A 230,686-nucleotide genomic window follows, 5' to 3' on the forward strand; every position below is an offset into this window, starting at 1 on the left:
ACCCCGAGGGCGCCGAAGACGCCTCGGCGGTAGCCGACGGCTGGCACGCCGATCCCACGTGGTCCGATGATTGGAACACGCGCGATGAGCTGAGCGTCGTTACGGCTACCGGTGCCGAGGCGGGTGCTTATGCGGAGGATCCGACCCAGGGTCTTTCCGGCGACGACACCTATGGTGCGGTGGTGCCCGCGGGCGTCGCCGATGGCGGAGCCGCGGACGACGAGAACAACGAGGCCGACGAGCCTGCGGCCGTTGCCGAGGATGACGCGTCCGACGAGGGCGACGAAAACGACGAGGACGTTTCGCCGGCCGAGCCCGCCGCGCCGACCCACAACACCGTCTCGGCGGAGGACGGCACCTACGTCTTCGACAACCTGAAGAGCCAGGGCTGGCTTACCTTCGACGAGGACGGCAACGTCGTGGCCGACGGCACCGAGGGCGCCACCAAGAAGCGCGTGGTGTTCGGCTACCGCGTCCGCGTGACCGACGCCGACTGGTGGAACCGTTACTGGGGCACCGCAAAGTACCTGCAGGGCGATCACTACACGCCAACGGCCGAGGACTACCGAGCCGATTCCGACCTCATCCACCGCGACGGCTACCTCATGGCCGCCGGTGCCGAGGGCGACGAGACGGGCACCTTCGACGAGTACACGGTGCTGCTGAATGTGGTTGCTGGCGACAGTCCGTCGTGGAACCTGCGCCGTGCCCTGAACCCGAACAACCAGAACCAGAACACCCAGGATCGCTACGGCGCCAACAGCCGCTACGACAACCTGAACGAAACGAAGATCGAGACGATCTACACCACCAACGGCGTGGCCGAGGTGAACGCCGACGCTGCCGCCATGGGCGTCGTTGAAGGCGCCGAAGGCGATGCGGCTCTCGTGGACTATCATCCGGTGCTCACTTACGACTTGGCTCGCGGCGCCGATCGCGCCGGCAATGACGCCGGTCTGCGCGAGCCTGCTCAGCAGCAGATCGCCGGTCGCGTGTTCCACGACGTGGACTACGATGGCCTCTACGATAGGGGCGTGGCCGACGATCCGGCGACGGCGGACGTCGACGAGACGGTCGAGCCCGAGCCCGGTTACGCCGGCAAGAAGGTCATCCTGAAGCAGTGGTACTTCAAGGATGGCGCGTGGATCCAGAACACGAACTTCGGCAACGACGGCTACACCGTGGCCGGCGAATCGGTCGCGTACGAGACCGACGAGGCCACTGGCGACACCACGGGCGCTGTGGATGTTGACGCCACGCGCGCCAACGATGCTGCCTACGCCGACGGCCTGACCACGATCATCCCGAACGCTACCTACGACGCCGAGGCGGGTGGCCTCTTCCTGCTCACCGATGCCGACGACGACACCGATCCGACCGCCATCAAGGTGGCGGGCGAGTACCTGTTCGACCGTCTGCCGGCCCGCTACGTGGAAGCTCGCCGCGCTGGCACGGAGGCCGTGCCGGGCGTGGAGGCCGACCCCGAGGCCGGTATCGAGGGCGTGCCGGGCATTCCGGCCACGCCGAGCACCTTGGGAGCGCCCGCCGAAGAGTACCTGGCCGGCTACACCCTCGAGGTGCTGGGCGGTGCGGTTGATATCGACAACCGCGAGGCCATTCCCGGTCTGCCGGCCACCTTGCTCCAGCAGGGCACCCTGGCCACTGACGGCGACAACTCCAAGGCCATAAGCGCGCTTGCCGCTTCTGGGTCCGATGCGCAGAACTTCGCCGATTACACCGACGGCAACTATCCGGTGCGCTGGAACGAACTCACGGTGCAGAACTACGGTGCTGGCGACGCGACGACGAAGGCCACGCTCGACGGCAAGATCATTCTGGCCGCCGTGGCTGAGAAGCAGGAAGTAGCCGGTACGCGCAACGCCGCTGCCGGTACCCGCGTGGCCGCTGGCAGCGATGCCGCCACGGGCACGCAGCCCCAGTACTATGTGAACGAGACCCGCGGCACGGAGGATACCGCTGCGGCTGGTTCGAAGTTCACGGCCGCCCTCGACGTCGACGGCGCTCAGAACGTCGTGTTCGACTGGTCGCGCGGCCGGTCGGAGACGCGCATGAACGCGGGCTTCGGCGAGTACGGCTTCACGACCATTTCCGGCAAGATCTGGCAAGATCAGAACTTCGACGGCATCCTGAACCCGGGCGAGACCATCGTGCCTTCCGGCACGCTGCACATCACCCAGTGGTTCTGGGTGACCGATACCGAGCTCATCGCCGCCTTCAAGAACGATGACGAGCACTTCGAGGTGCGCGACACCGAGAACATCCTGCGCCGCCAGGCCCCGGGTGACGCGCCGCTTCAGACCGAGGCGGGCGCCTGGGTGTCCGTGAAAAAGGCTGGCGAGAAGGACGCGGCATCCACCTTCGTCCGTTCCGCTGCCACGACCGATCCGACCACGGGCGTCTACCGCTTCGATCAGCTGCCCAGCTTCGTCTACGTGCAGAAGGTGACCAAGGAAGCCGCCGAGGGCGAGGAGCCCGTCGTGAGCTACCGCATCCTGCAGCCCAACGACACCGATATCACCGGTGCCAATGAGGCGAACGCCGTCGTGCTCGATGAACTGTTCATGACCGGCTATCGCCTCACGCTGGATGAGGTGAATCCCGTCTACGGCCTCACCTCCACCCATGTGGGCGTGAACGTGGGCGACAAGACCCGCGACAGCGACCTGGCCACCATCACCGTGGGCGGCGTCGGCGAGCGCGGCGACAACGACGCGCTGCGCCCCGGCGCTCCGGACGACCGCACCATCCAGGTGGTGGAGGAGTTCTTCGACAGCTCGTTCGAGGCCGAATCGACCAACGACGCTTACGAGAACAACGCCCAGAACGCCTACGACAACGACGATCGGGCTCAGAAGGTCGAGGATGCCACGGTGTCCGGCGGCAGCCTGTGGCGCACCGACGGCTACGTGATCGTGGCCGCTCGCGGCACCGCCCACAACACCGCGACCTCTGGCGAGGGCGATGCGGCTGTGAGCACCGACTACTACAGCTATCAGTACGAGGACATCTACAACGGCGTCCGCTACGACGTGCCGCGCCCGCTGTTCGCCCAGTCCGGCGGCCAGGTGGGCCTCGTGAAGATCCCGCGCACGAGCCTCACGGGCCGGGTGTGGGACGACACCGGTATCAAGGTGAAGGTGGCCGACGCCTCCGGCAAGCAGCCGGGCGAGGCGGGCTACGTCGATACCTACGCTTACAACTACGCCACCGGCTACAACGGCGTTCAGGACAAGGGCGAGGCCGGCCTGGCGGACCAGACCGTCTACCTCACCCAGTGGTACTGGGTGCCCGCCGCTGCCTGGGTCGATTTCGCGAAGACCTACCCGGCTGCGGCTGCCACGGTGGACGCGAACGTCAAGAAGGTCGAGACCGAGATCGACGGCGTGGTATCCGAGGTTTGGAACACCGATGCCGTGGTGGCGCCCGCCGAGGGCTACTGGGTGCGCAACACTGCCTTCGGCGCCGACACCTATACCTCCAACAAGTACAGCCGCGGCGCCGACGAGGCGGTGGCGCCCATCATCTACGACGGCAATGCCACCGCCGTCACGCCGCTTGCGGCCGTCGACGGTGTGGACGGCGCCCTGGCCGTCACGACCAACGCCGAGGGCCAGTGGCTCGTGGAGAACTTGCCCACGGTCTACGTGACCGACGACGATAAGTACTTCCTGGCGGCCTACCGCGCCGAGCTGGCCGATCTGTACCGCGAAGTGGCCGGCAACACCGTGGACGGCACCACCAACCAGTGGATGCTCACTCGCTACCACCACAACGAGAGTGCCGAGGAGGGCGCGGCCCAGCTCACCGCCGAGATCGCCGAGATCAACGGCTCCGAGTCGGTGGTGAACGACTCCGACGTGGCCAGCGAGCTTCTGCGCGGCGTGGCCGGCGGCATGGTCATCGCCGGTCGCGTGGAAGGCGCATCCGGCGCGGCCAAGGTCGATGCGGCGGCCACCACGGGCGTCGCCTCCGATGGCGCGGCGCTCGACGACGCGGACACGGTGCGCACGACTCGCGCCAACGATGGCCAGATCATCCTGGCCCAGGTGGCGGCCGATCGCGGCAACGTGACGGGCGACACCTATACCTATACCGACCGCAACGCGTTCGTGACCCTGCCCGACGGCGCGGGCATGGGTACTGGCGAGCAGACCTACGACTGGATTCTCGATCCCGAAACCGACGAGGAGGGCAACGTGGTGCCCGTCGAGGCCGGTGACGTGGGCGAGGTGCGCGCGCCGCTCCAGACGATTTCCGGTGTGGTTTGGGCCGACGAGGACAATAACGGTGTCCGCGACGAGAACTCGACCGCCTCGGCGCTGAAGGACATCTCCATCGCGCTCGAGCGCTATGCACTTGTGGCCACGCGCGACAACGACGGCGTCTGGGCCACCTCCGGCACCTGGAAGCGCGACCTCACCTGGGCCGACCAGAACGCCTGGGATGACTACGACGCCAACCCGACGGCCGGGCTCACCGGCACGGGCGACGGCACCTCTCGTGTGACGACCACGGAGGCCGGCGGCTCCTTCGCCTTCGGCAACCTGCCGAGCCACCGCTTCGTGGCCGGCACCGCCGACGACCCGACGACTACCGAGGTCGATGAGGCGACGGCGGATACGCTGGTGCTCTACGGCTATCGCGCTCGCGTCATCGATCGCTCGTTCCGGGATCGCAGCCTGGGCGTGACGCGCTACCAGCAGGGCATGAACGCTACGGTGGATTCCGACCTCATCTACGAGGACGGCTACCTGATGGCGCCCGGCGAGTACGCGGTGCTGCTGAACGTGGTCACCGAGGAGTCGCCGGCAGGCAACCACTTGGTGGCCCCGGCCTCGCGCAACGCCGGCCAGAACAGCGTCGACCGCTACGCCGAGGACGCTGCGAAGGCGACGACGTCCACGGACGAGTCCGTCCTGTGGACAGCCGCCCAGGCGCCTGTGGCGGTGACCGACCGCTTCGGCCGCGCCATCGCCGGCCCGCTGTACGACAAGGCGGCCAACTACGAGGGCGATGCTGCCGATGCCCATCGCGGCTACAAGATCAGCACGGCCACCAAGCTTGGCGATACGGCGGCGCTGCTCACCTACGATCTGGGTCTGGGCGCCAACCGCTCCGGCAACGACGCCGGCATGCGCGAGCCGGCCGTAAGCGAGCTCTCGGGCCTGGTGTTCAACGACGCCAACTACAACGGCTTGTACGACGAGGCCGTGGCGGACGATCCGGAGACGACGGACGTCAACGAGACGGCCGCCGCCGAGCCGGTGTTCACGGGCAAGCGCGTCATCCTGAAGCAGTGGTACTATGTGCCGGCCACGCCGGCGGTGGGCACCGAGGGCGGCGAGGGCTATGTGGCCGCCACCGAGGGTCATTGGGTCCAGAACACCGACTTCGGCAACGACTACTGCACGCTGGCCGCCAAAGGTGCCACCGTGGCCGTCTCCCACAGCAGCCGCCAGTTCCGCATGGAGAACACCACCTACGACGCCACGGCGGGCGGCGTGTGGGTGCGCACCTCCGACGGCACCCAGAAGGTGACCGACCCGGATGACGCTACCAAGACCTTGACGGTTGAGGCGGGCCGCTACCTGTTCAACAACCTGCCGAGCCGCTACGTGAAGCTGAGCGAGAACGCGGGCGAGGCCGCCACGGAATACTTGGCCGGCTACACCATCGAGATCGAGGGCAACGCGAAGGATGCCACGTCCATGCACGGCCTGCCGGCCACGCGCAAGCAGGTGGCGACCCTGAACGTGCAGGACGGCTTTGCCAAGGAGGCCTTCTCCTATGACGTGGCCACCGATCCGGCGAACTCCAACGTCTTCAGCGCCAAGCAGAACGCCGATGGCACCTACGGCGCGGGCAACTACCCGGTGCGCTGGAACGAGGATACCTGCCAGGTGGCCATCGACGCCGCCGGTGCCACGGTACCCGCGGGCGACGCCACCTACACCAAGGCCACGCTGGACGGCAAGATCATCCTGGCCGCTAAGGCCGACGTGAACGAGCCTGCTTCCGCGGGCGATGCCCAGACGGCCTTCGGCGCCACCAACGGCGCCTACCTGCGCGAGGAGACCCGCGGAACCGGCGATGCCGCCGTAACGGTGCGCTTCGATTTGTCCGAGGGTCTTACCGACCGCCGTCTGAACGCCGGCTTCGGCCCGTTCGGCTACACCACCGTCTCCGGCACCCTGTGGGAGGACGCCAACTTCGACGGCATCAAGAACGCCGGCGAGCAGGGCCTCGCGGGCAAGTCGCTGACGATCACCCAGTGGTACCTCGATGACGAGGGCACCTGGCAGCGCGTGACCGACTTCAACGGTTCGGGCAGCGCCACCACGGTGACCGACGACGGCACCGGTGGCCTGGCAGCTGGCGAGTACTCCTTCGCCCACCTGCCGAGCTTCGTGTACGTGGAGGGTGACAAGGTGTACCAGCCCGGCACCCGTCCGGCCAACAGCACCGACGAGAACGATCTGGCGGTCACGGGCGACAAACTGTATATGACGAGCTATCGCCTCGCGCTGTCCGAGGTGGCGCCGAGCTTCAGCCTCACGAAGGCCCATGTGGGCATCAATGTGGAAACCGACGAGTTCACCGTCGATGACAACGGGGTGGTCACCAACCGCGATACCGAAAGCACGTCGGCCACCCGTCCCGGCACCGGCGCGACCGAGACCCAGGGTCGCGAGGATAGCGACTCCGATGCCATCCGCACGGGCGAGGGCGGGAACACCATCGAGCTTCGCGAGGAGTTCTTCGACGGTGTTCAGAGCGCGTGGCGCACCGACGGCTACGTGCTGGTGAGCGATCACGCCGATACGGCCGACGGCCATCAGTACAAGCGCAACTACGGCGCCGAGGCCACCGGCACCGTCGCCTACGACGTGCCCGACCCGATGGGCGCCCAGCGCGGCGGCGACGCGGGCCTCGTGTCCGTGCCGCGGGCGGCCATCACCGGCAAGCTGTGGAACGACAGCTTCAAGGGCTCCGATTCCGCCGATAGCTACAACGGCATCCAGGACGAGGGCGAGCCCGGTCTGGCCAACGAGGTCGTCTTCGTTACCCAGTGGTACTACGACGCGACCCGCACCAATCCGGACGATGGCGGCAGCCACTGGTTCCAGAACACGCAGTTCGGTCTGGATCGCTACACCTCCAACCGCGACGGCGCCTACATCTTCAGCGGCACTACCTACGGCCAGGGCACGACGGTGGGCGATGCGGACGCGCCGCTTCTGCCCATCGTCTACAACGGCAACGACATGACGCCGCTTAAGTACGTGTACGCCAGCGCCGGCAAGCGCGTCGACGCCAAGGGCAACCTATATGAGCTCGGCACCAACGCCGACGGCACGGTCATCGCCGAGGGCAACCTGGTGGAAGGCGTCCTCGCCACCACCACCGGCGATGTGCGCAAGATAACGGTGAACAACGAGGACGGCTCCACCTCCGAGCAGGAGCTTGACGACCAGCTCGGCCTGTACCACTTCGCCAACCTGCCCACGGCCTACGTGAGCGAGAACGACGAGTACTACCTGGCTGCCTACCGCATCGAGGTGGCCGATGTCGAGCACACCGTCAACAACGACGGTACCGACAACCAGTGGCTGCTCACACGCTACCATACCGAGAAAGATGCGACGGGCGCTGCCCTCAACCGCACGCTTGATTCCGATGCGCTCGATGTGACGGATGCGGGCGTGGCCGGCGGCATCAAGCTGACGGGTAGCTACGAGGAGAACGGCCAGAAGACGCGCACCAACGATGGTCAGGTCATTCTGGCGGGCACTCGTCCGACGAGCGCCCTGGCGAGCGTCGGCATCACGTCGGCGACTAAGCCGGTCGTGGTGCTCGAGGGCGCCGACAGCTTCGATACCGAAAGCCAGGTGGCCTACGACTGGACGCGTGTCGCCGATGTGCGCGCCGACGGTTCGGTTGTGGCCGACCCCGCGGGCACGGTCGCCGTGCGTGGCGGAGATATGGGCGAGGTGCAGGCTCCGGTCCAGACGATCACCGGGCGTTTGTGGTTCGATGACGACAACGATGGTCTCCTGACCGAGGATGCCGCTGGACGCGACGGCGAGCCCGGCGCGGGCGACGACACCATGGCCGCCGGCATGCAGGTCACCCTCGAGCGCTACTACGCCATCGTGGGCACCGACGAGAACGGCGACTACACGTGGAAGCGCGACGATAAGGCCACCGATGGTCTTGCGGGCAAGTCCGCATGGGCCACCACCGATCAGTGGGCCGCCTACGACAAGGATCCCGTGTCTGTCATCGACGGTGAGGCCACCGATATGAGCGATGCCAACACCGATGCGGTCAAGCGCGTGGTAGTCACCGACGAGAACGGCACCTTCACTTTCCCGAATCTGAAGACGCAGGAATGGGTGAACCTCACTCACACGGTGGGTGAGGGCGACGATGCCCATGAGGTGACCGAAGAGGTTCAGGTCATCTACGCCTACAAGGTGCGCGTCACCGACCAGCGCTGGTGGGATCGCTACTTTGGCACCGCCAAGCTCACGGTGGCCGGCCTCGATGGCTACGCCAACGATTCCGATCTCGTTTACGAGAACGGCTACCTCATGGGCGCCGACGAGTACGACGTGCTGCTGCAACGGGCCGACGAGAAGTCGCCGGTTTCCAACCGTCGCTGGGCCGCCAACTCCAAAAACCCGAACAACGGCGAGGATGAGGCCGCGACGGCTTCCGACGTGACGAGCGCCACGCGCCGCTACGACATGGCCTGGGGCACGAGCCGTCTGCACAACGACGGCGGCCTGCGCATGCCGCTTACCCAGTCCATCGCCGGCCTTCTGTGGCGCGACGCCGACGACGCGTTCAACGCCACGGCGACAACCGACTACAACGGCCTGCGCGATGAGGGCGAGCCCGGCCTTGCCGGCAAGCGCGTCATCCTTAAGCAGTGGTACTGGGCGCCTGTCGACAACAACGGCAACTACGACGCCACCGGCACCACCTATCAGTGGATCCAGAACACGAACTTCGGCAACGACGGCTATACCGTGGCCGCCGAGTCGGTCGCGTACGAGACCGACGAGGCCACCGGTGACACCACGGGCGTTGTGGATGTTGACGCCACGCGCGCCAACGACGCCGTCTACGCCGACGGCCTGACCACGATCATCCCGAACGCTACCTACGACGCGCACGAGGGCGGCGTCTGGGTGCTCACCGACGACGGCGTTGTCATCACCGAGAACGAGGACGGCACGACCACGGAGAGCGTCGATGCCGAGAAGGTCGGCCGTTACCTGTTCGATGCGCTGCCCACCCGTTACGTCGCCGATCGTGTTAAGGACGCCGATGGCAACTGGGCCATCGCTCACGAGTACCTGGCCGGCTACACGGTGGAAGTGCTCGGCAATGTGAAGAACGCTGACTCGGTCACCGCCGATCAGGCCTCTCAGGCCGTGACCGGCCTACCGGCCACGCTCAAGCAGAAGCGCCCGACGGCCGATACCCGCAACGACGATGTGCTGAATTCCGAGGCCCTTTCGGTGACCGCTTCGGCCACCACCAAGGCCGATGGCGCAACGGCCAACGGCAACTACGCGCTGGTGTGGGACGAGGCCACCGAGCAGGCGTCCTATGGCGTTGCCGCCGAGGGTGCCGCGGTGCCGTTCACCAAGCACACCCTGGACGGACGCATCGTGCTCGCCGGCGTGGCCGAGACCGGCGATGCCCCCAGCCCGGCCCAGTACACCGTGGCGGCCACGACGTCGGCCAACGCGGCGACGCCGAATGCGAACGTGACCTTCGATTGGAACCTCGGCCGCAACGAGGAGAACCTCGACGGTGGCTTCGGCGCCTTCGAGTTGGGCCACGTGACCGGCTTCGTCTTCCAAGATAAGAACGTGGACGGCTTCTACAACCGCGACGAGCGCGACGGCCAGAATCCGGACGTGCCTGTGGCCGGCATCCGCATGCAGATTCACCAGTGGTTCTTCGTTCCCGATGTGAAGGATGGTGAAGGCTACAAGGAGAACCCGCTCGTTGGAGAGCTCATCGCCGCCGGTTATGCGACGGCGGACAATCCGTCGACCCCGGCTGTGGACGAGCGCGAGATCGACCGCGCGACCGCCGGTACCGACGCCGATGGCAAGCACACGGCCGAGACCGGCGTGTGGGTGAAGAGCCGCTCGTTCAAGTACACCGATGCCGCCGCCACGGAGACAACGCCCGAGACGACGGGCGCCGTGACCGACGAGACCGGCGTTTATACCTTCGAAGAGCTGGCGCCCTACGTGAGCGTGGATACCATCGTCCGCGATGGCGCCGGCGTGGCCGACGACGCTGAGGTCGACGGCGCGGATGGCGCCGACGGTGGTGCTGCGGCCGTGCCGACGCCGGTGCTCACCGACGTGCAGCCCTACGTACCCGGCCTTACCCACGCCGCCACCAGTGCCACCGAGGCGGCCCAGGTATCCAGCGACCGCATCTTCATGACGGGCTACCGCGTCACCATGGACGAGGTGGAGCCGGACTTCGCCGTCACGTCGCCGAGCCGCGCCATGGAGGCGAAGACCGAGGCGGCCACGGACGCCAATCCGGACACCATCGCCACCGACTCCGACGCGGTGCGCGGTGCCGGCAATATCGTGAACCTGCTGGAAGAGGTGCCCGGCGAGCACGGTGCTGTGGCAGCCGAGAAGGCCTTCGACGGCACCGACGTGCGCCGCGACGGCTATGCCATCGTCTCTGCCGAGCTCGGCGACGAGAAGCGCGCCCAGGCGACGGGCGGTCAGTACCAGACCGGTGACGTGACCGGCCGCGACAACGGCTCTGTCGTCTTCTACAACGGCAAGTTCTACGACGTGCCCCGGGTGACCGACGCCACGGTGACCCGCATGGTGGATGTGACCAACCCCGAGACCAACCAGACCGAGACCCGCACGATCACCGTGAACGGTGCCGTGCGCGGCGGCGACGCGGGCCTGGTGGAAATCTTGAAGAGCTCCATCGCCGGTCGCGTGTGGGATGACTCGGCCAACTACGACGGCCTTCAGGCGACGACGACCAACGACGCCGGCCAGACGGTGCTCGACGAGGCCCACGAGCCCGGCATCCCCGGCCAGGAGATGCGCATCACCCAGTGGCTCTACGTGAAGAAGAGCGGTTGGGAGAAGTTCGTCACCTACCACAGCGATCTGGTGTCCGCCATGCTCACGGACGCCGAGCGCGCCACCTATCCCGATGCGACCGCCATGCTCGCCCACCTCGACGAGCTGTGGGCGCTGCTCGCCAACGTGGCCGCCACGGGCGAGGGCGAGGCGGCTTCGTTCGCCGATGGCCTGTGGGTGCGCAACCTGCTGTTCGGCGAGGAGCGCTACACGGCCGACACGCCGCTCGACGCCGACGGCAACCCCAAGAAGGACGCCGAGGGCAACGTGGTTCGCCGTCCCTACATGACCGGTTCCCGCTACAACGGCAATGGCGTCGTGGCCGTGGATACCGCCGCGGGCAAGCGCGGCGACGACAACGTGCTGCGGGATGCCGGCACCTACGTGTTCGACAAGCTGCCTACGGTGGCCATCGTGCAGAACGGCGACCACGACGAGTTCTACCTCGCGGCCTACCGCGTCGAGATTCCAGCCATGAACGTGACTGAGGCCGTTGACAAGAAGACCAAGGACAACGCGAACGGCGTCGAGGATTCTGCCGATGATGTCTGGCTGCTCACGCGCCACCGTGCCACCGTGTCGGCCAATGCCGAGAACCTCGACTCCGACGTGGCGAGCCTGGAAGGGCCCTTAGGCCCGGCCGGCGGCCATATCGTGGCCCAGCAGGATCTCACGACTCATAGCACGCGCCAGCTCAGCGGCCAGATCATCCCGTCGCTGCGGGTTGACGAGATCACGAACAAGAACACCCAGGAGGAAGTGGACGATTCCGAGAACATGTCCTCGGAGAAGGCCATCTACGACTGGATGAGCGGCTACACCGATGCCGAGGGCAACGCCATCGGCTTCCGCGGCGGAGATGTGGGCCAGGTGCGGCCGCCCTATGAGTCCATCAGCGGCCAGGTGTGGGTCGACGACAACAACAACGGCATCCAGGATGCGGCGGAGACCGGCGCGAACCTGTCCGCCTCCGCCCAGGGCCTGAAGGTGTCCCTGGAGCGCTACTACCTCGATGTGGACGACCCGGATGCGGCATGGACGTGGGACGATCAGTGGGCCGACGCCTATCCGGACGACTACACCGACGACGTGCAGGCGACCTCTTCGAAGATGAAGCCCGGTGTCGGCCGCTGGAGCGATGAGGCGGGCCCGTGGGTGTGCAGCGATGCCGCCTACGCCAACACGACGACCAACGCCGAGGGCATCTACGAGTTCAAGAACTTGAAGAGCTCCGACTACCGCACCGTCACGGTGGGCGAGGGCGATGCTGCCACAGAGAAGACCATCCACGTCATCTATGGCTACCGCGTGCGCCTGACCGACGAGAGGTTCCGCAGCCGCAACCTCTTGGCCGCCAACTACCAGGTGGCCGACAGGGCGGCGACCTATGCCAACGACTCCGACCTGGTGTACCTCACCGGCGAGCTGATGGCCGTCGACGACCACGGCAAGCCGGCCGAGTTCGCCGTGCTGCTGAACGTGGCGGACGAGCCGGCCAGCGAGACTGACGGCGGCTATGTGGCCAGCGATCTGAACACCGTGGACAACGCCGAAGCGGGCACGAAGGTCTCTGTGGCTTCCCAGCCCTCGAACCTCGTTACCGCGAAGAACTCCAACAACACCAACCAAGACGAGAACGACCGCTACAACCGCGTGCCCACCCGCGTGGTGCCCACCTTCGACTTCACCTATGTCGACAGCGCCGGTGCCGCTCAGACCCAGGCCGGCAAGCTCGCCCGCTACGGCAAGAACAAGCCGGCCGAGGACGGCGAGGTGGAGGTCGACCAGTGGCCGACGACGCTTACCTACGACTTGGCCAAGGGCGCGAGCCGCGCGAACAACGACGCGGGTCTCATGGAAATCCCGCGCTCGAAGATCTCCGGCTACCTGTTCCACGATGCGAACTACAACGGCGTCTTCGACGCCAACGACGCCTCCTTCACGGTGGACGGCACCACCTATACCGAACGTGGCATCAACGGCAAGACCGTCACGCTGAAGACCTGGTACTTCGTGCCCGGTGCGCACAGCATCGAAGGCGAGACTACCCGCACCGTCGATGGCGGCGTTTGGGTGCTGGCCGACAACACGCCGGTCGCCGATGCCGGCGACGAGGCGGGCGAGGAAGAGACGGCCGAGGTTGCGGAGCTGCTCCAGGCGCTCGTGGCCTCGGTGTTCTCCGTGGCGCCCACGGCTCCGGCGACGCAGCCGGTGGTGGTGACCACCACTTCCGCCCACAACGCCGCCACCAACCGCGACGGCTACTACGAATTCGCGAACCTGCCCATCTACATCGCCGTGGAAGGCACCGAGTACCTGGCCGGCTACACCGTCGAGGTTGCCGGCGGCACGGCCGACGATGCCCTGAACTTCCCGGTCACCATGGCCGAGAAGAATCCGGCCGCCGCCGATGACAACTCGGTGGCCCGCACCATCGGCCACGAGCTGGCGAGTACGGAAGTGGCCTACATCGAGGGCAAGACCGACGCCTCCGGCGTGGTGACCGGCAAGGATGCGGCGGCGGGCAAGATTGCCGCGGCCAGCGAAGTGAATGCCTATGCCACGACCAACTACCCGCTGCTTTGGCACAACCTCACCGGCCAGGCTGTCATGGACGGCACCTTCAACGCCGCTTCCGGTGCCGCTGACGAGGCTGCTGCCTCCCTGGTGGCCGGCGGTACCGTGCGCAACACGTCCAACTCCACGCTGGACGGCATGATCGTGCTGGCGGGCAACACCACGGCCTACACCCAAGACGACAACTATAAGGTAGTGCAGACGCGCGCTACCGGCGAGGGCGCCACGACGACGGTGGCCTTCGACATGGCCACGGCGCGCGACGAGACCGAGCTGTCGGGTGGCTTCGGCTACTTCGGCACCACCGAGATCTCCGGCACCGTGTTCAACGACGACAACTTCGACGGCCAGCTGGACGACACCGATGCTCCCGAGGCGAACCAGGAAGTGCGCCTGACCCAGTGGTTCTACCTGGATGGCAAGACGGACGCCAGCGAAAAGGGCGCTGTCGTGACGAAGGACGGCAAGCAGTACTTCGTCTCGGCCGAGGTGACGAACAACAAGGGCGAGCAGCTGCGCGCCTCCTATGAGTACGAGAACACCGGCATTCACGACATGGAGCTGGTGGAGAAAGACGGCAAGGTCGTCGGCGCCTGGATCCGCAACAAGAGCTTCGGCGAGCCCGTTTACGAGGACGTGACGGTCGAGGTGCCCGGCGTTGACGGCGCCGAGCCCACGACGACCATCGAGCACCGCTTCGTGGGTTATGTCGGCTACCAGACGATGACGACGGGCGCCGATGGCACCTACCGCTTCGGCGACCTGCTGTCCTTCGTGCAGTTCGACGGCGGCGGCGCGCCGACGCTCTCCGGCGACGGCAACGCCACCGACGACGTGCTTGCCTTGGCGGGCTACCGGGTGACGCTGCCCGAGGTGGCCGACGGCAAGGTGCTCGCGGTGTACCACGCGACGACGGGCGACCCCGCCGCGTCGGTGGGCACGACGGTCGACTCCGACGCCAAACGCGACGTGCTGCGCTCGGTGACCGACGCGTTCGGTTACGACCAGCTCGTTGTGACGGCCTATCCGCAGTTTGTCGCCGACGGCGAGCAGGCCGACGGCTCCTTCGCCGAGGACACCGGCTTCATCGTCACGGCCTTGAAGGACAACGACAGCTTCTATCAGAACGCGGGCAACGTCGGCGGCGTTTCCTACGACGTGGCCGGCCGCACCCCGGCGCGCGCCCATGTGAACACGGGTCTTTACCGTGCGCCCACCTCCGAGATCGAAGGTATCGTTTGGGACGACACCGAGCGCGATAGCGCGGGACGTGTCGATAACAAGGCCTCCGACGGCGTGCGCGATGCCGACGAGCCCGGCCTTGCCGGCGAGACGGTGCTGGCCACCCAGTGGTACTACGTGCCGGCCGATGCCCCCGCCTTCGACCAGATCGATACCGGCGATGAGGCCGGCGTGGTGGAATGGGTGCTCGACAACGGTACCAAGACGGTTGCCGCCACGGGCGCCAGCGCTCCCGCGAACGCGGTGGGCGCCTGGGTGCAGAACGCCGGCTTCGGCAGCGATTGGGCCACAACCGTGACGGCCCCGGCTGCGGCGCCCCTCGGCGGTCTTTCCCTCGCGGCGCCCCTGGCGGCGGCCGGGTCCGCGACGCGCGTGCCCGTCGTCACGGGTGGCGAGAATCGCGCCGACGGCCGCAACAAGGCCGCTGTCGTGGCCGTGAAGACCAACGGCACCGGCCGCTACCTCTTCGACAACCTGCCGACCATGGTGGTGCGGAGCAACCGCGTCACGGGTATCGACGAGTACTTCCTCGCCGCCTACCGCGTCGAGCTGGCGGCGACCCGCAACTACCTGAAGACCGGCTACGTGAAGGGCGTCCAGGATCCCTGGCACCTCACGGGCAAATATCAGGGCGAGAGCACGGCCCGCGATTCCGATGCTGATGCGGCGAGCACGCCTGCGGGCGTGGCCGGCAATGCCGACGAGCTGGATATCGCCGATAGCGACATCCGGGCGTTCTACCACAGCTACCCGATTCAGCCGCGTTGGGTGAAGACTGCTGAAGGTGACGCTCCGGCGGTCTCCGGTGTGCGCGCCAACAACGGTCAGGTCATCTTGGCGAATGCGGTTGCCGTCGACGCCGCCCCGGCCATTGCCGAGGTTTCGGTTGCTCTGCCGGCCGGCCATGCCATGGACACGGCAGACGCGACGAGCTACCAGCTGACGAGCCCCGCTGCGCGCCAGCAGGGCGGCGATGTGGGCGAGATCGAGCCGGCGTATCGCGCCATCGGCGGTTACGTGTGGAAGGACAACGCCTACAAGGACGGCTGGTACAGCCGCACCCCGGGCACCTACCCCAACCCCGACGCGCCCGAGGAGTCGCTGACGCTGGAGGCCGTCGAGGAAGGCCGTGTGCCCGCGACGATGTACCTGCGCCAGTGGTACTACGATCCCGACCATGAGAACACTGACGACACGCGGGCTGGCGACAAGCATTGGTTCCCGGTGACCACTTACGGCACCGACCGCGACAACGCCGACTTCTACTACGCCACCACGTCGACGCGCAGCGCAACGGTATCGGGCAAGGACAACGACGGCTACTACCAGTTCAACGACTTGCCGGTGCGCGTGTTCGTGAAGGGCAAGGAATACCTGGCCGGCTACACCGTGGCCATTCGCGGCAACCTCTCCTTCACGCCGGGCAAGGTGGAAATGGAGACGACCCCCGATACGTCGGTGACCGATATCAGCCGCGCCACGGAGACCAACCCCTCCGAGCACGATCTGTGGAACTCCAAGGGCCAGTCCAACGTGAATGCCGGCGGTCCGCGCGAGTACCGATTCGGTTTGGACACGTTCCCGCTCGTGCGCAAGGACGCCTTCAGCTCCAACGGCGACATCCATACGCTGGATGCCATGCTGGTGCTCGCCGGCTCTACGACGGTCGACGCCACCGGCAGCTACACGAGCGCCACCCAGTATCGCCAGGGTGCCGAGGGCAAGAACCTTGAGACCGATACCGATACGACGAAGGTTTCCTTCGACCTGACGTTCGGCAAGAACGAGACCCGCATCAACGGCGGCTACATCATGCCGCCCGCGGCGCCTATCGAGGGCGACATCTGGAACGATGCGAACTACAACGGCCTGCGCGATGAGGGCGAGAAGGGCATTGCCGGCGTGCAGATTCGCATCACCAAGTGGTATCTCGATCCGGCCGACCATTCGGGCGGCACTGATGGCACCTGGAAGCGCGCCTACCTCATCAATGAAAAAGGCGAGCAGGTCCTTGAGCCGGTTACCACGTGCGTGACCTCCGATGGCAAGCCGGTCTACGACTCCGATGGCGTGACGGTGGTGCAGGATCTGCCGCTGGGCCACTACAAGAGCGAGGATGTGCCTACGCGCTTCAGCAAGCCCGATGAGGAAAGCGATACCACGTACCTGTGCGGCTACACGGTCGAAGTTGCGTCGGTGCCGGCAGGCTACACGCTTACTCGTCCTCACCTCGCCGAGAGCTCCGAGAGCTACGGCGTCGAATCTGACCTGTTCCGTAATGCCAATGGCACCGGCATCAGCAACGCGCAGTTCGCGCTCGTGAACCGCACGGTAGATGTGTCCGACGACGGCGCCCGTCCCACGCGCGCCGACGGCATGGTGATCATCGCTCGCGAGAAGCACTCCACATCCACGAACACCAAGACGCTGCAGACCTACAAGGGCACCACCTACGACACCGACATGAACGAGACGTCGGTGGCGGGTGGCGACGGCGGTCTGGTGGACGTGCCCACCACTTCCATTACCGGCATCGTGTGGGACGACTCCTACCAGGAGCAGTCCGACCCGGTGAAGGATATCGCCGAGCGCGAGCGCTCCTACGACGGCATCTTCCAGGAGAAGTTCGAGGCGGGCCTGCCCGGCCGCACCGTGGGCCTTACCCAGTGGGCCTACGACCAGGAGGACAAGACCTGGACGCGCGTGACCGACTTCGATGGCGACACCGATTACGGCCGCGTCACGACGACGGCCGACGACGGCACCGCGACGACCAGCCTGGTGGACAACCGCACCTACAACGGCGACGGCGTACGCACGACGAAGACCAGCTCTATCGGCTACAGCGAGAAGGACAAGAAGATCGTCGACACGTTGAACGCCGGCACCTATGTCTTCGACAAGCTGCCTTCGGCGGTGACGAACGTGGGCGCGGTGTCCTTCGACGATATTGAGATCGCCGCCTCCCCGAGCCTGAGCTTCACGGGCGACAGCTACTCGCTGGCGAGCTACCAGGTGGAGATCGACGGCCTTGGCTCCGGCGGATCGGACGCCTCCGGCTCCGACAACTGGATGCTCACCCGCTACCATGTGGGCGACGGCTACGCGGTCGACTCCGACGCCGAGTCCATCGACCGCAACGGCGTGGCCGCCTTCGGCGTGAGCCGCATGGGTCGCCCGGTGACCGACCGCGCCTCCGTCATGACGACCGCCGTGGGCGAGGACGGCGAGAACGTCTTCGTTTCCGGCACGCGCGTCGCCGGCGGCGCCGTGGATGCCTCCGGCAATGCTGCCGCCGTCGCCGGCGGCCGCATCGTCGTGGCCAGCGAGGGCATCGTCCAGGGCGAGGGCGCGACGAGGCTCGCGAGCGCTGACGACTACGTGAACGTGGCTGCCGGCCAGCTGATCGAAGGCGCGGCGGGTACCGTGAACTACGACTGGCTGACCGTGGATCGCGAGGAAGTCACTATCGAGGACTCCTGGGAAGGTAACATTCACACGGTTAAGACAGCTCTGTGCACCTCCCCGGTCGCCGGCGGCAATGTGGGCCTCGTGCATCCGATGCGCCAGCGCATCACCGGCCTGGTGTGGAACGACGAGAACAACAACGGCCTGCAGGATATGAAGGAGGACGGCTCCGGCTACGAGGCCGCCCAGAACGGCTACGAGGTGACCCTCGAGCGCTGGTACTCGAAGAACGGTACCGGCAGCTGGGTCAAGGACACCTCCGCATGGGGCGATATGGTCATCGGCTCCGATGGCGACAAGGTGGCCGACAAGCGCGCCAGCTACCGCACCACGACGACCGGCGATGTGCTCATGAAGCGCTACGCTGCCGAGCCGTTGATGCCGAAGGCCTTGGGCGAGTACAACAGCGACGAGAGCGGCAAAGACGGCGACAAGGACGGCAATGCTACCGGGCCGCATCTGTGGCGCCACGGCACCTACGCCTTCGACAACCTGGAGACCGCCGGCGTGATCGACGGCCAGTGGGTGGTCTACGGCTACAAGGTGCGCCTGTCCGATTCCCGCGTGACCCGCGGCAGCGTGCTGAAGGCCAAGTGCCGCGTGGCCACCAAGGAAGACGGCTCTTCGGTCTCCTACACCGAGGACTCCGACCTGTTCAGCGACAACGCGCTGGTGGACAATGGTACCGCTGCCAACGAGCTGATCGTGCTGCTGGACCAGGTGGATACCGACGGCAAGACGACCGACGGACGCGTGAGCGTCGACTCCAACAAGATCGCGGCGCCGATGTCCCACAACGGGGCCGTGAACGCCAAGCTCACCGAAAGCGATGCCGATCGCGAGGCGGCCACTGCGGGCGCCGATGGCAAGCTGGCGGTGTACGACCTCATGAGCGGCTACGATCGCGACCACAACGACGGCGGCATCGTGCCGGTGCCCACTTACAGCATCTCCGGCTTCCTCTTCGAGGACGCCGACTACGACGGCCTGTACAACTACCTCCCCGAGACGCGCACCGACACCGCCACGGGCGATAGCGTCGAGTACCGGGAAACTGGCTACAACGGCAAGTCCGTCTACCTGCAGAAGTGGTTCTACGTGCCCAATACCGGCACGGGCTGGGATAGCGCCAGCGTTATTCCGGCGGGAGCCACGGTCAGCTGGGTGAGGGCCGACGGCACCTCCCAGACGACCAAGCCCAGCGGGGATGCTCTGAATAATGCCCTGGGCGCCTGGGTCATGCTCGACGAGAAGGCACCGGCGACGCCGAAGCTCAGCTTCTACGATATGAAGGACAATGCCTACAGCGTTGGCACGCCCGCCGTTATCGATGGCCGCGTGGAAACTAAGACCAACACCTACCAGGCCATCACCGGCACCGAGCGCAAGACGGCCCTCGCCAAGACCAACGAGCAGGGCCAGGCCGTGGTGGACGAGAACGGCAAGCTCGCTTACGAGGTCGTCTCTTCGAACCCGGACGGCTACTTCCGCTTCAACAACTTGCCCACGGCAGGCTTCATCGCCAACGGTGACGGTAACCGCACGTGGTACCTGATGGGCTACACCTTGGAAGTGAATGGCGCCAATGAGGAGAGCGGCATGTTCTCGCTGCTGGTCACGAGCTACGAGTGGCAGACCACCCCGGCCGACGCCATCAATTCCGATGTCCATCCGGCGCTGACTGCCGACGACCTGTTCGCCGATGACCAGCACTCGGTGCGCGATGCCCAGTGGCTCGGCTACGCAAGTGGCAATTACCCGATCGCTTTGGACGAGGACACGGTGCAGACCGGTGAGGCCAAGCACCATGCCGACTGGAGCGAGACGGTTGCGGGCGCTGATGGCTCCGATACCGTGCTGCACAAGGGCTCTGAGGCTAATCCCGAGGAAGCCCTCAAGACCGACGGCTTGAACATCTACGGCAACGATGCCCAAATTGCCCAGCGGGTCAAGGGCGGCGTGGCTCGCCTCAACGGCGTTTCCAAGAACGCCCTGGACGGCAAGATCGTTCTGGCCGGCGTGGCCGACAGCTCTACCAACGCCTCCCAGAAGGTGGCCGGTAAACGCACCCTCACCGCCACCACGTCCGAGGGCGTTGTTTCCAACACCGTCGACTACGCCTTCGACTTCGGCCGCGGCCAGAGCCAAGAGGCCATGAACGCCGGCTATGCGCCGCCGGACCACGCCAACCTCTATGGCGCGGTCTGGTTCGACGACAGCTACACCGGCATCTACGACGAGGAGAAGGGCCTCGCGGGCTTCAAGGTGGCCCTGTCCCAGTACTACTTCGTGCCCAACTACAATGCCCAGGGCTACCAGCAGTTCGAGGACGAGGACGGCAACCTCTTCTACTACGAGCCCAGCGCCAGCTTGAAGGAGGATGTGCTGAAGCTGGAGAGCTCCGCCAAGGGCAACGTCATCGTGGGCAACGGATCCGACGGCACCGAGACGGTGTACCTCGTCCGCGCCGGTCGCGCCTACAGGTACCAGGATCTGGTGGAGGCCGGCAGCCGCAAGCTGTTCGCCTCCGGCACCTGGGTGCTCAACCGCGACTTCGCCGGCAACGGCAACGAGTTCCGTCCCGCTCCCTTGACGTTTGACGCCAACGACGGCGCGCTGGTCGATGACGCGGGTGCGCCGGTGAAGGCGACGGGTGAAACCAAGGGCATCGATGGCAACAACACGGCCAAGGTGACGCTGCCCGATTGCGGCTTCACCGCCGCGGGCTACCACTTCACCGGCTGGAACACCGCCGCCGACGGCACCGGCACGGGCTACGGTGCGGGCGACGAGTTCACCCTCGTCGAGCCCGGCAGCACGCTGTACGCCCAGTGGGAGAAGGATGCTGTTGTAGAGCCCGAGCCCGAGCCCGAGGCCGAGGCCACGCAGGTCTTCTACGAGACAGACTTCACAACGCAGGTGTTCTTCGCCGCATCTGCCGCGATGCCGCGCGCTGCAAGCGCCGAGGGCGCCTCGGCCGACGCTTCCGAGGACGTGGCGGCGGCCACGGCGGCAAGGACCGAGGATTGGGAGCTCGTAACGCTTACCGAGGGCACATCGGGCGAGTACCGCTTCTACGACCTGCCCGCCTACGTGGTGGTGGACGACAAGGTGAGCGATGTGATCGACCCGGCCGCTATCAAGGACAAGGTGTACCAGCCGCAGTCCGAGTGGAACCGCCTCGACCGCTACCAGAAGGGCGCCATCGCGGTGAAGGGCCCCGACGGCAGCGTGAGCTACTACGAGCCGCCCGAGGGCTTCGCCCGTTACGACACCGCCACGCCGTATCTGGTGGGCTACTCGGTGCGCGTCATCAACGACGATCCCGAGACCGCTCGGTACATGGTGTCCAAGTACCATGTGGACGCCCCGGGCGAGCGCACCTCCGACATCACGGAGTTCAACGCCAGCCTGAACGGCGACTACAACGTGGACGGCAACAAGGAGGAGGCCTTCGCCGTCGTGGCGCAGGAGTCCAAGAAGGATGCCGATTCCATCGACTTTGGCACTGACCGCTACGAGATCGTCTACCGCGGTGTGCGCTACGACTTGGCCAACCGCCTCTACGAGAAGCTGGCGGGCGACGCCGGCGTCGTGCTGCAGAACCCGGTGCTCATCGCCGGCAAGGTGTGGGAGGATGCCAACGAGGACGGCCTGCGCGCCGAGTCCGAATCTGGTGTGCCCGGTGCGGTGGTGAAGCTGGAGCGCTACTGGTACGACACGTCCGGCCTGGGCTCGCTGGAGATCGCTCCTGGCGAGAAGGCGCCTGATGTGACGCCTGAGACCACGGGTCTCACCTCCGAGCAGATCGCCGAGATCTACCGTTTGGGCGGTGTGGCGTATCCGGCGCCCGAGGGCACCGAGATCGAGGTGCCGCAGGAGTTCACGGATGACCAGATTAGCGCCATGGTGACGTGGATCAAGGATATTCAAGCGAAGGTGGAAGCCATTAACGCCAAGGTTGCCGCCGGCAACACGCTCACCGACGCAGAGAAAACCTATAAGGCCTCGGCTCTGAACCGCCTGCTCGCCTTCGAGAGCATCTACCGCGATTTGGCTGACGGCTACTGGAAACCGGTTGTCGACGGGGAGGGCAATCCGAAGTACGAGAAGGTTCCCGCCAACGAGAAGATTGTCGAGTCGTTGAAGGCCGCCATCTTTGCGGCCAGCGTCGATGCCGCCGATATGGTGGACGAGAGCGAGAAGGGCGTCTGGCGCCGCGACTGGAGCTTCACCCAAGCTCAGGCCTTCGTGATGTTGGAGGGCAATGCCGTTTCCGCCGAGAGCCTGGGCAAGAACGAGAGGCTTTCCGACGAGGCCGCCATCGACATGGTGGCCGACAGCGGCGACATTCGCGATCGGGTGTACCGCGACCAGAACGGTGCCGCCTACATTCCGGGCGCCGCCTTCGACGAGACGGTGTCCTCCGGCGACTGGGCCTTCCTGGCTGCCGGCACGGGCACGCACAAGGTGGGCGGTGCCGAGTTCAAGGTGCTCTACGGCTACCGAGTCCGCATCGTCAGCTATCCGGACACGGACAACTACACGCCCACCGTGTCGCATGTGGGCGTCGATATGGTGCCCAATGAAGGTGGCTCCGCGAACAGCTACAGCGAGAGCGAGCCGGGCATCGACAAGACCAACTCCGACTACGACGAGGCCACGGGCGCCCTGCGGCCCAACTACGAGGACAAGAAGCTGGCCTCGAACCTCACCGACGAGGTGGAGGTGGACGGTAGCCTGAGCAATCCTGAAATGGGCGACCTCATCGTGGTCACGCGTCTGGCCGCCGCTGGCGAGCACTCGTTCACGGGAGGACCTTCGGCCCGTTACGCCGACGTCAACGGCGAGGGCGCGGTGGAAGTGGCCCTCGACGCCAACGGCGGCACGGGCACCATGGATGCGATCACGGGCCTTTTGGGCGAAACCGTGGTCGTGCCTGCGTGCACCTTCACGCGCGAAGACTACACCTTCGCAGGGTGGAACACCTCCGCCGACGGCTCCGGCACGTCCTTCTCCGCTGGCGATGTGATCACCCTGACCAGCGATATGGATACGCTCTTCGCGCAGTGGACGGAGCCCGCACCCGAACCCGCACCCGAGCCCACACCTGAGCCCGGCTCCGATGACGATGTCGAGGAGAAGACGAGCCTCTCCTCGCTGCAGGCGCTCTCGCGCGCCCTTGCCGTTATGGCAGCGGTCGCCGACGACGCAGGCGGCGAATCTGGCGAATCTGGCGAGACCAATCCCGCCGACCCCGTCGATCCGTCGACGCCCGAGGTGGACGACTACGTCAAGACGCCCATGGAAGAGCGGCTGCTTGCGCTGTGGCCCAACGAGATCGTTCCCGGCAAGGCGGCTGTCCAGGCGGCGCTCCTCGACGCTGCCGATTGGATCTCCCGCGCGAGCGTCGCCGATTTGCGCGATATGGACGACGACCACCGGACGGTCATCTTCGGCGATCCGGTGGACAAGTTCAACAACGATACGGGAGCGGAAGGACCCGACGGCAAGCAGGATCTCAAGTTCGACGAGGCCACGGGCGAGATGGTGCCGGTCCATGCGGGCAACGGGTTCGAGGTACTGTACCAAGCCTATGTGGCGCGCATGGAAGTGCTGAACCGCGAGGTCTCGAACTGCTGGTCGGATGTGAACTGGGCGGACTCGCTCAACCACGACTTCGGCCTTGTCCCCGAGAAGAAGGACGAGGACGGCGATTCCAGCCTCGACGAGAACAAGGTGCACATCGCGGGCATCGTCTGGCAGGACGACGACTACGACGGCGTTCAGGACGCTTCCGAGGGCGTGCGCTTCCCGGACGTGCCGGTGACGCTCTCCCGCTACTGGTACGGCACCGACGCCACGGGTACCGGCTGGCACCTCGACGCCGAGTTCTCCGCGAGCGCGGTCTCCGATGAGAACGGCCGCTGGATCTTCGACGGCTTGGAGATCGCCGGGACGGCGCCGGACGGCCGGGGCCGGGTGCTCTACGGCTACAAGGTGACGGTGGAGGATCTGCCCCACGGTTACGGCGTCACGCGCCTGAACCGTGGCAGCGCCACCACCGACTCCGACCTGAACGAGGACACCAAGCTCATCGTGCCGGACGAAGCGCAGGAGGGCATGATCGTGCTCGCCGATCCCGCGACCGACGGCGCGGCGGCCTTTGTGGCCGGCCCTGCCGGCACGACGTGGCTCGCCTCCGAGGGCACGAGCCGCGACTTCAACGACACGGGCCTGGTGCCCTACGCCCCGGCCGAGATCGCCGGCGTCGCCTTCAGCGACCCGGAGGCCGACGGCCTGAAGGGCGCCACGGCCGAGGCGGTGCCGGGGCTTACGGTCTACCTCGAGCGCCGGGTGCTCGACACCCGCGCCGTGGGCTTCAACGGCGCCTCCTACGTGCCGACGTCCCTTGCGGCCGTCCAGGGCGGCAAGGTGCGCTCCGAGGGCGAGTGGGCCGTGGTCTCCCAGATGGAGACCGACGTCAACGGCGCCTACCGCTTCACGGGCCTGCCCATGGTGGACGCCGACGACAGGCCGTACCTGTACCGGGTGCGCGCCACGATGCCCGACGGCTGCGAGTGGGTCTCCATCAACGCGGGCGCCGACGACAACGACGACTCCGACTGGGGCGAGGCCGCGGGCTCTGTGCCCGGGCCGGGACGCGTCGGCATCACGCCGGCCATGTCCGTGCTCGGCGCCTTCGACGCCGTGCGCACTACCCCCAACGCCTACGGCCAGATCTTCAACGTGCTGAAGGCCTACAACTGGACTCCGGAAACGGGCCGCTCGGTCGATCTGGGCATGCACGGCGACGGTTGGCGCACGCTCGTGTTCACGACGCCGTGGGGCACCCGCCTGTTCTTCGTGAAGCTCCCGCAGACCGGCGACGAGCTCATGCCCTGGGCGCTCGGCCTGGCCGCCACGGCCGCCCTCGGCCTGGCGCTGGCCGTCGTGGCCCGCCGCCGCGAGGAGGACGAGGAGGAGGAAGAAGACCTTTCCGAGTAGGCAGACGGCCCCGCGGGGCCGTCTGCCGAAGACCGCCAGACGCCGCCGCCCGAAGCGCGCGGCGGCGTCCGGCGCACATACACGCCATCTCCGATGAAGCAGACGGCCCCGCGGAATCCTGATTACCCGCGGGGCCACCTGCTGTTTGGGGGGCAAAAAACGCCGTGCCGCTGCAGGCCGCCGCCTTCGTTGGGTCTCCCCGACCCCCGATTTGGTCGTATCCCCTATAATTGTCCTCGCAACTTTGCAACATACCCCATAGAAAAGCCCAGGAGGCATGGCTCATGGCTGACATTCATTTTGGAACCGACGGCTGGCGCGCCATCATCGGCGAAGATTTCACGCCCGACAATCTGAACCGCGTCGTCGCGGCGGCGGCCCGCATCTTCAAGGAGGAGGCCGTGGCCGCTGGCCGCGATCCGCAAGCCCCGGGTACGCTCATCGTCGGCCACGACTGCCGTAAGGATGCCCACGCCTATGCCGAGCTGGCGGCGCAGGTGGCCGCGGGCGAGGGCTTCAACGTGCTGCTCACGCAAGACTACTGTCCCACCCCCACGCTGTGCTGGTCGGTGGCGCATAACGACGACGCCGTGGGCGGCATCATGCTCACGAGCTCCCACAACCCCGCCGAGTATTTGGGCGTGAAACTGCGCATGGCCGACGGCGGCGCGAGCCCCGCCGCGTTCACCGATCGCGTGGAAGCGGTGCTGCCGAGCGAGCCGACGGACATTCTCGGCCCCTTCCAAACGGCCGACCTCATGACCGACTATTTGGCTGCCCTGCGCGAGCTTGTGGACACCGAGGCCATCCGCGAAGCGGGCCTACGCGTGGTGTGCGACCCGCTCTACGGCGCCGGCCGCCACTACTTGGCCGACCTTCTGCGCGATTTGGGCGTGGATGTCGTGGAAATTCACAACGAGGAAGACCCCACGTTTGGCGGCCTGCACCCCGAGCCCATTCAGCCGTGGGTCGATGAGGGTCTCGCGAAAGTGGGCGAGCTGGGCTACGATGCCCTGTTCATCAACGACGGCGACGCCGACCGCATTGCCGCCGGCGATTCCCGCGGCAACTACGTGAACGCCCACCGCATCATCACGCTGCTCGTGAAGCACATGGTCGATCGCGGCGAGACGGGGCGTGTGGTTTCCACGGTGACGGCTTCGGCCATGCTCGACCGCATGTGCCGCAAGCTGGGGCTGGAGCTTGTCAGCACGCCGGTCGGCTTCAAGTGGATCTACGGCGAAATGGAGAAAGGCGGCGTCATGATCGGCGGCGAGGAGTCCGGCGGCATCGGGCTTCCCGATCATGTGAAGGAGCGCGACGGCCTGCTCATGGCGCTCTTGCTCACCGAATGCATGGCGCAGTCGGGCAAGGATTTGGGCACGATTATCGATGAGATGCTCGCCGACCTCGGACGTATGGAATTCGCTCGCCGCGGCCTTTCCATCACCGATGAGCAGATGGCCCGCTTCCGTGCCGAAACCGTGCCCACCTACACGGCCGACGAGATCGCCGGCAAGCCCGTTGTGGGCGCCGATCGTCGCGATGGCGTGAAGCTGCTTTTGGAAGGCGACGCCTGGGTGATGATGCGCCCCTCCGGCACCGAGCCGCTCGTGCGTATCTACGCCGAAGCCGCCACGACCAACGAGGTGAACGAGCTTTTGGACGCCGCCGAGGAAGTGGTTAGGAGCCTGTAGGCTGTTTCAGCAACCAAAATCTCAGAAGTCTTTCGTTTGACGGGACAATTGACTGTTTGCTGCATTCCAATTTCGTGTACAAGTTGTACATGAAAATTCGAAGTTTCGTGTACACTGTGTACGCGAAATTGTAAAATCCAGGGATCAGTTCAGCAGCGGAGGTCTCTTATGGACTATGAAGCGCAAGCTGGAGTTGCCTATCACCCAGTGGGCAGCCCGTGATCACCACCGGCCTTTGCTCATTCAGGGGGCGCGGCGAGTGGGCAAGACCGCGCTCGCCGAGCATATGGGAGAGCAGCTGTTCGCTGGTGGGTTCGTGAAACTCGATTTTCAAACCGACCTCATGCGAATCAGCAGCATTTTCGATTGGCCCACTGATGATGTCGAAGGCCTTGTTCGACGTATCGCTGAGTGCAAAGGGCAGGAGATTCGGCCCGAGACGACGCTTCTCATCTTGGACGAAATCCAGCTCTGCGAGCAGGCGCTCAACGCTCTGCGCTTCTTCGAGGGGACGCCGTGGCGCGTGCTGGCAACGGGAAGCCTGCTGGGAGTAACGACGAAGAAGCGCTCCCTGCCCTTCCCGTCGGGAGTCGAACAGCTTGAATTGCACCCTCTCGATTTCGAAGAGTTCCTCTGGGCCATGGGGGAGGAGGTCATGGCCTCTGATATTCGCTCTCATGTTGCGAACACGACGCCTTATATTCGGCACGACCGGGCCCTTGAGTGGTACCACAAATACCTCGTCCTCGGCGGTATGCCGCGCGTTTTAGATGTGTACCGCAGCGAGGGAACCTTTGCTGCTTCCCTAGAGGTGCAAAGAGAGATAAACGCAACCTACATCGCCGATATGACCGATCCGGACAACGGCATAAGCGGCATCTCGGCAAAGCGCATCTGGGACAGTTTGCCGAAGCAGCTCCTGCGCGCCTCGACGAAGAAATTCAAGTATGCCGAAGTGGTTCGTGGTGGGCGCCGCGAGCGTCTGCTTGAGCCCCTTGAATGGCTCTCTGCGGCTGGCATTGTCACCATTAACGATTTGACCTGCGATGATCGCGCTCCGCTGGCCCCCTACAATGATGAGGAGGGCAGCTACTTCAAAGTGTACGTCGCCGATACGGGTCTCATGTTCTACAAGTTCGGCATCGATCCTGCGGTGTTTCTCGACGAAGAGATGAGGCTGAACTTGTCATCTGATTTCCGAGGCGCTCTTGCGGAAAATTTCGTCATGCAGTCCTTGGCGGCGAATGACGTGCACACGTACTACTGGATGCCCACCGACAAAGTCGGGAACGGCGAGGTCGATTTCGTGTTCCAGAATCGCCTGACCCGCGTTATTCTCGTTGAGGTGAAATCGGCGCGCAACGTGAAAGCGAAGAGCCTCCAGAAGTTCATGCGCGAGGGGAACTCCCCCTACGCGGTGCGCCTTTCTGAGTCGAATTTCGGCCGGATGGCTATGGAAGGCTCCGGCGGTACCCTGCTCAGCCTGCCCCTCTATGCGGCTTTCTGCCTTGGGCCCAGCATGGAAGTAGATGAGGGCTAATAGCGGTCTCTCTACCGCAGCTTCTTCAGGAGCGCCCAGGCGCGCTGCTTGTCGGCGGGGGTGTTCATCATGCCCTCGAAGTCTTGGAAGATGACGGCGGTGCGGCCCAGCAGGCGATTGTCGGCGTCCAGAGTCACGGGCGTGCGGTAGGCGGCCGAAAGCATCTCGGCAGCGAAGGCGTCGCAGGCCACAAGGGCCACCGGGTCGAGGCCTTCCACGATAGTTCGCACGTCTTCCGCGCCCAGCTTGCCCTCGTCGGTTTCCACGACCACCCGTGCTAGCGGGGCGGCGCCGAAATCCAGGCTCGCCGCCGACTTCTCCAGGGCCTCCAAGGCTGCGTCGCCCAAGGGGGTCTCGCTCAGCACGAGCAGCGTGGAGGTTGGCGCGCCGGTCAGGTGGCTGCCGTACAGCATGAGTACCGATTCGCCCGTTACCTCAAAAATGTTACTCTTCACGGAAGAAATCACACTCCCTCTTGCGCTGCGCCCGCGCTCGCGATAAAACATTCCTGTATATAGTAGCAAATTCCAAGGAGGCGCCCATGTGCACCAATGGAGTCAACACCGGCCAGCTGGAAATGATGATCGACCAGATCGACGACCACATTAAGCTCGAGCGCCGCCATGCGCACGATCTGGGGCATCTGGCCTCCGACGCCGGGTTCGCCACGGTGGGGGAGAAGCTGCATGATGTGATGCACCTGCTCGACGAGGTGCGCGCCGCCCTGGACGAGGCCAAAGAGGCCATGGAAGACGACGCGAAGGATGCCGCCGGCTTCACCGTCGCCCGCGTCTAGGCGGCGCGACCGATGAGCAACGACCTCGTTCGCTTCTCCGTGGCCATGCCCGAGGGGCTGCTCATGGAGTTCGACCAGCTGGTGGCTCGCCGCGGCCTGGCGAAGAACCGCAGCGAAGTGGTGCGTGATTTGGTGCGCGACGCCCTCGTGGAAGAAGAGTGCGCAACGCCTGGGGGCCTTGTCATGGGCACGCTCACCATTATTTACGACCACCACTCCAACGATCTGCAGGAGAAGCTGCACACCATTCAGCACGACTACTTCGACACGATTATCTCCACGATGCACGTACATGTGGACGAGCATATGTGCCTGGAAGTCATCGTCATGCGCGGTGAAACGGGCCTCGTGCAAAGCGTGGCGAACCTCATTTTGGGCACCAAGGGTGTGAAGAACGGCAAGCTGGTGCTCACCACCACGGGAAGGTTTATGTAATGGCAGACGAGAAGGTAATGCTGGGGCATGGTTCCGGCGGTTCCATGATGAAGCGCATCATCGACGAGGTGTTCTTCGAGGCCTACGGCACCGATGAGCTTCTGCGCGGCGATGACGCGGCGGTGCTGCCGGCCCTCGCGCCCGGCGAGCGACTGGCTTATTCCACGGACAGCTTCGTGGTGACACCGCATTTCTTCCCCGGCGGCGACATCGGCCGTTTGGCCGTGTGCGGCACCGTGAACGATGTGGCCACCTCCGGCGCCCGTCCTCTCTACCTTTCGTGCGCCTTCATTTTGGAAGAGGGCTTTCCCATGGATGACCTGCGCCGCATCTGCGCTTTCATGGCCGAGGCGGCGCGCGAGGCCGGCGTGCGGTTCGTCACCGGCGACACCAAGGTGGTGAACCGGGGCCATGGCGACGGCATCTACATCAACACGAGTGGCGTGGGCGCCCTCGCCGAGGGCGTGAATCTGGGCGGTGCGCAAATCCGCCCCGGCGATGCGGTGCTGGTGAGCGGCACCTTGGGCGACCACGGCATCACCATCATGAGTTGCCGCGAGGGGCTGAACTTCTCGGCGAATATCGAAAGCGACGCGGCGCCGTTGAACCACCTCATCGCCGATGTGCTGGCCGCGGCGCCGAACACCCGTTGCTTCCGCGATCCCACGCGCGGCGGCATTGCTTCGACGCTGAACGAGCTGGCCGAGCAGTCTGGCACCGACATCACGGTGGACGAGGACGCCATTCCCGTGAAGGACGCCGTGCTGGGCGCTTGCGAGATGCTCGGCTACGATGTAATGCAGGTGGCCAACGAGGGCAAGATGGTCTGCGTGGTGGCCGCTGACGAGGCCGAGGCGGCGCTGGCCGCCATGCGGAAGAGCCCCTATGGCGCCGATGCCGCCATTATCGGGCGCGTGACCGAGGCCGACCCGGCCCGCGGCCCCAAGGTGTTCCTGCGCACCGCTTTCGGTAGCACCCGCATCTTGGACATGCTCGTCGGCGAACAGCTCCCCCGCATCTGCTAGTTCGTTACGCACTCCTTAGCCGCCCCCTGAAAAGTTTTCTATTTCTACTTGCGCTTCGGCTCTTTCATGGTATCTTGCGCAGTGAAGTAACGGGGGGCGGAAAGCCCCTGCTTCATAGACGAGGATTATCACCCGAGAACGAAGGAGCTTCCCATGTCTCATCCCGTAATTGAAGCTGACGAGTGCATCGGCTGCGGCATCTGCGTTGACGCGTGCCCCCAGGAAGTGCTCGAGGTCGTCAATGGCGTTGCCGACGCCGTGAACGAGGAAGCCTGCATCGCTTGTGGCGACTGCGTCGAGGAGTGCCCCATGGGCGCTATCCCGGAGATCGTCGAGGACTAGCTCTCAATTTTCGGTAAGTGCGATTGAGCGCGGAGTCTTCCAGAGTCTCTTTTATCGAAGTCCATTGAAAGCCCGTTGCTGCTGCAGCGGGCTTTCTTGCGAATTGAGTAAATGAACACGCAAAATGAGGTAGCCTGTCGTACCTTAAAGGGGTAAAATTGGCAAAATGAAAATGAGTTACCCCGCGAGAAGCAACATTCAGGAGTCACGTCGTATGCGAAAGAGCAACTGGATCATAGCCGCTGTGCTTCTGCTGGCTTCCGTTGCCTTCCTCTGGATTTGGCATGCGCTGCAGTTCGATCTCGTGGACAACCCCCTCGATATTGTGGTGACGGTTGTCTGGTGGGTCGTTATTGCCGCTGCCTGCGTTGCCATTCACTGGGCCGAAAAGAAGCGTCAGGAACGGATCCGCACAATCTTCGTTGCGCCGGGGCTGCTCTACAACAGCGAGATGGGAGTGGTGCGTCTGAGCCCCGATGATGAGGTGGTCGACGCGTTGCAGGCGATTCTCTCGAACCTTACCTATGGGTTCGAATTAGCCGAGCTGCCTGCCAACTCACGAGTGCGCTTCCAGCGCATCGTGCATTCCTCGAAGTTCGCCGATGCGGGCACAACGTGGGAAGGCGATGTGGTAGAGGTTGCGCGCCCCGATCGCCCCAAGGCGTTCCGTAACAGGGATGAGCTCATGGCGCTCGTTGGCGGTGCGCTTTAGCTCTCTTCTTGAAATCTAAGGCAATTATGGCGGCAGAGGCCGCCTTTTTCTTGCCTGTCATTGCCAACTCAAAACAAGAGAGCGACAGAATGTCAACAAATAGACTATCGTTACCATATCAATACCCAAGCAAATCGCGTCAACTTACAGCACTCTTAATTAATGCTACGTAGAATTCTCATCGATATTGAACGCCTCTATGCGAAAGAGGGCGGTTCCGAGATTCTGCTCGGAACAGACGAGAAGAGGAAGGCGGCAGCAAAAGGCTGCCAGGTTAAGGAGAAGTTGGTGGAAATGAACACGATACAGCGACTCACCGACGCGCGGAATTGCATTGAAGGCAAGGTCGTAGCCGTCGTCCTTTCCGTGCTCATGGCGCTTTCGTTTCTAAATGTCTCGGTGTTCGCCGACGTGGCCTTGGCCGATGACGCCTTCGATGGCGAAGTGGGCGAGAAGACGGTGGCGTCCTCGGTTGAAGCTGACGATCCTGAAACGCCTGCTGCCAGTAATGAAGATACAACAGGCGGCATCGAAAACGATAGGTCTGCCGTCACGCTGCCGTCGGTCGACGTTCCGCAGTTTGATGCGGGGACAACGCTGACGGCTGAGGCCGATGGCGTATCGGTCAATCTTGAGGCGAGCGGCACGCTTCCTGAAGGCGCGCGGCTTTTCGTTGAGGCTGCTGAGACCGACCAAGCGAAAGCCGCTGCGAGCAAGGGCCTTGCCGACGATGAGGAGCTCTTCCGCATCTATCAAATCTCCCTTGTCGATGAGACGAATACCGAGCTGAACCTCTCGGACATGAGCTACCGCGTCACGATGAACTGGGAGAGCATGATCGCAAGCTCGATGCGCGCCTATCGCATCAACAGCGCCGACGATGCCTCGCTTGTTGCGGTGGAGAAGCCTCTCACGTTTGAGGGCGAGATCAATCCGAACGTGTTAACCTTCACTACCGATATCCTGAACGCTCCGTTCGCCTTTGCCCTTCCTAAGAGCGCAGAGAACGAGGGCGAGGACGAGGTGACTCCGTCCGATGCTGCCGGTTCCGCCTCGGCTTCTTCTGAAGATAACGGGGCTGGCGACGACGCGTCCGAGAAGAGCGGGGATGCCGACAACAACGGCAGCAACGAGAACGACCCAGCGAACACTGTAGATATCACCGACGAGGAGGCCTCCGGGCAAGCCGGGGAGTCCGCGTCGACTTCCCCGGACGAGACGCCTGAAGACGAGGCTGCCGTCTCGCGCGAGATCACCCTTTACGCGGGGGAGACGCGCAACTTGAGCTGCTTTGTCACGGCAGGTGGTTCGTGGTCCTCCGAAAACACGACCGTAGCTACCGTTTCTGTAGACGGTAGCGTAAGGGCCCTTGTTGCCGGTTCGACGATCGTGCGCTGTGACGACGTTACGTTTGCGGTAACGGTAAAGGAGGCACCTGCATCGGATGATGCCGAAGGTCCGCAGTTGGCTTACTTCTACTTCCTTCCTCCGTCCGAGGACGTTTCCGGTAATGGCGGCGCCATTTCTGTGGCCGAGAATATGTCCAACGCCCAGTTTCTCGGCTCGGGCTTGGTGCAGATGCCCTCCGGCTACCAAAGCGGCACCACGCTCGTCAATGGCTCGGTGATTCCCGAAAGCACGGATGCCGACGGCAATCCCATCGCAAATAAAGTGGTGAATTTGGACGACCTCGTCATCTCGAAGCCCTCGGAAGAGGAGGTCAGTCTCGGGTTGCGCGCCTACTACAACGGCAGCATTGGCGAGGGTCGTCCGAAGGTCAAGTTCGAGGACATCACGGGCTACTCCTATGATGTCGTGCGCATTGACGGTAAAGTAGCCTGCACCGATTACAATGGCAGCCAGCTTGCGGCATCCGCAATGCGCGTCTATGTGCAGATGCGCATTCAAACGGCTGATCAGTTCACGGTCACGTACAAAGTGGCGGCGCCTACGGGCTTGCTGACCCATTCGGTGCTGCACGGCAATGGCGATTCGGCCATCGATCTTCTCAGCTACGATTCCGAAAAGGGGTCCAGCTCCGTTACGGTGGACGGCGTCTCCTATCCGGGTGTTCAGCGTTCGAGCGAGAACGGCGTCGACTACTACTTCGACGGCTGGTATCTCGACGGGCGCTATAGCCAGCGCGCCGGTGCCGTATACAGCGAGAAGGCTTCGGCGACGTTCTACGCGCGCTACTTGTCCCAGACCGCCCGGACAGCCACGTTTGCTTCTCGAGGAGGCACGTTCGCCGATGGCTCGAACGAGAAGACGATGAAGGCCGATGAGGGCGGCACCTATTGGCTCCCTGAGGCTCCCGAGCGCTTTGGCTACACGTTCGATAAATGGGTGAACAGCGCGACGGACAGTCGGTTTGCCGCTGGCACGGGTCTGGTGATGGGTGATACGAACGTTCTCTACACGGCGTCGTGGACGCCCGCTTCCGCATCGATCGTACTTGACGCTTGCGACGGTGTTTTTGATGGCGACGAAAAGCAAATCACCATCGAAGGCGTGACCGCCGGTGACGTAAATTCGACGCAGGCCGCCACTCCGGTGCGTGCCGGCTATAAATTCGTAAGTTGGAACACGAAAGCCGATGGCTCGGGTACGAGCTATGAGGCGTTGCCCGCGATATTTGTTGGCGGCACCATGACGCTTTACGCCCAGTACGAGGAAGATCCGAGCCAGTACTATACGGTAACCTATCGTTCAACTATTGGCGGCCGAGTAAGCTTGAATGGCGGTGTGGCGCCCGCGAGCTTAGAGGTATCTGAGGATCGCCTCTATTGCGAGAACAATGAGGGGATCAAAGGTGCTACGGCCACGCCAGTCTTCAGCTCATACTATACATTCAAAGGATGGCGCAAAGTAGATGCCAATGCCGTCGGAGACGGAACGTGGATTGGGAGGAATGATGACTCGACCATACTGACCGCAGAGGCTGTGAAAGACAATCTCAACAAAGATGCGAACGGCCACTATGTCGACACGGTGTTCGAGGCTCATTTCGAGTACACGGGAGGCAATAATACCAGCCCCATCAAGTTTTCCCTTAAGTACTACTACATGAACGACGACGGCACGTATCCGGCCGACGATGCTCCGACGCTCACGAGGCAATGCGAAGTGCAGGGTTTTCCCGACGCGCGTATCGATGTGCGCAACAGCGAATACTATGCCATCGACCTCGCGGACTCGAACTACCAAAGTCAAGTAAGCTCCGCTTTCGATTTGACGAATTACGACAAGGATGATTACGCCATCGATCAGCAGGCGGAAGGCAGCCTTCTGGGATTCAGGTACGATCCGGAAGCATCCAAGCCCGAGCTGAAGGTGTACATGCAGAAGTATCTGAAGGTGCGCTATGAGGCCGGAATAGGCGGATACTTCGACGGCACTGACCAGCGTGAGGTAGTTGAGCACCGTTGCCTAAAGGGTGACCCGATGCCGCAATCGCCGGCGGTTGCGGAACACGATGGCTATAAGTTCACGGGGTGGATGTGCAACGGCGTTGATGCGAGCGCTCAGCTAAATCAGCCCGTTGAGAAGGCCGCGACCTTTGTGGCGAACTACAAGGCCCTCTCGGCCGCGATCGTATTCGATGCGCAGGGCGGCTCGACGGTAGCGTCTCTGGAGGGTGTTACCAACCAGGAAATAACAGCCTCCCTGCCCACCCCGACGCGAGAGGGCTACACGTTTGACGGCTGGTATAACGGCGACGAGAAGGTGGAGTGCCTCCCGGAGGTGTTCCCGGCGGGGACGACGACGTACCGCGCCAAGTGGACGGCCGACGACGCCTCTATCGTGTTTGACAAGAATGCCTCTGACGCGACGGGCTCCCAAACAGGCGTGCAGGGAGAGACCGACGGCGCCGTTCCCACCGTCGCCTTCCCCGAGGGATCGAACTTCCAGCGCGAGGGCTATCTCTTTGCTGGGTGGAACACGCAAGCTGATGGCAAAGGCGAGAAAGTAACGGCGTTTCCTGACACGTTTGCGCCTGGCAAGACAACGTACTATGCCATGTGGAAGCTGGATACCAGCGCTCTTGCGGCGGACGATTTCTCTGCGTCATACACCTATAATGGACGGCCCCGCGGCATTGCTCGCCCTAACAATCTGCGTCTTCTCCAGGGTGAGGAAATTGAGGTTCAAACGCTTGAGGGCAAAGCGATGGCCGACCCCTACGGATTTGCGGAAGACGTCACGGACAGCATGACCGACCTCGTTGTCGTGATCAAAGACGCCCAGGGCACAGAGCTCAAGCGTATTGAAGGCGTTTCGGTAAAGGTGACCCCCGCTACGCTTACGGTTGTTACAAGCTCGGCGACGCGCCCCCTTGTGGGAGGTGCGGCCACAAGCAGCGCCATGACGGTGACGGGTTTGGTCAACGGCGAGACGATTGGCTACCGCACGACTGGTCAAGCAACCGAGGTCGGGCAAGAGGTGACGAACACCTATGAGCTCGTTTGGGCGGCGCCGGACAACAGCTACACGGCGCAGCAGGGCAACTACACGGTTGTGGAAGAGCTGGGCACCATCCGCGCTGTCATGGCCGCCTGCCCCGTGACGGTTGAGGGCTATGTCGGCGAATACGATGGCCTTGAGCACGCCATCGCCTACGAGCTGGGGGATGCGAATGCGTCCATCACGTTCGACGGGCCTACTGCCTACACGGATGCAGGCGACTACCAAATTGCCTACACGGTAACGTGCCCCGACCACGGTACCCAGACGGGATCGGTCGAGGTGCGAATCCTGCCTCGGTCGATAACCATTCTCGTTGAAGATGCCTACAAGGTCTTCTCCACGCAGGATCCTCAGTTCACGGGATCGATCGTTGAGGGCAGCTTGGTGCGCGATACCGACCTCGGTGCGATTTCCTTCGTGCGCACCAACGACGCCGAAGCGGTGGGAATCTATCCCGATGTTCTGACGGCTACGTATCTGCGCAACCGCAATTACCAGGTCAGCATCGTAAAGGGTACGTTCGCCATTGGGGCTGGCGCCGCGTCGGTTGTGCCCGATGACAATCCCGTGATTCCCGACCTGCTCAATCCGGCTGCTCCGCATTCCAGCCTTGGTGCGGGAACGCCCGAGGGCGAGGCGGCGGTCCAACTGGCCTCTGCCGTGGTGAACGCGGTTGCTGGCCCGCAGCAAGCCGAAGCGGTGGCCGAGCAGGCAGCTTCGATCATACTGGAAGAAGAAGCCTCCGGCACCGTCCCCGTTGCCTTCGATGATGAGGAGCCTGTCGTGACACGCATTGGCGGCGAAGAGGTCATCGAAGACGACGCTACGGCATTGGGCGCTTTCGACGAACCTCGTTGCTGGGCGCACTGGGTGATGCTTCTCGGCATGCTGCTCACGGTGGGCTACGCCGCGGTGGTTGTGGCGCGTCGCCTCGGCTACGCCCGTGAAATCGACGATTTCGACAGCTCTCTTACGAGCACTGTTCCAGTAGAAGAACCTCGCGCAGTCCGGGCTGCCCATAAGGCCTAAGGGCGCCAGCGACCGCAGGGGTCGACGAGTCGCGCGGATCAGGACGCGCGACTGGCGGCCAACTCCATGGACTGCCCGCACGGATCAGGACGTGCGGGCAGTCCTGTTTTCAGGCTCGAAGGTGCGTGATGCATTGCTTGGTGATGTCGTTATTTGACCTGCCAGAACCCCGATTTGTCCGACCCCACGCGATCGATAAGACCAAGTTCGCGCAACCTTCGGAAGCTGCGGCGGACGGTGCTCTCGCTGATGTTGAGATTTTTGGCGATACGTGAGGCGGTAAGGCGCCCGTCGATGTCGATCATGGCGAGCACTTTTTCATCGTTGAGCGTCAGTCCTATGTTTTGCTGGCCCGCGCGATCTCGTGCCGTTGACTGAATGGCGGGGAGATCGGTTCGTGCGAGAGGTGCGGAGGAAAGGGGGTCGTCGTGGGAGATGGTCGCGGCAAGCAAGCTATCGGGATCCATGGGGAAGCAGACCATGGTCTCGTCATCGCGCAATTCGAAGATAGGCTCGGGCGTTCCCTCTTCCATGCAGCGCATGCGCATGGCCGAGATGCCGTTTCCCCAGCCGTCGATGATGCCAAGCGATCTGAGCGCCGCTGCCAGAGCGGGGTTGTTCGGACGCGAGGTATGGCGCGAAAGCAGAGCGGCGACCGTCCATGTCCTGGGGGGGACGTCCTACGTTGTCGATGCACAGCCTATCGGTGAAAACGCTCACTTGAACAGGGGTGCCGCTGTCGTAGTTCTTATGCGTTAACGCATTGAGAACGGCCTCGTGAACCGCATCTTTCGGAGGACGCCCCTGGCCGCCGGAAATGCCCAGCCGGAACGATTTCTTGGGACGGGGCGTATCTTCGGGGAGGTATTTGTCATACAAAAGCTCGACGGTTGAGTGCACTTGCTCAATGAGGGAACCGAAGATCTCATCCTCGTAGATGGGCGTGCCGCATTGGCTTCCGAAAAACCCGATGCGCACGGTAGCGCCGGGGATGTACTGGTGCGGCCGATTATGCAAAAGCAGGATGCCGGCATTGGTGGGGGTGCCGACGCCGGTCATGAGGCCTGCGTGACGCAGCGTCTGCTCGATGGCCGAGGCCTCGTCGAGGTCGACGGTGAGATCGGTGTCGCGGGCCGCTCCGGTGAAACGCGTGACGAGACCGATGTTCAAGTCGTCCAGACTGGCCTGCACCACAGGGCGCTGCTCCCACTTGACGTCGACCTCCATGTCGCGCTGCATGAGCCGATCGAGCGCCTCGTCGTCGAGAACGTGGTTCTTGCCGTCCTTGTAGAAAAAGAAGATGCCGCGGAAGCTGATGGGGTCGCTGACCGGCGGAATGACCACCTCCAGGCAGAAGCGACCGCTGTCGAGCACCAATTCCACCGCGCAGGTGAGGTTGAGCGATTGCGCGATAAGCCCGGGAATGGTTTTCATGAGGCGGCTCGTGCGTCGCTTCACGGCGCCGCGGCTGTCTACGTCGGCGTCCAGGATGAGGCGACCTCCACCGGCGTTGGCGATGCCGCAGACCAGCTCGAGGCATTCCGTGTCACGCCAAGTGGCCCGGCGCGCGATAGGAAGTGAAGATTCGGATGGGAGCATAGTGGCCTCTCTTACCCTGGCAGTACCGTCGCATTACATTATATATAAAGAGCAGCTCTCTGTTCGACGGGGAAAAGAAGGGAATGCCCGGCTCATTTTGCGATGAGCGATCGCCTCATAGACATAAATCGTTCATATATCGCTTCACGAGAGGCGCTTAGGAAAGTGAAGAGGCACGCGCTCAATTTCTTTGAATTCCCCCTGATAACAGCATTGTTTTAGTTTGGCAACAGAAGCTCCGTGTCGTGTCTGCACCATATTTTGGCGCGTATTGTGCTGGGAAGTGAGCTTGTCTCACTGAATGTTGTTGAGAAAACTTGACAGCACCAGACTAAGGTTTTATAGTGCATCTCAACATCATTCATCTATACGTGAAACTGTGAAAGCGAGGCAGTACACAATGGCTAAGATTCTTGGCATCGACTTGGGCACGACGAACTCCGCCATGGCCGTCATGGAGGGCTCCGAGCCCGAAATTCTGGTGAACGCCGAGGGCGATCGCACCACCCCGTCTGTGGAGGGCTTCCGCAAGGACGGCGAGCGCGTCGTCGGCAAGGCCGCGAAGAACCAGGCGGTCACCAATCCTGAGAACACCGTCTCTTCCGTGAAGCGCTTCATCGGCCGCTCCTACGACGAGACTCCCGAAGAGCAGAAGACCGTCAGCTACAAGGTCCAGAAGGGCAAGGACGGCCGCGCGGTCATCGACATCGACGGCAAGGACTACACCCCCGAGGAGATTTCCGCCATGGTGCTTCAGAAGCTGAAGACCGATGCGGAGAAGCAGGTGGGCCAGCCCATCACCCAGGCCGTCATCACCGTGCCGGCTTACTTCAACGACGCTCAGCGTCAGGCCACCAAGGACGCTGGCAAGATCGCTGGCCTCGAGGTGCTGCGCATCATCAACGAGCCGACGGCTGCGGCTTTGGCTTACGGCCTCGACAAGGTCGACCATGACGAGAAGATCCTCGTCTTCGACCTGGGCGGCGGCACCTTCGACGTGTCCGTGCTCGAGCTTGGCGATGGCGTGTTCGAGGTAGCCTCCACCGCTGGCGACAACCACCTGGGCGGCGACGACTGGGATCAGCGCATCATCGACTGGATGGCCGACAAGTTCCAGGCCGAGAACGGCATCGATTTGCGTAAGGACCCCATGGCCCTGCAGCGTCTGAAGGAAGCGGCCGAGAAGGCGAAGATGGAGCTGTCCTCCACCACGCAGACCAACATCAACCTGCCCTTCATCACCGCCGACGCCTCCGGCCCGAAGCATCTTGACTACACGCTGACCCGCGCCGAGTTCGAGCGCATCACCAAGGATCTGCTCGACCGCTGCAAGAAGCCGGTGGAGCAGGCGCTGAAGGACGCCGGCCTGAAGATGGGCGAAGTTGACGAGGTCATTCTCGTCGGCGGCTCCACCCGTATGCCGGCCGTGCAGGAGCTCGTGAAGCAGCTGACCGGCAAGGCCCCGAACATGTCCGTGAACCCGGACGAGGTCGTGGCCATGGGCGCCGCTGTTCAGGGCGGCGTGCTCGCCGGCGACGTGCAGGGCATCCTGCTGCTCGACGTCACCCCGCTGTCCCTCGGCGTTGAGACCATGGGCGGCGTGATGACCAAGATGATCGAGCGCAACACCACCATTCCGACCCGCAAGACCGAGATCTACTCCACGGCGGCCGACAACCAGACCTCCGTCGAGGTGCACGTCCTGCAGGGCGAGCGCGAGATGGCCGCGGGCAACAAGACGCTGGGCCGTTTCCAGCTGACCGGCATTCCGGCTGCCCGTCGTGGCGTGCCGCAGATCGAGGTTACCTTCGACATCGACGCCAACGGCATCGTGAACGTGTCCGCTAAGGACCTCGGCACCGGCAAGCAGCAGCAGATCACCATTTCTGGCTCCACGGCCCTGTCCGACGATGAAGTGGACCGCATGGTGAAGGACGCCGAGCAGCACGCCGAAGAGGACGCCGCTCGCAAGGAAGAGGCCGAGGTGCGCAACAACGCCGACGCTCTGGTGAACGCCACCCAGCAGACGCTGGACGAGCTGGGCGACAAGGTGCCGGCCGACGCCAAGACCCAGGCCGAGGAGGCCATCGCCGAAACCAAGAGCGCGCTTGAGGGCACCGACATCGACGCCATCAAGGCGGCCACCGAGAAGATCCAGCAGGCCGGCTACAAGCTCGCCGAGGTCGTGTACTCCACCGAGGGTGCAGCCGCCGGCGCCCAGGCCGCCGCTGCCGAGACGGCTCCGGCCGATGACACCATCGAGGCCGACTACGAGGTCGTCGATGACGAGAACGAAGGGAAGTAAGAACGATGACTGAGCCCGAGAAGGACCAGGTCACCTCTTCTACTCCTCAGGACGTGGCCGCCGATGTGGCGGCCACCGCCTCCGCCGACGACGCCCGCGCGGCCGAGGTGGTTGCCGACGCCGAGGTGATCGAGGCCAACGAGGCCGGCGAGCTGGATGCCGAGCTCGAGCAGGCCGCCGCTGAAGCGGTGGCGAGTGCGATCGAGGAATCCGAGGAGCTGGCCGCCGCCAAGGCCGAGGCCGCCGATTGGCAGGACAAGTACGTGCGCTTGCATGCCGAGTGGGATACCTACCGTCGGCGCATGACCGAGCAGCGCGAGGCCGAGAAGGTGCGTGCCACGGAGAAGCTCATGGAGAGCCTCATTCCGGTGCTCGACGACTTCGCTCGCACGGTGGACTACGCCGAGACCAACGGCGAGACCGGCTTGCTGGGCGGCGTGAAGGCCGTGCAGACCAAGCTGTCCGATACGCTGGCCAAGGGAGGCCTGGTCGTGATCAGCCCCGCCGGTGAGGCATTCGACGCCCTTGAGTGCCAGGCCGTGGGTACGGTGGACGATCCGAGCGTTCCCGATGAAACGGTCGCGCAGGTTTATCAACCCGGATACAAAATGGGTACCAAGGTAATCAGGCCTGCTATGGTGACGATCACCACGGGCGGCCCCAAGAGGGAAAAGCCCGAAGAAGAGTAAGATAAACGAGGGCGGCCGCAGCTTGGCCGCCCTCGTGCTTGAAAGAGCAATTCTAAGTAACTAACTAAGGTAATGGAGGTGGAACGAATGGCGTCTACGCCCGATTATTACAAAACGCTAGGCGTTCCGCGCACCGCCACGGCCGATGAGATAAAGAAGGCGTTTCGCAAGCTCGCTCGCAAGCATCATCCCGATGCCGGCGGCGACGAGGCCAAGTTCAAAGAGCTGAACGAGGCCTACGAAGTCTTAAGCGACGAGAAGAAGCGCGCGCTTTACGACCAGTACGGCACGGCGAACGAGAACCAGATCCCCCAGGGATGGGGCGGTGGCCAAGGCTTCAACGTCGAGGATATCTTCGGTGGCGGTGGGGCCGGCGGCTTCGGCGGCAGTTGGGCCGACATTCTGGAGAGCATTCGCCACGGTGAAGGTGCGTTTGGGGGCAACTGGGACTTCGGCGGCGGTTTTGGCGGCCAGCCTCAGCCCCGTCGCGGTCAGGATATGAATGTGACGCTGAACGTGACGTTCGACGAAGCGTTCAACGGCACGGAGAAGCGCATTACCGTGCGCATTCCCGGCAAGAGCGAGTCCGACACCCACACGGTGAAGGTGCCCGCCGGTGCTGTCGATGGCGGCCGCGTGCGCCTGAAGGGCCAGGGAGCTCCTGGCGAAAACGGTGGTGCGGCGGGCGACTTGCTCATCACCACTAAGATTGACGCGCATCCCTACTTCGGTCGCGATAAGGCCGATGTGACGGTTGATTTGCCGATCAATGTGGCGGAGGCGGCGCTCGGCGCTTCCATCGTGGTGCCCACGCCCGACGGCAAAAAGATCAAGGTGAAGGTGCCCGCTGGCACGCAAGACGGCAAGGTGCTCACCATTAAAGGCAAAGGAGCGCCCGATCTGAAGAACAAGGGGCAGTTCGGCAACTTGAAGATTCAGATTCACGTCGAAGTGCCCACGGACATGAACGACGAGCAGAAAAAGGCCATGGAGGACTTCCTCGCCGCGACGGGAGAGGAGAAGCGCCCATGGGCCTAGACGACAAGAACCGGCCGCTGTACATGATTAGCATTGCCGCGGAACTGGCGGGCGTGCATCCACAGACCCTGCGCTCCTACGAGCAGAAGGGTCTGGTCACGCCGCGACGCACTAGTGGTAACACGCGCATGTACTCCCAGGCCGATATCGATCGGCTCAACCTGATCAATGAGCTGACGAGCGAGGGCATCAACCTTGCCGGCGTCACGCGCATTCTTGATCTGCAGAGCCGGCTGGATGAGCGCGAGGAAGAAGTGGAAGACCTGCACGCGCGGGTACGCCGCCTTGCCGATCGCGTTCGCGAACTTGAGAACCGCACCCCCGTCGGCGCCATCGTCCGCGTAACGCCGACGCGACGGCTCCCCTGACCTGTCCGGCGCGAGCTGCGGGGCATACCTCCCGTGCTCAAACAGCATTGAAGTGCAGGTTCCTTCGAGGGCTTCGGACTTTCCCCCATGCACTTCAATGAACTGCGCGCGGGAGGCACGCCCCGCATCTCGCGCCTCCTCAGCCAAGGTTGAGTGAAGCGGGATGCGGGGTGCCGCTCACCAAGCGAGTTCCGCAGATGGTATCGAAGGCGGTAAGTGAAAGGGAGCGAGTAGCCTCAGCGCCTTCGATACCAGCGAGGACTGTCTGAGCGACTGAGCGGTACCCCGCAGCCCGCCCCCGGGAGTTTCAACAATAAAAAGGAGAACGTACATGAGACTAGATAAATTGGCGGTGACGGCGCAAGAGGCTTTCCAGAACGCGATGGGCGTTGCTGGTGAGGCCGATGCCGCCGTTATCGAGCCCATTCACTTGCTGAAGGCGCTGCTCGATTCCGACGAGAACAACCTCGCCGCTATCGTGAAGCGCATCGGCGCCGACCCGGTCTGGCTGTCCCAGAACGTGGCCGACGAGATTGCCAAGATGCCCAAGCAGACCGGCGCCACTCCCATGGCCATCCCTGGCCAGGACCTTATCAAGGTCATCGACAACTCGGTGAAGATCGCCGAGAAGCTCGGTGACAGCTACGCGACGAGCGAGCACCTGCTCATTGCCCTGTCCGAGGACAAGGGCGCCGCGGGCCGCATCCTCACGACGGCGGGCGTCACCCGCAAGAACATCGAGGCGGCCTACGAGAGCCTGCGCGGCGACACCCGCGTGACCTCGCAGACCGACAAGACCCAGTTCGAAGCGCTGGAGCAGTACGGCCAGAACCTCACCCAGCAGGCCCGCGAGGGCAAGCTCGATCCGGTTATCGGCCGTAACGAGGAGATCCGCCGCACCATTCAGGTGCTGTCGCGCCGTACGAAGAACAACCCGGTGCTCATCGGCGAGCCTGGCACTGGCAAGACGGCCATCGTCGAGGGCCTGGCCCAGCGCATCGTGGCTGGCGATGTTCCCTCGTCGCTGAAGGATCGCGAGATCGTCTCGCTCGATCTGGGCGCCATGATGGCCGGCGCGAAGTACCGCGGCGAGTTCGAGGACCGTTTGAAGAACGTGCTGCGTGAGGTGAAGGAAGCCGACGGCAACATCATCCTGTTCATCGACGAGCTGCACACTATCGTGGGTGCCGGCGCTGGCGGCGATTCGTCGCTGGACGCGGGCAACATGCTGAAGCCGGCCTTGGCTCGCGGCGAGCTGCGCGCCATCGGTGCTACCACCCTGGACGAGTATCGCAAATACATCGAGAAGGATGCCGCCCTGGAGCGCCGCTTCCAAACGGTGCTGGTGAGCGAGCCCACGGTGGAGGACACCATCGCCATCCTGCGCGGCTTGAAGGAGAAGTACGAGATCCATCACGGCGTGCGCATCACCGACGGCGCCATCGTGAGCGCGGCGGAGCTGTCCGACCGCTACATCACCGATCGCTTCCTGCCCGACAAGGCCATCGACCTCATGGACGAAGCGGCCAGCCGCCTGCGCATCGAGATCGACTCCATGCCGGAAGAGGTGGACGCCGCCGAGCGCAAGCTCATCCAGATGCAGATCGAGGAGCAGGCCCTCATGAAGGAGACCGACATGGCCTCCCAGGAGCGCCTGGAGAAGCTGCGCCACGACATCGCGGCCGCCCGCGAGGCGCTGGACGCCCAGAAGGCCGAGTGGCAGAACGAGAAGGACGCCATCGTTGGCGTGCAGAACCTCAAGGCCGAGCTCGAAAGCGCTCAGCTCGATGAGGAGCGCGCCACCCGCGAGGGCAACCTGCAGCTCGCCTCCGAGATTCGCTACTCGCGCATTCCTCAGCTGCAGCAGCAGCTGCACGTGGCCGAGGAAGCCGTGAAGATGAAGCAGCAGGACGGCGCCATCCTGAAGGAAGAGGTTTCCGAAGAGGAGATCGCCTCCGTTGTGGCCGCCTGGACGGGCATCCCCGTGGCCAAGATGATGCAGGGCGAGATGGAAAAGCTCGTCGACCTGGAGGAAGTGTTGAAGGGCCGCGTCATCGGCCAGGACGAGGCTGTGGGTGTGGTGGCCGGTGCCATCCGCCGCAACCGTGCGGGACTTTCCGACCCGAACCGTCCCATTGGCTCTTTCCTGTTCCTCGGCCCCACCGGCGTGGGCAAGACCGAGCTGGCCAAGACGCTGGCCGAGTACCTGTTCGATTCCGAGAAGGCCATGGTGCGCATCGACATGTCCGAGTACATGGAGAAGTTCTCCGTGCAGCGTCTGATCGGAGCGCCTCCGGGATACGTGGGCTACGACGAGGGCGGCCAGCTGACCGAGGCCGTGCGCCGCAACCCCTACTGCGTGGTGCTGCTTGACGAGATGGAGAAGGCCCATCCCGACGTGTTCAACATCCTGCTGCAGGTGCTCGATGACGGACGCCTCACCGACGGCCAGGGTCGCGTGGTGAACTTCAAGAACTGCATCATCATCATGACCTCCAACGTGGGAAGCCAGATCATCCGCGAGCATGCGGCCGAGGGTCGTGCCTACGACGAGGCTCAGGCCACCGGTGGCGAGACCATGGGCGAGATGGCCGAGAAGATGATGTCCATGACGCCCGAGCAGGCCGCCAAGCGCATGCAGGAGTTCACGAACAAGATCCAGGACGCCCTTTCCACGACGTTCCGCCCCGAGTTCCTGAATCGTATCGACGACGTGATCACCTTCAACGAGCTGTCCATCTCGGCTATCGAGCCTATCGTGGATCTGCAGCTCGAGCAGGTGCGCGACCGCCTGCAGGCTCGTCACATCACCTTGGACGTGACGCCGGCGGCCATGGAGCACTTGGCCATCGACGGCTACGATCCGGTGTACGGCGCCCGTCCGCTGAAGCGTCTCATCCAGCGCGAGGTGGTCGACCGCATCGCCGAGAAGGTCATCTCCGGCGAGCTGCGCGACCGCAGCCACGTGCTGATCGACCTGGACGCCGAGGGTGATTACACCTGCCGAGTGGAAGGCCCCATGGACTTGGACGGCCTGAACCTGGACGACCCCAGCTTCCTCACGGCCGGCTCCGATCCGAAGGAGACCTTGCAGGATCTGGACACCCTGAGCAACGGCGACCTCGGTGAGGATCCCATCGCTTAATCCGCATACCCCTTTCACAGCAAGCGCCCGGGCAGCCAAGACCCGGGCGCTTTTGCGCGATTGCCGTCGCCTATTGTGCCCCCTATGCCGTTTTCGACTGCTTCTCAGCCTTCCGCGGCTTGCTGGTGACGCAAACCGGTGGCGCCAACACCTATCCCAACTTATATAGGCACTCCCTGAGCGGGGGCTTGGTGTTCGAGATCGCACTCACCCTTCCTGGTGACAAAAACGCCTTCTCTGGCGCACATTTTTCGACTTATACAGGCATTTTGATTCTCGCTAAGATTCCGCATAGTGCAGTTTGCTCGATTGAAGCTCCGGTGACCTGGGGTAATACGCCAACCTTCATTCATGGTTAAGCCTCCGGGTGTTTTGGTGATTTAAGAATGCCTGTATAAGTCAAAAAACGTGCGTAGAAGGCCCTTGTCGTGTCACCGCATCTCCGAGAGAGAAGTTAGGACGAAGTTGAGCAAGGTTCGAGATGTGTGACATTTACGATCTTGCAAGCAGGCAATGGCATTCAATGTGCGCTATGTTATAAACATCGCCTATGAATATCTATCTCTCACATATCAGCGCATGGTTGTTCTGGATTTGGTGGTCCAAGATGAATGCCATCCCTTTGGGGCTGTTTCATTCGGGAAAGTGCTTCGCACGCGATCGAATGCCGTCGTTTTCGTTGCCGACGGTTTCAATAATCAAGAATGCCGCCGGTTCGAAGCGCGAAGTTCGGCAAATACTCAATGCCAATGGCCAGAGCGTGCGACAGCTGTTGGTGCGCGCTGGTATTGGCACTGGAGCTGATGGCTGTCTGTACGTTTGCGTTCCGTACGTGAAGGGCAGGCGCTGTTCGGAGAAAAATATCCACTTCCACCAAGTGAGTTGCGCGCTGCCTCGGCGATCGTTTGTGAAAGTGGCAGAAGGCTTGTATGTTGCTTCGCCCGAGCTCACGTTTGTGCAGATGGCGAGCGTCCTAGAAGAAGGGGCACTGTGCGCCTGCGGTATGGAATTGACGGGTGGGTATCCTCTGGATGCCGAGTTTCGCCCCGATGGAGAAGTCGTCTACGTGCGGGCGCCCGTCACGTCGCAAACGCTCCTCGCGGCTTACGCTGATCGCTACCAGGGCCGAGGCGGTACCAATAAGGCCCGGCGGGTGACGCGGCATCTTTGCGACAAATCCGCGTCGGTGAAGGAAACTGAGCTGGCGCTCCTCGCTCTTCTCCCGCGCCACTATGGAGGTCTCGGCGCGAAGGAGGCGCTTCTGAATGAAGTTGTGACGCTCAGTCCCGAGGCGGCAACGATTGCGCGCCAGAAGAAAGTCGTCTGCGACCTTAAGTTCAAAGATTCGAATGTTGTCGTGGAATACGATGGTGCAACCCATGGTGACGCCGAAGCGCGAACAACCGATTCTCGTCGCCGGGATGCCTTGCGAGCAGAAGGCTACGACGTGGCTACGCTCACCAACGCGCAGCTGCAGAGCCCGACGGAATTCCAGGCGATCATCGTGCCGGCCTCGCGGAAGGCGGGAAAGAGAACGCGCTACCTCTCCGAGTGCGACATGCCGCGCCATCGGGCCCTCCGCTCGCAAATCGCCCGCTATCATGCGCGAGGATTTTAGAAGATCGTTTATGCCCTTTCTACCTTCACGGCGGTGCCGGTGACGGTGGCACCGAAGAGGTCTTGGCTCAGAGCTTGGTTCAGCTGGCTCAGCTGCTCGATGGCTACCGCCGTGCCAGTGACCGAGGCGCCGAAAAGTCCTTTCGGCAGCATGTACACGTCGTAGCGTATGGCCAAAATGCCGTTGGCCCCGGCTTCGTGGGCGCGGAACAAAAGCTCGTTCCAGGCGATCCTCTTGGCCCGTTCCATCTTGCTGCCGAGCAGGAGGGAACGCTGGTCGGTGAGGTCGGAGACGATGGCGTCAGCCTCGGCGGGAAGGCCCGCGCCCACGACGGCGTCGGTGGACAGCGTGCCCCGGTACTCCGTCACGCGCCAGCCCTCGAAGGAGCTACCAGCCGTGGTCATCATGAGGGAGGGATCCTTTTCCAGCGCGTCGAGAAACGCCTGTTTGGCCTGCTCGCGCTTCTCGTCGGCCTCAAGGGCTTGCTTGCGCTTTTGAGGAGAAGCGTCCGCGAGATCAGATCCGAAGTCCTCATCCAGCTCGTCGCGCTTTTCCAGCGCCTCTTCTAGGCTCATGACAGAAGTCGCCTCCCATAGACATCGCCAGCACATAAGAAACAATGCCGAAAGTATAGGCCGCCTGCTCCCGTGCAAGGAGAGCGCCCGGCAACGGTTGCGAAGCCTTAACCTGCGCGATTTTTCGGCAGCTTATGGGACGTTTGAATGAGGCGACCTATACCAGCCCGGCACGAAAGTTCTACGCCGCTTTCGCCAGTTTCTCGGCCTTGCGGGCGCGGCGAGCTGCGGCGCGCTTTTGCATGGCGTCCACGCAGGTGGCCACGGCGGCATCGCCGGTGACGTTCACGGTGGTGCGCATCATGTCGAGGATGCGGTCAACGCCGGCCACCAGGGCCACGCCCTCCACGGGCAGGCCCACCGACTGCAGCACCATGGCCAGCATGATCATGCCGGACCCGGGCACGCCGGCGGTGCCGATGGAGGCGAGCACGGCGGTCATCACGATGGTCAGCTGCTGGCCGATCGAAAGGTCGATGCCGAACACCTGGGCGATGAAGATGGCGCAGACGCCCTGGTAGATGGCGGTGCCGTCCATGTTGATGGTGGCGCCGAGCGGCAGCACGAACGAGGTGACCTCCTTCGATACGCCCATTTTCTCGGCGCATTCCATGTTGATGGGCAGCGTGCCCACCGACGAGGCCGATGCGAACGCGAAGCCCATTACCGGCATTTCGCCCTTCAGAAACTTAAGCGGGTTCATGCGGGCGAAGATTTTGATGATGCCCGAGTACACCAGGAGAATCTGCACGATCATGGCCACGTAAGCCACCACGATGAGCCACAGAAGGGGCCGCAGCACATCGATGCCGTTGCTGGCGATAACGGGGCAGATGAGTCCGAACACGCCGAAGGGCGCCACCAGGATGATGCCGCGCATGATGGCGATGCACACGTCCGACATGGCGTTGCAAATGTCAATGACCGGCTTGGCTTTCTTCCCAGCGGCGATCATGCCGAAGCCGAACACCACGGCGATGACGATGACCTGCAGCATGGTGGCGTCAGCCATGGGCTGGAAGAAGTTGCTCGGGAACATGTTCACGATGGTGTCGATGAGAGACGGCGGCTCGGTGGCCTCGTAGGAAAGCTCGCCTGTGGGCATCGTGTAGCCGGCGCCGACGTTCATGAGGTTGGCGAACACGAGCCCCAGCGTGACGGCGCAGGCGGTGGTGGCCAGGTAGAACAGCACGGTTTTGCCGCCGATGGCGCCGACCTTCTTCACGTCATCCAGTGACACGACGCCGGCGATGATGGAGAACAGCACCAGCGGCACGACGATCATCTTGATGAGGTTCAGGAAGATGGTGCCGAAGGGCTTGATGTAGGTGTCGGCGATCTCCGGCGCGCCTTGCAGCGCGAGACCCGCCAGCACGCCCAGGATGAGCGCGATAAAGATCCAGGTGGTGAGCGACAGACGCTTGAACCAGGGTTTGGGCTTGCCGTCGTTGCTGCGACCGCTGTCGTCGATCGTTGGTGCGGCTCCGTCGATGTCAGCAGGCGCCGAAATGATGGAATCGTCAGCCATGGCGGTGCGTCCTTTCCTTCTTGTGCGTAAACCGTCCCCATTATAAGCGTATTTGCAGGGAAAAGAGGGCGCGCGGTCAAGTGATCTAACGGCCCTGCAACAAATGGGGGAACGGCCTGCGCTGATTTCGCCGAAGGGCCATAATGGCAACGGAGAGTAGCCGGGAACGTGTCGGCGCGAGATGTGTGGAATACGTTTTTACTCGAAGAAGGTAGAAGCGCCATGCTATGGTGTGCCGCGCTTCAGGGGACAATATATATGAAAGGAACGTCTATGGATCGCAAGGAAATTGTCGCTGCTGCCGAGGCTTATTGGGATGAACATCGCGATGCGATTGTGGCCGATATCGCCAAGCTCGTGGAAATCCCCTCGACGGAGGATCTGGCCGCTGCCGCGCCGGGCGCGCCGTACGGGCCTGGGCCGGCCGCTGCGCTGGATGCGGCGCTGGAAATCGCCGAGGGTATGGGCATGACCGTCACGAACTGCGAGGGGCATATCGGGTTTGCGGATCTTGCCGGCAAAACCGAGAAGCAGCTGGGCATCATCGGCCACGTGGACGTTGTGCCCGCCGGTCCTGGCTGGTCGTTTGAGCCTTTCAAGGTGACCGAGAAGGACGGTTACCTTATGGGCCGTGGCTGCCTGGACGACAAGGGCCCCTCGGTGGTGGCTCTGCATGCCGTGAAGTGCTTGAGTGACCTTGATGTGGAGCGCCCCTATTCCATGCGCTTCATCTTCGGTGCCAATGAGGAAACGGGCATGGCCGACGTGACGTGGTATCTCGAGAAGTACGAGAGCCCGGCCTTCTTGTTCACGCCCGACGCCGACTTCCCGGTGTGCTATGGTGAGAAGGGCGGCTATGACGGCTGCATCACGAGCGCACCTATCGCCGATCCGGTAATCTTGGATATCTCCGGCGGCGTGGTGACCAACGCCGTGCCTGGTGAAGCCTGGGCCGTCGTGCGCGCGGATGCCTCTGCGCTGCCCAGCGCCGAGCGCATCACGGTAGCCGACGCCGGTGACGGTACGGCGCGCATCGATGCTGCGGGCGTGAACGCCCACGCCGCCTGGCCCGAGCGCGGCATCTCCGCCATCATGCTGCTGGCGAACTACCTGCTGGAAAACGGCTTGTGCAACCAGCAGGAGCGCGAGTTCCTCGAGCTGGTGCAGAGCCTCGTGTCCGATACGACCGGTGCTGGCGTGGGCATCGCCACGGCTGACGAGTACTTCGGGCCGCTGACGGTGGTAGGTGGCACCATCCGCAAGGAAGGCGATCGTCTCGTGCAGACCATGGACAGCCGCTGGCCCACGTCCATCACAGCCGAGGAGATCACCGCCGCGCTCACGAAGCTGACCGACAACATTGGCGCCACTTTCGAGAACACCCTGCTCATGGTGCCCTTCCTCGTGAAGCCCGATGATCCGGAGATTCAGGTGCTGCAGGATGCCTTCCAGTTCGTGACCGGCGACACCGAGCACAAGCCCTTCACCATCGGCGGCGGCACCTACGCTCGCGAGTTCAAGAAGGGCGCCTCCTTCGGTGTGAACATGCCTTGGATCGAGAACCCCGACTGGGTCGGCGGCGAACACGGCCCCGACGAGGGTGTCTCCGAAGAGCTGCTGAAGACCTCCTTCAAGATCTACGTCCTAGCTCTGGCCGAGCTGCAGGGACTAGAGATTCAGTAATTGAGTACAGCTTACAGCGTATGTCTGCAATGGTCCCGCATCTGCGGGGCCATTTTACGATTGAGCGACGGGAGCGATGAGGGTATCGGCAATTTCAATGTCCTCATCTGGAATTAACCCGTGATTTCCTCATGATCGGGCATGACGGGGCGTCAGCTGTGCTATAGAATAGTATGAATGCAATCAGAGATTTCTTTTGGAGGACGACGTGCTTAACGCAATTATCGTTGACGACGAGGCGCCTGCCCGTTCTGAACTGCGCTTTCTTCTCGATGAGGTCGGCGGAGTTGAAGTGACAGCCGAAGCTGCCAACGTGCGCGAGGCTATCGAGAAGCTGAAAGAGTATCCCTGCGACGTTATGTTCATGGATGTGAACATGCCCGAGGCCACTGGCCTTCAATTGGCCGAGGCTCTGCAGCATCTGAAGTTCCCTCCGGCGGTGGTGTTCGTGACCGCCTATTCCGAGCACGCGCTGGACGCCTTCAAGGTGAGCGCTATCGATTATCTGGTTAAGCCGGTGGAGACCGAGCGCTTGGCTCAGGCCATCGCCCGCGTACGCGAGCAGGTGGCTCTGCACTTGCAGGCTCACAAGTCCGAGCGCATCCCGGTGGAAAAGGGCGGCAAGAAGATTCTCATCGGCATCGATAAGATCCGTTTCGTCATGGCTCGCGACGACTACGCTTACCTGCAGACCGATACCGACCGTTACTTCTCCACGGTGAGCCTGGCCCAGCTGGAGAAGCGCCTCGACGGCCACGGGTTCTTCCGCGTACACCGCGGCTATTTGGTGAACCTGTCCATGGTGGAGGAGATCGAGTCCGTTTCCGGTGGTACGCTGCTGCTGACTTTGAACGGCGTGGAGGAGAAGATTCCCGTTTCGCGCCGCCGCGTCAGCTCCCTGAAGAAGGCGCTGAACCTGTAGGACGCCTCGTTCTGAATGATGCGCTGACGAGCCCCGCCCAGGGGCTCGTTTCGTTCACAGAACCGCCATAGGGTTGTGGGGATGTGGGCGCGTTTTGGTGGCGTTTGCTAGAATATTTCCACTAGATTAACGAGGAGGAGCCCCAGTGCAGCGCGTACGGGGCTCGTTTGCAATTCTGCTGGCTGGCGGAAATTGCCCAGAGAGAAGAGGAGCGCCATGCTCTCCGTTGACGTTGAGAAGCTGTATCCGGCGGCAAAGACCCTGGTGAAAGCTCGTGCAGCAAGCCGCATTCACGCCAAGGACGCCACGCTGTACGATTTCTCCCCCGAGGCGCAAGCTTGCGCGAGCGACTACATGGGGTGGGCCGATCTGGCCACGAGTCCGCTGTGCGACATGGACGCCATCCAGTCTTTTGCCGACGAAGTGGTGGAAGCGGGTCTCGATACGATTCTGCTTATCGGTCAGGGCGGCTCCACTCAGGCGCCCATGACCATCACGAAGTACAACAAGCACGATTCCAACCGCGTGAAGTTCCGCACGTTGGACTCCGACTCGCCCGTGCGCGTGCGCGAGATGCTCACCATCTGCGATCCCCATCGCACGCTGGTCATCATCTCCTCGAAAAGCGGCGGCACCATTGAGCCGCGCATGCTGCTAGAGGCGGTGCGGGCCTCCTTCGAGAAGGAGTTGGGCGATCATGTGGTGAAGCACCTGGTGGCCATCACCGACCCGGGTAGCGATTTAGATCGGCAGGCACGCGAGGAAGGCTGGCGTGCGGTGTTTTCCGGCGAGCCCACGGTGGGCGGCCGGTTCTCTGCGCTCTCGGTGTTCGGGTTGGTGCCGGCAGCGCTCACAGGTATCGACATGGAAGCGTTCATGGCCCACGCTCGCGCGGCCGAGGAGGCCTGTTCGGAGGACGCCATCGATAACCCGGCCATCAACCTGGCGGCATTCCTCTACGACAACTACCTGAAGGGTCGCAACAAGTTCTCGTTCCTCACTCCCAAGCGCGGGCGCGTACTGGGTCTGTGGATCGAGCAGTTGGTGGCCGAATCGCTGGGGAAGAACGGCAAGGGCATCCTGCCGAACATCGAGATCGACTCGCTGCTGCTTACGGAGGATCCGGGCGACAGATCCATCATCATGTACCAGACCCAAACCGACCTGTGGGACGAGCGCCGCAATTTCGAGATGAGCCTCGCCTACATCGACAACGCTATTCCGCGGCTGAACTACCGCATCGACACTGTGGAAGAGCTGGCTGAGCATTTCGTCATGTGGGAATACGCCATCGCCATGTGCGGCTATCTTATGCAGGTGTGCCCCTTCGACCAGCCCGACGTTGCCTCCGCCAAAGCTGAGGTGCTCGATATTCTGAAGAACGGCCAGCCTGAGCCCGATTTCACTGAGGTGTTCACCGACGAGGTAGACATGGGCCGTGTGGAAGTCTCCTTCGCCCCCATGTTCGAGGGCTGTGAGGACTTGCACGAGACGCTGTATGCGCTGCTGTCCTCCATTCAGCCGGGCGACTTCTTTGCGCTGAACGCGTTTCTTCCGTTTACGGGAGAGGGGCGGCGCGAGGCCATCGAGCAGATTCGCCATGGCGTGGCCGAATCCTTCGGCTGCGTGTCGTGCTTGGAGGTAGGGCCGCGCTACCTGCATTCCACGGGCCAGCTGCAAAAAGGTGGTCCGAACATGGGCGTCTTCCTCATTTTGTCGGCTGACGAATTGAAGGACATTCCGCTGCCGGAGGAAGCTGCGGCACCCAGCCTTGGCGAGCTGGCGAAGGCCCAGGCTGCTGGCGATTTGGCGGCGCTCGCCAAGCGCGGGCGCCGCTGCGTGCATCTGCATTTGCCGGACAACTCCGGCGTAACGCTGCGTCAGCTGGCCCAGGTAGTCGATGATGTGATTGCCGACATCCTGACCGATCGGGCGTTGGCCGAGGCCGCTGCCATGGCTGAGGACGAGGAGCTGGCCGAAGCCACCGTAGTTGTGGAAGCTGCCGAAGCCAGTGAGACTGCCGTGGAAGCCGAGTTTGTCGATGCGCCCCAGGATGCCGAGGTGGCGGCTGCGGAGGTTGCCGTCCCCGAAGGCGAGACGGACGAGGCGTAAGCGGCAAAGCAAAGCGCAAGGCAAGGGAGCTTACTCATGATCGATGCGGTCGATATTCATGTGAAGGGTATTGTGCAGGGGGTAGGTTTTCGACCCTTTGTGTACCGGATGGCGAAGAAGTACCTCATCAACGGCTGGGTGCTGAACGCCACCGATGGCGTGCATATTCACGCCGAGGGCGAGAGCGCGCTGGTGGACGAGTTCATCATGGAGCTATCTGACAACGCGCCGGCGGCATCGAAGGTGGAGGAAATCGACATCAAGGAAGTGCCTCTGGAGGATTTCGACAGCTTCGAGATTCGCTTCTCCGACGATGAGGACGTGGCAGAGACCACACTTGTGTCGCCCGAGCTTGCCACCTGCGATGACTGCGTGGCCGAGCTGTTCAACCCGAACGATCGTCGCTACCGTTACCCGTTTATCAACTGCACGAACTGCGGACCGCGCTTCACCATCATCGATCACTTGCCCTACGACCGTGCTGCCACCTCCATGGCGGCGTTCCCCATGTGCGAGAAGTGCGCTGCCGAGTATGCCGATCCGCTCGACCGCCGCTTCCACGCCCAGCCCGATGCCTGCTTCGAGTGCGGGCCTTCGGTAACGTGGAGCGTTGGGGCTGACGGGCCGATTTCGCTAGGGAAAACCCGCGAGGAGTCCGACGCCATTTTTGCGGCGGCGGTGGAAATGCTCATGGCGGGGAAAATCCTGGCTGTGAAGGGGCTCGGGGGCTTCCATCTGGTATGTGACGCCAACAATGCCGATGCGGTGGCCGAGCTGCGCCGGCGCAAGCGGCGCGATGGGAAGGCCCTGGCGGTGATGGCCCAGGGAATGGGCGATGTGCGGGCGCTTTGCGAGGCGAGCGAAGAGGAAGAGGCGGTTCTGGCGGGGTCGACGCGACCCATTGTGCTGCTGCGTAAACGCCCTGGCGCGGCTATTGGCGCAGGCTTGGCTGATGGATTGTCCGAATTGGGGGTCATGCTGCCTTACACGCCGGTGCAACATTTGCTCATGCACGATTTCGCTGAAGCATGGTTTGCGGCGAATCCGGCGGTGGACGAAGCGGGCGACGAACCGGGACGCCTGGTGCCGCTGCTTGTGATGACCTCGGGCAACGTACACGACGAGCCCATCTGTATCGCCGATGAAGAGGCGCGCGCAAAGCTGGCCGGCATCGCCGATGCCTTTTTGGGCAACAATCGCCCCATCCTCACGCGCTTCGACGACTCCGTCGTGCGGCTGATCCAGGTGGATGAGGTCGACGAAAAGCCCGTGTACGCCATTCAGTTCCTGCGGCGGGCACGCGGCTATGCTCCCGTACCCGTGTCGGTGGCGGCCGAGGGCGTTGCGCCTGCCGAGGGCATCATCTTCGCCGCCGGCCCCGAGCAGAAGAATACCTTCACGCTGCTGCGCGGCACCGATGGCTTCGTGTCCCAGCACATCGGCGACGTGGAAAACGCCGAGACCTACGATGCATGGCTGGCCACGAAGGATCGCTTTGAGAGCCTCTTCGAAATGACCCCCACAGCGGTGGCCTGCGACTTGCATCCCGAGTATCTCACGAGCAAATGGGCCCATCATCAGGGATTTCCCGTGACCGAGGTACAGCATCACCATGCCCACATTGTGTCGGTCATGGCCGAGCATGGGCTGACTGATGCCGTCTGCGGCATCGCCTTCGACGGCACGGGCTACGGTGAGGATGGGGCCATCTGGGGCGGCGAGGTGCTGCTGGCGAACCGCCAGGCCTTCGAGCGTTTCGCGAACTTCGCCTACGTGCCCATGCCCGGAGGGGCTGCGGCCATCAAGCATCCGCTGCGCATGGCCTACGGCGTGCTGTGGGCCTACGACCTGTTGGAGCATCCTGCTGCTGCGGCGGCTTTGGCGCCTCTGGGCGATGAGGCCGAGGTGTGCGACACCATGATCGAGCGCGGGCTGAACACGCCCATGACGTCCTCGGTCGGGCGCCTGTTCGATGCGGCCAGCGCGCTGCTCGGCATCTGCACGGAGCCGAGCTACGAGGGCGAGGGAGCCATCCTTCTGGAGGCGGCCATGGAAACCGCCGGGGCCGACGTGGCCGGCGCTGCGGCTGTCGAAGAGGCCGCGGGCGTGGCAGGCGAGGACGAGCTGGCGGCGAAGGAGCGCTACGCCGTCATCGTCGAGAAGAACACCGCCACCGAGACGAGTACCGCGCAGGACACCTCGGTGCTGCTCCTGGATGCCGAGCCCACCTTCCACGCGTTGCTGGACGACCTGGCGGCGGGAGTGCCGGCGTCCGTCATCAGCCGCCGCTTCCACGATGCCATGGTTGGCGCCATCGTCATGAGCGCCGAGTTGGTGCGAGCCATGTACGACATTTCCACGGTGGCGCTGTCGGGCGGCGTGTTCATGAACCGCTACCTCGTGGAGCACGCGCTGGCTGACTTGGCCGCTGCTGGTTTCACCGTCGCCATCAACCGCGATCTGCCCCCCAACGACGGTTGCATCAGCCTAGGCCAAGCCGTGGTGGCTTCCGCTCGTTCGGGCGAGTAGGGCGCCTCTCGAAACCTCGCCGACTTCCTTGGGCGAACCTGCGACAATGGGGCATTGAGAGACGAATCGAAGGAGCAGCGTATGTGCTTGGCAATTCCGGCGAAGGTGGCGGCCCTGGAAGAGGGGAACTTGGCCACCGTTGACATTTTGGGCGTGACCCGTGAGATTTCCGTCGATCTGACGCCCCAGGCGCAGGTGGGCGACTACGTGCTCGTGCACGCCGGCTTCGCCATCGAAGTGGTGGACGAGCAGTTCGCGCTCGAGACCATCGAGCTGGTGAAACAGTTCCCCGAACTGGCCGATTTGAACGAGGCTCCCACGCCGGCCTAAGGAGCGAAAGCGGTGCATTTTGCCCGTTGAATCCGCCCGTGTATTACACTAGACTGACCGCACGGACGAGCGGACTGCTTCTTTCGTCGAAGGGAGCAGCTATGTACGTAAGCTGGATGGAACTCCTCACGTTTTGTTTGGTGATCGTAGCGGTGATTGATTTGACCGCGCGCTTGCGGCAGTAGCCGTGCGGGTGGCAATGAAAAAGCCGCCCCTCGCATAGGATGAACGGCTCTTCATCACATTAACCTGGATAATGTGAAGCAGTCGTGCCCGGTTGCAGCGGGCATTCCGCTTGTCCGTATTCTACACCCTTGAAGGAGTGGTTGCAAGAATGGACGCCATGCAGCAAGAACTGAAGGCCTTCAAAGATCCGACGTTGGCGCGGGGGCTCATCGAGTCCATTCAGGCGCTGGCGCCTAAGTCCGCCACGCTTATGGAAGTGTGCGGCACCCACACGGTGGCCATCGCGCGCAACGGCATTCGCGGCCTCATGCCCGAGGGCACCCGCCTCGCCTCCGGCCCGGGGTGCCCCGTGTGCGTGACGAGCAACCACGACATCGACAAGGTGATCGCGCTGGCCCGGGTGCCGGAAGTGACCATCGCAACCTTCGGCGACATGACCCGCGTGCCCGGCTCCACGTCCAGCCTGCTGGCCGAGCAGGCGGCGGGACGCGCGGTGGAAATCGTTTACTCGCCGCTGGATGCCCTGCGCCTGGCGCAGGAGAACCCCGATCGGCAAATCGTCTTCGTCGGCGTGGGCTTCGAAACCACCACGCCGCTGGTGGCTATGGCCATCAAGCGGGCGCGCGCCATGGGGCTCACAAACTTCACCGTATACGGCGCCCACAAGAACATGCCCGGGGCGCTGGAAGTCATCATCAACGACCCGGCGCTGAAGCTGGACGCGCTCATTCTGCCGGGGCACGTGTCCACTATCATCGGCGCGGAGCCCTATCGCTTCCTGGCCGAGAAGTACGGCATCCCCGGTGTCATCACCGGGTTCGAGCCGGTGGACGTGCTGCAGGGCATCGCCATGATCATGCGCCAGCTGCACGAGAGTCGCGCCGAGATCGAGATCGCCTACGCCCGCGGCGTCATGCCCGAGGGCAATCCGGTGGCACTCGCCGCCATCGACGAGGTGTTCGAAACCTGCTCCGCCACCTGGCGTGGCTTGGGTGAGATTCCCGGCAGTGGCTACCGCATCCGCGAGGAGTTCGCCGACTTCGACGCCATGCGCCGCTTCCAACCGGATGTGGAAGAGGTGCGCGAGCATAAGGGCTGCCGCTGCGGCGACGTGCTCCGCGGCATCATGGCCCCGAGCGAGTGCCCGCTGTTCCGGAAGGTCTGCACGCCGGAGAACCCGGTCGGGCCCTGCATGGTTTCCAGCGAGGGCAGCTGCGCGGCATACTATCGGTACTACTAGGCCAGGCCCGCTATGGCTGCGGCCTCTACTCACTATATGTACGTGTTGGAATGCGCCGATGGGTCGTTGTACACCGGCTATGCCGTGGACGTGCGCGCGCGGCTAGCGGTGCACAACGCCGGCAAGGGCGCGAAGTACACCCGCGCTCGCCTGCCCGTGAGCCTGCTCGCCTATGCCGAGTTCGCCACCAAGCACGATGCCATGCACGCGGAATACGTCTTCAAGCAGCTTTCCCGCAACGAAAAGGACGCCCTGCTCGCCGCCGCCTCGCACGCAACCTTCGAGGAGGCCCTGAAAAACGTGCTTACCTGACATGCCCGATGGGGCGACCTAAAAGAAGCAGCAAGTCACATCGCTTTCACGAATCTGGCGGCGAATGCCAGTTCGACCCCGAAATGGTAAGAGGGGGGAAGCCATTTCGGCAACGAAGTGGCACTTTCTGGCCATTTCGGCCTTCAACTGGCAGTGCGGTGCGCCACTTCGGGGTCGAACTGGCATCTGTCCCTTGAATTTCGAAGATGCCTAAGCTGACGGATGGCTTTGATCGGTTGGGCCGGAGGTTTGCTTGGGGCCCAGGTTCAGTTCCTCCAGGTAGCTGCTGGGCTCGATGTTGCAGGTGCGGACGCCGGAGCGGAGGCGGATGCGGGGGATGTGCAGGCGCAGGCGCTCGGCGGTTTCCAAATCGCAGCTTTCGAAACTGGTGAAAAGGAGACGCCGGGCGGTGCGTTGTTCGGCCAAGGTGATGGCGGCTCGGTCGGAGGCTTCCTGGCGGGCGCGGGCGCCGCCGACGATGACGCCGGGGTCGCACATATCGCGCGAGGGGATGAAGCCGTTCACGAAGCCGCCGAAGATGATGACGTCGAAGGTGCGGCCGAAGAGGTCTTCGGGGGCGCCGACGGCGACGGCCGGAGTGGCCGGGCTGGCGCTTCTTCCGCACGGCTCAGCGCCCTTTCGTGTAGAGGACGGCCTTGCCACCGCGCTTTCTTCGCATGCTTCGCTGTGGCGAGAAGAGGAGAGGGACGTGCCGCTTGCGGTGTCTGCGGATGCAGAAGAGCTCTCTGCCGCCGAGTCTGGTGCGATGTCGGTTTCGGGTTGATCCTCCTCGCTCTGCTCTCTGAGCAGTTCCTGCGCCTCGCGGTAGGGGTCGAGCAGGCTTTGGGCGAAAGGGCTCGTTGCGGGGAGCCCCGGCAGGGCGTCGGCATCCAATGCGGCGAGGGCTTCCGCGAGGTTGAGGCCCCGGGGTTGCGCGACGCGCCGCAGCTCGGAGACGGCGGCGCTGCGGTCGAGGGTTGACCTGTGTCAAGATTTCGGACACGGAAAGTCGAGGATCTCACGCCGCCAGGGGCAGCTCCCCGGGCCGCGGCGCGGTCCTCTCGAAGAACTCCTCCATCACCTGCGCCGGTATCCGGTAGCCTATGGTGGAGTGGGGCCGCCGGCGGTTGTAGTAGCCCTCGATGAACCCCACCACCGCCCGGCGCGCCTCTGCGCGGGTGGGGAAGCTCCTCCTGTGGTACATCTCGTTCTTCAGCGTGGCGAAGAACGACTCGGCCACCGCGTTGTCGTGGCACGATCCCGTGCGCCCCACCGACAGCCTCACGCCGTGGGCGGCCGCCCACTCGGCGACCAGGCGGCTGGTGTACTGGGCGCCGCGGTCGCTGTGGAATATGGCGCCCTCCGCCACGTAGCCCCGCGAGCGGGCCGCCTCGAGCGCGGAGGCCACGATGTCGGCCGTCATGCGCTCGGAGAGCGCCCAGCCCACGACCATGCGGGTGTTCAGGTCGATCACCGTGGACAGGAACAGCCAGCCCTCGCCGGTGCGCAGGTAGGTGATGTCGCCCACGAGCTTGTAGGTGGGCACGGGGCTCTCGAAGTCGCGGCCGACGAGGTCGGGGCGGCCGTCGGCCCCCGACCCGGGCACGGTCGTGCGCTTGCTCGCGTTGGGCGTGCAGCCGCTGATGCCCAGCTCGCGCATGAGCGCCAGGACGCGGTAGAGCGTGACGTGGGCCATCTCGGGCGGCATCATGGCGCGGACCATGCGGTGGCCGAAGCGGCCGTCCGACTCGCGCCACACCCGCTCCACCTCGGCCCTCTCCGCGGCCCACTCGTCCTCGGGCGCGCCGCGGGAGAGCCGGCTGTAGAAGCCCGAGCGGCTCACGCCCAGCAGCCTCGCCATCATCTTCACCGGGAATTCGGCCCTCTCCTCCAGCATCAGCCGGTAGCGCGCGGCTACAGGCGGTCGCTGGCGAAGAAGGCCGCGGCTTTTTTCAGGAAGGCGTTCTCCATCTCGAGCTCGCGGATGCGCCTCTGCGCGTCCCTCAGCTCGCGCCCGGCGGCCTCCGGCGCCGGCTCGCCGCCCAGCTCGCGGCGGCGGTCGGCCACCCACTTGCCCACGGTGCGGTCGCTGAGCCCCAGCTCCTCGCAGCAGCCCTTGATGGAGCGGCCCTCCGCGACGGCGGCGATTATGTAGTCGGCGGTCTCCCTCTTGAACTCGGGGGTGTACTTGTTCTGGTTGGCAACCATGGCGATCATCGTCCTTTCGGTCTCACGGGGCGCAGTCTACAGGGCGCTGCGCACTCTGTCATCCGTGTCCGAAAAAACGATACAGGTCAAAGGATTGGAAGGTGTGGGGTGCGGTCTGCGTGGCCTGCGTGCTCGTGAGCGCGCTCGCCCTGCGCGTCGTGTTCTACATGACCGGCATCTCCATCTACCCGTTCTTCTAGGCGGCCCGGAAAAGATGCACCAAACTGGAAGGCCTCCCATGGCGGGAGGCCTTCTTTGCGTTGGGGGAGAGGCGTCTTGCTAGCTCAGTTTTCCGCCGAGGATCTTAGCGGCGCCGGCCTTGTCGAAGTTGCCGCCGGTGCGTTTCGTGAGCTCGCCCATGACGCGGCCCATATCCTTCTTGGTGGACGCGCCCGTGTCGGCGAGCACCTCATCGATGAGCGCCGCCAGCTCGTCGCCTTCCACTTGGCGGGGCAGGTACTCTTCCAGAATGGCTACCTGCTCGGTGAGGGTGTCGGTGCGCTCTTGATTGTTGCCGGCCTTGATGGATCCGTCCAGCGTCTCCTTCGTCTGCTTGATGGTGCGCTTGAGCATGGCGTCCACGTCGGCCTCCGTCACCTCGCGGCGCTCGTTCACCTCGATGGCCTTAAGCTCGGTGTGCACCTGGCGCAGAATGTCGCGTCGGTGGTTGTCGCGCGCCTTCATGGCCGTCTTGATCTCGTCCTGCAGCTGCTGGTATTCCATGAGCGTCCTTTCTCGGAAAATGATCGCCTCCATTATAGCGCGCCCTGCCGCTTCGATGGCCTTCTCTGCCCCTCTCAACTGGGGGCGTCATTCCGGTCGAGGAGGGCTGACCAAGGTCAGCCCCTACGGGGCAAAGCGATAGGGGATACGGTGGAAGGGGGCCGCGGGAGGAGTTTATCCCTGCTGCAGGCTGCCCTTCACGATGCCGCGGGCGGCCAGGTAGGTCACTAGCATGTAGCCGCCGTAGATGACCAGCGTAAGGCCGGCGGCCATCATGATGGGGCCGGCCGAGGACACGCCGATGGCGTCCAGCAGGGAATCGGACAGCACGCCGATGGCGCAGACGGAATGACATACCGCCAGACCCAGCGGCACGAGGAAGTACACGAGCACCTGGGCCAGAAGCGACCGGTAGATCATGCCGCGGTCGCAGCCGAGCTTCCACAGGATGCGGTAGCGCGGCGTTGAATCGGACGCCTGGGAGAGCTGCTGGATGGCCAAAATGGCCGCCGTGGAAATGAGGAAGACGAAGCCGATGTAGAGCGCCAGATACGTGATCATGAGACGCAGCCCGGCGGACTGGGAGAGCATCTCGTTCGCCGTGAGGATGCGCGTGACCGGCCACAAGAGGCTCGCGTAGGGGTCGTCGGCGCCTTGGGTGCCCTTCTCGAAACCGCCCATGTCGCGGGGTTGCAGGGCCGCCACGATGTCGCCTAAGGCCGCGTCATTCTCGCCGGCGGTCTTACCGTTGTCGGCGTACATCACGTTCAGGTACTGGGTGTCGGGAATGCAGCCGGCGGCTTTCAGGGCTTCTACGGCTTCATCGGGAGCGATGATGACCAGGGCTGTGGCCGCCATGGCGTTGTCTTCCAGCTGCGTGTCGTACAGGGGACCTGCCAGGGCGTACTCCTCGCCGGCGATGGTCACCGTGGGGGCCGCGTCCAGCACGGCGCGGGCCAAAGGCGTGACCATGTCCATGTTGTTCGCCAAGGCGCAGGTGCCCGCTGCCAGTTCCACGGGATCCTGGCCTTGCAGCGCACGGGTGCCGTTGAAGTCGGAGAGCGACACCACGGTGAGATGCGTTGTGCGTACGGAGCCCAAGTCGTCCAGACGCAGGGCCGACGGATCAACGCCGGTGGCCTCGGCAGCGGCAACGAGGGGGTCGTAGGTCATATCCGGGGCTGAATAGGTGCTCACCTGAGCGAAGGCGCCTACGGTCTCGTCCCACAGCTCTGGCGCGGCCTCTTGCAGGGCGGCAGCCATGTCCCAGTTGAAGGACTCCGCCTGGGCCAGGCGCTCGGGGGCTTCGGCCTCCATCTCGGCGCGGCGATCAAGTGGGTCGCCCGACGAGGAAGCCTTCGACCCATCGGGCCCGTACCACACGGCCGCCTCCAAGGTGGCGGAATAGGGGTTCGAGCGTTCCGCGCCGCCAACGAACACCTCCACGAGCCCCATGCCCGAGGAGAACACCGTGATGGAGAAGAACAGCAGCACGCACACGGCCCACAGCGACAGAAACGCCGTGTTCACCTTGCTGGCGATCTGGCGCACGGTGAACAGGTTCAGCTTCCGCAGGTACACGCCGCGCAGCCGCGTGAGCACGGCAATGGCGAAGCCGGCGAGCGACCAGAAGAACAGCAGCGATCCCACGAGCATGGCGATGGTGGCGCGGATGAACTCGGGCTGGTCCAGCATCACCAGACCGTTTTCGATGAGCTGCTCGTAGGCGTAGACGAGGATAGCCACCGCTGCGACGAACCCCACGAGGCAGACCCACGGGTTGCGCACGCCGGCGCGCTCGTTCTTCTCGCCGGCGCGGATGAGGTCGATGAGCTTGCAGCGGCTCACGGTGATGGTGTTGAAAGCGGCCACCACCACGTAAATGGCGGCGAAGCAGGCGAGCGTGACGAGGAAGGCGTCGGGGGAGAACACGAACTGGTAGTTGGTCATCGTCGTGCCGAACAGCGCGGCGGTGAAAAACGACAGTCCCTGGGAAAGCAGCACGCCGCAGATGAGGCCCACGGCCAGGGAAAGCACCCCCACGAGCACGGTCTCGTACAGCACGATGCGCGACACGTGCCCCGGCGTCATGCCCAGCACCAGGTAGGTGCCGAACTCCCGCTTGCGTCGGCGGATGAGGAACTGGTTCGCGTACAGGATGAGGAAGCCCAGCACGCAGGCCACGACTATCGAGAACATGCCCAGTATGTAGGTGGTGGATGCGAACACGCTTCGCGAGGCCGAGGTTTCCATGTCGAAGAGAATCTGCTGGCTGCCGATGGAGTTGAACGCGTAGAACACCGCCACGCCGAACAAGAGCGTGATGAAGTAGACGGCGTAATCGCGCACCGACCGGCGGATATTGCGCAGGGCGAGCTTAAGATACATGGCCGGCCTCCCCGCCGAGGAACGACACGACCTCCATGATGCGCGAGAAGAACGCGTCGCGGCTCTCGTCGCCCCGGCGCAGCTCGTTGAACACGGCGCCGTCCTTGATGAACAGCACGCGGTTCGTGTAGCTGGCGGCGAAGGCGTCGTGGGTGACCATCATAATGGTGGCACCCATCTGCTCGTTCATCATTTCCATGATCTCCAGCATCACCGTGGCGGCGCGGGAATCGAGGGCGCCGGTGGGCTCGTCGGCTAAGATGAGCTTCGGGTCGGTGACCATGGCGCGGGCTGCGGCCACGCGCTGCTTCTGGCCGCCGGACATCTGGTAGGGATACTTCTGCAGCACGCCATCCACACCGAGGCGCGCGGCCATGGCGTTCACCTTGCCGGGAATGGCGCGGGCCGGCTCGCCCTTGATGGTGAGGGCCAGCGAGATGTTCTCGAAGCCGGTGAGCGTGTCCAGCAGATTCGAGTCTTGGAAGATGAAGCCCAAGTCGTCGCGACGGAACTTCGCCAGCTGGCGCTTCGACATGCCGGTGATATCGCGGCCGCCTACGATGATGTGCCCGCTCGTGACCGTATCGATGGTAGAGACGCAGTTCAGAAGCGTTGTTTTGCCGGAGCCCGAGGGACCCATGATGCCGACGAACTCGCCGGCGGCCACGTCGAAGCTGACACCGGCCAGCGCGTGGGTGACCGAGTCGCGGCTGCCGAAGACTTTTTCGATGGAGCGCACCGAGAGGATGGGGGAGCCTGCGTTGACGGGGTGGCCGGCTTGGGGGGCGCGGAAGGGGTCGGCCGCACGGTGGGCGCCATGGGCGGTGTGGGCTCCTCTTCCGCTGGCGGCGCTGGCTGCGGAGGCGGCGCCGGCCACGTAGTTCTCGCGGGAGAAAGCGGCGGCGATGCCGTCGAGGGTCGTCGTGCCGTCGCCATCGAGGGGCACAGGCGTGCCAGGATTGGTCGGACGCGGGCCGAAGGCCGAGGGGGTGGGTTCGGTGTACACTTCGGCCATTAGTAGCTCCTCTCGGTTTTGGGCAGCTGGTGGGAGATGAAGGCTCCCACGGCCCCGATGATAGCAAGCGTCAGGATGATTTTCCCTGCAGTGTTCACGACAGTCCTTTCTCTCGGATATGCGGCTCGCGTTCCATCCCTCCGGAGGCGGCTCGATGGATCGTCCCATCCCTCCGGAGACGGCTACGCGGCATTCCGATTCGCTCAGACAGTCCTCGCTGGTATCGAAGGCGTTGGGATTGCCTGCTCCCTTTCATGTTCTGCCTTCGATACCATCTGCGGAACTTGCTCGGTCGGAACGCCCCGTATCTGTCTCCTGCACTTGACGGATCGCGAGCTTGAATTCATCCTAAAAAGGAGGCGCGCATGGTTCCATCGATCGGGCTTACGGTTGACTTACGAATGTGTTAGGTTGTGCGGGTTTCTACCTGTTTCTACCTGTTTCTACCTGTTTCTACCTGCGCCGTGTCTCCTATGCGCCGAAGAGTTCCTTGTGGGTGCGGTCGTGGGGGAAGGTGAGGATGACGCGGGTGCCCGTGCCCTCTTCGCTGGCGAGGCCTACGTGCAGTCCCATGGAAGCGCACAAGCTCGCTACCAAGTAAAGGCCCATGCCCGTGGCCGAACCGTGGGCGCGGCCGACCTGGCCGGTGAAGCCGCGCTCGAACACGCGGGGCACGTCGGCGGCGGGGATGCCGCAGCCGTTGTCGCGCACCTCAAGCACCGTGCGGCCTCGGGGGGTGCCGGGCTCCTCCTCGCGGACGGTGAAGGCGAGGGTGGTGGCGCCGTACTTCGCCGCGTTGGTGACCACCTGTCCCAAGATGAACACGAGCCAGGGCTCGTCGGCCAGCACCGTCAGGGCGTCGGGAATGTCAAAGGCGGGGGTGCAGCCTTTCTCGATGAGGAAGCGGCTGTGGCGCTTGCAGGCTTCCCGCGCCGCATCGGTCAAATTCACTTCGCGGATGGCGTAGTCGCGCTCGACCGAGGTGGATCGCGCGTAGTAGAGGGCCTGGTCCACCTGGGCCTCGATGCGTTCCAGCTCGCGGGCCACTTTGGCCGACTCGGGCCCGGGGTTGTTGGCGAGCATGAGCTTGATGGCGGCGATGGGGGTCTTTATCTCGTGAATCCACAGCTCCACATAGCGGCGATAGGCGGCCGCGTCGTCGCGTAGGGCCGCTGTCTCCTCGGCGGAAAGCTGGGAGAGGCGACGGGCCACATCGTAAGCGATCTCACCTTCCAGAAAAGGCGGCTCGGCGATGAGGGAGGGAAGCACGCAGGCTTGGCGCAGCTGCTCGGTAAGGTGGTGCAATTCGTGATAGAAGGCGGCTTTGCGGCGGTAGTCCAGAAAGCCGGCGCCCAGCGCGATGAGCGTAAGAATGTCGGCGACGAGCAGAACCCCCGACGAGTTCACGCCGAGCGCAGGCAGAATGAGCACGGTGCTGGCGAGGGCGAGCAAAAAGGCCGCGAGGCCGATGACGTTGTCGCGCACATAGGAAGCGGGCGTGAAGGCAGCGATGGGCGCATTGGCGGTGTGCGCGTTGACGCGTTCTCCTGCAGCGCTCGCGTCGCGGCCCCCTTCCGCAGCATGCGACGCGCAAGAGATCTCGCAGTCCTCGCGTGCCACTGTGTTGTGCCCGCTCATACCGTGTACCCCACACCGCGGCGGGTAGCGAGGAAGTCCTCCGGAACGCCTAGGGAACCGAGGGTTTTGCGCAAGCGGTTCACATTCACGGTTAGCGTGTTGTCGTCGATGAAGGCGTCGGATTCCCACAGGGCACACATGATCTCGCTGCGAGGCACCACCACGCCGGGGTTGCGCATGAGTGTCTGCAGGATGCGCAGCTCGTTGCGCGTGAGTTCGGCGGTGCGTCCTTGGAATTCCACGGTGCCGGCGCCCATGTTCAACGTCACGCCTTTGTGGAGGATCGTCATACCGGCAGCAGGGCTCGCGCTGCGCCGCAGCAACGCCTGCAGATGCGCGAGCAGCACGGCGGGCCGATAGGGCTTGGTCACGTAATCGTCGGCCCCTAGGTTCATGGCCATCACTTCATCGAACTCGCTCTCCGAAGAGGTGAGCATGAGGATGGGCACCGAGCTTTTGGCCCGGATGTCGCGGCAGATGGAATGCCCGTCGGCGCCGGGCAGCTTCAGATCGAGCACGATGCAGTCGGGCTCGGCAGCGAGGGCGCGTGCCGCGGTGTCGCCCCAGGTGCCCTCGTAGGCCGCCACGGCGTAGCCGGAAAGCTCCAGCACGTGGGCCAGCTCCGCGCGCAGGGCGGTATCGTCTTCGATGAGATAAATGCGCTGGGCCATGGCTGCCTCTCTTTCGGCGGTGTTCGCAGGTGCCGTTCGCGCAGGGCGTGGCGCTCGGGCATAAGGCCCAGGCGCGAGGTTCGGACGTGGGGCTCGCGCGCAAGGCTCGGGCGCGGTAGCGTGGGCGCGAGGTTCGTGCGCTCAAGCGCGACGGCAAGCATCGCAGCCCATTGTAAGCCTGCGCGCCGTTCCCGCCCCCAGCAACTTCCAACCTTACGCAACCGTAAGTTGGTTACCAGCTTCCTCGGAAGGCGTGCTCGACTGCTCGATAGTAAGCGAATGGGCAGAATTTGCCTGAGATCTTGAGTTATAAGCGTCTGCAGAAGAAAAATGTGGATGAAATTAACGAGTAATGTATAAATAAGGGGGTGAAAATGTGTGCTCAGGCGCTTATAACTGGCGATCTCGTGCAATTCAGGGCTGGTTCGCCGACGACGCTTCTTCGCAGCATTGCGACTTTGTTGCGGTCGGCGCAGGGAACGGATCGGGACATTCCCGCGTCATTTCTGCGGTCGTGCTCTGGCAGAATGCCGTCATCGACCGAATCGAGACGGGAGGTTCGCCATGGGAGAGCGGAAGCTCAAGTTCCAGGATCGCTGGATGTTCAACCGCGTGCTATGCGAGGAGGAGGTGTGCCGCAAGGTGCTGCGCGCCGCGCTGGGGATAGAGGCGGGGGAGATCGCCTACCTGAACGCCGAGCAGTGCTTCGAGCCGCTCGCCGCCGGACGAGGCGTGCGCCTGGACGTGTTCGCCCGGGGCGACGGGCGGGTCTACGACATCGAGATGCAGGTCGCCAGGGAGCGAGACCTGGGGCGCCGCATGCGCTACTACCAGGCCGCCATGGACGTGGGGGAGCTGGGGTCGGGCGAGGACTTCGGCGCGCTGCCCGAGAGCTACGTGCTGTTCTTCTGCCGCCACGACGCCTACGGCAAGGGCGAGCCCGCGTACGTGATCGAGCGCAGGTGTGGGGTCCATCCCGACCTTGCTGTGGGCGACGCCTCCCCGTGGGTAGTGCTGAACGCCTCGGCGTGGGAGGCCTCCGCCGACCCCGGGCTGCGGGATGTGCTACGATACCTCCGGACCGGGGAGGCCGAAGGGCCCTTGTCGTCGGAGATCGACGCCCTGGTCGGCGTGTTCAACGAGGACAGGGAGTGGGTGGACCGCGTGCTTACCTACGAGCAGGAGACCGAGATGCGCTGCCGAAAGGCGCGGGAGGAAGGCCGGGAGGAAGGCCGGGAGGAAGGCGAGGCCCGTCTCGCCGTGCTCGTGGGCGCTCTGCTGGCCGACGGCCGTTCCGAAGACGTGGCCGCTGCGGTGGAGGACAAGGTGCGTCGCGAGGAGCTCTACGCCGAGCTCGGAATATGAGGCCAACGCGCCTATACCGTGCGCATTACGCCTGAAGGCGATGCGCTGGCCGAGAAGCGCTGCGCCGCGCAGTCCGAGGTGGCCGATCGCATCCTGTCGACCCTGACGCCCGAGGAGGTCGAGTCGTTGAACGTTCTCACGGAGAAGATCATCCACCAGTGCAAGGACATGGGCGTCCGCGGTGAGCGCAAGCATGGTCGCCACCATCGTCATGGCAAGAGCCGTAGCTGCCGCAAGTAGCGTTCGGCACGGCCCCGATGTCTTTTCAGATAATGGCCTCCCAGGGGGCCATTATTTTTCTCAAAGATTATTCTTGACATAGAATAAAGCATTGTTATAATAGATTTCGACAGAGCGGGAGATGCGAAGTCTCCTCCTCTCTCCTCCTCTCTCCTCCTCTCTCCTCCTCTCTCCTCTTCTCTCGTCCGCATGCGCCTCTCCCCCTTCGGGCGCCAAGGACACTCATTTGCGAGCCCGGGATCCCCCCTCCCCGGGCTCGCAGCATGTCAGGGGCCGGCTGCTTCGGAGGGAAGCCGGCCTCTCGGCTCTCTGCCGCTCTCCATCGAGGCGCACCGGCGCGTTGGCGCATGCGCTTTTCTTCCTTAAGAATCCCTGAGGTTTCGTTGCGAAGGCGAAAAGTGGGGTAGTATGGTCGAGAAAACGTGGCGGCCTTTGCGGGGTCGCCTGCACGTGGCGACTTCCAGAGGCACCAGAACGGGGAGTCGCCTGGATAGGGAAGGATTCGGCTATGCGAGAAATGCCCGCCAATCAGTTGAACCCGCGCATTAAGAGCGTTTGGCGCATCAACGATGCCATTTGGATCGTTGTCTCATTCCTGTGCTGCTTTCTGCCCTTCGCTATCATAGCGTTGGTGGCGCCAGAAGAAGCGTGGGCCGGGGTGGTGGCTCTTATTGTCGCTATCTTGTTCGTGGCGCTGCTTGTGCTGTGCGTGGTGGTGCTGCCGCCCATTCGCTATGCTCGTTGGCGCTACGAGCTTACGCCGGATTACCTGGATATTGCTCGCGGCATCTTCTGGCGCAAGCGCTTCGTCATTCCGTTCATCCGCGTGCAGAACACCGACACGCGCCAAGGGCCCATCCTGCGCGCCTTCGGGCTGTCCAGCGTCACCGTGGCAACTGCCGCCGGCGAGCACGAGATTCCCGGCCTCGGCATCGAAGAGGCCGACGTGCTGCGCGATCGTGCCGCCGAGCTGGCGCGTCTGGCCCGAGAGGACGTATAAATGAGCGCGCCGAACGTGCCCCCGCAGGTGCCCGCGCCCGCGCCGAACGTGCCCCCGCAGGTGCTCGCACCCGCGCCGATACCCCCTGCGGCGGCTGCCCCATCGACTGAGCTGCCGCGCCACCATGTGCACCACAGCTATATCTGGCTCGAAAGCGTGCGCACGATCTTCATCATTGCCGTATGTGTTGTGGTGGCGAACTTCTCCACCATCATTGGGCTCGTTGCCGAAGAGGGCATGGGCGCCGAGGCCGGGTTCATCATGGCGGTGGCCGGCATCGGCACGCTGGTGGTCATCCTCCTTACGTTTGGCATCGTCGCCGGGCTGCGCGTCGTTGGCTACAAGCACCTGTACTTCACCGTCGGCCCCGACGAGTTCACGCTGTGCTCCGGCATCTTCAACAAGAAGCAGGTGCACGTGCCCTACCAGCGGGTCCAGTCCGTGGACCAGCGGGCGACGCTCCTTCAGCGATTGTTCGGCGTGTGCACGGTTTCCATCGATACGGCCGGCGGCGCGGCGAACAAGGCCGTCGTGGTGCCCTACGTCACCAAGGCCCAGGCCGAGTGGCTGCGCGCCGAACTCTACAACCGCAAGAACGCTCTGGCCGCTCAGGCTGCCGTTGCGTCGGGCATGGCGGGCGCCCCGGTTCCGCAGTCGGTGGAGGCCGGCGTTGCGGCTATGGCCCAGGGGGCGGCGGCCTTTGCCGGCAACGTGCCGAGCCCGGCCGTCGCGGGCAACGTGCTCGATGTGGGCGCCGAGGCATGGAACCAAGTGGGCGGTGTGTTCGCCGGCCCTGCTCAAGATACCGGCCGCGTTACCTACGAGTACGGTCTCACTAACAAGGAGCTGTTCTTCGCGGGTCTTTCCAACACCACATCGGTGGGGCTCATCTTCGCCGGTCTGGTTGTCGGCGTGCTGCAAATCGTCAGTTTCATCTTCGACGTGATGGGGGATGCAGCCGATGGTGCTGTGGAAAGCGCCGTGGCCTTCGCCGGCTCCCAGGCTTCGGCCTACCTGATCGGGGTCGTTTCGGTGGGGATCATCGTGCTGGTGCTCGTGCTGTGGGTGTTCTCGGCGTTGGGTTCCTGCATCGGCTACGGTGGCTTCAAGGCGCGCCGTCGCAACAATCGTATCGAGGTGGAATACGGCTTGCTGCAGCACACCTTCCAAGGCATCGACATCGACCGCGTGCAGTCCGTGGTTGTGAAGCAGAGCTTCATCCGCCGTCTGCTCGGCTACTGCGAGCTGTCTCTCGGCAAGATTGACGCCGCCACGGGCGAGGATAGCGGCAATAAGCAGAATACTCTGGCCAATCAGGGGATCATCATCCACCCCTTCGTGAAGATGAACCGTGTGCCGGAAATCCTCGCCGGGCTCGTGCCGGAGTTCTCCGACCTTCCCCAGGAGGCGAAGCCTGTCGCGAAGGTGGCGCTGCGCCGAGCCGTGCTGCGCCAGAGCATCTGGTTCGGCGGCGGCTTCTGGCTGGCCGTGGTAGTCACCGTGTGCCTAATGGTTTTCGGTTGGGTGAATGGAGAAGTTGCGACTGGCGGCATCGAGCTCGATTCCGAGGATCTGTTCCTTCTGAGCATTGGGTGGAACGTGATCGTGGTGGGTGGCTATGCGCTGGCGGCCGTCCTCTTCATCGTCGATGTAGTGAACGCTGTGCTGTGGGCCCGCGAGTCCAGCTTCGCCTACAACCATCGCTTCATGCAGGTGAGCAACGGCGGCCTTTCTCGAGAAACAGTGAGCTTCCCGCGCCAGAAAATCCAGTTCGGCTGCACGAAGAGCAACCCGTTGCAGCGCCGTGCGGGCACCGACACGCTGCTCGCCACGACGGCGGCCGGTTCCGGCGGCACCACGACGACGCTCATCGACGCCTCCCACGCCGACGCCATGGCGTGGCTCGACTGGCTGAAGCCCGGCGGCAACCAGTAATCCCGGAAAATATGGTAAAGTACCGCCCATGAGTAAAACAGACGACACTGCAAATTCGAAGCCGGCCTTCCTCGATTTCCTGCGCCCCAAACGCGAAAGCGTTACGGAGGACGAGATCAAGGACATGGTGGCCGAGAATATCGAGCTTCTCGAAGACGAGAAGCGCATGATCAACGACATCCTCGATTTGGCCGACATGACGGTGCGCGAAATCATGAAGCCGCGCGTCGACATGATCATGGCCGAGGACACCGAACCGGCCCGCGCGGCGCTCGACCGCATGCGCGGCACGGGCTATTCCCGCCTGCCGGTCTATCACGAGGAAGTGGACGAGGTCATAGGCCTCGTGTCCTACAAAGACCTCATCGGCCCTCTGCTGGACGGCCGCATCGAAGACCCGGTGGCTGAGTTCATGTACGAGCCGCTTTACGTGCCCGAGACGAAAAACGTGCTGAAGCTTTTGTCGGAGCTGCAAGAGGCCCGCATGCAGATGGCTATCGTCGTGGACGAGTACGGCGGCACCGACGGCCTCATCACCATGGAGGACATCATCGAGGAGATCGTTGGCGAGATTGCCGACGAGACCGACAACGATCGCGACCTCATTGTGCTTGTCGAGCCGAACCAGTGGCGCGTCGACGGTCGCTTTCCCGTGGAGGATGCGGTGGAGCTCGGCTGGCCCGTGGAAGAATCCGACGACTACGAGACGCTTGCGGGTTGGATCATCCACGAGCTGGACTCCGTGCCCCGGGTGGGCGACGAGCTGCTGGTCGACGGCTACGCCTTCAAGGTGGTGAAGATGCGCCGCTCGCGCATTTCCATCGTGCAGGTGAAGAAGTTGCCATCGGTAAGTTGTGAAGAGTCGGTAACGACTGCCTGACAGCGCTCAGGGTCGCACCCGCGAGACCTGCGGGAACCCAGAAAGTGCGTTTTGTCAAGCGAACAAAGCGTGGATGTCGGCTACCGCCTCGGCACGGTTTCAGCCAACTAGGGTAAAATATCCGCGACATAAAACAGCATAGCATTCTTTACTGCAGCAATCCCACACCCTAATCCAGCACGCTGCGCCGCTTGAGCGGTTTAGTTTCGTGCTGTCGAGAAAGGGAATGAGTGGTCACAAGGCGCAAACAGAGTCATCGCAAAACCGTCGTGCTGGCGATGGTTGCGCTCTGCGTGCTGCCGATGCTGGCCGTGGGCTTCCTTGATGCTGGTTGGGCGTCCGCCGGTTCTCACGACATGGGGGCGACCACCTTCGGTCTCGCTCGTCAGTCCGCCGAGAACCCCAGCGCTTCCGATGTTTCCCCCGACACCGTGCAAGACAAGTCCGACGCGGACGTTCTCGCTGTGGAAGACGTCGCCGAGGAAGCAGCGCTGAAGACCGCCTCGTCCCGCGATGTGAGCGCCGGCGTGCAGGAAATCGCCGACGAGGAAGAGGCCGCGCGTCTGGCCGCCGAGGAAGCCGCTCGCGTCGCCGAGCAGGAGGCCATCGATCGGGCCGACGCCACGCGCTCCCGCTACTACGCTACCTTCGGTAGCCTGCCGGCCGGCGATGTAGATTTTTCCATCGGTCGCGAGGCGTTCATCGAAGAATGGTCCGCGCGCATCAACGATTACCTGTTCGGCAGCCCTCTGTCTGGCTACGGCGAGACCTTCGCCGAGGCGGCCTGGGAAGCGGGCATCGACCCGCGCTGGTCTCCGGCCATTTCCAACACCGAGTCCACCAAGGGCCGCGTTTGCTTCAAGTCCCACAACGCTTGGGGCTGGGATCAGACCAACTGGCCCGATTGGGACACGGCCATCCGCTCCCACGTGGCTGGTCTGGCTCGGGGCTATGGTTTCACCATCAGCTACTCCTACGCCATGCGCTACTGCCCCCCGAACTACGACAACTGGTATCGGGATACGCTGAATCAGATGCAATTAATCTAAATTAGTGAGAAAATGCCGCAAGGCATTTTCTTTTGTAGGAGGACGAGCAACCTATGAGCAACGTGATTGTGGTCGGGTGCGGGCGCGTGGGGTCGCAGCTGGCCAATATGCTCTCGGACAATGGCAACAACGTCTGCTGCATCGACAAGAACGCCGATGCCTTCGCGAACCTCGGCCGTAACTTCAACGGCAGCACCGTGCAGGGCGTGGGCTTCGACGAGGACGTGCTCATCCGCGCCGGCGTGGAAGAGTGCGATGTGCTGGCCGCCGTCACCCAGCTGGACAACACGAACCTCATGTGCGCGGAGGTGGCCAACCATCTGTTCGGCGTGCCCCACGTCATCTCGCGCCTGTACAATCCCGACCACGAGCGCGCCTATATGCAGCTGGGCATCGACTACGTCTGCGGCACGTCGCTGGTGGCCGAGGATGTGTTCTCGAAGATTGTGTCAGGCCACGGCTCCCACATTGACACGTTCGGTGAATTCGAAGTGCTCCGGTTCACGCTGGACCTCTCCAGCCGCGACAACGCCAAAACGATCCGCGTCTCGGAACTTGAGCGCGATCACGAGGTGCGCATTATCGCCTTCGAACGCGCCGATGGCTCCGCGTCCTCCATCCCGACTCCCGATTCGCTGCTGTACGCGGGCGACTCCATTCTCGCTTGCGTGCGCCACGACGTTATCGCGCCGTTCTCGCGTTATATTCTGGATTAGGTGGTACCCATGTACATCGTTATCGCCGGCGGAGGCAAAATCGGTTCCTACTTGGCTGGCATCATGTTGAAGAGCGGCAACGAGGTGGCGGTCATCGAGCAAAGGCTCGCCACGGCCGACCGCCTCTCCGTGCAGCTGACTGGGCCATACCTCGTCATTCACGGCGACGGCTGCGACTCGCGCTACCAAGAGGACGCGGGCATCCGCCAGGCCGATGTGTTCGTGGCCACCACGGGCCAGGACGATTCGAATCTCGTATCCTGCGAAATCGCCCAGCGCGTGTTCCGCGTGCCCCGCTGCATCGCTCGCGTGAACAATCCGAAAAACGAGCGCATCTTCCGCGAAGTGGGCATCGAATGCGTGTCCTCTACGACGCTCATCGCGAACCTCATCGAGGAGGAGGCGCTCTTGGGATCGGTGTCCGTCGTGTCGTCGCTGACTCATGGCAACGTGGCTCTGGCCGAGGTGATGGTGCCGCGCATGCGCCACTTCTCCAATGAGGACGGCGTGCTCATCGACGAGGTGCCGCTGCCGGACAACGCGATCATTGCCGCCATTGCCAGCGGGGGCGATGTGGAAGTGGCCAACGACGAGACGGTGCTGCATCCGGGGGACAAGGCCATCGTAGTGGCGGACGAGGACGTGCTGGACGACGTGCGGCTGGCGTTTCGGGGGCTCTAGTGGTTGTGGAAAGGGCCGGTTGCATGTCGCTCGGGGCGGAATCAGGGGGTACCTTGATTCGCGGCTGCGAGTCCGCTGGGGAGGAGCTACGGGGTATTCCAATTCGCTCAGACAGTCCTCGCTCGGCGGAACAGCCCACTGGGCTGTTCCGTTCGCTGCGGAACTCGCTCGGTTGGAACACCCCGTATCTCCTCTGCGCCGTCATTCTGTTGATGATTTGCCTTCTGCCCTTCTGCATGCCCGGGAAAGCTCTGGCGGCGGATTATCGGTGTTCGGAGGTGGACTTGCTGGCATCGGTGGAGACCGACGGGTCGGTGCACATGACCGATCAGCGCATCTTCGACCTCACGGAAGGGGAGAGCGCGCCGGAGCGGTTGAAGTGGCTCTACGATGGGTTCATCGAAGGGGCTGAGGTTACTATCGAACGGGTGCGCATGGCGCCGGTGGATGGCGATGGTGCGCTTGCCGGGGAGTGGACGGAGCTTCCCGAGACGACGTTCCTTTTGCCCTGGCGCGGCGGTGGAGGGCCCGAGCACGATGCGTGGGCCTACGACAAGTTTCAACATACGCTCTACGCCTTTGTGGACGCCATGCCCGAGCGCGTCATGTTCGAGGTGGTCTACCGCGTGGAAGACGCCATCGAGGCCTTCGACGACGCGGCCGACTTCCAATGGCTTTATGTTCCCCAGGACTACGATGTGGCCCTGGCCGATGTGCGAGCAGAAGTGGTGCTGCCTGTGGCGGCCGACGATTCCGTGAAGGTCATGGAAAACGTTTATGCGTGGGGTCACGGCCCTGCCGATGGCGAGGTGGACATCCGCTCCGACGGTACGGTGATCTTCACGGATCCTGCGGTCGAGCCCACGATGTACGCCAAAGCGCGGGTGATGTTCCCCGTCGAGTGGCTGACGAACCTGAGCGAGGAGGCGCGCCTGGCGAATCAGGGCACCCTGCAGTACTACTGGACGAGCCGTTACGAGGAAACGTGGGTCGATACGGATACGTCTCAGGAGGTCATTCGTCTTGGGCTGGCTTTGGGACTGCTGGGCTTGTCTGCGGCGTTGCTGCTGGCGGCGCTCATCGTTTGGTGGCGCTGGGGCCGAGAGCGGCCGCCGGCGTTTCGCGACGATTATTGGATGAACCCGCCTGCCGACGCCATGGCGCCAGCCGTGCTCGGTCGTCTATGGCGCTGGAACCACGAGAGCCCCGACGACATAGTAGCCACGGTGCTCGATATGGTGCGTCGCGGTGTTCTTGAAGTGCGAGACGATGAGCTGGTCATACCTGCCGCGGGAGAGGAGCCGGCGAAGAGGGTCGAGAGTGGGTCGCCCGCCGCCCTTGCTGCGCCTCGGGCCGCTGATGTTGGTGCGGATGATGCGCCCGACGCGGCTGACGCGGTCAACGCAGAGCAGGCCGCCCTCGATGCGGCCACGCTGCGGCTGCTGCGCATGGTCGCCACGGGCGGTCGGACACTCAGCCGCGCCAAGCTTTCCGCTTTGGCCCACGAACATCCGCGCGATCTTTTGGAGGCCAGCGCGGCCTGGCAGCGTTGCCTCACCGCTTTGGTTGAGCCCTACGGCTTCTTCGATACAGCCTCCCGTCGCGCTCAGCATGTCGTTTTGGGGGCAGCGATTTTCCTGGCGGTTATCGCGGTAGCGGCCATCATTTGGGTCAGCTGGCGTGCTGGCGTGCTCGCTCTGGCCACGGCGGCGGCCATGGGGGTGCTCGGCAACTACACCATGCGGCGCTCCCCCGAGGGCAACGACATCGCCGCCCATGCCAAGGCCTTGCGCAACTGGATGCGCGATGGCGGCTGGTCGCTCGAGGGCGACAAGCTCGCTCCCGACGAGCGCGCGGCGCTCATTCCGTATGCCTATCTGTTCGGTGCGCTGAAATCCCTCGGATTCGGTGCTTCCGCAGACGCAGAGGGCGCCGATGCCGGGGATGCCGCCATGGCGGTTCGGGGGAAGGCCCCGATGGCTGCCGGCGTCGCTGCTGCCGTCGCCGCCCCTGCCGCTGCCCCTGCCGATGAAGCGGCGTTCCTCGCCGCCCTGGCTCCAGTGTTTTCCCAATCCTTAGACGAAGCGTTACGTGCCGCCCATAAGCGTGCTGAAGTATCATAGGGGCGAAGCTGCCCATCCATTTCGGCGACCATAGCCCGGCCGTCGACACCTTCTACGAGAAAGGTCCTCATATGAAAGAGAAGTCCTTCGAACCCGGTCGCGACAACATCGTGCTCATCGGCATGCCCGGTGCGGGCAAGTCGACCTTGGGCATCGTGCTGGCGAAGATTCTCTGCATGGATTTCGTCGACGCCGATCTGCTCATTCAGCAGTCCTGCGACAAATCGCTCCAGCGTCTCATCGACACTCTGGGTCCCGATGCCTTCCTCGAGATTGAAAACCAGGTGCTTTCCGAAATGTCCTTCGAGCATTCCGTCATCGCCACCGGCGGCTCGGCCATCTACAGCGAGCCGGCCATGAACCACCTGTCCGAGATCGGCCGCGTGGTGTATCTGAAGATCAGCTTCGACGAGCTGAAGTGCCGTCTGGCCGACTTCTCCGAGCGCGGCGTGGTTATGCGCGACGGCATCGGCATGAGCCTGCGCGACCTCTACGACGAGCGCCTGCCGCTCTACGAGAAGTACGCCGACATCACTGTGGATGTGAACGATCTGTCCATCACCGCCGCCGCCCGCAAGGTCGCCGCCGCCCTGAAGTAGCGGCTCGGTTTCGCATCGACGGGAAACTGGCGGAAAACAGCGCCACTTTTTCGCGGGGCGTTCAAAATACCCTGATAATATCGCCTAACTTTAGCCCGCTGTAGGGTAGAATACGGGCATGTCTTGCGTCGGCGAGGGTCGGCGCGTATATCCGAGGCCGTTTTCCTGCGACGAATCCCTGGTTCGGGCGTGCTTATCGCGCTCTGTTGGATTCGACCGCAGAAAGGCGAGCCCGTTTGGAAGGCGATCCAGGTTGCAGGGCCTGGCGCGCTTTCGGAAAGGAAGCATCTATGGCCGATTTGAACGAGATGCTCGTCGCTTGGACTGGTGAGATCGACTCCTTTATGTACACCTACATTTTGGTGATCTTGCTGGTATTCGTGGGCGTCTACTACACCATCCGCACCAAGGCGGTGCAAATTCGCTACATCAAGGACATGTTCACTCAGCTGACGGAGAAAAAGCATGTCCAGGGCGAGAAATCCATCTCGTCCTTCCAGGCCCTCATGGTGTCCACCGCCTCGCGCGTGGGCACGGGCAACATCGCCGGCATCGCCACGGCCGTGGCCACGGGCGGTCCGGGCGCCATCTTCTGGATGTGGCTCATGGCGCTTATCGGCGCGGCTTCGGCCTTCATCGAGTCCACGCTCGCGCAGATCTACAAGATTCGCGGCAAGGAAGGCGAGTTCCGCGGCGGTCCGGCCTACTACATTCAGCAGGGCCTGGGGCAGCGCTGGCTCGGCATCATCTTCGCCTGGGCGCTCATCCTGTGCTTCGCCTTCGGCTTCAACGGCCTGCAGGCCTTCAACATGACTTCGGCGCTCGAGTACTACATCCCCGACTACGCCACCAACGGCACGGCGGTCGGCGTGGGCATCGTGCTCATCGTGTTCACCGCTTTCGTCATTTTCGGCGGCGCGAAGCGCATCTCCATCATCACCTCCATCATCGTGCCCATCATGGCCATCGCCTACATTCTCATTGCGCTGTGGACCACGATCGCCAACATCGGCGAGCTGCCGGCCGTGTTCGGCACCATCTTCCAGTCGGCCTTCAACTTCCAGTCCATCGCGGGCGGCTTTGCCGGCTCGGTGGTTATGCTCGGCATCAAGCGCGGTCTGTTCTCCAATGAGGCCGGCATGGGCTCGGCCCCGAACGCCGCCGCCACCGCCAGCGTGTCGCATCCGGTGAAGCAGGGCCTCGTGCAGAGCCTGTCCGTGTACATCGATACGCTGCTCATTTGCACCTGCTCGGCTATGATGGTCATGGTGTTCTGGGTGCAGGATCCCGAGGCCGCCATGGCGCTCAACGGCATGCCGCTCGTGCAGATGGCCGTGAACAACGCCATCGGCGAGGTGGGCATCCACTTCATCACCTTCGCGATCTTCGCCTTCGCGTTCTCCAGCCTCATCGGCAACTACTTCTATGCCGAGACGAACTTCCGCTACATCTTCAAGAATACCAAGTGGGGCATGCTCATCTTCCGCGTGCTGTGTCTGGCCGCCATCTTCTACGGCTGCGTGAACAGCTTCGATCTGGCGTGGAATTTGGCCGACATCTTCATGGGCTTCATGGCCATCATCAACCTTGTGGCCATTCTGCTGCTCGGCAAGTGGGCCTTGGCCGCGCTGGATGACTACACTCGCCAGCGCAAGGAGGGCAAGGATCCGGTGTTCATCGCTGCCAGCGTGCCCGGCATGCCCGCCTGCGAGTGCTGGACCACCGCGGATCTGCCGAACTTCGGCGACAATCCGGTGGAGGAGTACATCGAGGAAGCCGCATCGCTCGACTCGGAGGGCTTGAGGTAAGAACCTGGGTATCCCCCCCGCAGGGCGGCGCATCGCCTTGGGTCAGAAAGGGTTTCCGAAAGAGCGGCGGCTCGCAAGGGTCGCCGCTTTTTTCGTAGTGCTATACTTTCCCGGAACAAAACGGCGGCCCGGGCGGCCGCATTAGGGGAGGGCGTAACAGCTATGATCGATATTCCAAGTCCGGCTGTGGCCGTCGTGGGGCGGCACAACTCCGGCAAAACGACGCTCATCGAGCGGCTTATCGCCGAGCTGGTGGGCCGCGGGCTCGACGTGGGCTCCATCAAGCACCATTCCCATCGCGGGTTCGACATCGATATTCCCGGTAAGGACTCCTACCGCCACAGGGCCGCCGGCGCCTCCGAGACGGTTATTGCGGCCCCAGGGCAGGTGGCGCGCATCAAGACCGTGGAAGACGAGGTGGAGTGCAGCGAGCTGGTGCGCTCGATGCCGAACCACGACATTATCGTGGTGGAGGGCTACCGCAAAAGCGGGTTGCCAACCATCGAGATCATGCGCTCGGGTAACGAGGCCGACTGCCGTGCGGCTCGCCTGTTCGTGAAGGCGGCCCGGGAGGGTCTGCCTTTGACGACGGACTTCACGCAGCTGGGGCGCGCGGTCGACCGCGCGGGCGACGGGGCTGGGCGCGACGGGGCCTGCGACGGCGCGGGCGAGATGCCGGGTGCGGGCGAAGTACCGGGCGCGTCCGACTACTCGGCTGCCGCCGATGCTGCGGCCAAGATGCCTTCTACCAACACGGTGGCTGTGGTGACCGATATCCCCCATGCCGAGGAGGCTGCGGCGCTCTATGGCATTCCCGCCATCGGCCTTGAAGATGTGGCCGCTTTGGCCGATTTCCTTTCCGAGCACTACGTGCGGCCGCGCGTCACGGTGGTCATCCAGGCCGGTGGCGAGTCGCGGCGCATGGGCCAGTCGAAGGCGACGGTGCCCTTTGCGGGACGTCCCCTCATCTGCCGTCTTGTCGAGCGTCTGTCGCCCGTGGCCGATGAGCTTATCATCACCACCAACGAAGCCGATAAGCTGGGCTTTCTCCATGATATGTACCCCGATCTGACCATTAGGCTCGTGGGCGACGCCTATGCGGAACGAGGCGCTTTGCCCGGGCTCTATACCGCGCTTGCTGCTGCCGAGAACCCGTACGTGGCCGTTGTGGCCTGCGACATGGTGTTCGCGAGTGCGCGTTTGGTGGTGGCCGAGGCGCTTGCCATGCACGAGAGCGGAGCCGACGTGGTGGCGCCGTCCAACAAGCACGGCTTCGAGCCGATGCACGCCATGTACCGCAAGGAAGGGTGCCTCGGCGCTGTTCACGCCCGCACCGAGCGCGGGGAGAAGCGCGTGCAGAGCTTCTTCGACGACCCGGCGGTTACGGTGCTGCCCTTCAACCAGGATCGTGTCCTGGAAGTTGAGCCCCGCGGCGGCTGCTTCATCAATGCCAACACGCCCGATGAGCTTGCTCGCATCGAGCAGTCCTATCTCGGCGAATAGCAGAAAGGGATTCGCGCCATGCCGAACTTGAACGATATCATGGAGATGATGGACGCCTTGGAGACGAAGGCGATCATTACGATTCCCACGTTCTGCGTCGCTGTGCGCAACCGTCATTCCTCGTGCCGCAAGTGCGCCGATGTGTGTCTGGCCGACGCCTTCACGATTGAGAAGAACGAGCTGAACATCGACGCTGGGGCGTGCGTGGCCTGCGGGGCCTGCGTGGCGGTGTGTCCTACCTCGGCGTTGGTTCCCATGGATCCGATGCCCGACGACTTGGCCGGCGCTGTGGCCGAGACGACCAACGCGGCTGATGGCCTGACGGTCATCGCCTGCGCCCGCAAGGCGGCTCGCAACGTGGGCGACCCCGATAAGTACGCAGTGGTGCCCTGCCTCGCCCGCATGGAGGAAGAGCTGCTCGTGGAACTGGTGGCCCGCGGCGTTCCGGAGATCTGTCTGGTGGACGGCGACTGCCGTACCTGCAAGTATCGAGGCGCGGTGGCCGCCATCGACGACACGGTTGAGTCGACGCGCGCGCTCATCGAGGCCATGGGATCGGACGCGCAGATCACGCGCACATCGGAGTTTCCGGCTTCGGTTCAAGTAGAGGATATGCGCAAGGCGGTCGGTGCCGCCCGGCGTGAGTTCTTCACCTCCTCGGGCCATTATGCCAAGGACGTGGCGAAGTCGGCCGCCGAGAAGGTGGTGAACGAGAAGCTGGCGCAACTGCATCTGCAGAAACAGGAGCAGACGCTGCGGGAGAAGCTCGGCGTGAAGAACGGCGCGGGCAAGATGCCCACCATCGAAGCCGAGCGCAACATCGCTATTCTGGATGCCATGAGTCGCATCGGCGATCCCGATGAGCCAGCCGTCGACGAGATGTTCACGCGCATTTTCGGCGATATCGCCATTGATGCCGAGAAATGCTCCGGTTGCGGCATGTGCGTCATGTTTTGTCCCACTGATGCCCTGCGCAAGGCGGTCGATCGCCATCCGGACGAGGGCAAGGCGTACCTGGAGTTCCAGGTCTCCGACTGCGTTCAGTGCAACCTGTGCGCCGATGCCTGCTTGAAGAAGTGCATCGAGATCGTACCCGTCGTCTCCATGGAAGAGCTGTTCGATTTCGAGCCGCGCCTTGTGGAGATTTCCGCCGCTAAGAAGGGCAACAAGCTCTTCAATCGGAACAAGTAGCAAAGATTTTCTTGTTTCTGGTCACAAAATCGAGTTCTGGGTTTTTCTGAGAGCAAACTGTCCTCACGTCCCTGTGTACGCCCTAGAAAAATAGATATAATTAATCGTTGTATGCACACCTTTCATGAGAGTGCTCGGGAAAATCCGCTCGACGAAACCCAGAACTCGATTTTGTGACCAATTTTCTGATTAAGATTGTCTGTGCTATACTAGCGAGCGCTCTAGTGCTTTAGCACAGTAAAGAAGTAAAGTGGGGAAGGCGAGAGACTTTCCTGGCGTACCTTTTAGGGAGGACGGAATGAAGAAATTGACGAAGATCGCCGCTGCAGCTGCGGCTCTGTGCCTGGGGGCCGCGCTTCTGGCCGGCTGCTCGGGTTCCAACGACGCGGCCGATAACGCGGCCGACAATGGCGCTGCCGTTAACCCCGATGCCACGACGCTCATCGTGGGCCTGGACAACGCTTACCCGCCCTATGGCTTCATCGGCGACGATGGCAACCTGACCGGCTTCGACATTGATCTGGCCACCGAGGTGGCCGCGCGCAATGGCTGGAACCTCGAGCTTGAAGCCATCGACTGGGATGCTAAGGACGCGCTGCTGAACCAGGGTACCATCAACTGCATCTGGAACGGCTTCACCATGGAGGGCCGCGAGGCCGACTATGCGTTCTCGAAGCCCTACATGCACAACGAGCAGGTCGTTGTGGTGAAGAAGGACTCGGGCATCAGCTCGCTGGATGATCTTGCTGGCAAGAACGTCATGACGCAGGTCGACTCCGCCGCCCTGGACGTGCTGGAGGGCGACCAGAAGGATCTGGCCGACACCTTCGCTGGCGGCAAGGCGCAGACCATCGGCGACTACAACAACGCCTTCATGCAGCTGGAGTCCGGTGCGGTGGATGCCGTGGCTTGCGACCTGTCCATCGCGGACTACCAGATGGCCGCCAAGCCCGATATGTTCGTGAAGCTCGAGCCCTTGTCCACCGAGAACTACGCCGTGGGCTTTGCCAAGGAAGGCGACGCGGCCATGGTCGACGCGGTGAACAAGACGCTGAAGGAGATGTACGACGACGGCACCATCGCCAAGCTGTGCGAGAAGTGGGGCGAGTACGGTATCTCGATCGACAACTGGGTACTGGTTGATTAATTTACAACCTCGCTGATTTCCTTGGGCGAACCAGCGAAGGGAAGAGTTTTAATTAATCGGGAGGGCGAGGCTTTTTGGAGGCCTTGCCCTTCTTGTGGGTTTAAGAGCGACGATGAGAGGACGTGGAGATGGAATTCTCGGTCATGATGGGGATTCTCATGGAAGGTTTCGCCCTGACGGCGGAGATCTTCCTCATCACGCTGGTGGGCTCGCTGCCTTTGGGCGTGGTGGTCGCTCTGGCGCGTATGAGTAAGTTCAAGCCGCTGGCGTGGCTGGCGCAACTCTACATCTCCATTCTGCGCGGCACGCCGCTTATGTTGCAGCTCATGGCCATCATGTTCGGGCCTTACTATCTGTTCGGCCTGAACATGGGCAGCGATTGGAAGTTCTGGGCCTGCGCTATCGGCTTCATCCTGAATTACGCCGCCTACTTCGCCGAAATCTACCGTTCGGGCATCCAGTCTATTCCGCGCGGCCAGTACGAGGCGGCCGAGGTGTTGGGCTACACCAAAGTCCAGACCTTCATGAAGATTGTGCTTCCCCAGGTCATCAAGCGTATTTTGCCGGCCATGGGCAACGAGGTCATCACGTTGGTGAAAGACACGTCGCTCGCCTTCGTGCTTGGCATCATGGAGATGTTCTCCGCTGCGAAGGCCTTGGCCGCCAGCGAGGTGTCCATGGTTCCCTATGCTATTGCGGCCCTTATCTACTGGGTGTTCTGCCTGCTCATCGAATTCATTTTGAACCGTGTCGAGAAGCGTCTCGATTATTACCACGACTAGGAGGCGTTTCATGGAAAGCAAAGCGGTCGTAAGCCTCACCAACGGCAAGAAGGCGTTCGGGGACAACGAGGTTCTGAAGGATATTTCGCTGACGGTGAATGCCGGCGATGTGCTGGCTATCATCGGGCCCTCGGGCGGCGGCAAGTCGACGCTTCTGCGCTGCATGACGCTGTTGGAGACGCTCGACTCGGGCGATTTGTCCTACGGCGATCTCACGGTGTGCACCAACGACGCCGCAGGACGCGCTGTTTACGGGGGCAAGGACGTCGTCGCTGCCGCAAAGACCCGTTTCGGGCTCGTGTTCCAGAATTTCAACCTGTTCCCGCACTATACCGTGCTGCAGAACGTCACCGATGCGCTCATCTGCGTGCAGAAGATGCCGAAGGACGAGGCGCTCGCTCGCGGTCGCGAGCTTTTGGCCCGTATGGGCCTGGCGGACAAGGAAGCGATGGTGCCGTGCGACCTATCCGGCGGTCAGCAGCAGCGCGTGGCCATCGCCCGCGCCATGGCCATGAATCCGGACGTGCTGTTCTTCGACGAGCCCACGAGCGCGTTGGATCCGGAGTTGACCCGCGAGGTGCTGAAGGTCATCCGCGATCTGGCGGCCGAGCACATGACCATGGTCATCGTCACCCACGAGATGGGTTTCGCTCGCGACGTGGCCGACCACCTCATCTTTATGGACGGCGGCGTCATCGTGGAGCAGGGCCCGGCCAGCGAGGTCATCAACAATCCCCAGCACGATCGCACCCGCGCATTTCTGGCGAATTACGATCGGGACTAGGCGCTCGCTTGCGTTCTCGCATCGCCTCGAGGACGCCTTGAAGACGCCTCGAAAGCGACTCGGCGGCGGTCGGCGCGGGGTGCGGTGGCCCGTGCGCGGTCGGCGTGCGTCGTTGCGTCTCCGCGGCGGTTGGCGCGCGTACACCGATTGGTGTATCTCTGTGACGCAAGCGTGACGATGGGTTGCCATAACGGTTGAGAAGTTCTAGAGCGTGCTAAGGTTTGGCGCACATAAGGACAACCTTACGCGAAGGAGCCTTCCATGACCGACACCAATAGCACCCCCACGCCTCCAGGCGACTCCGCCTCGGGCGGCCACACCCCCGCATCGCAGCAGCCGGTACCGCTGCAGCCGACTCAGCCTGCGCCCTACAGCGCCCAGGGCACTCAGCCCTACGGCGGTCAGCAGGCCTATACCGGCCACGCAGGCCAGGCAACGGGCTATGGCACCCAGCAGCCCTATGGTTACGGGGCTCAGCAGGCGCCCGGTTCTGCACAGCATTCTGCCGGACAGGTCTACGGCCAGCAAACCTACGAGGCTGAACCCGTGTCCATGCATGCCCAGCACGCGGCTCCCAAGGGCAACGGCGGCAAGACGTTTCTCATCGCCTTCGCCGGCGCGCTCGTGGCCTGTGTGCTCGCCTTCGGCGTCTGGGGTATTGCGGGCGCGATGATCCCGGGCGGCTCAAGCTCGGGCACTTCGTCGGTCGTCACCGACCCCTCCACGGGCGAGACGACGGTCATCGCGCCGAGTGAGGATCCGACGTTGGCCGAGGCGGTGTCCGCGAAGTGCCTGCCCTCGGTGGCTGCCATCACCGTGTATGCCGACGCTTCCCAGAATGACGCGATGAGCCAGTACTTTGGCTACCAGTACGGTGGCCAGAGCGAAGGTTCCGGTGAGCTGGTGGCCTACTCCCAGGGTTCCGGCGTCGTGCTGACCGAGGACGGCTACATCATCACCAACAACCATGTGGTGGAAGGCGGCAGCGCTTACGAGGTCATGGTAGCCGGCGAAACCTACGAGGCTGATCTCGTGGGCACCGACCCCTCTTCCGACGTGGCCGTGCTGAAGGCCAAGGACGCCAGCGGTCTTACGGTTATGGAGCTTGGCGACTCCGACAACCTGACCATCGGCGAGTGGGTTATGACGCTGGGTAGCCCCTTCGGGCTCGAGCAGTCCGTCGCCACGGGCATCGTGTCCGCCACGAGCCGCTCCCAGATTATGAGTGCCCAGGAATCGATGCAGTCCGGCGGTACCGGCGAGGTCACCATCTACCCGAACATGATTCAGACCGATGCGGCCATCAACCCCGGCAATTCCGGCGGCGCGCTGGTGGATGACGAGGGCAAGCTCATCGGCATCAACACGCTGATCACCTCGTACTCCGGCAACTACTCTGGCGTCGGGTTCGCCATTCCCGTGAATTACGCCATCAACTTGGCCCAGCAGATCATCGCCGGTGAGACGCCGACCCATGCTCAGCTCGGCGTGAGCCTCTCCACGGTGAGCGCGGCGACGGCGTCCCGCTACGGCCTGCCCGTCGACACCGGCGCCTACGTGGCCGCCGTCACTCCCGATTCCGGTGCGGCTGCGGCGGGCATCGTGCCTGGCGACATCGTCACGGCCTTCGATGGGCAGGCGGTTGAGTCGGCTTCCGACCTCATGCTGGACGTGCGTACCAAGAATCCCGGCGACACCGTCACCCTCACGGTGAACAGCGGTGGCCAGGAGAAAGAGGTGCAGGTGACCCTGGGCGACGACTCCGCCAGCCAAAAGGCCAAGCAGGAGCAGCAGAGCCAGGAGCAGTCGATGAACGGCTACAGCCTGGAAGACCTCTTCGGCCGCCAGCGCTAAACGGCGTGACGCGCGGGCGTGTGACGCTCACTGCGCCCACGTCACAGCTCGATCAACCTTGGCCCCTTCTCGGAGGGGCCATTTTAATGGCTAATAATCCTGGCGCACCATGGGAAATATAGCGCCATCTGCTAAGATGCGTCGCAAATCATGTCATATTCGGCATTCGGGGCCTTGCGTCTGCCGCATACTAACTGCACTATCCCATGATGCGCAGAGGAGCGTGCAGTGAGGTTCGGCCCTAACGTAGTGGAGCACGCTCCCTTTTCCATCCCCATGATCGGCAGCACCGCGACTGGCTATGTTATCGGCCTGACTCCCGAAGGCGCCGCCGTGTGCCACCGCATGTTCACCGAGGACGTGCCCGAAGCAGAGGTCGCCGCGGTGCATGCGGATTTGGCCGCCCATCTGCGTCGTGGCGGCTTTGTCGTGGAAGGGGAGAGCGCCGATGGCGTGGCATTGAGGGAAGGTGCGGAGGGGGCTGACGAAGGGGCCTTGGGGAAAGGCGTGGAAGGTGCCGAACGCACGGAAGATGCCGCACGCCCGGAGGGTGCCGAGCGCGAGGAAAACGTGGAGGGTGCCGGAGATGCGGAAAGCGCCGCAGCCGAGGGCGCCAACATGGCCGCGTCCGCCGCGCCCGCGCCGCTGCAGTCGGCGTACCTGCACGTCACCCACCATTGCAACTTGAACTGCATCGGCTGCTACTCGGCGGTGGATGCCCGCAACACCCGGCGCGACCTGACGCTGGACGAGCTGCGGGGAATCATCGACGCCTTGGCCGACGCCGGCTGCCAGCATATGGTCATCTCCGGCGGCGAGCCCTTCCTGCGCGACGATTTGTCCGCCATTGTCGCCTACGTGCGCGAGCGCGGCATCGACTCGGTGGACGTGCTCACCAACGGCACGGCCGTCACGCCGGAAAAGCTGGCTGCCATCGCGCCCTACGTGGGTCGCGTTTCGGTGTCCTTCGACGGCCCCAATGCTGAAGCGGCACCCGTCATCCGTCGCGAGCCCTTGTTCGAGCGCCTTGTGGCAGCGGTCGAGATGATCCGCGAGGCGGGCATTGCGCCCCACATCATTCCGACGGCCCATGCGGGCAACATCGATGCTTTGGGCGAGTACGTGGTTTTGGCCGACTCGCTTGGGGCCACCATGAATTTCAGTCTGCTGTCCGCACCGTTGGAAAACGATGAGCTGGCGGCGGTCATCCCCGACGATGCGGCGCTTGCGCGTTTGGCGCAGGCGACGCTGGCCCTGTCGCGCGACGGAGTGCCCGTGTTGTCCGACACGCCGGTGAGCACGCGCCTGACGACGACCTGCGGCTGCGGGGCGGGATGTGCCATGGTGAGCGTGTCGGCCGATGGCGAGGTGTTCCCGTGCCATATGATGCACGACGAGGCGTTTAGTTTGGGGTCGCTTTTGGAAGACCCCGGCTGCTTGGCCGCGCGCCATGCCCCTGCGCCCCGCGTGGGAGAGCTGGCCGCCTGCGCCGATTGCGAGATCCGCTATCTGTGCGGCGGCGGTTGCCGCGCTCGCGCCTATTTCGCCACGGGCGACGTCGAGGCCCGCGATCCCTATTGTGCCCTCATGCGGACGTTCTACCGTCTGCTTTTTGAGGCAATGTTAGGTCGCGATTAAAGAGAGGAGGTGGAATTATGCTGTTCTATAGCGATGCAGAGCCGCTGAATACGTGCTTAATCATTGGGCCTAGTGGCACTACGTGTCTGAGGATTGGGCTGTAGAAGAATGCTGGATTGTCGTGTGTTTCGGCAATCCAGCGAGTAATGGAGTCAAATGAAACTAGATGCTATTGAGTTTGAGAACGGCAAGAAGGAATTAGCATTAGCGCTCTCTAATGCAAAGAAAGCTTGTCGCTTGATCAGAAACGTGGTCACCGGCCTTTTGGCATTGGCAATCATTTCTTGTGCTGTTCTTACAATCGGAATGCTGCTAGAGGTGGACAAGGGTGGGGCATGCTTTTTCATTCCTGCTATGTATGTACTTGTTTATGGTGGCCTCGTTGTGCTCATGCTTTACAAGTTAATGCAAGTTTTCGCTGAGATCGTCCAAGCTGGCGATCCTTTTTCGGAAAAGCAAGGTGAGCGCTTTAGGGTAATTGCGTTTGCCGCATTAATGATTGTCCTGCTTGAGCTTGTTTTTGCAGCAGGGTTTTCATATATGGTCGTTCCCGAATGGGGTTATGGGGTAATTGTCCATGATGGATTTGATGGGCCAACCATCAATCTCAACGTCGGTATGCTGGTCTTTTCTGCTATTATGTACTCACTTTCGGCAATATTTCGATATGCTGCGTTGCTTCAGCAACTCAGCGACGAAACCGTGTAAGGGAGCTGTTATGCCTATTATTCCTCGTCTTGACCGAGTGATGGCGGATCGCAAGATGTCCGTCAACGAGCTTTCTCAGCGCATCGACATCTCGCCGGTGAACATTTCGCGTATGCGCCGCGGCCACATCAAGGCCGTGCGTTTCTCCACGATGGAGCGCATTTGCGAAGTGCTGCAGTGCCAGCCGGGCGACCTGTTTGAATACGTGTCCCCCGAACCGGGCACCGAAGAGGCCGCTGAGCTCGGCGCGATCGTGAACCGCGAAATTGAGGAGCCGTCCCGCAAGCCCATTGGTGCCGTCTCCCGCACCCCCGTGAACGTGGCCAACTAGTCTCTGCCGTAACTCACACCTCCCAGGGCGCCCGCCGGGCGTCCTTTTTCATGCCCGCGAAACACCCCAAAAAAGTGCTCCCCGAGAGCTGCACCCCCGAGAAGCGCATCTCCGGGAAACACACTCGTACCCCGACGCCCCTTTTTTTGCAGCATCGAGGAGGTTCCGTAGAGGCAGGAAGATCGACCTCGCCAGATGAAGGACGTCTTTCTGGCAAGTTTTCCGAGCTTTTCGACGTGGCCTGTTTGCAGTGGGCCAACTGATGACATTCAAGCTGTCCAGATCTAACGAGATGTGATAAGTGGACTAGAGATTTCGCCCCAGATGCCTTTGCGCCCGGTCTCTTCGCGTCGAAACTCTCGAAAAACTTGCCAGATTTGGACGGCTTGTTCTGCGCGATTCGGCGCATTGCTTGTGCCGGGTGCGTCCTTGACCGCCCCTGGCACCGGAGATACGATATTCCCTGAACCTTGAAATCCCGCAGAAATCGCCGCGAGCCTCTCCTACTCCCCGTGGGGCGAGGAGGAGCTGGCCATGGAGCCGCTGCCCGGCTACGGCGATCGGTTCGAGCGCCCCACTACGGATACAACGTCGAGCTGTCGTCCCCGGAGGGCGGCCTGCAGTACCTGCGCGACCGCTGGATGTTTAACAGAGTGCTATGCGAGGAGGAGGTGTGCCGCAAGATCCTGCGCGCCGCGCTGGGGATAGAGGTGGGGGAGATAGCCTATCTGAACGCCGAGCAGGCGAAGGAGCCGGCAGCGGCGAGCCGCGGCGTCCGCATGGACGCGTTCGCCCGGGAGGGAAGCCGCGTGTTCGACATCGAGATGCAGGTCTCCCCCGAAGATGCTGCCTATCGCGATAAAATGCTCGCGGAGTTCGGGCTGGAAAGGGCCGAATAAACATCAGAGGAAGCGCACTGGAAGATGGATGTCCTCCGCTGGGGAAGGGTGCTGTCTGTCTGATATCAAAATATTACATTAAAAATTATTGATAACGTGCTAGTATGTTAAGTACATCATGAGGTCGCTACGCCGCTGTGAAGAAGCTACGGCTGCGCGGGCACCTGAAGGAGCACGCAAAAGCGGTCTTCTGAGCGGATGGGAGCATGCTATGCCTATTGTGTCGAAATTGAAGGTGGTCATGGCCGACCGCGACGTCAGTGTCAACGAGCTGTCGGAGAAGGTGGGGCGTTCGGCGGTGAACCTCTCCCACTTGCGCTGCAATCACTCAAAAGGTATTCGGATCTCGCTGCTGGAGGATTTGTGCCGTGAGCTGCACTGCCAACCGGGCGATTTACTCGTGTACGAACCGCCCGCTCGCGAGGAGTAGGACTGACCGAGTCGGCAGACGTCGACGAGACGCCTTCCATCGCTGTTATTTTAAAAAGACACGGGAAAGATTCTTAAGAGCTTGTGAGAGCCTTTCGCTCGCTCGCTCGATTGGCGGGGTGAGCGGAAGTTCTGCGCCTTAGAAGTCGATGAGGGAGCCCAGGGGGACGTCGAGGGCGTCGGCGATTTCGATATATTTGGCGATGCCCGTGTTGTGCTTGCCGGCCTCGATGCGGGCGATGACGGCTTGGTCGGTGTGCACCATGAGGGCGAGCCTTTGCTGGGAAAGGTTTTGGGCAATGCGATGCGCCCTGATCTGCTGACCAAGCGAGTGAATGCGGGCTTGCACCTTTTCCTGTTCGTCGTTCATGGGGCCAAGGGTACGTTGATGACGAATCAGTCATAGGTCATATATGACATAACTTGGCAATTTCTGAAGAATGGGCGCACGGGAAGGGTAGCTGCCTGGCGTCTGCGCGATATGCGTTTCTGCTCGCAGTGGTCTGCACGGAGGTTTGCGGTTCAGCAGGAGAGGGTTCGGGTAAGCCCCTATGCTCGCGCCCCAGCCCTGAGCTAATTCTTTGATCTTGGAAGGCTGACGCTGCGTTGGCGAGGGACTTCGGGTAATATGTATCCGTTTACAAGATCCTGCCGACGAAGGGATGTACTCGATGGCGAACGAATACAAGTACGATCGCGTGCTGCTCAAGCTATCTGGCGAGGCGCTCGCCGGCGATCAGGGGTACGGCATTGACCCGCGAGTGGTCGATGACCTTGCCGAGGAAATCGCCGAGATCGTTCACGATGGCGTGCAGCTGGCTGTGGTTGTTGGCGGGGGCAACATCTTCCGCGGCCTGGCCGGATCGGCCGAGGGCATGGATCGCTCTCAGGCCGATTACATCGGCATGCTGGCCACGGTGATGAACGCGCTCGCTCTGCAGGACGCCTTCGAGCGCCACGGCATCTTCTCCCGTGTGCAGAGTGCCATCAATATGCAGGAAGTGTCCGAGCCCTACATTCGCCGTCGTGCGATCCGTCATTTGGAGAAGGGGCGCGTCGTCATTTTGGCGGCTGGCACGGGCAATCCCTATTTCACGACCGATACGACGGCGGCCCTGCGCGCCTGCGAGCTGGACGTCGATTGCGTCATGAAGGCCACGAAGGTCGACGGCGTCTACGATGCCGATCCGATGAAGAACCCCGACGCGCGCCGGTTCGACCATATCAGCTATATGGAGGTGCTGAGCCAGGGGCTGCATGTCATGGATGCCACGGCCACCTCGCTTTGCATGGACAACGACGTGCCCATGATCGTCTTCGACCTCACCAAGCCGGGCAACATCAAGGCCGCTCTGCAGGGCGAGCCGGTGGGCACGGTGGTCGAGTAGGCGCCTGGAGCGCAGGCCGCGTCGGAGCCGCTTGTCGGCACGATAGCGAGGACGAGCGTATGCCGCGGGTTGAGAAACTCGCGGCGGATTCTAGAAGGATTTCAGGGGGAGGAGCCCCTGAGTGATTAGGGAGGAAACCCTCATGGCAGATATCGACGAGATTCTGATGAGCACGGAAGAGCGCATGGAAAAGGCCATCACGGCGCTGAAGGAGAACTTCATGGGCGTGCGCACGGGCCGCGCCAACGCCATGGTGCTCGACCGCATCAAGGTGGACTACTACGGCGTGCCCACGCCGGTGAACCAGATGGCTGGCGTGAAGACGCCCGAGGCCCATCTGCTGGTCATCGAGCCTTGGGACAAGGGCATGCTGCGTGCCATCGAGCACGCCATCCTCGAGAGCGATTTGGGCGTGACCCCGAACAACGACGGCTCGGTCATTCGCCTGCCGTTCCCGAGCTTGACCGAGGAGCGCCGCCGCGATCTGGTGAAGCAGTGCAAGACCTACGCCGAGGAAGCGCGCGTGGCCGTGCGCAACGCCCGCCGCGATGCGAACACCGCGATCGAGAAGGCCGTGAAGAACGACAACCTTCCCGAGGACGAATCGAAGCGGGCCGAGGCCGAGATCCAGAAGATGACCGATCGGTTCGTTGCCGAGGTCGATGAGGTTCTGAAGAAGAAGGAAGCCGAGGTCATGGAGATCTAGGGGGTTCACTGGCTTCACGAACGACCGGTGGGTAGGGATGAACAAGGATTTAGATTACATATTTCCGGATCCGCCCGAGGGGGTTGATCCTCGGGCGCTTGATCCGGAGAGGATCCCCGAGTCGGTGGCCATCATCATGGACGGCAACGGGCGATGGGCGAAAAAGCGTGCGTTGAACCGCCTGAAGGGCCATAAGGCCGGCATCGAGGCGGTGCGAGAGGCCATTCGCTGCGCGTCGGATCTTGGGGTGCGCTATCTGACCATCTACTCGTTTTCCACGGAGAACTGGAAGCGGCCCGAAGATGAGGTCGTGGGGCTGATGGATCTGTTCGCCAAGACCATGCTCGCCGAAGTGGACGGCCTTCATGAAGAGGGCGTGCGCGTGCGAACGATCGGCGATCTCTCGGCGCTTCCCGCAGAGACGCGCGAGGCTTTCGATGAGGCCTGGGAGAAGACGCGCGACAATGACGGTATGACGCTGGTGGTGGCCGTGAACTACGGTGGCCGTCAGGAAATACTGCGCGCTTGCCGGGGCTGCATGCGCGAGGCGGTGCTTTTGGGCGAAGAGACCGGGGAAGTGATAGAGCCCACCGAGGAGATGTTCGAGCGGGGGCTGTACACGTTCGGGATGCCCGACCCCGACCTGGTCATTCGCACTTCGGGCGAGATGCGCATCTCGAACTTCCTGCTGTGGCAGATTGCCTATTCCGAATTCGTGGTCACCGATGTGCTGTGGCCCGACTTCAACCGCTACACCTTCCTGGAGTGCCTGCTCGAGTATCAGGGGCGGAACCGCCGTTTCGGGGGCGTAGCCTAAATGCGCGGGGGGATTTCCGACGAAGAGAAGAGGGATCGAGCCCGAGCGGCGCGCGAGCGATTGCGCCGAGGCGACCATGGTCGCCGTGTGCGTTCGGAAGAGCGCGGAAGCGTGTCAGCTGCGCGTGGGGCGGCGGCTTCTGACGGGATGAGTGCGTCCCTTGACGAGGTGAGTGCGCCCTCGGAGGAGCGCACTCATTTGCTCGACCGACTGCAGCCCGATGAGGAACGCGACTTGCCCCCCGTCGTTTGCGATGCGGAGTCGGCCCCCGAAGGTCCTCCCTGGCACTACGACCTCTCCGACGAGGAGCGCGCCGCTCGCGAGGAGAAGCGCGAGACGCGCCAGGAGAAGCGTGATCGCCTGAAGCAGAAGGCGCTGGACAAGACGCCGGACAAGCTGCGCAATCCCTCCGATCTTCAAGTGCGTTTCCGTACCGGGGTAATTTACACGGCGGTGACGGTCATCTGCGTGCTGGCCGGCAACATCCCCATGGTGCTCATGCTGATGGTTGTCGCTGGCATCTGCGCCGGCGAGTTCTTCTACATGCTGCGCTCCGATGCGAAGCTGCCCAACGAGATGCTCGGCATCATCGCGGCCGTGCTCTATCCCCTAAGTGTGTACATTGCTGGTCTGGTGGGCGCGATGCTGGTGAGCTTGGCTCTTCTGCTGGCCCTCTTGGTGTGGTACGTGTTCTGGCTGCGGGCCCGCATCCCCGATGTGGGGGTGAGCTTCTTCGGCGCTGCCTACACGGGCCTTCTGCTGTGCGGACTGGTGATTATCCGTGTGTCGCTGCCGGCGCCGTGGGGCGGCGTCTGCGTGCTTCTGCTGTTCTTGTCGGTGTGGGCCAACGACGCCTTCGCCTATTTGGTGGGAAGCAAAATCGGGAGGCACAAGCTGGCACCGCGCACGAGTCCGAAGAAGAGCTGGGAAGGGTTCATCGCAGGTCTGGTGGGGTCGGTGATATTTTGGTGCCTCATGACGCTGGTGCCCGGCATCACCATGGCCATTCCTCAGGCTATTGTCTTCGGCATCATTTCCGGCTGCATGGGAGTGCTGGGCGATTTGGCGGAGAGCCGCATCAAGCGGAATTCCGGGTTCAAGGACTCCGGCACCATCATGCCCGGCCACGGCGGCCTGCTCGATCGGAGCGACTCGCTGTTCCTCACCTCCATCACGGCAGCTATCCTTCTGATAGCCGGCGGTTGCATTCCCTATGCTCTTTTCTAGGCGGTCTGCTACGGCCCGCTCCTCGCACGTCTTCTCGTATTGAAAGGGGTTCTTATGGCCAAACGGCGCATTGTGGTACTCGGTTCCACCGGGTCCATCGGCACCCAAACCCTCGATGTCGTGCGACAGCACGGCGATAAGCTGGAGATCGTCGGCCTCGCGGTGAACAACTCCCTGGATGCGCTGCTCGCCCAAGCTCGGGAGTTCGATGTGCGCCATCTGGCCGTGGGGAATGCCGCTTTGGCGAACGACCCCCGTTGCGATGAGGCGCGGGCCCTCGTGCGGTCGCTGGCCGTCCCCAAGGACCAGGAGGACGCGGAGGCGAGCTTCGGTGTTGGTTCCGAAGCCGTCGTGGCCCTCACCCAACTGCCCGAGGTGGATGTCGTCGTGAACGCCCTGGTAGGAGCAGCTGGCTTGGAGGCGAGCTATGCGACGCTGAAGGCAGGCAAGGTGCTCGCTTTGGCCAATAAGGAGTCGCTTGTGGTGGGTGGCGACCTCATTATGCCGCTGGCAGCAGCGGTGGATGCGGATCGTCGGGCCTCCGGCGTAGCTCCGGCGACAGGGCCGGCAGGCGCGCTCATGCCCATCGATTCGGAGCATGGAGCCATCTACCAATGTCTGCTCGGAGAGAACCCGCGCGAGGTCTCGAAGCTGTGGGTGACGGCTTCGGGCGGCCCGTTCCGAGGCAAGACGATCGCCGACCTGGAGGCGGTCACGCCAGCTCAGGCACTGGCCCATCCCACCTGGAACATGGGGGCGAAGATCTCCATCGATTCCTCGACGCTGATGAACAAGGGGCTCGAAGTCATCGAGGCGCACCACTTGTTCGCGATGCCCTACGATCAGATCGAGGTGGTAGTGCAGCCCCAGAGTGCCATCCATTCGATGGTGGAGTTTACCGATGGGTCGGTTCTGGCTCATTTGGGCACGACCGATATGCGCATTCCCATTCAATTTGCTCTCTCCTATCCCGAGCGGTGGGAGGCTCCCGTGAGACCGCTCGATTTTCGGACGTTGGGCTCGCTGGAATTTGCGGCGCCCGATGTGGATACGTTCCGCTGTCTTTCTCTGGCTCGTCATGCAGGTGAGGTGGGGGGCACGCTGCCCGCCGTCATGAATGCCGCCAACGAAGTGGCGGTGGCGGCATTTCTCGCCGAGCAGATCGGCTACCTCGATATCGCCCGCTGCGTCGAAGCGACCATGGACGCCCACGAAGGGGCAGGCGTCCAAGTCGTGGAGAGCCTCGAGCAGCTGAAGGCCGTCGACGCATGGGCCCGCGCCTTCGCAAGCGAGTGGGCCCGGGGGCGGCGGAGTTAGCGGCGCCGCCCCGGAAGCGTTCTCAGCGGCGCTTGCGGTAGGCGACGAAGGCAGCGCCGGCGCCGGCTACGGCGAGCAGGGCGACCAAGCAAATCACCGTGAGGCTCTCGTCTCCCGTTTGAGCGAGGCGCGAGGTTTGGGCGACGCGCGTCGGCTCGGGCTCGTCGGCTTCGGGCTCAGTGGGCTCCTCCGGCTCGTCGCCGCCGGTCGGCGGCAGCGGCAGGTCGGGATAGGCGTAGGAGACGGTCTGCCCCTCGTCCTCGATGTCGGCGTGGAGGGCCACCTCGATGTCGTCGTGCAGCAGCGATTCGAAGACCACGAGGCTCACGCCATCCAAGTTGGTGCCGGGAACGGTGATCTCGACATCCACCGTGCCCGAGGATTCCTCGGGGATGAACCGGTGGCTTACCATGACCACTTTATCCTCCACGAGCCACGGGGCGTTTTCCTCTTTGTCCATGAGCACGGCGGATAGCTCGTACTCCTCGCCGGGGGTTAGGCCCTGGTAGCTGACGGTGTCGATGATGGTGACCTCTTCTGCCGGCACGCCTTCGTGGGTGCCGGTGGCGGCGTCGACGGCCGTTGTGCCGATGGCGATAGGGCTCACGGCGATGGTCTGCTTGCGGTCGGCGAGATCGCGGTGCGAGGCTACTTCGACGCCATCTTGCAGAAGCGTCTCGAAGACGACGAGGTTGGTGTCCTCGGTGATCGCCGAGGCGTCGAAGGCGAAGGTCACGTTTGCGTACCCGTTGTAATCCTCGGGAGTGAACTCAAGCTCGGCGGCGACTTCTTCCTCATTCACGAGGAACGGCTCTCCGGTGGCTTTGTCCATGAGGGTTCCCCGAAGCAGATAGGGCTCTCCGGGCTCTAGGCCAGAATAAGTGACTCGATCGATGACGACGGCCTTGGTATCGGCGCTGATCTGCGTGTCGTACAGATCGTCGGACAGACCGTCGTAGGCACTCGTGCGGATCGTGGGCTTGCCGGTGCCCGTGTTGTTGAGGGTGCCCAAGTCGATGACGAGCCCCTCATCGCTCTCGTCAACCACGATTTCATCGCGGATCATCTCGAAGATTGCGTTGGCCGGGCATCGAAGCTCTTCCAGCTCGTACGTGTCAAAGGGCAGTGCGCCCAGTCCGTTGTCTGCAGCGACGGACGCCCCTTCGGCATTGAGACCGAACCAGATCCCCGCTGTGGCATCAAGGGCCTCGGTGTCCAACGTAAGCGGCATCTGGAAGCTGCCGTCAGGAGCGGTGAACTGCGCGTCGTTGGCGTTCGTGTTCGCGTCGTGGGGATGGCCCGGGGTAGATTCCGTGGAAGCGAGCCCGTTCTTGTCCGTGACGAGGATGTGCCATTCGCCGGTCGTCTTCGAGGTGAGCTTGAAGGGGATGCCGGCCAGCTTCGCGGCGCCGTCGGCGCGCTTCATAAAGCGCAGATCGGTGCGGGCAACGCGGTCGGTGACGAGATCGCCATTCTGCTCCGCATCGAAGGTCTCGATAATCTCGCCATCGGTGTCGGCATCGGTGACATGGCGCACATGCACGGTCTCGTCGAGGAGGTAGCCGCGCGGCGCTTTCACTTCCTGGATGGCATAGGTGCCGATGGGAAGCGCGATGCGGCCGTTGGAGAGCTTGTAGAACGCATCGCCTGCCACCTTGTAGGGAAGCTCCTCGGTCGTTCCGTCGGCCAAGGTGTGCGTGAAACTGCTCTCTGCCTGGTCGAGTAGGAAGGCGCCCTCGTCGTTGGTGCGCACGACCCAGCTTGCTTGCGGCTCGAGGGTCTTAAGGGCGTCCAGGGAAGCGTTCTTGGCCGCATAATAATCGATGCGGAAGTGGGCATCGCCGAGGGTGGCGGCACCCTGCGCATGGCTCTGACCGCTTTGAGCATCCTTCTTCTGGATAAGAAGAGAGAGGGGATTCAGCTTTGCCTTGTCGCTGACGGCAGTGGTATTCACGCGGGTGACGGAACGATCGGCGACGGTCACGGCATAGGTTCGGCTATCCAGAGCATAGCCCTCCAGAGGGCGCTTGGTCTCGCGCACCCAATAGGAGCCGATGGGCATCTCGTCGATGCGCCCGTAGCCATCGGCATCGCCGTTCAGACTCGTACGGATTTCGCGGACGAGCTTTGTGCAGGCCGAGTCCGCGTACACGCCATAGACGGCGCCCGCCAAGGTGTAGCCGGGGTGCCCCAGCGTGACCTCGGGATAGCCCGACTGCTTGAGCAAGTCGATGGAGCCGCGCATGGGTTCATCGGCAAAGGAGACTTGGCACACGACGCTCTCGTCGCTGGTTGCCTCCACGGTCGCCTTCTGGACGGCGCTGTTCAGGCGGAATCCGGGTGGGGCGAACAGTTCGCAGAAGTAATAGTCGCCGCCCTCGATGTCCTCGACGACCGCGCTTCTGCCGTCCGCCCCGGTGACGAGGGTAAACGAAGCATTGGCCTGGGCCCAGGTGCGGGCCGCCTGCCAGCTTCCCCAGGCGCCCTTGGCGGCCTGATCGGCCGCTGCTTCGGCGCTCGCACGGGTGGAGAAGGCGCCGAATACCGCGTTGGCGAGCGAGTAATTCCCGTTGGCGTTGGAGATGGTGGGATTGGCGGAGGTCTTCACGACCTGGGCGCGCCCGGTGTTGATGGGCTCCACGAGCAGGTAGCCGACAACGTCCTGAAACTCCTTGTTGGTGGCGGCAGATCGGGCATCGATTTTGTAGTAGAACTTGTACCACCCGTTGTACGCGGATTGCGAGCCGGTGTAGGTGCCCTTGTAGGTGATGTAGTTGTCGCCATTGGGGTTGCTTGCCACGGCGCCGTAGCCGTTGGAAACGCCGGCAGTGCCGCAGGTGGCTTGGGCCATGGCGCGGTTGGTGGGTGCGCTTCCCCCGCTGTAGTTGGTGTCCTTGTAGTCGTTGCCCGTGGTGAGGAAGCGAGCGCGGTAGTCGCTGCCGGTGCGCGAGGTGGCGAAGGGCGCGTCGGCGCCGTTGCGGGCGGCGATCGTCTCGTAAAGGAACGCGTCCACGACGGCGTCGAAGCTGCTCGATGCAGTGTTCAGCACGTAGTCGTTGAAGTTCGTTCCCTGGGAAACTCCGTTCACCCAGTGCTGAGAGGTGCCGAAGAAAGCACCGAACCCATAGGAGCCTACCAGATCGCTGGGGAACCCATAGGCCTCCTGTTTGCGGGGCATGTCGACATCGAAGGTTTCGAGGCGCATATAGGGGTTGAGCGCGTAGTGCTTCTCGGCCTGGCCGGGGAAGGCGGCCGCGAAGGGGGCGATGCCGCCGGCCTCGGCGAGGATGTCGGGAATGTCCGAGGCGATGGTCGTTGTCTCTTCGCCGACGGTGAGCTCCTGCGGACTTGTGTCGAGGTCGGCGAGCACAAAGCGCTCATAGGCGGGATGTGCGGGCGACAGCTCGAAGACGATGCCGAGGGTTTCCAGAGTGTCCGCATAGGACTCGGGGATGCTCACGGTGCCCGCTGCGGCATCAAGAGAGCACTCATCGGTAATGTCGCGCTGGCGGTCGCCGAAGGTGGCGTAGTGCTCATACACGGCGAAGCTGAGCGCCTCGTCGAGACCGAGCGTTCCGCCCTCGTCAACCGTGGCGACAATGCGCCCTTCTTGCAGGTTGTGCGGCGCGGTGAGGCTGGCGAAGTCGATGGTCTCGCCCGCAGAGTCTTTAAAGTGGAACATGACGGGCACCCCCTCGGTTTCCGTGGCGACTGCCGAGGTCGCGGGGGCACACATCGCGGGGATGAGGCCCACGAGCAGTAGGAAGGCAAGAACCATGTTGAAAAGGGCGCGGCCTCCTTGGAGGGATGGGCGCGCGGGGACGGGATCGAGTGAATCCACGGTGACTCCTCTCTGCGCGGCCACGTGTCCGCGCTGCTCGATTGACGAAAGAGAGTCAGGCGTGGGGCGCAATCGTGACGTCCGTGTCTCGAAGGAATGCGGGCTGGAAGGTTTGGCGTACGGCGCCCGATGCCTGACGCCGATAACCTTACGAGAGCCGAACCGTAGAAATGACGCGGGAATGCCCCAGTTCATTCCCTCCCCCGACCGTGCGGGAGTCGTATTTTTATGCGACGGAAAAGCGGTCGGCGCGAGGAGCCAAAAGGGACTTCGACGGGTCTTCAGTGGGAAAAGGGTGGGACTTCGAGGTGCTCGATTCTCAAGCGGCGGCAGCAAAGGCGCGTGCTTCGCGCTCGCCGAGACGGCAGTCAAGGCGGCGGGCGCAGCCGACGGATTCGGCGTACGTCCCTCCTAAACCATGGAGGGATCGTAGCCAGCTTGTAGTTATTTTCCGAGAGGGCCCTCCAAGGGAAAGACAAAGGGTGCCCGCTTTCTATAATGACCAGCGACACCCGTTCCTGCCCTGCGAGGCAGGAAATCTCTCATATATAAGGAGACATCTGTGGACATCCTCATCATGATCGTCTGCGCCGTTATCAGCATCGGCTTCCTCGTGTTCATCCACGAGGGCGGCCACTACCTGGCCGCTCGGGCCTTCGGCGTGCGCGTTACCGAGTTCATGCTGGGCCTGCCCGGCCCTTCCATTGGCTTCACGAAGGGCGAGACCCGCTATGGCGTCACGGCCGTGCCCCTCGGCGGCTACGCGAAGGTGTGCGGCATGGAGGCCGGCCCTTTGCAGCCGCACCTGCAGGAGGTGCTCGCGTCGCTTTACCGCCGCGGCACCGCCAACATGGAGGACGTGGCCCGCGACTGCGGCATCAGCGACGATGAAGCATACAACGCCCTGGAAGAGCTGGTGGAATGGGGCAGCGTCATCGGTCCCGTCAAGGCCGATCAGTACAACACCTACCGCGCCCCGCGCGTCACGCCCGGCAAGCGCGCTCTGAAGAAGGCGGCCGCGGCGGGGCTGCCGGCGCCCGCCTCCTACGAGCTGGGCCAAGCTCGCGAAGTGGCCGATCCCCATGCGCTTTACGAGTCCGAGTACCGCCAGCAGTACCGCTCGCTGCCCTTCTGGAAGCGCTCGGTCATCCTTTTGGCGGGCATTTTCATGAACCTGCTGTTCGCTATGCTCGTGTTCATTATCGTGTTCTCGATCATCGGCTTTCAGGTGCAGCATCCTGAAACGGGCGAGATCACGACCATTCACGCATCGGTGCTGCAGGCGCTGCAGGCCGGCTTCATGTACATCGGCATGGTGATTCAGGCGGTAGCGGGCCTGTTCAACCCGGCCACGGCGGCTCAGACGGTGTCCGATTCCACCTCCATCGTCGGCATCGCCGTCATGTCGAAGGACTACTTCCAGGCGGGCCTCGTGGAGGCGTTGGAGTTCATGGCCATGATCTCGGTCTCGCTGGGCATCATGAACCTGCTGCCCATCCCGCCGCTGGATGGCGGCCGCTTCGTGGTGGAAATCTTCCAGAAGGGCACCCGCAAGACAGTGTCTCAGAAGGCCATGAACTATATGTCGCTTGCTGGTATGGCCCTGTTCCTCGGCTTCTTCGTCATCATGCTGAACCAGGACATCCAGAGGTTCGTCTTTGGCAACTGGGGCTAGGGGTTTAAACCTGTCGGACCCTCGCTGACTTCCTTGGGCGGATTCCGGACTTATAATTGGTGAAAGATAACGGTTGGAAAGGAAGTGGTCCGTGACCAAGGAACTGAAGCCCCATGACCGCACGCGGCGCGTGATGGTGGGGGACGTGCCGGTGGGCGGAGGCGCGCCGGTGGCGGTGCAGTCGATGTTGAATGCCCCGGCCGACGATGTGGCCGCCAACCTCGCGCAGATTGAGGCGCTGGCCGAGGCCGGCTGCGAGATCGTGCGCATGGCCATTCCGCGTCGGGACTGCCTGGACGCCTTCGAAGCCGTGTGCGCCGCGTCACCCTTGCCCGTGGTGGCCGACATCCATTTCGACGCCCGCATCGCCATCGAGGCGGCGGCCCGCGGCGCGGCCAAGCTGCGCATCAACCCCGGCAACATCGGCGGCCTGGAGGCCACCCGTGAGGTGATCGCTGCGGCGTCGGCGGCGGGCATCCCCATCCGCATCGGCGTGAACGCCGGCTCGCTCGACGACGCGCTGGCGGCCCGCGACGACCTGACGCTGCCCGAGAAACTGGCTGCCTCCGCTACCGAATACGTGCGCTTCTTCGAAGACGAGTGCGACTTCCACGACCTTGTGGTGTCAGCCAAGGCCCACGACGTGCAGACCACCATCGACACCTATCGCCTGTTGGCCGCCGAGCTGCCCGAGGTGCCGCTGCACATCGGCGTCACCGAGGCGGGAACCGCCTTCCAAGGCATCATCAAAAGCGCATGCGGCCTGGGCGTCCTTTTGGAAGAGGGCATCGGCGACACCATGCGCATCTCGCTCACGGACGACCCCGTGGTGGAAGTGCGGGCCTGCTGGACGTTGCTCGGCGCCCTGGACTTGCGCCGTCGCACCCCCGAGCTCATCAGCTGTCCCACCTGCGGGCGCTGCCAGGTGAACCTCATTGGGCTCGCGCAAGAAGTGGAAGAGCGCCTCGCTGCAGTGGACAAGCCGGTGAAAGTGGCGGTCATGGGGTGCGTGGTGAACGGCCCGGGCGAAGCCGCCGATGCCGATATCGGGGTGGCTTGCGGAGCGGGCGCGGGGGTTGTTTTCTCCCATGGTAAAATCGTCCGCAAAGTGCAAGAGTCGGAAATTGTTTCTGCCCTTATGGAGGAGTTGGAGAACCTATGACCCAGATTCTGCGTATGAGCAACCTGTACGCCCCCACCTTGAAGGAAGACCCGTCGGACGCCGACATCGATAGCGCGCGCCTGCTTCTGCGCGCGGGCATGCTGCGCAAGGCCGCCTCGGGCCTGTACACGTTCCTTCCTTTGGGCTTCCGCGTGCTGAAGAAGATCGAGAACATCGTGCGCGAGGAAATGGATGCTTCGGGTGCCCAGGAGATTCTCATGCCGGTGCTGCAGCCGGCGGAGCTGTGGGAGGAAAGCGGCCGCTTGAACGACTACGGCCCCGAGCTCATGCGCCTTACCGATCGCCACGACCGCGAGATGTGCCTCGGTCCCACCCACGAGGAGATCATCGTGGCGCTCGTGCGCAACGAGTTGCGCTCCTACAAGGAACTGCCTCAGAACCTCTACCAAATTCAGACGAAGTACCGCGACGAGATTCGCCCGCGCTTCGGTCTTTTGCGCTCTCGCGAGTTCGTCATGAAGGATGCCTACAGCTTCAACGCCACCCAGGAGTCGCTGCAGGAAACCTACGACGCCATGGGGAAGGCCTACGGCGCTATCTGCGACCGTTGCGGCTTGGATTACCGCGAGGTGGAGGCCGACGGCGGCCAGATCGGCGGCAAGGTGACCACCGAGTTCATGGCGCTGGCGGAATCGGGCGAGGCCGACCTGGTGTACTGCTCGTGCGGCTATGCGGCCGATGCCGAGGCCGGCGCGTGCCTGGCTCGCCCCACGCTGTACGAAGTGGACGCCATGGAGAAGATCGCCACGCCCGACGTGCACACTATCGCCGAGCTGGCGGAATTTTTGAGCATCCCCGAGTCGTCCACGGTGAAGGCGCTCTCGGGCAAGGACGCCGAGGGCAACCTCGTGTGCCTGTTCATTCCCGGCGATCACGAGCTGAACGAGCTGAAGATCGAGGGCCTCGTGCCCGGTTTCACGCTATTGACCGACGAGGAGATGATCTCCTTCGGTCTGTGCAAGGGCTCCATGGGGCCGGTGGGGCTGCCGGAGGGCGCCCGCATCATCGCCGCTACCAGCTTGCAGGCCATCCCGCAGTGGGTCGTGGGCGCCAACGAGGACGGCTACCACTACGTGGGCGCGCGTCTGGGCGAGGATTTCCAGGTGGACGAGTGGGCCGATCTGGCCACGGTGAAGCCCGGCGACTGCTGCCCTACGTGCGGACTTCCGTTGGAAGGCGCTCGCGGCATCGAGGTGGCCCAGATCTTCCAGCTCGGCGACAAGTACTCCCGTGCCATGGGCGCCACGTTCATGGACGAAGACGGCGAGGAGAAGCCCTTCATCATGGGCTGCTACGGCGTGGGCATCTCGCGCACGCTGGCCGCCATCGTCGAGCAGCACAACGACGAGCACGGCATCATGTGGCCGCTGTCGGTGGCGCCGGCCCATATTTGCGTGGTGCCGCTCACGGTGGGTGATGCCGAGGTGCAGCCCATGGCCGAGAAAATCGCGAAGGATCTGGCCGAGCTCGGCTTCGAGGTGGTCATCGACGACCGTGACGAGCGCGCCGGCGTGAAGTTCAACGACGCCGACCTCATCGGCTGGCCCGTGCAGATTGTCGTGGGCAAGCGCGGCCTGAAAGAGGGCAAGGTGGAGATGAAGCTGCGTCGCACGGGCGAGAAGAAGGAAGTAGCGCTGGACGCTCTGGCCGAGATGATGGGCTTTGCCCGCCGCGCCATGCGCGACAACGTCCTGCACGGCGCCGGCACCGGCGCCTTCGCCGCCATTTTCGGGTAGGGCAATAGACTCCTCAATCGACGAAGACCCCGGATCGCCTCTCGCGTTTCGGGGTCTTTCTCGCATTCGCGCCGAATGGACGCGAGCCGCGCTCAATGCACTAAATGCTTCTACGATCGCTATTTATCTAGAGAAAATCCCTGTTCAGAACCCTTGTCAAAGACTTTTGGCAGGGGTTTTCATTGGCTGCGGGGTTGTGCCAAAGGGTTTTGGTGGTACGCTGCGGCGTGTCATGTCACTCTGATCGCGAAAGGACGTGTTGTGGAACTCAAGGAGCATCTCAAGGAGCACCGGAACCGACTGGGGCTGTCCCAGGAGGACGTGGCGGAGCGCATTTTCGTATCGCGGCAGACCATTTCCAACTGGGAGACCGACCGCACCTATCCCGATGTGCAGAGCCTTCTGCTCTTAAGCGAGATCTTCGGCACGTCCATCGATGAGCTCGTGAAAGGAGACGTGGCAACGATGGAAAAGGCGATTGAGAACGACTGGAAGACAATGAGCCGCCTGACGGTGGCAGCTTGGGCGCTTGTGGGCGTCGGGCTGGTGTGCGTGGCGGTGGGGTTCGCGGTGCCTACGGCCCCCTCCTCGCTCATGCCGAAGTGCACCGAGAGCGAGGTGCTGGGAATTGTGCTGTTTCTTGCGCTGTGGGTTTTAGGATGTATTCTGCTCGGCATGGTGGAGTCGATGAAGAAGAAGTACGACCTGGTCACCTATCGCGACATTGTGGCGTACTCCCGCGGCGAGGAGCCGGTGCGCGACAACGAGGCCTTCGGACGCAAGCACCCGGTAGCTTCAGCCGGCCTGAAAATGGGGGTAAGCGCCGTGTCGGGGTTCGTGGTGGCCTACGTGGTCTTGAAGCTGATCCTGGGATAGCACCCGCGAACGAGCGAATGCGAGCGCACGGGCGCGCAGGCGCGCGCAGGGCGCACGGCTGCGAGCAATCATTCGCGGCAGATTCCCTAACCAAATCAATCAACCTTTGACGGGGCGGTAACGGTGCCGCCCCGTTGGCATACGTGGGGCGGGGGCGCTCGTATAGTAGAGGGTGCGAAATCACCGTCGAGATAAGGGAGGCCCCGAAATGACGACGATTGCCGATGGATTGAAGGACGTGTTCCTGGCTGGTGTGGGCGCCATGGCGCTCGGCGCCGAGAAGACCCAGGAGCTGGTGGAGCAGCTTATCGCCAAGGGGGAGATCACCGTGGAGCAGGGCAAGGCCATCAACTCCGAGGTGCTGAAACAGGCTCAGGCCACCGCCGAGCGCGTGGGCCAGCAGGCCCAGACCGCGGTCGGCGAGGCGGCCCGTGAGGCTCAGGCGGCCGCGAGCCACCTGAACGATCAGGCCAAGACGGCCGCAGAGTTGGCTCACGAGCAGACCGAGGCTGCCGTGTCCATGGCGCGCTCCCAGGCCGAGATGGCTGCCGATGCGGCCAAGAAGGCGGCCGAGAACGCCAAGCAAGGTTCCGCCGATTTCGCCACAGCGCTGAAGCACGACGTGCTGGAGGCTCAGATGGCCATGATGACCCCCGAGCAGCGCGCCGAGTTCGCCAAGAAGGCCGCCGAAATCGCCGCCCGCGACGCGAAGACGGAGTAGAGGATTGCGCGGATGAATTTTACTCAAGTGGATTTTAGTAAAGTTTACTTGAGTAACTGACGAGCGAAGAATTCAAAAGTATTCACGGGCTGGGCTGCCGCTTGGGCGGTGGCCCAGCGTTGATTTGGCGTGATTGGGCGTGCGGCTTCAGAAGGGCCGCAGGGCCGTGGTAAACTTCTCGATTACCATTGAACTACCACGACGAAAGCGATTCCATGGCTGATTTCATTGAAGGCAAGCGGCCGGTTATTGAGGCGCTGCGCACCCACGTGCCGCTGAAGTACATCCTCATGGCCGACAACCTGAGCCAGGGCGACAGCCTGGTGCGCGACATCCAGCGCAAGGCGAAGAACCTGGACGTACCTATTAAGAAGGTGTCGAAGAAGAAGCTCGACGAGGTTTCCGAGCGCGGTAGCCACCAGGGCGTCATGGCTGAGGCGGCTCCGTTCAACTATGTGAACATGACGACGATTCTGGACGCGGCGAAGCAGTCGGCTGAGGAGCACGACGGCCGCGCGCTCATTGTGGTGCTCGACCACATCACCGATGCCGGCAACTTGGGGGCCATCGCCCGTTCGGCCGAGTGCGTGGGCGCTTCCGGCATTGTCATTCCCAACAAGCGCGCCGCCCGCGTGACCGCCGCCACCTACAAAAGCTCGGCCGGGGCTATTTCTCACATTCCCGTCACCCAGGTGGCGAACCTCGTGAGCACCATCGAGCGTCTGAAGGACGAGGGCTTCTGGGTGGCCGCCGCCACCGAGCACGCCTCCGATCTCATTTGGCAGTCGAACCTCAAGGGCAAGATCGCGCTCGTGATGGGCAACGAGGGTGAAGGCGTGTCGCGCCTTGTGCTGGAGAACTGCGATTTCGGCGTGAAGCTGCCCCAGGTGGGAGAGATTTCCTCACTGAATGTGGCCCAGGCCTCCACCGCCTGCATGTACGAGTGGCTGCGCCAGAACTGGGAATAGGCCGCAGATCGCATCATGGCCAAGCAACGCAAGAGACTCCTCATCGTTGACGGGTACAACGTGCTGCGGTCGGGCAGCCGGTACCGGTGGCAGCCGCGGGCCGACGAGGACTACACCGACGACTTCTTCAACGCCGCCCGCGACCGGCTCATCAACGACGTGGTGAACTACGCCGGGCGCGACATGGGCGCCATCATCGTCTTCGACGCCGCCGATAACGAGCTTTCGGAAGGCTCGCGCACGAAGATCGGCGGCGTGCAGGTGATCTTCTCCCCGGCGGGGCAGTCGGCCGACAAGGTGATCGAGAAGCTGGCCTACGACGCGGGCAAGCGCGGGGTGGAGACCATGGTGGTCACGAGCGACGCGGCCATTCAAGACACGGTGTTCGGCGGCGGCGTCGATCGCATGAGCGCCGACGGCTTCTCCCACGAGATGGGCGAGTACTACGAAGATGCGCGTTTGGATGACACCCCGAAGGTGGCGCGCAAGAACACCGTCGCCGAGCGCATCCCCGCTGACACCCTGGCGCGCCTGAAGGCACTGCGGGACGGCCGCTAGCGAGCGCGAATGCTGCCGTGCGTGTGGTGACCGCTGGGGTATTTTCCCAGTTCAGCGCTTCCGCAACCAATAATTGCGGAAAATGACAACGCGAATTGGTTCCGTGGCAAAGAGGTTTTCGGTAGGCTCCAAGGCGTTTTTGAGAGGCAATCGCAGAAGAAAGGCAGCACACCATGAATGTCGAAATCGCCGAGCGCTTGGCCGCGCGCCGAAAGCTTGCAGGGCTGTCGCAGGAGGCCCTCGCGGAGAAGTTGGGCGTGTCGCGCCAGGCTGTTTCCAAATGGGAGCGCTCAGAGTCGTCGCCTGACACCGACAACCTCATTGCCCTGGCGAAGCTCTACGGGGTGTCGCTGGACGAGCTTTTGTACGTGGACGAGTCCATCGAGGACGACGTGGCCTTCGAAGCCGCCGACCGCGCGGAAGTGCGTGGCGCGAGCAGGGTTGTCGTCGCGGAAGCTTCGGAAGAGACGGCTTCGCCAGAGGGCGGTGGCGTTGGCGATGCATGTGATGCCGAGACAGCCGAGGGCGTTGACTTCGAAAAGGAGGGCCGCGGCAAGGTGCACTTCGGACCCGGTGGCATTCACGTGGACGACGGCAAGGACCATGTGCACGTGTCCTGGGCCGAGGGCGTGCACGTGGTCGACCGCCACGGCGAAGAGGTGCACGTCGGTTGGGACGGCGTGCGCGTCAACACGACGGATCCGGAGGTGGCAGAGCATATCTTCACGCGCGACAATCCTTTCGGGGTGTCGCCCGATGACTTCAATGCCGAGCGAGCTAAAAAGTGGCTGAAGTTTCCCTTTTGGGCGTTGGTGATTGTGGCGTATCTTGCCTTCGGTATGCTCAGCGGTATCTGGGGGCCGACGCTGTTTCTGCTGTTCCTCATTCCGGTGTATTACGTTGTGGGCGCGGCAGTCGCATCTCGCCGCATCGCTCCCATGCTGTGCGCGCTGTATCCTATTGGTGCGATCGCCTGGTTCCTTTGGATGACCTTCGTCGATGTTCATTGGCATGGCCCCGCTTGGGTCATCTTCCTCACGATTCCGCTCGTGGAGGTCATCATCGTCCAGCTCTCCAAATGGTGGAACGCCCGCAAGGGCAACGCTTGCAAGGAAGAGGTCGCCTAACTATTCGCGACAAATCAAGTGAGGTTTTGCTCTGCACCCTAGACTATCTCTCCAGAGATATTCATGTTATACTTCTGGAAGTATCTCTGGAGAGATAGGTAAACCATGGAACTTATGACCCTATTTCATGGATCGCCTCAAATAGTGGCGCATCCTTTCTACGGTGGTGGTAGGCCATATAACGACTACGGCCGCGGGTTTTATTGCACCGAGCATATCGAATTGGCGCGCGAGTGGGCCTGCTCCGAAGAAGGCTACGACGGCTACGCTAACGAGTATCGCTTCGATGGCCGCGGCCTTAAGGTTCTTGAACTTTCCTCTCCGGAATACTCGACGCTTCATTGGCTGGCGCTGTTGCTGGAGCATCGCAAGATCGATCTGCGCACCCCGGTGGCTCAAGCGGGTAGCGAGTTTCTTCGTGCCCACTACCTGCTGGATGCGGAGTCGTTCGACGTTATCGTGGGGCACCGTGCTGATGACAGTTACTTCACCTTCGCCCGCGCCTTTTTGCGAAACGATATTTCTTTGGAGCAGTTGACGCGGGCTTTGCATCTCGGTGATTTGGGCCAGCAGATCGTACTCAAGAGCCCGGAGGCATTCAAGGCCATCGAGTTCGTCGAAGCCACAGTGGCGCCCAGCGCCGTTTACTACCCTAAGCGGAAGGAGCGCGACGAGAAGGCGCGGGCGCTCTATCGCGAGGAGGCTGCCCGGCAGGGCATCGACGGTATTTTCTTGCGCGACCTTTTGCGAGAAGAGGTGACCGATCTTGCAGGCCTATAGCGAAGATTATCTGTTCGATGCCATGGAAGCGCTGGGCGAGGCATTCGATTGCGCGGCCAACCGTGTCAACTTGGGGCTCGACCAGTTCTTTGAAATGTTCGTAGCGACAGGGGTTGCCGATGCGTTCGGCGCCGGGGCCCCGCGCTATGTGAGCGGTTCGTCGGGCATCGAACTGGTGCTTGACGTGTGCTATCGGGCCGGGCTGGATATCGGCGTGCCTCTGGCCGATATGGCGTCCGACGGGGAAGGGCCCGACTATTGGTGCGGTTGGGTTCTGGCCTACTGGCAGTGGGAGACGGGCCGCCCGTTCCGAACCATAGGTCGCGTAACGACTATGGAGGAAATCCGCACGCTGTATTGGCCGCTCCACGAAGCAGCAGAGCAGAAGTTCGTTGAAGTGATCGAGGAGCGCGTGGCCCGGCGGGGTGCTCCTTTGAAATCGTGGCGCGAGCAAAGGGGTCTTTCCCAGGTGGCGCTGGCGGAGAAGTCGGGCGTGTCGCTGAGGGCGATTCAGCAGTATGAGCAGCGCTGCAAGAACATCAATCACGGCCAGGGCGCATCGCTCTATCGGCTCGCTCAGACGCTGGGTTGCCGCATCGAGGATCTGCTCGAGTATCCGCTGTGACCGATGAGGTTGGTGACTTGCGCTGCGAAGGAGGTGCGAGTGGTCGTGGGCTGGCGGCTTGGAAGAAGCGCAAATTACCTGTTCGTGGGTGGGGCAACCAGTGGTTGTCGGAGATTTTTCGCTCGGTTCTGGTAAATTGACCACATAAGGTGCTGGTGCAACCAGGGTTGAAACCATAGGGTGAAAGGCGAGATGTGACGAACAAGACGCGAAAGGGAACCGTGATGAACGTCGAAATCGCCCAACGCCTTGCCGAATTGCGCCGTGAGCGCGGGTTCTCCCAAGAGGGGCTGGCCGAGCAGCTGGGGCTGTCGCGCCAGGCCGTTTCCAAGTGGGAGCGGGCCGAGTCGGCACCCGATATGGGAAACCTTATTGCCTTGGCCGACTTGTACGAGGTGACCCTGGATGAGCTTCTGCGCGTGAGCCCCGAGGTGGCCGACGATGTGCGCTTTGAGTCCCAGGAGCGCGCCGAATCGGTGGAAACCGAGGCCGCTGCTGCGGCGGAGGCGGCCCTGGCGGCTGCGGCGCGGGCCGAAGCGGCGGCTGCGACGGCAGCTGAGGCGCCCGACGTGCCGAAAGTGGTCGTGGAAGTGAGCGCGCCCGCTGCGACGTCGGGAGGCTTCCCGCCGCCTGCTCCGTCCCCTGGACAGGCCGGTGCTTCCGGCCAAGGGGCGCCGCACGGGTTCTCGCCTTCCACATACGGAGCGCCGGGCCATCGGCCACCGAGTGCGGGCTATGGCCCTGGCGCGTCTTCGCACGGTTCGCCGGCATCGCCGCAGAGCCCGGGTGCCTACCCTCCTGGCTCCTGCCCACCGGGTTCCATTCCGCCGGCATCCTCGGTGCCCATTGCGCCGCCACCGACGCCCCAACCGAAAGATCCGCTGCAGTCGTTTCCCTACCCGCTTCTGTGCGCGGTCATCTTCCTACTTGCTGGTTTCTGCTTCGGCTGGTGGCATCCCGGCTGGGTGATCTTCCTCACCATTCCCTTCTACTATTGGGTGGTGAACACCTTGGAGGCTGATCCGGCTTATCAGACATGGTTGGCCGAACGCCAGGACGTCGCGGCGAAAAGTGATTCCTCCTCAGAAGGAGGCGCCCAATGAAACTGGAACGGAGCACCTATGTGAAGATCGCGCTCATCGTGCTGCTTTGCCTGGGGGTGTGTGGGTTCTTCGGCGGCTGTCGCGGCATCGTTCCCTGGGGCGGCTCGCTGCTTGCGCCCGGTGGCTTGATGGGTTGTGTGGGCTGGAACGCCATGGGCGAGATCGCCGGATATGCTGGAGATGCGGTCGGCGAGATGGCCGGATATGCGGGTGATGCCGCGAGCGAGGTGGAGGATGCGACGCTGCACAGCGGTGTGCGCGGCGGTGTTGCGTCGACTTCCGAGGGCAGCCATTTCGAAATCGACGCCAGCGAGGTAAACGTTATCGAGTTGAACTGGCTCGCCGGGTCGGGTTCCGTGCGCGTGGTGGCCGACGGCGAGACCGACGGCAAAATTGTCGTGAACGAGACCATGCACGGCGGCCCGCAACCCGTTATGGCCTGCAGCACGAATGGCGGTGTGCTTTCCATCAACTATATGGAGGGCAACGGCGGCCTATCGGGATGCTCGCTCGGCACATGGGGCAGCAAGGACGTGGAGGTGCTTATCCCCGAATCGGCGGCGTCTCTTGAGCGCTTCGTTCTTGAGGCGGCCTCGGGTGAGTACGGCATCGACGGGGCCGACGCCATGCTGTGCGAGAAAATGGAACTCGATGTCGCCTCGGGTTCCGTCTCAGTGAGCCAGATGTCGGTGACCGACCTTGAGCTGAGCCTCGCAAGTGGCAATGTCGCTTACGAAGGCTCTATCGCCAAGACGCTGCACATCGATCAGGCTTCAGGGGAGTTCTACTTCGGCCCGTGCTTGTCGGCCCCGGAGACCATCTCTGGATCGCTCGCCTCCGGACACATCGTTTTGGAGCTTCCGGCCGATACCGCGCTGACGGCGCAGGTGGATAAAACCTCTGGGAACTTCACGAACGACTTCGCCGATTCCGCTGGAGATCCGTCGCACTCCTGCGATCTCACCTTCGACATCATAAGTGGCAATCTGGAAGTGCTCAGCGCTGAGTAAAGAGCATTCAATCGCAGAGCTTTCAATAGAAAAGGGGCGGCCTGGTGGTCGCCCCTGCTGCGAGGGAATCGTGAGTCCCTTCTGTCGGCATGCTTGACGCGTAAGGCGCCACGGCGGCTTAGCGCTGGCCGAACAGGTCGTCCAAGTTCAGGCCGTTGCCGTAGCCATCGCCGTAGCCGTACCCGTTACCGCCGTCCTGGCCGTAGCCGTCACCGTAGCCCCAGCCGTAACCGTTGCCGTAACCATCGCCGTAGCCCCGGCCAAAGTCCTGACCCTGCTCGGGCATCTGCTGCTCCCGCTGGGCCTTCTGCTCCGCGGCGGCCTTCTGGCTGGCGGCATCGTCGCCCAGAGTCACGGAAATCTCCTGCTCCTGGCCGTTGCGGTTCACCGTCAGCTTCACGGTGTCGCCGGGGTTCTTCCCACGCACGGCCAGCATGAGGTCGGAGGCACCTTCCACAGACTCGCCGTCCAGGGCCGTGATGATGTCGCCCTCCTGGAGGCCGGCCGCCTCGGCGCCGGAGCCCTGGGAGACGGCGGCCACGTAGGCGCCGGACTCGGCCGCGAGGCCGTAGCTGGCAGCCGCCTGGTCGTTCACCGTGGACAGGCTCACGCCGAGCTGGGCGTGGGTGGGGGTCTCGCCGGCGATGATCTGCTGGGCGAGGTTCACCGCGTAGTTCACCGGAATGGCGAACCCGACGCCGGAGTAGTTGCCGGAATACGAGGTGATCAGCGTGTTGATGCCGATGAGCTTGCCCTCGTCGTCCACAAGCGCGCCGCCGGAGTTGCCCGGGTTGATGGCCGCGTCGGTCTGGATCATGTTCGGATAGATAGTGGTCTCGCCGCTGCCGCCGGACTGCATCGACTCGCTCGCGTCCATGATCTGCGAGCGGCTCGTGGCGGACACGATGCCCGTGGCCACCGACTGCTCGAGCCCGAAGGGGGCGCCCAAGGTCATGACCCACTCGCCGACGGTCAGGTTGTCCGAATCGCCGATCTCCATGGGGGTGAGGCCGCTGGCATCCTTGGCCTTCAACACCGCCACGTCGGAGGAGGGATCAGTACCCACCAGCTCGGCGTCGTAGGTGTTGCCGGAGATGGTCACCTTATAGGCGCTGCCGCCGTCGACCACGTGGTTGTTGGTGATGAGGTAGCCGTCCTCGGTCATCACGACGCCCGAGCCGGTACCCAAGCCCTGGAGCTGGCCGCCCGCATCGGCGTAGGTCTCCACGTATACCACGGACGGCAGGCACTTGGCGGCCACAGCCTCAGCCAGGGTCGCGTCATCGTTGGTGTTGATGACAGTCTGGGTAGCGGAAGGGGTGCCCGTGGCCTCGGCGGTGGCGGGATCGATGATGGCGCCCTGCACGCCGAAGGCGAGCATGCAGGCGAGCGCGGCGCCGGCGAATCCGGTGAGGAAGGAGCGGCGGCCGAACTTCGGCTTGGCGGTGGCGGTGTTCTCGACGCTGGCGGCCACGGAGCCGTCGATGTCGAACTCGTAGGTCTGGTTCGCGGCGGAGTCGACGGCGTTGTCGCGGAACGAATGCTTGCCGAAGGGGTTCGGAGTGGTGTTCAAGTTGGTCATTGGTGATCTCCTTCTGAAAGGGGGTCGGTCATGTGCTGGAGTGCACACTATCACGCCCCAGCACGTCCCAATGACCTCGGCAACCCCCAATCACGACCGGCCCACGCAGATACACCAACGGGAGTAGTCCCTGCGGATTATGGGGAAGCCTCGAATGCACAAAACAGGGTACTTCTCGTAGGATTTTGTGCCGGGAGGGCTTGAACCGTTTAGCGTGAACAGGGAAAACTTTTCGCATTTGCCGCCAATAGCTACGAGAAATGGCTCATTTTGCACATTTCGGATCGATGGTGCTTTTAGACGCTCTTCTTCCAGTGTGATGCGCCCGATGCGGGCGGCCGGGTCATGACCGCGCTCGTAGAGCCGCAGGTTCTGGTTGCGCGTGGTGTCGCGCCAAGGCTTTAGACGGCTTGGTGGTGCGCGTCGACTGGTGCACCAAGCGGCGCGCACCACCGCCGGCTTCTAATACTTCTCAACGAGATCGATGAGTTCCTGCTTGGAATGCAGGCAGGTCTTCTCCAAAATGCGGCGGGTGTGGGTGCGGATGGTGGATTCCGAGACGAAGAGCGCTTCGGCGATGACCTTTGCGGAGCGGCCGCGGGCGAGGTAGGGGAGCACCTCGGCCTCGCGACGGGTGAGGCCGTAGTCGTCGGCGAGGAGCGCGAAGACGACCTCTTCGCTGTTAATGGCTTCGGCCCCATCGATCTCGCCGGTCGCAGAAGTGCTGATGGACTCCGCAACGGGAGAGGTGCTGGCAGGGTCGGCAGCTGCTTTGTCGGTTGCCTTGACGGCTGTTGGGGCAGCTAAGACCGACGATGGATCTGAGACGCTCGAATGAGGATTCGCGTTGCCGTCGCCGGTCGCCTCGCCAATCGCCATTCTCCCTTCTGCCTCCTCGCCCGGAACCGAGCGTTTGGCGTTGTGCCAGAGAAACCATAGCAGGATGACGAGCAGGTACACCGCTCCGATGCACACGCCCACTACAGCGCAGCCAGCCACTTCGGGGAGGAGCATGATCAGATACCCGATGCCGATGCCCACGAGCCGTGCGAGAATGGACAGCGCCCTCACCAGGCCCCCTATAACGAAGCCCGATACGGCGTAATCGTAGGCAGCTGTGGCTACCAGGTACCAGATGACCACGTCGAAGACCCCATGTACGGCGCTCATGATTGCGTTCAGCACTACGGGGTGAACATTCCAGAAAAACGGCAGCGCCGCGAACAGCACGATGGCGATGGGGATAAGCAGTTGGTAGACTAGCGACAGGTTTACTCGCCGCTGCAAGGCAACCGTGAAGGCCAAAAGAAGCACTGCAACGACGAAATTCAGCACGAGGGGCAGTTCATGGGCCGTGCTCGCGGAGTTCACGCTGAGCACGGCGGTCTCCCACATAAAGCCGAACAGGCAGGAGAAAACGAGGGCGGCGATGATGAGCGGCACGAGGGTGGTGAGAGCCGCCAGGTAGCGCTGAGACTCGGTTCGGTGGGGCGCGAGGAGAACCGACGGCTGGCTGCTCTCGGTACGGCAGCGCTTCAGGCAGAGAACCGAGGCTATTGGCAGGGGAGCCATGAGCGCAAGGGGCGGAAAGGGAGTGAGGGCCACGAGGGAGTCGACGGCGAGAAAGATGATGGTGGTGAGCAAGAACGACGCCGGGGCATACAGGGCCGTGCGCGAGGGATGCACGCGTCCGAGCACGTCCGCCCAGCTCCCCCATAGGTAGCCGAAGCCGACGCCGCATAGCGTCGAGCCGATCACGAGTGATGCGGAAAGCGCTGGGCCGGCAAACCATATGCCGGCGCCGCCGATAGCCGCGATGCCGACAAGGATGCATCCGCAGAAGGGCCACGGCGAGAGTTTCGCCAGATTTTCCGGCGCCCGCTCTACAAGGGCCGACACGCCTAAGAGCACGGTCATGTTTGCCAAAAACGATACGACGACGATCAACGTATTGTACTGGGGCGTGTCCGCCGCGCCGGTGAGCAGGATGGAGCTGCGGAAGGTGAGCATGCTGCAGGCCCAGAAAAACGCGAGGCCGAGATAGCACAGGTGCAGAAAGCGGTGAAGCGGCTCGATAGCGGCCGATGGTGCATCGCGGACTGCTGTCACGGCCCTGCTCCTCCTTCTCCATTGCCAGTGTGAACTGGGCGTTTCCCTGTCGCGTCCTCTGTTATGACTGACTTGCGTCTCGGTAAATCATCAGAAACTGATGATATGGCGCATAGCCGACGATTCTAGCATGGAGCGCCAACGGAAGGAGGTGCGAAATGCAAGAGACAAGAGGCGGGGCTGCGCGTGCGACCGCGCAAACATCGGAGAGAGAGGTCGTGCGCGATGCCGCACGGGTGAACGTCTGCGCCAAGGCAGCCTACCTGAGCACCATTGGGGCTCTGTTCTCGCGATGGGGCGATGACTATGAAGCGGCGTACGAGGCGGCCCGTGCGACAGCGGCCGATTTAGCGATAGCGCCCGCGACGCCGGCGGGCGCCGTGCGCTGCCGACTCGAGAACGAGGTGCTCACCTTGGGCGCTCCCGCGGCGGCGGTGCCCGTCGAATCGCTTTATAAGCCTTGGGCCGATGGACGGGAGCGCCGCAGAGGGGTCTCGGCTGAGTTTGGTGCGGCCCGGCATCTGCTCCTCGGTGACAGCGCCCAGCACATGCGGGCTCTTTATCGCGCTCTCGAACTTGAGGTGCCGATGGAGTTTTGCGCCATGCCCGACCATGTGACGCTCATGACCGAGGTGGTGGCCCTGTGCGTCGATGCGGGAAACCATGAGGCTGCTCTTGCGCTGTTGTCCGAGCATTTCGACTGGCTGGACGCTTACGAGCAAACCCTGCTCGCCCATGCGGCCGCGCTCTCGTCGGCGCCCCCCTCGGCTCGTACCGACGAGCTGGCTCGCGCTCTGGCCCATGGGCGCGAGCTGGCGGTAGCTCTCGCGGCGGCCGTCCGAGACCTATCCGTGTCCCTTCGGTAAAAACCGAGGACTTCCCCAGACAAGGAGAAAGCAGATATGCAAGAGAAGGAGGCTTTAATGCACTGCAATCCCACCAGGCGAACCTTCCTGAAGGGTACCGCCGCCACCGCTGCGCTGGCTGCTGTGGGCACTTGCTCGGTGGCCGCGTGGCGGGCCGAGCAGGCCGAGGCCGCCGCCACGGGCGCGGCCAAGATTCAGGGCGCATCGCTGTGCAACGGCTGCTCCAGCAAGTGCGGCCTGATCGCCACCGCTCTCGACGGGCGGTTGTGGACCGTCGAGGGCATGAAGGAGCACCCCTATTCCAAGGGAACGCTCTGCGGTCGCGGTCACGGCGCGGCTCAGTGGGCCTATTCCGACGGCCGGCTGACTCAGCCTATGAAGCGCGCCGCCGACGGCAGCTTCGTCCCTATCAGCTGGGATGACGCTCTGTCCGAAATTGGCGCGAAGGTGCAGGAGATCATCGCCGAGGCCGGCCCCGAGGCGCTGGCCATCATCCAAGATCCGCGCCCCTCGGGCAAGTACTACAGCAAGCGCTTCATGAACGCGCTCGGCTCACCCAACGTGTACACCCATGCCGCTGCCTGCAATCTGTCGAAAGAGAGCGGTATTCAGGAAGCCACGGGAGCCCAGAACTTCTCGGTGGACTTCCCCAACACCAAAATGGTGGTGTTCATCGGCCGCAGCTATGGCGATGGCATCCGTCCCTCCTCGGTGAAGAGCTTGGCCGGAGCGGCCGAGGGCGGGGCGCGGGTGGTCATCGTGGATCCGCGCCTGAACAACACCGGCGTCTTTGCTACCGACTGGGTGCCTATCAGGCCCGGCGCTGATATCGCGTTCCTGCTCGGCATCGCGAACGTGCTGGTGACGCGCGACCTGTACGATCACGCGTTCGTTGAGCAGTCCGCCGTGGGCTTCCCGGAGTTCGCTGCTCAAGTGACCGAGTACACGCCGGAATGGGCCGAGGGCATCTGCGATGTGCCGGCCGATACCATCGTGGAAATCGCCGAGTCGCTGGCCGCCGCCGCACCGGCCTGCGCTATCGAGCCTTCCTGGCGGGCAGCGTTCGGCTGCGCCTATCAAAACTCCTTCGAGACGGCTCGCGCGGTGTGCGCCGTGAATGCGCTTCTTGGCTGCTGGGGGCAGAAGGGTGGAGCGCTCATCACCTCTTCGCCCAAGGCGGGCGACGTGGATCCGGTGAAGTTCCCCGAGGTGCCCAAGCCGGCCGCCAAGCGTTTGGGCGACGCCGAGTACCCGCTGGCGCTCTCGGGCACCGGCACCAACCTGGCTGTGCTGAACGGCTGCGCCGATGGCGCCATCCAGGGCGTGTTCTTCTACAACTCCAACGCTGTGCAGGGGTACGCCCAGCCGGCGAAGTGGCGCGAGGCGCTTTCCCAGGCGAAGCTCGTGGTGACTATCGACGTGCAAATGAGCGAGACTGCTTTGGCGTCGGACTACGTGCTGCCCGAGTGCACGGTGCTGGAGCGCCTGGAGCTGCCCGAGTTCATCGGCGGCAAGAAGCACTATGTGGCACTGCGCATCCCCGTCATCGAGCGCATCCATCCCGAGACGCGCCCCTGCGACGAGATCTTCGCCGGGCTGGCCGAGGCGTGCGGCGTGGGCGAGTACTTCGACTTCACCGTGGAGGAGCTGGCCGAGGCGCAGCTGGCCAGCGTGGGCACCTCGATCGAGGAGGTGCGCGAGGCCGGTATCGTGGAATTGGCTGACCCCGGCTTCGCGTTCGGCACGCCGACGTTCAAGACTCCGACGGAAAAGTTCCAGTTCGCCTCGGCGAAGGTGGCGGAAGCGGGCTTGAACCCGGTTATCGGTTACGTGCCGCGTCTGGTGGAGCCGGCCGAGGGCGAGTTCTCCCTCATCGGCGGCAAGCAGGGTATCCACTCCCACACCATGACGCTGAACCTGGAGGCGCTGAATGCCATCTCCCGGGAATATCAGCTCGAGCGGCTCTGGATGGCTGCCTCCGATGCCGCGGATCTGGGCATTGTCGACGGCGATACGGTGGAGCTTTCCTCCAGCGAGTGCTCAGGCCAGGTAGCTGTGAAGGTGACCGAGCGCTTGAAGCCCGGTGTGCTGTTTCTGCCCACCCATTACGGCGGCACATCGCCCTATCTCACTCGGGCCCAGGGTTTTGGCCTCAACATGATGGATTTCGTTCCGCTGCATTTGGAACCCGGCGTAGGCTCCACCATGAGCCAGGAGGTAGCGGTGAAGGTTAGGAAGGTGGAAGGCTGATGGCCCGTTACGGAATGCTCATCAACACGAAGAAGTGCGTTGGCTGCTACGCCTGCCGCGTGGCCTGTCAGATGGTGAACGGGCTCGAGTCCGATGAGGCGTTCATCAAATTCGACGAGATGGAGCAGGGGGTCTACCCCAACGTGTATGCGGAAGTGGTGCCAGTGCAGTGCATGCACTGCGAGGACGCTCCCTGCGAGGCGGTGTGTCCCACCCATGCCACCTATACGACCGACTCGGGCGTGGTGCTGGTAGACGAGGAACGATGCATCGGCTGCAAGTACTGCATGGCCGCCTGCCCCTACGGCGCCCGCATCCAGATTAAGAAGACCGGCGTTATCGAGAAATGCCGCTTCTGCTGGTACGAGGGCGAGCCGGGCAACCCGCCGCGTTGCGTGGGCACCTGCATCTCCGGCGCTCGCCTGTTTGGCGACCTGGACGATCCGCAGAGCGAGATCTGCCAGGAAATCGCTCGCACCAATGCCCAGCCGCTGGCGGGCGACCTGACCACCGCGAAAATCTACTACGTGAGGTGATGATCAATGGTTTGGGGATCTATGATCGCTTGGTACCTGTTTTTGGCGGGCGCATCGGCCGGCGCCTTCCTCACTTCAGCCTTTGTGGAGGCGAAGTATCCCGACAGCGTGAAGATGCGCGTCGCGGGCCGCATTATCTCGCCCATCTTTCTGGGCATCGGTCTGCTCATGCTCATGTTGGACGCCGAGGCCGGGCTGCACAACCCGCTGCGGTTCTTCTATCTTATTATGAACCCGGGCTCGGTGATGACGCTGGGCGTGTACTTCATCTGCGTGTTCATGCCGGTGTCCATTGCCGCGGCGCTGCTTGAGGTGCTGCGTCGCCCGGTGCCGAAGTGGCTCACCTGGACAGGTATCGTATCCGCGTTCTGCGTGGCGGCCTACACCGGCTTTCTGCTGGGGGTCGTGAGCGCCTACCCGCTGTGGAACAACGCCATTTTGCCGGTGCTGTTCGTGGTGTCGGCTCTGTCGGCGGGTCTGGCGGCTACGAGCTTGGTGGGCCTTATCACCGATCGTGAGCGCTTCGAGCAGATGTGGCTCATCAAGAAGAGCCACGTGATTCTGTCGGCTATCGAGATGGTGGTGCTTGCAACCATGCTCATCATCGTGAGCTCGGGCAGTCCCGAGGGCGCCGCATCGGTTGCCTCGCTCGTGTCGGGCCAGTATGCGCCAATGTTCTGGGGCGGTCTGGTGCTGCTTGGCCTGGTGGCGCCGTTTGCCATCGAGGGCTACCCGGTGTTTGTCACGCGAAAGGTGGAGACCTCCACCACCTCTATGGTAGTGAGCGTCATCGGCGAGGGCGGTGTCCTTGTGGGTGGTTTCATGCTGCGTCTGCTGGTCATTCTGGCGGCTCTACCGGTGCTGTACCTGTAGCGAGATGGCGGCGCTGCCGGTGCTGTGCTCGTAGCGCGATGGCGGCGCTCGCCGGGTGATCGGGCGCCCCGGGGCTTTCTCCCATAGGCGACGCGTCGCCTGCGGCAAGGCCGTGGTCCTTCCGGGATCGCGGCCTTGCTCTTGCTGTGGCTTGGATCCTTTGCCGGGGCAAGGCGCTGCGGTCGCGCTGGGGGCTACTCCTCTTCCAGCGTGATGCGGTCGATGCGGGCGGCCAGGTCGTGACCGCGCTCGTAGAACTGGAGACTCTGGTTGTGGGCGAAGTAGCGGTCGCAGCCGTGGTCGTTGATGAAGGCCATGCCGGCGCGGCTCACGGACAAGTCGGTCACCAGCATGAGCATCTCCTGCCCCTCGCCGAAGGCCTCTTCCACGAACTTGAACACGTTATCGAGGGCGGCCGTCGCCTCGTCGATGGCCGCGTCCAGCTCGTCGAGCCGCTCGTTGAAGCGCTCGCGCAGCAGGTTGAATGTGGCGCCCTCGGGTGTATCGGCTCCCGTGCGCAGCACCTCGTCAAGAAGGCCGATGGTCCGCTCGAAGGAGCGGTAGCGCTCGTCGGAAAGCAGGCTCGCAGCCCGTTCGGTGTCGCGGGTGCGCGCCAGCTCGGTGGCCGTGGCGCGAATGAGCGCGGACGCGTCGGCGTCTTCGGCCACGCCTTCGGCGGCCAGGCGCTCCTTCAAATCGGCCAGCGCGCCATGGGTGAACGCGGCTGCTTTCTCTTCCATAACCGCCTCGCGCAAGCAGCTCACCGTGGCGTCCACGATAAGCCCCATGACGGCCACGCGCTCGTCGAAGGGCGCCGCCACGGCCCGCTCGGCCAGGCCGGCATCGGCGCTGCCGTCCAAGATACGATCGATCTGGTAGTCGCTGCGGTACTTCGTGAACAGGTCGTAATACATGGCGAACCGCTTTGCGATCTCGCCGTTCTGCACGTACTGCTCCACGAGCAGCTCATCAACGGTGAGCCCCTGGGCCTCGTAGAGCTTGATCATCGCTGACAGATCGTCCCAGCCGCGGGCCGTCACGAACGACGCGCCGTCGGGGGAGGCTTCCACGGCGTAGAAGTGGGAGCGCTCGATGTCCAGGTAGGTGATGACCGCCGGATGCACTTCGGCCGACACGGCGAACTCGCGCCACACGTCGTAGTCGGGCTCAACCTCGATGCGCTTCAGGCGATCCCACGTGGCGATGTCGAAGTCGTGGGCCGTGCGGTTGTACTCGGGCGGGTTGCCGGCCGTCACGACGATCCAGCCGTCGGGCACGGCATGGCGGCCGAAGATCTTGTATTGCAGAAACTGCAGCATGGCCGGCGTGAGCGTCTCCGATACGCAGTTGATCTCGTCGAGGAACAGAATGCCCTCGCGGCGCCCCGTGGCCTCCATCGCCTCATAGACCGAGGCGATGATCTCGCTCATGGTGTATTCGGACACCTGGTATTCCACGCCGTCATAGGTTTTCGTCGCGATGAACGGCAGGCCCAGCGCGCTTTGGCGGGTATGGTGGGTCATGGAGTAGGACACGAACCCCACTTCCAGTTCTTGAGCGATTTGCTCCATGATGGCCGTCTTGCCGATGCCCGGCGCGCCCAGCAGGAACACCGGACGTTGGCGCTCGGGCGGCAGAAGATAGTTGCCGAACTCGTCTTTAGTGAAATAGGCGACCATGGCGTTTTTGATCTGCTGTTTTGCTTCGCGGATGTTCATAGGGGCTCCTTTGCGGGTGCGCGGGTCGGGGAACGGAAGGGTGCGGCTCGGAAAATAGCGGGGGAGAGGGCCGTCAGAGGGGCTCATCCTCTAGCACGAAGGTTTCATCCAGGATCACTTTCATGGCCCAGGGCGGCACGGGGGCCGAGGCTGCGGCATCGTCGGAATCGAGGAACACAAAGGCGGTTTCGTAGGCGGGGCGGCACGCGGGGTAGGTGCCCTGACCGTCGGTGAAGTAGATGAGGCCGCCCAAATCGTTCAGCTCGCCGGACGCGAGCGCCTCGTCCACGTAGGCGAACACGGGACGGAAATCGGTGCCCCCCAGGCCCTTGATCGTGGGATTATCCAGATAGTCTTCCAAATCGCGTAGGCAGGTGATGCGAGCCACGTCGGTGATGGCGGCGTCGCACTGCACAATGAGGACGTTCATGCGGGAGAAGAAGCTCGTCTCGTCAGCCAGGATAGAATAGGTGCGCTCGATGAACTTGCGCACCAGGCCGTCTTTCGTGGAGGCCGAGGTGTCGATGGCGATGACGAAGTCGCGGATGCGCTTCTCCTCGGCAAATTCCACTGGTTCCACGAGGGGCAGGTTGCCGTACAGCTCGAGCCCGTAGGTGTAGAACACGTAATCGAACTCGTCGTCGTTCACGCGGATCTGCTCGCCCATGCGGGCGAACTTGCGCAGGAAGGCCCGATAATCGTGCTTTTCACGGGTCACTTTGCGCAGGTTCATGGCGAGGTTCGATCCCTCGATGCCCCACAGCTTCGCGTAGGCGTCCAGCTGGATGCCCATCTCCAACGCCGCGTTTTCCCACTGCTCGCGGGAGCGGTCGAGCTGCACGGTGTCGGCGAAGCGCTCGCCAATGGCGCGGGCGGCGTTCTCGGGCGCGTCCTTTTGGGTGATGTCGGCGGCGTCCATCGCTCGGTGCGCCTTGTGGGAATAGGGAACGTCGGCGGCCTCATCGGGGATGTCCATGTCGGTGCCTGAGGTGTCGGCCTTGGCGGCGGGAGCGCTCGTGCGGCCCTCGCCTTCGGTTGCCTCGCCCGTTTTGCCCGATGCGTCTTCTCCTTCGGCAATGATGACGGCATGCCAGGGGCGATGGTCGTCCACGTGGAAGCGAGCGCCGAGGCGGGCGAGCTCGTCGTCGGTTGCGCCGGCGGCGCGTCGATCGCGCAGGGCAGCGTAGACGCGCTCGGCAGTCATGAGGCCGGCCTCTTCGGCCATGCGCTCCAGCTCGGGACGCGAGGCTGCCGCTTGGGCCGTGCGCGTGGCGGGAAGATCGAGCTGGTCGATCACCGATTCCACCACCATGTCGCAGGCGATGTCCCATAGAAGGGGATCGATGCCAGCTCCGGGGTAAAGGTGCAGAAACACGTTGTGAAGCACCGTGTGCAGGTAGGCGCGAGAAGCTTCGGCCGGGTCGTTGGCGTAGGTGCGCGCCCAGGTGACGGGGTCGAACCGCAAATGCGCGCCATCGGTGGCGAGCGTAGCGCCGGGGATGGGCAGGGGCGCGAGTCGGGCAAAGGCTGCGCTCATGAAGCGCAGGTTTACCAAAAGCCCGTTGCGCACCAGGTCGAGAGCATCGAGGGCCAGCGCCTCCACCTCGTTTTTGCGCACGGCCCCTCCTTTCGCGGTTCGAGTGACAAACATTTCCTCATTTTTGGTCACAAAATCGACTTTTGAACTCTGATCGAGGGAAAGAGAAGATTGATTCTAATGCAATTCGATAAAACCAACGCCGCAAAGCGACCAGCTACCCCTTCCACGAGCGCCAATTCGTCGCAGAACAGTTCAAAAGTCGATTTTGTGACCAGAAAACAAGATTCTTTTGTCATTGTGCCTCTATGGGTCGTAGTGTAGCATGGGCTTTACGCAGGGTAAACGGCCTTCAGGTGTCAAAATTGGGAAGGTGCACAAAATTATGAACGGCAATACGGTGGTCTTTCGCGACGCAACTTCTTCTCTTGACGATCTCATTGCGCGGGTGCAAGAAAATCCGGTGCATTTGATGCTGGCCGACGTGACGATTGAGGAGCCGGGGCACCCCATCGAGGGGGAGAACTGGCGGCCCCAGCTGGCTCCCTACAAGCCCTGGGTGCACGATGCGGCCCTCGATGAAACCGAGGAGCTTGATGGCACCGACGGCGACCTGCTCATCGTGGGCGCGCTCGGCATGGGTATCTCCGATGAAGAGCGCATGGGCATTATCGGCAGTGCTGTGCGCGGGGAAGAGGGGGAGGGGCCAACCGCAAGCGCAGTCGGACAGGCCATCGGAGAGTCGGCTGCTGACACTGGCGCAGCAGCGGCGGCAGCGCCGGCGCGCAAGCTGTCGCCCCACGAGCTGTGGACCTTGGGGCAAACGCCGCGCTGGCATCCGAAAGAGGAAGCGAAGGATCTGTCTTGCGAAAATGCGGACGAAACTCAAGAGCGTGAAACATCGCAAAACCGTGAAACACTTCTAACAGCTCGTGAAACATCGCTATCCGACCGTGAAACATCGCAAAGTGAAGAGACGTACTTTGCTACCAACGTTCCCATAACGGTGCGACGCGACGGCGAGGGCTACGCCGTCTCCGCTGTTCACTTGGGGAAGCTTGCCGAGCACGACCTTCGGGCCGACAGCCTGATTGTCGTGGTGCCATCGTTTATCGACGATGTGCCCGTGGTGCGCATCGCCTCAGAGGCTTTCTCTCGACGCTTTACGAGTGGCGCCCAGGTTCGCTTGCTAGTGGTGCCTGACACGGTGGAAGTGGTGGGCTCCCAGGCGTTCAATGCCGTAAGTGCCGAAGTGGTGTACCTGGGCGCGGGCGTGCGCACGTACGACCCGTCCCCGCTGGACATGGCTCTGCCCAACCCTCGGCTCGAGGCGCGTCGCTACCTGGTGAGCCCTGCCAACAAATGCTATGCCATAAAGGAGGATTGTCTGCTCGAGCGTGCGGGAGGGGGGCGCAGCGAGAGGTCGGGCGCCGGCGACGCACGCCCCTCCTCGAGCGAGGCGACGGCCTCCTTCCGCCTCATCTTCGCCTCGGCACCTTATGCCGGGCATTTTGTGGTCCCTGATGGCGTGCGCGTCATGAGCGCCGCCGCCTTCGCGAAAGGATGCCCGCCGCCGCGCGTCATCGATGTGCCCGACTCGCTGGAGCGCGTGGACGGCTCGGTGAACCCCGAGACGCTTTGGCGGGCCAGTGACCCGGCGGCGCTTGCGCGCATTGTCGCGCGCTGCGGAGGTCGTGTCACTGATTTTCAAGCTGTGGAAAAGAACCAGTGCTGGTACGGGTTTGCAGAAGGAAACGACGCCGCAGAAAAGAAGGGCTTCGCGCGGGAGGATGCTGTTGCGAAGGGGCCCAGCGTCGCTGCGGAAGGCGGTTCGCGTGAGGCTCGTCTGGTGGCGGGTCCTCCGGCCCCTGATTCCCCCTCGCGCCAGTTCTCGTCGGCGGCCCATGCCCGCATGAGAGGCGCGACGGCGGTGTCGGCCCGCGAGGCTGCGGCGAACGCGGCAAGTGCCATGGTGGCGCCGGTTTCTGCCACCGATCGCCTGGCTTTGCCGCGCGAGGTGGAAGGCGCACCGCTGACGCTCATCGCCGAGCGCGCGCTCATCACGGCGCCAGCGACGTTGGTCATCCCCGATATGGTGCGTGAGGTGCGCGACGGCAACGCCTGCAAGGGCACGCGCAAGCTCATGCTGCCCGAAGGCTTACGCACCATCGGCGCTCACTGCTTCTGCTCGCGCACGCTGGTCGGCCCCGTGCTCATTCCTGCGAGCGTCACCAGCATCGGCGAGGGCAGCTTCGAATACGCCATCGTGCGCCTGGCTGCGGCCGATGCGGTGGTGCATATCACTTCCGATCAGCTCATAAGCTGTTTTTTGGAAGACGCCGAGGATGGTATCCCCTTCGACTTCGCCCGCTACGATGACCAATTGCTGGTGGGGCGCGGCTTGCCTGATCATCTGGGAGCCCTGCTCCACCGCGTGGCGGCGCCTTTCCGCTTGGCGCCCGAGATGCGCGATCGCATTGTGGATGCCCTGCGCGAGCGTGCGGCGGAGGCCGTGCAGTATGTGGCGCGTGAGGGGGACATCGCCATGGTGCGCGCTCTGGCCGATGCCGGGTTCTTGAACGACGTCGAGCTGTTCGATCGCCAGATCGAGCGCTTGCGCGCCAGCAACCGCACCGACTGTGTGCTGTTCCTCATGAACTGGCAACACGACCGCGCCGAGGCCACGCGCGCCACCGCCCCCAATCGCGCCCGCGACCGCTTCGCGCTATAGTTGTTGTGCGGGAGGCGAATCCATGGATCGCAAACTGTTGCAATACTTGGTGGAATACCTGGTTAAAGAGAGCGAGGCGCATGGGTGCGCTCTGCCGCCCGCGGCGGCTGATGTGGCCCATGACGACTTGGCAAGCGTCTCGGCCGATGAGCTGTGGCTCGCCTTTCGGTCACTCGTAAACGTGCGGCCTCCGTGGCCCGCGCCCGCGGAGTTCCTCGCGGCCCAGAACGAGCTGCTGCAGGGGCTCATTGCTGAGGCGGGTGTGGCGACCTTGGCCGATGCGACCCCGTCGCCGACCGATCCGCGCCTGCGCTTGTGGCGCGGCGATATCACCACCCTGACCGTGGAGGCCATCGTGAACGCCGCCAACTCCGGCATGACCGGCTGCTGGGCGCCCTTGCACTACTGCATCGACAACGCCATCCACACCTTCGCCGGCGTGCAATTGCGTGAGGCTTGTGCGAACCTCATGGCAGCTCAGGGGCACCCGGAGCCCACGGCCCAGGCCAAGGTGACTGACGCCTACAACCTGCCCGCGCGCCGCGTCATTCACACCGTCGGGCCCATCGCCGACGGGCGCCCCACCGATACGCACCGCCGCCAGCTGGCCGAGTGCTACCGGGCCTGTCTGGATGCGGCGGCCGCGGCGGGGCTTTCCAGCATCGCATTCTGCTGCATCTCCACCGGCGTGTTCGGCTTCCCGCAAAAAGAAGCGTCCTCCATCGCCGTCGCCACGGTGCGCCGCTGGCTCGACGAGCATCCCGATGCGTCCATGACGGTGGTGTTCAACGTCTTCTCCGAAACCGACGAGCACCTGTACCGCCCGTTGCTCGGACTGTAGGTGGCATCGTAACGCTATACTATCTTCACTCGAATCCGATGAAGAAGGGAGCGGCGATGTTGGAAGTGCGCGTGGCGCGGCCCAATGAGTTCGATGCGGTGCTTGCGTTCTACACGACGATGATCGACGAGATGCAGGGCACCGATTTCGACGTGCAATGGCAGCATGGCGTGCATCCCTCGCCGACGTTCTTGCGCGAGTCGCTGGAGGCGGGCCAGGTGATCGTGGGGTTGCTGCCCGCAGAAGGGGTTGAAGTGGTCTCCGAAGGCAGCGAGTCCGAGCCCATCATTGCCTCGGCCATGGTGGTGAACCACGAGGGCGCCCCCGGCTACGACGCCGTTCCCTGGACCGTGAACGCGCCGCCCGAGCAGGTAGGTGTCCTGCATGTGGTAGCCACGCTGCCGGCCTTCCACGGCCGGGGCTTCGGTCGCCAGCTCGTGAAGGGTGCCGCCGATATCGCCCGTGCCCAGGGTCTGGTGGTTCTGCGCCTCGACACCTTCCCCCACAACGTGCGCGGCCGCGGCCTCTACGAGTCCTGCGGTTTCAGCGATCGGGGCGAGTGGCCCGTCCACTACCCGGCGCTCGGCGACATCCAGGTCGCCATGTACGAGCTCGCACTGTAGCGTTCGCGAAAGGGATATCCGGCGGCTGTGTTCGTGCGAGCTGCCGTTTCAGTCGCGACCGAAACGACCGCAAAACGACCGAAAAGCGACTGAAACGACCGCAAAACGACCGCAACGACCAAAACGAAGGCTGGCTCGCGATCCAAATTCGTGTCGTATAATGGCGGGCAAGTGATTTCTGCGGGAAGGCGGTGCGGCATGGGCGAGGCGGCCACGTTCGAGAACGGCATATACCGGCAGGGCCCGGCGCGCTTGTCGGATCTTTGCGGTGAGAAGGGGCTGGCCATCGGGAACAGCAACTTCGAGGCGGTCGTGCGAACCTCGGTGTTCGTCGACAAGTCGATGCTCATCGCCGACATCTTGAAATCGCGGGCGGCGGTCACGCTGTTCTGCCGTCCCCGGCGGTTCGGCAAGTCGCTGAACCTCTCCATGCTGCAGCGTTTCTTCGAGGTGCCTGTGGGAGCGGACGCGGGTGCCGACTTCGCGCCGCTGTTTCGGGGCCTCGCCATCTGGGAGGCCGAGGATGGCCGCTTCCGGGAGCATCAGGGTGCCTATCCGGTGGTGCGTTTCGCGCTGAATGACGCCAAGCGACCGACCTGGGAGGAGACCCAGCGCGCTCTCGCGTTCAACATCGTGGCGGAGTATTTACGTCACGGGTACCTTAAGGAAAGCCCTGCTCTTTCAGAGGAAGAGCGCGCCCAATTTGCCGAGATCGCCGGAACGCCGCTGACAGCGAGCGATTTTTCAGCCTTCGGGCAAACGCTCAAGCTGCTCACGACGCTTCTGCACAAGCACTACGGGCGGCCGGTCGTCTTGCTCATCGACGAGTACGACGCGCCAGTGATGACCGCGTATTCCGGTGGGTTCTATAACGAGGCCGTCAGCTGGTTGAAGGGCTGGCTCACCGGCGCTTTGAAGGACAACCCTTCGCTCGCCTTCGCCGCCATGACCGGCGTGCAGCGCATCTCCAAGGAGTCCATTTTCTCCGACCTGAACAACCTGAAGGTGGACACGCCGCTGAACGTCGCCTCCGACGAGCGATTCGGCTTCACCCAGGCCGAGGTGGAGGCGCTGGCCGACTATCTCGGGATGCCGGAGGGTGTGGCCGCGGCGCGGGAGTGGTACGACGGCTACCGCTTCGGTAACGTCGACGTCTACAACCCCTGGAGCGCCCTGAACTACTTCGATGCGGGCTGTGTCGCCGATGTCTACTGGGGCAACACTTCTTCCAACGGCGTGCTCGGCGATATGGTGCGCGGTGCGGATGATGCCGTCATGGGGCGCCTCTGCCGGCTGATGGAGCCCGACGGGACGATTGAGGCTCCCCTCGACACCCGCGTCGTGTTTCCCGATGTGGGGGTGCGCTCGGGCGCCCTGTGGTCGATGCTCTACCTGTCCGGTTACGTCACCACCAACGACACCGAGCAACCTGATGATCCGGAAATGCTTCGCTGTCTTCGAATCCCCAACAAGGAGACCTCTTCACTCTATCGTACCGAGATCATTGGTCGCTTCGCGTCTTCGTCGGCGCCCTGCGATGGGGCCTTGCCTTCTCTGGCAAATCGGTGGACGCGGTCTCGGTGCGGGTGAAGTAGCACGTCTATTGAGTAATTTTGCTCAATACGCTGAGTAAAATTGCTCAACACAAAACCCCAACGCGCAACAGGCGTGTGACAGTTCGGCGCAGGCGGGGCTGTTGCGCGGCGCTTGCGGCGGCCGTCTTTCTAAAATAGGAGGAAACCCCTGATTGGAAAGAGGCGATCTATGGCGGTGATGACGGCGAATGCGGCTTCGAATGCAGCGATGGCCTCGTCCGTTGCGGCCGCGCCGTCTGCAAAGGTGCCCTCCTCGTCGCCGGAAGCGCCTGCAAAATCCACAGGTGCTTCCACGCCTCCTGTCGATCACGCCCTGCACGGCCGGGCATTGGCGCTCGTGTTCTTCGGACTTCTGCTCGCCATGTTCATCAGCTCGCTTTCCGAGACCATCGCCTCCACGGCGCTGCCCACCATCGTGGGTGACTTGAACGGTGTGGAGATCATGCAGTGGGTCTCCACCGCCTACATCCTGTCGTCGACGTTGGTCATGCCCATCTACGGCAAGCTGGGCGATCTTATCGGCCGCAAGCGTCTCCTCATGGCGGCGCTCACGCTGTACGCCGCGGGCAAAGTGGTGTGCGGCCTGGCCGTGAACATGGAGATGCTCATCAGTGGCCGCCTCATCTCCGGCCTCGGGGGCGGCGGCCTCATCATCTTATCCCAGGCGACGCTCTCCGACGTGGTGCCGCCGCGCAAGCTCGGCACCTACATGGGCGTCATCGGCGCCGTGTTCGCCGTATCGAATGTGCTGGGGCCGCTGCTCGGCGGCTGGTTCGTCCAGGTGACGGGCTGGCGCTGGATCTTCTGGTTCACCGTGCCTGTGGCCCTACTTGCCGTGGTGGTACTCGGACTCACGTTGCCCCGCGACGCCCGCGCCCTCGGAAAGCACCCCATCGATTGGCCCGGCATGATGGCCATGACCGTGGCTGTGACCTCGCTCGTGCTCGCCATGGCTTGGGGTGGCACGCTCATTCCCTGGGGAAGCCTGCCGTTTATGGGCCTTGTCGCCCTAGCTGTGGCCGCCGCTGTGGTCTTCGTGCTGCTGGAGCGCCGCGCTGCCGAGCCTATTATTCCCATGGGGCTTTTCCGCAACCGAAACTTCGTGCTGTGCTCGGTGACGGGGCTTTTCCTGAACATCAACTTCATGGGGGCGCTCAACTACTTGCCCACCTACTTCCAAATTGTGGACGACCTCTCGCCCGAAGTGGCCGGTCTCGTGTGCACGGCCACCAGCGTGGGCATCCTCATCACCTCTACGGCCACCGGCTGGGTGGCGTCGAAGACCGGGCGCTACAAGGGGATGCTCGTGGCCATGTGCGTCGTGAGCACAGTGGGTCTGTTTCTGCTGTCGCGCATGCAGGTGCACGAGGCGTTGTGGGTGCCAGTGCTGTACCTGTTCGTGCTCGGCTTCGGCATGGGGCTCGGCATGCAGTTGCTCGTGCTCGTGGTGCAAAACGAGTTTCCCCACGCCATGGTGGGCACCGCCACGGCGGCGAACAACTTCTTCCGGCAGATCGGCGCCTCGGTGGGCACGGCGCTCGTGGGCGCGCTGTTCACCATGCGCCTTACGGCCGACGTGGCCGGCAAGCTCACCCATGTGGACAACCTGTCGCTCGCCACGCTAACGCCGCAGATTGTGGACAAGCTGCCCGCGTCAGCCCAGTCGGTTATCGCCGCCGGCTACTCCGACGCGCTGTTGCCGCTGTTCCTCTGGTTCGTGCCGCTCATGCTCGCGTGCCTCGTGATGATGCTCCTTCTGAAGCGCCACCCCCTCGCCACCACCATCAACCACGGCGGCGCGGGGAAGTAGGGGAACCTCTCGGCGACCCCATTTTGTTTGTAACCGCAAATCGACGGTTGTTATGTCAAGATCGTCGATTTGCGGTTACAAAGTGGGCAAAATCGCCTGTTTGGAACTAAATGGTGTCACGAAGCGACGCTTCTTACGGAAAAACCGCCAATTTGAGGCTAGAAAAGCGGGTGCGGGTGAGGGGGCTTACCCGCAGGCCTCGGGATCGAGGCGGTAGCCGATGCCCCAGACGGTTTCTATGATGCGGGGCTCGGTGGGATCGTCCTCGATCTTGGCCCGCAGCTTCTTGATGAACACGGTGATGGAACTGGTCTCGCCGACGAACTCCGGCCCCCACGCCGCCTCCACGAGCTGTTCGCGGGAGAGCACGGTGCCGGGACTTGCGGCCAAGGTCGCCAGGATTTTGAACTCCTTTGGGGTCAGCGGCACGTGCTCGCCGCCCAAGGTGGCGCGGTGCTGGGCCATGTCCAGGGAAAGGCGCCCCACGGTGATGGTGCCCGTGGACGGCATAGCAGCGGTTGGGCGCATGGCGGCGCGGCGCAGGTGGGCTTCGATGTGCATCATCAGCTCGCGCGGGTCGAAGGGCTTCACCATGTAGTCGTCGCCCCCGGCCGCGAATCCGACGCCCTTGTCCACGATGTCCCCTTTGGCCGATAGGAAGATGACCGGTACGGTGACGCCCCGGGCGCGCAGTTCGCGGCAAGCGGTGAAGCCGTCCATCTTCGGCATCATGACGTCCATGATGATGAGATCGGGAGCCTCGCGAGCGACGGCGTCCAGCGCATCGGCGCCGTTGTCGGCGTAAGCGAATTGCCAATCGGCGCCTTCCACCATGTCGCGTACCACCCGGGCAATGCGCGGCTCATCGTCCACGAGCAGAATCTTCGCCATCGTCGTCCTCCTTCGCGGTTGTCAGCGGCTCGGCCTTCGGCGCTGCGGGCCACCCTGCGGCTTTACGCTTCCTCGTCCTCTTCCTCAATGACGGGCACATAGGGAATGCGCACGGTGAACGTGCTGCCCTCCTTCACCCGGCTTTCCACGGTCACGGTACCGCCATGCAGCTCGGTGAGGTCGCGCACTACGGCAAGCCCCAGCCCCGTGCCCCGGTAGCGGCGATTGGCCGATTGCCCGGCCTGCTTGTACAGCTCGAAGATCTGGCCCAACTCCTCGGGCGCGATGCCCATGCCGTCGTCGGCGACGCGCATGACGATCCAGCCGGCGGGGGCATCCGCGCCATCGGGGGCATTGGTGTCCGCCTTTTCGCTCTCACTGCGGGAGTCGGTTTCCCCGTCCTCGAACCCAATCGTCAGGCGTACGAACCCGCCACGGTGAGTGTACTTGATGGCGTTGTTCACCAGGTTCTCCAGAATGCGCCGCAGCTTCTCCCAGTCGGCCATGCTCAAGGGCACATTCGGCGCTACCGTGCAGGTGAGCCGCACGTCCTTGTCGGCGGCGATGGGGGCCAGCGCCTTGCGCACGAACTGGGCCAAATCGACGAAGTCCACCGGCTCGGGCAAAAGCTCGTCCTTCTTGGCGGCGTGCTTGGAAATGACGAGGATGTTGTTCACCATGTTCAGCAAAAGGGTGGCATTCGACTCGATTTCGCCCACGGCCTCGCGGGTCTTGGGCGCTAGGCTGTCGTCCGCGTTCAGGATGCGCGCGTAGGCCAAAATGCTGGTGAGCGGCGTGCGCAGCTCGTGGCTGACGATGGCGAAGAACTCGTTCTTGTAGGCCACCTCATCACCCAGCCGATCGAGTGCTACCTTCAGCTCGCGCTTCTGGTAGTTCAGCATGTCGTTGAGCACCATGAGGTCGTCGGTCTTGGAACGCACCTGGCCCTCCAGATCGGCATAAAGCGCCTCAAGGTCGCGGGCCATGCGGTCGAACTCGCCGGTGAGCTCCGCCAGCTCGTCGCGGGGCCGCTCGCCGGGGTCGGGCACCGTGAGGGTGTAGTTGAAGTCGCCCTTGCCCACGGCGCCCGCCGCGCCTCGCAGCTCGTCGATGGGCTGCAGCACCAGCCGGCTTGTCACGAAGTACAGCCCGATGAAGGCCGCTACCATCATGAACAGCACCATGATCGCCTGCTGCATCATGCTATCTTGAATGCCGGCGGCGTAAATGCCCATGGGCTCGGTGATGGACATGGCGCCGCCCACTTGGCCCACCTGCATGCCCTCCTTGGGGTAGCCGTACTGATCCAGCTCGCCGACGGGGTCGCCGTGACATTCTAGGCACGACTCGGTCACGTACAACGGCTCCGTATAGCGGAACACCCGCGTGCCGTCGCCGGCGTCCACGACGCGCCAGAATGCCTTGCGGTCGGGGTCGGCGTTGAAGGCGGCCAGGGCCTCCTGCTCGAAGGCGTCCGGCGCGTTGGCAGCCTGACGCGGCGTGTCGTTCGTGAAGCGGATGGAGTAGTCGGTTTCTGTGGTAAACAGCATGGATATTGACTTCGCCGCCACCACGCACACGAGGTGCTTCGTACGGAAGGTGCCGTCCTCGGCACGGTTGATGACTTCCTGGTTCATATCGACGAAGTCCCACGCCGCGCGCATTTCGGCGGCGAGCACCTCGGCTTTTTCGCGTGCCTCGTTCTCGGCCTGAGCGTTTTGAAGCGATAGGTTCCATAGAATGTCAACGGCCATGAGCGCAACCATAATGACGCCGATGGAAACGGCGATCTTGAAGCGTATGCCATAGCGGAACGGGCGCCCCGGGTGATCGGTCGACATGGTGTCCCCTCCTCGTCAATCTTCATATTATGCCCGATGGAGCTGCATGCAGGAGACTTCGGTGGGGAAGGTAATTCTTTTTTAATATTTGCCCCGAAGTCTTAATGAAAAGTTCCGCTGGCCGCCATTGAAGTGACATTGAGTCAACGGCAGAATAATAGCCAGCGAGTGCGAGGGTTTCGGCCGAGGAGGGCCGCCCGATGCGACAGCAAGGCGGTAGGAGATCCGCCGAGAGCGGGGGTTCAAACGTCTTTTCGCCGCAGCTCGCGAGAAAATCCTATCTGAGGGAGGAGAGTTCTATGACGAAGAACAGCGAACGCGCCATTGACGCCAAGCTCACCCGTCGCGCCTTCGTGGGCGCTGCCGCGGCTACGGCTGCTGTGGGCCTGGCCGGATGCGCTCCGGCGGCCACCGACGAGGCGCCGGCCAAGGACGAGGGGGAGGGTCTGGCCTTCACCGGCGAGGACGAGTTCGCCGACTGCCAGCTCGTCTACGGTTGCTGCTCGCCGGAGTGCCAGCACCACCTGCTGAAGGGTTATGTGCGCGACGGCAAGCTCGTGAAGGTGGAGAGCGGCGAGGTGAACGAGAGCCCCGCTTGCGCCCGCGGCTTCGCCCGCGTGGAAATGTGCAACTCCGATAAGCGCCTGACCAAGCCTTTGAAGCTCGTGGGCGAGAAGGGCTCCGGCGACTTCGAGGAGATTACCTGGGACGAGGCGTTCGATCTCATTCAGGAGAAGCTGCAGTACGCACTGGACAATGGCGGTCCCAAGTCCATCATGTCCCAGGGCGGTTCGGGCAACTTCAGCGCCCTGACCGGTGCGTTCTCCACATTTGTCGGTTGGCTCGGCGGTGGCACGTCCACGTCCGGCAATATGTGCTGCGCCGGCATCGACTCGGGCCTGACGCCGGTTCTCGGCCAGCGCATGCAGCTGGTCCGCAACGAGATCGCCAACTCCAACTACATCATTGCCTGGGGCAACAACCCGGTCATCTCGATGACGGGCTATTTCGGCCGCTTCCAGGAGATGATGGACAATGGTGGCACCCTGTGCACCATCGATCCGTTCCTCTCCGAGACTGCCGACAAGTCCCAGGAGTGGATCCAGCCTTGGCCCGGCACCGACTCGGCTGTGGCGCTCGCCATGCTGAAGGTGGTCATCGACGAGGGTCTGACCGATGAGGAGTACATCATCGCCCACACCACGGCGCCTTGCCTCATTGACAAGAAGACTAACGCGCCGGCCTTCGCTGACCCGGCTGACGACACCACGTATCAGGTGTACGATCCGGCGACCAAGACGATTGTCGCCCACGATGCCGCTGGCGTGACGCCGCTGCTGTCCGTGGAAGGCACCGAGATCGCCAACGACTACGTGACCATCTACGATCTCATCAAGGCCGAGGCCGACAAGTGGGGCAAGGAGGCCGTCGAGGCCGAGTCCGGCTGCTCCTACGACGACATCGCTCGCATCGCCCGCGATTACGCTAACGCCGAGCATGCCATGATCATCCAGAACATGGGCGGCTACCAGCGCACCGAGAATGCTGCTTACGCTACGGCTACCCAGGTGTATCTGGCCCTGTTCTGCGGTCATATCGGCCATCGCGGCGACGGCGTGTACGACGCCTGCGGCTCCACCACCCTGGTGCCCGGCGGCTCTGCCTATGAGGCCAACCCCGATGCTGTTAAGAACGAGTCCATTCCCGTGCCGTGCTTCGGTGAGTGGATCTGCCAGGACAAGCCCACCAAGATCAACTTCATGTGGATCGCCCAGGGCAATCCCGTGGCCCAGTGGCCGAACACGAACAGCGTGAAGGAGGGCATGAAGCACATTCCGTTCGTCGTGAAGGTAGACATGTTCCTGAACGCGAGCGCCATGTACGCCGACCTGGTGCTTCCCGTGACGGCGCTGTTCGAGACTCCGAACGTCACGCATTCCGCGCGCTCGGCTGTCATCTCCATCAGCGAGGCCGGCGTGACCCCGCCGGGCGAGTGCAAGACTGACCTGGAGATTACCCGCGAAGTCGCCAAGCGCTTCGGCCTGGAGCAGTACTTCAACGAGGATCCGTCGGTGTACATCGGCCGCGTGCTCGAGCCGGCCGGCATCACCTACGAGGAGCTCGCCGAGAAGAAGGGCATCAACGCTTGGGATCTGAACCCCGATTACATCGCCTACAAGGATGGCGAGTTCCTCACTCCCACCAAGAAGGCTCACCTGTGGGTTCAGGCGTGGGTCGACGAGGGCTACCCGGCGATCGCGTGCCACCAGCGTCCTGAGGAGCATCCGCTGAACGCCGATAGCGAGCTCGCCAAGAAATACCCGCTGGCCTCGGTTCAGCGCAAGACCCGCAGCCAGGTGCACACGACGTTCAAGAACCTCGAGACCATGCTGTGCATGGACGGCCACAAGCCGAACATCTACATCAACACCGAGGACGCTGCCGATCGTGGCATCGCCGAGGGCGACGAGGTGACGGCCTTCAATGATCGCGGCGAGCATACGGGCCTCGCGCGAGTGACCGACCACCTCAAGAAGGGCGTTGTCGTGCTGGAGAACGGCTGGGAGGATACCACGGCGTCCTCGTCGAGTAATGTGACGAGCAACAAGTGGCCCACCCTCGGTACCATCCACTGCTGCAATTCCACGCTTGTTGAAGTGAAGAAGGGGGCGTAAATTATGACTCAGGGATTCTTTGTCAACTCCGCCGATTGCTACGGCTGCAAGAGCTGCCAGGTGGCTTGCGCCACCGAAAAGGTGCTGACTCCCGGCGTGTTCATTCGTCGCGTGCGCCAGATTAACGCTGCGGCACCTGGTGGCCATGCCTTCGTGTCCATGGCTTGCAATCATTGCGACGAACCGGCTTGCGTGGCCAACTGCCCCGTGGGCGCCTATCAGAAGATGGACAACGGTCTGGTGGTGCAGGATCACGATAAGTGCATCGGTTGCAAGACCTGCATCGAGGCCTGCCCCTTCCACGCGCCTTCCTACGACGAGGCGACCTCTACGACCTACAAGTGCGACGGGTGCGCCAATCGCCAGGCTCGCGGAGAGATGCCGGTCTGCGTGATGTCCTGCCCGAGCGCGAATCTCACCTTGGATGAGATGGACAAGCTGCCCGAGGGCACGGATGTCAAGGACCAGTCGGAGACCAAGCCGAACTTGAAGGTGGCGTTGGACAAGGATATCGACGCGAGTGTCTTCGCTGATATCGACGCCGCGCCGGGTCTGTTCGATGCCGGCGCCGAGCAGGCATAGCGACTGAGCTTTCGCGATATTCCGGTGGCGCCCGGCTGTGGTCGGGCGCCCTTCTCGATGGAGGTGCGCGGGGAATTCCACCCTCCCTTATTTCCCTGGGCACCTCCTCTCAACACAAGGGAGGTTGTCTTCATGTTCTACCTGGCATGGAGAAATATCACGCGCCGGCTGGGCTCTTCCGTGCTCACGGCGTTTATTGCGTTTATGGCGGTGCTCGCGCTGACCGCCTCGATGATTGTGGTGACGTCGCTGGAGGATGGGGTGCGCCTGTCTCGGGAGCGGTTGGGAGCCGACATCATGGTGCTGCCGGCCGGCGCCTCGGGCAACGCCTCGGAGGTACTGTTCTGCGCCGAGCCGGTGAACGTGTATCTGCCGGCTTCGGCCGCAGAAGCCGTGGCCGCCACCGAGGGCGTGGCCGCTTCCACGCCGCAGTTCTTCACCCAGACGGTGGATCAGAGCTGCTGCTCGGTGGTGGGGGTCACCCGCGTGGTGGGTATCGATGCGACGACGGACTTCGTGCTGGCGCCCTGGATCGTTGGCGGCGTAGAAGGCGCCGGGGGTGCTGGTGCTTCGGCTGAGGTTGACGACTTCGGCCTTGGGGATGACGGCATTCTGCTCGGCTCGGCGGCCCCGACCATCGAGGGCGGCCAGGCTTCCATTTTAGGATCGGTCTTCCACGTCGCTGGCACGCTGGCCCCCACGGGAACCAGCGTGGACGAGACGATCTTCATGGATATCGACGCGGCACGTACCATCGCGGCAGCGAGCCCTTATTTGAAAAGTGTTTGGGGCGACGCCGACCCCTTCGACGCCGTCTCCTGCCTCATGGTGAAGGCGGCCGACGGAAGTGATATCGACGCGCTGTGCCAAGCGCTCGTGGATGCGGTGCCCGGGTCGGTGGCCGTGCGCACGGCGGACATGGTTTCGGGGGCGTCATCTCAGCTCGCCGTGGTGGAGGCCATCGCCATGGCGTTTCTTGTCGTGCTCGTGGTGCTGGCGGCGCTGGCTTTGGCCGGGCGGTTCTCGGCCCTGGCGGCCAGCCGCATGCGCGAGCTGGGCCTTTTGCGCACCTTCGGCATGGGGCGCGGCCGGGTCGTGGGGTGCTTCGCCTGCGAGATCGGGCTGGTCACGCTGGTGGCGGCTGTGGTCGCGGTGGTGGTCGCCTGCTTGGTGGCCGGCTCGGTGGTCGGCACCTTCCATAGCGAATTCAACATGCCCGGGGCGGCGGTGCCTGCGAGTGCCTATGGGGCAGCTGTGGCCGTGGGGTTGCTGTTTGCCGTGGCGCTGACTGCCGTGGCGCTGGTGCAGCCGGTCGTTCAGATGCTGCGGCGCGACCCGCAGGAGACGTTGACGAGGGGGGATATGTGATGGAGCCGTTGATCGAGCTGAAGGGCGTGGTGAAGGAGTTTCGCAGCGTGCCTCCCGTGCGTCCGCTGGACGGCGTGTCGCTGGCTGTGGCACCGGGCCGCATTGTGGCGGTGACGGGCGTTTCGGGCAAGGGGAAGTCGACGCTGCTCAACGTGATGGGCGGTTTGCTGCGAGCCGACGAGGGGTCGGTGCTCTACCACGGCACCGATCTGGCGCGGGCCTCGGCCGCCGAGATCGACGCCGTGCATCGCCGTGGCATCGGCTTCGTCTTCCAAAGCCCGTACCTGTTCCCGGCGCTGACGGCGCGAGAGAATATGGTGATGGCGCTGCGGGCCGCCGGGCAGTCGGTTGACGATGCGGCCATCGAGGCCATGCTTGAGGAGGTGGGCCTGACCAATCGGGCCGACCATCTGCCCGCCGAGCTTTCGGTGGGGCAGAAGCGGCGCTTGGTGCTGGCCCGTGTTCTTTTGGCCCAGCACGATTTGTTGTTGGCCGATGAGCCCACCAACGACTTGGATGCCGACTGGTCTGACGAGGTGTTCGACCGGTTCCGTGCGTTTGTGGCCGCAGGCGACCGCTCGGTGGTCGTCGTCACGCACGACGAAGCCTACGCCCGCCAGGCGGATGAGGTGTACGTTTTGGAAGAGGGGAGGCTTGCGCGTCGCGAGGAGGTGGCCTCATGCTGACGTGTGGCCAAAATGCGCGACGCATGGGCCGTGACGATGCGAACCTTGCGGACGGTGGCTGTTCGGAATGTATGGCATGCGGCGATCGCGCGCTTACGAGAAGGGCGTTTGCCTCTCTCGCCGGGTTAGCTGCAGGATCGGTGCTGCTGGGGGTTCTGCCGGGATGCGCTGGTTCGGACGCGGGGCAGACGGCCCCTGCTGCGAATGAAAGCGAAGGCTCGAATTCCGGCGAGGGCGGCAAGGACGAGATGCCCCCAACCTCGGAAAGCGCTCCGGCAGCGCCCTCTGCGGCGCTTTCTCCGGGCTTGCTGTGCGTGGCGGAATACGCGAACAACACGCTTGCGGTTGTGGATCCCGCCACGGGTGAGATCCTGCAGCGCATCGCTGCCGGGCAGAACCCCGCCACGGCCCTGGTGGCCGACGGCTGGGTGTACGTCGGTAGTTCCGGCGGCGGCGAGGTGACGGCGGTAAACATCGCCGATCCGTCGCAGGTGACGTCGATCACCGTGGGCAAGCAGCCGCTCGGGCTATGCTATGACGGGGCGCAGGGCATTCTCTATGTGGGGGATTATTTCGCGTCTAGCATCCATCTCGTTGATACGCAGCTGAAGTCCCTGGTCAAAACGGTGAAGCTCAGCGCTTCCGGCTACCATAACCGGACCGATCCTCCCGACTGCTGCCGCATCGACCCTGGCACCGGTCGCCGTACCGTGGCGCTGGCGTTGGCTCCCGAGGGGGATTTGCTGTACTGCGCCAACTACGGCACCTTCGACGTGGCCCGCGTCGATTTGGAGGCTGCAGCGGAAATCGAAGCTTTCGATGGCGTGGTGGGCCCGCGGCAGATCCTCGTGTCTGCCGACGGAGCGCAGCTGCTTCTGGCCGGCGTGGGCGGGGAGGGCGAGCAACAGGTAAATGACCTGTACGTGCTCGATCGCGCTTCTGGCAAGCGGGTGCTGGAAATACCTGTTGGGCAGTCCGTCGCCGGGGTGGCCCAGGCGTCCGACGGCTCGGCGGTGTGGGCCATCGCCCGCGACGACGGGGAGTTGGTGGCCTTCGACGCCGATTGGAACGAGACGGGGCGGCTGCCTTTGGGCGTGGGCATCGACACTCTGGTGCTTGCTTCCGACGAGAAGACGCTGCTGGTGGGCAACAGCATCGGAGGCCAAGTGCATGTGATCGATGCGGCAACGATGGCATTGATGAATACGATTGAAGGACTGGCGAGCCCCAAGGGCATCGCCGTTATCGCTTGAAAGGAAAACTCATGAAGAACCTGTCTTTGTTGGCGCCGATTGCGGCGCTCGTCTGTGCCGCCGTGGTGTGCGGAGCCGTGCTTTTGTGGGCGCCGGTGTGCGCGGGAATGCTTGAGCTGACGAATGGGAATATGGTGCCCATGCGCTGCACTTATACGGCGAAGGTCGAACTGCTGCTTGCTCTTATTCTGGCCGTTGTGGCGGTGGTGGCGCTTGTGACGAAGCGGCCCATGACCGTGGCCCTGGTGCTGCTATCGCTCGCCATCGTGCTGCTCACCTTCGACACGCCGCTTTCCATCGGCGTCTGCAAGAGCGCCGACATGGCCTGCCAGAGCACGGCGCTGTGGCTGCGCATCGCCGGCGGCATCTCCACCGTGGCCGCCCTCGCCGGCGCCCTGCTGAACCCGTCTCGCAAACGCGTCACAGAGTAGGGCACCTTTCTCGCGAACGCATGCGAGACTGACTCCCTTCTCCGGGGAATCTGGAAAATGTGCTTATCTGGATCGCGATTTGGAAAAGGTGTCATGGTGGGTCGATGGACTTGGAAAATGTGCTTTTTCGAATTCTAGAAACACTGTATCTGACCTGGTAAAACTCGAATAATACCAGGTCAGACCCTCATCCAAAAAAGCACATTTTCCAACCTTCGCAGACAATGGGGAAATTGATCTGGCTATGTTTTCGTGCTAGTATCTATATCACTATAGCGATATAGATAGGATGGCTACTATGAGCGAAGTGCTGCGCTTGTACCATGGGTCGCCAATTCGAGTGAAGCGCCCCCTTTTTGGTGTGGGCAATCCCTACAACGACTACGGTTTGGGCTTCTATTGCACGGAGTCGTTTGAGCTTGCCTGCGAATGGGCCTGCCCGAAGGCAAAGGATGGGTTTGCGAACGCCTACGACCTTGAGCTCGCGGGCTTGCGCGTGGTAGATCTGGACGCCGAGCCTTACGGTACCATCGAATGGCTCGCGGTGCTTTTCGTCAATCGGCAATTCGACGTTCCGACGAGTCTTATGGAGGCCGCTAAGTCCTACGTGGCGGCCCGATACCCGTCGGAGTTGGGCGAAGCGGACGTGATCGTGGGCCACCGTGCTGACGATTCCTACTTTTCTTTTGCCCGGGCTTTTCTGGAGAATCGCATTAGTCTCGCACAGCTTGAGCGCGCGATGAAGCTTGGTGGGCTGGGACGTCAGGTGGTTGCGGTGAGTGAGGCAGCCTTCGGGGCGCTCAGGTTCGTAGGAGCCGAGCCCGCGTCAGCATCGCTCTGGCATGAGAAGCGTATGAGACGAGATGAGAAGGCGCGCCAGGACTTCGACCGCATCCTGCACAAGGAGCCCTTTGACCCCAACGGCGTATACATGCTCGACTTGATGAGGGAGGGGTAGGCCATGGGGGAGTATCGATACGCCGTCGTCGAGCTGCCGCCTTCGCCTTATGCTCACGATCTGCAAGAAGTGCTGGCATTCGTTTTCGATATCGGGGTGAACTTGGCCGGGTGCACGGGCGAGCAGGTGGCCCAGGCGTTCATGGCGTCAGGTTTGGCCGAGGAGTTTGAAAAGCAGAATCCGGTGTACGTGGCGGGCAAGTCGTCCTATGACTTACTGCGCATCATGGTGCCTCTGCTCCCGTGCGATGAAGTGCCCGCGCCGTCTCTTCGCTATGACCGGACGCCGGACTTCTGGGTCGGGTGGGTGCTTGCGCATTACCAGATGGTCACGGGTTGCTCCTACCGGTCCATTTTCGCGACCGCCACCTATGACGAGATTCGCTCCATGTATTGGCCGCTGCACGAGGCGCCTGAAAGCAAGTTCGTCGCCATCTTCGACGAGATGCGTGCCGAGCGCGCGAAGGCCACCAACCTGCGGACTTTGCGGGAAGCAGCCGGCCTTTCCCAGTCGCAGCTGGCAAAGGCATCAGGGGTAGGCGTGCGCTCCATCCAGCTGTACGAGCAGCGGCAGAAGGACATCAACAAGGCCCAGGGCATAGCCCTCTACCGCCTGTCCCATGCCTTGCGTTGCACCATGGAGCAACTGCTGGAGCGATAGAAGGGGCACGCGCCCTGCAGTTTATCTCGATTCTGAACGCACTGCGTTCAGAATCGTGCCTGCTTTTATCGTCCCTCGGGTTCGAAGCTTTCTACGAGGGCGATGAGTTCTTGACGCTTGTGGATGTCCAGCTTGACGTAGATGCGCTTGGAATGGGTGCGCACCGTGTTCTCGGAGACGAACAGCAGCTCGGCGATGTGGGCCACGGTGTTGCCGCGGGCGATGAGCTCGGCCACCTCCGCCTCGCGGGCCGATAGGCCGTAGAACTCGCGCACTGCCGCCATCTGCTTCGAGAAACGGTCGCGAAAGGCAGCGCCATCTCGGGTAGCTGCAGTGCTACCGGACGATGCGCTATGAGGCGCTCCCTGCGCGTGATCTCCGCTTTCGGCTTGCGTACCGATGGTATTGGCAGCGCAGAGGAGGGGATCCGCGATTGCGGCATCCTTTCCTTCGACACCTTCTTCAGAAACAGATGCTGATGCTTCCGAGGCGGCGGATGGTGTGTCGGTCATGGCGGCTGCGCTGTCGGCACGGGCGATCACGCGGCTTGCGGGCCCTTTCTTCCCGCCGCGCTGGAGGGCCAACAGCTCGATCTCGTTGATGTCGGTGTCGGCCAGCACGCGGCGGAAGCCTCCCTGGCCGATGAAGTACATGATGCCGAGAAGGTACAGTGCCGCAATCGTCACCAGGGCAAGGGGCGGCAGGCCGCCCAGGGCTCCGCCGGCCGCTGCGCCCCCGGCGCTCCCTGCGACTAGCCCTTCCAGCACCGATCCGCCGAGAAATCCCACATCGTGCAGACCGTACATGATGCCGCCGAACACGCCGTAGATGAACACCGGGTTGATGCCGCCGTCCCGAGACACCTGGGCGCACTGGATCATCATGAGCACGATGGCCACCGACCACAGCGCGTACAGCCCGGCCGCGAGCCCTTCCGCATAGCTGTCTCCCAAAAGCGGCAGCAGTAAAAAGCCGGTCGTCACCACGGGGAAGAACACCCGGTAGCTCGTGGCCACGTTGATGCGCAGGCTCTTGGTAGCCCACACGGCCAGAAGCGCCACGGCCGCCACCAGCATCGCCCCCATGGAAAGGGCGTTCACGAGCGTGCCCACCTCCGGGTCGCCAATGGCGAGCGAGCGCATGACGCCGGTGCAGAACCCCAACGTGCCAAGAGAAAGCGCCGGTCGCCAGACGGTGGCGAGTACGTGGCGGTACGTGCGCCGATGCTCGCGGGGTACGTCCTCGAACATGGGCTGGTCAAGATCGATGGAGCGACTCTTCAGCACGGCGGCCAGTCCGAACAGGGGCAGAAAGACGCAAGGGATGAGGTAGGCCGTCACCGCTACGGGGATAAGGTAGAGCGCGAAGTACAGCACGGCCGCCCATGCCGTGCCGGCGATAAGGTTGCCCATACCCTCGCGCGCGTCCTGGCTGGCGAAGAGGCGCTGCCACAGCATATAGAATCCGGCCGACCCCACGCCGAGCAGCGCGCCGCCGATGCAGACGAGCGGCACGGTGGCACCGCGCAGGTACATGGCTGCGATAAGCAAGCACCAGCCGCCCATGTAGGGTACCGTCACCGCCTTCACCATGAATCGTCGCGTCTCGGCGGGGAAGAACCACGTGCCGGCGGCGCTCGCCAGAAACGTGGCGGTGAAGGCCACGGACTCGGCGGCGAAGAACCACAGCATGACATCGGCGGTTTGGAAAGCGAGCGGCAGAAACGGGAACACGCCGCCCCACACGCTGGCGGCGTTGATGGCGAGGAAGAGCCCGTAGCCGAGCGAGGCCACGTTCGGCCGCAGAAGCCCTAAAACGGTTTGGAAATTCATCGCGCGCACCCCCTCCCGACGTTGCCGCTGTGCGGTAATCCGTGGTGAACAGTATAGCGTGGCCACGAGTTTCCGTCTTGGCGAAATGGAAAAAGGGTGATAGAGTGATCGCCTGTGAGCTGGGGAAATGCGAAAATCACACGGAGTATGTGACACGCTCGCTGCGGCAGGGGGCCTATGATGCGGCCCGTCGGGAGCGACGGTGAACGCCACCGCGACCGACGCGAGGCGCCGCCTTCCACGGCGCCGCGGGCCCGATCCTTACGGAAGAGGGGCGGGCCGCAGAAGAGAAGAGATTCGCAAGAGGAAAGGGAGGGTACCATGACGAACTCCGAGAAGACTGCTCTGTCTCGTCGCACGTTCGTGAAGGGATCCGCACTGGCCGGCCTTGGGGCCGCCGCCGTAGGCACCACGTCTCTGTTCGGCTGCGCGCCGCAGGGCACCGGCTCCGGAGACGCCGAGCTCGCCGAAACCGGCGACACCGCGCCGGTCGACGAGAAGATCTGCTGGACGCATTGCCATGTGAACTGCGGCGGCGCTTGCGTGCTGCAGTGCCATGTGGTTGACGACGAGATCACCTACGTGGAATCTGACAATACCGGCGACGCTTCCTTCGGTGGTTTCCAGGCTCGCGCTTGCCTGCGCGGCCGTTCCATCCGCCGCTGGATCAACGGCGAGGATCGCCTGAACTATCCCATGAAGCGCGTGGAGGGCTCCAAGCGCGGCGAGGGCAAGTACGAGCAGATCAGCTGGGACGAGGCTCTGGATACCATCGCCTCCGAGTTCAAGCGCATCACCGAGGCTTACGGCAACGAGTCCGTCTTTATCCAGGAGTGCTCCGGCGTCGAGCAGAACGTGATCATGAACAACCCCTGGTTCCGTCTGTTCAACCTGTGCGGCGGCGTGGTCACTCGCTACGGCAACTACTCCAACGGGGCGCTGACCTTCGGCGCCCAGCTGTACACCTATGGCGGTGGTTGGGGCAAGCGCTCCTTCAAGACACTGACCGACGGCGAGCTGGTGGTCATGTTCGGCAACGCCCCCTGCGACACCCGCATGGCCGGCGACGGCCACGGCTACGATCTGCTGGTGGCCATGGAACAGAAGAACGTGCGCGTCATCTGCATCGACCCACGCCGCAGCGAGATCGCCACGAACCGCGACGTGGAGTGGATTCCCATCCGCCCCGGTACCGACGCGGCGCTCGTGGCTGGCATTGCCCATGAGCTCATCGCCAGCAACCTGGTGGATGTGGACTTCCTGCACACCTATTGCGTTGGTTATGACGAGGAGTCCCTGCCCGAGGGCGCTCCGGCCAACAGCTCCTACTACGCCTACATCATGGGCACCGGCTACGACATGGTGGAGAAAACCCCGGCGTGGGCTGCCGCCATCACTCAGATTCCCGAGCAGCGTATCATAGATCTCGCCCATGAGATCGGCGAAGCCAAGCCCTGCTTCATCTGTCAGGGCTGGGGCCCGCAGCGCCGCACCAACGGTGAGACTGCGGCCCGTGCCATCGCTCTTCTGCCCCAGCTCGTGGGCCAGGTGGGGCTGCCCTCTACGAATTCCGGCCTGCGCGAGGGCAACGGCGGCTTTGAGCTGAACTCGCTGCCCACTGGTGATAATCCTATCGAAGTGAAGTTTCCGAACTACCTGTGGCCCGAGGCTATCAAGGATGGCACGAAGCTCACGGCCCTGAATGCCGGCATCCAGAACGCCGACGCGCTGCCCGCGCCCATCAAGATGATGATCAACTACGGCAACAACATGCCGGCCAACCAGAACGGCGACATCAACTTCACCACCGACATCCTGCGCGACGAAAGCCTGTGCGAGTTCATCGTTTGTTACGACGTGGTCATGACCGATTCCGCCAAGTATGCCGACATCATCCTGCCCGACCTCACCCCGCAAGAGACCTGGACGCTTTCCACCCAGGGCGAGAACAACGACACCCAGGGCATCTGGTTCGGCCAGCCCACCACCTCCGCTAAGTTCGAGCGTCGCGAGGTGTACGAGGTGTGCGCCGATCTGGCCGACCGTTTGGGCGTGAAGGATGCCTACACCGACGGCGGCAAGACCCGCGAGGACTGGTGCCGTGAGTTGTACGAGGAGTTCCGTGCCGAGAATCCCGACGCTCCCACCTGGGAAGAGGGTCTGGCGGCCGGCGTTTACAAGAAGGATATCGAGGTAGACAACGCCACCGATCCCTTCATCGAGGATCCGGCGGCCAACCCGTTGGAGACGGCCACGGGCAAGATCCAGATCTACTCCCCTGAGTTAGCTGAGTACGCCGCCACGTGGGAGCTGCAGGAGGGCGACGTCATCTGCCCCATCCCGATCTACGTGCCTGGCTTCGACGGCCCCGACTCCAACACCGAGGAGTACCCGCTGCAGTTCACCGGCTACCACACCAAGGCCCACACTCATTCAAGCTACGCCAACAACCAGATCATTCAGGACGCTCATCGTCACAACGTCTGGATCAATCCGCTGGATGCGGCCGAGCGTAACATCAAGACCGGCGACATGGTTCGCGTGTTTAACGACCATGGCGAGATCCTCATCGAGGCGAAGGTGACCGACCGCATCATGCCTGGTGTGGGCGCTATCCCGCAGGGCATGTGGCATGACGCTGACATGGGCGGCGACCGTGTGGACAAGGGCGGCTGCATCAACACGCTGACGAGCCGCCACTGCACTCCGGTGGCCAAGGCCACGGGCCAGCACACCATCATCGGCCAGATCGCCAAGGCGTAAGAGAGGGGAATGAACCATGACTCAGTACGGTTTCCACTTCGACGGAACGCGCTGCACCGGCTGCAAGACCTGTGTGCTCGCCTGCAAGGACAAGAACAACCTGCCCAACGACATCAACTTCCGCAACGTCTACGAGTATGGTGGCGGCACGTGGAACCAGGACGCCGCGGGCTGCTGGACTCAGGACACCTTCACCTACCACGTATCGGTGGCCTGCAATCACTGTGACATGCCTATGTGCATGGCGAACTGCCCCCAGGGCGCCATCGAGAAGAACCCCGACACTGGCGAGGTGAGAAGCGATCCCGAGAAGTGCATCGGATGTGGCACCTGCTCGCAGACGTGCCCCTACGGTGCCCCCAAGGTGGATATGGAAGCCATGAAGTCGGTGAAGTGCAACATGTGCGCCGACCGCGTGGCCGAGGGCAAGCAGCCCATTTGCGTGGAGGCCTGTCCGCTGCGAGCTCTGGACTTTGGCGACATCGAGGAGCTGCGGGCCGCTTACGGCGACGACGCGGAGATCGCGCCTCTGCCTGCGGCCAGCGAGAGCCAGCCGAACTTGGTGATCACGGCTCCCGTGGGTGCCAAGCCGGTCGGCGATAGCACCGGCGCCATCATGAACGAGTTGGAGATCATGTAGGTTCCGTTCGCCCTGACGGGACGAACGAACCGGCCGACGCTGCGGCTCCGGCAGGCACTTGCCTCTGCGCTTTACCGCTTACCCTCACGTACGAAGTACGCTCGGCCGCGGTTCAGCACAGATCCAGGCACCTGTCGGAGCCTCGCTGACTTCCTTGGGCGCTCTTGGGTGCGGTAGAATGATGGCAGCATTATTAGAGGTTTGGAAGGGGGGGACGTGCAGTACGGGTTCCATTTCAACGGGCTGCGGTGTACGGGGTGCAAGACCTGCATGCTCGCCTGCAAAGATTTCCACGACCTTCCCTCCTCCATTGCCTTCCGTCAGATATACGAGTACGGCGGCGGCACCTGGCAGCGCGAAGCTGAAGGCACGCTATCCCAGAACACCTTCTGCTACTACGTATCGTCAGCCTGCAACCACTGCGGCAACCCGGCCTGCGTGCGCGTGTGTCCCACCGGGGCCATGCACAAGGATGAGCGCGGGCTCGTCTCCGTGGACGGGGCCCGCTGCATCGGCTGCGGCTACTGTGCCCTGTCGTGTCCCTACCGGGCCCCGAAGGTCGATCGGGAGGCCGGCCGTTCGGTAAAGTGCGACGGGTGCACCGATCGGGTGGCCGTCGGTCGGATGCCCGTGTGCGTGGAAGCGTGCCCCCTGCGGGCGCTGGATTTCGGTTCCATCGACGAGCTGCGCAAGAAGTACGGCGACGTATCCGATCTGCCGCCGTTGCCCGTCGCAACGGCGACGTCTCCGAACCTGGTGCTGACGCCGCCGGCCTGCTTTGAAGCCGACGCGGAACGGGTGCGCGCGGAGGGCCAGGTTCTGAATATCCGGGAAATCGTGTGAAATACGACGGGCTTTCGTTTCCGTTGAATTGTGCGAAAGGAAGCAAGATGAGCGAGCAAGCCGATCAGATGGCCGCCGTGGCTTTTGCCGGAGCGAGCTTGGCCCCGTTCTTCCTGAACGACCCGAGGACGGGCGACGCCGCCGACGCCTTCGCGGCGATGGCCGAGCTTGACGTGGCTGCCGCCGCTGCTGAATGGCCCTTCGTTGATGAGGCCACGGCCGCTGATGCCTTGGCGCTGATGCGCGAGGGTCTGGCCGCCGGCGCTGACAACGAGAACCTGGTGTGGGAGTATCGCCGCCTGTTCGTGGGGCCGGGCCACTTGCCCGCGCCGCCTTGGGGCTCGGTGTACACCGACCGCGAGTGCGTCGTCTTCGGCGAGGCCACGCTCGCCCTGCGGGCCTGGATGCGTCGGGTCGGCGTGGCGCGCACCGCCGACGAGCGCACGCCGGAGGACCACATCGGCCTCATGCTGGCGCTGCTGTCCTATCTGGCCGAGGAGCGCCCCGATCTGGTGGACGAGTACCTGCGCGATCATCTGCTCACCTGGGCGCTGCACTATTTGGAAGCGTTGGAAGCGGCGGCCGACCACCCCTTCTACCAGGGCTTGGCGGCCCTGACCCGCTCCACGCTGCTCGGGCTGCAAGCGGCGCGCGGCCTTGAGGTCACGCTGCCCCACTTCTACTGCTAGGGCACCCCGTGGACGGCTTCACCCTCGCCTTCAGCGAAATCACCCTCGTGCTCTTCACGACGCTCGCCCCCTCGGGCGCGGTGGCCTATCTCATCATGGGGCTGCCGGTGCTGACCGGACAAGCGCGCGGCGAGGCGGCGCGGCGCCTGAACAAGTGGTCCTGCCTGCCGTTGGTGGTGGCCATGGTGGGCCTTATCGCCTCGGCCACGCATCTGGGGAACCCGTCCAACGCGCTGTACGTGTTCACGGGCGTGGGCCGCAGCCCGCTTTCCACCGAGGTGTTCAGCGCCGTGATCTTCCTCGCGCTGGCGGGGGTGTTCTGGCTGTACTCCTTCGCCGAGCATCCGCGTGCCGGGCTGCAGCGGGGGCTTTTGGCGGCCATCGACGTCGCCATCGTCGCCTTCGTGCTGGCCGTGGCCTTCGCCTACCACGTGGATACGATCCTGACCTGGAGTTTGCTCCTCGTGCCCGTGAGCCTTGGGTTGAACGCCCTGTTCGGCGGCCCGCTTTTGGCGCTCGTCGGCTTTGCCGTGGCGGACTTCGATGCCGGTCGCCGCGGCACGCGCGTCCTGCTCGCCCTCGCGACGGCGGCCTGGGCGGCCAATGTCGTCGTGTACGCCGTTCTCGGCCTCCAGCTTCAGGGCATCGAAAACGAGCTCGTCTCCGCCGCCGACCTCGTGGCCGGCTATCCGGCCTACCTCGCAGCCTTCGCCCTGCTCGCCGTCGCCGCCCTCGCCCTCGCCTGGCGCGCCGAGGCCCAAAGCGCACGTCGTGGACTCATGGAAGGCCAGAACGCCGAGGCCCAGGATGCACATCGCCGGCTCCTCGCCCGGCTTGCCACGGCGAGCATCCTCGCCTTCGCCGCCCTCTTCCTCATGCGCTTCACCTTCTACATGAGCCACCTCACCCTCGGCCTCGGCGTCTAGGGGCAGTGGCCTCAATTTGGCGAATGTGACGGGCCAATCGTTCGTTCGGGACCAAAGCAAGTAGGATTTTGGTCGAAGCAGAGCAAAGTGGCCCCAAATGAAGGGTTGCGATGTTGAAACCTTCGATTCGGGGCTATGGGGCGACTAGAGTCCTGCTTCCTGCCGATACGCTTCGAGCAGGTCGAGCAGTTCCTTGCGTTTGTGAATGCCAAGACGTTTGTAAATACGGTTGGTGTGCGTGTTGACCGTACCACGAGCCATGTAAAGCTCCTCTTCTATGTCACTCGCCTTATAGCCTTGGGCGAGGCAGACCAAGACATCGCGGGCACGTTCGCCCAGATCGTTGCGTCGCGCAACGATGTCGCACACTTCCACGATGTTGCGATACTTGATGAGAAGAGCCTGCTCTTCGGGGGACAGCTCCTGGCTGAGGGTGACGGGGCGCATGGAAAGCAGATCGATGTCACGCTCGGTGAGCACGCAGAGATAGCCGAAGAACAGAAGGAGGACGCAGGTCATGGCAGCGAAGGAGAACGAGGCGATTGCGCCATCCGGCGACGTCGTGAAGAGGGCGTAGAACCCCAGCCCAACCAGTCCGCCTGCAACCAGCGCACTGCGCCCCCAGCTAAAGGCAGTAATGGAGGAAAGGCCGAACCGATGGCAGGCCTCTGCGAGCAAAAGCCAGTTCATTACGTTGAAGCACGTATAGCTTGTCACGGCGAACCCAGATACCAGCAGTGGATTTTGGAAAGGGATGACGATAAGGTAGCCGGCCACCATCAAGAGTAGAGCCGGCTTGTAGGCGAAGGCGAAATCGTAATGGCGCGAGAAGAGTGTGAGGGTGACGAAGACGGCAAGGGCGAACAAGGTTGCTACGGGCATGACGAGCGAGTAGACCGTGTCGGTGTTGCCGATGTCCATCATGTTCGGCATGAGGGAATTGCAAAGGCCGAAGGCGAGCGAAACCACGGAAATCTTTCCGATGATCTTGCGTGGGTTGATGGGGGCCGAGGGCCGGCTCGCTGCAAGAGGGGAAACCTGGTTGTCGGTCGGAGGATTACGTCGAAGGCATTCCCTCAGGCACAGCGAGGAGACCAAGGGAAGGAGCGCGACGAGGATTTCGTTGGCTCCGATTGGGAGCACATGGGAGAGGGGGACGACGAGCGAGGCGAAGAAGTAGGCAAGGGGAACCTCTATGACTGCCGTCGTCGAATAGCTTTGCGTGTACATGATGCCCCATATGACGCAGAGGGCGGCACTTCCCAACCCCGTGAGAATCCCCGAAAGACAAAGGGACCAAAAGGGAGAGGGAAGGGACGGCAGCAGGCTGCCGACGGCGACGGCGAGGGCCATGATGGTAAACGCCCGAAGCCGATGTGCGGCGAGCAACTTCTGCAAGGGGCGTCGCCCTAGAATCATGGCAAGAGACGCCGCCAAATAGGAAAGCGATGAAATAGCGTAAATGCTTCCGGCTGCAGCCGTTGGATCGGCATACGAGGGCATTAGGTGCTCGTCGGAGAAGAAGAACAGATAGTTCCACATCATGAGCGTCATGAGTCCGAGCATGCGCCAGGACAGGAATTCGCCCTGAGCCAACTTCCCGACGCGCGCCCGAAGCGTGGCAAAGTATTCGCGATCCAGCAGTGACATGTCCCACCTCCCAAGAAGATAGTACCAAAAGAAAGTCGGCTCCCATAATGCCGTCCGGGCAAAGAAATGAGCGGGATTGGGAAACATAAGAAAACTTATTACACCAGGTGAGCGATTCATAAGCCACACCATGACATTGTTCGGGCGGAGCTTGCGATTATGGGCTGCGCTGGCGCGTAACCCGATGCGCCATGGGAAAAGGAGGAATCGCAATGGATGCCAATAAGGTAGATATGACTATGGATCGCCGGAAGTTCTTGGGCGGAGCCGCGGCTTTGGGGGCTCTTGCCATGGGTTCCGGCATGATGGCGGGTTGCGCTCCTGCGTCGTCTGCGTCGGGAACTGGCTCGGGCGTTCAAACGACCGAGACGCTCTCCGAGACGGGAGAGGCCTCGTGGTACTGCGCAGAAGATTTCGAAGGCGGCTATGATTGGACTGATGGCGACATTGCCTATGAGGCCGAGCCAATCGACGAGAGCGCCATCGGCGAGACCGTCGAGTGCGATCTCGTTGTGTGCGGCGCCGGCATTGCCGGTTTGGCCGCTGCTGCATCTGCTATCGAGCAGGGGCTGAGCGTCATTGTACTGGAGAAGGGCACCACCTATGCCGCCCATGGTTCCGAAATTGGTGCTATCGGAGGCCGCGTTCTTGCCGAGGCTGGCCTTGCGCCCGATCCAGTTGACGTGTACAACGAGGCTATGGAGGCCGCCGAGTATCGTTGCGACGGAACGGTGTGGCAGACCTATATCGACCGTTCCGCCGAAGCCATCGATTGGCTCGAGGACGAAATCCTGAAGGGCTCGTGCGGAGCCTCCTCGCCTTCTTCTGCGGCCGACCGTATCGCCAACGGAGTGAATTGGCGCGCCACGACGGTTCAGTGGGAAGCCGGCTTCGATGCTGTTGTCGAGGCCATAATGAACTACGCGATTGACGGGGGTGCCGATATTCGTTTCGAGACGCCGGCTGTCCAGCTCGTTCAGGATGCAGGCGGCTCCATTGCCGGAGTGATCGGCAAGGACAAAGCGGGGACCTATGTCAAGGTTCTGGGGGCTAAGGGCACGCTTCTGGCTACGGGCAGTTACGACTACAATGTGGCCATGATGGAGGAGCGCGTCCGGCCGCGCGACATGCGCGTTTACGCGCACCTGAACTCGTCGCCCACCGACACTGGCGACGGTCATCTGATGGGCGAAGCGGTTGGCGCCATGCAAGACGAGTGGCCCCATGCCGTTATGAACGACTCGTCGGGCTCCAAGTCCGGTGGTGCTTATTCCGCCGCCGTGCTCAGCGTGCTGCGCGTTAACAACAACGGAGAGCGCTATGTCAACGAAGATCTGACTCTGAACTACCTCGCCAATGCCATCAACTACCAGCCGGGCGCTCATGGCTGGTGTATTTGCGACGCCAACATCAGCGAAACGGCGCGGACTCTGATGGGCGATGCCCCCTTCGCGCCCGACGATATGGTCAACGGGTTTATTACCGATTCTATCGAGTGCGCCTCGGTGGCTGAGCTCGCCCAGGCTATCGGTTGCGAGGAGTCTGTTATCCAGGCCACGCTCGACCGCTATAACGAGTTGTGCGACAAGGGCGTCGACGAGGACTTCCACAAGAGCGGCCACAACATGGTGCGCGTGGACACGCCCCCTTACTATGCTTTCGAAGAGGGTAGTGCGCTTCTCGTTTCCGTTTGCGGCTTGCGTGTGAACAACAAGTCGCAGGTTCTCGGCGAGGGCTATGAGCCTATCCCCAATCTCTACGCCTCGGGTAATGTGTCGGGGTCTATGTTCTACGATACGTATCCGCATCACATTGCGGGTGTGAGCACGGGCCGTGGACTAACATTCGGCTACCTTCTCGGCCGTCGTCTGGCGGGCGTGGAAGAATAGTACGACAGCGTTTTCCCTCCCAACGCTGTCATAGCGAGGGGGCCGCCTAAAGCGAGCCCCCTCGCTCGCCTTCGCCGCCCTCTTCCTCATGCGCTTCACCTTCTACATGAGCCACCTCACCCTCGGCCTCGGCGTCTGACCGCGGCGCACCGTTCTCCGTTTTTGGCCGGCTTTGAAGGGGCTGCTGTCGAGTACCGGCTGTGACGATGCGGAAAGGGGGAGGGCCGTATGCGAGCCTATTCGCAGCAGCTGGAGGTCTTCAGCTGGCCGCCAGAACGTTTTCGACTCTGTCCAAGGCTGCTTTGCGCAGGAACGCTGAGCGCGACTCACCCTCTTGCTCGGCTGCGCGCTTGATGGCCAGGGCAGTGGAGTGGGGCACTTTGAAGCTGATTACATCCAGGGGTTCGTCGGCCAGTCGGGGGCGACCGACCACTACGCCGCCAGACCACTGCCCTGGGAGAGCTCCCGATTCAGCGGCCTCGGCCATGGCCTCTATCTCCGCGTCGGTGATCACCCGGCCGCTTTTAAGCGTGTACTCCATCTTCTACCTCCTTGCCAGTCCAAGCTCGCGCTTTATCCGCTCTGTTGCGGGAGAAATCGCATGGATGATCAGCGTCGTTCCATCTGCCAATACCATGCCAATCATTTCAACCTCGTGCCCGATGTTCGTGAAGCCGATCGTCACCCAGCAGTCATCGCCTCTCGGACGCTTTCTAGCAAAGTTTCGCCAGGCATAGATGATTTCTTCTTGGGCCACGCCGTGCTTAAGAGCGTGCGGATGAATGCGTATCTCGTCCATAGGCATCTTCCTTATGTAATACTAAAGTGTAATACAAAACATGTTGGGTCTCAAGGGAATGCCCTGAGACAGAAAGAGCCTACTTCAACCGAGCCGTAACTATGACGCAGGAAAGTCGCATTCTATGCCCCGCGCCGACCGCGCTTGTGTCGCAAAAAATTCCCTCCGGCCTCGATCTCCGAAACGGTAAAATTTTGACAGATTGCTGCGAGGGGGAGGGGCCGCCTAAGCCTCCAGGAGCACTTTCCCGTCTAGGTTCTCTATCCAGGTGTGCAGGATGCGGCCGGCTTCCACGTCCATCTTCGCGATGGTGCGGCCGAGGTCGCTACGGGGGCGGTACACGGCGCCGGGGCACAGGTACAGGCCCGCGGGCCGCGCGTCGGGGCCCGTTTTCAGCTCGGGCACGTGGGTGTGGCCGTGGATGATGACGTCGGGCAGCGGATCGCCCGGCGCCAGGGCCGCCGAGCCGGCGAAGCTCACGCGCACATCACCCGGCTTGTGGCCCACGAGGAAGCGCACGCCTTCCAGAACCGGGTGCGCGAAATGGCCCACGGCGCTGCCGTACTCGTCGAAGTCGTTGTTGCCGAGCACCGCGGTGACCGGCGCCAGCGTCTCCAGCTCGCGCAGAATGGCCGGCCCGCCGATGTCCCCGGCGTGGATGATATGGTCGCAATCCGCCAGCGCCGCATAGGCCCGCGGGTCCAGCGAGCCGTGAGTGTCCGAGATGATGCCGATGCGCAACGCGGGGCTCCTTTCGCGAGATGCCATGGCCCTCCATCGCCCTTTTGCCTATCCAGCGAGCGATAGACTCGGGCGCGAAGGCCGGTTCCTCTCTATAATAGCGCGTGGAAGATTTGGCACGCGCGACATGCCGGAGGATTCGCACGACGCGCAGGAGCCTTGCGCGACGCACGGGAGCGATTCACGCGACGCGCACGAGATTCGCACGAGGAAAGAGACACGCTGTTCATGGAAACCGTCGCCCGCATTTTCGAAAGCTGCCGCGAGGATCGTTTGTCCGAGAGCTGTGTCGCGCGCGTGGCCGTAGCCCAAGAGGCTGGCGCAGCCTGCACGGAAGTGTCCGAGAGCCGCGCGCGGCACATCCCCTTCTCGGTGGAGATGTTCCCGCCGAAGGGTCAGCTCACGCTGGACGCGGCCCGCAAGGTCGTGGAAGGCCTGCGCGCTGCATCTCCCGATTTCATCTCGGTGACCTGTTCGGCCGGCGGCAGCGGCAACGGGCACGGCGGCCAGACGGTGGCCATCGCCGAACTTATTCAGAACGAGGCGGCTACACCCGCTGTCGCGCATTTCACCTGCGTGAGCGCCACGGCGTCATTGGTGGCGACGGAAGTGGAAGCCCTGCGCGCGGCAGGGGTTGAAACGGTGCTCGCTTTGCGCGGCGATCTTGCGCCCGGCCAGGAGCCGGCCGATTTCCGCTATGCCTACGAGCTCATCCCGCGCCTGAAAGCGGCCGGCTTGTGCGTGGGTGCGGCGGCTTATCCGGAAGGGCATATCGATTGCCTCGACCCGCGCGAGAATATCCGCCATCTACGCGCGAAGCAAGATGCCGGCGCCGACTTCTTCATCACCCAGCTGTTCTTCAACAACGACGACTTCTATCGCTTCCGCGAGGCGGCCGAATCTGCGGGTGTTGCGGCCCCCATCTCGTGCGGCATCATGCCGTTTCTGGGGAAATCGCAGATCCAGCGCATGGTGTTCCTCTGTGGCAGCTCGCTGCCGGCGCCCATCATCAAGCTTTTGGCGAAGTACGAGGACGATCCGGTGGCCCTGCGCCAGGCGGGCATCGAATACGCCTGCAACCAGCTCGTCGACCTCGGTCGCCACGGCGTCAACGGCCTGCACGTGTATGCCATGAACCAGCCCGATATCGCCTGCGCCGCCGCCGAAGCGGTCGCTGCTGCCGGACTTCGGTGAACACCGTGGCTATCTTTTCCGCCATCTCGAGAGCCGTGCCGAAGGCGCTGTGCCTAAGAGCCTCCGGCGTTGTTGGAGGATGGTGACGCCGTGGAACTGAAAGCGCGCGTCGATAGGGAAGAGGCCCTGGCGTTTCTGGGCCATCGCGGCCAGGAACTGGGGGATCTGCGCGAAAAGCTGGAACGCGCGGCTTGCTTGTGCGAAAAGGAGCTCGTCCCGCGCGGGGTGTACCGCGAGATGGACGCGTCGGAAGCCCTTGCGTTGTTGCCGGGCCGCGATATCGCCCGCCATGTGGAAGGCTGCACGCGCGTGGTGCTGCTGGCGGTGACGCTGGGGGCGCAAAGCGAGATGCTGCTGCGTCGCGAGCGCGCCCTCAGCGCGACGGACGGCCTGCTCGTGGATGCCTGCGCGTCATCCCTCGTCGAGCAGGCGGCCAATGCCCTGAACGCGCATATCGTGGAAGAGGCCGCGGCGCGAAACCTGGCCGCCACATCGCGCTTCAGCCCTGGCTATGGCGACCTGCCGCTGAGTTGCCAGCCAGCCTTTCTCGTCGCAAGTGGCGCCGACCGTGCTCTGGGGATTCACGCTACGGCGGCGCACCTTCTCGTTCCAACCAAATCCATCACGGCGGTTATCGGCCTGCGTTCCCATCCGAATTCCGCCCGGGAGGGCGGCGCAAGCACCGCCCCTACGGAGAGGGACGCAAAAAAGACGCGCTGCTCCACCTGCCCCGTCGCCGATACGTGCGCCCTGCGCGCCGAAGGAAGGACCTGCTATGGCAACCCCGCGTAAGCTCACCGTGACCGACGCCCACCTGGCCGAGGCCCTGGCTGGCCGCGCCTACCTGCTGTTCGATGGCGGCATGGGCACTCTCGTCCAGGCCGCTGGGCTCCATACCGTCCACGAGGTGCCGGATCTGCTGAACCTCACGCACCCCGAGGCCATCGTAGCCATTCAGCGCCAATACGTGGAAGCTGGCGCCGACTGCATCACCACCAACACGTTCAACACCAACCGCTTGAAGCTCGCGAACGCCGGCGCTACCGTGGCCGAGGTGTACGCGGCGGCTGCGGCCAACGCGCGGGTGGCCGGAGCGCCGCTGGTGGCCGGCGACATCGGGCCGACTGGCGCGCTGCTCGAGCCTTTGGGCACCCTCACCTTCGACGAGGCCTTCGACATCTTTTCCGAACAGGCCTGCGCCGCCGAGGCGGCCGGCTGCGATCTCATCGTCGTGGAAACCATGGCCGACCTGCTAGAGGCCAAGGCTGCCGTGCTCGCTGCGGTGGAAAGTACGACGCTGCCGGTGTTCGCCACCATGACTTTCGGCGAGGACGGCCGCACCTTCCTCGGCACGACGCCGGCCATCGCCGCCACGACGCTGTCGGCGCTCGGCGCCTCGGCCGTGGGACTCAACTGCTCGCTCGGGCCGACGGAGTTGGCGCCGCTCGTGGGGGAGCTCGCGCCGCACGACCGCGCCCTCGTCATGGTGCAGCCCAACGCAGGCTTGCCCCGCATTCAGGATGGCGAGACCGTCTTCGACGTGGGCCCTAACGAATTTGACCAGGCCATGGAAGCGATCCTAGATGCCGGTGCCACGGTCATAGGCGGCTGCTGCGGCACGACGCCCGACCATATTGCTGCTCTGCGCGCGCTCATCGACGCGCGGCCGCTCCCCGCGGTTGCATCCGTCTCTGTTCCAGCACACACTCCTGTGGCCTCCTCTGCGACAGCTGTTTCCGCGAGCTCCGCTTCTTCCCGTGCTGCTTGGGGGGAGCAAAGCGAGCCGAAGGGCCTCTCGGCGTCCAGCGTCCCCAACCTGCGTTATCGTCCTGCCTTCACGGTGACCTCGGCGCAGCAGATGGTGTCGCTGCCCGAGGGCGAGGCGCGCATCGCCGTCATCGGCGAGCGCATCAACCCGACAGGGAAGAAGAAGCTGAAAGCGGCTCTGCAAGCGGGCGATGTGGACTACCTGGTGGCTGAGGCGGCCGCCCAGCAGCGCGCCGGCGCCGATATCCTCGATGTGAACGTGGGCGTGCCGGGCCTTGACGAGCCGGCGCTCTTGTCGCAGGTCACGCACGCGTTGCAGGCCACCGTGCCTCTGCCGCTGCAGCTGGACTCATCGGATCCGGCCGCCATCGAAGCCGCGGCTCGCGCCTATGCCGGCCGCCCCATGGTGAACTCCGTGAACGGCAAGGCCGACAACCTCGCCGCCGTACTGCCCGTGGTGGCGCGCTACGGTTGCACGGTGGTCGGCCTCACTCTGGACGAAAACGGTATCCCTCCCACGGCCGAAGAGCGCCTGGCCATCGCCGAGCGCATTGTGGCTGCCGCCGAGGCTCGCGGCATCCCGCGCGAGGACGTGGCCATCGACTGCCTCGTCATGGCCGCCGCCACCAACCAGGACGAGGTGCGCGAGATTCTGCGCGCAGTGACCTTGGTGAAGGAACGCCTCGGCGTGCGCACGGTGCTCGGCGTGTCGAATGTGAGCTTCGGCCTGCCGGCGCGCCCGCTCGTGAACAGCACGTTCCTCGCTGCTGCCTTCGGGGCCGGCCTCGACATGCCCATTTTGAGCCCCCTGAACGCCCGCTACCGCGACACCGTGGCGACGTTCCGCATCTTGAACGGCCAGGATGTGGGCTGCCGGGCATTTTTGGAAGCCTACGCGAATACGGCCGATCCCTACGAGGTCGCCGCCAACCCCGCGGCCTCGAGCGCGGTCGCCTCTCGGGAAGGCGGCGCAAGCCCCGCCCCTACGAAGGGGATCCCAAGCAGCTACCCCATCCCGGTGACGGGCGCTTTCGCCGATGCGGTGGAAACCGTCGCTCACCTGGCTGAATGCGTGCTGGAAGGGCGCAGCGCGCCGGTGGCGGTGGCCACGGAACGTCTGCTGGAGACCCACGACGGTCTGGCCGTCATCAACGACGTCTTCGTGCCCGTCCTCGACGTCGTCGGCCAGAAGTACGACGAGGGCACCTTCTTTTTGCCCCAGCTCATGGCCTCCGCCGAGGCCGTTAAGGCCGGTTTCGACCTCATCCGCGACCGCGCTCGGGCAGCCAGCGCGAACGCTACCCCTACGGAGGGCGCACACGTCCCCGCCGATGCCGACCGCGCCATTATCGTGGCCACGGTGCAGGGCGACATCCACGACATCGGCAAGAACATCGTGAAGATGCTTCTGGAAAACTACGGCTTCACGGTCATCGATCTGGGCCGCGATGTCGCCCCCGAGGCCATCGTGGCTGCCGCCCGCGACACCGGCGCGCGTCTCATCGGGCTTTCGGCGCTCATGACCACCACGGTCGGCGCCATGGAGCGCACGATCGCTCTCGTTCACGAGCAGCTTCCCGGTGTGGCGGTCATGGTGGGCGGCGCGGTCATCACGCAGGAGTTCGCCGACCAGATCGGCGCCGACTTCTACGCAAAGGACGCCGCCGCTTCCACCCGCGTTGCCTCGGCCTTCTTCGATGACTAATTCGCGTAGATACGCCCACAGGCCGCCGATCGCGCTATCATAGAACCAGCAGTGACCCACCCTCATCGGAGCAAAGGAGCCTTAATGGGGAAGAAGGACGTTGAAGCCCTCGAGATCACCATCGACGAGCTGCCCACCTACCTGCACACGAATCACTCGGCTTATATGGAAGTGGCCGACGGGCTGTACTACCTGACCGACGTGAACGACCAGTACTGGCGCGCGCAGGATACCAACCAGTTCAACGAGAAGGGTCACTACGTCGATTGCAGTCCGCTCGTGCCCACCATCGCCGAGTTCCTGGATCTGCCGTTCCACGAGGGAAAATCGATCCGCGATTTGGCTGCCGAGGCCACCTTCTACGCATCCGGCGATGGCAAGGACATGCCCGAGGATTTCTAAGCGCCGGTGCGTGTTTTCCGAAGCGGTCTGTCTTTTGTTCTTACGACGTTCAAGAACCCCGAGGTGTCGAAAGGATGCCTCGGGGTTTGTGCTATGATGCCCTGCGAACTACCCTGGTCGCGAAGTGAGCGGCCACTCGAGAAGAGAAAGAAGGAATCATGGCAGAAGAATGCTCGCACGAGTGCTCCAGCTGCGGCGTCTCCGGCTGCGGCGACCGCACCGCCGAGGCTGGCCCGTCCACCCTGGCGCCCAACAAGCGCACCAACGTCAAGCATGTGATCGGCGTCGTGTCCGGCAAGGGCGGCGTGGGTAAGTCCCTCGTCACCAGCCTGCTCGCCTCCGAGATGAACAAGCGCGGCCACAAGGTGGCCATCCTGGACGCCGACATCACCGGCCCGTCCATTCCGAAGTCCTTCGGCGTCGATAGCCGCCTGACCGCTGACGCCGACGGCATCAACCCGGCGAAATCCGCCAGCGGCATCGAGGTCATGTCCGTGAACCTCATGCTGCCCGAGGGCGACATGCCCGTGGCCTGGCGCGGCCCGGTCGTCACCGGCGCCATCAAGCAGTTCTGGCAGGAGGTGAACTGGGGCGATGTGGACTACATGTTCGTCGACATGCCTCCGGGAACTTCCGACGTCTTCCTGACGGTCTTCCAGTCGCTGCCCGTCGATGGCATCGTCACCGTGTCGGCCCCCCAGGAGCTCGTGGCCATGATCGTCGGCAAGGCTGTGAACTTGGCGAAGTCGCTGGAGGTGCCGGTGGTGGGCCTCGTGGAGAACATGGCCTACTTCAAGTGCGACGAGTGCGGCAAGGAGCACCATATCTTCGGCGAGCCCCAGGGCGCGGCTGTGGCCGAGAAGTACGACATCCCCGCGGTGGCCACGCTGCCGATGGATCCGACCTTCGCCCGTCTGGTGGACGAGGGCAAGGTAGAGGCCTACGAGGTGGAAGGCGCCCTGGACGGCATCATCGACCAGATCGTCGCCACTTGCGAGGCCGAGTAAAGCCGGCGCTACGAGGGGCGCGGGCGCCGCGCGAGGGCCGCTAGCGGGAATTTCCAAAATTCCTGAAAAAAGTTCTTGCGCGTCGCGTCCGTTATGCTAATATAGTCCTCGCACTTTTTCGGGGCCTTAGCTCAGCTGGGAGAGCGCATGGCTGGCAGCCATGAGGTCAGGGGTTCGATCCCCCTAGGCTCCACCATATGTTCTACGACCGCCTTCGGGCGGTCGTTTTTTTGTTGATGCTGCGATTCCGACAGACGCCTGGAAAATGACCCTTCACCTCAGATTTTAAGGAATCCTTTCAGGAACTTTACAGGTATGTGCGATTATTGTTGACACCGTGTGTGGACTAAGTAATTCGCTTTATACGGTGCGCGCGCATTGAAATAATAGCTCCCTGACCTTACGAAACGTTAAAGAACGTTACGCTAGGGTTGCAACATTCAGTTAGCGCTCATGAAGGAAGGGCGGGAGTCCCGCGGAGGGAGCGGGAGCGCGCTCGATGAGCCTGCGCCGGCAATAGGGCTGACGCAATGTCATGAAAGGTTGAGGACACATGAAATTTGCCTCGTTCAAGAGCTCTGCTCTGAAGAGCGTGGGAGCGGTTTCGCTCTGCGTCGCTCTCGGCGCCGGTCTCGTGGGCTGCGGCGGTAATGGCGCCGGCGGCGGCGCAGTGGCTGCCACGGTCAACGGCCAGGAAATTATGGAGCAGACGGTCACCGACTACATCGCCAACTTCCGCACCTCCAGCTCGCTGGAGTCCGATGAGGCGTGGGGCGAGTGGATGGTCGCCAACGGCTACACCCCCGAGTCCGTGCGCGAAGAGGTCATTGACTACTACGTCAACCAGGATCTCTACGACCAGGCTGCCAAAGAGTACAACGTGACGGTCGAGCAGGCCGACATCGACGCTGCCCTGGATGAGACCAAGGCGATGTTCGAGTCCGATGAGGCCTTCCAGGAGGCTCTCGAGGCGTCCAGCATGACCGAGGAGTCCTACATCGAGGACGTCATTCGCCCGAATCTGCTTCAGACGAAGCTCGCCGAGGCCGTGGCTGCCCAGGATACCGAGGGTGAGGGCGACGACGCTACGCTCGCCCAGGCCCAGGCCATGAGCGAGCAGTTCAACGGCGCTAAGCGCTCGAGCCACATCCTGCTGACCGCCGAGGAAGGCGAGGACGACGCCGCTCTGGCCGCCCGCGCCCAGGAGCTGCTCGATCAGATCAACGCCGGCGAGATCTCCTTCGAGGATGCCGCCTCCCAGTATTCCACCGACACCGGCTCCGCTGCTAACGGCGGCGATGTGGGCTGGGACGCGCTGAGCACCTTCGTCACCGAGTACCAGGACGCTCTGGCCGGCCTTGAGAAGGATCAGATTGTTACCGCTCCCGTCAAGAGCGAGTACGGCTACCACATCATCAAGGTGACCGATGTCTACGAGGTTCCCGAGGGCGGTATCACTTCGGTTGACCAGCTGCCGACCGAGTTCCAGGAGTATCTGACCTACATGGAGCAGAGCAACGCCTCCCAGAACTTCTCTACCTGGTTCGAGGAGTATCGCAACAACGCCGAGATCACCGTTAACCCGATGCCCGAGGGCCTGCCCTACGACATCGACCTTGCTCCCTACGAGGAGGCTGCTGCCCAGAACGCCGAGGGCGACGCTGCCGCCACCGAGGGCACTGAGCAGCCTTCCGACGAGACCATGTCCGCCGAGGATCAGGCCGCTGCCGACGCCGCCGCTGCCGATGCCGCCGCCGACGAGGCCGCTGCTGGCGAGGCTGGCGCTGATGCCGCTGCCGCCGATGAGGCCGGCGACGCTGCTGCTGCCGATCAGGCCGCCGATGAGGCCGCTGCCGACCAGACGGCTGCTGACCAGGCCGGTGCTGACGCTGCTGCCGACCAGGCCGCTGCCGATCAGGCCGCCGAGGGCGCCGAGGGTACCCAGCAGTAAGCTGCTCTCGACAACCCAGGCGTTTCCCAAGGACCCGCGCTCAGGCACGGGTCCTTTTTCGTGGCAGCGCATGATGCTTCAAGAGGGAATTCCCCCGAGGACGCACTCTCGGCCGCGCAGCCAGCAGCGAGCTTTGCCGACGAAGGGTTCGCTCTCTGCCGGCGGCATTCGAAAGCAGCCAAAGGCGCCGTGTCCATTTGTGGAGGAGCCGCCGCGAAAACCGTTCTTGTCCGAGAAATGCGTTATGCTTCTTCCCTAGAACCCCGTTCCACTCTCTTCGAAAGGCCTTCCATGCTCTTCTGCGATATCGATCTCCTCGACGCCGACTTTGCTATCAAGCACCACCAATGGGTAGGGGTGCGCGACGGGCGCATCGCCTATATCGGCTCGGTGCCTCCCGCGCCCGATGAAGCTGCCACCTTTGGCGAGACCTACGATGGTGCGGGGCGTTTGCTCATGCCCGCGCTCTACAACGCCCATGCCCATGCCCCCATGACGCTTCTGCGCGGTTACGCCGAGAACTTGCCGCTGCAGCGTTGGCTCGAGGAGAAGTGCTTCCCCTTCGAGGCCAAAATGACCGCCGAGGATTGCTATTGGGGCACGGTGCTCGCCTGTGCCGAGATGGCGCGCTTCGGCGTGGTCAGCTTTTCGGACATGTACTACGCGACCGAGGAGCGTGCCCGTGCGGTGCTTGAGGCCGGCATGAAGGCCAACATGTGCGAGGGGCTGGTGGCCTTCGAGGAGAAGCCCTACGCGGAATATCCGATCTGCGCCCAGATGGAGGCTCTCGTGCGCGACTGGCACGGGGCCGGCGATGGACGCATTCGCATCGACTACAACATCCATTCGGAGTACCTGTCCACTGAGACGGTTTGCCGCGACATTCTGGATATCGTGCGTGGCACCGACTTGCGTCTGCACATCCATCTGTCCGAAACCGAGAAGGAAGTGCGCGAGTGCCGCGAGCGCCACGGTGGCCTCACGCCGGTGGCCTATTTCGACAGCGTGGGGTTGTTCGAGGTGCCCGTGACGGCGGCTCATTGCGTGTGGGTCGATGACGCTGATCTGGATATCTTGCAGCGGCACGGGGTGTTCGTCGCCAACAACCCGGCTTCCAACATGAAGCTCGGCAGCGGTTTCGCGCCCATTCCCGAGATGCTGCGCCGCGGCATTCCCGTGTGCCTGGGCTCCGATGGCATGGCGTCGAACAACAACCACAACCTGTTCCACGACATGTACTTGCAGGCGCTTATCTACAAGGGCGCGACGCTTGATCCGACGGCGGTCACGCCCCAGCAGGCGCTGGCGGCGGCGACGCGCACCGGCGCGCTTTCCCAGGGCCGCGAGGATTGCGGTGTGGTGGCGGAAGGCGCCCGTGCTGACCTGTGCGTGCTGGACATTACGGGCCCGTCGTGGTGTCCGGCGCCCGATCCGGTTTACAACCTGGTCTATGCGGGCGACGGGGCCGACGTGGTGCTCACGATGTGCGATGGCGAGGTGATCTATCGCGCCACCTCCGCCATCTCCGCCGATGCCTCCTCCTGCGCCGATCGCGGTCGCATCCAGCATGCTGTCACGAACGCCGAATGGCCCACCATTGATGTCGAGCGCGCCAAAGCCGAATGCGCCGCCCGCACCGCCCGCATCATCAGCGAGCTCTAACTTGGGGTGGCCCAGCTGCTCCGTCCGCGCTGCGTCATCGGGGGACGCGGCGCTCCGTCTCCGACTGCCTTTCGCGCCACAGCCTGAGGCCTCATTTTGCCATCTAGGTTTGGAGCGAACGGCGCATCGGCCTTCGATCCGCAGCCCGGGGCGCCTTTTTGTCGCATGGTTCTGAAAGGTGCGACATTTTGGCCCCTCGGGCTGCGGTGTTAACCATGAAAAACAAAGTCGCAGCAAGAAAAGTACCAGTTCACAGCTTTGTTCCTTCAAACCTCTCCCCGGCAACCCGCAGCCAGACCGGCAAAAATGTCAGAACGAGGAGGGACGTCTGACAAAAATCGTTCTCGGGCTACGGCTGGCGGTGCTCATTATTGCCAGCAGGGGAGCCCCATGGCTGCTCGCAGGTGTTTGTGCTTTGCATCGAAGTCGCCTATGCGAAATCGGATCGGTTTGCCAAGTATGCGGGCAACCGAGAGTGCGATTTTCCTTGTTTCGCTAACCGAATTGAGCTGTAGTCGTCCCACGGTGATAATCCGGTAGTTCATGGCCTGCAGTGCCATGCGTTTAACGGCGTCTTCCTGCAGCTGTTCGGACGTAAGGTGCCGCTCGTCGCTGTCGTACTCGAGAACGAGCCTTTGGGCGGGCCAGCAAACGTCCGCGACGTAGTACTCTTTTCGGGAGAGCGGGCGAGCGAGGCTGGTGAGCTCGATGGAGTAGTTCAGTGCCGGTCGGGCAAAGTGGTAGCCGCCGAGATGGTTGGGGAGCGTCATGAGAAGAGCGAGGGCTGCTTCTCTCGGCGAGGCAGCGTTATTGAGAATCCAAGGAGCGGCGCGTCTCGTCATGGCGCAGCCTCGTATGTCCCGATGGGCTAAAAGAGCTTCTCGAATGCGCTCGGATGAAGTAAGCGCGGGACGATTAAAGACGGTGTCGAAAGGGGGTGTTAGACCGTAGGTGCCGCAAAGGGCGCTTCCTTTGAAGATCACTTCGGCAAGATCGCGACTCCAGTTGCTTTGGAGAAAAGCGATCTCGGGGGAAGGAGCAAAAAGCCCTTGCTCGATACGCAAATAGCAATTTTGCCAAAGGGACTCCTCTGCAACATGGCAGCGCGCGTCTTTGAGATTGCGCTTTTGTTGACGCGAGGGAACGATGACATGAAAAGGCTTGCTCAGCCAAGGGAGCCTATCCTCTAGGTACTGAACGGCGGCAGCGTTGGGGGCGATGTCCTCCTGGTGGGCGATATCGAGCCACAGGGTGGGGAGAGAGGCGAAATCGCCGTGTTGATAGAAGTCGAGGGCGCTTAAGCCCCATAGTATCAGTTTCGACATTGGCCGTCCTTTTCCAATCGATGATGAAGCCGTATGGTGGTGAGGGGTTGCTGGCACGATCCCTCCGCGCTCCGCGCGTTCGAGCAGATTACTCTTTCCGAACCGCATTAATGACGCGAGAATGTCCCGGTTGGCTCCTCGCGCCAACCGTAGCGGAGTCGCATGGGGCGGCGGTGGGGCGTTCGGGCCAGCTCGCGGGCCAGCTCGCGAATCAACCTGCAAACCAATTCGCGGACCAACTCGCGGATCAGCCCGTGAGAAAAAGCGCACGAACTTCGTCTCGCGAATTTCTCGCTGTACTCAGCGGACGCGGTGCCCTCTGCTAATATGGATGCCACGGAAAAGACGCCGTTCGTCGGCGCTGAAAGACCGCTCGCTGGCGATGTCTCAAGAGCTCGCAGGCCGCAGACCTGCCAGCCAAGAGCTCGCGGGTCGCGGACCTATCAGTTGGCGCAGCCCCGTCGTGGGCATTCGCGGCAACGGGAATTCAGCGTAGCGTTTGGCGAGAAGGCGCGCGGCCGATGAGCGGCGCGCCCGGGTTAGACCCGCGCAAGGGGTGCGGGCGCCCTCTATCAGGAAGGCAGGTGGTCGCTCATGGCAGCTCCGGCTCCCGAACACGTCAGAAACATCGTCCTTGTGGGACAGGATGGCGCCGGCAAGACCTCGCTGGCCGAGGCCATGCTCTTCGTTTCCGGCAAGACGCCGCGCATGGGCACGACGCACGACGGCAAGTCGTACCTCGATTACGACCCCGAGGAGATCAAGCGCAAGTTCACTATTTCAACCTCCATCGCCCCCATCCCTTACAAGGACTACAAGATCAACGTGCTGGACACCTCCGGTCATCCCGATTTCATCGGCGACACGCTGGCCACCATGCAGGCCGCCGAAATGGCCCTGTTCGTGGTGGACGCCGTCGATGGTCCCCAGGTCATGACGACGAAGCTGTGGCGCGAGGCCGAGGACATGCGTCTGTCGCGCGCGGTGTACATCAACCACATCGATCGCGAGAACGCCAACTTCGACGCCGCCATGGCGCTGCTGCATGCCCGCTTCGGCGGCCGCTTGGGCGCCGTGACCATTCCCATCGGTCAGGGCCCCGAATTCGAGGGCGTCATCGACATCATCCGCATGGAGGCCCGCTATTTCGAGGACGGCGGCGAGCGCGTGGAAGCGGTGGACACGCTGCCGGCGAAGTACCAGGAGGAGGCGCGCAACGCCCGCGACAAGCTGTGCGATCTGGTGGCCGAGGCCGACGACGAGCTTATGATGAAGTACCTCGAGGGCGAAGAGCAGCTCACCCAAGAGGAGCTGGAGGGCCTGCTGGATAAGGCCATCGCTCAGGAGCTTATCATCCCGGTGTTCGTGGGCAGCACCATCATCATGCAGGGTGTTCAGGGTCTTATGGAAGACATCTGCACCTACTTCCCGCACCCGAAGAGCCATGGCCGCTTCCGCATGGCCGACGACGTGACGGTGCGCATCGACGAGACGAAGCCTCCCTGCGCCTTCGCTTTCAAGACGGTGTCCGACCCGTTCGTCGGGCGCCTTACCTTCCTGAAGGTCATCTCCGGCTACCTGGAGCCGGGCCTGGAGCTTGTCTGCGGGCGCACCGGCAAGAAGGAGCGCCTCGGCAAGATCCAGGTCATGATGGGCAAAGAGGCCGTCGACGTGAAGAGCGCCAAGGCCGGCGACATCGTGGTCGTGCCGAAGCTCTCCGATGTGCGTGCGGGCGACACGCTCTCCTGCGAGGGCACCATCGCCATCGAGCCTCTGCCTCTGCCCGAGCCCTTGTACCCCGTGGCCATCGAGGCCGTGTCGAAGAAGGAGGAGGACAAGCTCGGCACCTTCCTGGCCCGCGCCGCCGAGGCCGACCCCACCATCCGCATCACGCGCGACGAGGACACGCACCAGACCATCATCCATGCCATGGGCGAGACCCAGGTGGACATGCTGATCGGGCGCTTGAAGGAGCAGTCCGGCGTGGAGGCGAAGCTCGTGCCCGTGCGCATTCCCTACCGCGAGACCATCACCAAGCAGGCCGAGGCCCAGGGCCGCCACAAGAAGCAGACCGGCGGTGCCGGCCAGTTCGGCGACTGCTGGCTGCGTTTGGCCCCCATCCCCGGCGAGGGCTACGAGTTCGTGGACGAGATCAAGGGCGGCGCCATTCCGAACGGCCTCATCCCGGCCGTCGACAAGGGCGTGCGCGAGGCCATGGAAGAGGGCTTCCTGGCGGGATATCCCATGGTGGACATCAAGTGCACGGTGTTCGACGGCTCGTACCATTCCGTCGACTCCAACGAGATGGCTTTCAAGACCGCGGCCCGTATCGGCTTCCGCGCCTGCTGCCAGAATGCCGGCCCCATCATTCTGGAGCCCTGGGCTACCATGGAAGTGACCGTGGGCGAGGAGTACGCCGGCACCATCATGGGCGACATCTCCACGCGCCGCGGCCGCATCGTGGGTACCGATGCGGGCTTTGCGGCCGGCGAGACCGTCATCAAGATGCGCGCGCCCTACGCCGAGGTCATCAACTACACGAAGGATCTGCGGAGCATGACTCGCGGGTCGGGCTCCTACACGCTCACGCTGGAAGGCTACGAGCAAGCGCCAGCCGACGTGACGAAGAAGCTCATGGAAGCCTACGAGGCCGCCCGGGCGGCGGGGAACTAGCAAGCTGCCTGCACTTCTCGTTCAGCATCTGTAATGTATCAAGCCGGGAGGTTCGCTTCCCGGCTTTTCTTTCTGCAACAAAGCCCTGTTCCAGCCCTATTTTCCAGAAAATTTCCATGGCTTGTAAAAATTTTTCTTGACTTGGTCTTCACGCCGTAGTATTTTAGCGAATTGCAACTTTTTTGCAGATTTGCGATGGACGTGAAGGAGGAACAGCCTCGTGGCAATGGATAAGAAATCCGCTCCCACCAGCCTTTACAGGGATCGCCGAAGCTTCGCGAAGATTCCCGACGTCATGGACGTCCCGAACCTGATCGCTATCCAGACGGAAAGCTTCGACTGGTTCAAGAACGAGGGCTTGGCCCAGGCTTTCGCCGATGTGTGCCCGATTGAGAACAACACCGGCGACATGTGCGTGGAATTCGGTAAGCACGAGTTCGGCGAGCCCAAGTACACGGTGGACGAATGCAAGGAGAAGGACGTCACCTATCAGGCGCCGCTCTTTGTTGAGATCCGCTTCATCAACCGTGAGACCGGCGAGATCAAGGAGCAGGAGGTGTTCATGGGCGACTTCCCGCTCATGACGCCGCGCGGCACCTTCATCATCAACGGCACCGAGCGCGTGGTCGTCTCCCAGCTCGTGCGCTCCCCGGGCGTGTACTTCGCCTCCGAGCGCGACAAGACCTCCGACAAGACCATCTACAACGCGAAGGTCATCCCTTCCCGTGGCGCTTGGCTCGAGTTTGAAACCGATAAGCGCGACCTGCTCTCCGTGCGCATCGACCGCAAGCGCAAGCAGCCGGCCACCCTGCTCGTGCGCGCCCTCGGCCTGGCCGAGACCCGCGAGGAGATCATCGAGCTTCTGGGCTCCTCCGAGATGGTGCTGCGCACGCTCGATCGCGACCCCGCCACCACCAAGGAAGAGTCGCTCATCGAGCTGTACAAGCGCTTCCGTCCCGGCGAGCCGCCGACGATCGATTCCGCCCGCACGCTGCTCGATGGCCTGTTCTTCAACCCGCAGCGCTACGACTTGGCCAAGGTCGGTCGCTACAAGATGGACAAGAAGCTCGGCTTCACCCCCGAGGAGAACGACTCCTCCACGCTGACCAATGAGGACATCATCCGCACGATGCGCTACATCATCGGTCTGCACAACGGCGACGAGGGCTTCGTCACCGACGACATCGACCACTTTGGCAACCGCCGCATCCGCAGCGTGGGCGAGCTGATTCAGAACCAGTTCCGCATCGGATTGTCGCGTATGGAGCGCGTGGTGCGCGAGCGCATGTCCATGCAGGAGCCCGACGAGATCACGCCTCAGTCGCTCGTGAACATCCGTCCCATCGTGGCTGCCATCAAGGAGTTCTTCGGAAGCTCCCAGCTCTCGCAGTTCATGGACCAGTCCAACCCCGCCGCCGGCATTACGCACAAGCGTCGTCTGTCGGCTCTGGGCCCGGGCGGTCTGTCCCGCGAGCGCGCCGGCTTCGAGGTGCGCGACGTCCACACCTCCCACTACGGCCGCATGTGCCCCATCGAGACGCCTGAAGGCCCGAACATCGGCCTTATCGGCTCTCTGGCCACCTATGGCCGCATCAACCCCTACGGCTTCATCGAGACGCCCTACCGCCGCGTGATCGACGGCAAGGTGACCGACGAGATCGACTACCTGACCGCCGATGAGGAAGAGAACTTTACCATCGCCCAGGCCAACGACTTGTTCGATCTGGAAACCCGCGAGTTCGGCTACACCGACGAGGACGGCGTCTTCCACAAGTCCGCCCGCGTGCTCGCCCGTACCACCGACACCAACGGCGTGTTCGGCGAGGCCATGGACGTGCCGCCGGAGATGGTCAACTACATGGACGTGTCGCCGCGCCAGATGACCTCCGTGGCCACCTCGCTCATTCCGTTCCTCGAGCACGACGACGCCAACCGCGCCCTCATGGGCTCGAACATGCAGCGCCAGGCTGTGCCGCTGCTGCGTCCGAGCGCCCCGCTCGTGGGCACCGGCATCGAGCACCGCATCGCGGTGGACTCCGGCGAGATTCTCGTGGCCCAGCGCCCCGGCGTGGTCGACTATGTGGACGGACAGACCATCATCATCCTGAACGACGACGGCGAGTACGACGAGTACCTCATTCCGAAGTTCCAGCGCTCCAACCAGTCCGGCTGCATCAACCACCGTCCCATCGTCCGCAAGGGCGACGAGGTTCAGGCCGGCGACGTGCTGGCCGACGGCCCCTCCTGCGACGGCGGCGAGCTGGCGCTCGGCCAGAACCTCATGATCGCCTACATGCCGTGGGAAGGCTACAACTACGAGGACGCTATCATCGTGTCCGAGCGCGTCGTGGCCGAGGACCTGCTGACCTCCATCCACATCTCCGAGTACGAGGTGGACGCCCGCGATACGAAGCTGGGCCCCGAGGAGATCACCCGCGAGATCCCCAACATCTCCGAGGACATGATTTCCGATTTGGATGCCGACGGCATCATCCGCGTGGGCGCCGAGGTGTTCCCGGGAGACGTGCTGGTGGGCAAGGTCACCCCGAAGGGCGAGACCGAGCTCACCGCCGAGGAGCGCCTGCTGCGCGCCATCTTCGGCGAGAAGGCCCGCGAGGTGCGCGATACGTCGCTGAAGGTGCCCCACGGCTCCGGCGGCCGCGTCATCGGCATCTACCGCTCCTCCCGCGAGGCCGGCGATGATCTGGCCCCCGGCGTGAACGAGCTCGTGCGCATCTACGTCGCTCAGAAGCGCAAGGTGCAGCAGGGCGACAAGCTGTCTGGCCGCCATGGCAACAAGGGCGTTATCTCCCGCGTGCTGCCGGTTGAGGACATGCCCTACCTCGCCGACGGCACCCCGATCGACGTCATCCTGAACCCCTTGGGCGTTCCGTCCCGTATGAACGTCGGCCAGCTGCTCGAGAACCACCTCGGCTGGGCCGCCAAGTGGGGCTGGTCGGACGCCGAGGAAACCGACGAGGTCGTGGAGGGCCCGATGTACGTGGCCACGCCTGTCTTCGACGGCGCCACCGAGGAAGAGATCTCGGATGCCATCGAGAAGGCCAACCGCAACCTCATCAACATGAACCATGCGAAGTACGGCGACATGGCCCGCGACGAGCTGGTGCCCCAGCTGACGCGCACCGGCAAGACGTGGCTGTACGACGGCCGCACCGGCGAGAAGTTCCGCGAGCCCATCACCGTCGGCCAGACCTACATCCTGAAGCTCGGCCACATGGTGGACGACAAGATTCACGCCCGCTCGACCGGCCCCTACAGCCTCATCACCCAGCAGCCCCTCGGCGGCAAGGCCCAGTTCGGCGGCCAGCGCTTCGGCGAGATGGAGGTGTGGGCGCTGTACGCCTACGGCGCCTCCAACGTGCTGCAGGAGATCCTCACGGTGAAGTCCGACGACACGTCGGGCCGCGTGAAGAGCTACGAGGCCATCGTGAAGGGCGAGAACATCCCGGCGCCGGAGGTGCCCGAGTCCTTCAAGGTGCTCGTGAAGGAAATGAAGTCCCTGTGCTTGAACGTCGAGCTCGAGGGCCACGATATGCAACCCATCAGCGAGGACGAGATCGAGGACTACAGTGCCGACCAGGCGCTTTACGCCGCGCTCGCCGCTGATGCCAAGAAGACCGAAGACGAAGAGGCCAACGCCATCGATGCCCTGGCTGCCGAGCTGGGCGACCTGATGAGCGGTCTTGAGTCCGACCTGAACACCGACCTCATCGGTGGCGGAGAGGAGGCCTAACCCCATGACGGAATTCGACGTCAACAACTTCGACGCCCTGCGCATTTCGCTCGCTTCCGCCGAGGACGTGCGCAGCTGGTCTCGCGGCGAGGTGAAGAAGCCCGAGACCATCAACTACCGTACCTTGAAGCCCGAGAAGGACGGCCTGTACTGCGAGAAGATCTTCGGTCCCACCAAGGACTGGGAGTGCGCCTGCGGCAAGTACAAGCGCGTTCGCTTCAAGGGCATCGTCTGCGAGCGCTGCGGCGTGGAGGTCACCCGCTCCAAGGTGCGCCGCGAGCGCATGGGCCACATCGAGCTGGCCGCGCCCGTGAGCCACATCTGGTATTTCAAGGGCTCCCCGTCGCGTCTGGGCTACCTTTTGGACATTCCGCCGAAGGAGCTTGAGAAGGTTCTGTACTTCGCCAGCTCCATCATCACCTCGGTGGACAAGGAGGCCCGCGAGGAGGACATCGACGACTTGCGCGACGAGCTTGCCGCCGACATGGAAGAGCTGGACGCCGAGCGCGACCGCCTCATCGAGGCCACCCGCAAGCTGTCCACCGACTACGTGCCCGAGGAGGACGACTTCGTCGACGACCTCGATGACGACGAGCGCCTCACCCCCGAAGAGGTGGAAGAGGAGATCGCCGATATCTACGAGGAGTTCAACGAGCGCAAGGCCCTGCGCCAGGACGCGTTCGACGCCTTCCTGAAGATCGAGCCGAAGCAGCTCATCGGCGACGAGGCCCTCTACCGCGAGATGCGCGCGAACTACCGCGACTACTTCACCGGCGGCATGGGTGCCGAGTCGGTGCGCGACCTTCTGGACGCCATGGATCTGGAGGCGACCTCTGAAGAGCTGCGCGAGGTCATCGCCACGGGCAAGGGCCAGAAGCGCGCCAAGGCCGTGAAGCGCCTGAAGGTGGTGGATGCGTTCCTCAAGTCGGACAACAAGCCTTCCGACATGATCCTGGACGTCATCCCGGTCATTCCGCCCGATCTGCGCCCCATGGTGCAGCTCGACGGCGGCCGCTTCGCCACGTCGGATCTGAACGATCTGTACCGTCGCGTCATCAACCGCAACAACCGCCTGAAGCGCCTGCTCGACCTCGGTGCCCCCGAGATCATCATCAACAACGAGAAGCGCATGCTGCAGGAGGCCGTGGACTCGCTGTTCGACAACGGCCGTCGCGGTCGCCCCGTGACCGGCCCCGGCAACCGTCCGCTGAAGTCCATCTCCGATATGCTGAAGGGCAAGCAGGGCCGCTTCCGCCAGAACCTGCTCGGCAAGCGCGTCGACTACTCCGGCCGCTCCGTTATCGTCGTCGGCCCGTCGCTGAAGCTGCACCAGTGCGGCCTGCCTCAGCAGATGGCGCTGGAGCTGTTCAAGCCCTTCGTCATGAAGCGCCTGGTCGAGCTTGAGTACGCCGCCAACATCAAGGCCGCCAAGCGCGCCGTCGATCGCGGTGCCAGCTACGTGTGGGACGTGCTGGAAGAGGTCATCGTCGACCATCCGGTGCTGCTGAACCGCGCACCAACCCTGCACCGTCTGGGCATTCAGGCCTTCGAGCCGGTGCTCGTCGAGGGCAAGGCCATCAAGCTGCATCCGCTCGTCTGCACCGCCTTCAACGCCGACTTCGACGGCGACCAGATGGCTGTGCACGTGCCGCTGGGCGCCGAGGCTCAGGCCGAGGCCCGCGTGCTGATGCTGTCCTCCAACAACATCAAGTCCCCGGCCCACGGCCATCCGCTGACCGTGCCGACCCAGGACATGATCATCGGCCTGTACTACCTCACGGCCATGCGCGACGGCTTCCCCGGCGAGGGTCGCATGTTCATCGATTTCGATGACGCCCTGAACGCCTACGACGCCCGCGCCGATCTGGACCTGCAGGCCAAGATCCAGGTGCGTCTGCCCTACAACACGAAGGTGGCCACCGCCTTCGGCGTGTTCGAGGATCACAAGGAGGGCGAGCGCATCGAGACGAGCGTCGGCCGCATCATCTTCAACGATGTGCTGCCGCCGGACTATCCCTTCCTGAACTACGAGATGAACAAGAAGGAGATCAGCCGCCTGGTCGAGGACGTCACCAACACCTACGACCTGTCCGAGGTGCCGCCGATTCTCGACGGTCTGAAGGACGCCGGTTTCCACTACGCCACCCGCGCCGGTGTTACCGTGTCGGTGTACGACGCCACCATCCCGCCGTCCAAGCCGGCGATTCTCGCCCAGGCCGATGAGCGCGTCGCCGCCATCGACGAGGACTACGAGATGGGCCTCATGTCCAACGAGGAGCGCCACAAGCAGGTCGTCGACATCTGGAACGATGCCAACGAGGAAGTCGGCGAGGCCATGGCGGAGAACTTCGACAAGTTCAACCCCATCTACATGATGGCCTTCTCCGGTGCCCGAGGCAACATCAAGCAGATTCGCCAGCTCGCCGGTATGCGCGGCCTGATGTCCGACCCGAAGGGCGAGATCATCGACCGTCCGATTAAGGCGAACTTCCGCGAGGGCCTGTCCGTTCTGGAGTACTTCATTTCCACCCACGGCGCCCGCAAGGGTCTGGCCGACACGGCGCTGCGTACCGCTGACTCGGGTTACCTGACCCGCCGTCTGGTGGACGTGGCCCAGGACGTCATCATCCGCGAGATCGACTGCGGTACCACCGAGGGCGTGCCCTACCGCGTGCGCAACGAGAAGAACGAGGTGGACGAGAACCTCATCGGTCGCTGCCTTCTGGAGGATGCCGTCTCTCCCGAGACCGGCGAGATCCTCGCCGAGGCCGGCACCTACCTGCATTCCATGGCCCAGCTGCGCGAGCTTGATGCGGCCGGCATCGAGGAGGTCACGATCCGTACGATCATGACCTGCCATGCCGAGCACGGCGTCTGCCAGAAGTGCTACGGGTGGGATCTGGCCACGGCCCGTCCGGTGAACATCGGCACGGCGGTGGGCATCATCGCCGCCCAGTCCATCGGCGAGCCCGGCACCCAGCTGACGATGCGTACGTTCCACACCGGCGGCGTTGCCGGCGAGGACATCACCCACGGTCTGCCCCGTGTTCAGGAGCTGTTCGAGGCCCGCAAGCCCAAGGGTCAGGCGGTGCTCGCGGAAATCTCCGGCACCATGCAGGTCACCGGCGACAAGATGTCGAAGACCATCACCATCCACGACCAGGAGGGCAACTACCGCGAGTACGTGGTGAGCGCCCGTGCCCAGCTTCTGCCGGGCGTGTTCGACGGGTGCGAGGTGCGCGTGGGCCAGCAGCTGACCAAGGGCTCCGTGAACCCCCACGACCTGTTGCGCCTCACCGATCCGAACACGACGCTGCGCTACATCGTGGGCCAGGTCCAGGACGTGTACGTGTCCCAGGGCGTGGATATCAACGACAAGCACATCGAGGTCATCGCGCGCCAGATGCTGCGCAAGGTGGCCGTGCTCGATGCCGGCGACTCCGACTTCCTGCCGGGCCGTCAGGTGAACCGCTTCGAGTTCGAGAAGGTGGCCAACGAGCTCATCGCCGAGGGCAAGGAGCCGCCGGTGGGCCAGCCGCTGCTGCTCGGCATCACCAAGGCGTCGCTGGCAACGGATTCGTGGCTGTCCGCCGCGTCGTTCCAGGAGACCACCAAGGTGCTCACCGACGCCGCCATCGAGGGCAAGACCGATCACTTGGCCAGCCTGAAGGAGAACGTCATCATCGGCAAGCCCATTCCCGCCGGCACGGGTCTGCGTCGCTACCGCGACGTGGGTCTCACCTACAAGGGTCGCCCGGTGGAGAAGGTCACGGGAGATGCGCTGCCCGACTTCGCGCCGGATGCGCTGCGCGAGATCGAGGAATTGCTGCCCCAGCCCCAGGATTGGTCGCTCGACAGCGACGGCTACTTCAATTCTTCGGGCTCGTTCGGCGGCTACTACAGCGCCCTTTCGGGTCATCGCGGCCACAACCTGTCCGACGAGGACGCGCGCCTGTACATCTACGACGATCTGGGCGTGTCCCAGCGTTGGGCGAACAAGTTCTCCGAGGCGGGCATCGAGACCGTGGCCGACCTTCTGGGTCATACCGAGGAGGATCTGCTGCGCATCGAGGGCATCGGCGTGAAGGCCATCGAGGAGCTGAAGGAGGGCTTGGCGGCCCGCGACCTCATGCACGTCATCGAGGACGATCTGGCGGCTTCTTCCGACGACATGAGCCAGCTCTTGGACATGGTGTTCTCGCCCGACGACACCATCCTCATCGGCGGCGACGAGCCCCCGACGTTCAACACCGACGGCGAGGAGATGCTCGGCGAGGCCCTGCCTCCGCGCTCCTACCAGCGCAACCTGGAGGAGCTTGACGCGCTGCTCGGCAACATGGGCGGCTTGGGCTCCCTCGGCTTCGGCTTCACCAGCGCCGAGGACGAGGCAGCTTCCAACCAGGCCATGGAAGACGGCGAGGAGTAAATTGGTTTCGCCTGTTCTTGCGAAGCATCACTGACTTCCTTGGACGAACTCGGGAGTTTTCTATTGGGGCGACCTTCGGGCCGCCCCTTTTTTGTGTTTGCTGTTCCTGCGGGGCGCCAAATGGCCAAAAAGTAGCTGCCAGCTGGCAGCTAGGTACCTGTTTTTGACCATGAAGGCTATAGCGACGAAATCAGGCTGGCTGCTCGGAAAGTATTCCCAGGTCAGTGCGTCGACGAATATTGGTACAAAGCAAGCCGCCTTTTCGGTTTGCAGCTAACGACCGATAATTGACCAAAACGTCGCTTCAAGCTCTTCGAACTTGCAGCTGGCATTCGGAATTTGGCCATTGAGCGCAGCTTTCCCTTGCGCGCGGCTACTCGCTGTCGACCAGGGTGCCTCCTTTGCCATGGTTGAGGATGATCTTGCGGGCGCGGGTGTAAGCGTCCAGGGCCGGCCGCACGCGTTCGTAGTTGTCCTTCTTGTAGATGGCGTACAGCCGGAAGGCCGCATCGTCGTCGGTCACGGGAAGCACCGTCACGCGGGAGAAATCCGACAGGTAGCGCAGCTGGGGCATGGATGCCTGCAGGATCATGACGTCTTCCACACCCAGCGGAATAGCGCAGTAGTTCATGTAGGTGCGCCCGAGTACCGCCCGGGTGCGGGGCGTGTAGCCGTGCTCTTGGCAGACGCGTTCGATGTTGGTCCAGCCCGACAAGGAATAGCCGTCGGCGAATTTCACGAAGCGGTAGCTGCGCAGATCGTCCATGGTCACCGACTTCATAGAGGCCAGGGGGCTGTCCATAGAGACCATGGCAACGAAGGGCGAACGAATGAGCGGAATGTAGGCAAGTCCCAAATTATCGAGCTTGTCGAGTTCGGCATAGGCCAGCAAGATGTCGGCATCGCCTTCCACCAATTGCTCCAGGTAGTTCGTATCGTTCAGGCTGTTGTAGCTGGCAGGAGCCTCGCCCTCGGCGTCGAGAAACGTTGCGGCAATGGAGGTGATGGAGGCGATGGCGCTATCGGACATGACTCCGTTCACCTTGAGCGGTGTGTGGGTTTGAATGTCGTGGATGCGCTGCTTGGCGTCGTCATAGGTGTCCACCATTTGCAGGGCGGCAGCAGCGAACACGTTGCCTGATTCGGTGAGCTCGACCCGGCGTCGGTCGCGCTCTAAAAGCGAGCAGCCGAGCTCCTTTTCCATGGCGACGATATGCTTGGAAAGCGTCGGCTGTGTGAGGTGCAATATCTCTGCCGCTTTGGTGTAGTTCAGTGTCTGAGACAGCACGATGAACTCGCGCAACAAGCTCAGCTCCATGGAAAGCCCCCTTCAAACCCCTTCTGCTTTTCGCGTTATTGACACCATACACCCTAATGGGCCGAAAGGGCACGGCATCTCCTGCCCCATTCCAAATGGAATAAGCTTATTCGCAGCAGCTGATCAGCAAAGAAATGCCCTTCTGAGTATTGAGTAGCCCCAAATTGACGGTTCTTACGGAAAGAACGTCACTTTGGGGCTAGATATATCTCGAATAATCGAAATTCGTTAACAAGATAGTCACGAATTGACGGTTGTTACGTAAGAAGGGTCATTTTGTGGCTAGAAAAAATTCGGGGAAGTAGAGTGACATTCCTCACGAGCTGTGTTGCTCGCGGATTTCGCGGCGGCGGGCCTCGCGGGCTTGGGCGTATTCGCGGCGGGCGGCGGTGTCGAAGGACTTCACCTTGGCCTGGGGTTCCTGCAGGTTGTCCACCTTGATGAAGCGGGCCATGCGGCTGGCGATGGAGTCCTCGGCACCGGGGTTCCAGCCGATGGGCTGCATGGTGAAGCGGAACTTCTTGCCGCTTAGGAACTCGTCGGCGGAGACTTCCTCGGCTACGGTGATGGCTTGCTCCGGGCAGATGGTCTCGCAGAGGCGGCACTGCATGCACAAAGCGCTGCGATGCTCCACGCCGAAGGCGTCGTTGGCGGCGTCGAATCGGGTCAGGGCGCCGGTGGGGCAGAACACGGTGCACATGCGGCAGGAGCGGCAGAGTTCCGTGTCGATGGTGACCTGGCCCCAGAGGCGCGTGGTCACGGTGGGGGCCGCGGGGGTGCCGAGGGCTTTCAGACTGTTGAAGAGGCGCAGGCGACGCTCGGGCACGAAGTGGGGGAGGGTACCGTCAGCCTGCACATGGGCGAACTGGGGCTCGCGACTGTCTTGTTGCGACTCTCCTGTGGGCGGGGCCACGGGGTACCCTGATTCGCTCAAACAGTCCTCGCTGGCATCTGCCACGGTGGCGGCGTTCACGGCATTAGTGTCATCCTGAGCGGAGGCCGTAGGCCGGAGTCGAAGGATCTCTCGAGTGTCGGAGGCGTGCTGGAGGCGGATGCGGTCGATGGGGGAGGGGGTTCCCAGGGCAGCGAGGAGGGTTTCGGCGGAGACGATGATCTCATCGCTGAGGGCGCCGCCGCAGCGATGAGGGCAACTCTCACAGGGGCCGCTGATGAGCTGGATGGAACGGGCGCCGCGGGCGGTGGCTTCCACGAGCAGCGACTCGTCCACGCGACCCAGACAGACGACGCCGACAAGGGGCCGGCCGTCGGAGGTGGCACCTGCAATCTTCCCAGGGACGAAGGAGGGCGCGGTGGCATCGCAGGAGTCTCGCTTCATGCGATTGCCGCTGGCCATTGCAAAGGCGCGCTCGCAGGCGATGGCCACTCGGCCCTCATTCTCGGCAAGAGCGGCTTCTACGGCGCCGAACAGTTCCTCGTCGGTGGGGTTGGCGGCGGTAAGGCAGCCGGTGGGGCAGGCCGAGGCGCAGGTTCCGCAACCGATGCACTTCTCAGGGGAGACGACAATGCCCTCTTCGCCCAAGGAGATGGCACCCGTGGTGCACACGGCGGCGCAGCGCAGGCATTCCCCGTTGCGGTGGCGCACGAGCACGCAGCGCTGGGGCTCGACCGCAAGCAGCGGTGAATTCATCTCATCGATGAGGTTGATCATCTGTCCGTGGCGATAGTTAGTCATGATAGGACACCCCCGTAATGGCGCGGATGGTTTCGCTGGGGTGCACCTCGCACACGCGCTCGCCTTCCCGCAGCCGTACCCGATGGATCTTCAGTTGCAACGATTCGGCCTCCGCCAACGGGGCCTCGGTAAAGTACGTGAATAGGAGCGTTGATGCGGCCTTGCCGGCGCAAGCATAGGTCTTGGCCATTTCGGCAGCCAGCATGGCCGGGCGCTTGTCGCGCTCCATCTGGGCGGGATCGAAATAGCGGCGCGGAAGAACGAGGCCGTTCACGAGCCCCGCCATGATTACGACACAGGCGGTCTGCCCCGCAAAATCCTCCGGCAGTCCCACGCGCACGCCGTCGCCGACGAAGCCGGGAGAGAGCACTCGGTCTTGAACGGCGTCGCACAGGGCTGGCGCTGTGGCCTGCTCGCCCGCATCTTTCGCGGCGGCGCGGAGCAGCGCTGCTCCCTGATCGTCGTCCGCGCCGACGGCAACGATAGCCGCATCGATCAGCGCGCTTCCCCTGAGGCCCGAAAGGCAGTCGACGATTTCGGCCGCTTCGGCCAAGGCGGTGGTGGCGCTTGCAGCCTGCTGGCGCAGCAGGGCGCTTTCAGGAGCATCGGCGAAGGCGACGCCTGCGCGGAGGCTTAAGGCGGCATCGCCCGAAGCGACGGCGTTCGCCAGGGCGCTTTGGGCCAAATAGTCGCCAAAGCCGCACCAGCTGCGCAGGGCGAGCGGGTCTTCTGGATCGGCGGCAAGGCGCAAAAGCGTAAAAGCGCGAGCGGCCCGGCAGGTATCGGCATGGCGCATATCGCCGCCGAGCGAGGGGCGGGACAGCGGGCTTGCGGCGATGCCCTCCGCCTGAAGCGCTTGGGCGATGCGCGCGGCCCATTGCCTGGTGGCGGCCGCCACGGCAATGTCTTGGGGTCGCGCCCCGTAAGAGAGGTGGTGGCTCACCAGCGAAACGACGCCTGTCAGTTCGCTCTTGGGGCGCTCGAAAGCCACCGCCTCGCAGCTTCCCTGGTCGGTGCAGGCGCAGGGCACCGGTCGCGCATCGAGGGCTTCGTCGGCAGCCAGGAGGTTGACCGCGTCGGTTACCACGCGGCTGAGATGGCTGTAGGCCAGGGTTTCGCGAACGGCGTTGGGGTTGGCGGCAACGAGCTCTTCGATGCCCGAGAAATGCGGGTAATCTTCCGAGCCGTGCGTGCGGGCGCACGGCTCGCTTGCGACAAGGAGCGCAGTGCGCGCAAGAAGACCCGCGAGGCATTGGGACGCGCGGCTGGCCATTTGGTAGTCGTCGACGAGAACGTAATCGCGGCGGAAGGCCTCCAGGTCATGGGCGAAGCGCTGGCCGTAATCGAAGGCCGCGCGGGGAAGCTCGCAGGCGAGGTAGGACTCTCGATGGCGCAAGGAGCCGACGAGCAGGCGAAAGACGCGCTCTTCCTGCTCGTCGTAGAACCAATCGCCGCTCATGGGCTCCAGGTCGGCCCAGCTGCGGTAGAAGAACTTCAGCATTTCGCTGAGGCGCCGCGGTGCAACCCCGGAGGTTTTCACATCTTCCAGAAGAAGGCGCTCCTCGAAGCCCATGAGGATGCGGCCCCGCCGACCCGTGCGGGCTTCGGCTTGCGGAGAGGACAGCACGTCGAGCGCGTACAGCGGCAGTGTCGTCACCAAGGGCAGGTCCTCAAGGGGCACGACCGCCTTAAGGCGCCGCTCGAGGGCGCAGGCCGCAGCGGGGGTGGCGGCGAACAGGATGATTTCTCGCGGCGGCACGCCTTGGGCCAAAAGATCCAGGACGGCCTCCACAAGCCGTTGGGTCTTGCCGCATCCGACGCGCCCCTCGACGGAGTGCACTTCGGCTGCAGAGGCGTAGGGCGACAGGTCCATGGTCGCGTCCTCCCTTCAGGCTTAGGCTGCTACCAGATCGGCGAGCAGGGCGGCGTCCTCTTCCAAAAAGCCCTCGGTCACATTGGCAACGCCCTGGTAAAAGGTCGTGTCGGCGAACCGACGGGTATCGCTAAGGAACACCGGCACCCAGCTGGCGAGGTGGTCGTCCATGAAGTTGCGCTGGGTGTTGATGAGTGAGAAGGCGCGCTCTTCGTCGCCGGCGCGCAGGGCCTTCGCCGCCCGGTGAGCCAGAACGCCCATGAACTCCAGCTCCACGGCCACGTGATCCTCGCCGACGGTCCAGGACTCGGACTTTTCCAGGCCGCAGGAGCGGTAAATGGCGAGCACCTCGTCGCGGGCATCGCTCATGAGCAGGCGCTTTTCCGAAGTGTAGACGGATTCGAAGGGATAGGCCGCCGAATAGGTGTCGATGCCCGAGCCCAGAAACGCGCGGGTATAGTCCACCGACAGCTTCATGAGGGGGTCGACCCAGGCGTTGGAGAGGTACTTGGCGATCTGGTAATAGCCCTCGTCCATGAGTCCGTTGCCCGAAGAGACGGGGTAATCGGTGTCGTTCAGCTGGGCGAGCAGCGCCTCGTCAACCTCTTCGCGGAACAGGCGGGCGAGAAAGCTGTAGGTCTCGCTGCGGCTTTCGCAGAGCGCGGCCAGATCTTCGGCGGTCATGACGCCCTCGTCGTTGGTATCGGTGCCGAGGGCGTCATTCTCGGTGGTTTCGGCAGTCTCGACGATGGTCTCGGCAGCGTCATCTTTGCGGGTCGCGATAGTCATGGTTGCCTCCCTAGTTCTCGTTGTCGGCGTGCAGATACGCGCGGCCGTGCTCGGTGGTGGACCACTGGCCCGTCCATTCCACGGCGCCCGCATGCTCGAGTTTGTCGATGAAGTACATGGCGTAGCGCTTGGGGTTCTGCAGCACCGGTTCGTCGTCCACCACGTCCCCGATCTCACGTAGGCTGGCGCCTCCGTCGCGAGCGCACAGCTCAAGGCAGGTGGTGAAGATGGCGCCGTACTGCGGCTCTGTCTCGTACAGGGCGGCGATCATCTCCATCGGGCGATAGCTGTCCAGCTTGGCGGCCCCTGCCTCGGTCAGGCTCCAGAACACCTCCGGCGCCGGGGCGACGCGCCAGTACTCGACGCCTTCCACTTCCACGCGCAAGGGCTCCTGCTCCACCTCGGCCAGCGGGGTGCCGTTCTCGTCGGTCTGAGCGATGGCCCCGGCGCGTTCGAGCAAGTTGCACAAGGTCAGCGGCTCGTAGACCGAGTGGTGGTGGCGCTTCATCTCGGCGATGACCTCCTCAAGGTCGGCCGTGGGGAGGGGGGATGCGCACGTGCCCATGATGGTGAAGAGCATTTTGTGGAAGGTGGGCATCTGGGCGAACAGTGCGTCGATGCGCTCCTCGGCGGTCTCGCCGTTGTCGAAGGCGACCAGGTCGCGCTGGAACTGAGGGGCGGCTTCGGGGTTCGGCATATTGAAGGGGCCCTCGGCGAGAACCGAGGGGGCCTCATCGTCGGCGTCGGTGTCGTCGTCGAAGGCGAAGGCCTGCAAGGGGTCGAAGTCGGCGGTCAGGTAGCCGTCGAGTATCTCATCGGTTTCGGTGCGGTCAGTCATGGGGCCTCCTCGGTGCGAGTTGTGCGGTGCCACGATCTTAACGAGGCATAAATTTATGCGTCAAGCCTGTTCAGAGGCATGTTCTCATGACGATTTGGCTTGGATGATGCTTGCGCGCCATGAGCTTATTCCGATTCGACATGCTGTCAGATTTCCCGTTGACGGCGCCGCAGCGCGCCCCGATACTGGGCCTCGAAACGCTCCGTCTCGGGCTGGCCTTCGCGGTTGCGCTCGGGACGCATTTGCAGGATGAAGGAGGATGCCATGCTGCCCAAACCGTCGCTCGTGCTTCAGGTGAGGCTTCGGCCCGAGGAGTACTCGGATACCGCTGCTGTCGAGATCAAGCGCAGCTACATGTACCTGGCCCAGTCCGTCGTGTCCGAGCTGGACGAAGGCGAACGTGCCGAGGGCAACCTCATGCGTCTGAACGTCCGCCTCATGAAGCCCTTTTGGGATGCGTCCGACCCTGCTGCTGAACAGCTGTGGCGCGCTTCGTTCATGCCCTGGCTTGTCAACGCCACGCGCAATATGTCCACAGCCATGCACAACTACAACACGGTGCTGCATCCCCTGGGCGCCGGCAACGTGACCTACCAGTGGGCCGACTTCGACTTCGCCCCCCATGCCGTGCTGCGCCTGAAGGTGGACGACGAAAACCGCATTCCGTCTGAAGCGCCGGCTCTCTGCGACAAGGTGCGCACGCTTGCCGCCGAGGGCGTCTTCGACGAGAACGTGGCCCGCATCCGCATCCCCTCCCGGGCGAGCATTGCCGCTCAAGAGGTCGCCTTCGAAGAGGAGCAGGCCTGCTACCGCGCCGCCCTGGCCGCCCAGAATGAGGCGGCCGAAGATGAAGCGGCCGTTCCCGCTGAAACGGCGGCCGAAGGCGAAGGTTCGTTTGAGGCCGACGAGGCGGCTGTTGTTACTGAAGACATCGAAGAGCTTGGTATCGCTCAGCCCTCCGACTTGGCGGACGACGCCGCAGCTGACGCGACCACCGAGGCTCCCGAGGGTGCCAGCGAAGTTCTCGCCGAGCCGGTGTTCAGCCTCGATTATTCCATCTGGGGCATCGAATACACCGACGGCACCGTCGTTGAGCTCGATTCTCGCATTCACTAAGCTTACCCCGGCCCGGATCGCGCTTCCCCTCTTCCCCAACCTCACGATCCGGGCGTCTTTCCCCTCCCTTGAACGGGCAGGACGCCACCCCTCCGGCGCCCTGCCCGTTCGCATCTCCGACTTTTCCCAGAAGGCAGTACTTGTTCGCCGCTTATGCCGCTGCCGCATAAGCAATGCCGAATGGGCATTGCCAGCCCGTCAACCCGGCATCTTCGGAAATTCCTTATGCCACCCCAAGCGCGTAACGTGTACGTCAGAAAAGCTTGCAAGGCGCCCGCTGGCCGCGCCCCAGGGGGACTTCCAAGCTTTCTAAAGAGAGAACCCGAAAGAAGAGAAGGAGGATGAAATGGGCAAGCTGAACATGACGCGCCGGTCTTTCGTCAAGACCGCCGCCGTGTCTGCCGCCGTGGCTGCCGTTGCCGGCGCCGCCAGCCCCACCGCTGCTCTCGCCGAGAACGAGAACGCCGCCGCCACCGAATCGGCGGTCACGCGCATCCGCTCCTGCTGCCGCGGCTGCGGCAAGGTGGAGTGCGGCGTGTGGGTGTACGTGCAGGACGGCAAGGTCATTCGCACCGAGGGCGACGAGGACTGCTTCCTCACCATGGGCAACCACTGCTCCAAGGGCCAGGCGTCCATTCAGGCGGCCTACCACCCCGACCGCATCAAGTACCCCATGAAGCGCACGAACCCCAAGGGCGACGACGATCCCGGCTGGGTGCGCATTTCCTGGGACGAGGCCTACCAGACCATCGCCGACAACATTCTGGAGATCACCGAGAAGTACGGCAACGAGTCCACCTTCACCTGGTGCGGCACGGGCCGTCAGTGGTGCATGCAGTCCGACGCCGGCATGGCGCTGCTTCTGTTCGGCACGCCGAACATCGTGGCCGCCTACCAGGTGTGCAAGGGCCCGCGCCACTTCGCCAGCCGTATCGACAACGTGCAGGCCTGGTCGTGGTCCGAGCTGATCAACCACTCCACGAAGTTCGTGCAGTGGGCCACCGAGCAGTCGCAGTCGAACTACGACGACGCCGCCCGCACCGTGGTGGACGTCGCCCGTTGCGCCGACGCCTTCATCTCGGTGGACCCGCGCCAGACGAACCTGGGACGTACCGCCAAGTACTGGCTGCCGCTGCGCCCCGGCACCGACAACGCGCTGGCGCTCGGCTGGTGCCACCTCATCCTGAAGAACGACCTGTGCGACTGGCAGTTCCTGAAACGTTGGTCGAACTCGCCGTTCATCGTGGTGCCGGACATGGACCCGACCGGCTACGAGGAGCACGTGCAGAACGGCGGCTACCCCTACGCCTACCAGACCCGCCTGCTCACCGAGGCCGACATCGACCCGACCATGGTGGACTGGGAGATCGAAGGCGACGGCGACCCGCAGCGCTACCTCGTCTTCGATCAGCTGAACAACCGCTGGACCTACTGGCAGGCGCACCCGGAGGTGGGCGAGGCCCACTGGGAGGGCGAGAATTGGCAGAAGTCCACGAGCTACTTCGACCAGGATCTCTCCCGTCTGCGCGACGACGAGTCGAAGAAGCCCGGCAAGGTGTACGACCTCTCCGAGTTCAACCCGCTCATCGACCCGGCCATGTACGGCGAATTCGATGTGAAGCTGAAGGACGGCACCACCCATAAGGGACGCCCTGTGTGGGATATTTGGGCCGAGTACCTGGAGGGCTTCACCCCCGAGAAGGTGAGCGAGATCACCGAGGTGGACGCGCAGCTGCTGACCGACGCCTGCCTGGAGTGGGCCACCCGCGACGATCCGCGCATCCCCAACGGCGGCATCAACTACGGCCTGGCCATCGAGCATCACGGCATGTCCACGCAGAACTGTCGCGCCATCATGGCCGCCTGCGCCATGGTGGGCGCCATCGACACCCCCGGCGGCCAGCGCGGCGCCACCAACGGCTGGACCACCCAGTCGGGCCCCACGTCCATGTACCCTGGCGCCGACGGCGGCTCGAACCCCGCCTCCTTCGTGCGCGCGCCGTTCTTCGGGCTGTACAACCGCATCGCCGGCTACGAGAAGTTCCCCATGCTGTACTGGTACGCCGTGTGGGCCGACTGCAACTCGGTCATGGAGTACATGCACCGCGATGCGAACGCCCCCTACGAGATTCACGCGGGCATGATCGGCTCCGGCGACCATATGAACATGGCTAACGCCAGCTACAACTGGGAGGCCCTGCTCATGCTGGACTTCCTCTTCGAGGCGAACCTGTGGCATTCGCCCACCTCGGGCGCGGCCGACATCCTTTTGCCGGTGTGCCACTGGACCGAGATGAACGCCCAGCGCATCGCCCAGGGCTCCGGCGGCTCCTTCAGCCTGTGCGTGCGCGCCGTCGACCCTCCGGGAGAGTGCAAGAGCGATCCTTTGTACTTCCTGGAGCTCGGCCCCTACTTCGGCGTGCCCTTCTCCACCGATCCGGAGGATCCCTACTGGGAGAAGAAGTCGGCCGAGACCGGCAAGTCTGTGGACCTGCTCGCCCTGGAGTACGAGTGCCTCGACGCCGAGCACGGCGGCGGCTGCGCTCCCTATGACTCCTGGGACGACTTCGTGGCCGCCTACCAGGAGCACGGCACCTGGAACATGAAGGAAGTGTTCCCGGACGACTGGGGCTCCTACCGCCGCTACGAGATCGGCCAGGCCTACCGCAAGGCGCCTCATCAGCAGCCGACGAAGCTGGACATCAACATTCCCGGCTTCCCCACGCCGACCATGAAGCACGAGTTGTGGGCCACCACCATCGAGTCCCACTTCCCCGAGGGCTCCGACGGCCCCGAGGTGACGCCGGGCTTCCACACCGAGGCGCTGCCCTACTATGTGGAGGGCATCCACTCCCGGGTGCGCGACGCCGAGACCTACGAGGAGTACCCGATTCTCTGCATTACCGGCCGCCGCATCCCCGTGTACTTCCACAGCGAGCATCGCCAGCTGCCCTGGTGCCGCGAGCTGTGGCCGGTGCCCCGCATGGAGATCAACCCTGAGACGGCCGCCGAGCTCGGCCTGGAGCAGGGCGACTGGGCCTGGATCGAAAGCCCCTGGGGCAAGGTGCGCCAGACCGTGGACCTCTACTACGGCATCGCGCCCGGCACCATCAACTGCGAGCATCAGTGGTGGTATCCGGAGCTGGCCCAGGCCGACAAGGGCTTCAAACTGTCCTGCATCAACTGCATCGTCGACCGCACGGCCCAGGACAAGTACAACGGCTCGTCCACGGTGCGCGGCTATCCGGTGAAGGTGTACAAGGCCACGCCCGAGAACAGCCCCTTCGGCAACCCCGTGCCCTGCGGCAACGACGGCACCGAGATCATCCACGACTCGTCCGATCCGCGCCTGAAGCTGTGGGCCATTGGCGCCGAGGGCATTCACCCCGACAAGTTCGACGCGTAAGAGAAAGGAGTGGGAGAAATGACACAGCTTGCTATTTGCACCGACCTCGACCGGTGCGTGGGATGCCTTGCCTGCAGCGTGTCCTGCAAAGTGGTCAACGGCGTGCCCATCGGCAACTTCTGGAACAAGACCCTGCGCGTGGGTCCCACCCCCAAGGAGGGCGGTTCCGGCCAGTATCCGGACGTTGAGACCTACTTTTTGAACGTGCAGTGCCAGCACTGCGAGAACCCCCAGTGCGTGGAAGTGTGCCCCACCGAGGCGTCGCACAAGCTGCCCGACGGCACCATCCAGATTGACAAGTCGAAGTGCATCGGCTGCCAGTTCTGCGTCATGAGCTGCCCCTACGGCGTGCGCTACCTCAACGAGGAGGAGGGCGTCGTGGAGAAGTGCACCCTCTGCCAGCAGCGTACCGCCCAAGGTGAGCTGCCCCAGTGCGTGAGCCAGTGCTGCGGCATGGCCCGCTGGTACGGCGACGCCGAGCAGGGCATCGAGTCCTTCGAGGGCCCGCGCGGCGAGCGTCTGGGCGACTTCGTAAACGACTTCACCGAGGACCAGGTGTACAAGCTCACCGATGTGGGCAACGGACCGAGCATGTTCTACATCATGCGCAACATCAAGTGGCAGGGGGTCGAGTAGCCCATGGAAATTCAAATCCCGCTCGTCATCTTCACGAGCTTTCTGGCCTGGGCCGCGGGCATCTTCGGCACCCAGTGCATCCTCGCGCTGCAGAAGCGCGGCGGTGCGGTGCAGCTGCCGGCGCTCATCTGCTCGGCTGTGGTGCTCGTGGTGGGCGGCATCGCCGTCGTGTTCCATCTGACCCACCCGTTCAACCTGTTCAACGGGTTCGGGCACATCACCTCGGGCATCACCCAGGAGCTCGTCGCCATTGTGCTTCTGGCGGTGGTCATGGTGCTGTTCTTCCTGATGCTGCGCCGCTCCGAGGATGATACGGTGCCCCAGTGGCTGGCCGTGGTGGGCATCGTGGTGGTGCTCGTGCTCATCGTGGCCATGGGCCACAGCTACATGATGCCGTCGCTGCCCGCCTGGGACACGGTGCTGCAGCTGCTGTCGCTTCTGGGCGCGGCCTGCGTCATGGGCCCGGCCACCGTGGCCTTCATCGGTGCCGCGCGTGGCATTGAAATCGAGGGTATCGGGCTTCTCGCGGTCATCGGCGCAGCGGTAAACGCCGTGCTTTCGGTGGCCTACATGTTCGCCATGGAGGCCTCGAGCGCCACCTTCCAGTCCTTCCAGTACTACTTCGACCCGACGCACCCGAATGTGGCCATGGCCAACCCGGCCAACGTGTCCCTGTTCACGGGCGACTCGATGACGGCGCTTGTGATTGCGGCCATTGCGCTGGTGGTCGCGCTTATCGGCGCGCTTGCGGGCAAGAAGCAGGGCGCGTGGAAAGTTTGGGGTGCGGTGGTCGCCATCGCCGGTTTGGTGTGCGCCGTGGCTCTGCGCGTCATGATGTACACCATGGGAGAGACCCTGTTCATGCTGTACTAGCGGGCTTCGGGGAGGCCGCCGATGCGAGCCTCCCCACCCTTCGAGAAATGAGACAAGGAGGTTCTCATGCGAGGAATATACAAGCGGGCCGCACTCGCGCTTGCCGCTGGAGCGCTCGTGGTAGGCCTCGCCGGGTGCGCCGCGGAGAGCGCGCCGGTGAGCGACCCTTCCAAGGGCGATAACACCCAACTGGCCTATACCGGCGCCGAATCCGCCGACGAGCAGAGCTTCGATACCGTCACGTTCGGCAGCTATCAGGGTCAGGACATCACCTGGCTCAAGCTCGCCGAGGAGAACGGCAAGACGCTGCTGATCAGCGAACAGGTGCTGGACGCCGTGCCCTATGACGATTCGACCGAAGCGTACCAGTGGTCGGTGCAGTCGCCACGCCCCCAGAAGGACATTGAGTGGGCGACGAGCTCGATCCGCACGTGGCTGAACGGCGAGTTCTTGAAGGCCGCCTTCAGCGCCGATGAGCAGGGTGCCATTGCCGCCACGACGCTGACCGATGCGAAGAACAACGTGTCCCACACGGCGGCCACGGCGGCTGACCCGTCGGTGCATGCGGCCGAGGAGACGACTGATCAGGTCTTTCTGCTGAGCCTGGCCGAGGCGAAGCAGTACTTCGCCAACAACGCTGCTCGTGTGGCCCATCCTACCGACTACGCCGTGAGACAGGGCGTGTATGTGGGCGTGGCGAGCAACGACGAGCAGCCCGACGGCGCGGCGGCCTGGTGGCTGCGTTCCAACGGCTACTATGCCGGCTACGCCTCGGTGGTGACCGACGACGGCTACGTGCACGGCGACGGCTACCGCATGGCCGGCGAGCTGCACGACGGCTTCGACGACCACGGCTCCGAGCTTAAGAGCACGCTCGGCGGCAATATCGGCGTGCGTCCCGCCATCTGGGTGGAGACGAGCGCGCTTTCCTAGAAGCGTTTGGAATGGGCGGCTGCGACAAGCGATTGCAGCCGCCCGGTTCCTGTTGATTAGTTCGGGCTTGGAATGATGTAGTTGCGACTCGCTGCGGGCGGGGCCACGGGGTACCGCCCAGTCGCTCAGACAGTCCTCGATGGTATCGAAGGCGTTACGGCCGCCTTCCCCCTAATTCACTGCGCCTTCGATACCATCTGCGGAACTCGCTTGGTGGGCGGCACCCCGTGTCCCCGCTTGGCTCAACCACGGTTGCGATATCGTCAATTTGAATCCGAGGTAATCGAGGAAAGATGAGAGAAGGAGGACAAGCATGGCTGGAGGAAATTCGCTGACGCGGCGCACGCTGTGTATCGGCGTGGGCGCCACCGTGGCCATGGCCGGGCTGGGCGCGCTGCGCTATGTGGGCAGCGAGCCGCTCGTGCGGCCGCCGGGAGGACAGGACGAGGAGAACCTGGTGTCCCGCTGCGTGCACTGCTACCGCTGCATCGAGGCGTGCCCCGAGAAAGTGATCGTGGCCGCTTCGCTGGATGCGGGCGTGCTGAACATGCGCACGCCGCGCATGGAGTTCTCCGACTGCTACCCCGGTCAGCTGGACGATTTTCGCTATTGCGATTTCTGCGCCGAGCGCAACGGAGGCGTGCCCCTCTGCGCGGCTGTGTGCCCTTCCGGGGCTTTGCAGCTGCCGGTCGATTACGCACCCGAAACCGAGGTCATTGGCGTGGCGGTACTGAATACCGAAACGTGCATCGCCTACCGCAGCAGCTTCTGCGCTTTCTGCCACGACGTGTGCATCCAGGTGCGTGGCGAGGAGAATGCGGCCATCTACTACCAGAACGCCGATGCGACGGATGCCCTGGACACGCGGCTGCCCGTGGTGGATGCCGAGAAGTGCAACGGTTGCGGCGCCTGCGAGGCCGTGTGCGTGTCGGCCCAGGCCGGCTCCACCATGAACGCCTCGGAGCGTGCCATTGTCGTGAAGCCGCTGGAAGGGTAGGGGGTCGTCATGAAGTTCAAGAATGCGCGCACTGCGGTGGCCGCGGTGGCTTTTGCGGCGCTGGCCGTCTGCCTTATTGCCGGCGTGGCCACGGGAACCTGGTGCGGATTCGGGGCGAACGACATCGCGGTTCTGTGCCCGGTGGGCGCGCTGCTATCCATGGTGGCGGCCAAGACCCTCATCCCGCGTGCGGTGCTGAGCATCGTGGTGGCCATCGCCCTCGTGCTGCTTTTGGGCCGCCTGTTCTGCGGCTGGATCTGCCCCGTGACCCTGTGGCGCCGAGTGAAGGAGTTCTTCAAGCCCGTGAAAACGCGCGAGCAGGAGGCGGAGGCCCTCTCTCAAGCGAACCAGGCCCTCGCCGCCGAGGAGATCGCAGCGCTGAAAGAGGCGTCGGCGACTCACGACTGCGCCGCCTGCGGAGCCTGCCACGCCAAGCGCAACGCGCCCCTGGACTCGCGTCATGCGGTGCTTGGCGGCGCGCTGCTGACGACGGCCGTGTTCGGGTTCCCCGTGTTCTGCCTCGTGTGCCCCGTGGGCCTCACTTTCGCAGCGGTGGCCTTGCTGGTGAGCCTGTTCGGCTCGGGCGATTTGAACTGGTCGCTGCTGTTCGTGCCGGCCATGCTCGTCATCGAGCTGGTATTCCTGCGCAAGTGGTGCGGCCGCTTCTGTCCCATCTCGGCGTTCATGAGCCTCTTCTCCCGCTTCAGCCGCACGGGCATGCCGGTCATCGACAACGAGCGCTGCCTGGAGACGGCCAAGGGTACGGCCTGCAGCCGCTGCGCCACGGCCTGCACCTTCGACGTGAACCTGCGTCACCCCGACTTGGGCGAGCTGCCCCTGCACGACTGCGCCCGCTGCGGCGACTGCATCGACGCGTGCCCCACGAGCGCCATTTCCTTCCGCGCCGTCAGCGGCAAGCCTGTTCCCTTCGTCGACGCCTTCGCCTCGACGCGCTCCGGCGGCAAGGCGAAGGCACCCGCCGCGCCGGCTTTGGACGATTTGGAGCCAGAAGAAGCATAAGGCGGTAGGGGCCCACGGCTCGCGCCATCTATTCGAAACCTGTGATTTTTATCAGGGGCGGCTTTCGGGCCGTCCCTGCTTTTTGTGGTTGGGTATCATGGAGGGAAATATCATGGTGGCTGCCGAGAGAAAGTGCTGCATTCAATGGTCAACAAGACGTTCATCCCCGAAGGCGAGGCGGTCCCGGCCTCGCAGATTGGCGCGACGCTGGAGGCGCTCGCCGCCACTATCGCCGCGCGTCGCGACGCCGACGAGGCGAGCTACACCTACCGGCTTCTGACGGGCAACGTCGACGATGTGCTGAAGAAAGTCATGGAAGAGTCCGGGGAGGTGGCCCTGGCCGCCAAGGACGTAGAAGGCTGGGCGACGTCCTCGCTCGCGGCGGCTGTGGCGTTGGAGGCGACTGAGGCTGGCGGGACGACTACCGGCGCGGAGACGGCTGACGACGGCGCTGACTTCCCCCTTTCCGTCCAGCTGCCCCCGGAGTACGGCGAGGCGGTCGATCATTTGCGCTACGAGGCCGCTGATGTGGTGTATCATCTTCTCGTCGTGCTGGAGCGCTACGGCATCACGCTCGACGAGTTCGCTGCCGAGCTGAACAATCGCATGACCGAAGGAGAGCGGCCGCACGGCGCCGTTCGCTTGCACGACGAGTTCGTGCGTCGCGGAAAGTAGCGTTCAGCTGCAGGTCTTGTGCGGGGAAGAGACGGAAATCTCGCGGCAGCCTGAGCGAGCGAAACAATATGGAGAACTTCGGGGGAGCCCCCGAGTTGAAGGAAAGAAGGATTTCATGGCCCGACTGTTTGGAACTGATGGCGTGCGCGGCATTGCAAATGTGGAGCTGACCTGCGAGATGGCCTATCGTCTCGGCCAGGCCGCCGCCATCTACCTTGGCAAGACCATCGTTGTGGGTCGCGACACGCGCCGCTCCGGCGACATGCTGGGCGCGGCCCTTTCCGCGGGCATCATGAGCGCGGGCGGTACCGTGCTCGAGGCCGGTATCATCCCCACGCCGGGCGTGGCCCTGCTCGTGCGCGAGATGCGCGCGGCGGGCGGCGCGGTCATCTCCGCCTCTCACAATCCGCCGGAGTACAACGGCATCAAGTTCTTCGACGCCCAGGGCTTCAAGCTGCCCGATGCCGTGGAAGACGAGATTGAGGCCTTCATCGTCAACGGTGGCTTGGAAGGTGAGGTCGCTGCCGCCGAGGAAGCCGCCTGGAGTGCCGCTCAAGCCGCTGCGCCCGATGCTCCCGCCGATGCGACGAGCTATCTGGCTTCCGAGATCAAGATGCCTGCTGGTGCCGAGGTGGGTGTGGTCATTCCGCTGGAAAACGCTTGCGACATTTACATCGACCATGCGGCTCGTTCCATCGAGGATCAGGGCATTTCCTTCAAGGGCCTGCGCATCGCTTTGGATACGGGCCACGGTGCTTCCTCGCTCACGTCCCCGGAGGCTCTGCGACGCTTGGGCGCCGAGGTGATCGTCATCAACGATGATTTCGATGGCATGGACATCAACGTGCAGTGCGGCTCCACTCATCTCGAGCCCCTGCGCGCGCTTATGGCCGAGACGGGTGCCGACGTGGGTATTGCACATGATGGCGATGCCGACCGCGTCATGCTCATGGCGCCCGATGGCACCGAGATCGACGGCGATATGGTGGAAGCGGTCTGCGCGCTCGATATGCGCGAGCGCGGCGTGCTGGCCGGTGACACGGTTGTGTCCACGGTGATGTGCAACTTCGGTTTCGTGCGCGCCATGAAAGAGATGGGCATCAACGTGGTGCAGACCAAGGTAGGCGACCGCTACGTTCTGGAGGCTATGCGCGAGCACGGCTACTCCATCGGTGGCGAGCAGTCTGGCCACATGATTCTGCTCGATCACAACTCCACGGGCGACGGCCTCATGACGGCCTGCCAGTTCTTGGCGGCGGTCATCCGTTCCGGCAAGCCCGTGGGCGAGGCCATCCAGGTCATGGAGAAGATGCCGCAGACCCTGATTAACGTGCGTGTGAACGACAAGCATGCCGTGGAGGACAGCGCCGAGGTGGCCGCTGCTGTGGCCTCTGCTGAGGAGGCGCTCGGCGAGGACGGTCGCGTGCTTCTGCGCCCGAGTGGCACCGAGCCGGTGGTGCGCGTGATGGTGGAGGCAGTTGATCCGGCCGCCGCACAAGCGCACGCCGAGGCCATCGCCGCCGTGGTGGAAGCCTGCGCGTAAGGCGAAGGCGACCGACAGGCCCTGTTTTCGAGAACAATGCAGTAAATGCCAGTTCGACCCCGTAATGGTAAGAGTGTCAGTCCCGTTTCTTACCAAAGCGAGGTCGAACTGGCATTTTCGCCCCTCAATCGTCTCCCCTTCTTGCCAAAGCGGGGTCGAACTGGCATTTACTTGGGAGATTTCGAAAATGATTTTGCTCGTCGGAATCATAAGGCTCGCTCGATCATGTTCTTCTATAAGCGAATAGCTCATTGATTTCGCTTTGGCAACAGAACGCAGCATCGCTGTTAACCTGGGGTTATTTACAAGGAGTCACCGTTACACTGTCGTTATTTCTTGGTAGTGATCGGCGCAAGAGCTTTCTGTCCTCGGTCCTGCTTTATCTGCTGCCGAAAGGACGGGCGACATGAAAACGCGATCCCTTGCTCCTGGGGCCTATCTGGCGAGAAGCGGCCAGGGCGTCTCGCTGTACGATGCCGACGGCAAGTGCTTTGCCATGAATAAGATGGGCGGCTCCATTCTCGCTTTGGCCCTCACGGGCCTTTCCGCTGAGGGCATCGCCGATGCGTTGCGTCATTATTTCAACGGGACTCCCACCCAGTCCCGCGACGAGGTGGCAGCATGGCTCGACGAAATGGAAGCGAGCGGTTTCCTGAATTCCTAGCAGTTGGCCACCGACATTGTTGCCCCATGTCGGCCATTGCTTAAAAGTATGCAGGATTTTGCGATTAGGAGAGCCATGCACGCCCTTTCAGTCGCTGCAGGCTCTCCCTATCGCAAAATCCTGCACAAATGGCGCGCCGAGGCTCTCCCTATCGCAAAATCTTGCACAAAAGAGCCCCAACGGTTGACGTGGCAAGTCATTGGGCCGCGGTATACAAAGGATATCCGTAATAAGCCAAAAACGAGTTTGCTTACCTGGGCTGCCATAGCGGCCTTGCTCGTCGGGGCTGCCGTGACGACTTGCTCTGCTTGGCACCACGCTTTTTAAGGATGAGGGCAACAATCATGAATGGGAGATTCGTAAGGTTTCTCAAAAGCGATGATAGTATTAACCGCATTACGCTAAAGTTCGCTCAATGAAAGTATACCTCAGCCATATCACGGCCTTACGCTTCTGGCGCGCATGGTCTATCCTGCGCCCTCTCACGTTGCAGGAGTTTCACAGTACAGGGAAAGTGGCGGACGCCAATCTGTTCCCTTCGAACATCTATCAGACTTCAGCGGTGCTGCGAGATTGCGCTATAAGGGAATGCGACATCCATGGTCTTTTTGACGAGCTGCCTGAGATGCCCGAACTGCGCTTTTGCCTCAAAGACTGCACTGACGGACTTGGCGCGAAACCATGGCATATCCTGCATGATGGTAAAGAGGGTACGAAAAGTTCGATGCTTGCTGAGCGTCATCGCAGCCTCCTGAATTATCCAAGAGGGTCTTTCGTGCGCATCGCTGAGGGGTTATTCGTCTGTTCGCCAGAGCTTGTGTTCGTTCAAATGGCCTCCTGCCTTTCTTTCGGTGAGTTGCTTGCCCTTGGCTATGAGCTCTGTGGGTGCTATCCGCGATCAACGCAAAAGAGTGTTCCGCTGGTGCGTCGTCCTCTTACCACGCCGAACCGCCTGATGGCCTACGCAGCGCGTCTGAATGGTGCAAAGGGTGCAAAGCTCGCGAGAGCGGTTGCAAAGCAGGTGCGGGCAAAATCGGGATCCGTGATGGAAACCGAGCTTGCCGCCATTGCGTTTACGGCGGAGGTTTACGGGGGTCTCGGTATTGCCGAAGCGCTCATCAACGCCCCCGTTGCCTTGTCGGAGGAGGCGCGCCGGGTTGCTCGTACCGATTGGGTTGTGCTCGATTTTTACTGGCCCAAGGCGCATTTCGGCATTGAATACAATGGGCGTACTGCCCATGCGAGCGCCGATCAGCAGGATCGCGATTCTCGCAAGCGGGATGGACTTATGGTTGACGGCATCGAGACAGCTACGATGACGAATTCCCAGTTTCAGAATGTGACGGAATGCACGGCTCTTCTCGATAGGGTATCCGGCCGTGCGGGAAAGAAGCGTCGGAAGCGCAGGGCTGCTCATGCGGATGCCCATCGAAAGTTGCGACGCCAGGTAAGCAAATTCCACCAGCAGCATTTTCCTTTCTAAGCCGACGCTGCACGAGTCGGCTGCCCTCCCTCCCTCTTCGCCTTTCTAGGTTGTGCGCCTGCCTTCCGTACGCGGCAGGCACCTTTCGTGATGCGGTGAGCGAGAGCTCGAGCGGGTGCAGGACTATGCGCTGCTCTGGCCTCGAACTTCCTTTTTTTGCTGGACGAATCTCCTTTTGCTCTTTTTGCTGGATGCGCGAGGCCTTGAATTTGTGCAGGATTTTGCGATAGAGAGAGCCGCCGAGGGCTGGCTGGCGATTCAAAGCTCTCCTGATCGCAAAATCCTGCACAAATGGCGCTCGGGGGACTCTCTTAATCGCAAAATCCTGCACGAAAAAAGGAGGAGCGCGGGCAAGATTTGTCCCTCTGGCCAGAACCTGCTTGTTCGTGCCGCGCCTTTCGCTATGATGGAAGGCACGGAAATTCAAGGAGGACGCTGTGACGACAAGAGACGACAACATCGTTGCGGAGGAAGCGCGGGCCATCGAGGTCGGTGAGGAGACGGGTGCGGGAGCGCCGGGCGCATCGGGCGGCTCGGGCCGTGGGCGCCGCGATACCTGGGCCACACATACGGGCTTCATCCTCGCCTGCGTTGGCAGCGCCGTGGGCATGGCCAACATTTGGCTGTTTCCCTATCGCGTGGCTCAGTTGGGCGGCGCGGCCTTCCTCATCCCGTACCTCATTTTCGTGGCGCTGCTGGGCTTTACGGGCGTGATTGGAGAAATGTCCTTCGGTCGGGCTATGGGCGCTGGCCCTATGGGCGCATTCGGCCGCGCCATGGAGATGCGCGGTGTGCGGCACGGCGAGCGCATCGGTAAGATCATCGGCCTCGTTCCCACCTTGGGATCGCTCGCCATTGCCATCGGATACGCCGTGGTGCTCGGTTGGGCGTGCAACTACTTTGTGGCTTCGCTTGACGGAGAGCTTATGGCGCAGACCGACATGGGAGCCTTCTTCGGCGCCATCGCATCGGACTTCGGCAACGTGGGCTTCCACCTGCTGGGCTTGGCGCTCACCTTCGGCATCATGATCCTCGGCATATCCCGGGGTATCGAGCGCGTGAACAAGGTGCTCATGCCCACGTTCTTCGTGCTGTTCGTCATCATCGCCATCCGCGTGGCCACCCTGCCGGGGGCGGCAGCTGGCTACGAGTATCTGCTCGTGCCCCGCTGGGAGGCGTTGCTGAACCCCACTACCTGGGTGTACGCTCTGGGCCAGGCATTCTTCAGCCTATCGCTTGCCGGGTGCGGCACGCTCGTCTACGGTAGTTACCTCAAGCGAGATGTGGACGTGGTGGACGCCGCCAAGAACGTCGCCATTTTCGATACCATCGCCGGGCTTGTGGCCGCCTGCGTCGTGGTGCCGGCGGTGTTCGCCTTTGGGCTGGACGTGTCTTCCGGGCCGCCGCTTCTGTTCATCACGCTGGCCCAGGTCTTCCAGGAGATGCCCTTCGGTAACATTTTCGCTGTCATCTTGTTCGCGGCGGTGGCGTTCGCTGCCATCACGAGCCTCATGAACTTGTTCGAGGCGCCGGTGGAGGCGCTGCAGGCCCAGCTGGGGCTGTCGCGCGCGGTGTCGGTGGGCATCGTGGCCGTGATCGCCGTGGCCGTGGGCTTGTTCCTGGAGAACGGCAGCTCGGTGAGCGACTGGATGGATGTCATTTCCATCTACGTTATTCCCGTCGGCGCGTTTCTGGCGGCCGTCATGTTCTTCTGGGTATGCCCTCGCGGCTTCGCGAAGAAGCAGGCCGAGATGGGCCGCAAAAAGCCGCTCGGCCGCTGGTTCGATTTCATGACCCGCTGCGTTTTCGTCATCATCACCGCGCTCGTCATCGTGCTGGGCATCTTCTACGGCGGCATCGGGTAGAGAGTGGGTGAATCGCGTGCTGACCTATGAGCAGGAGACCGAGATGCGCTGTCGCCGGGCCAGGGAAGAGGCTCTGGAGCAGGGCATCGAGCAGGGCATCGAGCAGGGCATCGAGCAGGGCATGGATCGCCTAGGAGCTCTCGTCGGTCGTCTTATTGACGCGGGCCGCCTCGACGACGCAAAGCGCGCCTCCGAGGATGCTGACTACCGCGAAGCGCTGCTTGCAGAATTTGGGCTGCAGAATTGAGAGGGGAGTTGCAGAGCTCCGTTCCAGGGCAACCTGTGGGGAAGGGCTTTGCTCGGTCTCGAAACATAACAGCTGCAGAGATTATTGCCGGATGGAAAGGTGTCCGTCGGCCACCATCTGATTGGCCCTCTAATGGCTATGAAATCGATTGGGGTTCGGTCGCAGGCGAGCGAGGTCTGGCGGGGGCGAGATATTAAGAAATCGCAATAACTTGGCAATATCTCAGATATGGGATTTGGAAGGTGGCGAGCGCGGGATTCCTCTTATCTTCAGGCAATAGTTTGGAAGGAGGGGAATCATGATAGGTCTCGATGCGTCATTGGCAAGGACGGGAATGAATATGGACACTTCGCTGAAGAAGCTGTCGCCGCTCGTGCTATCATGGAGCCAGCTTAAAGCACATAGCCTGCCGCCGGGTAGGCGTGAAGCGCTCGCAGCGCGGACATCGTTAGGCCTTTGAAGATGTTCGCCCCGCGGGCGCTTTTTGTTTAGGCCGCCTTGGGCGTTCGTGCGGAGATCTTTCGACTACGGCCTTCGGCCTTCGCTCAAGATGACACGTCCGGCGGCGCGAGAAGAAAGGAAGACCTATGAAGCAGTTCGTGGCGGAAGAGTCGTTCTGGGAGCTGTTCCCCGAGGCCCAGATCGGCATCGTGGTGGCCCACAACATGAAGCCGACTGCCGAGGTGGCGCCCGCGGATGCCGCCGCCATTGCGCGTGCCCTCGCCGAGGCCAACGGCAAGGCCGATCAGCATCTGGAGAGCAACACCATCTCGCAGAACGAGGTCGTAGCTGTTTGGCGCGAGGCCTATCAGAAATTCAAGACGAAGAAGGGTGCGCGCTGCTCCATCGAGAACCTGCTCAAGCGCGTGCTGAAGGGCAATCCCGTGGGGTCCATCACGCCGTCGGTGGACATCTACAACACGGTGTCGCTCACCCACGCACTGCCCGTGGGCGGCGAGGACATCGATGCCATGGCAGGCGATATCCGTCTCGGCATCACCGAGGGCGGCGACGCGTTCCGCCCGCTCGGCGAGGAAGAGGACGCGCCCACGTTGGAAGGTGAGCTGTGCTACCGCGACGATGCCGGTGCCATCTGCCGCTGCTGGAACTGGCGCGACGGCGAACGCACTGCCCTGACCGACGACTCGAAGAAGGCCTTCCTCATCATCGAGTCCGTGGATCCGGACCGCGCCGACGACCTCGCCGCTGCCACCGATCAGCTGGCCGCCATGGTGCAACAGTACCTGGGCGCCGACATCTTCGCCAAGCAGATCATCACCCGCGACAACCCGACCATGGTGATCGACGAATAGCGCGAGTGCGCAGAGAAGCGAAGACGCGGGGCGCGGACGGCCTGGGTGGTCGCGCGCCCCGCCCTATCGGGAAAGGGGAGGCTGGTGAGCTGGCTCGTGCTCGTTGCATCGGGGTGCATGGAATCGGTGTGGGCGATTGCCTTGGGGAAGTCGGAGGGTTTCACCCATCTGGGCCCCACCATCGTGTTTGTCGTGGCCCTGGTGCTTTCTATGCTGGGGCTTTCCTTCGCTGTGAAGACGCTGCCAACGGGCACTGCCTATGCCGTGTGGGTGGGCATCGGCGCGGCCCTCACGGTCATATACGGCATGGTCACGGGTTCGGAGCCCGCGAACCTCGCCCGCATCCTGCTCATCGCCGGCCTCGTCGGCTGCGTCATCGGCCTCAAACTCGTCGACGGCTCAACTGATTAAACAATTACACTTCCATTATTCAACCTTTACACCTTCGCTTTTCAACTTTTATAATGTGTAAAGCTGAAAGGTGGGTTGGAATGGTGGATGGAATCAGCATTCGCGAGGCAGCTTCCGAGCTGGGCGTTTCCGTGCAGACGGTGCATAATCGCATCAAGAGCGGCGCGCTTGACGGCGAAAAAACGAATACCGGCTGGCGGGTAAGCGCACGTTCGGTGGAGGCTGCCAAAAAGACGCCGCCAAGAAAAGGTCGTCCTTGGCACGGGGAGACGTATCTCCTGATGAACGGTCCCTACGAGGTGATGACATTCACCTATCGTCGCGAAACGGACTCGTTCGCTCCAGGTGAGGTCGTCGATGCCGAACGCGCCCCGTTGGGAACGGTGACGCGAGAGGGGCGAGGAAAGGCGTCCGGCCTCAAGACGTGGTGGCAGCATCGCAGCATTCCTGGTTCCCGTGCGGGAATGGATGAGAAGCTGCGCAGTCTCGGCCTAGAAGAGCCCTCCCAGATCCCCTTTCGCAATCTGGGGCTTTCGCTTTCTGATCGATATTGGATTCGCCCCGCCGATCATGCTCTGCGCTGGGAGGACGTCAACTACTTTCAGAACGATTTCGGGGGCGCTGAGGGCGATTGGGACGAGTGGCTGGCCGAGGTGGGGCTCTCGTCGCCGGACAACACGTCCGAGGGCGTTCTTCCGAAGCGGTGGCTCTGCCGGGGGAGTGAGCGAATTCTGCTGAAGGGCCATATCCCCTGGACTGACCAGCAGGTTTACAACGAGGCCGTGGCGACCGCTCTCCATGGCCGCCTCCTCGCTCCGGGCGATTACGTTCCCTACGAGGTTCAGCGTACGGAGGCCTTGGGCGTGGTGAGTGCGTGCCCCTGTTTCCTGTCGCCGCATGAGGAGTACGTGCCCATGAGCTTGGTTCTGGAAGCCGAACGCCGCAGAAAGGGCGAGACGCCTTATGACACCGTGGTACGCGCTTGCGTAAACCGGGGCATTCCGTTGAAGACCGCTGAAACGCAGCTTGCGAAAATGATCGTGTGCGATAGCGTCATGGCCAACATCGATCGCCATCTGCGCAACTTCGGGCTTGTGCGGAACATCGATGATCTTCGTTGGCGGTTTGCGCCGATCTTCGACACGGGAAACAGCCTGTGGTACGACAAGGACGAAGGTGCTGTCGCTCGGGGCGACTACGCGTTCTCATCGCACCCGTTCAGCGATATGCCGAATCGCCAGCTCATGTACGCGGCGGAACTGGGCTGGTTCGATGCGGGGAAACTGGAAGGCTTTGCTGACGAGGCCTGCGAGATTCTAGCCGAAGGGGATCTGTGCCGCTGGCGCCTCGACTACCTGCGCGAGGGCATCCGCCAGCGCATCGGTGCCGTGCGGGGGCTGCTTGTCTAAGTGCGGGGGCAAAGTCTTAGCTATGCTTCGCCCAGAAGGCGTCGAAGGCGTCCATGAGTTCCATCCGTGAATGGACATCCGCCTTCTGATAGATATTGTAGACGTGTGCCCGTACGGTGGACTCGGCAACAAAAAGCCTCTCTGCAACGTAGGAGGTCGTTCTGCCGGCGATGAGGTAGTCGAACACTTCGGTCTCTCGCTTCGACAGCTTGCACTCAGCTGCGAAGGATGCCAAGGCAGTGCTTTTGTCGAGCCGCAAGTCGCGATCCTCGCTGATGGCGCGGTCGTCCGCGATGGAAACCAAGGGCATGCGATCGCGATCAGTAAACACGAGAGTTGCAGTGATCAATACGATAGTCATGCCAAAAACAGCCAAGGCAGCAACGGAGACGCTCCCAGAGAAAAAGCCTGCGGTCCAGCCGGCGAGCATCCCCACGGAAATGGCGAGCCTTCCTATCGCCATGGTTCGGAAGAGTGACGCGTCGTTTGCCTTGACAATGTTGCAGTAGTCGTTCAGGGCAAGTACCTCGAACAGAAGATAGCCTATCATCACCATCCCCTCGCCCGCGATGGACTCTCCCCCCGAGATGGCCAGAAGCGCGAAGCCCAGGCCCATGGAGGGGGCGACGGCCCGATAGAGCACATAGGGCTTAGCGGCGTCCTTCGCGAATTGGGCATACAGGATGTAGACGCCTGCTAGCACCACAATGCAGACAGGTTCCGCAAGATAGCTGGCTGGCAGTGCGAAGCTGCCGGAGAATGCCATGGCCGCAAGCAGCGAGAAGGCGAGGGAGTAGCAGACGAGCGCCAGCGTCATCTTAAGAGCGGGGATGCTCTTGGTGACGTTGCGGATGGATGTTTCCTCGGACAGAGCCTCATCCTTCAGTGGCTCGGTACTTTCGTTGTCGAAAAGAGCAGTGCCTCCTCGCCGTGAAATGAGACGACTCGAGAAAACGAGCGCGGCGGCAGACAGCAGGGGGAAGACGATGCTGGCGCCCAAGAGGGTTCGCTCACCGCCCATCAGAGCGACAAGAAACAGAAGCGCGCCCACGCCGTAGGATATGACCAGCAAGGTGAGGGTGTCGCCGAGTCTCATGGCGCCGAAAAAACTGAGCCACATTAAAAAGAGTGACACCTCGGTCATGGCGGTCAGCAAAGCGGCGACGCTGTGGGCCTCCTCACTTCCGCCCCAAAGGAGGAGGGGGGTAACGGCGATGCCCGCGACGGCTCCTAGGGCAAGGAAGCAGTACTTACCGCGATCGGTGGCGATAACGCATGAGAGCGTCAGCGAGATGGCGAGCATAGCGCAGCGCATGAGAAGCTCGAAGAGCTCAAAGGGGATGCCGCCCACGCAAAGGGGGCTGCCGAACAGAGGCGAGGGAGAAAGGCCGGCGATGAACAGCCAGGCCCAAAAGAAGCCGAATCCCAAAAACCTTACAGGGAACACCCCTTCTTCAAGCAGCTTCATTGCCCCTTCTCTCTCGGGCCTTTTTACCATGGGTCTATTATAAGGGGCAAGGTGTCGCCACCTAGCTCTCATTTGACCCGTTTGTGCAGCGTTTAATGTCTGATCAGGGAGAATAGAAAAAAATAAGCGGAATTACTTAGGTCGGAATCGCTGAAAACCCTGCGTTTTGACGAATGGTAAGCAGGGCTAATCCCATCGTAAGGTGACCTCGTTGCATGGTTGCGCCCAGTTGGGCGGCACAAGAGCAAGGAGACCATCATGGAAGACGCACCGGAATTGTTCGTCACGCCCGAATCCGAGCAATCTGAAGCGGTGGCGGTGTCAGGGAATGTCCAGGCACTGCTCGACCTTATGGCGCGCAATCCTCTGCATCGGGAGATCTATCTCCAGATTATCGAGTTCTGCGAAGTGCGCCGTCTCTTGGGAGATGTCGAAGCCATGGTGGCCGACTGCTCGGGGTTCTCACTTACGGCGCAGACGCCCTTCCGGCTTATCGCGAATGTTGTGGACAACGGAGGCATCCATTGGTACGAGGTGGATGCACAAGGCGATGAGATCACGGAGGAGCGCAGGGCGAATTTAACGGACGATGAAGCCGACGATCTTGTCGAGGGTTTTGCCCTCGAAGCTTCCGATGCGGGACGTGAGGTCTTGGAGCGCATGGCTCCCGAACGTCGTTTGCGTGACCTGTTCGACAAGGCGCCCGGCCGCCTTAGCACCTATCTGGACATTATCGATTTCTGCGGTGAGCCCCAAACGTTCAAGGCCATCGAGGCGCTCGTCCACCAAACCGACGCCGGGGCTCTTATCGGCGCGTCGGGCCAGCCGCTGCAGCCGAGCTATTTCGTGGACATGCTGGAACGCTCCGGCGGCCTGGTATGGGATAAGGGATGGAAGGCGACAGGGAAGGGGAGTGCGCTTGCGAAGCAATTGCGGCCCGCGCTGGCCGTTTAGAACTTGGTAAATGACCGGAAGAGAGAAAGCGAGAGGAGAAACGATGACGAATATGGCGATCACGCGGCGTGGCTTCATGAAAGCCGCCGCGACCGCTACGGCGGCTCTGGGCGTTGCTGGCGCGCCTGTCCTGCTCGACGAGGTTGATCAGGCCTTTGCCGACAGTATCCCCAAGCGCGAGAAGCACAAGACGGCGTGCCATGGCTGTACCAACTGCTGCCCCGTTTGCGTGTACACCGAAGACGGTGTGGTGGTGAAGATTGAAGGAGACCCCGACGGCCCGCTCAACAAGGGCGGTGTGTGCCTGAAGTGCCTCTCCCAAATTCAGACGGTCTACAGCCCGCGCCATGTGTTGCATCCCATGAAGAGGGTGGGCGATCGGGGCCAGAACCGGTGGGAGGCGATTTCCTGGGACGAGGCCACCGACCTTGCGGGCGAGCAGATTGCAACGGCTGTCGAAAAGTACGGCCCGTACTCCTACTGGAGTGCTCGCGGGGGTGGCGGTGCCTATATCGAATGGGAGACGTGGGGTCTCGACTACACGTTCGGAGGCTGCAACTCCCTGGCCTCTGGTGCCTGTCAGTGTGCTATGCCCCGAGATTTCGTTTCCACGACGTCGGTTGGGTTCAACTGCTGTGTAGATATGGACAATGTCGATCGCTGGGTGGGCGTTGTGGACAACGCCGAGCTTGATGGCAAGCGGCGCGACGACACCGAGCGCGTATTCGTGCTGTGGGGAAGCCAGCCCCACTCCTCCAAGGCGGCCCATGGCGGTCATGGCCTGGTAGATGCGCGCTCTAATCTCGGGGTGAAATCCGTTGTGGTCGATCCTTATCTGACGGCCGAGGCCGCCAAGGCCGATGTCTGGCTGCCGGTGCGCCCCGGCTCCGATTGCGCCCTCATGCTCTCGTGGATCCGCTACATCATCGACCAGAAGGCCTACGACGAGCCCTTCGTGAAGTATTGGACCAATTTGCCGTTCCTCATCAACCCCGACACGCGCCTGGCCTACCGGGCCGAGGAGGTTTGGCCCGACTACGTGAATCCGGCCGCCGATCCGGACGATGTCTACGATACGCCAGCCTACGTTTGCTTCGATGCGCGCACGAACACCATCCAGCCCTTTCCCTTCACGGCCCCAGGCGACAGCCCGGTCGATCCGGTCGTTTTCGCTACGGCGACGGTGAACGGAAAAGAGGCTAAGACGGCCGGCCAGATCTATTGGGAAGAGGCCGAACCGTGGACGCTGGAAGCGGCGGCCGAGACCTGCTGGCTGAAACCCGAGAAGATCCAAGAGGCCATAGAGCTGTACATAAACGCCGATTTCGGCGGAATCAGCAACGGCGTGTTCTCCGATCACCAGGAGAATTCCTCCACGGCCCCCCTGGGTGCTCTGGCCATCGATTCCTTGCTCGGGTTCGTCGAAACGCCACTCTCCGCCTTCCAGAACCACGGTCCGGCGAGCCTTACGCCCGATCGACCCACGGTGCGCACCGGCGTTTTCTCCACGAGCTTCGAGCGCTACGGATTAGGCTGGACGACCGGTCTCACCAAGGGCGAGAACGATCGTCTGCTCGACGATATTGTAGCCGGCTGGGACGCCAAGGGCCGCGACGGTGAAGAGATGCGTCGCTACTTCTTCCAATCACGCTGCGACACCATGGGGGCCAACGCCCACAAGGGCATCCACCAGTGGCAGACCTGCGCTCCTCGCGAGCTGCGAGAGGGCATCACCACCGGCGAGCCCTATCGCCCGCGCGTCATGTACGAGATGTCCGGCAACAAGTACGCCGTCATGGGGCCGGCACTCGAATGGAAGAAGGCCTACGACCAGCAGGACTTCATCATCCAGCAGTATCCGATGATGACCTCGTTCACCGTTCAGAGCGTGGACTTGTTCCTCCCTACGACCGAATGGCTGGAATACGATAGCTACGAGGCACCGGCCACACACTTCAACCGCCATTACGCCCGCTGCCAAGTAACCCACCTCGGCGAGACCGTGAATCCGTTCGTCTCCCCCTACCAGGTGGCGAAGGCGGCCGTTGAGAAGCTCGGCGAGGATAATGTGTTCGACCCCGATGCCTACAAGCAGCCCTTCTTCGAGTCGATCGAAGCGGCGCGTCAATTCTGGGCCGAGGACATGGGGCGCGAAAGCTGGCAGGAGATGCTCGACGACATCGACCATCGCTACACCGAGACGCCGGTAGAGGAGTATCTGGTGTATAAGCAGTACGAGGGCGTGGTCTCCGACGGGCTGCCCCGTGGGTTTGCCACTATCTCCCGCAAGGTCGACGTCTACAGCGAGGCGATGATCCGCCTGGCGCGCACGGGCTTCCCCTACATGTACCCTTATGAGCAGCCCTCTTGTGACGATTACGACCCTATCTGCACGTTCCACGAGCCGACTGAAAGCCCGCTGAATGACGCGGAATACCCGCTCGTCATCACCACCGGCCGCCTCCCGCATTTCCATCACGGCACGATGCGCCACGCTCCTTTTATTCGCGAGCTTATGCCCGCGCCCGAGCTGCGCATCAATCCCCAGACCGCTGCCGAGTACGGCATCGAGCATCTGGACTGGGTCAAGATAACCTCGCGCCGCGGCAGCTCCCATGCCCGTGCCTATCTTACCCAGGGAATTGCCCCCGGCGTGCTCATTACCGAGCGCTTCTGGAATCCGGAGTGTTACGACTCCACCCAGGAGACCATCACGCCGGGCATCGAGGAGTGCGGCTACAACATCATGTCCGCAGACTCATTCCAGAACCCTTGTTTCGCCACGAACAGCTATCGCGCGTTCACGGTGAAAATCGAGAAGTGCGATCGCCCGGAGCGCATCTGGGTGGAGAGCAAGGAATTCGAGCCGTTCATGCCGACGCTGCAGAACGAGCCTGTCACCGAGGAGGTGTTCTAAATGGCGAAGGGACTGCTCATAAACCTCGATCGCTGCACGGGCTGCGACAGCTGCATCGTGGCCTGCAAGCTTGAAAACCGTCTGCCGCTCGGGTCGTTCTACAACAAGGTGATAGCCATCGGCCCGACTGGCACTTTCCCCGATGTCGAGAAGTACTGGCTGCCCTCGCAGTGCCAGCAGTGCGAGAACCCTCAGTGCGTGGCAGTGTGTCCCACGGGCGCGAGCTACCGTGATCCCGAGACGGGCTATGTGCTTATCGACAAGGACAAGTGCATTGGCTGCCAGTACTGTCTGTACGGCTGCCCCTATGGCGTGCGTCAGATGGACGAGGAGCACGGCGTGGCCCAGAAGTGCACGCTATGCTCGCAGATCACCGCCGACGGCAGCGATGTGCCCGCCTGCGTGCACAACTGCAACTGCGGCGCCCGCTTCTTCGGCGATTACGACGACCCCGAAAGCGACGTGTGCCGGGAAATGGCGAAGTACTCCGAAGAGTGCATTCACGCCCTTCCCGACCCGGGCAATGCCAAGCCGCTTACCCGCTACATCCTGTCCCCGAAATTCGCCAGTTGGAAGGAGCTGATCTAGGTGGATATCCAATGGCCCCTCGTCCTGTTCTCGCTCATCGCGGGGACGGGAGGATCCCTCTTCGCCTTCGTCGCCCTCTCCGAGCTTGTCGGCGGCAAGGACAAAACGCGCTTTGCCGCAACGGTGACGGTGCTTGTGCTTATCGTCGTCGGCGGATGCCTTTCCATGCTGCATTTGGCGTCGCCGCAGAACGCCTTTGCTGCGCTCACGAACATCTTTTCGTTCTCGGGCATCTCCATTGAGCTGATGCTTCTGGGTCTGACGTTCGTCGCCGCCGCGGCCTATGCGATTGTGGTCAAGCGAGTTCGCAATGCTGCGGCAGCCAAGGTCCTCGCGCTTGTCGGCGGCATTTTGGGTTTGGCCCTCGGCTATTTCTGCGGCCATGGCTACGTTATTGAGGCCCAACCGACCTGGATGCACGAATCGTTGCCCTTGGCCTACTTTGGCACGTCGCTTGCTTGCGGCGCGTTTGCCTATGACATCATCGCTTCGCGCTTAGGCGATGGAAAAGAGGAGCTGCGCGGCCGCATGCCCGTAGCCCTCATGGTGTGCACGACCGTCTCCGCCGTGGCAGTGGTGGCCTATGCGGGAGCCCTCGGCTTCGATGCGGCCATGGCCCATGGCGCTGTGTTTTGGGGAGGAGTTGTGCTCTGCGGCATCGTCGGAACCCTGGGTGCCGGTCTGGTGCGCCTTGTCGGACGTGCGGTTCCGGCTTTGCCCGTAGACGCCATCGGCCTGATCTGCGCTTTCGTGGGCGGGGTTTCGATTCGCGTGCTCATGTGGGCGTGCGCCACGGGCTACCTGGATCTGTTCGCCCATACCGTTCCCAGCGTCATGCTGAATCTCTAGAGGTCTGTCAGGCGGCCTCGTCCGGGGCCGCCCGTTGTTGGAAGGAGCGCATTGTGAACACCGAAGAAGCTGTCTCGCTGCTTGGCTCCAGAGCTGATTTCTACCGCCAGATCGCCCAATGGTACTTCGCTCCGTTGAGTGAGGAGCAGATCGAGGCGCTGGCCGCTCAGGATCTGCGGGCTTTGGCGGAAGATGACCAGTCGTCCTACGCCGAGGGCTACAACGATTTGTACCGAGCACTGCGCCTGCGCCATACGGGCACCCGCCAGGCTCTGGCCGCCGATTTCACGGGCGCGTTTTACGGCGTGACCACGGCGGAGGGGAAGACGGCGCAACCCTTCGAGTCGCTTTACCGCTACGACGGCGGCTCGCTTATGGGGCAGCCGCGCGGGGAGGTGTACCGCGCGCTCAAACAGGCTCGCCTCAAGGTGCGCGAGGGGCTCGACTTGCCCGAGGACCACCTCTCTTTCATCGCGGCGTTAGAGGCCGAGCTTTGCGACCGGGCTGCAACGTATCTGCGGGACGGGGATGTTGCGGCGGCCGCTCGGACGCTTTCCGACCAACGGGCATTCTTCGATGAGCATATCGCTTCCTGGTTCGGTGATTTTCGAGACCGCGCCAGCGCTATGGTGACAACGAGGTTCTACCGGGGTGTTCTTAAGGTAACAGATGCATTCTTCAACGATGAGCCGGGAATGATGGACGAATTGCTGGAGTACGTGAGCTAAAGGTTCTCGCGGAAAGCAGTCGAGAGGATTGCTTGTGCGAGAGACAGCGAAGGGTGTGCAGTGCCGGGGGCCCGATTGCGGGACTCTGGCGCCTGCAGGCTCTGAAGAAAGGAGACGGGAGTGAACGAGAATGCGAGCGGTGAAGCTCCTCGGTCAACGACTTCGTCCGATGGGCGCGATGCGCGGCGAGCGATAAGCCGCCGCCAAGCGATCGAGGGCGCCGTGGCCATTGGCGTCCTTGCGGCTTTCGGCGGTACCGTCAAAGCCTTTGCGGGGGAGGGCGACGCGCTCTATCCTCCGGGAGGGCAGGATACGGGAACACTCTGGGGCAGCTGCATCCGCTGTGGCCGGTGCGTGGGCGTCTGCCCGACCAAAGTGATCGTCCCCGGGACGTTGGATGATGGAGCGGTGAACGCGCGTCTGCCTCTTATGGATTTCCGTTTGGGCTTTTGCGACATGTGCGAGGGCTCCTTCCGTTGCGCCGCCAATTGCCCTACGGGAGCTTTGCGCCCCTTCGATCCCTACGTCGACAAAATCGGCATGGCCCGTGTGGAAGAGGCCGAGTGCGAGCTGTACGGCGTGTCGGCGCACTGCAATGCGCCCTGCGTCGATGCGTGCGCCTGGGACGCGTTGACGATTGACGGCGAGGGGCGCCTCGTCGTCGACGAGGAGAAATGCAACGGGTGCGGTGCCTGCGAGCTGGCTTGCGTAGCGGGCTCTTACGGTTCCTATGGCGGCAGTGGCCTTCGCGGCATCAACATAGTCCCTTGGAAGGAGGGTGAGAGCGATGAGCGTAAATAGCGAGACTCAGACGAGTGGACGGCCGCGGCGCAGTCGTGTATCCCGAGTGCGGAAGGCAGTGCTCGCGATTGCATTCGCCTTGTTCTGCGCCGGGGTAGTGGTTGCCGGAGGACTGGGCGATGCGTGCAGCGTGGGCTACGAGGCCATTGCGGCGGTGTGCCCCCTCGGCGCTCTCGAAGGGTTTTTCGGTTCCTGGTCCTTTGCTCCTCGCATGGCCATTGGTCTTGGGCTCGCGCTTGTGGTGGTCATCGTCGCGGGACGCGCCTTCTGCTCTTGGATATGTCCCGTCCCCCCTCTTCAGGGATTCTTGCGCACAAAGAAGCAGCGGCATCGCGTCGCGGCAGAGCAGAAGGCTCAGGCCGAGGAGTCGCTTACGCGATGGAAGAAGGCGTGCTCGGGTTGCTCCGGCGGCTGCGGCGACGTTTGCCCGAGTGCTGGAAACGCAGGAGGAGACGCGTCTTTCGAGGAGGCTTCATGGGCCCGCAAGGGCGTAAAGCTTGATTCGCGCCATGCGGTGCTGGCCGGGACGCTGGCCACAACGGCGCTGTGCGGATTTCCCGTCTTCTGCCTCCTTTGTCCCGTTGGGCTCACGTTCGCCACGGTGATTGCGTTCTATCGCTTCGTGGGGTTCAATGAGCCGACGTTCGATCTTCTTGTGTTCCCGGCGATCATCGTGGTTGAGCTGGTTTTGCTGCGCAAGTGGTGTCACCGCTTTTGCCCCATCGGCGCTTTGATGTCCCTGTTCGCTCCGTTGGCGCGTCGCTTGCGTCCGCAAGTGAAGGTTGATGCGTGCCTGCGCTCGACCGGCGAGGATTGCGTCGTCTGCGGCTCGGTGTGTCCCGAAGGCATCGATCCGGTGCGTGATTTGGGACGCCGCCCGCTCTATGAATGCACGCGTTGCGGCCGCTGCGCCGAAGTCTGTCCCACCCAGGCCATCACCTTCTGGCGGCGACGCGCCCGCTCGACCGATCCGGTGATGATCGACGACGGACAGGCGGTGCTTCTCGATTAGCTTATGCCCTCTCCGCCAAATCCTCCACGGAGCAGCCGAGAACGTGGGCCAAGGCGATCACCACGCTGGCGGAGGCTTTCGAAAGGTCGTTGCGCCGCTGCTCGTACAGCTGGATCATGCGCAGAGAAACACCGGATGCGTGTGCCAGCTCCTGTTGCGTCATGCCGCGGTTGGTGCGAATGCGCGCAAGAGGCGTAGGCTGTTGAAGCTGCGCCCCCAGCACCTCGTCGGCCGTCTCGACGAACTTGCTGACGTCGGCTTCGTGCAGAATGTACCGTTCAATGACCGCCGAGGGGGGCAGTCCGCCTTCGGCGATAGCGGCGAAGCGCAGGTTCCGGTACCACTGATAATAAGCTAGGATCCATCCGGCCCAGTACTCGGGGCTGCGGTCAAGGGACTGAGTTGCGGGGCGCGTCTCGCGGTTTCCGGTGACGCGGAATATCACCTCGCGGGCGATTTCCGCGCCGGACATGCCCGCCACGAACTTCGGATTGCCCCGCTCGAACTGTGCGGCGATGCCGGATACGATGAACCAATCGAAGAACTCGTCGGGGTCGCGCCCGCAGTCGACGACGGCGTAGTCGAGCATTTCGCCGAGGGCGTTCATGGCGTCATTCAAATACGACTCGTCGTAAGCGCGCATCGTCGGCCCTCCAATCTTCTCGCATGATGTCGCTTATAGTGTAGTCGCCCGCCAAGTCGGCCAGCTTCAGCTCCTCCCGATAGATGGCGCGGGCCTCGTGGTCGCGGGCCATCTTGCGCGGGTAGTACACCGTACGGTCGGCGGTTTCAAAGCCTTCGAAGACAAGGCGGCTGAAGGCCTTCTCCGAGCGCACCACCACCTGCTCGCCCAAGTTCCCCAGCGCCATGGCCCGTTCGAGGCGCGAGAGGGAGAGCCCGTTGTTGAGGAAGGCGTTGGCGAAGGAGAAATACGAGTCGTCGGCCCGATAGCCGCGCATGAGATCGTAGCTGTGGTAATCGACGGAGAAGCGGTCGAGCAAAAACGTGCGCGCCAAGGGTGCTATGTCCCCGGAGACGCGGAACGTTCGGTTCTCCAGCAGCACAGCGAGCCAGTGGAGGATGGTATAGCTGCCGTCGTTCAGGTTGAGCTCCGTGAGTCCTTTCGCGTCGAGCGAATAGCGGTTGGCGAACCCGTCGGCTTCTTCGGAGGCGCCCCATTCCCGGGCCAGCTCCGGGCTCTCCGTGCAATAAAAACCGAGTCCGTAATCATTGTGCGGGTTGCCCAGTCCGAATGTGGGTCTCTCGATGATTTGGCCGGAGCCATGGAAAATGGTGAGCTTATCGGCCATGGCTGCTCCTAACTGTCGTTCTGACGATACTCATTCTACTATCGTCAAAACGATAGTCAATGGGCAAATCGTTGTAGATTTGCAGCTGCATGCAAAAGTAGGTATAATGCATGCAGAGAACACTCCCGAAGAGAGGAGAAGAGATGCCGGCGCTTCAGGTGAGGGATTTTCCAGCGACGCTTTACGATGAGTTGAAGGAATGTGCGGCGCGCAACCATCGCTCCATCGCCCAGCAGACGATCATCGCCGTGGAGGAGATGCTGGCTGAAGCTTCGTCGCCGTCCTCCGCTCGTGCTGGGCGTGGGTTATCGCAAGATTCCGAATGTGCGCCTTCCAGCGGAGCGGGCAACGAGTTCTCTGCTCCGTTCGAAAGGGGGGTGGTCGGTTTGCGCGAAGGCCGCGCGGCACGAGCGGCACGGTCGAGGAAGCGCCAGCAGCTTTTCGAAGAGTGCGATGAGATACCTTGGAAAGGTGGTGGCCTTTCAACGGAAGATATCGTCGCGATGGTTCGCGAGGGACGCGACAGGCTTTCGGATCGCGATTGGCATGCGCTGGATCCGTTCAGCTCGCAGGAGGAATCAGCGCAGGCGGTGACGCAGTGATAGTGCTTGACGTCAACGCGGCCATTGCGATTGCGAAAGGCACCGAAGAAGGCAGAGTTCTGAGAGAGTTGATGATGGAAGGCGAAGAGGTCGTTGCCCCTCACTTCTTTTTGACGGAACTGGGAAACGTTGTCTGGCAGATCGTGCGTGCTGGAGAATTGGATGAAGAGGACTTTCCTGGGTTGTTTGAGCGAGCCGCCGGCTTCGTCGATCGATTTGTTCCCGCTGAGGGCATTCTCTTAGAAGCGATCCATGCGGCCATTCAGAATAACCACCCTGTCTACGACATGCTCTGTTTCATTGTTACGCGGCGCAATGCTGCTACGCTCTTCACGTTCGACAAGAAGCTGCGAGCTGTCTGCGAGGCTAATGGTGTGAATTGCCTCGGGACGGCGAGCTTGTAGGGGACGATTTTGGCGAGAATCCCAGGAACGGACTGACGCGTCGGGCCACTCTTTTCCTGGGCCGTTAACATCCCGTTGCCAAATTTCGGGCAATCGTCCAAAGAATGGTAAAATACATAAGTCGCGCATGTTCCGGTGCGCGGCTTGATTTTTTCGGCCAGCGACTATATAGAGGGAGAAGGCTAGGCCCATGAATGCACAGGCAGCAAAGGACACCGCAACGACGACCATCGTGAAGCCTCCTTATATGCAAAACCGCGAGCTTTCCTGGCTCGATTTCAACAAGCGCGTGCTCGACCAGGGCGCCGATCCCACGGTGCCGCTTCTGGAGCGTCTGAACTTCATCTCCATCTTCTGGAGCAACCTGCAGGAGTTCTTCATGGTGCGCGTCGGCTCGCTCACCGACCTCTCGCTGCTGAAGAAGTCCATCATCGATCCGAAATCCGGCATGACGCCAGCTCAGCAGCTGGAGGCCATCTACGCTCGCTGCCACGAGCTGTACCCCTACTACGAGGAAACCTACGAGAGCGTGCGCGCGCTCCTCGCCGAGCAGGATATCCGCAACCTGCGCAAGGAGGAGCTCACGGACGAGCAGCTCGATTATCTGCGCGGCTACATGCAGGATAACGTGTTCCCGTTCCTTTCTCCTCAGATCATCAACGCCCGCCACCCCTTCCCACATCTGGAAAACGGCGGCCTTTACATCGTGGTGCGTCTTGACGAGGAGGCGGCTCCCAAAGCGAAGAAATCGAAGGAGGAGCGCGCCCGCGAAAAGGCCGAGGGCAAGGCCAAGGCCACGAAGAACCTCGGGGCGGAAGGCGTGACGCTGGGCATCATCCCCCTTCCCCGCCAGACGAGCCGCGTGATCGAGCTGCCCGGCAGTGGTTTGCCGTTCATGCTCGTCGAGCACGCGATTGAGATGTTCGCCGCCGAGGTCTTCTCGATGTACACCGTCAAGCACACCAATGTCATCTGCGTGACGCGCAACGCCGACCTCGATGCGACGGAAGGTGCCGAGGAGCAGGGCGAGGACTACCGCGAGCACATGAAGCGCATTTTGAAGAAGCGCAGCCGCCTGGCCCCGGTGCGCCTGGAAAGCGAACGGCCGCTCTCGCGCACGGTGAAGGGGCTTCTGCTGGAAAAGCTCGGCCTGGCGGAGCACCAGCTGTTCGTCACGCGCGTACCGCTGAACATGGGGTATACCTGGGGCCTCGGCAGCCGGCTGGGGGCCGAGAAGCGCGCCACGCTCACTCAGGCACCGTTCACGCCCCAGTGGCCCGCCTGCCTCGATCGCAAGCGCTCCATCATCGAGCAGGTGAGCGAGCACGAGGTGCTGCTGTCGTACCCCTACCAGTCCATGGACGCTTTCGTGCAGCTTCTGCGCGAGGCCTCGGTGGATCCGGCCGTCGTTTCCATCAAGATCACGCTGTACCGCCTAGCGAGCCAGTCGCATCTGGCCGAGGCGCTCATCAACGCCGCCGAGAACGGCAAGGAGGTCACGGCGCTCTTCGAGCTGCGTGCCCGCTTCGACGAGTCCAACAACATCGAGTGGTCCCAGCGCTTCGAGGCCGCCGGCTGCCACGTCATCTACGGCTTCCGCAACTTCAAGGTGCACTCGAAGATCTGCACCATCACGCGCCAGACGGAAAACGGCCTGCAGCACATCACCCAGCTGGGCACGGGCAACTACAACGAGAAGACGGCGAAGCTCTACACCGACTTCTCGTTCATCACCTGCGATTCCCAGATCGGCCACGACGCTGCCGACTTCTTCCGCAACATGGCGCTGGAGAACACCTCGGACAACTACGACATCCTGTGGGTGGCGCCGCTCATGATCAAGCAGAACATCCTGCGCAACATCGACGTGCAGATCGAGCGCGCGCGCCGCGGTGAGAAGTGCGGGCTGTTCTTCAAGACGAATTCCATCACCGACAAGGAGGTCATCGACAAACTGGTCGAGGCGTCCCAGGCGGGCGTGCCCATCGATCTGTTCGTGCGCGGCATCTCCTGCATTCTGCCGGGGGTGGAAGGCTACACCGATCGAGTGCGCGAGGTGTCCATCGTCGGCCAGCTACTCGAGCACAGCCGCGTGTACGGCTTCGGCCCGCGCGAGGATTGCAAGCTGTACTTGTCCAGCGCCGACCTCATGACGCGCAACATGGACAAGCGCATCGAAATCGCCTGGCCTATCCTGAACGAGACGCTGCGCAACCAGGTGCTTGGGTATTTGGGCATCTGCTATTCCGACACGGCCAAGCTGCGCGAGCTTCTGCCCGACGGCTCTTACACGGCGCTCGGCGCCTTTGCGGAGCGCAACGAGAACGGGGAAGTGGAGCTGTTCGATTCCCAGAAGTACCTCATCGCCGAGGCTCAGCGCATGCGCCTGGCCGCTGCCGAGTTGGCCGCTCGCAAGGAGGCCAATCTGGGAGGGAGCGCGCGCGTGGTGTTCCCCCTGGGGGATGTCGCTGCGGAGGACGGTGCCGAGGTCGGTGCCAATGAGGTGGTAACCGAGGAGGAGTCCGAGTTTGTGGCCCATCGCTCGCCGGAGCTGGAGGCGGCCGAGGCCAAGGCCGTGCGCGATGCCGCCGACGCCATGGCCGCAGCGGCGACGGCCACGGCGGCTTCGGTTTTGGAAGCGGTGACCAAGGGCGTGGCCCAGGAGGTGGCCGCTTTGCAGGCTCGCGAGGCTCAAGGGGCGACCGCGGCGGCCGAAACGGCTCCTGCCGCCGACTCCGATCCGGCTGCGGCTGATCCTGCTGCGGTGGCCCCGGCTGCCGAGGGCCCCGTGGCCGAGCGCGCGGAGCTGGGCGCCGAGGCGGCGCCGGCGGCCGCCCCCGCTCCGGCACCAGCGGCCGAAGTCGAGGACGCTGCTCGCCCCGACGACGGTCGCGCCATCGTGCCGGCCACCGTGGTAGAGCCAACGCCAGCGGGCAATGCCATCACGCGGTTCTTTCGTCGCCTGTTCGGCAAATAGGCCAGCGTCGCAGCGTCTGGTCGCTACGGAAGACGAACGCTCAAGGATAGGGGAAAGGAAAGCCATGCTCGAGAAGGTCAAGTTCAACAAGAAGCCCATGAAGAAGGTAGAGTACAAGGAGCAGTGGGACGAACTTCTGGCCAAGCTCGTGGTGCTCCAGCAGCAGGCCCACAACGAGGGCGTGGGGCTCGTGGTGCTGTTTGAGGGCTGGAACGGCGCCGGTAAGGGCAGTCGCATTTCCGACCTCATGTACCACCTGGACGCCCGCTCCACCGGGGTTTACGTGGGGCTCGACCTCGATCCGGACACCGAGCGCGAGTTCGTCGGCCGCGAATGCGGCGTGACGGGCTTCTACCCCATTATGCAGCCCTTCTGGAAGGCCCTGGGCGAGCGCAACTCCATCACGTTCTACGATCGCGGCTGGTACACGGCGGTCATCCAGCACATGCTCTACAACGCGCCGGCCAAGCTGCTGCTTCCCAAGAAAGAGGAGCGCCACTACTTGGACTCCGTCCACGACTTCGAGCAGCAGCTTGTGTCCGATGGCTACGTGGTGGTGAAGTTCTTCGTGCATATGACCAAAAAAGCGCAGGTCGAGCGTTTGCAGCGGCTGCACGACGACCCGGTGACCCGCTGGCGCGTGACCGAGAAGAAGCTCGAAAGCCATCACGGTTACGAGACTGCCTACGAGCTGTACGACCGTCTGCTCGAGCGCAGCGATTACGACTTCGCTCCCTGGGTGCTGCTCAACGGCGAGGACAAGCGTCGCACGAACCTCACCATCGCCAGCACGCTGGTGGACGCCCTGGAGCGCGCGCTCGCCCGCAAGGAGGCCGACGACGTGCTGAAGGCGTCGCTGGCGGCCCGCGAGAAGGCCGACGAGCTTTTGGCCGAGGAGCGCGCCGTGGAGGCGGCCGCCGCTGCCGAGGCGGCGGGCGCGGTGCCGGCGCCGGCGGCCCAGCCCGGGCGCGGCATGCTTGCCGGCGTGGCTCTGGCCCGCGCCGAGGCCCAGGCGGCCGCAGCGCACGAACTGGCTCCCAAAAAGTCTCGCTTCGCCATTGTGAAGAATTACCCCCAGGTGGACACGATCGACCACAGCCTGGCGCTCACCTTGGACGAGTACAAAGCCGAGCGCAAGCACTTGCAGGATCGCCTGTTCCGCCTGGAGAACATCATGTTCCAGCGCCGGGTGCCCCTCATTCTCATGTACGAGGGGTGGGACGCGGCTGGCAAGGGCGGCAACATCAAGCGCGTCGCCCAGGCGCTCGACGCCCGCGCCTACACCATCTTTCCGTCGCCGGCGCCTACCAAGCCCGAACTCGCCCATCCGTTTTTGTGGCGCTACTGGACGCGCCTGCCCAAGGCGGGGCACGTGGGCATGTACGACCGTAGCTGGTACGGCCGCGTGCTCGTGGAGCGCGTGGAGGGCTTCGCCACGCCGGCCGAGTGGTCGCGGGCCTACGATGAGATCAACGAGTTCGAGCACGATCTGGTCGATTGGGGCGCCATTCTGCTGAAGTTCTGGGTCGATGTGAGCCCCGAAGAGCAGCTGCGCCGCTTCCAAGATCGCGAGGACGACCCGGCCAAGCAGTGGAAGATCACCGAGGACGACTGGCGCAATCGCGAGAAGTACCCCCAGTACAAGGCCGCCATCGACGATATGTTCCGCCTGACGTCGACCACGTTCGCCCCTTGGATCGTGCTGGAATCCGATGATAAGCGCTATGCTCGCATCAAGGCCCTGCGCATCATCGTGGAAGCCCTGGAGAAGCGCCTCGGCGAGTGCCCCGCCTCGTAGCGCCTCCCGGGGAGGCAGTTCGCCGTCGCTGTGGGGTTTTTCCTTGCGCCAACCCGGGGTTCAGGGTACTATGAACCCAACATCAGCAAGCTGGCGGGTGCGCAGAGGACGGGCCCGTTGCATAGAAGGAGTCCGCTATGTCATTGTTCGGTTTCGAAGTTCCCATGGAGGCCATTTGGGTCGTTGTGGCCATCATCGTGCTCGTCATTGTGGTGTTCATCGCCAAGGGCTTCATGGACGAAATGAAGAAGTAAATGCTCGCCCGTTCGACGGGGTGAGCTCAGGGCCCCTGCGGGGCCTTTTTTGTTTTCCGCAGGCCGCAAGGCCGGGGAGGCGAGAACGTCGGCGCAGGGCCGGCAAGACGTCGCAGCCAGCGCGGTCGAACGACTGCCCCTAGGGCCGACGCTAGGTAGAGAGATCGATATCGAAGGGGGACGCCTCATGGCTACCGCAGAGAATACCGATACCAAGAAGAAAAAGAAGAAGCGCGGGTGCTTCTGGCGCATCGTGTTCTGGCTTGCGCTCGTCGTGTTCATCGGCTCGGTGGGAACGCTAGGCTATCTGTTCTACACCTATTGGCAGGGCCAGAACGAGTACGAGGAGATCGCCAGCCGCACCGTCGAGGTGCCGGAAGATGGGCAGGTGACCAACTTGGCCGATCTGGTGGTCGATTGGGACGCCCTGCGTGCGATAAACCCGGATATCGTCGCGTGGGTGTACATGCCCGGCACCATCATCAACTACCCGGTGGCTCACAAAGACGGCGACTCGGAGTACTACCTGCACCACAACTTCAGCCTGGGCGAGGGCTCCTTCGGCGCCGAGTTCGGCTCCATCATGCTCTCGGGCGAGAACGCCGGCGATTTCTCCGATGAGGTGAACATCCTCTACGGCCACCACATGCGCAACGGCTCCATGTTCGCCCTGTTCGCCGAGTTCCGTGATTCCGCCATCTTCAATGAGCATCGCACCATTTACCTGCTCACCCCCGAGGGCAACTACCGCCTGCAGACGTTCGCCGTGGAACACGTGCCCATGACTCACGCCTCCATCGCCACGCCGAACTACCCCACCGACGAGGAGTTTTCGGCCTTCAAGGACTGGCTCGTGGAGGAGTCCATCGTCACGCCCGACCCCGATACCACCGATACCCTCGCCGACGCGACGAAGCTCTTCGGTTTCTGTACGTGCGATGGAGCCGACAACACCTGGCGCTATATCACCTTCGCCGATGTTGCTGAATTCGTCCCTATCAGCTATGTTGGCGCCGATACCTACCAGGGCGACACGGCGGTGGAAGACGGCGCGGCCGACGAGATCGCCGCCGATGCGCAAGAACGAGCGGAGAACTAGTGGCGGACAGCGTATTTCCCGGCGAGCAGCCGGATCGGTTGGAAGAGGAGTGCGGCGTCTTCGGCGTATACGCGCCGGGCGAGGACGTGGCGCGCCTGACCTGCTACGGGCTGCAGGCCCTGCAGCATCGCGGCCAGGAGAGCGCCGGCATTGCCGTGGGCGACGGCTCCACGGTCATCGAGGCGAAGGACTTGGGGCTTGTGACCCAGGTCTTCGACGAGGCGACGCTGGCGGGTCTTGGCGAGGGCGTGGTGGCCATCGGGCATGTGCGCTATTCCACGAGCGGCGGGAAGGCCTCCTGGGAGGCGGCCCAGCCGCATATCTCCGCCATCGACGATACGCTCATCGCGCTGGCCCACAACGGCACGCTGGTGAACACGAACCACCTGCGGGCGCAGCTCATCGACGAGGGCGAGCATCTGCGCGCCGGCACCGATTCCGAGGTGGCGGCCAAAGCCATCGGGCATCTCACGCGCCAGACGCACCACCTGCGCGAGGGTATCCGCTACGCCATGGAGAACCTGGAAGGCGCCTATGCCATGGTGCTCGCGAGCCCCGAGGCGCTCTACGCCTTCCGCGACCCCCATGGCATTCGGCCCTTGTGCATCGGCCAGTTGCCCGAGGGACGCGGCTGGGTGGTGTCGTCGGAAACCTGCGGCCTCGACATCGTCGGCGCCGAGTACGTGCGCGACGTGGAACCCGGCGAGATGGTGCGCTTCACCGCCGAGGGCATGGTAAGCGAGCAAGCCGTGCCGCCGTGCCCGCGGGCCGCCTGCATCTTCGAATACGTGTACTTCGCCCGGCCTGACTCCGTGCTTGACGGGCAGTCGGTCTACCAGGCTCGCCGCGCCATGGGCCGCATTCTGGCCGACGAGGCGCCCGTGGAGGCCGACCTCGTGCTCGGCGTGCCCGACTCCGGCGTGCCGGCGGCCCTGGGCTATTCGGAGGCCTCGGGCATTCCGTTCGCCGACGGCATTGTGAAGAACCGCTACGTGGGCCGCACGTTCATCCAGCCCACCCAAGCCATGCGCCAGCTGGGCATTCGCCTAAAGCTGAACCCGCTGCCGAGCGTGATTACCGGCAAGCGCCTCGTGGTCATCGATGATTCCATCGTGCGCGGCAACACCTCCAAGAAGCTCGTGCAGATGCTGCGCGATGCCGGTGCGGCCGAGGTGCACCTGCGCATCGTGAGCCCCGAGGTGCTCTGGCCCTGCTTCTACGGCATCGACACCGATACCCGCGAGCAGCTCATCGCCGCGAACATGACGTTGGAGGAGATGAACGATTGGATCGGCTCCGACTCGCTCGCGTTCATCAGCCTGGACGGCCTGCGCGCCTCGCTCGCCGATGCGGGCCACGACGGCTTCTGCACGGCTTGCTTCACCGGCGACTACCCGGTGCCCATTCCCGACGATGTGGCAAAGAAGAGCTTTCTTACCCGCAAGGACTTCGAGGCGGTGTACGCCGGCGAGGTTTCATAGACACTGAAAGGAACCCCATGGAAAACCAGAACAGCGTGACCTATGCCGAGGCAGGCGTCGATATCGTGGAGGGCGCCCGTGCCGTGGACGCCATCAAGGACACGGTGCATTCCACCTATCGCCCCGAAGTGGTGGGCGACATCGGCGGCTTCGGCGGCCTGTTCTCCATCGCGGCGGCCAAGGACATGGCCGATCCGCTTTTGGTGTCGGGCACCGATGGCGTGGGCACGAAGCTCAAGGTCGCTCAGCGTCTTGGCGTGCACGATACGGTGGGCATCGATCTGGTGGCCATGTGCGTGAACGATATTCTTGCCACCGGCGCGGAGCCTTTGTTCTTCCTCGACTACGTGGCCGTGGGCAAGCTGGATGCCGAGGCCATGGCCAAGATCGTCGGCGGCATCGGCGAGGGCTGCCGCCAGTCCGGCTGCGCGCTCATCGGCGGCGAGATGGCCGAGCATCCCGGCGTGATGGATCCGGACGACTACGATCTGTCCGGTTTCTGCGTGGGCCTGGTCGATCGCCTGCGCATGCTCGATCCCGAAAGCGTGCGCGAAGGCGACGTGCTCATCGGCCTCGCCTCGTCCGGCCTGCATTCCAACGGCTACTCGCTGGCCCGCAAGGTGTGCATCGAGGGCCGTACCGAGGAGGAGCTGCGCGAGGCTCGCGAGGACTTGGGTGGCCAGAGCATTCTGGAAGCCCTGCTCACGCCGACGCGCATTTACGTGAAGCCGGTGCGCGCGGTCATGGAGCAGGTGCCCGGCGGCATCCGCGCTCTGGCTCATATCACTGGCGGCGGCATCACCGAGAACCTGAACCGCGCCTTGCCCGCAGGCGTGAACGCCGAGGTCGATTTGGGCACCTGGCCCATTCCGTCGGTGGTGCGCTTTGCCTGCGAGCAGGCGAATCTTTCGGAGGCGGAGGCGCTGAAGACCTTCAACATGGGTCTCGGTATGGTGCTGATTGTTGATCCGGCTGCTGCTGAGGCCGTAGAGGCCGCTCTGGCCGCTACTGGCGAAGAGACCTACCGTGTCGGCCGCATTGTCGCTGGCGAAGGCGAGGTCCAATACGCCAACGAAGGGGAGCTGTTCTAATGGAGAAGCTGAAGATCGGCGTGCTGCTTTCCGGCAGCGGAACGAACCTGCAGGCCATTATCGACGAGATCGCGAATGGCCTGCCCGTGGAAATCGTGTATGTGCTGTCCTCGCGCCCCGATGCCTACGGCATTGAGCGGGCGCGCGCGGTCGGCATTCCCGTGACGGTGTTCGATCGCTCCTGCTACGAGGATCGCGAAGCGGCTGACGCCCGCATCGCTGCCATCATGCAGGAAGCCGGGGCCGAGTACCTGGTCATGGCCGGCTACATGCGCAAGCTCACCCCGGTGGTGCTCGACGCTTTCCCCGACCATGTGCTGAACCTGCATCCGGCGTTGCTGCCCTCGTTCAAGGGGGCCCATGCCATCCAGGACGCATGGGATGCCGGTGTGAAGGTGACGGGCGTGACGGTGCACCTGGCTAACGAGGACTACGACAAGGGCCCCATCGTGGCCCAGCGAGCAGTGCCGGTGCTGGAGGACGACGACATCGATGCTTTGGAGGCGCGCATCCACGAGACGGAGCACATCATCTACCCCGAAGTGCTGCGCGCCATCGCCGAGGGCCGCATGACCTTGGACGCCGACCGCAAGATTCACATCCGCTCGGTCGATTAGGGCAATCTGGTGTTGATCGAGCGGCCGATCCCGGGCCAATGACAAGAATTTCAGATTTTTTGGTCACAAAGTCGAGTTCTGGGTTTTTCGAATGGCTGTTGACGGTTGAAATAGACGAAAATGGGTTGCATTCCCTGTTGTTTTGGTTGCGCATAGGAGTTTTAGGAGCAAATTGGGTTATCCCAAAAACCCAGAACTCGATTTTGTGACCAGATTTGAAAAAGTTTTTGTTGGAGGAAGCAATGAAGCGCGAAACTATAGCAACCATCATTGAAGACCTGCAAGCCGGACGCACTCCGGTGCTGGCCGTGGAGGATTTCCCGGCGTTCTCGGATGAGGCAACGGCGGGCGATCCGCATATCGGCCCCGAGACGCTGCAGGCCATCGCCGCCACGCTGACCGAAGCCGACATTCCTACGTTTGAGCGCGCTCTGCGCGCCATGGATGAGGGCGATCTGGCTTGGCTCGGCTTCAAGGTCGTCTACAATGCAGCTGCCGCCCAGGGCAACGTGGACAATGAGGTCACGAAGAAGTACGGCGAGCAAGGTTCCGCCGATGGCGAGCCGCTCGTGTTCTTCTGCAACGACGCCAAGGAGATCGTGGCCTCGCGTGAGCTTTCGCCTCGCGACACCTTTCAGGCAAAGGACGTTACCCGCGGCCCTTCGATGCACAACGACCAGTTCGACGGCCTCACCTGGGCCAGCGAGCCGCTCTTCGGGAAGGTGCGTGTCTGGTTGCTCGGTGCGTCGGATGCGGCGGTCGAGGTGGCACAGCTCGCCGATCACGTGGGCTTCCATGTGGTGGCCGTCGACTACGACCCGGCGTTCTTGAACGAGGAGCGATTCCCGCAAGCCGAGCGCATCATGCTGCATGGCGGCAATTTCGACGAGTTGGCCAACATGCCGGCGCGTCCCGAGGACTATGTGTGCGTGCTCACGCGCGGGCATATGTTCGACCCGGAAAGCTGCATCTGGGCGCTGCAGAACGGGGTGCACTACGTGGGCATGATGGGGTGCGCGGGGAAGAACTCTACGGTGCACGACCTCGTCATCAACGCGGGCATCTCCGAGGCCGATTGGGATCGCGTGAAGCGCCCCATCGGGCTCAAGTTCGGCGCTAAGACCCCGGCTGAGCTGGCCATCGCCATCGTGGCCGAGCTGGTCGATGTGCGTTACAAGCAGCGCTACAGCGACGAGGCCCGCAACCGCCACGAGAAGAGCCTGGGGCGGGAGTAGCCGCTCTTCTTGTGCGCGAGCCGCCGACGGAAAAGCCGTGGGAAAACGGGGAGCGCTCTTCCTCAGGAGGCTCTTTCCGTGATACCCTGCTCCCTGAAGCGAACGCGCTGTGACTGACGGGTACGCGTGGGAAACCACGGGGGAGCAGCGCGCTTATCCCGCCGACCGTCTGGGCAAGCCTTCTCGCAGGAGGGGCTTGCCCTTTTTCATTGGGCGGGATGCGAAAAACCGTCGACGTGGCTGAGGGCCAATGCGAAAAGCGTGCGGGCTGCAGCGGCGTCGGAGAGAGCCCCAAGAGAAAGGGAACGCCTGTGCAAGATCTCGTCGAACTGCTGAAGAACAACCCCTACCCGGGCCGAGGCATCGTGGTGGGCAAGGATACGGTGTACTACTTCATCATGGGTCGCTCGGTCAACAGCCGCAACCGCATCTTCGCCATCGAACCCGACGGCATCCGCACCGAGGCCCACGATCCCGCGCTTCTGGAAGACCCGAGCCTCATCATCTATCACCCGGTGCGCACGATGGGCGACGCGCTCGTGGTCACCAACGGCGATCAAACCGACACCATCGTGGAGGCGGGTGATTTCCGCGCTGGCTGCATGCAGCGCGAGTACGAGCCCGACGCGCCGAACTTCACGCCGCGCATCTCGGCTATCGTAAACCCCGACGGCTCCTTCGAGATGTCCATCTTGAAGCACGCCGATGGCGACCGCTGCACCCGCGAGTTCTTCGCCTACGAGGGCGTCGATGAGGGCTGCGGCTACTTCATCAGCACCTATCAGGGCGACGGCAATCCGCTGCCCACCTTCGCCGGCGAGCCCATCCCCGTCACGCTGCCGACCCCCGATGCCCTGTGGGCTGCCCTGAACGACGACAACAAGGTGAGCCTGTATGCCAACGTCGGCGGCGAGGTAACCCTCTACAACAAGAACCTCGGCGATTAGGAGATACTCATGAACGAACTGGAACTTAAATACGGCTGCAACCCGAACCAGAAGCCGTCCCGCATCTTCATGAAGGACGGCAGCGATCTGCCCATTCAGGTGCTGAACGGCAAGCCCGGCTTCATCAACTTCCTCGACGCCTTCAACTCCTGGCAGCTCGTGAAGGAGCTGAAGGAGGCCACGGGGTTGCCGGCGGCCGCCTCCTTCAAGCACGTGTCCCCGGCTGGGGCCGCTGTGGGCCATCCCCTCACCGAGACCGACCGTGCCATGTACTTCGTGGAAGACGAGGGCGAGCTTTCCCCCATCGCCTGCGCCTACATTCGCGCCCGCGGTGCCGACCGTCTGTGCTCCTACGGCGACTGGGCGGCGCTGTCTGATGTGTGCGACGCCGATGTGGCCCGTTACCTGGCGCGTGAGGTGTCCGACGGCATCATCGCGCCGGGCTACACCGACGAGGCGCTGGAGATTCTGAAGACCAAGCGCAAGGGCTCCTACAACGTGGTGCAGATCGATCCCGATTACGTGCCGGCCGAAACCGAGCTGAAGGACGTCTTCGGCATCACCTTCGAGCAGGGTCACAACAACTTCGAGATCAACGAGGCGCTGTTGGAGAACGTGGTGACCGAGAACAAGGAGATTCCCGAAGCTGCGAAGATCGACATGATCGTCGCGCTCATCACGCTGAAGTACACCCAGTCCAATTCCGTGTGCTACGTGAAGGACGGCCAGGCCATCGGCGTGGGCGCCGGCCAGCAGAGCCGCATCCACTGCACGCGCCTGGCGGGCAACAAGGCCGACCAGTGGTGGCTGCGCCAGATGCCCGAGGTGCTGAACCTTCCCTTCAAGGACGACGTTCGCCGTCCCGATCGTGACAACGCCATCGACGTGTACCTGTCCGACGACGAGTGCGACGACGTGCTGCGCGACGGCGAGTGGCAGCGCGTATTCACCGAGCAGCCCAAGGCGCTCACCCGCGAGCAGAAGAAAGACTGGATCGCGAAGATGAGCGGCGTGACCGTGGGCTCCGACGCCTTCTTCCCCTTCGGCGACAACGTGGAGCGCGCCCGCAAGTCCGGCGTCGATTACATCGCCGAGCCCGGCGGCTCCATCCGCGACGACAACGTCATCGAGGTGGCGAACAAGTACGGCATCGCCATGGCCTTCACCGGCATGCGCCTGTTCCATCACTAATCGGGCGTTTGGGGCCTTGTCTGGGGCCTAAGGTGTCGGTTGTCGAACCCTTTGCGGCCGCTCTTTCGGGAGCGGCCGTTTTGCGCCATAATGGGTACGTCAATGGCCCGTCGGGCCGCGCGTGGGAGCGCGGTGCGCGCCGTGGATGAGGATGCGGCAGGTACGTGCCTCGGGAAATGCGGGTGGAAAGCCCGCGCTATACCAGTAACCGTAAGGTTCGCCGTTGCGCCGAAGGGCGTGGCGGCGGCGAAGTCGGAACACCGAGCCGAGCAAGAGGGCCCTGGAAGAAAGGATAAGGAACTATGAACAAATTCGACATCACGGAGCTTCCCAAGCAGTGGCTCGTGGCCTTGGTGGCCCTGGCTTTCACCTTCGTGCTGGTGGTGCCGGGCTGTGCCGGCGAGGCGGCCGATAACGGCGGCAGCGGCAGCGGAGAGAACGCGGCCGAGCAGGCGGCCCAGGTGGCCGAGGAAGAAGGCCCCATCGAGGCCGGCCAGGCGGCGGAGGACATCGTCGTGCCCGTTTCCATCACGATGCCCGAAAGCGCCGGCGCCGAGCCCAAGACCATCGAGGTGACGGTAGCCGATGGCTCCACGGTGCTGCAGGCGACGGAGGCCGCCGGCTGGGACGTGCAGGTGGAGAACAGCGACTACGGCAAGTTCGTCACGTCAATCAACGGCATCGCCAATGGCTCGGAAGGCGATGCTTCCGGCTGGGTATACACGGTGAACGACGAGCAGGTGATGGAAGCCTGCGACGTGCGCCAGCTGACCGCCGGCGACTCGGTGCAGTGGTCGTTCTACGTGGGCTAACCCGCAGCTCGTGTAATCCGACGGGCTCCTCCCCGCGAGGAGCCCGCTTTGCAGCTCCGTTGTTTCTTGTGGCGTTCTAAGGAGTTCCCCATGATCATTCTCGACGAGCCCTACGCCTCCGTTCCGCTGCTCGATTGGATGGAGGCCTCGGCCCATCCCGTGCTCACCAACGAGTTTACCGAGAAGCTGACGGCCGGCGGCCGTGCGTTGAACTTGGTGGACGCCGCCGAGTGCGCCCGGCGTCTGGAAGCGGGGGAGCGCATCTACACGAACTCCGAGAATGCTCTGGCTTGGATTCTCGATCACGTGGAGAATCCGACGCTCACTGACGCCATCCGCCTGTTCAAGGACAAGGCGGCCATGCGCGAGAAGCTCGCGCCCTTAAGTCCGGGCCTGTTCCACGAAACCGTCGATCGCGCGGGGCTGGAAGCGGTGAACGTCGCCGACTTGCCGTTGCCGGTGGTGTTGAAGCCCTCCGTGGGGTTTTGCTCGATGGGCGTCTACGTTATTGAAGAGCCGGAGGACTGGGCGGCCGCCGTGGCCGATATCGCCCGGCGCGAGGACGGGTGGCACGAGCGCTATCCGGAAAGCGTCGTCGGCAGCAGCGAGTACCTTATCGAGGGTTACCTCGCGGGCACGGAATACGCCTTGGACGCCTACTTCGACGAGGGCGGCACACCCCATATCCTGAACATCTTGCGCCACGACTTCGCCGGCCCGGAGGATACTTCCGATCGCATGTACCTCACCGACGGTGCCATCGTGGACGCCTGGAACGACCGCTTCACGGCGTGGCTGGCGGCCGTGAACAAGGTGGTGGGCGCCCGCAGCATTCCCGTGCACGTGGAATTGCGCGTCGATGAGGACACGATCGCCCCCATCGAGTTCAACCCCCTGCGCTTCGCGGGCCTCGGCGGCACCGATGTGGCTTTCTACGGCGTGGGCCTGCGCACCTACGAGGCCTTCCTGGAAGATACGCCAGTCGATCTGGAAGCGCTGTACGCGGCGCATCCGGGCAAGGTGTACTCCATGTCGCTGCTGAATCCGGCGCCCGAGGCCGACTTGGCGCGCCCCTTCGATGGTGCGGCGCTCTGCGAGCGGTTCAGCCATGTGCTCGCCTACCATGGGTTCGACCCGGTGACGGTGGGCTTCTACGGGTTCCTGTTCCTGGAAACCGATGCGGAAGGCACGGGGGCCGACGAGCGCGATTGGCTTTTGCGCAGCGATCTCATGGAGTTCGTGGGCGGCGCGTTATAATGATGCACCTACCCCTGTCTCCTACCACGACGGAGGTGCGCTGATGCGCGGCAATTTGCAGAAAATCATGATCGGCCTGGTGGTCGTCATTGTGCTTGCGTTCATATTCTTTTCCGGCGACTCGCTGGTGAAGCTCGTCGACACCATCAAGCAGGGCACGCCCTTCTTCATCATTGCGGCGGTGGTGGCCCAGCTGTGCAAGTACCTGGCCCAGGGCCGCGGCTTTCAGGCCTGCTTCAACACGGTGAACGGGCACATCAGCTACCGCACGGGACTTTCGCTCGTGTTCGGCACCTTCTTCATGAACACGGTGGCGCCCTCTATGAACCTGGCCGGCACGTCGCTCGTCATGGCCACGGCCACGCGCAACGGCATGCAGGCGGGAAAGGGCACCACGGCGGCGCTGCTCATGCAGCTGTCCATCGATTCCGGCTTCGTCATCATCATGCTCACCACCTTCGGCGTGCTCACCTTCACGGTAGGG

General features: G+C 63.2%; 165 protein-coding genes, 1 tRNA gene and 2 riboswitches (2 of these 168 running past the window's edge). Of the genes, 132 read left to right on the forward strand and 34 right to left on the reverse strand.

What is annotated here, in order from left to right:
• The 3 genes from AEQU_RS00465 to AEQU_RS00475 all read left to right on the forward strand — a co-directional run.
• Nucleotides 1-25,469, forward strand: partial view of an InlB B-repeat-containing protein gene (locus AEQU_RS00465; protein WP_022738184.1) — the final stretch only. The gene continues 49,297 nt to the left of window position 1, outside the view; the window shows 25,469 of its 74,766 coding nt (coding positions 49,298-74,766); its start codon lies off the left edge, out of view; the stop codon is at nt 25,467-25,469.
• Nucleotides 25,470-25,753: 284 nt separating this feature from the next.
• Nucleotides 25,754-27,166 (forward strand): phosphohexomutase domain-containing protein, encoded by a 1,413-nt coding sequence (locus tag AEQU_RS00470; RefSeq protein ID WP_022738187.1) that lies wholly within the window; start codon nt 25,754-25,756, stop codon nt 27,164-27,166.
• A gap of 175 nt (nt 27,167-27,341) precedes the next feature.
• Nucleotides 27,342-28,706, forward strand: coding sequence for an ATP-binding protein (locus tag AEQU_RS00475; protein ID WP_022738190.1), 1,365 nt, complete (start codon nt 27,342-27,344; stop codon nt 28,704-28,706).
• A gap of 11 nt (nt 28,707-28,717) precedes the next feature.
• On the opposite strand, the gene AEQU_RS00480 is transcribed toward AEQU_RS00475, so the two are convergent.
• Nucleotides 28,718-29,161, reverse strand: coding sequence for a hypothetical protein (locus AEQU_RS00480; protein ID WP_144079451.1), 444 nt, complete (start codon nt 29,159-29,161; stop codon nt 28,718-28,720).
• Nucleotides 29,162-29,247: 86 nt separating this feature from the next.
• On the opposite strand from AEQU_RS00480, the gene AEQU_RS00485 reads away from it, so the two are divergent.
• The 6 genes from AEQU_RS00485 (at nt 29,248) to AEQU_RS00510 (ending at nt 37,512) form a co-directional block, all read left to right on the forward strand.
• Entirely contained in the window at nt 29,248-29,502 is a 255-nt protein-coding gene (locus tag AEQU_RS00485; protein WP_022738197.1) for a hypothetical protein, read from the forward strand.
• 12 nt (nt 29,503-29,514) lie between these two features.
• Nucleotides 29,515-29,937 (forward strand): nickel-responsive transcriptional regulator NikR, encoded by a 423-nt coding sequence (nikR, locus tag AEQU_RS00490; protein ID WP_022738200.1) that lies wholly within the window; start codon nt 29,515-29,517, stop codon nt 29,935-29,937.
• Nucleotides 29,937-30,962 carry a hydrogenase expression/formation protein HypE gene (hypE, locus tag AEQU_RS00495; RefSeq protein WP_022738204.1) on the forward strand — a complete coding sequence of 342 codons (1,026 nt, stop codon included), beginning with the start codon at nt 29,937-29,939 and terminating at the stop codon, nt 30,960-30,962. The genes nikR and hypE overlap by 1 nt, the downstream gene beginning before the upstream one ends.
• A gap of 153 nt (nt 30,963-31,115) precedes the next feature.
• On the forward strand, nt 31,116-31,304 hold the full coding sequence (locus AEQU_RS00500; protein WP_022738207.1) for a 4Fe-4S binding protein: 189 nt from the start codon (nt 31,116-31,118) through the stop codon (nt 31,302-31,304).
• Nucleotides 31,305-31,518: 214 nt separating this feature from the next.
• Nucleotides 31,519-32,016: a hypothetical protein gene (locus AEQU_RS00505; protein ID WP_022738212.1), complete on the forward strand. Its 498-nt coding sequence runs from the start codon at nt 31,519-31,521 to the stop codon at nt 32,014-32,016.
• A gap of 294 nt (nt 32,017-32,310) precedes the next feature.
• On the forward strand, nt 32,311-37,512 hold the full coding sequence (locus AEQU_RS00510; protein WP_041714271.1) for an InlB B-repeat-containing protein: 5,202 nt from the start codon (nt 32,311-32,313) through the stop codon (nt 37,510-37,512).
• Nucleotides 37,513-37,661: 149 nt separating this feature from the next.
• Here the strand turns inward: AEQU_RS00510 and AEQU_RS00515 are convergent, their stop codons facing one another.
• Nucleotides 37,662-38,159, reverse strand: a complete 498-nt coding sequence (locus tag AEQU_RS00515; RefSeq protein WP_342341757.1) for an ATP-binding protein — start codon at nt 38,157-38,159, stop codon at nt 37,662-37,664.
• Nucleotides 38,160-39,511: 1,352 nt separating this feature from the next.
• Between AEQU_RS00515 and dnaK the strand changes: the two genes are divergently transcribed.
• From dnaK to AEQU_RS00550, 6 genes are all read left to right on the forward strand, one after another.
• Nucleotides 39,512-41,416, forward strand: coding sequence for a molecular chaperone DnaK (gene dnaK, locus AEQU_RS00525; RefSeq protein WP_022738229.1), 1,905 nt, complete (start codon nt 39,512-39,514; stop codon nt 41,414-41,416).
• A gap of 5 nt (nt 41,417-41,421) precedes the next feature.
• A complete protein-coding gene (locus AEQU_RS00530; RefSeq protein ID WP_022738231.1) occupies nt 41,422-42,105 on the forward strand; it encodes a nucleotide exchange factor GrpE in 684 nt (227 codons plus the stop codon).
• An 87-nt stretch (nt 42,106-42,192) separates the two neighbouring features.
• Nucleotides 42,193-43,143, forward strand: a complete 951-nt coding sequence (locus AEQU_RS00535) for a DnaJ C-terminal domain-containing protein (protein WP_022738233.1) — start codon at nt 42,193-42,195, stop codon at nt 43,141-43,143.
• Nucleotides 43,134-43,511 (forward strand): heat shock protein transcriptional repressor HspR, encoded by a 378-nt coding sequence (locus AEQU_RS00540; RefSeq protein WP_022738235.1) that lies wholly within the window; start codon nt 43,134-43,136, stop codon nt 43,509-43,511. Before AEQU_RS00535 ends, AEQU_RS00540 begins: the two co-directional genes overlap by 10 nt.
• Before the next feature lie 331 nt (nt 43,512-43,842).
• The gene (locus AEQU_RS00545; protein ID WP_022738239.1) at nt 43,843-46,656 is read left to right on the forward strand and encodes an ATP-dependent Clp protease ATP-binding subunit; all 2,814 of its coding nucleotides are present in this window, start codon (nt 43,843-43,845) and stop codon (nt 46,654-46,656) included.
• A 550-nt stretch (nt 46,657-47,206) separates the two neighbouring features.
• Nucleotides 47,207-48,274 carry a DUF559 domain-containing protein gene (locus AEQU_RS00550; RefSeq protein ID WP_022738241.1) on the forward strand — a complete coding sequence of 356 codons (1,068 nt, stop codon included), beginning with the start codon at nt 47,207-47,209 and terminating at the stop codon, nt 48,272-48,274.
• 8 nt (nt 48,275-48,282) lie between these two features.
• On the opposite strand, the gene AEQU_RS00555 is transcribed toward AEQU_RS00550, so the two are convergent.
• Nucleotides 48,283-48,849 (reverse strand): YbjQ family protein, encoded by a 567-nt coding sequence (locus tag AEQU_RS00555; RefSeq protein WP_022738243.1) that lies wholly within the window; start codon nt 48,847-48,849, stop codon nt 48,283-48,285.
• A 181-nt stretch (nt 48,850-49,030) separates the two neighbouring features.
• Entirely contained in the window at nt 49,031-50,377 is a 1,347-nt protein-coding gene (locus AEQU_RS00560; protein ID WP_022738246.1) for a dicarboxylate/amino acid:cation symporter, read from the reverse strand.
• A 273-nt stretch (nt 50,378-50,650) separates the two neighbouring features.
• On the opposite strand from AEQU_RS00560, the gene AEQU_RS00565 reads away from it, so the two are divergent.
• The 7 genes from AEQU_RS00565 (at nt 50,651) to AEQU_RS00595 (ending at nt 59,691) form a co-directional block, all read left to right on the forward strand.
• Nucleotides 50,651-52,060, forward strand: coding sequence for a Sapep family Mn(2+)-dependent dipeptidase (locus tag AEQU_RS00565; protein WP_022738249.1), 1,410 nt, complete (start codon nt 50,651-50,653; stop codon nt 52,058-52,060).
• A gap of 208 nt (nt 52,061-52,268) precedes the next feature.
• The gene (locus AEQU_RS00570; RefSeq protein ID WP_041714276.1) at nt 52,269-52,982 is read left to right on the forward strand and encodes a LytR/AlgR family response regulator transcription factor; all 714 of its coding nucleotides are present in this window, start codon (nt 52,269-52,271) and stop codon (nt 52,980-52,982) included.
• A 216-nt stretch (nt 52,983-53,198) separates the two neighbouring features.
• Nucleotides 53,199-55,094 (forward strand): glucose-6-phosphate isomerase, encoded by a 1,896-nt coding sequence (locus AEQU_RS00575; protein WP_022738258.1) that lies wholly within the window; start codon nt 53,199-53,201, stop codon nt 55,092-55,094.
• Between the two features lie 36 nt (nt 55,095-55,130).
• Nucleotides 55,131-57,623: a carbamoyltransferase HypF gene (gene hypF, locus AEQU_RS00580; RefSeq protein WP_022738261.1), complete on the forward strand. Its 2,493-nt coding sequence runs from the start codon at nt 55,131-55,133 to the stop codon at nt 57,621-57,623.
• An 81-nt stretch (nt 57,624-57,704) separates the two neighbouring features.
• A complete protein-coding gene (locus tag AEQU_RS00585) occupies nt 57,705-57,953 on the forward strand; it encodes a HypC/HybG/HupF family hydrogenase formation chaperone (RefSeq protein ID WP_022738267.1) in 249 nt (82 codons plus the stop codon).
• Nucleotides 57,954-58,287: 334 nt separating this feature from the next.
• Entirely contained in the window at nt 58,288-59,379 is a 1,092-nt protein-coding gene (gene hypD, locus AEQU_RS00590; protein ID WP_022738271.1) for a hydrogenase formation protein HypD, read from the forward strand.
• Nucleotides 59,380-59,391: 12 nt separating this feature from the next.
• Nucleotides 59,392-59,691 (forward strand): GIY-YIG nuclease family protein, encoded by a 300-nt coding sequence (locus tag AEQU_RS00595; RefSeq protein ID WP_022738276.1) that lies wholly within the window; start codon nt 59,392-59,394, stop codon nt 59,689-59,691.
• A gap of 210 nt (nt 59,692-59,901) precedes the next feature.
• Here AEQU_RS00595 and AEQU_RS00600 read toward each other — a convergent pair whose 3' ends face one another.
• From AEQU_RS00600 to AEQU_RS00640, 8 genes are all read right to left on the reverse strand, one after another.
• Complete coding sequence (locus AEQU_RS00600) at nt 59,902-60,354, reverse strand: hypothetical protein (RefSeq protein ID WP_041714278.1); 453 nt, start codon at nt 60,352-60,354, stop codon at nt 59,902-59,904.
• Between the two features lie 355 nt (nt 60,355-60,709).
• Nucleotides 60,710-61,588: an IS3 family transposase gene (locus AEQU_RS00610; protein ID WP_022738289.1), complete on the reverse strand. Its 879-nt coding sequence runs from the start codon at nt 61,586-61,588 to the stop codon at nt 60,710-60,712.
• 17 nt (nt 61,589-61,605) lie between these two features.
• The gene (locus AEQU_RS00615; RefSeq protein ID WP_022738294.1) at nt 61,606-61,899 is read right to left on the reverse strand and encodes a transposase; all 294 of its coding nucleotides are present in this window, start codon (nt 61,897-61,899) and stop codon (nt 61,606-61,608) included.
• Nucleotides 61,900-62,178: 279 nt separating this feature from the next.
• Nucleotides 62,179-62,622: a GatB/YqeY domain-containing protein gene (locus tag AEQU_RS00620; protein ID WP_022738299.1), complete on the reverse strand. Its 444-nt coding sequence runs from the start codon at nt 62,620-62,622 to the stop codon at nt 62,179-62,181.
• 174 nt (nt 62,623-62,796) lie between these two features.
• The gene (locus tag AEQU_RS00625) at nt 62,797-65,010 is read right to left on the reverse strand and encodes an ABC transporter permease (RefSeq protein ID WP_022738302.1); all 2,214 of its coding nucleotides are present in this window, start codon (nt 65,008-65,010) and stop codon (nt 62,797-62,799) included.
• The gene (locus AEQU_RS00630; protein ID WP_041714745.1) at nt 65,000-65,758 is read right to left on the reverse strand and encodes an ABC transporter ATP-binding protein; all 759 of its coding nucleotides are present in this window, start codon (nt 65,756-65,758) and stop codon (nt 65,000-65,002) included. Before AEQU_RS00630 ends, AEQU_RS00625 begins: the two co-directional genes overlap by 11 nt.
• A 738-nt stretch (nt 65,759-66,496) precedes the next feature.
• Complete coding sequence (locus tag AEQU_RS00635) at nt 66,497-67,663, reverse strand: sensor histidine kinase (protein WP_084280255.1); 1,167 nt, start codon at nt 67,661-67,663, stop codon at nt 66,497-66,499.
• Nucleotides 67,660-68,334 carry a response regulator transcription factor gene (locus AEQU_RS00640; protein WP_022738306.1) on the reverse strand — a complete coding sequence of 225 codons (675 nt, stop codon included), beginning with the start codon at nt 68,332-68,334 and terminating at the stop codon, nt 67,660-67,662. The genes AEQU_RS00635 and AEQU_RS00640 overlap by 4 nt, the downstream gene beginning before the upstream one ends.
• A gap of 564 nt (nt 68,335-68,898) precedes the next feature.
• Between AEQU_RS00640 and AEQU_RS00645 the strand changes: the two genes are divergently transcribed.
• The 22 genes from AEQU_RS00645 (at nt 68,899) to AEQU_RS00750 (ending at nt 91,997) form a co-directional block, all read left to right on the forward strand.
• Nucleotides 68,899-69,699 carry an Rpn family recombination-promoting nuclease/putative transposase gene (locus AEQU_RS00645; protein ID WP_022738309.1) on the forward strand — a complete coding sequence of 267 codons (801 nt, stop codon included), beginning with the start codon at nt 68,899-68,901 and terminating at the stop codon, nt 69,697-69,699.
• An 18-nt stretch (nt 69,700-69,717) separates the two neighbouring features.
• Nucleotides 69,718-69,939, forward strand: a complete 222-nt coding sequence (locus AEQU_RS00650; RefSeq protein WP_022738313.1) for a hypothetical protein — start codon at nt 69,718-69,720, stop codon at nt 69,937-69,939.
• A 508-nt stretch (nt 69,940-70,447) separates the two neighbouring features.
• On the forward strand, nt 70,448-70,939 hold the full coding sequence (locus AEQU_RS00655) for a PH domain-containing protein (RefSeq protein WP_022738317.1): 492 nt from the start codon (nt 70,448-70,450) through the stop codon (nt 70,937-70,939).
• Nucleotides 70,940-72,874, forward strand: coding sequence for a PH domain-containing protein (locus AEQU_RS00660; RefSeq protein WP_022738321.1), 1,935 nt, complete (start codon nt 70,940-70,942; stop codon nt 72,872-72,874).
• 28 nt (nt 72,875-72,902) lie between these two features.
• Nucleotides 72,903-73,754 carry a hemolysin family protein gene (locus AEQU_RS00665; RefSeq protein ID WP_022738324.1) on the forward strand — a complete coding sequence of 284 codons (852 nt, stop codon included), beginning with the start codon at nt 72,903-72,905 and terminating at the stop codon, nt 73,752-73,754.
• A 230-nt stretch (nt 73,755-73,984) separates the two neighbouring features.
• Nucleotides 73,985-74,803 carry a hypothetical protein gene (locus tag AEQU_RS00670; protein WP_022738328.1) on the forward strand — a complete coding sequence of 273 codons (819 nt, stop codon included), beginning with the start codon at nt 73,985-73,987 and terminating at the stop codon, nt 74,801-74,803.
• A gap of 53 nt (nt 74,804-74,856) precedes the next feature.
• Complete coding sequence (locus tag AEQU_RS00675; protein ID WP_022738332.1) at nt 74,857-75,519, forward strand: potassium channel family protein; 663 nt, start codon at nt 74,857-74,859, stop codon at nt 75,517-75,519.
• 9 nt (nt 75,520-75,528) lie between these two features.
• Nucleotides 75,529-76,200, forward strand: a complete 672-nt coding sequence (locus AEQU_RS00680; RefSeq protein WP_022738336.1) for a potassium channel family protein — start codon at nt 75,529-75,531, stop codon at nt 76,198-76,200.
• A gap of 278 nt (nt 76,201-76,478) precedes the next feature.
• Entirely contained in the window at nt 76,479-78,323 is a 1,845-nt protein-coding gene (locus AEQU_RS00685) for a DUF2207 family protein (protein WP_158318390.1), read from the forward strand.
• 71 nt (nt 78,324-78,394) lie between these two features.
• Nucleotides 78,395-78,922 (forward strand): shikimate kinase, encoded by a 528-nt coding sequence (locus AEQU_RS00690; RefSeq protein ID WP_022738346.1) that lies wholly within the window; start codon nt 78,395-78,397, stop codon nt 78,920-78,922.
• A 290-nt stretch (nt 78,923-79,212) separates the two neighbouring features.
• Nucleotides 79,213-80,730 (forward strand): alanine/glycine:cation symporter family protein, encoded by a 1,518-nt coding sequence (locus tag AEQU_RS00695; protein WP_022738351.1) that lies wholly within the window; start codon nt 79,213-79,215, stop codon nt 80,728-80,730.
• Between the two features lie 162 nt (nt 80,731-80,892).
• A complete protein-coding gene (gene mobB / locus AEQU_RS00700; RefSeq protein WP_022738355.1) occupies nt 80,893-82,233 on the forward strand; it encodes a molybdopterin-guanine dinucleotide biosynthesis protein B in 1,341 nt (446 codons plus the stop codon).
• An 18-nt stretch (nt 82,234-82,251) separates the two neighbouring features.
• Nucleotides 82,252-83,424, forward strand: a complete 1,173-nt coding sequence (locus AEQU_RS00705) for a 4Fe-4S binding protein (protein WP_022738360.1) — start codon at nt 82,252-82,254, stop codon at nt 83,422-83,424.
• Between the two features lie 298 nt (nt 83,425-83,722).
• The gene (locus AEQU_RS00710) at nt 83,723-84,571 is read left to right on the forward strand and encodes an amino acid ABC transporter substrate-binding protein (RefSeq protein ID WP_022738365.1); all 849 of its coding nucleotides are present in this window, start codon (nt 83,723-83,725) and stop codon (nt 84,569-84,571) included.
• A 128-nt stretch (nt 84,572-84,699) separates the two neighbouring features.
• Nucleotides 84,700-85,353 carry an amino acid ABC transporter permease gene (locus tag AEQU_RS00715; RefSeq protein ID WP_022738370.1) on the forward strand — a complete coding sequence of 218 codons (654 nt, stop codon included), beginning with the start codon at nt 84,700-84,702 and terminating at the stop codon, nt 85,351-85,353.
• A gap of 10 nt (nt 85,354-85,363) precedes the next feature.
• A complete protein-coding gene (locus tag AEQU_RS00720; RefSeq protein ID WP_022738373.1) occupies nt 85,364-86,137 on the forward strand; it encodes an amino acid ABC transporter ATP-binding protein in 774 nt (257 codons plus the stop codon).
• A 261-nt stretch (nt 86,138-86,398) separates the two neighbouring features.
• Complete coding sequence (locus AEQU_RS00725) at nt 86,399-87,991, forward strand: S1C family serine protease (RefSeq protein ID WP_022738378.1); 1,593 nt, start codon at nt 86,399-86,401, stop codon at nt 87,989-87,991.
• 228 nt (nt 87,992-88,219) lie between these two features.
• Nucleotides 88,220-89,629 carry a radical SAM/SPASM domain-containing protein gene (locus AEQU_RS00730; protein WP_022738383.1) on the forward strand — a complete coding sequence of 470 codons (1,410 nt, stop codon included), beginning with the start codon at nt 88,220-88,222 and terminating at the stop codon, nt 89,627-89,629.
• A gap of 156 nt (nt 89,630-89,785) precedes the next feature.
• Nucleotides 89,786-90,337 carry a hypothetical protein gene (locus AEQU_RS00735; RefSeq protein WP_041714284.1) on the forward strand — a complete coding sequence of 184 codons (552 nt, stop codon included), beginning with the start codon at nt 89,786-89,788 and terminating at the stop codon, nt 90,335-90,337.
• Between the two features lie 10 nt (nt 90,338-90,347).
• Nucleotides 90,348-90,668 (forward strand): helix-turn-helix domain-containing protein, encoded by a 321-nt coding sequence (locus AEQU_RS12085; RefSeq protein WP_022738388.1) that lies wholly within the window; start codon nt 90,348-90,350, stop codon nt 90,666-90,668.
• Between the two features lie 671 nt (nt 90,669-91,339).
• Entirely contained in the window at nt 91,340-91,567 is a 228-nt protein-coding gene (locus AEQU_RS00745; RefSeq protein ID WP_117282257.1) for a hypothetical protein, read from the forward strand.
• 211 nt (nt 91,568-91,778) lie between these two features.
• Entirely contained in the window at nt 91,779-91,997 is a 219-nt protein-coding gene (locus AEQU_RS00750) for a helix-turn-helix domain-containing protein (RefSeq protein WP_022738400.1), read from the forward strand.
• Nucleotides 91,998-92,135: 138 nt separating this feature from the next.
• Here AEQU_RS00750 and AEQU_RS12220 read toward each other — a convergent pair whose 3' ends face one another.
• Nucleotides 92,136-92,366 (reverse strand): helix-turn-helix domain-containing protein, encoded by a 231-nt coding sequence (locus AEQU_RS12220; RefSeq protein ID WP_022738404.1) that lies wholly within the window; start codon nt 92,364-92,366, stop codon nt 92,136-92,138.
• A 301-nt stretch (nt 92,367-92,667) separates the two neighbouring features.
• On the opposite strand from AEQU_RS12220, the gene pyrH reads away from it, so the two are divergent.
• The 5 genes from pyrH to dxr all read left to right on the forward strand — a co-directional run bounded on the left by pyrH (nt 92,668) and on the right by dxr (nt 97,451).
• Nucleotides 92,668-93,384, forward strand: coding sequence for a UMP kinase (gene pyrH / locus AEQU_RS00755; protein WP_022738407.1), 717 nt, complete (start codon nt 92,668-92,670; stop codon nt 93,382-93,384).
• A 142-nt stretch (nt 93,385-93,526) separates the two neighbouring features.
• Complete coding sequence (frr, locus tag AEQU_RS00760) at nt 93,527-94,090, forward strand: ribosome recycling factor (RefSeq protein ID WP_041714289.1); 564 nt, start codon at nt 93,527-93,529, stop codon at nt 94,088-94,090.
• 37 nt (nt 94,091-94,127) lie between these two features.
• Nucleotides 94,128-94,907 carry an undecaprenyl pyrophosphate synthase gene (locus AEQU_RS00765; protein WP_022738414.1) on the forward strand — a complete coding sequence of 260 codons (780 nt, stop codon included), beginning with the start codon at nt 94,128-94,130 and terminating at the stop codon, nt 94,905-94,907.
• Nucleotides 94,908-95,018: 111 nt separating this feature from the next.
• Nucleotides 95,019-96,134, forward strand: coding sequence for a phosphatidate cytidylyltransferase (locus AEQU_RS00770; protein ID WP_306766839.1), 1,116 nt, complete (start codon nt 95,019-95,021; stop codon nt 96,132-96,134).
• Nucleotides 96,135-96,188: 54 nt separating this feature from the next.
• Nucleotides 96,189-97,451 (forward strand): 1-deoxy-D-xylulose-5-phosphate reductoisomerase, encoded by a 1,263-nt coding sequence (gene dxr, locus AEQU_RS00775; protein ID WP_022738422.1) that lies wholly within the window; start codon nt 96,189-96,191, stop codon nt 97,449-97,451.
• Nucleotides 97,452-97,473: 22 nt separating this feature from the next.
• Here the strand turns inward: dxr and AEQU_RS00780 are convergent, their stop codons facing one another.
• Nucleotides 97,474-101,292: a VaFE repeat-containing surface-anchored protein gene (locus AEQU_RS00780; protein ID WP_022738425.1), complete on the reverse strand. Its 3,819-nt coding sequence runs from the start codon at nt 101,290-101,292 to the stop codon at nt 97,474-97,476.
• A 562-nt stretch (nt 101,293-101,854) separates the two neighbouring features.
• Between AEQU_RS00780 and AEQU_RS00785 the strand changes: the two genes are divergently transcribed.
• The 12 genes from AEQU_RS00785 to AEQU_RS00840 all read left to right on the forward strand — a co-directional run bounded on the left by AEQU_RS00785 (nt 101,855) and on the right by AEQU_RS00840 (nt 113,654).
• Entirely contained in the window at nt 101,855-102,967 is a 1,113-nt protein-coding gene (locus AEQU_RS00785) for a site-2 protease family protein (RefSeq protein ID WP_022738429.1), read from the forward strand.
• Nucleotides 102,968-103,058: 91 nt separating this feature from the next.
• Entirely contained in the window at nt 103,059-104,129 is a 1,071-nt protein-coding gene (gene ispG, locus AEQU_RS00790) for a flavodoxin-dependent (E)-4-hydroxy-3-methylbut-2-enyl-diphosphate synthase (protein WP_022738433.1), read from the forward strand.
• On the forward strand, nt 104,126-105,886 hold the full coding sequence (locus AEQU_RS00795) for a proline--tRNA ligase (RefSeq protein ID WP_022738437.1): 1,761 nt from the start codon (nt 104,126-104,128) through the stop codon (nt 105,884-105,886). The genes ispG and AEQU_RS00795 overlap by 4 nt, the downstream gene beginning before the upstream one ends.
• Before the next feature lie 261 nt (nt 105,887-106,147).
• Nucleotides 106,148-106,762, forward strand: coding sequence for a helix-turn-helix transcriptional regulator (locus tag AEQU_RS00800; RefSeq protein WP_022738440.1), 615 nt, complete (start codon nt 106,148-106,150; stop codon nt 106,760-106,762).
• A gap of 208 nt (nt 106,763-106,970) precedes the next feature.
• Entirely contained in the window at nt 106,971-107,483 is a 513-nt protein-coding gene (locus AEQU_RS12420) for a phasin family protein (protein ID WP_022738444.1), read from the forward strand.
• 215 nt (nt 107,484-107,698) lie between these two features.
• Nucleotides 107,699-108,451 carry a 23S rRNA (guanosine(2251)-2'-O)-methyltransferase RlmB gene (rlmB, locus tag AEQU_RS00810; RefSeq protein WP_041714757.1) on the forward strand — a complete coding sequence of 251 codons (753 nt, stop codon included), beginning with the start codon at nt 107,699-107,701 and terminating at the stop codon, nt 108,449-108,451.
• A 15-nt stretch (nt 108,452-108,466) separates the two neighbouring features.
• Nucleotides 108,467-109,009, forward strand: coding sequence for an NYN domain-containing protein (locus AEQU_RS00815; protein WP_022738451.1), 543 nt, complete (start codon nt 108,467-108,469; stop codon nt 109,007-109,009).
• 173 nt (nt 109,010-109,182) lie between these two features.
• Nucleotides 109,183-110,136, forward strand: coding sequence for a helix-turn-helix domain-containing protein (locus AEQU_RS00820; RefSeq protein WP_022738454.1), 954 nt, complete (start codon nt 109,183-109,185; stop codon nt 110,134-110,136).
• Nucleotides 110,137-110,241: 105 nt separating this feature from the next.
• On the forward strand, nt 110,242-110,916 hold the full coding sequence (locus AEQU_RS00825; RefSeq protein WP_041714291.1) for a DUF3990 domain-containing protein: 675 nt from the start codon (nt 110,242-110,244) through the stop codon (nt 110,914-110,916).
• Nucleotides 110,903-111,541, forward strand: coding sequence for a helix-turn-helix domain-containing protein (locus AEQU_RS00830; protein ID WP_022738461.1), 639 nt, complete (start codon nt 110,903-110,905; stop codon nt 111,539-111,541). Before AEQU_RS00825 ends, AEQU_RS00830 begins: the two co-directional genes overlap by 14 nt.
• Nucleotides 111,542-111,765: 224 nt before the next feature.
• Entirely contained in the window at nt 111,766-112,644 is an 879-nt protein-coding gene (locus AEQU_RS11645; RefSeq protein ID WP_051353353.1) for a helix-turn-helix domain-containing protein, read from the forward strand.
• Nucleotides 112,641-113,654, forward strand: coding sequence for a DUF4097 family beta strand repeat-containing protein (locus tag AEQU_RS00840; protein ID WP_022738468.1), 1,014 nt, complete (start codon nt 112,641-112,643; stop codon nt 113,652-113,654). Before AEQU_RS11645 ends, AEQU_RS00840 begins: the two co-directional genes overlap by 4 nt.
• Before the next feature lie 118 nt (nt 113,655-113,772).
• Here the strand turns inward: AEQU_RS00840 and AEQU_RS00845 are convergent, their stop codons facing one another.
• Together AEQU_RS00845 and AEQU_RS00850 are read right to left on the reverse strand one after the other, a co-directional pair.
• On the reverse strand, nt 113,773-115,236 hold the full coding sequence (locus AEQU_RS00845) for a S1C family serine protease (RefSeq protein ID WP_022738472.1): 1,464 nt from the start codon (nt 115,234-115,236) through the stop codon (nt 113,773-113,775).
• Between the two features lie 462 nt (nt 115,237-115,698).
• The gene (locus tag AEQU_RS00850) at nt 115,699-117,246 is read right to left on the reverse strand and encodes a helix-turn-helix domain-containing protein (protein ID WP_117282262.1); all 1,548 of its coding nucleotides are present in this window, start codon (nt 117,244-117,246) and stop codon (nt 115,699-115,701) included.
• A gap of 257 nt (nt 117,247-117,503) precedes the next feature.
• On the opposite strand from AEQU_RS00850, the gene AEQU_RS00855 reads away from it, so the two are divergent.
• The 4 genes from AEQU_RS00855 to nrfD are packed head-to-tail and all read left to right on the forward strand — an operon-like array spanning nt 117,504 to nt 121,870.
• Nucleotides 117,504-118,211 carry a molecular chaperone TorD family protein gene (locus AEQU_RS00855; protein WP_022738479.1) on the forward strand — a complete coding sequence of 236 codons (708 nt, stop codon included), beginning with the start codon at nt 117,504-117,506 and terminating at the stop codon, nt 118,209-118,211.
• 57 nt (nt 118,212-118,268) lie between these two features.
• Nucleotides 118,269-120,461, forward strand: a complete 2,193-nt coding sequence (locus AEQU_RS00860) for a molybdopterin-containing oxidoreductase family protein (protein WP_022738483.1) — start codon at nt 118,269-118,271, stop codon at nt 120,459-120,461.
• A complete protein-coding gene (locus AEQU_RS00865; protein WP_022738487.1) occupies nt 120,461-120,997 on the forward strand; it encodes a 4Fe-4S dicluster domain-containing protein in 537 nt (178 codons plus the stop codon). Before AEQU_RS00860 ends, AEQU_RS00865 begins: the two co-directional genes overlap by 1 nt.
• Before the next feature lie 6 nt (nt 120,998-121,003).
• A complete protein-coding gene (gene nrfD / locus AEQU_RS00870) occupies nt 121,004-121,870 on the forward strand; it encodes an NrfD/PsrC family molybdoenzyme membrane anchor subunit (protein ID WP_022738490.1) in 867 nt (288 codons plus the stop codon).
• Between the two features lie 194 nt (nt 121,871-122,064).
• Here nrfD and AEQU_RS00875 read toward each other — a convergent pair whose 3' ends face one another.
• Both AEQU_RS00875 and AEQU_RS00880 read right to left on the reverse strand, forming a co-directional pair.
• Nucleotides 122,065-123,588, reverse strand: a complete 1,524-nt coding sequence (locus tag AEQU_RS00875) for an ATP-binding protein (RefSeq protein WP_022738494.1) — start codon at nt 123,586-123,588, stop codon at nt 122,065-122,067.
• A gap of 73 nt (nt 123,589-123,661) precedes the next feature.
• Complete coding sequence (locus tag AEQU_RS00880) at nt 123,662-125,206, reverse strand: vWA domain-containing protein (protein WP_022738498.1); 1,545 nt, start codon at nt 125,204-125,206, stop codon at nt 123,662-123,664.
• Between the two features lie 304 nt (nt 125,207-125,510).
• Here AEQU_RS00880 and AEQU_RS00885 point away from each other — a divergent pair, with 304 nt between their 5' ends.
• From AEQU_RS00885 to AEQU_RS00905, 5 genes are all read left to right on the forward strand, one after another.
• The gene (locus AEQU_RS00885) at nt 125,511-127,856 is read left to right on the forward strand and encodes a leucine-rich repeat domain-containing protein (RefSeq protein WP_022738501.1); all 2,346 of its coding nucleotides are present in this window, start codon (nt 125,511-125,513) and stop codon (nt 127,854-127,856) included.
• Between the two features lie 22 nt (nt 127,857-127,878).
• Nucleotides 127,879-128,697, forward strand: a complete 819-nt coding sequence (locus tag AEQU_RS00890) for a protein-ADP-ribose hydrolase (RefSeq protein WP_022738505.1) — start codon at nt 127,879-127,881, stop codon at nt 128,695-128,697.
• 56 nt (nt 128,698-128,753) lie between these two features.
• Nucleotides 128,754-129,320 carry a GNAT family N-acetyltransferase gene (locus tag AEQU_RS00895; protein WP_022738509.1) on the forward strand — a complete coding sequence of 189 codons (567 nt, stop codon included), beginning with the start codon at nt 128,754-128,756 and terminating at the stop codon, nt 129,318-129,320.
• A 198-nt stretch (nt 129,321-129,518) separates the two neighbouring features.
• Complete coding sequence (locus tag AEQU_RS00900; RefSeq protein WP_022738512.1) at nt 129,519-130,910, forward strand: AAA family ATPase; 1,392 nt, start codon at nt 129,519-129,521, stop codon at nt 130,908-130,910.
• Nucleotides 130,911-131,084: 174 nt separating this feature from the next.
• Nucleotides 131,085-132,725, forward strand: coding sequence for an MDR family MFS transporter (locus tag AEQU_RS00905; RefSeq protein WP_022738516.1), 1,641 nt, complete (start codon nt 131,085-131,087; stop codon nt 132,723-132,725).
• Between the two features lie 186 nt (nt 132,726-132,911).
• Here AEQU_RS00905 and AEQU_RS00910 read toward each other — a convergent pair whose 3' ends face one another.
• Both AEQU_RS00910 and AEQU_RS00915 read right to left on the reverse strand, forming a co-directional pair.
• Nucleotides 132,912-133,616, reverse strand: coding sequence for a response regulator transcription factor (locus AEQU_RS00910; protein WP_022738520.1), 705 nt, complete (start codon nt 133,614-133,616; stop codon nt 132,912-132,914).
• Between the two features lie 62 nt (nt 133,617-133,678).
• Nucleotides 133,679-135,457 (reverse strand): ATP-binding protein, encoded by a 1,779-nt coding sequence (locus AEQU_RS00915; protein ID WP_022738521.1) that lies wholly within the window; start codon nt 135,455-135,457, stop codon nt 133,679-133,681.
• Between the two features lie 299 nt (nt 135,458-135,756).
• Here AEQU_RS00915 and AEQU_RS00920 point away from each other — a divergent pair, with 299 nt between their 5' ends.
• The 8 genes from AEQU_RS00920 (at nt 135,757) to AEQU_RS00955 (ending at nt 144,070) form a co-directional block, all read left to right on the forward strand.
• On the forward strand, nt 135,757-138,132 hold the full coding sequence (locus tag AEQU_RS00920; protein ID WP_022738523.1) for a molybdopterin-containing oxidoreductase family protein: 2,376 nt from the start codon (nt 135,757-135,759) through the stop codon (nt 138,130-138,132).
• 3 nt (nt 138,133-138,135) lie between these two features.
• A complete protein-coding gene (locus AEQU_RS00925) occupies nt 138,136-138,714 on the forward strand; it encodes a 4Fe-4S dicluster domain-containing protein (protein WP_022738527.1) in 579 nt (192 codons plus the stop codon).
• 132 nt (nt 138,715-138,846) lie between these two features.
• Nucleotides 138,847-140,082 (forward strand): FtsX-like permease family protein, encoded by a 1,236-nt coding sequence (locus AEQU_RS00930; RefSeq protein ID WP_022738530.1) that lies wholly within the window; start codon nt 138,847-138,849, stop codon nt 140,080-140,082.
• A complete protein-coding gene (locus tag AEQU_RS00935; protein ID WP_022738534.1) occupies nt 140,082-140,768 on the forward strand; it encodes an ABC transporter ATP-binding protein in 687 nt (228 codons plus the stop codon). Before AEQU_RS00930 ends, AEQU_RS00935 begins: the two co-directional genes overlap by 1 nt.
• A gap of 23 nt (nt 140,769-140,791) precedes the next feature.
• Nucleotides 140,792-142,021 carry a YncE family protein gene (locus AEQU_RS00940; protein WP_144079452.1) on the forward strand — a complete coding sequence of 410 codons (1,230 nt, stop codon included), beginning with the start codon at nt 140,792-140,794 and terminating at the stop codon, nt 142,019-142,021.
• A gap of 11 nt (nt 142,022-142,032) precedes the next feature.
• Nucleotides 142,033-142,452, forward strand: a complete 420-nt coding sequence (locus AEQU_RS00945; protein ID WP_022738543.1) for a DUF4418 family protein — start codon at nt 142,033-142,035, stop codon at nt 142,450-142,452.
• Nucleotides 142,453-142,750: 298 nt separating this feature from the next.
• Nucleotides 142,751-143,410, forward strand: a complete 660-nt coding sequence (locus AEQU_RS00950; RefSeq protein WP_022738547.1) for a DUF3990 domain-containing protein — start codon at nt 142,751-142,753, stop codon at nt 143,408-143,410.
• Between the two features lie 3 nt (nt 143,411-143,413).
• Entirely contained in the window at nt 143,414-144,070 is a 657-nt protein-coding gene (locus AEQU_RS00955; RefSeq protein ID WP_022738549.1) for a helix-turn-helix domain-containing protein, read from the forward strand.
• Nucleotides 144,071-144,135: 65 nt separating this feature from the next.
• On the opposite strand, the gene AEQU_RS12835 is transcribed toward AEQU_RS00955, so the two are convergent.
• Nucleotides 144,136-145,902, reverse strand: a complete 1,767-nt coding sequence (locus tag AEQU_RS12835) for a helix-turn-helix domain-containing protein (protein ID WP_022738552.1) — start codon at nt 145,900-145,902, stop codon at nt 144,136-144,138.
• 321 nt (nt 145,903-146,223) lie between these two features.
• Between AEQU_RS12835 and AEQU_RS00965 the strand changes: the two genes are divergently transcribed.
• The 5 genes from AEQU_RS00965 to AEQU_RS00985 all read left to right on the forward strand — a co-directional run bounded on the left by AEQU_RS00965 (nt 146,224) and on the right by AEQU_RS00985 (nt 151,763).
• Nucleotides 146,224-148,665 carry a DMSO/selenate family reductase complex A subunit gene (locus AEQU_RS00965; protein ID WP_022738556.1) on the forward strand — a complete coding sequence of 814 codons (2,442 nt, stop codon included), beginning with the start codon at nt 146,224-146,226 and terminating at the stop codon, nt 148,663-148,665.
• A gap of 16 nt (nt 148,666-148,681) precedes the next feature.
• A complete protein-coding gene (locus AEQU_RS00970) occupies nt 148,682-149,305 on the forward strand; it encodes a DMSO/selenate family reductase complex B subunit (RefSeq protein WP_022738559.1) in 624 nt (207 codons plus the stop codon).
• Nucleotides 149,306-149,521: 216 nt separating this feature from the next.
• The gene (locus AEQU_RS00975; RefSeq protein ID WP_022738563.1) at nt 149,522-150,148 is read left to right on the forward strand and encodes a DMSO/selenate family reductase complex B subunit; all 627 of its coding nucleotides are present in this window, start codon (nt 149,522-149,524) and stop codon (nt 150,146-150,148) included.
• A 47-nt stretch (nt 150,149-150,195) separates the two neighbouring features.
• A complete protein-coding gene (gene dmsD / locus AEQU_RS00980) occupies nt 150,196-150,837 on the forward strand; it encodes a Tat proofreading chaperone DmsD (RefSeq protein ID WP_022738566.1) in 642 nt (213 codons plus the stop codon).
• Nucleotides 150,838-150,845: 8 nt separating this feature from the next.
• Entirely contained in the window at nt 150,846-151,763 is a 918-nt protein-coding gene (locus tag AEQU_RS00985; protein WP_022738570.1) for a dimethyl sulfoxide reductase anchor subunit family protein, read from the forward strand.
• Between the two features lie 144 nt (nt 151,764-151,907).
• Here AEQU_RS00985 and AEQU_RS00990 read toward each other — a convergent pair whose 3' ends face one another.
• Nucleotides 151,908-153,413, reverse strand: coding sequence for a LuxR family transcriptional regulator (locus AEQU_RS00990; protein WP_022738574.1), 1,506 nt, complete (start codon nt 153,411-153,413; stop codon nt 151,908-151,910).
• Nucleotides 153,414-153,625: 212 nt separating this feature from the next.
• Between AEQU_RS00990 and AEQU_RS00995 the strand changes: the two genes are divergently transcribed.
• Nucleotides 153,626-155,302 carry an FAD-dependent oxidoreductase gene (locus AEQU_RS00995; RefSeq protein WP_022738576.1) on the forward strand — a complete coding sequence of 559 codons (1,677 nt, stop codon included), beginning with the start codon at nt 153,626-153,628 and terminating at the stop codon, nt 155,300-155,302.
• Between the two features lie 259 nt (nt 155,303-155,561).
• Here the strand turns inward: AEQU_RS00995 and AEQU_RS01000 are convergent, their stop codons facing one another.
• The 3 genes from AEQU_RS01000 to AEQU_RS01010 all read right to left on the reverse strand — a co-directional run bounded on the left by AEQU_RS01000 (nt 155,562) and on the right by AEQU_RS01010 (nt 156,869).
• Nucleotides 155,562-155,843, reverse strand: a complete 282-nt coding sequence (locus AEQU_RS01000; protein ID WP_022738580.1) for a type II toxin-antitoxin system TacA family antitoxin — start codon at nt 155,841-155,843, stop codon at nt 155,562-155,564.
• A 3-nt stretch (nt 155,844-155,846) separates the two neighbouring features.
• Nucleotides 155,847-156,101, reverse strand: a complete 255-nt coding sequence (locus AEQU_RS01005; RefSeq protein WP_022738584.1) for a hypothetical protein — start codon at nt 156,099-156,101, stop codon at nt 155,847-155,849.
• Nucleotides 156,102-156,326: 225 nt separating this feature from the next.
• Nucleotides 156,327-156,869, reverse strand: coding sequence for a metallophosphoesterase family protein (locus AEQU_RS01010; RefSeq protein WP_041714301.1), 543 nt, complete (start codon nt 156,867-156,869; stop codon nt 156,327-156,329).
• A gap of 201 nt (nt 156,870-157,070) precedes the next feature.
• Here AEQU_RS01010 and AEQU_RS01015 point away from each other — a divergent pair, with 201 nt between their 5' ends.
• The 8 genes from AEQU_RS01015 (at nt 157,071) to AEQU_RS01050 (ending at nt 166,530) form a co-directional block, all read left to right on the forward strand.
• Nucleotides 157,071-158,036 carry a methylenetetrahydrofolate reductase gene (locus tag AEQU_RS01015; RefSeq protein WP_022738593.1) on the forward strand — a complete coding sequence of 322 codons (966 nt, stop codon included), beginning with the start codon at nt 157,071-157,073 and terminating at the stop codon, nt 158,034-158,036.
• Between the two features lie 90 nt (nt 158,037-158,126).
• Nucleotides 158,127-158,828 carry a putative methionine synthase gene (locus tag AEQU_RS01020; RefSeq protein WP_022738597.1) on the forward strand — a complete coding sequence of 234 codons (702 nt, stop codon included), beginning with the start codon at nt 158,127-158,129 and terminating at the stop codon, nt 158,826-158,828.
• Nucleotides 158,812-161,508: a homocysteine S-methyltransferase family protein gene (locus AEQU_RS01025; RefSeq protein ID WP_022738601.1), complete on the forward strand. Its 2,697-nt coding sequence runs from the start codon at nt 158,812-158,814 to the stop codon at nt 161,506-161,508. The genes AEQU_RS01020 and AEQU_RS01025 overlap by 17 nt, the downstream gene beginning before the upstream one ends.
• Before the next feature lie 84 nt (nt 161,509-161,592).
• Complete coding sequence (locus AEQU_RS01030; protein ID WP_022738605.1) at nt 161,593-161,910, forward strand: hypothetical protein; 318 nt, start codon at nt 161,593-161,595, stop codon at nt 161,908-161,910.
• Between the two features lie 158 nt (nt 161,911-162,068).
• Nucleotides 162,069-162,917 (forward strand): Mrp/NBP35 family ATP-binding protein, encoded by an 849-nt coding sequence (locus AEQU_RS01035; RefSeq protein ID WP_022738609.1) that lies wholly within the window; start codon nt 162,069-162,071, stop codon nt 162,915-162,917.
• 120 nt (nt 162,918-163,037) lie between these two features.
• Nucleotides 163,038-163,113: transfer RNA gene (locus AEQU_RS01040), tRNA-Ala, on the forward strand.
• A gap of 357 nt (nt 163,114-163,470) precedes the next feature.
• Complete coding sequence (locus AEQU_RS01045) at nt 163,471-164,868, forward strand: peptidylprolyl isomerase (RefSeq protein ID WP_022738613.1); 1,398 nt, start codon at nt 163,471-163,473, stop codon at nt 164,866-164,868.
• A gap of 291 nt (nt 164,869-165,159) precedes the next feature.
• Nucleotides 165,160-166,530 carry an amidohydrolase gene (locus AEQU_RS01050; protein ID WP_022738617.1) on the forward strand — a complete coding sequence of 457 codons (1,371 nt, stop codon included), beginning with the start codon at nt 165,160-165,162 and terminating at the stop codon, nt 166,528-166,530.
• 368 nt (nt 166,531-166,898) lie between these two features.
• Here the strand turns inward: AEQU_RS01050 and AEQU_RS01055 are convergent, their stop codons facing one another.
• Nucleotides 166,899-167,855, reverse strand: a complete 957-nt coding sequence (locus AEQU_RS01055) for a hypothetical protein (protein ID WP_041714303.1) — start codon at nt 167,853-167,855, stop codon at nt 166,899-166,901.
• Between the two features lie 594 nt (nt 167,856-168,449).
• Here AEQU_RS01055 and AEQU_RS01060 point away from each other — a divergent pair.
• The 3 genes from AEQU_RS01060 to AEQU_RS01070 all read left to right on the forward strand — a co-directional run bounded on the left by AEQU_RS01060 (nt 168,450) and on the right by AEQU_RS01070 (nt 178,708).
• Nucleotides 168,450-170,528: an elongation factor G gene (locus AEQU_RS01060; protein WP_022738623.1), complete on the forward strand. Its 2,079-nt coding sequence runs from the start codon at nt 168,450-168,452 to the stop codon at nt 170,526-170,528.
• Nucleotides 170,529-170,754: 226 nt separating this feature from the next.
• Complete coding sequence (gene rpoB / locus AEQU_RS01065; RefSeq protein WP_114538749.1) at nt 170,755-174,282, forward strand: DNA-directed RNA polymerase subunit beta; 3,528 nt, start codon at nt 170,755-170,757, stop codon at nt 174,280-174,282.
• A 4-nt stretch (nt 174,283-174,286) separates the two neighbouring features.
• Nucleotides 174,287-178,708, forward strand: coding sequence for a DNA-directed RNA polymerase subunit beta' (locus AEQU_RS01070; RefSeq protein ID WP_022738633.1), 4,422 nt, complete (start codon nt 174,287-174,289; stop codon nt 178,706-178,708).
• 373 nt (nt 178,709-179,081) lie between these two features.
• Here AEQU_RS01070 and AEQU_RS01075 read toward each other — a convergent pair whose 3' ends face one another.
• The 5 genes from AEQU_RS01075 to AEQU_RS01095 all read right to left on the reverse strand — a co-directional run bounded on the left by AEQU_RS01075 (nt 179,082) and on the right by AEQU_RS01095 (nt 185,219).
• Complete coding sequence (locus AEQU_RS01075; protein WP_022738637.1) at nt 179,082-180,026, reverse strand: LysR family transcriptional regulator; 945 nt, start codon at nt 180,024-180,026, stop codon at nt 179,082-179,084.
• Nucleotides 180,027-180,342: 316 nt separating this feature from the next.
• The gene (locus AEQU_RS01080; protein ID WP_022738642.1) at nt 180,343-181,719 is read right to left on the reverse strand and encodes a 4Fe-4S dicluster domain-containing protein; all 1,377 of its coding nucleotides are present in this window, start codon (nt 181,717-181,719) and stop codon (nt 180,343-180,345) included.
• A complete protein-coding gene (locus AEQU_RS01085; protein WP_022738646.1) occupies nt 181,712-183,592 on the reverse strand; it encodes a hypothetical protein in 1,881 nt (626 codons plus the stop codon). Before AEQU_RS01085 ends, AEQU_RS01080 begins: the two co-directional genes overlap by 8 nt.
• Before the next feature lie 21 nt (nt 183,593-183,613).
• Complete coding sequence (locus AEQU_RS01090; RefSeq protein ID WP_022738651.1) at nt 183,614-184,381, reverse strand: TorD/DmsD family molecular chaperone; 768 nt, start codon at nt 184,379-184,381, stop codon at nt 183,614-183,616.
• A 10-nt stretch (nt 184,382-184,391) separates the two neighbouring features.
• Nucleotides 184,392-185,219, reverse strand: a complete 828-nt coding sequence (locus AEQU_RS01095) for a hypothetical protein (protein ID WP_022738655.1) — start codon at nt 185,217-185,219, stop codon at nt 184,392-184,394.
• Nucleotides 185,220-185,483: 264 nt separating this feature from the next.
• Between AEQU_RS01095 and AEQU_RS01100 the strand changes: the two genes are divergently transcribed.
• The 16 genes from AEQU_RS01100 to AEQU_RS01175 all read left to right on the forward strand — a co-directional run bounded on the left by AEQU_RS01100 (nt 185,484) and on the right by AEQU_RS01175 (nt 203,810).
• Entirely contained in the window at nt 185,484-186,335 is an 852-nt protein-coding gene (locus AEQU_RS01100) for a hypothetical protein (protein WP_022738659.1), read from the forward strand.
• Nucleotides 186,336-186,681: 346 nt separating this feature from the next.
• Nucleotides 186,682-189,741, forward strand: a complete 3,060-nt coding sequence (locus AEQU_RS01105; RefSeq protein WP_022738663.1) for a molybdopterin-containing oxidoreductase family protein — start codon at nt 186,682-186,684, stop codon at nt 189,739-189,741.
• A gap of 18 nt (nt 189,742-189,759) precedes the next feature.
• Nucleotides 189,760-190,377: a 4Fe-4S dicluster domain-containing protein gene (locus tag AEQU_RS01110; protein WP_022738668.1), complete on the forward strand. Its 618-nt coding sequence runs from the start codon at nt 189,760-189,762 to the stop codon at nt 190,375-190,377.
• 3 nt (nt 190,378-190,380) lie between these two features.
• Nucleotides 190,381-191,250, forward strand: a complete 870-nt coding sequence (locus tag AEQU_RS01115; RefSeq protein WP_022738672.1) for a dimethyl sulfoxide reductase anchor subunit family protein — start codon at nt 190,381-190,383, stop codon at nt 191,248-191,250.
• A gap of 66 nt (nt 191,251-191,316) precedes the next feature.
• Entirely contained in the window at nt 191,317-192,183 is an 867-nt protein-coding gene (locus AEQU_RS01120; protein ID WP_022738677.1) for a DUF6273 domain-containing protein, read from the forward strand.
• A gap of 313 nt (nt 192,184-192,496) precedes the next feature.
• The gene (locus tag AEQU_RS01125; protein ID WP_022738681.1) at nt 192,497-193,180 is read left to right on the forward strand and encodes a 4Fe-4S dicluster domain-containing protein; all 684 of its coding nucleotides are present in this window, start codon (nt 192,497-192,499) and stop codon (nt 193,178-193,180) included.
• A gap of 9 nt (nt 193,181-193,189) precedes the next feature.
• Nucleotides 193,190-194,200, forward strand: coding sequence for a 4Fe-4S binding protein (locus AEQU_RS01130; RefSeq protein ID WP_022738684.1), 1,011 nt, complete (start codon nt 193,190-193,192; stop codon nt 194,198-194,200).
• A 144-nt stretch (nt 194,201-194,344) separates the two neighbouring features.
• Complete coding sequence (locus AEQU_RS01135) at nt 194,345-194,875, forward strand: phosphoribosyl-ATP pyrophosphatase (RefSeq protein WP_022738685.1); 531 nt, start codon at nt 194,345-194,347, stop codon at nt 194,873-194,875.
• A 115-nt stretch (nt 194,876-194,990) separates the two neighbouring features.
• A complete protein-coding gene (locus AEQU_RS01140; RefSeq protein WP_022738687.1) occupies nt 194,991-196,418 on the forward strand; it encodes a phosphoglucosamine mutase in 1,428 nt (475 codons plus the stop codon).
• 406 nt (nt 196,419-196,824) lie between these two features.
• Nucleotides 196,825-197,082: a PqqD family protein gene (locus AEQU_RS01145; RefSeq protein ID WP_022738692.1), complete on the forward strand. Its 258-nt coding sequence runs from the start codon at nt 196,825-196,827 to the stop codon at nt 197,080-197,082.
• 415 nt (nt 197,083-197,497) lie between these two features.
• A complete protein-coding gene (locus tag AEQU_RS12430) occupies nt 197,498-198,565 on the forward strand; it encodes a hypothetical protein (protein WP_144079453.1) in 1,068 nt (355 codons plus the stop codon).
• Between the two features lie 437 nt (nt 198,566-199,002).
• On the forward strand, nt 199,003-200,430 hold the full coding sequence (locus AEQU_RS01155; RefSeq protein ID WP_022738696.1) for a sodium-dependent transporter: 1,428 nt from the start codon (nt 199,003-199,005) through the stop codon (nt 200,428-200,430).
• A 16-nt stretch (nt 200,431-200,446) separates the two neighbouring features.
• Nucleotides 200,447-200,677 carry a hypothetical protein gene (locus AEQU_RS01160; RefSeq protein WP_144079454.1) on the forward strand — a complete coding sequence of 77 codons (231 nt, stop codon included), beginning with the start codon at nt 200,447-200,449 and terminating at the stop codon, nt 200,675-200,677.
• 587 nt (nt 200,678-201,264) lie between these two features.
• Entirely contained in the window at nt 201,265-201,990 is a 726-nt protein-coding gene (locus AEQU_RS01165) for a B3/B4 domain-containing protein (RefSeq protein ID WP_022738704.1), read from the forward strand.
• Nucleotides 201,991-202,074: 84 nt separating this feature from the next.
• A complete protein-coding gene (locus AEQU_RS01170) occupies nt 202,075-202,401 on the forward strand; it encodes a DMT family transporter (protein ID WP_022738709.1) in 327 nt (108 codons plus the stop codon).
• 80 nt (nt 202,402-202,481) lie between these two features.
• Nucleotides 202,482-203,810 carry a DNA-binding protein gene (locus tag AEQU_RS01175; RefSeq protein ID WP_022738715.1) on the forward strand — a complete coding sequence of 443 codons (1,329 nt, stop codon included), beginning with the start codon at nt 202,482-202,484 and terminating at the stop codon, nt 203,808-203,810.
• Between the two features lie 16 nt (nt 203,811-203,826).
• Here the strand turns inward: AEQU_RS01175 and AEQU_RS01180 are convergent, their stop codons facing one another.
• Nucleotides 203,827-205,350, reverse strand: coding sequence for a helix-turn-helix transcriptional regulator (locus AEQU_RS01180; RefSeq protein ID WP_084280273.1), 1,524 nt, complete (start codon nt 205,348-205,350; stop codon nt 203,827-203,829).
• Between the two features lie 186 nt (nt 205,351-205,536).
• Between AEQU_RS01180 and AEQU_RS01185 the strand changes: the two genes are divergently transcribed.
• The 7 genes from AEQU_RS01185 (at nt 205,537) to AEQU_RS01215 (ending at nt 213,127) form a co-directional block, all read left to right on the forward strand.
• Complete coding sequence (locus AEQU_RS01185; protein ID WP_022738726.1) at nt 205,537-206,232, forward strand: hypothetical protein; 696 nt, start codon at nt 205,537-205,539, stop codon at nt 206,230-206,232.
• Between the two features lie 43 nt (nt 206,233-206,275).
• Nucleotides 206,276-209,149: a molybdopterin-containing oxidoreductase family protein gene (locus AEQU_RS01190; protein WP_022738730.1), complete on the forward strand. Its 2,874-nt coding sequence runs from the start codon at nt 206,276-206,278 to the stop codon at nt 209,147-209,149.
• Nucleotides 209,150-209,737, forward strand: a complete 588-nt coding sequence (locus AEQU_RS01195; protein ID WP_022738735.1) for a 4Fe-4S dicluster domain-containing protein — start codon at nt 209,150-209,152, stop codon at nt 209,735-209,737.
• Nucleotides 209,738-210,586 carry a DmsC/YnfH family molybdoenzyme membrane anchor subunit gene (locus AEQU_RS01200; protein ID WP_022738740.1) on the forward strand — a complete coding sequence of 283 codons (849 nt, stop codon included), beginning with the start codon at nt 209,738-209,740 and terminating at the stop codon, nt 210,584-210,586. It begins immediately after the preceding gene.
• Between the two features lie 53 nt (nt 210,587-210,639).
• Nucleotides 210,640-211,314: a TorD/DmsD family molecular chaperone gene (locus tag AEQU_RS01205; RefSeq protein ID WP_022738744.1), complete on the forward strand. Its 675-nt coding sequence runs from the start codon at nt 210,640-210,642 to the stop codon at nt 211,312-211,314.
• A 120-nt stretch (nt 211,315-211,434) separates the two neighbouring features.
• Complete coding sequence (locus AEQU_RS01210) at nt 211,435-212,115, forward strand: 4Fe-4S dicluster domain-containing protein (protein ID WP_022738749.1); 681 nt, start codon at nt 211,435-211,437, stop codon at nt 212,113-212,115.
• Nucleotides 212,116-212,173: 58 nt separating this feature from the next.
• Nucleotides 212,174-213,127: a 4Fe-4S binding protein gene (locus tag AEQU_RS01215; RefSeq protein WP_022738754.1), complete on the forward strand. Its 954-nt coding sequence runs from the start codon at nt 212,174-212,176 to the stop codon at nt 213,125-213,127.
• 1 nt (nt 213,128) lies between these two features.
• Here the strand turns inward: AEQU_RS01215 and AEQU_RS01220 are convergent, their stop codons facing one another.
• Together AEQU_RS01220 and AEQU_RS01225 are read right to left on the reverse strand one after the other, a co-directional pair.
• A complete protein-coding gene (locus tag AEQU_RS01220) occupies nt 213,129-213,770 on the reverse strand; it encodes a helix-turn-helix domain-containing protein (protein ID WP_022738759.1) in 642 nt (213 codons plus the stop codon).
• A complete protein-coding gene (locus tag AEQU_RS01225; RefSeq protein WP_022738764.1) occupies nt 213,739-214,437 on the reverse strand; it encodes a DUF3990 domain-containing protein in 699 nt (232 codons plus the stop codon). Before AEQU_RS01225 ends, AEQU_RS01220 begins: the two co-directional genes overlap by 32 nt.
• 143 nt (nt 214,438-214,580) lie before the next feature.
• On the opposite strand from AEQU_RS01225, the gene AEQU_RS12565 reads away from it, so the two are divergent.
• The 14 genes from AEQU_RS12565 to AEQU_RS01295 form a co-directional block, all read left to right on the forward strand.
• Complete coding sequence (locus AEQU_RS12565; RefSeq protein ID WP_022738769.1) at nt 214,581-215,039, forward strand: hypothetical protein; 459 nt, start codon at nt 214,581-214,583, stop codon at nt 215,037-215,039.
• Between the two features lie 2 nt (nt 215,040-215,041).
• Nucleotides 215,042-215,443 (forward strand): type II toxin-antitoxin system VapC family toxin, encoded by a 402-nt coding sequence (locus AEQU_RS01235; RefSeq protein WP_051353358.1) that lies wholly within the window; start codon nt 215,042-215,044, stop codon nt 215,441-215,443.
• 190 nt (nt 215,444-215,633) lie between these two features.
• Complete coding sequence (gene ppk1 / locus AEQU_RS01240; protein WP_084280294.1) at nt 215,634-218,420, forward strand: polyphosphate kinase 1; 2,787 nt, start codon at nt 215,634-215,636, stop codon at nt 218,418-218,420.
• 64 nt (nt 218,421-218,484) lie between these two features.
• Nucleotides 218,485-220,218, forward strand: coding sequence for a hypothetical protein (locus AEQU_RS12230; RefSeq protein ID WP_022738785.1), 1,734 nt, complete (start codon nt 218,485-218,487; stop codon nt 220,216-220,218).
• A gap of 441 nt (nt 220,219-220,659) precedes the next feature.
• Nucleotides 220,660-221,571: a class B sortase gene (locus AEQU_RS11660; RefSeq protein WP_022738789.1), complete on the forward strand. Its 912-nt coding sequence runs from the start codon at nt 220,660-220,662 to the stop codon at nt 221,569-221,571.
• Nucleotides 221,571-223,052 (forward strand): amidophosphoribosyltransferase, encoded by a 1,482-nt coding sequence (gene purF / locus AEQU_RS01255; RefSeq protein WP_022738793.1) that lies wholly within the window; start codon nt 221,571-221,573, stop codon nt 223,050-223,052. The genes AEQU_RS11660 and purF overlap by 1 nt, the downstream gene beginning before the upstream one ends.
• A gap of 17 nt (nt 223,053-223,069) precedes the next feature.
• Nucleotides 223,070-224,143 carry a phosphoribosylformylglycinamidine cyclo-ligase gene (gene purM, locus AEQU_RS01260; protein WP_022738797.1) on the forward strand — a complete coding sequence of 358 codons (1,074 nt, stop codon included), beginning with the start codon at nt 223,070-223,072 and terminating at the stop codon, nt 224,141-224,143.
• On the forward strand, nt 224,143-224,760 hold the full coding sequence (gene purN / locus AEQU_RS01265; RefSeq protein WP_022738801.1) for a phosphoribosylglycinamide formyltransferase: 618 nt from the start codon (nt 224,143-224,145) through the stop codon (nt 224,758-224,760). Before purM ends, purN begins: the two co-directional genes overlap by 1 nt.
• Nucleotides 224,761-225,002: 242 nt before the next feature.
• A complete protein-coding gene (locus AEQU_RS01270; RefSeq protein WP_022738805.1) occupies nt 225,003-225,995 on the forward strand; it encodes an XdhC family protein in 993 nt (330 codons plus the stop codon).
• Nucleotides 225,996-226,094: 99 nt separating this feature from the next.
• A riboswitch (ZMP/ZTP riboswitch) is annotated at nt 226,095-226,177 on the forward strand.
• A 129-nt stretch (nt 226,178-226,306) separates the two neighbouring features.
• The gene (locus tag AEQU_RS01275) at nt 226,307-226,942 is read left to right on the forward strand and encodes an IMP cyclohydrolase (RefSeq protein ID WP_022738809.1); all 636 of its coding nucleotides are present in this window, start codon (nt 226,307-226,309) and stop codon (nt 226,940-226,942) included.
• Nucleotides 226,943-226,951: 9 nt separating this feature from the next.
• The gene (locus AEQU_RS01280; RefSeq protein ID WP_022738813.1) at nt 226,952-228,133 is read left to right on the forward strand and encodes a phosphoribosylaminoimidazolecarboxamide formyltransferase; all 1,182 of its coding nucleotides are present in this window, start codon (nt 226,952-226,954) and stop codon (nt 228,131-228,133) included.
• Nucleotides 228,134-228,288: 155 nt separating this feature from the next.
• Nucleotides 228,289-228,404, forward strand: a riboswitch (adenosylcobalamin-variant (AdoCbl-variant) riboswitch).
• A 31-nt stretch (nt 228,405-228,435) separates the two neighbouring features.
• Nucleotides 228,436-228,945: a DUF4430 domain-containing protein gene (locus tag AEQU_RS01285; protein ID WP_022738817.1), complete on the forward strand. Its 510-nt coding sequence runs from the start codon at nt 228,436-228,438 to the stop codon at nt 228,943-228,945.
• Between the two features lie 90 nt (nt 228,946-229,035).
• Entirely contained in the window at nt 229,036-230,202 is a 1,167-nt protein-coding gene (locus tag AEQU_RS01290) for an ATP-grasp domain-containing protein (protein WP_022738822.1), read from the forward strand.
• A 43-nt stretch (nt 230,203-230,245) separates the two neighbouring features.
• A protein-coding gene (locus tag AEQU_RS01295) for a lysylphosphatidylglycerol synthase transmembrane domain-containing protein (RefSeq protein ID WP_022738827.1) crosses the window boundary here: on the forward strand, nt 230,246-230,686 show its 5' portion. 759 nt of this gene lie beyond the right edge of the window; only the first 441 of its 1,200 coding nucleotides appear in the window; the start codon lies at nt 230,246-230,248; the stop codon falls past the right edge of the window.

Source organism: Adlercreutzia equolifaciens DSM 19450 (assembly GCF_000478885.1).
Lineage (GTDB): Bacteria > Actinomycetota > Coriobacteriia > Coriobacteriales > Eggerthellaceae > Adlercreutzia > Adlercreutzia equolifaciens.

Coding starts and splice junctions, on each gene's coding strand:
- AEQU_RS00470 (WP_022738187.1), top strand. CDS start 25,754: ATGGCTGACATTCATTTTGGAACCGACGGCTGGCGCGCCATCATCGGC.
- AEQU_RS00475 (WP_022738190.1), top strand. CDS start 27,342: ATGAAGCGCAAGCTGGAGTTGCCTATCACCCAGTGGGCAGCCCGTGAT.
- AEQU_RS00485 (WP_022738197.1), top strand. CDS start 29,248: ATGTGCACCAATGGAGTCAACACCGGCCAGCTGGAAATGATGATCGAC.
- nikR (WP_022738200.1), top strand. CDS start 29,515: ATGAGCAACGACCTCGTTCGCTTCTCCGTGGCCATGCCCGAGGGGCTG.
- hypE (WP_022738204.1), top strand. CDS start 29,937: ATGGCAGACGAGAAGGTAATGCTGGGGCATGGTTCCGGCGGTTCCATG.
- AEQU_RS00500 (WP_022738207.1), top strand. CDS start 31,116: ATGTCTCATCCCGTAATTGAAGCTGACGAGTGCATCGGCTGCGGCATC.
- AEQU_RS00505 (WP_022738212.1), top strand. CDS start 31,519: ATGCGAAAGAGCAACTGGATCATAGCCGCTGTGCTTCTGCTGGCTTCC.
- AEQU_RS00510 (WP_041714271.1), top strand. CDS start 32,311: ATGAACACGATACAGCGACTCACCGACGCGCGGAATTGCATTGAAGGC.
- dnaK (WP_022738229.1), top strand. CDS start 39,512: ATGGCTAAGATTCTTGGCATCGACTTGGGCACGACGAACTCCGCCATG.
- AEQU_RS00530 (WP_022738231.1), top strand. CDS start 41,422: ATGACTGAGCCCGAGAAGGACCAGGTCACCTCTTCTACTCCTCAGGAC.
- AEQU_RS00535 (WP_022738233.1), top strand. CDS start 42,193: ATGGCGTCTACGCCCGATTATTACAAAACGCTAGGCGTTCCGCGCACC.
- AEQU_RS00540 (WP_022738235.1), top strand. CDS start 43,134: ATGGGCCTAGACGACAAGAACCGGCCGCTGTACATGATTAGCATTGCC.
- AEQU_RS00545 (WP_022738239.1), top strand. CDS start 43,843: ATGAGACTAGATAAATTGGCGGTGACGGCGCAAGAGGCTTTCCAGAAC.
- AEQU_RS00550 (WP_022738241.1), top strand. CDS start 47,207: ATGAATATCTATCTCTCACATATCAGCGCATGGTTGTTCTGGATTTGG.
- AEQU_RS00555 (WP_022738243.1), bottom strand. CDS start 48,849: ATGAGCCTAGAAGAGGCGCTGGAAAAGCGCGACGAGCTGGATGAGGAC.
- AEQU_RS00560 (WP_022738246.1), bottom strand. CDS start 50,377: ATGGCTGACGATTCCATCATTTCGGCGCCTGCTGACATCGACGGAGCC.
- AEQU_RS00565 (WP_022738249.1), top strand. CDS start 50,651: ATGGATCGCAAGGAAATTGTCGCTGCTGCCGAGGCTTATTGGGATGAA.
- AEQU_RS00575 (WP_022738258.1), top strand. CDS start 53,199: ATGCTCTCCGTTGACGTTGAGAAGCTGTATCCGGCGGCAAAGACCCTG.
- hypF (WP_022738261.1), top strand. CDS start 55,131: ATGATCGATGCGGTCGATATTCATGTGAAGGGTATTGTGCAGGGGGTA.
- AEQU_RS00585 (WP_022738267.1), top strand. CDS start 57,705: ATGTGCTTGGCAATTCCGGCGAAGGTGGCGGCCCTGGAAGAGGGGAAC.
- hypD (WP_022738271.1), top strand. CDS start 58,288: ATGGACGCCATGCAGCAAGAACTGAAGGCCTTCAAAGATCCGACGTTG.
- AEQU_RS00595 (WP_022738276.1), top strand. CDS start 59,392: ATGGCTGCGGCCTCTACTCACTATATGTACGTGTTGGAATGCGCCGAT.
- AEQU_RS00610 (WP_022738289.1), bottom strand. CDS start 61,588: ATGCTGGAGGAGAGGGCCGAATTCCCGGTGAAGATGATGGCGAGGCTG.
- AEQU_RS00615 (WP_022738294.1), bottom strand. CDS start 61,899: ATGGTTGCCAACCAGAACAAGTACACCCCCGAGTTCAAGAGGGAGACC.
- AEQU_RS00620 (WP_022738299.1), bottom strand. CDS start 62,622: ATGGAATACCAGCAGCTGCAGGACGAGATCAAGACGGCCATGAAGGCG.
- AEQU_RS00625 (WP_022738302.1), bottom strand. CDS start 65,010: ATGTATCTTAAGCTCGCCCTGCGCAATATCCGCCGGTCGGTGCGCGAT.
- AEQU_RS00635 (WP_084280255.1), bottom strand. CDS start 67,663: ATGAGCGGGCACAACACAGTGGCACGCGAGGACTGCGAGATCTCTTGC.
- AEQU_RS00640 (WP_022738306.1), bottom strand. CDS start 68,334: ATGGCCCAGCGCATTTATCTCATCGAAGACGATACCGCCCTGCGCGCG.
- AEQU_RS00645 (WP_022738309.1), top strand. CDS start 68,899: ATGGGAGAGCGGAAGCTCAAGTTCCAGGATCGCTGGATGTTCAACCGC.
- AEQU_RS00655 (WP_022738317.1), top strand. CDS start 70,448: ATGCGAGAAATGCCCGCCAATCAGTTGAACCCGCGCATTAAGAGCGTT.
- AEQU_RS00660 (WP_022738321.1), top strand. CDS start 70,940: ATGAGCGCGCCGAACGTGCCCCCGCAGGTGCCCGCGCCCGCGCCGAAC.
- AEQU_RS00665 (WP_022738324.1), top strand. CDS start 72,903: ATGAGTAAAACAGACGACACTGCAAATTCGAAGCCGGCCTTCCTCGAT.
- AEQU_RS00675 (WP_022738332.1), top strand. CDS start 74,857: ATGAGCAACGTGATTGTGGTCGGGTGCGGGCGCGTGGGGTCGCAGCTG.
- AEQU_RS00680 (WP_022738336.1), top strand. CDS start 75,529: ATGTACATCGTTATCGCCGGCGGAGGCAAAATCGGTTCCTACTTGGCT.
- AEQU_RS00690 (WP_022738346.1), top strand. CDS start 78,395: ATGAAAGAGAAGTCCTTCGAACCCGGTCGCGACAACATCGTGCTCATC.
- AEQU_RS00695 (WP_022738351.1), top strand. CDS start 79,213: ATGGCCGATTTGAACGAGATGCTCGTCGCTTGGACTGGTGAGATCGAC.
- mobB (WP_022738355.1), top strand. CDS start 80,893: ATGATCGATATTCCAAGTCCGGCTGTGGCCGTCGTGGGGCGGCACAAC.
- AEQU_RS00705 (WP_022738360.1), top strand. CDS start 82,252: ATGCCGAACTTGAACGATATCATGGAGATGATGGACGCCTTGGAGACG.
- AEQU_RS00710 (WP_022738365.1), top strand. CDS start 83,723: ATGAAGAAATTGACGAAGATCGCCGCTGCAGCTGCGGCTCTGTGCCTG.
- AEQU_RS00715 (WP_022738370.1), top strand. CDS start 84,700: ATGGAATTCTCGGTCATGATGGGGATTCTCATGGAAGGTTTCGCCCTG.
- AEQU_RS00720 (WP_022738373.1), top strand. CDS start 85,364: ATGGAAAGCAAAGCGGTCGTAAGCCTCACCAACGGCAAGAAGGCGTTC.
- AEQU_RS00725 (WP_022738378.1), top strand. CDS start 86,399: ATGACCGACACCAATAGCACCCCCACGCCTCCAGGCGACTCCGCCTCG.
- AEQU_RS00735 (WP_041714284.1), top strand. CDS start 89,786: ATGAAACTAGATGCTATTGAGTTTGAGAACGGCAAGAAGGAATTAGCA.
- AEQU_RS12085 (WP_022738388.1), top strand. CDS start 90,348: ATGCCTATTATTCCTCGTCTTGACCGAGTGATGGCGGATCGCAAGATG.
- AEQU_RS00750 (WP_022738400.1), top strand. CDS start 91,779: ATGCCTATTGTGTCGAAATTGAAGGTGGTCATGGCCGACCGCGACGTC.
- AEQU_RS12220 (WP_022738404.1), bottom strand. CDS start 92,366: ATGAACGACGAACAGGAAAAGGTGCAAGCCCGCATTCACTCGCTTGGT.
- pyrH (WP_022738407.1), top strand. CDS start 92,668: ATGGCGAACGAATACAAGTACGATCGCGTGCTGCTCAAGCTATCTGGC.
- frr (WP_041714289.1), top strand. CDS start 93,527: ATGGCAGATATCGACGAGATTCTGATGAGCACGGAAGAGCGCATGGAA.
- AEQU_RS00765 (WP_022738414.1), top strand. CDS start 94,128: ATGAACAAGGATTTAGATTACATATTTCCGGATCCGCCCGAGGGGGTT.
- dxr (WP_022738422.1), top strand. CDS start 96,189: ATGGCCAAACGGCGCATTGTGGTACTCGGTTCCACCGGGTCCATCGGC.
- AEQU_RS00795 (WP_022738437.1), top strand. CDS start 104,126: ATGACCCAGATTCTGCGTATGAGCAACCTGTACGCCCCCACCTTGAAG.
- AEQU_RS12420 (WP_022738444.1), top strand. CDS start 106,971: ATGACGACGATTGCCGATGGATTGAAGGACGTGTTCCTGGCTGGTGTG.
- rlmB (WP_041714757.1), top strand. CDS start 107,699: ATGGCTGATTTCATTGAAGGCAAGCGGCCGGTTATTGAGGCGCTGCGC.
- AEQU_RS00815 (WP_022738451.1), top strand. CDS start 108,467: ATGGCCAAGCAACGCAAGAGACTCCTCATCGTTGACGGGTACAACGTG.
- AEQU_RS00820 (WP_022738454.1), top strand. CDS start 109,183: ATGAATGTCGAAATCGCCGAGCGCTTGGCCGCGCGCCGAAAGCTTGCA.
- AEQU_RS00825 (WP_041714291.1), top strand. CDS start 110,242: ATGGAACTTATGACCCTATTTCATGGATCGCCTCAAATAGTGGCGCAT.
- AEQU_RS11645 (WP_051353353.1), top strand. CDS start 111,766: ATGAACGTCGAAATCGCCCAACGCCTTGCCGAATTGCGCCGTGAGCGC.
- AEQU_RS00840 (WP_022738468.1), top strand. CDS start 112,641: ATGAAACTGGAACGGAGCACCTATGTGAAGATCGCGCTCATCGTGCTG.
- AEQU_RS00845 (WP_022738472.1), bottom strand. CDS start 115,236: ATGACCAACTTGAACACCACTCCGAACCCCTTCGGCAAGCATTCGTTC.
- AEQU_RS00850 (WP_117282262.1), bottom strand. CDS start 117,246: ATGCTCACCTTCCGCAGCTCCATCCTGCTCACCGGCGCGGCGGACACG.
- AEQU_RS00855 (WP_022738479.1), top strand. CDS start 117,504: ATGCAAGAGACAAGAGGCGGGGCTGCGCGTGCGACCGCGCAAACATCG.
- AEQU_RS00860 (WP_022738483.1), top strand. CDS start 118,269: ATGCACTGCAATCCCACCAGGCGAACCTTCCTGAAGGGTACCGCCGCC.
- AEQU_RS00865 (WP_022738487.1), top strand. CDS start 120,461: ATGGCCCGTTACGGAATGCTCATCAACACGAAGAAGTGCGTTGGCTGC.
- nrfD (WP_022738490.1), top strand. CDS start 121,004: ATGGTTTGGGGATCTATGATCGCTTGGTACCTGTTTTTGGCGGGCGCA.
- AEQU_RS00875 (WP_022738494.1), bottom strand. CDS start 123,588: ATGAACATCCGCGAAGCAAAACAGCAGATCAAAAACGCCATGGTCGCC.
- AEQU_RS00885 (WP_022738501.1), top strand. CDS start 125,511: ATGAACGGCAATACGGTGGTCTTTCGCGACGCAACTTCTTCTCTTGAC.
- AEQU_RS00890 (WP_022738505.1), top strand. CDS start 127,879: ATGGATCGCAAACTGTTGCAATACTTGGTGGAATACCTGGTTAAAGAG.
- AEQU_RS00895 (WP_022738509.1), top strand. CDS start 128,754: ATGTTGGAAGTGCGCGTGGCGCGGCCCAATGAGTTCGATGCGGTGCTT.
- AEQU_RS00900 (WP_022738512.1), top strand. CDS start 129,519: ATGGGCGAGGCGGCCACGTTCGAGAACGGCATATACCGGCAGGGCCCG.
- AEQU_RS00905 (WP_022738516.1), top strand. CDS start 131,085: ATGGCGGTGATGACGGCGAATGCGGCTTCGAATGCAGCGATGGCCTCG.
- AEQU_RS00910 (WP_022738520.1), bottom strand. CDS start 133,616: ATGGCGAAGATTCTGCTCGTGGACGATGAGCCGCGCATTGCCCGGGTG.
- AEQU_RS00915 (WP_022738521.1), bottom strand. CDS start 135,457: ATGTCGACCGATCACCCGGGGCGCCCGTTCCGCTATGGCATACGCTTC.
- AEQU_RS00920 (WP_022738523.1), top strand. CDS start 135,757: ATGACGAAGAACAGCGAACGCGCCATTGACGCCAAGCTCACCCGTCGC.
- AEQU_RS00925 (WP_022738527.1), top strand. CDS start 138,136: ATGACTCAGGGATTCTTTGTCAACTCCGCCGATTGCTACGGCTGCAAG.
- AEQU_RS00930 (WP_022738530.1), top strand. CDS start 138,847: ATGTTCTACCTGGCATGGAGAAATATCACGCGCCGGCTGGGCTCTTCC.
- AEQU_RS00935 (WP_022738534.1), top strand. CDS start 140,082: ATGGAGCCGTTGATCGAGCTGAAGGGCGTGGTGAAGGAGTTTCGCAGC.
- AEQU_RS00940 (WP_144079452.1), top strand. CDS start 140,792: ATGGGCCGTGACGATGCGAACCTTGCGGACGGTGGCTGTTCGGAATGT.
- AEQU_RS00945 (WP_022738543.1), top strand. CDS start 142,033: ATGAAGAACCTGTCTTTGTTGGCGCCGATTGCGGCGCTCGTCTGTGCC.
- AEQU_RS00950 (WP_022738547.1), top strand. CDS start 142,751: ATGAGCGAAGTGCTGCGCTTGTACCATGGGTCGCCAATTCGAGTGAAG.
- AEQU_RS00955 (WP_022738549.1), top strand. CDS start 143,414: ATGGGGGAGTATCGATACGCCGTCGTCGAGCTGCCGCCTTCGCCTTAT.
- AEQU_RS12835 (WP_022738552.1), bottom strand. CDS start 145,902: ATGAATTTCCAAACCGTTTTAGGGCTTCTGCGGCCGAACGTGGCCTCG.
- AEQU_RS00965 (WP_022738556.1), top strand. CDS start 146,224: ATGACGAACTCCGAGAAGACTGCTCTGTCTCGTCGCACGTTCGTGAAG.
- AEQU_RS00970 (WP_022738559.1), top strand. CDS start 148,682: ATGACTCAGTACGGTTTCCACTTCGACGGAACGCGCTGCACCGGCTGC.
- dmsD (WP_022738566.1), top strand. CDS start 150,196: ATGAGCGAGCAAGCCGATCAGATGGCCGCCGTGGCTTTTGCCGGAGCG.
- AEQU_RS00990 (WP_022738574.1), bottom strand. CDS start 153,413: ATGTCACTGCTGGATCGCGAATACTTTGCCACGCTTCGGGCGCGCGTC.
- AEQU_RS00995 (WP_022738576.1), top strand. CDS start 153,626: ATGGATGCCAATAAGGTAGATATGACTATGGATCGCCGGAAGTTCTTG.
- AEQU_RS01000 (WP_022738580.1), bottom strand. CDS start 155,843: ATGGAGTACACGCTTAAAAGCGGCCGGGTGATCACCGACGCGGAGATA.
- AEQU_RS01005 (WP_022738584.1), bottom strand. CDS start 156,101: ATGGACGAGATACGCATTCATCCGCACGCTCTTAAGCACGGCGTGGCC.
- AEQU_RS01010 (WP_041714301.1), bottom strand. CDS start 156,869: ATGGCATCTCGCGAAAGGAGCCCCGCGTTGCGCATCGGCATCATCTCG.
- AEQU_RS01015 (WP_022738593.1), top strand. CDS start 157,071: ATGGAAACCGTCGCCCGCATTTTCGAAAGCTGCCGCGAGGATCGTTTG.
- AEQU_RS01025 (WP_022738601.1), top strand. CDS start 158,812: ATGGCAACCCCGCGTAAGCTCACCGTGACCGACGCCCACCTGGCCGAG.
- AEQU_RS01030 (WP_022738605.1), top strand. CDS start 161,593: ATGGGGAAGAAGGACGTTGAAGCCCTCGAGATCACCATCGACGAGCTG.
- AEQU_RS01035 (WP_022738609.1), top strand. CDS start 162,069: ATGGCAGAAGAATGCTCGCACGAGTGCTCCAGCTGCGGCGTCTCCGGC.
- AEQU_RS01045 (WP_022738613.1), top strand. CDS start 163,471: ATGAAATTTGCCTCGTTCAAGAGCTCTGCTCTGAAGAGCGTGGGAGCG.
- AEQU_RS01050 (WP_022738617.1), top strand. CDS start 165,160: ATGCTCTTCTGCGATATCGATCTCCTCGACGCCGACTTTGCTATCAAG.
- AEQU_RS01055 (WP_041714303.1), bottom strand. CDS start 167,855: ATGTCGAAACTGATACTATGGGGCTTAAGCGCCCTCGACTTCTATCAA.
- AEQU_RS01060 (WP_022738623.1), top strand. CDS start 168,450: ATGGCAGCTCCGGCTCCCGAACACGTCAGAAACATCGTCCTTGTGGGA.
- rpoB (WP_114538749.1), top strand. CDS start 170,755: ATGGATAAGAAATCCGCTCCCACCAGCCTTTACAGGGATCGCCGAAGC.
- AEQU_RS01070 (WP_022738633.1), top strand. CDS start 174,287: ATGACGGAATTCGACGTCAACAACTTCGACGCCCTGCGCATTTCGCTC.
- AEQU_RS01075 (WP_022738637.1), bottom strand. CDS start 180,026: ATGGAGCTGAGCTTGTTGCGCGAGTTCATCGTGCTGTCTCAGACACTG.
- AEQU_RS01080 (WP_022738642.1), bottom strand. CDS start 181,719: ATGACTAACTATCGCCACGGACAGATGATCAACCTCATCGATGAGATG.
- AEQU_RS01085 (WP_022738646.1), bottom strand. CDS start 183,592: ATGGACCTGTCGCCCTACGCCTCTGCAGCCGAAGTGCACTCCGTCGAG.
- AEQU_RS01090 (WP_022738651.1), bottom strand. CDS start 184,381: ATGACTATCGCGACCCGCAAAGATGACGCTGCCGAGACCATCGTCGAG.
- AEQU_RS01095 (WP_022738655.1), bottom strand. CDS start 185,219: ATGACTGACCGCACCGAAACCGATGAGATACTCGACGGCTACCTGACC.
- AEQU_RS01100 (WP_022738659.1), top strand. CDS start 185,484: ATGCTGCCCAAACCGTCGCTCGTGCTTCAGGTGAGGCTTCGGCCCGAG.
- AEQU_RS01105 (WP_022738663.1), top strand. CDS start 186,682: ATGGGCAAGCTGAACATGACGCGCCGGTCTTTCGTCAAGACCGCCGCC.
- AEQU_RS01110 (WP_022738668.1), top strand. CDS start 189,760: ATGACACAGCTTGCTATTTGCACCGACCTCGACCGGTGCGTGGGATGC.
- AEQU_RS01115 (WP_022738672.1), top strand. CDS start 190,381: ATGGAAATTCAAATCCCGCTCGTCATCTTCACGAGCTTTCTGGCCTGG.
- AEQU_RS01120 (WP_022738677.1), top strand. CDS start 191,317: ATGCGAGGAATATACAAGCGGGCCGCACTCGCGCTTGCCGCTGGAGCG.
- AEQU_RS01125 (WP_022738681.1), top strand. CDS start 192,497: ATGGCTGGAGGAAATTCGCTGACGCGGCGCACGCTGTGTATCGGCGTG.
- AEQU_RS01130 (WP_022738684.1), top strand. CDS start 193,190: ATGAAGTTCAAGAATGCGCGCACTGCGGTGGCCGCGGTGGCTTTTGCG.
- AEQU_RS01135 (WP_022738685.1), top strand. CDS start 194,345: ATGGTCAACAAGACGTTCATCCCCGAAGGCGAGGCGGTCCCGGCCTCG.
- AEQU_RS01140 (WP_022738687.1), top strand. CDS start 194,991: ATGGCCCGACTGTTTGGAACTGATGGCGTGCGCGGCATTGCAAATGTG.
- AEQU_RS01145 (WP_022738692.1), top strand. CDS start 196,825: ATGAAAACGCGATCCCTTGCTCCTGGGGCCTATCTGGCGAGAAGCGGC.
- AEQU_RS12430 (WP_144079453.1), top strand. CDS start 197,498: ATGAAAGTATACCTCAGCCATATCACGGCCTTACGCTTCTGGCGCGCA.
- AEQU_RS01165 (WP_022738704.1), top strand. CDS start 201,265: ATGAAGCAGTTCGTGGCGGAAGAGTCGTTCTGGGAGCTGTTCCCCGAG.
- AEQU_RS01175 (WP_022738715.1), top strand. CDS start 202,482: ATGGTGGATGGAATCAGCATTCGCGAGGCAGCTTCCGAGCTGGGCGTT.
- AEQU_RS01180 (WP_084280273.1), bottom strand. CDS start 205,350: ATGAGAGCTAGGTGGCGACACCTTGCCCCTTATAATAGACCCATGGTA.
- AEQU_RS01185 (WP_022738726.1), top strand. CDS start 205,537: ATGGAAGACGCACCGGAATTGTTCGTCACGCCCGAATCCGAGCAATCT.
- AEQU_RS01190 (WP_022738730.1), top strand. CDS start 206,276: ATGACGAATATGGCGATCACGCGGCGTGGCTTCATGAAAGCCGCCGCG.
- AEQU_RS01195 (WP_022738735.1), top strand. CDS start 209,150: ATGGCGAAGGGACTGCTCATAAACCTCGATCGCTGCACGGGCTGCGAC.
- AEQU_RS01220 (WP_022738759.1), bottom strand. CDS start 213,770: ATGCGCGCTTACGACGAGTCGTATTTGAATGACGCCATGAACGCCCTC.
- AEQU_RS01225 (WP_022738764.1), bottom strand. CDS start 214,437: ATGGCCGATAAGCTCACCATTTTCCATGGCTCCGGCCAAATCATCGAG.
- AEQU_RS12565 (WP_022738769.1), top strand. CDS start 214,581: ATGCCGGCGCTTCAGGTGAGGGATTTTCCAGCGACGCTTTACGATGAG.
- ppk1 (WP_084280294.1), top strand. CDS start 215,634: ATGAATGCACAGGCAGCAAAGGACACCGCAACGACGACCATCGTGAAG.
- AEQU_RS12230 (WP_022738785.1), top strand. CDS start 218,485: ATGCTCGAGAAGGTCAAGTTCAACAAGAAGCCCATGAAGAAGGTAGAG.
- AEQU_RS11660 (WP_022738789.1), top strand. CDS start 220,660: ATGGCTACCGCAGAGAATACCGATACCAAGAAGAAAAAGAAGAAGCGC.
- purM (WP_022738797.1), top strand. CDS start 223,070: ATGGAAAACCAGAACAGCGTGACCTATGCCGAGGCAGGCGTCGATATC.
- purN (WP_022738801.1), top strand. CDS start 224,143: ATGGAGAAGCTGAAGATCGGCGTGCTGCTTTCCGGCAGCGGAACGAAC.
- AEQU_RS01270 (WP_022738805.1), top strand. CDS start 225,003: ATGAAGCGCGAAACTATAGCAACCATCATTGAAGACCTGCAAGCCGGA.
- AEQU_RS01280 (WP_022738813.1), top strand. CDS start 226,952: ATGAACGAACTGGAACTTAAATACGGCTGCAACCCGAACCAGAAGCCG.
- AEQU_RS01285 (WP_022738817.1), top strand. CDS start 228,436: ATGAACAAATTCGACATCACGGAGCTTCCCAAGCAGTGGCTCGTGGCC.
- AEQU_RS01290 (WP_022738822.1), top strand. CDS start 229,036: ATGATCATTCTCGACGAGCCCTACGCCTCCGTTCCGCTGCTCGATTGG.